Origin of the sequence: Mesonia algae, assembly GCF_003253545.1 — a bacterium.
In the GTDB taxonomy this organism is placed as follows: domain Bacteria; phylum Bacteroidota; class Bacteroidia; order Flavobacteriales; family Flavobacteriaceae; genus Mesonia; species Mesonia algae.
Genome location: NZ_QKYV01000003.1, coordinates 1 through 202,019, shown reverse-complemented (window position 1 = coordinate 202,019; position 202,019 = coordinate 1). Strand labels below are relative to the sequence as shown.

Here is a 202,019-nt window from a genome sequence, read left to right as displayed (position 1 = left end):
ACGCGGTAGCGGCCTACCATTAGGCCATTGTTGTAGTTTTCGGTCTTGACCAGCTTGTTTTCGTAAGTAGTTTTCCATAGGCCATGTTTGTAGCCCTCTTTGAAGATGCCCGCCTTTCTTAAATTTATATTTACAAAAGTACTATAAGATTGGTCGTATTTTAAAGTTTTTCGGGTAAGCCCATTTTCTTTAATTTCTATATCATATTTGGTAGAATCGGGTTCATAAACATTTATTATAAATAGGCCATTTAACAAATCATTGCCATCATTTCTATATTCATAAACTTCTTTGCCTTCTTTCATTTCAATTTTGTAATCATATGAACGAATTGGTGCAACGATAGGCTCCATCTTTTTTTTTTGTGAAAACAAACTAGAGCAAAATAATAATGATAATATAACTATAATATTTTTTTTCATGTTAATTGTAAAATTTGATAATATCATCTTGTAATGCCTTCCATTGAAACTTCCAGAATGATTTTTCTGTGTTGTAGTAATCCATAAAGTTTTCCGTTTTACCTTGTTTAAATTTATACGGGTTCCTGTAATATACATTTAAATCTTCCCTTGACATTTTATACATTTCCTTGTGCTTTTTCCAAAACTTTGCAATTTCTTTTTTGGAATAACTATTTTCTTGCATATGGTTTATTTGTTCATCAACTTGTTCAATAAACCGATTTCTTTCAAAAACCTCTCTCTCTGTTAATTTGTTATTTTCTCTGAAAGAATGTTCTAATCCTGCAACATGTGCTATTTCGTGGGCAAAACTTTCTTTATGATGTAGATTTGATTTAAAAATCACACAGTGTTTGGCATCGATATCGCCTAAATCTCCATAACCGCCTGCACCTTTGGGCCCACCACTTTTGCTATGCTTTAGCGGTGCTAAATAGACAATAATCCCTCTTTTGTTGGCGGCTTCTTTATGTTGTTTTTTAAACTCCTCATAAAATTTATCCAAGAGTTGATTGCCTTTAAAGACTTTCGTGCCGGCAATGATTAAATCGTCAACAATCCACTGTGCCTCATCTATCTCTACATCATAAACAGTGCCAATGTTAGCTTTTAAAAGTGCTTGGTTTAAGCTTTGGGTGTTTAAATAGGTTTCGAGGTTTTTAAGGTCGTCCGTTATGGGCTTAGATGGATCGCCAAAACCCTTGTCCATCTGGTTTTCTATGGCCGACTGGTCTGAAACAACCGTACCTTTCCGGACGATTCGTACAGGGGTGATATCAAACTCCAGTTCTTTGTAATTGGCATTTTTAAATACCATCAACTTGCCCACTTCCTCTTTTTGATCGTTTAGTTTGGCAAATACCTTTACTTCTTCGTGTTGGGTTAGGTTTCCTTTGCATTTAATCTTGAGAATATAAGAGGCGGTGTATATTTTTTTTTGGACTTTGCTATCCCATTTAACTTCAGTAGGAGTGTTGGAAATAATATTTTTCAGGTATAACTTAGGGGTTTTTAGTTCAATTTTAATATTTGGGTTACTTGCTTCGAATATGAGTTCTGTGGGATCTACGACCAAAGGTTCAAGCTCTTCTATTTCTAAATTTAGACTAACGCCATAGGTTTGAATTAGGTTTCCATGAGTGTTCTGCGCTTCTGGCGTATCTGGGTACATGGTAAGCCAAGCAGGATAATAGTTCTTACCATAAGGTGAAATAGGGTTCTTGACGTCTGTGGTTTTGTATTCGGTTTTTAAGGCAGGAACGTCATCACAGAGTGCTAACTTAGCATTATGAGGGTTTCCATCATGATCTTTTGCTACGGTAACTATAGGATGTATATATTCATCACGTAACCAGTCGAAGCCATACTCACCCATATAACCAGTGGATCGCCTAAAATGTACCATGAACTTCTTGAGCTGGGGAGCAATAAGTAGTTCTTCTCCAGAACTAAAACTCCGTCCAGCAGCTTCAATGGTATCAATCACTAACGTACGTGCCATAATTTATTGTTCTTTTTCGGTTTCTATCCAGTTCTCGTCTATGGTTACCAGTTTCATTGCTGCGGTGCCATCTGCCTGCACGATACCGGTATATTTTAACTTTTTTTCACCTTCTTTAAAATCCTGTTTTTTTTTGTCTTTTACATTCACGGTCACGGTTTCTCCAGCATCCATATTCTCGGTCAGCACAAATAACTTGGCCTTCTCTCCGTAATCTAAACTGTCTATCCGTTCTTTCCCAGTCTCATCCATCCAATAGCTCTCTACTACTTTTGGGGCTTTGTCGTTACCCATCATAGCGCCAGGGATCATCATGGCAATGTTTTTAAAGGTCTCTTTTACGCTGCCGGCACTGTTTATCTGGGCGTGTTGCATAATCGTAACTTTTCCCCCAGTGGCACACATGCATTCACTGTCATCAAATAAAAACTTTTTACTACCGCCTAAGGTAGATTTCTTGGCTGTTTTGGTCCACGGTTGTAATGCAGGAACACATGGTAAATAACTACTGCCCGAAGGTTTTAGTTTACACTGTCCGAAAGTTTCTGGCACCTGGGTTTCTTTATCGGTTGCCTGGAATTTGCCTTGTATTTTTACTTTTTTATTTTGCGTGACCAAAAGCTTTGCTGGTTTCATGCCTTGATTGCATTGTAGCATCGCTCCATCTAGTACATATTTTTTACCCATCGTCTTCCAGTTTAAATGTTATCGTTGTTTCTTTTCTATAAAGGTCTCCTATACTCGTGGTATAAGATAACTGCCCGTTAATTATTAAACCAACTTCGGGACGTAGCTCATAGCTTCCGTGGTATTCAAAATCTAAATTATGTTGTGAGCCAGGCTCGGTAGACAAACTGCCTAGAAAAGCGTTCATTTTTGCTAAGGGGAAGTTTTTAGCTTCGGTGTCCAATTCGCCAGAAAGTTCAATGGTTACTTCACTAAAGGTGATATCCTGTTTGGTGATTTTCTTTTCCTCTTGTATGGGTACATCAATATTTCCTAATCCGTTTGCCAATATTTTTTTATCTTTTATTGCGGAATTACCTTCAAACTCCCGGTAAAAGATGTTGGCAAATAGAAAGTTATAAAAATTATCGTTTAAAAACACGTTTTGTATCTCACTTTCCTGTAGTTGCCAATCAAAATCGGCCGCCATTTCTTTTAGATCGGGGTAGGAGTCTAACAATTCTGTTTTAACTGCCTCCCACTTATCGCGGATTTGCTGAGTATTCTTTACTTCAAGCAATTTGTAATTCTTGCTTACCACTATCCTTAGCTCATCATTAATACTCGCTACTTGCAAGGCAATAGTTTGAGCTTTGTTTAGTTTTTTTATTAGACTATTTCTTTCATTTAAAAAAAAGCGGCGTTGGGTGGTTAAGGTATATTGTAGTTCTCCTTCATTGTCTAGCCCAAAAAACTCCAGTCTGAATTCCCAAGCCATTTTTGTGGCTATGATTTTCTTCCCCTTTCTTTCTATATTACTAAGTATTGCCGTGTAGTCACGGGAAACACGTTGGCCGTTAAGCTTTAGTTTGTGGGTGGTATGTGAATAGGTTTCTGGCACGTAGTTATTTGATTGTTATTTTACATGATTTGGTTGAGTTACTTTTTTATAAAATTATCCATCTTGTATAACTCGTACTCGTTCACCATTTTCTATATTGGGGTTCATGCCAATGCCATCATAATGAGCCGAAAAGTGGAAGAATTTGTTTCTTAAGGGTTTTAACAATAGTTTGTCAGCAGGATTGTTAAAATCCATTTTTTCACCATCACCAAATACATATTCATCTAATCGTGCTTTTACAGCTTCTAAGGAAACGCCATTGGCTTCAAAAGCAATGGTATACTTTCTTTTAATTAACCCAAGATCATACAAGAGGTTTTTATTTTTTGAATACTCGACCATTATATGCAATGGTATATGGCTGTATTTGTTGGATATATTTTGCCGTTTCCCAGTTAGCGTTCCCCAAAATTCGCTTACTTCAATTTCATTGAATTTGTACCAGCCTTGATCAATCCAGTAAAGGCGTTCTTCTTCCATTTTAGATAGAGAACCCGAATAATTAATCCTAACTTCTTCGTTAGAGTTGTCATTATAACCACCACCAATATCAGAATGTACTCCAGGTAAAGTTTTTTCTACCCCACGGTTTCCAGCGCTATCTATATCGGTAAGTCTAAAGTTTTCCCGGTGTTCATCCTGTGAGGCAATTTGAAAGGTATAGTTAGACCTCCAAATTTCATTAAGGTGCAACTCTTCGGTATCGTCTTTATGTACAATACCTGAAGAAGCCACCGTATCATACAATCCCGTAAACCGAATTCGTAATATTCTAGGCATTTCTTCTTCTGAGAGGTGTTCTCCTAAAGCCCCGTGATCTACTTCATAATTTATTTGCTGAGGAACTCTTCCTCCAGTCATCTTTTTAAAATCTCCTTTGCGTTGGTTGATCTCAAAAATAAAATTTCTAGCTGCTGCTGCACCTCTACTAAAGCCGTAAACATCAATTTGTAAGATGTTAATCTTTTTATCACCACGTTTCTTTTTTATCTGGTCGGCCAATTCTTTACAACCTTTTTTTACTTTAGCGCGTATACCTGTACTTCCTAGTCCGAGCCCACCTCCAACCACACTACTATCTGATTCGTAGTTTTCAGTTCCAATACCATCCATATATATTGAGAACTGTTTTACTTTAGCATCGTTAAGTTGTTCATATGCAGGCTCCATTCGAGAGACATTAGAGAAATCATTTTCATAACTTCCCGATCTCTTAAAACCGAACCAATTGGTATAAGCATCTGCAGATTCTTCGTTGTAAATAGGTTCGCCTCGTTGTTTTTTCTCATAATCCAATCTAGCTTGAACATTTTTTCTATTATTTAACGTTCCATCAAAAAACATTCCTGCATTAATATTTATAGAGTCTTCAGGAATGAGTTCTTCATAATTAGATTCTTCAACAAATGTGGGAGCTGTTTGCAAATCGATTTCATCGAGAAAACTTTTAGAGTTTTCTGCGCCTGTAGGAGAAGATTTTAATGCCGTGTGATACATACTACTTTTGTTTAATCTGAAGTTTGATAGACGTTTATATTTGCTTTATTAAGCTTAATGGTTTCATTTTCAGATTGTAAAGAAAGGGCTACAGTACTGTTATAAGCATCAACCTCAATAATTAGGTCGATTGTTTTGTCGTCTGAATTTTTAAAAATTGATTTAAGGGCTAGAAAAATTTCTTTCTCGTCTATATCTATGTCTGCCCCAAACTTATTTTCTTCTGAATCATACCATTTATAGCCTATTTGCTTAGGTAAGGGTAGTTGACTATAATCATTAATTTCAGTATTGGTTGTTTTAAAATAAAAATGAGTTCCGTTATAAAATTTTGTACGTATTTCTGCTGGAGTACTCTTATTTTTAAATTGATATTTAAATTTCCAAGAAAATCGTTTACGGTAAGTATTCCATATCTCTTTATTTACTCCTTCTTTTTTTAATTGATGTTTTATATCTTCAGGAAGATAGTCTATAGTTGCTGCTATGTATTTTTTTCTATCCTGAATACCGCTAGGGTTAAACTCTTCCATACTAATTTCTGTTGAATGAGCTAAGTAATGACCTACTTCCACCGATTTATCTGCACCAAATAACCAAACAGAAACATTGCCTCCTGGGGCCATACCAACAACTACATTTGAATATGTTTCCTGTTTACCAAGGTGATTTACATATCCACTATCAAATAAGGTTTTGATTTTATCTGTGGGAAGTTCAAAATCGCCTTTGTAAAATGTATCTTCTGTAAATGATAGCCAGCTCAACATTAATTTTTTTGGAAGTGACTTAAGGTCTTCTCCTACAACATAGGTAGAGCCTGTTTCTCCCCATCCATTATGGACTGTACGGCCACCACTAGGTATTTCAACCATACTTCCATCTTGGCAGGTAATAATTCCTTGATGAATTTCAACGGGGTATTGTTTTGGAGCACTTTCAGTTGGTCGCCATTCGTATTTTTTCATTCCATTCTTAGTTTCAGATAGATTTTTTTCTTTTGTCTCACTATTTTGACAGGATCCCATTGTTGTTCCCAAAAATAAAATGAGAAGCAGAGCTACTGTCTTATTAAATGTTTCCCTATAATCACTCTCCATAATTTACCGTTTCTGCACTTGATATTGTGATCTTACCTCCCGCATTAGTCTTAATTTCACCACTTGCGTCGGTAGTAATTTCTTGAGCTTCTTGTTTATAAGAGCTACTTAAAATTTTAATTTCTTTGCCAATTTGTTTGTCTTCATTATTGGCAGTGATAAAGCTGTTTTCAGTAATACTTTCAGATTTGTTTTTACCTATAGAAACATCCATATTTTCTTCTACATTAATCTGCATATTTTTTGCATTGAGGGTCATATTTTCCAGAGCAGAAATCATAATATCGTTATTAGCAGTATCAATTCGAATTATATTTCCATTTTTATCAGTAATGGTAATACTTTCGCTCCCATTGGCATCATTCAATTCAAAAGTATGTCCGCTTCTTGTACGAATAGCTTTGATATCATTTTTTTCTGTTTTCCAACTTTGCGGTCTATGGTTTCCGTGATAAAGTGACCCCATTACAAACGGCCTTTCGGCATTACCGCCTTCAAAACCTATCAATACCTCTTCGCCTTTTTCTGGGATAAAATGAAAGCCTTTATCACCTCCCGAGTGCGGTGTAACGATTCGTAACCAAGGAGTCATCTCGCCCATCATTTTTTGCCAAGGGAACTGTACTTTAATACGCCCCATTCCTTCGGGGTCTGCATTTTCTGTTACTACTGCAGTTTGTGTGTCACTTTTTGGAATAGCGTTAAAATTGGTTAGTGGGTATACATTTGTTTCGGCACTTACAGCTTCAAAAATATTTTGATATCGACCATTCTCATTAGCGGTATGACTAACTTTGGTTACCCGATAACTACCATAATGTTCATCTTGCCCCTTAATTTTAATCACTTTACCTAAAGCTACTCCCGGGTTATCGCTAGATCCTTTTAAAATTACTTGTTGTTGTTCTGCAGCTTTTTTCTGTTGTTCAACCTGAGTGTCAAGACGTTTTTTTAACTGAGGGTCATTGTAGCCGTTAATAAATACGTTGGTTTCGTTAGGGTATAGCTTAGAGGCTTTTTCGCTACTAAAACCATTGTAACCATTTGTAATTGCTATTCCTTCAGTATTTTTTTGATGATGTTCATCGGTAAAATAATCGTTCGTAAAATAATTGAATTTATTTGGCTGTGGATTTAATTCCATACTAAATTCTTGCAGGTCGTGTCCATAAGTAAGCATAATGGCTTCTCCACCTTCCGGAGCACCGAAAATTAGTTTTTTTCCATTATAATAAAACCATTCACTGTACTGTGATGCCAAACGAGAGGTATATTCCCAAGAACTTTCATTATTTTGTACTGAATAATGGAGCGGGGTAGTGGTGCGAGGTTCAAATACTGTTTCTAGCTTACCTTTATCATAACTCATAAAGCTTTTTTCAAGAATGTCTTGTAGAGTTATATCATTGTGTGAGCTATAATGTGGGCCATCTTCTGCAAGTATAGTAGTGCTGTGTCCCCCGATAATAATAAGGTCTCCGTTTTTATGATTAAAAGCTTTTAAGCTGTTTACTGAGGTAACCACTCCTTTAAACTCAAGAGTTTTGTATCCAGAAAATTTACCAACGGAATTTACTTGAAAGGTAAATGTTTCTCCTAAATAATTTTTAGAATCTTCTGCCAAACCTCCCAAACTCGCTTTCTCTAAAACGTCCATACGACATACCAGTTCAAATGAATGATGGGTACCCAAATTTTGGTGGAGGCTGAATTCTTGAAAGGCAGGGATGGGATTACCCGCTATGTAGATATCTATTTTGCTTTGTAGTGCCATGTTGTTTTCTTTTGATTTAAAATTCTAACCCTTTATTCCGTTCATAATAATCTACAGGAAGCTATTTTTTTTCCCTTTTATATACCAAAGAGTAAGGTTGGTTGTGTCTGATTTGTGCCAAGTAGCTTCAAAAATATCTATACTCTTATTTTCTTCGAAGTTATTGTATAGTTTCATTTTAAAATCAGGCACCCCATTTTTAATATTAAACTTATCAGTCTCAAAAGGTTCTCCATATTGATTATTTCCCTCTTTAAGGGATAGTTTCATCATAGAGTTTATTTGAATAGCGTTTTGTTGCAAAGTGGTGTGTGTTTGTGATATTGAATTGTTCTTATTTCCTTGATTCTTATTTTGCTAGCAACCTATAAAGAACAAACCAACGATTAATGCAACTTTTTGTAAATGTAAAGTTTTCATATATTGACGATTTGTATTGAAATCTTGTCGTACTATAACCATGTTTAGTTGCCATTTGTAGATAATCAATATGTAACGTATTCAATATTTATGTTCTCCAATTTTTTTTAAAATTCTCACCATAATATTATTTTAATTTTTAAAAAACTGTACCCTTTAACCACTTTGATAAGTCAACAGGTTGCCAACTGGTTTGCTGCTTTTCATACCAAATGGTTAGATTGTATTCTTGATTAAAACTCCAAGTGGCTTCTTTAATTATGATTTCTTCGTTAGTATATTGTTTTTTAGTGTATTGATTGTATAATTCTATTCTAAATTCTGACAATGCTTTGTCAACTTTAAAATTTTCTTGTGTCTTGGGTTCTCCATATTTCAATTTGAATTTATTGAACGTAAAAGTTTTCGCCTCTTCTATATTCATATTGATTTGCTTTGAATTTTTGCTATTATCATCTTGAGAAATATTTTGATGAATTACACTAGTATTTTTTATATCTTTTTTATTTTCTTTACAGCTTACGCCTAAAGGAAATGTAGAAAGACAAATGAGATAAGTGCAGTATTTAAGGTTTAACAGCATAAGTGAAAGAGGTATTGGGTATCAATAAGTTTAATTGCGTTATTATATAATCAATATGTCGCTCTCTTAAATCGTGCCCTATGTTCATCATACTTTTTCTGTCGGATACATAATTGCTTACCGATCGGTATTCATCCCAATGATTAACGTTTTGAGGTACATTCCCACTGCTATGTCCATACTCATGAGAAACTGGATATTGCTTATAGGTTTTGCCAGCTCGTATGCGATTATTCACGTTGACATCCTCTGTGTCTAAGTTTATTTCATGTTTCCCCCAAATGACATTACTACGTTTAAATTTATTTTTTGGAATTTTTGTAACATTAACCACCCAGTGCGGATTTGTTAGTTCCCATAAAATATCAAAATTTAGAGTAAAAATGGTATTCGCGTGCTGTTTAGCAAAATCAGATTTTCCCGAGACTCTCATTTTAAAGTGGCCGCCCCATTCTTGCCAAATGATTTGATCTGCTTTTTGATGAAAAGTTTTTTTTTCTTGATAATTCCACTGTGAAGTTCCAGATAATGTAAGCCAATTATATTTCCATTTTTGACGAATAAGAATAACATTTCTTCTTTCTTCCAAAAAGAAATCCATTCTACTTGTTTTTCTATGGTATAAATTAGACATAACTAGGATTTGCTAGGCCAGTTATTGGTAAATTTTGTTCCTTTAACTTTAATTTCTTTGGCTGAAATAATGATGAAAATTTTTAAAGGCTCATTGTCTGTAGAATTGAATGATTCATTGTATTCAATGCAATGAGCTTCTGTAAACTCTATTTTTTTTAGTCCTGCCATAGTATCACGACGATAAAAAGTAATGGAACCTTTTTTGGTAAGGTTAGGACTAATCATCCATTCTAAGAAATCGGTTTTGGCGGTACCTTCAATAAGTAAACGTATTTGCCCACCTCTTGGTTTTTCACTAGGTCGACCTGTATAATCGGTACCTTGTGTAAATGTAAATGAACAGTCCAATAAATTGAGCTCTTCATCATCTAAAACGAGTGTTGAGAGAAATGACATAGGGAATTATATTAAGTTTGCCCAAAAAAGAATAAGGGTAAAAAAAGGGAGTGCGATTTACCCTCCCTTGTGTATGAATTAATTGCATTATATTTAAATGCAATATGTTCTCATTACATTGGCCAATCATTAACATGTTGTCCAGTACCCATTGAAATAGAGCGTGCAGAAATTACGATTGATTCACTCATAGGATTGTCTCCTGTGTGATCAAAATTTTCAATATATTTAACCATATAGCCTTCAGAAAATTTAAGTTCTTTAGCTGTAGCTTCATTGTCACGTTTTAAGAATTTAATAGAACCATCGCGACGCTCAAAATTGTTGAACATCCACTCTGCTAAACTCGTATCTGCAGTGGCCTCGACAGTTAATTTGATGCGCCCTCCTCGGGTTACGGAAGATGGTCTTCCTGTTGCATCAGTTTCCTGGAACAGATCATAGCTGCTACTTAATACATTGTACTCTTGCCCGTTTAGGACTAATTTTGCTTTGAATGACATAATAATTTACTTTAAGTTAAAAAATGGCATTAGTGCCTAATAAATATATAAATACATCATAAAGCTATGAAAATCAAATGAAAGAAACTGTTAATGTAAATCTAAATATTATGAGAATTTTTACATAATCTTGGTTAATTGTAGAGATTGTAACGGTTAGCGTAAGAATGTTAAAATTCACATATTGTTGATTTATTGAAAAAATTAAGTGTGAATTTTATCGTTTAAGTGCTTTTGTTAAACTCGTGAACTTTAATTTTTTTGTTTCTTAGAGAATTAAGAAAAGACCAATAAAAAAGGGAAGTAGTTATACAATCCCTTTTTAACTTTATTAAATTTTAAGTTAACTTTTATGAAATTACATTGGCCAATCATTTACGTGTTGCCCAGTTCCCATTGTGATAGAACGCGCTGAAATAATTATAGATTCATTCATTGGATTGTCTCCACTATGATCAAAATTTTCAACATATTTTACAACGTATCCTTCGTTAAATTTAAGTTCTTTAGCAGTGGCTTCGTTGTCTCTCTTTAAGAATTTCACAGAACCATCACGTCGTTCAAAGTTATTGAACATCCATTCTACCAAACTTGTATCAGCAGTAGATTCTACTGTTAATTTTACACGTCCTCCACGTGTAACCGATGAAGGTCTTCCTGTAGCATCAGTTTCTTGGTAGAGGTCATAACTACAATTTAGTACGTTATACTCTTTTCCGTTAAGGTTTAATTTTGCTTTAAATGACATAATAATTTACTTTAAGTTAATTAACGGCAATAGTGCCTCATAAATATTAAATACAGAATAAAGCTAAGCATTTTATAACCATTCGACACGTAAATTGCAGAGGGATATTTAATTAGGTCTGAAAATGAGTAATAAAAAAGGTTTTATTAGTAGCGTGACGTTGAGGTTGCAACCAAACGTTAAAATTTAATTAAAGATTTAAATTTTCTATAATTGTAAGCTTCAGTAATGAAAAAAAAGGGACTAATCTACACGTTGACAAATTATAACATTGTCTTCTTTTATATTATTACCTTCGACCGTACGCGTGTAATCTATATATTTCATTCCTAGATACCACTTAGGTTTACTATAAAATACCCAGCCTTGTGGTTCGTTTTTAGAGTTAATATAGACGATTTTATTTTCTGGATGACGATCGTTATAGTCATTAATGAAGAAATAAAAAAGTTTGCCAAAAGCCATTTTTTCAGGTGCTTTCAATCTAAAGTTACTCAATTCTGCAGTTTTCTCGTCTTTATGAAACTCAAATGAGATTACTTGTGGATTGGTTAATTCTTCATCAGTTGGATCTTTAATGTATTTACCCACGGGATATAGCCATTTTTTATAAACGGGTAGAGGGATAGAGGTAGCAAATTCATACGTTTTAATTACCAATATAGGTATTATAAACCAAATAGTGGCTCCTAAAAAAACAAATATATAATCTGGTTTAAAAATATTCACAATGAATGCGAAACCAATAGATGCAATGCAGTTAACAGCTATAGTAAATATAAATTCTGACCAAAAACTGTTTGGTTTTTCAGATAATAAGTCAAAAAATTGTCTACAAACATATACGTGAAATATACCTAAAAGTAAAAATACGATTTGAAAGGCTATAAAGGTATGTAAGGGTATATTGTTTAAGACATTTTCGTTACTCAATAAAGCTGTAAGAGCGAAAAAAGCTGTCGTTGCTAATATGTAAATTATCAGTTGTTTTTTCTTTTTAGAAAATAACTTTTTTATCCCTTTCATAAAAACCATCATAAGGATGCCTATTACGAAAAATAGAATGGCCATTTTTATTAAATCGGGATTGATTGAGGAGAGTCTAAGTGTTATCATAAGGTGGTTGTTAATCCCATTAAGGCTGGTTCGTTTTCATGTAAGACAAAACCTTTGTTATTGTGCTCAAAGTCAATCTGTGTATTTACCTCCATTTCCATAGGAATAAAATATTCATAAAAAACTTGAATAAAGCGCATTGTAGGGGAATCGTCTACGAAGTTTTTAATATTTTGTTTATTAATAGGTCCGATTGTAGCGTTTATTTGAGGGTGAAGTACTATAGATTCGTCTACTCCCAATACTAGATCTACACCCAAACTTTCACCCTTTTCTTCTTTGTTATTAGGAACCTTGTAAGGTGAATTTACTTTTTCTAGTGTAACTTTTTCATCAATAATTCTCTCTAAACATAAGGCTGTTAATTCTAAGTTGCCAGAGATTTTGTGAATACTGGGTAATAATTTAATTAATTTTAATAAATACTTTTTTGGCAAAGACTTATCTGCTTGCCAAAATTTTAATAAAAAATTATTTTTAACATCTGTAAAACGATCTATTAATGCTCTTTCTTCCTTTTCAATGTTTACATATTGATTGAAAGTTTCATTTTCAATAGGTTGAAAAAATAAACGTGCTTCTCTTTCTTCTTGTTTTTGTTTTTCTCTTTTCTTTTGGTAAGATAAACTCTTTAATGCAGGGTCTGATGGATTATGAAATACACCCTCTGGTAAGCTATCATAAATCCCGTTTCGTGATAAATTGAAATTAAGTGTGTAATTATCAATATTAGTTAGAGATTGCTTATAATCTATTATGTCTCTCCTGTACGGTCTTTTAAAAGTACTTGTATTGTTTATAGTAAGATTTGAAAAATCTACATTAGAGTTCTCTAAAATTTCAGATACCACAACTTCTGCTTTAATATCTTCAAAGACAGATTTTAACTCATTAAGTATGTTTTCAAGCTCTTTATTTACCATAAAAATTTTTTACTCAGAATCATTAGAGATATAAATTGATAAAGGTTTTCTTCCTGCACAAACAAAACGCTCTTGCCACCACTCATCAGTAAGATCACTTAATTTAACACCTCGCAAATTTTCTGGACCATTATAACCAGATGCGCTAATAAATTTATTATTTTTAAGGTAGATACCCACGTGTGTAATCTCGTCATCATTTACATTGGGACGTTTAAAAAAAAGCAGATCTCCTTCTTTTAAAAATTCTTGACCTATAAATTTATCTGTAGTTTCTGCATCGTATTGTCTGGTTGATGTGCGTTCTAATAAGTAGTCATAAACATTTACATATAGATGTTGAGCAAAAGAAGAACAATCAACACCTTGCATATTTTCTCCACCCATTAAATATGGTGCTCCCATCCATTCATCTATGAAGCTATAAAGTTTTAAATTACTTAGTTCAGTTGGCGCTACATTTAGAAGATTAGCGTATTTTACTTGAATAGGTTCGAAGACAGGTTGTTGTATTGGGGCTTCGGAGACTGTATCAATAGGAGTTTCAATTTCAGGTTGAGTAATGGTTAATTTGTTTTTTGAGCCTCCGCAGCTACTTAAAAAAGCAGTAAGGAGTAATGAAAAGAGAAAAGGGAGTAAAATTGTTTTTTTCATAATGTTTAAGGCTTTTTTTACAAATATAAATAAAGGGAGATTCTATTTCAAATTTTAGAAAAATTATAACAAAGATAACTAAACTTATTAGTAATTTGCCTTTACGACTTTTTTAACGAAACCTATTTAAATGCCTAAAGATTACTATTCTCTGCCTTTTAAACCAAGTGCTTTTATAAAAAATGATAGTCATGAAAAATGCTCTATTCAGGATTCAGTTGCTAGTTTTTTACATTTATTAGCAACAACATATTTTGGAGAGTGTACATTCGATGAAAGTTTTGGTAATGCTCTTTGGGAAGTAGATTTCGACAATTTAACTAGTAATGATAAGCTGCGAGGTATTATTACTGAATCGATTCTCGATAGTATAAAGCATTATGAAAAAAGACTGGTAGAAGCCACGGTAGAGATTAAACTAAAACAAGAAAGTGTTTCTAAAAACAACAATTTACAGATGGTAAGAAAACGAATTGACATCTTAATTTCGGGTACTGTTAAACAAACTAATGAACCTTTCTCTTTTGTTGAAAGCTTTTATATTGCTCCTATGTCTTTTTAAGAGTATTTCTGTCGATTAGATGAAGATTTATTTATATTTTTGGGTAAAAGGGTGAAATTTTTAAACGCGGAAGGAAGAAGGCTAATTAGCCTTCTTTAAATTTATTATATATGCATAATAAAAATAATGAGAAGGATATAAAAAATAGGATGATCGAAAAGGCAGCCTCACTTTGGGGTATAGCTCCTAAAGATATAGATAGTTCTTTTGATCCCTTAGTATCTTTACTTATAAGTGCTTGTGCTTCTGAAATATCAAAAATTGAAGGTGAAATTTATAATTCACAATCACGAATTACAGAAAGACTTATTCAATTAATGACTCCTGAGGCTATTCATGGTGCCAACCCTGCCCACGCGATTGCTTATGCAGATCCAGTTGATAAAAGTATTACTATAAATTCTAAGCATCAATTATATTGCAAAAGAAAAGCTTTGTTAGAGCGCAACGAGACTCTTAAAAAAAATATTTTTTTTTCCCCATCAAGGGAGATGCGCTTAATAGATGCAAAAATTAGCCATGTACTTTGTGGTGATAAATTGTATGTACACAATGAAAAAAAAGGAAAAAAATTTATTGGTACGATAGAGAATGTTGGAAATCCTTCTAAACTTTATTTAGGTATAAATAGTCATAGTGATAACGTTCCTCTAAAAGATGTTTCTCTTTATTTTGAACATGAAGATGCATCTTTAAATGACCTTTTTTACCATCACCTTAAAAATGTCAAATGTTTATTAAATTCAGATAAACTTACGACTACAGGAGGTTTTTTTGATCATAAAGAACAGCAACGCTTAAATGTGGAAGCTATTTTTAATTCGGTAACTAATAAAACTAAAAGTATAGAAGATCGAATTAATCAGTTTTATGAAAAAAACTTTATTTCGATTAAATCACTTTCATATTTATCTAAAAAAGGAAAAATGCCTGATGGTGTTTTTAGTGAGGTAGATATTAAAAGTTATCCTGAATTACAAGATTTAAATTGGATAGAGGTAGAGTTTCCTAGAATCATTAACACAAATATTTTAGAGCAAGTTTCTGTTTCTTTGAATGCTTTTCCTGTTCTTAATAGAAAGCTTAACAGCTTCTCATATCAATTAAAAGATTTTATACATATTGTTCCTATACAGACCAATGATTTATTTTTAGATATACAAACAGTTGAAAATACGGAGGGGAAAAACTATTTGTTGCGACAAAATAGTACAAATGATCAACGTAAAGGAACTTTTATTTTGAGAGAAGACCAAGCGGGAAAATTAGATTCTCGAAATGCAAAACAGTTTTTAAGTCATATGATGGAGTTAATGAAAGAAGAAAGTGCAGCATTTTCTTTTTTAGGTAGTGACTTCTTACAGGCAAATATTAATAAACTGAACCAAACTATATTATTACTTGAAAAAAGAGCGGAGGATCTCACAAGACAACCCAACGAGACTGTTTATCTTTCCGTAAAGCCATATAATGCTAAGGAAAATTTAATGGTTGAGTATTGGACTACCGATGGGAGTTTAGGTAATAAGATAAAGGGAGGTTCTTTATTATATAATTATGAGGGAACAGACATAAAACAAAAAAGTGCAAAATTGCTTACCAGTACTTTTAACGGTAAGGATAGTTTGGGAATGGAAGAACGCCTTAATAATTATAGAAGTTCTTTATTATCTAGAGATAGAATTGTTACCAAAAAAGATGTTAGCGCTCTTTGTTTTTCTGTCTACAACAATCATATTGAAGACGTAGATGTTAAAAAAACTTACTCATCAGATATATCAATAAATAAAGGTGTTGTGGCTTGTATGAAAATTACTTTGTATGCAAGTAAAGAAAACCAATTAGAGGATCAAGAATGGCAATTGCTTAATAATAACTTATTATCTATTCTAGAGGAAAAATCAATTAACGTATTTCCTTATGTTATAGAAGTTAAAACTTAGTTTTTTAATATTTTGATTAAGATATAAAAATATAAAGATTTCAACTTTGTATTTTTATAAGTAATAAAAATGAAAAATAGAATAACTGTTTTTTATATATACTATGGAAGAAAAGAAAAATACATATAATTACCACTTAGATAAAACAGTGTTATTGTTGTTTGGTATTACTATACTTGTTTTTAGTTCACTCTTTATCTATAAATTTTATTCACAAGAAGAGTGTACTTTGGTTCAGTTTAAAAGTGAATCTAAAGACTATAGAGCCGAGTCATTTATAAGGTTCACAGATTATACTGTGGGAGCTGAGTCTTGGGAGTGGCAGTTTGGTGATAGTACCGCTGTGCAAACAGAACGTAATCCCTATCATACTTTTTCAAAGCCTGGAAAATATGATGTTAGATTAACGGTTAACGGAAGTTGTGAAATCATTAAAACCATACAAATTAAAGAGAAGATTTTTGTATTAGACTCAACAAAACTACCCGTATTCACCGCTCCAAAAATAGTGACAGTAGGAGATAAAGTAACGGTAATCGATAGTACTAAAGATGCAAATACTTGGGAATGGCGCTTTGGAGAAACAGCTAGTGTTAACTCTTATGAGAGAAAAGCAGAATATACTTATAAAGAATCAGGTTTAAAAACGATTAGCTTAGTTGTGAATGGTGATTTAAAGCATATTGGAAAACAAAAAATAAAAGTTTTACCTAAACCAGAAAAAAAAGAACGTATAGAGAAAATTATCTCATCTGCTCCGTTAGACGAGGATATTAAATATAAACCAGAATTAAGCATTGTTAAAAATACAGATACTATTGTTGAAGAAAAGAAAAAGAAAGTACCTCATATCACAGAAGCTAACTTTGCTCAAAAACTTGTCGATATATCTGATGAAAAAATTACACTCGAGGCTCTTAAACCTTATATGTGTGGAAGTCTGGACATACCGATTATTGTAAATAAGAAAAAAGAAAATTTATTAGTCTTTTGTCAAAAAATTTCTGGTAAAAATATTACTGTTAAAAAGCTGAAAATTATAAGAGACGAGGAAAGTAAGTGTATAACTAATATACTCGTAAGTGTAAATTTAGGCTGGTTTTAAATATAATAAGCTATGAATAAAGAAAGAACAGCATATAATAGAATAAATTGGATTGATGGGATGAAGATTAATAAATCCCATTTTATAGGTCAAGATAATGCTACAGTGAAAATGATTCATGAAGCTTTGCAGAATAATATTTCATCGGTAAATTTTGGGCTACTTCCAGATGCTTCTACAGAAGATGCGGTAGATATGAAACTTTCTATGGATGGTCAAAATACCGTGCATGTAAAATTGTTTAAATGTAGGGCTCTTACTCAAGGAGGATACTTTATAAATATCACCAAAGCAGAAAGTGCACAATTAGAAAAAGCTAACAAGGTAATTACCGCAAAGCACACTTTTGAAGAAGATCAGGCAGTATGTTATGTTGTACTTACAATTCATCCTTATAATAGAATTCCTATAGGAGAGGCCGACGAAAATGAAGAGCCTCCAAGACATCCAAATGTAATTCCTGAATATACTCTAGATTTTATTCCAGAAGAGGATATTAATCAAAGTGAATTTGGGATGAATCACATAACTATTGGTAAAGTTAGTTATGAGGGAGGAAAAGTGTCTTTGGAGGAAAACTTTATACCGCCTTGTACATCTATTCAAAGTCACGAAGATCTTAAATATACTTATATAGAGATCGATGCTTTTTTAAATGCAATGGAAAGATATTCGTTACAAATTATTCAAAAGATACATCAAAAAAAGCAAACTAATGATTTAGCTGTGATGGTTAAGCATATTTCTGAAAATGTTTTACAACATTTAGGAGGTGAGCTCCCAGAGTTTAGACAGCAAGATCGGTTTAATCCTCCAATAGCGATGATTACTAAATTAATGGCGCTATCTCGAGTTATAAAAAATAGCATAGATGTATACGTAGGCACAGGTAAAGAAGAGTTATTAAACTATCTTTCAGATTGGTGTGACGTAAATCAAGGTGCTTTTGAAAATGTTTTAGTTGAAATGATAGAATTGGAATATCAACATACCGACATTAATAAGGCCTTATCTAAAGTATCTGCCTTTACAAAATTAATATTATCCCTATTTAAAAAATTAAATGAGCTAGATTACATTGGAAAAAAATCTGATTCAAAAATATTTGTAAAAGAAGAAATCATAGCAAAAAATGAAGTTAAGAACAGAAGAAGTTTCTTACTTGATTAAAAAACACCCCTTATCTTATGAAAGCAAAAAACAGGAAAGCTCGTAGAAACAGTTTTTTAAAATTTTTCTTATTGTTTATTTTGACTACAAGTATTGTAGTGGTCGCACTTTTCTTTGATTTTAATGTAATGCCAATTAAAGAGAATAAAGTGTTAAGACAACAAGCTGTAGAAATTGAAAAAGAGATGCAATTACAAGAAGATTTTTCTAAAGATATTCAACTGCTAAAAGGTATGGTAGATTCATTGGATATTCCTGGTCAAAACAGAGCATTTTTAAATTCAATGCTAAGTTCTCAAATTGTAAAATTACAAGAAAAAGTCCCTGTAAAAGATTCTACCTATCGTTATGATATGTATAATAACATTATTTGGTCTTTTGCTGAGATACAAAAACTTAAGGAGGAGCTAAACTCATATTCAGATGTTGAAGAACGCATAACAGAATATAGAGAAGAATTAGCCAAATGTAGAGATGAGTTAAAAGAAGAAAAGAGAACTGTAGATGCATTGAGAAGAAATAATTAAATATTAAAAATCAAAGGTTTTAAAACGGATAAATCATATTTTACAGAGAATGATTTATCCGTTTTTTATTTAACAAATAGAGTTTACTTTCCATACTCTTAATGAGAAACGTGCTTTACTCTTTAGCATTGAAACAAAAAAACATTTAAATTTTTAAGAATCAATTAGTATTCTTTTTGATTAAACTTTCTGCTTTTTCTATACCTTAAGATAAAAGAAGCATTCTTATGAATTCATATACAGAAAAAGAAAACTATCAGGATGAGGGAATTTATATTCAAATGCCTGTAAAGATTAAATTGGAAGCTTTAGAGAAGGTTTTTCAGCAAAAAATGGTGGGCTACAAAATTCAAAAAGAAGAAGATGACTCTAAACAAATAGGAGAAATTCTTTCCGTTTTTTTAAGTCCGGGTACAGATGGCTATGATTTAAATATTCAGCAAGAAATTTTAATGAAAACGCTTTTATTCAGTAATAAAAAAGTGAAGTTCAATTTTCAGCTAAAGCTAAATTACAACGCTCACGAACAAGAATTAGTTGTAAGCGACTATAAAGCAGAAGGAGAGCATAAAACTTGGTTTACCAACCAGCTTTTAAATGTTATGCTAAATTCTATTTTTAGAAAAAAAATTCTTGGAAAGTCCAAAATTCTATTACTTCCAAAAATTGATGAGCTGCTCCTAAAAATGAATGAAAAACTAAAAAATATTGTTGAAGTAAAATCTGGGGTTCTATTGTTTGGGAAAGTTGATCAACTTAGAGTTCTTAATTTATATTTTAAAGAAAACTATCTTGTAGCGATCTTAAAACTAGAAGGAGCTTTAGCTGCTGAAATATCTCAACTAGAAATAGATACTATATAACCTTAAATACTTTTAATCAATCTTAATTTTATATTTATCTAAAAGAGATAAAACTTCTGGGGTAGAAAAAAGAGCACCATTTAATTGATTTTTTTCAGGATCAAAACTGTAATTTTTAGCGGTTTTAAAATCTGTTTTTTCTAGATTAGATCGAAAGAATATGCTTTCTTTTAAATCACTACTCTTAAAAGAAGCTTGTTCTAAATTACTCTCAGTAAAATCTACACTTTCTAATGCGCAAGCTTCAAAAACAGTTTTTTTGAGCTTCACAGCATAAAAAGAGCAATGACTTAAATTACATTCCTTAAACCTTACTGAAAATCCAAAAGTTTCACAGCTTTCAAAACGAAGCCCCAGCATTTTACATTCGATAAAAGCAATATCCTGAAAAGAGACTTTTTGTAGGTTAGCAGAACTCAAATTGCAATTGATAAACTCACACTCTAAAAAGTTAAAACCCGATAATTTTACATTAGAAAAATCGCAATTTTTAAAAGTGCAATATTCATAATCTCCAATATTAAGGGATTGTCGATTAAAATTTATATCTGTAAAAATTTTATCTTCAAAAGTCATAAGGTGTAATTTTAATATCGGGATTAATTTCTAAAATTCGCTTTATAAAAAAATCTTTGGCTTTTGGTGTTATATAGATTTCATTATAAATATCATACTTTATAATTAAACCTTTTTTAGCTGTTGCAGGTTTTAAACCAGACAACATAGTTTTTCCTACCATAATCTCCTTAATCTTTGTAACTGGGATAGATCCTTTCATAGGCCCACTTGTATACTCCAAATTTGAAGCAGTAAGTTTGTAATAGGTTCCAAAATAAATCCATAATAATATGGGGATAATCAATAGAATTACAATGTCTGTTATTCCAAAAGAATATTTATCAGTTAAAAAGGTATAAGTTTCCAAAGCTATCAATGCCGAAATGCTAATAATTGTAAATAGCTTAAACGGTATATCTTTTCTACTCTTAAACTTCATATTTTTTATCTAAATCTTAAACTTAGAAAATAAACACAAATTTATTCTTTCTATCTTTCCATTTATGATAAAAGAGTCAAATTTTAAAAATTACCTTTTTCAACAGTTTGAGTTGCAAGAAGAACATTGGCAAAAATTACAAGCTTTAGTGAAATATCAAAGATTTCAAAAAGGGGAGTTTTTACTCACAGCAGGCAGTATTTGTCAGCATTCATTTTTTGTAGAAAAAGGATTGTTACGTTTTTATTCTATTTCCGTTAACGGAAAAGAACATATCTTACAGTTTGCTCCCGAAAATTGGGTGGTAAGCGATAGAAGTAGTGTCTTTTTTGGAGAACCCTCGAGCTTTCACATAGACGCGGTAGAAGATACTACAGTGGTTATGTTAGATGAACGTTTTTTAAAAACCTTAGCGGAAGTAAATGTGAAATTCGCGAGTAATAACGAACTTCTACTTCAAAATCATATTCGGCATTTACACCAACGACTACACTCGTTGTTAGGGGAAAATGCAGAAGAAAGATATCTAAATTTTTTAAAATTGTATCCAGATGTAATGCAAAGAGTCCCCCAATGGATGATTGCTTCATATTTAGGAATAACCCCTGAAAGTTTAAGTAGGGTAAGAAAAAAATTGAGTAAAAACTAAAAAACGCTTCTTACCATAGATCAATGAAAACTTCTTATAGATGACATAATTTTGATAAGATTAAAAAATATTAATTATGAAAAATCAAAAAAATATCGAAATTATAGTGCCGCCAAGGCCACCACATTTTGTAGGAAACGGATTTAGAGTTCATAATTTTATTCCTAGTGCTTATCGGTTAGACATGCAGCGAATGAATCCGTTTATACTAATGGATTATAACTCTAAATTTTATTTTCCGCCAAGTGAATCTCCACGCGGAGTAGGTGTGCATCCTCATAAAGGTTTTGAAACTGTGACCATTGCCTACCATGGTAAAATTGCGCATCACGATAGCAGTGGTGGTGGAGGCGTTATACAAGAAGGTGGTGTGCAATGGATGACGGCAGCCTCAGGAATATTACATAAAGAATATCACGAAGAAGAATTTACTAAGCAAGGAGGTGACTTTCAAATGGTACAGTTGTGGGTTAATTTGCCTGCAAAAGACAAGAAATCTTCTCCAAAATATCAAGGTTTTGCAAGAAAAGATTTATCCAAACATCTGCTAAAAGATAATGCAGGAGAGATAGAGGTAATTGCAGGAAAATATAAAGACACTCTAGGAGCCGCTAGTACTTTTACGCCTCTTCATCTTATGAACGCAAAATTAAATGCAAACGCTTCCGCGGAATTTTCCTTTCCCGCTAATTACAATACTGCACTGTTGGTGATAGAAGGAAACGTAAAAGTTAATAATGAAGAAGTAGCTACAGATCATTTCGTGCTTTTTGAAAACAGCGGAGAAGATTTTGTTATAACCGCCATAGGTGAAGCTGTTGTATTAGTATTAAGCGGAGAACCAATAAATGAACCTATCGTAGCACAAGGTCCGTTTGTGATGAATACTTCTCAAGAAATTACACAAGCCATCCAAGAGTTTAGCGATGGGAAATTTGGAACCCTAAATGAATAATAAAATAAAATTAGATGAAAACGATAAAACATACCGCAGATACCAGAGGAGAAGCTAATCACGGTTGGCTAAAGAGTCACCATAGTTTTAGTTTTGCTAATTATTTTAACCAAGACCGCATGAATTTTGGAATGCTACGCGTATTAAACGACGATGAGGTAAGCGGCGGAAAAGGTTTTGGTAAACATCCGCATAAAAATATGGAGATTATTTCTATTCCACTTTCGGGAGATTTAGAACATCAAGATAGTATGGGAAATACTACGGTGATCAAAGAAGGTGATATACAAATAATGAGTGCTGGCACTGGCGTAAGGCATAGTGAATACAATAAAAATAAAGATCAAGCGGTAAAATTTTTGCAAATTTGGGTCATTCCAAACCAAGAGAATGTAGAGCCGAGGTATGACCAAATCTCCACTTTAGATTTAAAAAAAGAAAATGAATGGTATCAAGTATTATCTCCGCATAAAGAAGATCAAGGTGTTTGGATACACCAACAAGCTTATTTTTCTATGGGAGATTTTACGCAGCCCACATCTTTAACTTACAATTTAAAAGACTCTAAGAATGGAGTGTACATTTTCGTTCTAGAAGGAAATTTAAAAGTAGAGACTGAAGAATTAACGCGTAGAGATGCCCTAGGAATCTGGGATACGGATAGTGTCGAAGTAAAAGCCAAAGCTCATACAAAAGTTCTTCTTATGGAAATTCCTATGACTTAATTTTAGGCTGCAAAATCATAAATAATTCTCGATCTTGCCTTTGCGGAATTGAATTATAAGCTGTTTTAAATGTATGGATATCAAATAAAGGTTCAAAATAAGTAAGGTATTCTTTTTTACTTCCTCCATAAGGCGGATTTCCGTTGGGAAGTTCATCATCAAAAAGTAATCCTACAAGCTTGCCTTCTTTTTTAAGTAGTTTTTGCATTTTTTCAGCGTAAGCTTTACGGAAAGATTTGGGTAATGCACAAAAAAAGGTTTGCTCTAAGATAAGATCAAATTGCATTTCGAGTTCAAAAAAATCAATATGTAATAGTTGTTTTTCAGGAAAACTAGGAAGCCTCTTTTTAATATTCTGTAAAGGAGTTGCTGCAATATCTGCTACAAATACGTTTTTAAATCCGTTAAGAAAAAGGTACTCTGCTTCGTAAGCATTACCTGCACCGGGAATTAAAATTTTAATAGATTTATCTTCTAATTGATCAATGTATGCTTTAAGCGGACTCGATATTTCTCCTATATCCCAACCCGTTTGTAGGTTTTGGTAACGGTTTTCCCAATAGTTGCTCATGATTTGTATATATGGTTAGATAAGATAGTAATCTGTTTAAGATTATAACAAGATCTTAAGATAGACTTTGCAGCAAAATAGTTAATTTTCTTTAAAAATATCTATGAGTAGAGGGTTTGTAAGAGAAGAAGATCAAGAGGAGGCACCTTTAATTCCGCCAAGAGCAGCGCTACCATTGGGTGTAACAAATTACGTAACTCAATATGGTAAAGAAAAATTATTAGAAGAAAAGAGCGAATTAGAACAAAAAAGAGCCGCTATTGATCTTAAAGATGACCAAGCAAAACGAAGAGAACAAGCAGTAATTGATGGTAAACTTGCTTTGCTAAATGAGAGAATAAATTCTGCTAGAGTTATTAATTTATCTAATCAGCCTCAAGACGAGGTGAGATTTGGTAGTTATGTGGAATTTCAATTAAACGGTAAGTTACAGAGTTTTCAAATTGTAGGCGTTGATGAGGCGAACGTAAAAGAAAAGAAAATAAGTTTTACAGCACCTATAGCCAAAGCTTTAATGGGAGCAAAGCAAGGAGATGAAATTACGTTTAAATTAGGTTCAGAAACTAAAACGATTCAGGTTTTAGACATTAATTATTCATAATCTTCATGCATATTTGCATAAAATTTTTTTAATGGTAGTTAATAATTTAGAGCAAGGGTTTTTCGCGATAGGAATACAAAATGGTAAAACACCAGAAAACTTAGGGGTTTTATGGCGTTCTGCACAAAATCTAGGAGCAAGCTTTATTTTTACTATTGGTAATAGATATTCAAAACAGGCCAGTGATACCCATAAAGCTGTAGGAGCTATGCCTTATTTTCATTATGATACTTTTGATGATTTTTATGCGCATCTTCCTAAAAGCGCTTTATTAATTGGTGTGGAATTAACAGAAGATGCAGAACCATTAGAAACATTTAAACACCCCCGAAGAGGTGTTTATTTATTGGGGGCAGAAGACCATGGTTTATCTAACCAAGCCATTAAAAAATCTCACAAACTCATCAAATTTTCTTCTGCATTAAGCTTAAATGTTTCAGTAGCTGGCAGCATTGTCATGTATGATAGAAATACAAAAGGCACTGTAGTTTATTAATCTAATTTTTTCCTTATCTTCTCAATAGCATTTTGAATAGATTTTTCGGGTTCAATAATATTGCTAGATCCCCAAAAATTACTATCCCTAAAACCAGAAACATCATCGGCCATTACAATAGATGGTTTTATATAATTAGATTTTTTTAAATTGTTTTTAGTTGTTTCTTCTCTATTAGTAACTATCATTTCATTGTTTAAGATGAACCTAGAATTGAATAATTTTTTTTTCCAGTTTACTACAAATTCTAACATAGCACTGCTGTGACCGTAATACCATTTCCCGTTTTTTTCGAAATAATCTACTTTGTATTCAATTTGTTCGGGATAAACTTTTACGCTTCCAGGCTTTCTGTGCACAAACATTTTTGCAGCAAGTTTTCGGTTTTCAATATTTAATTTATAATTCGCTTTTAATAATGTTGAGGTGGCAGCATCAATATATAATGTACCACTGTACCAAGAATTATTTTTTACGTTTTCTTCAAAATTTATTTGATGAACATAACGATTATTAATGCTTGTAGGTTCATCTAAAGAAAATGTGTAATTAGAAAGTTGTTCATCTTCAAATAAAAATTCTGGATACTCCATTACATCTAAATACAAAGAACTATAAGGGCCGCCTCTCAATTTTAAAGCAAGCGTATCTAATCTTGAATAATCGGTGTTTTTTCGAGCTTTAAAAATTGAAACTCGATCTTTTTTATTAGAAGTGTAAGGCTCTTTATGAATTTTAACTACAGCTTCAGATAAAGACACATTTCTTCTTCCTATTTGAATGGTTTCTCTGTAAAACCCAGTCATTACCATAGAGTTGTCCATATAGTTTTCACCTCTTTTTGAAAAGCAATTTTTAACTAGCGAGAGTGCATCTTTAATTTGATAAAGATTGACTTCACTAAGTTTCTCTGAAGATTCTAGAAGTTCTATACGAGTTCTTTCTTCATTAAAATTTCTTAAATGAAGCGATTTATTTTCATAACCTAAATAAGAAATGGTAATAACTGCATTGGTAAGCTTTCGCGGAATTTTAAGCGTAAATTCTCCCTCTTTATTGGTTACCGTAGAAAAGTCGTGGTTTTTTACTTCAACTTTAGCAGCAGTAATAGGTTCTTCAGTAACCTCATTGATGACAAAACCTCGATACGATTTAAAATCTTCTTGAGCAGAAACAGTCATACTTAAAATGAAAATAAAGATGACTAAAATAGGAGTGTAAGGTTTTGTTTCCATAATGGTGTTTTTTAGAGGTGGGAGGTATACAAGATACTGAAAATTAATATCTTAAAAAAGTTAAATTTTCAGTAAGTAATCATTAACATATTAAAATTAAGTTTAGAATTAACTTAACACAGTAAAGCTTTCAAACGTTTTAAATTTGAAATAAAAACATGAATAAGGAAATTTTATTAAAAAATAGACCAGACGGAAAGCCATCAATATCAGATTTTGAGATTCGTGAAATTGATGAGCCACAACTGAATGATGGGGAAATATTAATAGAAGCCCAGTATATATCTGTAGATCCATATTTAAGAGGGAGAATGAAAGATCAAAAATCTTACATAGAACCTTTTAAGCTAGACGAACCAATGAGCTCTGCGCTTGTTGTAAAAGTAACCCAATCTAAAAATGACTCCTTTAGCGAGGGAGATTTTTTAATGGGTAACTTACCTTGGAAAAAGATTCAGACTTCTAACGGGGAAAACTTAAGAAAAGTAGACGCTAATCAAGCACCACTATCTGCTTATTTGGGTATTTTGGGAATGACAGGCTTAACCGCTTATTTTGGTCTAACCGATATTGGAGAGCCAAAAGAAGGAGAAACTATTGTTGTGAGTGGAGCCGCTGGAGCAGTAGGAAGTGTAGTAGGTCAAATCGCAAAAATTAAAGGCTTGAAAACTGTAGGAATAGCAGGTAGCGATGAAAAAGTGCAAATGCTTAAAGAAAAGTTTGGTTATGATGAAGCAGTAAATTACAAAACTACTCAAGATATGGCTAAAGCAATTAATGAAGGAGCGCCAAATGGAGTAGATGTATATTTTGATAATGTAGGAGGTGAAGTTTCAGATGGTGTTTTGGCTAATATCAATCACTTTGCTCGCGTAATAAATTGTGGAGCAATTTCTTTATATAATGAAACTGAAATGCCAACAGGACCAAGGGTAGAGCCAATTTTGGTAAAGAATAGCGCTAAGATGCAAGGTTTTATTGTTAGAAATTATCAAGATCAATTTCAAGATGGTATTAAGCAATTGGCTACTTGGCTTCAGGAAGATAAATTAAAGTTTGAAGAAACTATTGTAGAGGGATTTGAGAATACTCCGCAAGCATTCATAGATCTTTTTGATGGAAAAAATAAAGGTAAAATGGTAGTGAAAACTAGCTAAGCCTTCTAGTTTAAATAAATTTTAAAGCCTGTCCTCTTAATCTTAAAGACAGGCTTTTTATTTTAACATTTGTTACACAGCTTGGTAATGAATAAATAAAGAGTTTTGTAATAAAAACAAATGAATAAGTTCTATTCCCATCAAATAAAAAGTTCTAACGGTAAAACCATCGATTTTAAATCTTTTAAAAATAAAGTGGTTTTAATTGTAAATACGGCTACAGAATGCGGTTTAGCATCTCAATTTAAGGACTTAGAAGATCTTCATCAAAAATATAAAGACAGCGGATTGGTAATTATCGGTTTTCCTTGTAATCAATTTATGGGGCAAGAACCAGTAAATGATGACGACATGCAATCGGCTTGTGAGATGAACTTTGGTGTTACTTTTCCGTTAACGGAAAAAATAGATGTAAATGGAAAAAATACTCATCCTATTTTTAAATACCTTAAAAACAACCTAGGAGGATTTTTAGGAAGTAAAATTAAATGGAATTTCACTAAATTCTTAATAGATGCCAAGGGTAATCCTTATAAAAGATATGCCCCAACTACCAAGCCTCAAAGCATAGAAAATGACATCCAAAAGCTCCTTAAAATGTAGAAGTTTTATTTTTTAAAGTAACACATTGCTCGTATATTCGGCGTAAAATTGATTTATCGTGCTAAAAGCTGTGTTATTTGATATGGACGGGGTAATTGTAGATACAGAACCGCTTCATCATAAAGCCTATTTTGGAATGTTTGAACATTATCAAATAGATGTTTCAGAAAAACATTACCAAACCTTTACTGGACAATCTACCATTAATGTTTGTAGACAGTTGTGTGAGTATTTTAAATTACCTAATGATCCACAAGAATTAGTAGATAAAAAAAGATCTATTTTTAAAGAACTTTTTAAATCAGATCCAGATCTAGATTTAATTCACGGGGTGAGAGCGTTAATAGAAAATTATTACCAAGCAGGTCTTACTCTTGTGTTGGCTTCTTCAGCTTCTATGGGAACTATTAATAGCGTATTTGATCGTTTTGAATTAAATCAATATTTTGTTGATAAACTTAGTGGAGCCGATTTAAAAGCGTCTAAACCTCATCCCGAGATTTTTCAAAAAGCTGCTCAATCTTCAGGCTTTCCTGTAGAGAATTGCATGGTGATAGAGGATTCTACAAGTGGCATAAAAGCAGCAAAAGCAGCTAACATTTTTTGTGTAGCATTTAAAAGTCCGCATTCAAAAAATCAAGACTATTCTCAAGCAGATAAAATTATTACCCACTTTACGGAAATAAATTACCCTCAAATTAATCAATATTTTAACTAACCTAATAGAAGTATGAGAAACTTAAAATCCTATTTTTTCATTGTAACTGTATTGTGTTCTTTTATGACTTGGGCGCAAGTGCCAGAAGCAAAAGAAAACAATCAGCAAAATTTTGATGAGTTAATGTACCGTCAAGGTTCTGCTTTTAGAACGGCTTCGGGTAAACCGGGAGCAGAGTATTGGCAAAATAGTGCCGACTATCAAATAGAAGTAACCCTAGATGACAAAACCCATAAAATTACTGGGAATATTGAGATAGAGTACACCAATAACAGTCCAGAAACTTTAGACTTTATGTGGCTTTACTTAGAACAAAACAGGTTTACAGATTCTTCAAGAGGTACTTTAACTACACCTATGAGAGGAAATCGATACAATGGAGATGTAGAAGGAGGTTATACAGTTTCAAATTTTTCTGCAAAATCGGCTGGACAAACTTCTAACAAATACCTTATTAACGATACTAGAATGCAAGTTTTCTTTGATAAGCCTATTAAAGCTAATGGAGGGAAAGCAACTGTGAAAATGAATTTCTCTTATAAAATTCCTGTAGAAGGAATGGATCGTATGGGAAGACTAGATGTAGAACAAGGGACTATTTACGCTTTGGCACAATGGTTCCCTAAAGTAGCTGTGTTTGATGATGTAGTAGGTTGGAATACCGAGCCATATTTAGGAGCAGGGGAGTTTTACGTAGATTACGGAAATTACGATTATAAAGTTACCGCACCGTATAATCATACCGTTGTAGGTTCTGGTGAGCTTCAAAACCCTAAAGATGTTTTAACTAAAAAACAATTAGAAAGATGGGAAAAAGCTAAAGAAAGTAATGAAACCGTTTACATTGTAAAACCTAGTGAAGTAGGTGAGAGGTCTTCTAACGTTAAAAATAACGGAATGTTGACTTGGCACTTTAAAATGGAAAATACAAGAGACGTTGCTTTTGCATCTTCTCCAGCATTTATTTGGGATGCCGCAAAAATAAACTTATCGGAAGGAAAAACAGGATTGGCGCAGTCTGCCTATCCTAAAGAAAGTGATGGCGAAGAAGCTTGGACGAGATCTACCGAGTATTCTAAAGAATCTGTAGAGTTTTACTCTAAAAACTATTTTGAATATCCTTATACCAGTGCTGTAAATGTAGCTGCTGATATTGGAGGAATGGAATATCCTGGCTTAAACTTTTGTAGCTGGAAGAGCAAAGGAGCTTCTCTTTGGGGAGTAACAGATCACGAATTTGGTCATAACTGGTTCCCAATGATCGTAGGAAGTAATGAAAGAAGATATGCGTGGATGGATGAAGGTTTCAATACGTTCATCAATCATTACAGTACCTTGGCATTTAATAATGGAGAGTATCCTGCTTCTTTAGGAAATGTGAGAATGCTAAAAAGTTATTTAACTAGCGAAAATAGAGAAGGAATAGATAATTACCCAGATGTAACCAATTTAAGAAACTTAGGCTACACGGCATACTATAAGCCAGCTGCAGGTTTATTGATGTTGCGTGAATATATTATAGGGCCAGAACGTTTTGATTATGCTTTTAAATCATACATTAAAACTTGGGCATTTAAGCATCCACAACCTTCAGATTTTTTCAATCATATGGAAAACGCCACAGGAGAAAATCTTTCTTGGTTTTGGAAAGGATGGTTTTACGGAACAGAGAATATCGATATTGCTGTAAATGGAATAGAGAAAAATGAAAAAGGTTACCTCATTAAAATAGAAAAAGTAGAAGAAATTCCTGTGCCAGTAAGATTATTGGTAAAAATGAATGATGGATCTTCAGAAAAAATAAACCTTCCGGTGGAAATATGGCAACGTGGAGACACTTGGGAACATTTTATAGAAACCACAAAAGAAATTAAATCTGTAGAATTTGACCCAGAAAAAAAGCTGGCTGATGTTAACGGACAAAATGATATGTGGTCTAAAGAATAAGATCAACAGATAAATAAAAATTAAATGCCCAAATGAAAATTTGGGCATTTTTCGTATAAGATGTTAATGTTTTAAGAAAACATAATCCCCGCTTTTCAAAAAGTTAATTAAGAGTTAAATCATTGATTCTGAAAAACCTTTAGATTTTTCAGAACGTATATACCCACAAGTTTAACCAAATAAAATTAACTATGAAAAAAATTACATTTTTAGCTTTTATTGCGATAACAGCTATGTTTTCAAACCAAGAAGTCTTGGCACAAGTATCTAACGGTAACGATAGTGGGACTGGTAGTTTACGTCAAGAAATTATGGATGCTCAGCCAGGTGATGTGATCACTTTTGGCCTTTTAGTAGGAACAATAGATCTTGACAGTGAAATAACTATCGATAAAACCTTAACTATTAATGGGGGTACTCTAATCAACGTTGAAATTGATGCCGATAATACGGGCAGAATTTTTAATGTTACTGCAGGTACGGTAGATATTAATAATATAGATTTTGTTAATGGAGAGGAAATGGATGGAGGAGCAATCTACGTTTCAGGAGCTACAACCACATTAACATTAGATGATTGTAACTTTACAGATAATCAAGCTAACGGAACTTCTGGTTCTGGAGGAGCTATTTTTCTAGACGCAGGAGCAACACTAACTGTAAATGATTCAGATTTTACAGATAATATAGCGAATAGAGCAGGAGGAGCAATTGAAGATAATTCTGGTGCAGGATTAAACCTAACGCTCAATAATGTTACTTTTAATGGTAACAATGCAGGTGTGGTCCCAAATGCAACTGCTGCTCCAGGAAATGGAGGAGCTTTACACGTTACAGGAGCGGGTGATGTAAATATTACCGATGGTTCTGTAAATAACAACATAGCTGCCAGAGAAGGTGGTGGTCTTTGGAACGGAAGCGGGACCATGACAATTGACGGAGTAACGATTGACGGAAATACTGCTAGCGGTAATAACTCTGACCACGGTGGAGGAGGTATTTATAACCTTAGCGGAACCCTTACCATTTTAAATAATACTGTAATTTCTAACAATGTAGCCGATGGGACATCTGGTTCTGGTGGAGGAATTTTAAATGATAACGATGATAATGGTAATGGAGGAAATATTTCTATTTTAAATTCAGAAATTTCAGATAATATAGCCAATAGAGCAGGAGGAGGAATCGAAGATAACTCTGGTAGTGGTTTAATTGAGCTTGATAATGTTACCCTTAACGGAAACAATGCAGGAGTTGGTCCAGATGCAACTGCAGCTCCAGGAAATGGTGGTGGTTTACATGTAAGTGGATCAGGAAGTATTGATATTGTAGGCGGAACAGTAAACAACAATATGGCAGCTAGTGAAGGTGGAGGTCTTTGGAACGGATCAGGAATGATGAGTGTTGACGGAGTAACTATCGATGGGAATACTGCAAGCGGAAATGATTCAGACCATGGAGGTGGAGGAATCTATAACCTTAGCGGAACCCTTACCATTACTAACAATACTATGATTACTAATAATGTAGCTAATGGAATATCGGGTTCTGGTGGAGGAATTTTAAATGATGCTGGAGCGATGGTAAGTATTACGAATTCAGAAATTTCAGATAACGTGGCCAACAGAGCAGGAGGAGGAATCGAAGATAATTCTGGTACAGGTGTAGGAGTTTCATTAACGAACGTTACTTTAGACGGAAACAATGCTGGAGTCGCTCCAGGTGCTGTTGAGAATCCAGGGAGCGGTGGAGCAATACACGTTTCAGGCGCTGGAGATGTAAATATCGACGGAGGTACAATAACCAATAATATGGCTGCTTTTCAAGGTGGTGGATTATGGAACGGTACGGGAACTATGAATCTTGACGGAGTAATTGTTGATGCCAATACTGCTGAAGGAGACGCTGCTACAACTGGTGGTGGTGGAGTTTACAATCAAGGAGGAATTGTAAATATCATGGATGATTCAGAAATTACCAATAATTCGGCTACAGGAACTTCTGGTTCTGGAGGAGGTGTTTTATCTCTTGCCGGTACCATCATTATAGATGAATCTATTTTAGATAGTAATTCTGCAAACAGAGCAGGTGGAGCTATAGAAGTTATTGATGGAACAGTGATAATTACAGATTCAGAATTAACGAATAACGATGTAAATGGTTTAGCAGGAACAGCAAATCCAGGAAATGGAGGAGCAGTACATATTTCAGCTGCTACACAATTCAGTATAGATATGTCTTTAGTTTCAGGTAATTCTGCTGCAAATGAAGGTGGTGGTCTTTGGAATCAAGTAGGAGCAACCATGAATATTTCTAGAACAACTATAGATGATAACTTGTCTGATGGTGACGGTGGAGGAATCTACAACAACGGAGGTATAACGAATATCGAAACTTCAACAATTTCTAATAATTCAGCTACCAACGGTGTTGGAGGAGGATTATCTAATGATATGGGAACTGCAAATATTATGACAAGTACTTTTGCTTCAAACTCTGCAAGTGCAGATGGTGGTGGAATTTCAAATAATGATGTGATGTCAATTAACGCGTCCACGATAGCGTTTAATACAGCAACCAATACTGGTGGAGGTATTTCTGCATTGACAGCAGTAGATATAAAAAATACAATAGTTTCAGATAATACTTCAGTAATGGGTAATGATGTTACAGGCACGTTTACATCTCAAGATTATAATCTAATAGGTAATGATGATGAATCTACGTTTGTAGACCAGGCTAATGATTTAATAGATGTTTCTCCAATGTTATCTACGCTACAAGATAATGGTGGTGAAACCATGACTATTGCTCTAATGAGTGGAAGTCCAGCAGTTGATGCAGGTGATTCAACAGATATGTTTAACGATCAACGTAACTATGTTATTGATGGAACAAGAGACATTGGAGCTTTTGAATTTGGAGGTGTTTTAACTGTAGATGAAACAAGACAAATAGATATTAGTTCTATTTACCCTAACCCATCTCAAGGAAATGTAAACATCGAAATTGATCCTAGTATCACAAATCATATTCAGGTAAACGTATATAATATTTCAGGAAGATTAGTATATCAAAATACGATTACAGCAGGAGCAAGTCAATTAGATTTATCGGCAATGTCTTCTGGAGTATATCTTTTAAAAGTATCAACTTCAAGCCAATCTAAGACACATAAATTGGTAATAAGATAATTAGGGATTAGTTTATCATTTAAAAAGACCGCTAAAAAAGCGGTCTTTTTTTATGTTTAAAATTGGGATCTCCTAAATTAACTTACCTTTGCAATTCAAATAAAAATTATGGCACACAAGGCAGGCTTTGTAAATATTGTAGGAAACCCCAACGTAGGGAAATCTACCCTAATGAATGCGTTTGTAGGAGAGCGCTTATCTATTATAACGAGTAAAGCTCAAACGACAAGACACCGTATTTTGGGGATTGTTAATGGAGAAGATTTTCAGGTGGTTTTAAGTGATACCCCAGGAATAATCAAGCCAGCATATGAGCTTCAGGCTTCGATGATGGATTTTGTTAAATCTGCTTTTGAAGATGCCGATGTACTTATCTATTTAGTAGAATTAGGTGAGAAAGATTTAAAAGATGAATCTTTTTTCGAAAAAATTACTTCAGCTAAGATACCAGTTTTATTGTTGCTGAATAAAGTAGATAAAGGGAATCAGCAACTCGTAGAAGAACAAGTAGACCTATGGAAAGCTCGAGTTCCCAATGCAGAGATTTTTGCTATTTCAGCTTTAGAAAATTTTGGTGTGCCAGAAGTTTTTAATCGTATTTTAGAATTACTTCCAGATTCTCCTCCATTTTATGATAAAGAGGCTTTAACAGATAAACCAGAACGATTTTTTGTTAATGAAATTATTAGAGAGAAAATTTTATTACATTATAAAAAAGAGATTCCATATAGCGTAGAGATCGATACTGAAGAGTTTTTTGAAGAAGAAAATATCATTCGCATGCGAAGTGTGATCATGGTAGAGCGAGAAACTCAAAAAGGAATTATTATTGGTCATAAAGGAAGCGCACTTAAAAGAGTAGGGGTAGAGGCTAGAAAAGATTTAGAGAAGTTTTTCGGGAAGCAAGTTCACGTAGAATTATATGTGAAGGTGAATAAAAACTGGAGAAGCGACCAAAAACAATTAAAACGTTTTGGATACAATAACAAATAATTATTTCAATATGCGTCGAGTTTTATTTCTTTTCTGCTTAGTTGTTGGTATATATTCTTGTAAAGAAGAAAAAAATCAATTAAAAGATATGCTAGACCCTACTTATGTAGACCATCAAGTAGAACATGCATTTGTAGATATGAGTAGAAAATTTAATGAAAGTGCTAATAGAGAAATAGTATTGGTAGATTCATTACATCAAGAAATAAAAAATGTTCAAAATGATTCTATAATTAAAAGAGCTAATCAGTTATTTTCAGCATTTAAAAATATAAATACTCAAGTTGAAAAGTCGTTAGAAACCATTAGCGTTCTTCAATCTCAAGAAGAAATGAAAGCTGAATTAGTTCAACTTCAAAAGCCTTTATTAGAATTTAAAAAAGTTTTGAGTAATCAAAATAGTGAAATTACGAGAGGAGAATTAGAAAATTTAACTATAGATAATTCTCAAGAAGATATAAAAGAATCGAAAATGTCTAAATTATATTACTTAAGATTTAAACTCGTTAAAATCACAAAAGATGTTCTCACTGCAGAACTTAAAAACACTTCACGTTAATAATTAAAAGTCAAAGGTATACTTTATAGGATTTAACATGTACTTTTGCAGCCTAAAAGAAAGATTATGGGAAATATAGTAGCCATTGTAGGAAGACCAAATGTAGGAAAATCTACTTTTTTTAATAGATTAATTCAAAGAAGAGAAGCTATAGTTGATGCTGTGAGTGGTGTAACTAGAGACCGTCATTATGGGAAATCTGACTGGAATGGTAGAGAGTTTTCAGTAATTGATACTGGAGGTTATGCTATTGGTAGTGATGATGCATTTGAAGCAGAAATAGATAAACAAGTAGTATTGGCTATAGACGAGGCCGATGTTATTATTTTTATGGTAGATGTAGAAAGCGGAATTAGTCCTATGGATGAAGACGTTGCTCAACTATTGAGAAAAGTAAAAAAGCCTGTATTCTTAGCAGTTAATAAGGTAGATAATGGTGCACGTACAGAGCAAGCTATGGAGTTTTATTCTCTTGGTTTGGGAGAGTATTACACCATTGCTGGAATAAATGGTAGCGGTACTGGAGATTTATTAGATGCCGTAGTTGAAGCTTTACCAGAAAAAGAAGAAGTAGAAGAAGATGAATTACCAAGATTTGCCGTTGTAGGTAGACCAAATGCAGGAAAATCTTCTTTTATCAATGCATTAATTGGGGAAGAACGTTACATTGTTACCGATATTGCAGGAACGACTAGAGACTCAATAGATACTAAATATAACCGATTCGGGTTTGAGTTTAACTTGGTAGATACTGCAGGAATTCGTCGAAAAACCAAAGTAAAAGAAGATATTGAGTTTTACTCGGTAATGCGAAGCGTTCGAGCAATAGAACATGCCGATGTTTGTTTGCTTGTCGTAGATGCTACACGTGGATTTGACGGACAGGTACAAAACATCTTTTGGTTAGCGCAACGTAACCGAAAAGGAGTTGTGATTTTAGTGAATAAATGGGATTTGTTAGAAAAAGAAACCAATACCATGAAAGAGTTTGAAGCTAAAATTAGAAGAGAAATAGAACCTTTTACAGATGTGCCTATTGTTTTCATCTCTGTACTTAACAAACAACGTATTTTTAAAGCGATAGAAACAGCTGTTGAGGTATATAAGAATAGAAGTAAGAAAATCAAGACTAGCGTGCTTAATGATACTTTACTTCCGTTAATAGAAAATTATCCGCCGCCGGCTTATAAAGGTAAATATGTAAAGATTAAATTTATTACTCAGTTGCCAACACCGCAACCTCAATTTGCATTTTTTTGTAATTTACCCCAATACGTTAGAGATCCTTACAAACGCTTTTTAGAAAATAAATTAAGAGAAAAATTTGACTTTAATGGAGTTCCAATTTCTGTTTATATGAGAAAGAAGTAAGATTTTATATTTAATTAAATTTATACAAAGGAGATAAGTAGCATTACTTATCTCCTTTTTTATTGTAGTAAAAATTAATTTTTAAGAAAATTTCAACTAGTCAATGAAACTTTTAAGCTTTTTTTAAGTCTATTAGAAGAAGACTAACGGTTAAAACACAATCTATGCTATTTAAAAATGTTCTCACTCAGTTTTTTTTGCTGGGTTTTTTATTCATTTTCGCTTCCGCGGAAGCACAAGACTACAAGATTCAAGGAAAAATTATTGATAGTGAAAACGTCGCATTAGAGTCGGCTACTATTTATGTAGAGTCTGTAAAAGACAGTACACTGGTAGATTATACTATATCTGATGTTGATGGAAATTTTATAGTTGAAGGTTCTACAGATGTAGATGAAGTGAATCTTTTTATATCTTTTACAGGATTTCAAACCTATAAAAAACGCTATCAACTTTCACAAAATAGAACCATAAATACAGGAACCATTACCTTACAGTTGGCCGACAATACATTAGGTGAAGTGGTCGTGCAAGGAACAAAAGCTCCAGTTTCTATTAAAACCGATACCTTAGAATTTAATGCAGCCTCTTTTAAAACCAAAGCAGATGCTAACTTAGAAGAAGTGCTCAAAAAATTACCCGGTGTGGCGGTAGATAAAGATGGTGCGATTACTGTTAATGGTAAGCCGGTTTCTAGAATTTTAGTAAACGGAAAAGAGTTTTTTGGTGATGATCCTAAAATTGCCACCAAAAATTTACCTAAAGAAATTATCAATAAAATTCAGGTGGTAGATACTAAAACAAAATCAGAAGAATTTACGGGAAAAGAGGGAGATTCAGAAAATAAAACGATTAACATTACCATAGACGAAGATAAAAACAAAGGTTATTTTGCTCGTCTTACTGCCGGTGGAGGAACCGATGAACGCTACGAACTTAGCGGAATAGGTAATTATTTTAAAGACGATTTAAGAGTTAGTGTATTGGCAAGTTCAAACAATATCAACTCTTCAGGTTTTACGTTCGATGAGGTCTTTGATGCTATGGGAAGAAATGCGTACGCTATCACGAGAAATAGTAACGGTAACTTTAGCATTAACGGTAATAGCTTTGGTTCTGGTGGAGGAGGAATCACCAAATCTGATAATGGCGGAGTGAGTTTTGTGAACGAATGGAGCGATGAGACAGAGCTTTCAGCTAATTACTTTTTTAATCGTGGTGATACTAAAACTAGAACCGAGGTTGAAAGAGAAAACATTCTTCCAGATAGAACTTATTTTAATAATTCTACTTCTTCTTCCGACAGGAAAAATGATAACCACAGAGCTCGTTTTGGATTCGAATTTGAGCCCGATACGCTTACGCGGATTTCTTTTCGTCCTAATATCACAGTAAATGACGGTTTTGTAAAAAGTAATTCTAATACCAGCTCTTTTGAGGAGGATGGAACTCCTATTAACACCGCAGAAACCGAACAATATACGGAGCTGTTGAGTACTAATTTCTCTAACAATTTAAATGTTTCTCGAAAGTTTGGAACTAAAGGTGGTTTTGTAAGTCTTGGTTTTGATAATACTAATAATACATCAGAAGAAGAGAATGTTTATTTTTCATCAAGAGAGATTTATGATGATGCAGGTAATTTAACCGATACCGATATTCAGGATCAATTCATCAATCAAAATACTAGAAAGGATGAATATAGTATAAGCGCGAACACAAGACTTCCGTTAAGTGAAAAATTATCTTTAGATATTTCTTATAGTTATACCAAATCTAATGATGAAAGTGAGCGTTTAATTTATGAGAAAAATGACCTTACGGGAGAATATGATGTACTCGTAGATACGTTAAGTAATGATTTTAATTCAGAAACTTTTAACCATAGACCTAATATTGGTTTAGTCTATAGAGATGATAAATTAAGAGCAAGTATATCGGGAGGTTTGGAAAATGTAAGATTAAAAAATGAAGATTTATTTACTGAAACTTCTTTTGATAATACGTATAATAATTTTTATTCGAGAGCATATTTTAGATATAAATTAAACAAAACTAAATCGATTTATTTCAATTATAGAAACTCAAGAAACGTTCCTTCTATTACTCAGTTGCAGCCTGTAACGAATACTACAAACCCATTAAATATTGTCACAGGGAATCCTAATTTAGATCCTTCTTTACAGCACAATATTTATATGAATTTTAATAACTATGACTTTAAATCTCGCTCTGGGTTTTATGCATATTTGGGAGGAGATCTAACGAATGATCAAGTAGTCTCTATCACCACGACCAACCAAGATTTGGTAAGAACAACTTCATACACAAATGTAGATGGCGCTTATAGTTTATTTGCAGGAGCAAGCTTAGATAAAACCATAACCTTAGAGAGTAAGAACACGATTAAAATTGATGCAGGGATTTATGGTAATATGAGCAAAGATTTAGGTTTTTCTAACGGAGTTAAATTCGATTCTAATCGTTACAGTGTGAGTCCTAATTTAGGAGTACAATATGATATAGTAGATATTTTAACCATCGAGCCTTCTTATGATATTAGTTTTATAAATGCTAAATACAGTTTAAATAATACGAGAGACCAAAATTATGTAAACCATAATGTGGGATTAGAACTTACTTCTTACTGGCCTAAAAACTTTGTTTTTGGAAACGATATATCTTATCAACATTTAGGAAATATAGCACCAGGTTTTAAAAATGATTTTGTATTGTGGAACATGAGTTTAGGATATAAAATTATGGGAGATGATGGGATTTTTAAAGTAAAGGTATTTGATGTCTTAGATCAAAATATTTCTACCAGTAGAACCACAGGAGATGACTTTGTACAGGATACCCAACAATTGGTATTAGAGCAGTATGTGATGTTTAGCTTTACCTATAAACTAAGTAAGTTTGGAGGTAAAGACCCAAATAAAAGAAGAGGTAGAAGACGTTAACCTATATTGATCAACATAAAAATCCCCAATTATATTTTATAATTGAGGATTTTTATGTTTAAGCGATTACTTTTCTACGTAACAAAACTGAGCCAAAATATAATAGGGTTAAACTCAATAATAAACAAGGAAATAGCCCTGTTTTAAAACCAGTTGAGAAGCCGTGGTTAGTTAATACTAATAAAAAATAACCTACATATCCCAAACCAAATTTTAATAATCTTTCTACAGCGCTCATTTCTTTTGTATAGGAAACGATAAAAAAAGGTAAAAGAAAACTGATTAAAACCCCGCCAAAAAGACTATTTGTATTTGCAGTAGAATCAAACGTTAAGTATCCTACGATTCCAATTAATACTAAATTTAGAGCTAGTAAGAAAAATACTTGTGCAATTTTAGGACCTATATTTTTCTTTTTTTCTGAATTTTCTACAGAAAGTAACTGTTCTAAATCTATTTGTAGTGTATTACAAATTAAGCTGAGGGTTTTTTCTCTTGGTTCACTTTCACTATTTTCAATTCTTTGAATAGTTCTTAGGTTAACTTGAGATTGTTCTGCGAGTTCTTCTTGGGTTAACCCCTTACTTTTTCGAGCTTCTTTAAGTTTTGTTGCGAGTGAATTCATGATGCTTATCTAATTTAAATCTGTCATAAAAATAAACATTCGACTCGAAAAAGATAACGGCAAGAATCGACTTTTTAACGACATTTAATATGTCCCTAGCTTGTCATAAACTATGTCTCAGAGTTTTACCAGCTACCACCAGCACCACCGCCTCCAAAACCGCCGCCGCCGAAGCCACCACCAAAGCCGCCGCCTCCAAAACCGCCACCGCTTCCAAAGCCACCTCCAGATGAGCCGCCTCCAAAACCACGACCTAAACTACTTAAAATAAGCACATCTAAAAGAGTATCTGCACCGCTACGCTTTCCGCCATTTTTACCGCCACCTCTTTTATTTTTTATAAATGAAATGATGATGACAAAAACTATAAAAGCTATAAAGAAAAACGGAAATGATTTTCCTCCAGTAGAGGATTTACGTTTGGGAGCTCCTTTAAAAGTACCGTTAAGGACTTGAAATACCGCTGTTGTTCCTTTATCTAAACCAGCATAGTAATCACCTCGTTTAAACTCTGGGGTAATAATTTGATCTATAATTTCTTTACTTCTAAAATCGGTTAAATACTGTTCTAGTCCGTAGCCAGTCGTCATCCAAATTTTTCGGTCTCCTTCAGAAAGTAGTATTAATAAGCCGTTGTCTTTGTCACTTTGTCCTATGCCCCAAGCGTGAGCCCATTCTGCAGCATAGGTGCCAATATATTCTCCGTTAAGGCTTTTAATGGTTGCGATAACAATTTGTGTAGAAGTAGTATCGGCGTAGCGAATTAATTTTTGCTCTAATCTGCTTTCTTGACTTTCATTAAGTACATTGGCAGCATCATAAACACTGGTTTGTTCTTTTGGTTTCTGAGGAATATTTAATTGCGCTTCCGCGGAAGCGTAACTAAGAAAAAAACCTATAAAAAGAAGCGTAAGGTAAAGTAGAGAGGATTGTTTTTTAAACTGTATCATTAACCACGTGAAATTTCGTCAGACAATTCGTTGATGTCATCTGTTTGATAAGGAAAAAACTTCTTTAGTTGTTCTCCTGCTTTTAAAATACCTTCAACCAAACCTTCTTTGTAATTTCCATTTTTAAAATTTGAAATCACGATTTCTTTGGTGCTTTCCCAAAAATCTTTTTCTACCACATCATTGATTCCTTTATCGCCAAGAATGTAAAAATGATGATCTTGGGTAGAGACGTAAAAAAGTACTCCGTTTTTAAGTTCGGTTTCGTGCATTTTTAAAAATTCAAAGACGTTTTTAGCTCGGCTAAAAACGTCTTCTTTACATTCTTTTTCTATATGCACCCTTATCTCTCCAGAGGTGTTTTTTTCGGCTTCTTGTATGGCCGAAACAATTTCTTTTTCATCTTCTGGAGTAATGAGGTTAATTGACATAGGCCTTAATTTAAAATTCTACAGTAGGTGCATTTTCAGCTCCAGCATCGGCAGAGAAAGGAGACATTTTTTCAAATCCAAACATCCCAACTACCATATTATTAGGGAATTTTCTAATGTACGTATTGTATTCTTTCACCGCTTCGTTGTAACGGTTTCTTTCTACATTGATGCGATTTTCTGTGCCTTCTAATTGAGATTGTAAATTCAAAAAGTTTTGATTGGCTTTTAATTCTGGGTAACGTTCTACACTCACTAATAAACGAGAAAGCGCAGATGTTAATCCGCCTTGAGCGTTTTGAAATTTATTAATAGCTTCTGGAGATAAGTTGTTAGCATCTACGTTTACCGATGTAGCTTTAGAACGAGCTTCTATAACAGCAGTTAAGGTTTCTCTTTCAAAATCTGCTGCTCCTTTAACCGTATTAACCAGGTTACCAATAAGATCATTTCTACGTTGATAGGCGCTTTCTACATTTGCCCATGCAGTTTTTGCATTCTCTTCATGTTCCACAGCAGTGTTGTTAACTCCGCCAAAAAAGCTAAATGCAATGAAGCCAAGAACAACGATAATAATTAATGGAATAAGCCACTTTTTCATAAGTAAGGTGTGTTAAATGTGATTTTTTATTTTGGTTAATTCTAATTTAATAGATTCTAATTTACGAATAATATCGTAGTTATGAAGGGTCTTTTTACCTTCTTCTTTTAAGTGCGTTTTTGCACCTTCTAAAGTAAAACCTCTTTCTTTTACTAAGTGATAAATAAACTCTAAATTTTTGATGTCTTGCGGAGTAAATTTTCTATTTCCTTTTGCATTTTTTTTAGGCTGGATGACATCAAATTCCTTTTCCCAAAATCTAATAAGTGAGGTGTTTACATTAAATGCTCTAGCCACTTCGCCAATGCCGTAATATAGTTTGTCTGGTAAGTTGGCTTTCATTAATCTAATGATTGATTTTCTAAATTGGATTGGTTAAGCATAATGTCATATTCTTCGGCAGTTAAATCACCATGATAAAAATTAATAGGATTAATAACTCTGCCATTTTTATGTACTTCATAATGTAAGTGAGGCGCTGTTGAAAGTCCTGTACTGCCTACTTCTCCAATTACTTCTCCTCTTTTTATTTTTTGACCTTTACGGACATCAAACTTACTCAAGTGAGCGTAATAGGTTTCATAACCAAAACCATGATCTAAAACAATAAGATTACCAAAACCGGTAGATCTAGAAGCTTTTTTTACTACAGCGTCTCCCGTTGCATAAACCTCTGTTCCTGTTTTTGCTGTAAAATCCATCCCATTATGCATTTTTCTATATTTTAGAATAGGGTGCATACGCATTCCGTAACCAGATGCCATTCGGGTTAAATTTTCATTTTTTACTGGTTGAATAGCAGGTATAGCAGTTAAAAGTTTTTCTTTCTTTTCTGCTAAAAGAGCAATTTCATCTAGGGATTTTGATTGTACTACAATTTGCTTTTGTAGGATATCCATCTTTTTGTTGGTCTCGATAATCAAATCCGAATTATCGTAACCTTCTAAATTTTTATAGCGATTAATACCTCCAAATCCGGCTTTGCGTTGTTCTTCGGGAATAGGATTGGCTTCAAAATAAACTCGATAAATATTGTTATCTCTATTTTCTACTTCAGAGAGTACTTTTTGAGCCTGAGCCATTTTCTTGTTGAGCACTTGGTATTGAAGCTCCATATGGTTGAGCTCCCTTTTCATTGCTTTTTCCTTGGGAGTTTCAATTTGTGGTAAGTTAATATATACCAATAATAATAAAAACCCGGCAAGGAAAGTTCCTGCAATAGCAAGGGCTATAAAGCCTAATCGGCGTCCTTTTTTCCTTTCTATTTTTTGATAAGAAAGCGTTTCGCTATCGTAATAATATTTAACCTTCGACATTCTTCTAAATTATACTATTTTTGCGACTTGTAACTAAGTGTTATGCTTAGAAAGACGAACAAAGATAGAAATTGTTTCACTAGTAACATAATTATAACGTTTATCCCATTAAGGTAAGTATATGAAATCACAAGAAATCCGTTCTAAATTTTTAGCTTTTTTTGAATCTAAAAAACATGAAATAGTTCCTTCTGCACCTATGGTCATTAAAGATGACCCCACGCTTATGTTTACCAATGCAGGGATGAATCAATTTAAGGAATATTTTTTAGGCAATGCCACTCCAAAAAGTACAAGAGCTACAGATACTCAAAAGTGTTTACGCGTTAGCGGTAAGCATAATGATTTGGAAGAAGTAGGTAAAGATACCTATCATCATACCATGTTTGAGATGTTAGGAAACTGGAGCTTTGGCGATTACTTTAAAAAAGAAGCCATAGAGTGGGCTTGGGAGTTATTAACCAAAGAGTTTAATATTACTCCAGAAAACTTATATGTGACCGTTTTTGAAGGTGATAAAGAAGATGGATTAGGCTTAGACCAAGAAGCTTTCGATCTGTGGAAAGCTATTGTGCCTGAAGAACGCATTTTGTTAGGAAACAAAAAAGATAATTTTTGGGAGATGGGAGATCAAGGGCCTTGCGGACCGGCTTCTGAAATTCATATCGATATTCGTTCTGAGGAAGAAAAAGCTAAAATACCAGGTAAAGATCTAGTAAACCAAGACCATCCTTTAGTAGTTGAAATTTGGAACTTAGTTTTTATTCAGTTCAATAGAATGGCTACTGGGAAATTAGTAGAGCTTCCTAATAAGCATATTGATACAGGCATGGGCTTTGAGCGTTTATGTATGGTGATGCAAGGAACGCAGTCTAATTATGATACCGATGTTTTTACACCTCTTATTAGAGAAATACAAGCCATCACCAATTCTACCTATGGTAAGTCTGAAGAAATAGATATTGCGATTCGTGTAATTGCCGACCACGTACGAGCGGTCTCTTTTGCTATAGCCGATGGACAATTGCCAAGTAATAATGGAGCGGGATATGTGATTAGACGTATTTTACGTCGTGCTATTCGTTACGGATTTACGTTTTTAAACACCAAAGAACCTTTTATTTACAAATTAGTCGCGACTTTAAGTAAGCAAATGGGAGAGGCTTTCCCAGAACTTAAAAAGCAAAAGAACTTGTGCGAAAATGTGATTAAGGAAGAAGAGAATTCTTTTTTAAGAACTTTAGATCAGGGGTTAATTTTATTAGATAGCATTATAGAAAGCACTAAAGGAGAAGAAGTATCGGGTAAAAAAGCGTTTGAACTTTATGATACCTATGGATTTCCTATAGATTTGACTGCACTAATTTTAGAGGAAAAAGGTTTAAGCTTAGATCAAGCAACCTTCGAGGCTGAATTGCAAAAACAAAAAGAGCGTTCTCGTTCGGCTGCACAAATGAAAGCAGACGATTGGCAAATTTTATTTGAGGATGAGGAAGAAGAATTTATTGGATACGATCATTTAGAAGCCAATGTTAAAATTGCAAAGTATAGAAAAGTAGAAAGTAAAAAAGAAGGAGAATTATATCAATTGGTTTTTAATCTAACACCTTTTTATCCAGAAGGAGGTGGGCAAGTAGGTGATAAGGGATATTTAGAAGCTGCTAACGGAAACGTTACTTATGTTATTGATACTAAAAAAGAAAACAACCTTATCATTCATATTACAAAAACGTTACCTGTAGATTTAACGGGTAAATTTAGAGCGGTTGTAGATGAAAAACAACGTAAACGATCTGCAGCCAACCATTCTGCGACGCATTTAATGCACCAAGCATTGAGAAATATCCTAGGAACACACGTAGAACAAAAAGGCTCTATGGTTCATAGCGGATATTTACGTTTCGATTTTTCACATTTCAGTAAAGTTTCTACGGAAGAATTAAAAGAAGTAGAAGATTTTGTAAATGCTCGTATTCGGGAGCAATTGCCCTTACAAGAACAACGTAATATAGCTTACGATCAAGCGATTGAACAAGGGGCAATTGCCTTGTTTGGAGAAAAATATGGAGATGCAGTAAGAACCATTCGTTTTGGAGAATCTATGGAGCTTTGCGGAGGGACTCACGTACCCAATACCACCGATATTTGGCATTTTAAAATTTTATCTGAAGGAGCCGTTGCTTCTGGAGTAAGACGTATAGAAGCGATAACTGGTGATGCTGCAAAAGACTTTTTAACCCAGCAAAGTGAAAGCTTTAACGAGCTAAAGAGTTTAGTGAAAAACACTAAAAATCCTTTAAAAATAGTAAGTGATTTACAAGAAGAAAACACGCAGCTTAAAAAGGAAATAGAGCAATTAAAGAAAGAAAAGGCAGGAAATGTAAAGGGAGATTTAAAAGCTGCTTTAACAGAAGTAAATGGTGTACAGTTTTTAGCTAAAGAAGTAGATTTAGATGCAGGAGCTATGAAAGATCTATCTTTTCAGCTAGGTGGTGAAGTGGAAAATCTATTTATGGTTTTAGGATCTCAGCAAAACGGGAAAGCTCTACTTTCTATTTATATCGATAAAAGCTTAGCCGAAGAAAAAGGATTAAACGCAGGTCAAATGGTCCGCGAATTAGGAAAACACATCCAAGGTGGTGGTGGTGGTCAAGCGTTTTTTGCTACTGCAGGCGGTAAAAACCCTGAGGGAATTAAAATTGCTTTAACCGAAGCTAAAAACTACATCGCTTAAAAATAAAATGATCTTTATAGAATGATAAATGTAAAAGTCTAATTTGCTACTTTTACATTTATCATTTTTTTATGCAGTTTCAAACCAAAATACCTATTCAGGAGCAAGAACCTAAAATAGATTACACCTCTAAACTGGTGTTGCTAGGATCTTGTTTTTCAGAAAATATTGGCGAGAAGTTTACTTATTTTAAATTTAGACAGCTTCAAAATCCGTTTGGAATTCTTTTTCATCCTTTTGCGATTGAGAATTTAGTGGATAAGGCGGTTAATCAATTTGTTTATACCGAAAAAAATTTAGTTTTTCATAACGAACAATGGCATTGTTTTGATGCTCACTCTCGGTTGAGTTCTCCAGATAAAATCCAACTTTTGGAAACACTTAATGAAGCGCTTCAGCAAACGTATAAAGAGCTTAAAGAAGCTTCTCATATAATAATAACATATGGGACGGCTTGGGTGTATCAATTAAAAGACCCTCAAAAATTTGTTGCCAATTGCCACAAAATTCCGCAACGAGAATTTGATAAAAAACTAATTTTAGCAGAAAAACTTCAAGAAAACATTCAGAACACTATTGAGCTTATTCAGCAAATAAATCCTTCCGCGGCATTTATTTTTACAGTTTCTCCTGTGCGTCATATTAAAGATGGTTTTGTAGAAAATCAGCAAAGTAAATCGGCTTTAATTACAGCGGTGCATCAAAGTATTACTTCCGTAAAGAAAGCGTCTTATTTTCCCTCTTATGAAATTATGATGGATGAGTTGCGAGATTATCGTTTTTACGCGCAAGATATGTTGCATCCTAGCGATTTAGCTATCGATTATATTTGGCAGCGTTTTGTAGAAACCCGCTTAACTCAATCAACGCAGCAAATGATGCAAGAGATCGATAAAATTCAAAAAGGGATGTTGCATAAAGCCTTTAACCAAGAAAGTGAAGCACATCAAAAATTTTTAATCAAATTAGAATTAAGTAAGAAAACACTAATTGAAAAGTTTCCTTTTATAAATTTTTAAAATAATGGAGTTTTGCAGGGCGTTTCCCTCGCACACTCGGGTCGGGCTATTCGCTATTACGCTTCACATTTTTTCAAAATGCTGCAGGGTAACCGCTGCTATCCCTAACGCAAAATAACGTATTTTAGAGAAAAATTAGTCTATGAAAAAGTTTGTTTTAGGAGTAGTGGTAACGATTATTGTATTTTTTGGTTATCAATATTTTGTAGATAAAAAAGACAATAAAACTGAGCTAGCACAAACTTCGGCCCTTATAGAAAAAGAAGTGAAAAACGTGAGTAAATTAGTAGTTACAGAAAGTTCTTACGCTCAAATTTTCACTTACAAGAATACAGAAAATGTTTTTTTAGGAATTACGGCCAAAAAGAAAGCTATTTTAGCAGTAAACACCAAAGCTACCGTTGCTTATGATTTGGCGCAAATGCAATATGAAGTGCTAACAGAAGATAAAGTTCTTCGTATAACAAAAATACCTAAACCCGAATTAAATATTTACCCCGAATTTGATTTTTACGATGTGACGCAAGATTACCTTAATCAGTTTAAAGCCGATGATTATAATGTGATTAAAAAAAGAGTGACAAAGCAAATAAAAGAGAAAATAGAAAAGTCGGCTGTCATGCAAAATGCAGAAAACCGACTTGTTTCTGAGCTTCAAAAACTTTTTATTTTAACCAATAGTTTGGGGTGGACTTTAGAATACCATAAACAACCTATTCAGTCTGAAAAAGAATTAGAGATTTTACTTTAAGCGTGTATCAATTCTAAACCGTCTTCAATTAAATGCGCAATTTTAGGACGTGAAATTTTAAGTTTTTCTAAATGTTGACGTATGTCGTTAGCGAAACTTTCCATTTTATTTTGTTCTGCAAGTTCATACAATTCTAAAGACAATAGCCAATCTTGTTGATGTTCAGCTTTAAGCTGAATAAAAATTTCTTCTAAACCCTCTTTATCTATAGTGTTTTGTCTTAAAATTCTTACTTGTTGGTAAAGTTGTTCTAACTTAATTTCTTTGTCGCTTTTTTCTTTCTTATCTAAAGATGTAGACAATTCATGAATTAAAGCTTCAAAAGAATAAGGGTCTGCAGCTCCAGCAAAAGCAGAAGTAATTTGCGAACCTACCGCCATATAAAAATCACCTTCTTCAGGAGAAAATAAAACTTCATTTTTATAAGTTACGGTACAGTCCGTAAACTGAATTAAAATTAATTCTCCTCTTAGGTTTCTAATTCCGGTAACGTTTAAACCTTCTACTACAATTCCGCTATCAAAAGTAAATTCAATTCGTTTGTTGTCGTAAAAATTATAAGCCTTTAAATCTCGCGGACCCATGTTTTCAATAGCGAGATTAATACCTTTTAATTTTCCTATCGGAGATCTAAATCCGTTAGCATGGGTTTGTATACCGTGACCAATGAGTTCTTTGTCTTTGTTAGCAAGTGCTGTTTCTCCTATGGTTTCAAAGTAAACCACTTCATGATCTTCATTGGTGATCATTTTGATGAAATTTCCAGAAATTTGAATCCCTGTACTTAATTCGATAGTTCCTAGAGAATTAGAATCAATCAATTTTTGTAAGCCTTTATATCCTCCTTTTCTCACGGCCATTTTATCGGCAAATTCTTCTAAAACTTCTGCTAAATAAGCAAAATCTGGTGTTACAAAAAGTTGAGGTTGAGGTTTGGTAATGTCAAAATCTTGCGTTGCAGCATCTATAGAATAAGGTATTTTCTTTACCTCTGGCAATAAGCAACTTTTGCTTTCGCCAATAGAACTTAGCAAGCCTGCACCATAAATTTTGGGATTTTCTAAACTGCCCACCAAACCATATTCTACGGTCCACCAGTGTAAATTTCTAATTAAAGCAATTTCAGAAGGTTCAACTTTTTTATTCTGTAAAGTGTCTACTCGTTGTTCTGCTTCTTGTATCGCTTCCGCGGAAGCGTGATCAGCCTCTTTTATAATAGAAAGATCTCTTACGGCATGGTAAAGATCCATATCGTGAGCCGAGGCAATAGCTTTACTACCAATAGCGCCAAAACGTCTTAAATATTCTGCATAATCGGGACTTGCAATAATGGGCGCATGTCCTGCACCTTCGTGAATAATATCTGGGGCGGGAGTATATTCTATATTTTCTAATTGGCGAATTTCTGAAGCAATAACCAATACTTTGTACGCTTGAAATTCCATAAAGGCATTAGGCGGAATAAATCCGTCTACGGCAACCGCTGCCCAGCCAATTTCTTTTAAAATGCGGTTCATCCCGTACATACTAGGAATTTCATCTATAGAAATCCCTGTTTTTTCTAATCCTTCTAAATAAGATTCATGAGCAACTTTACTAAGATAATCTACATTTTTACGCATTACATATCGCCACACCGCTTGATTGATAGGGGTGTAAAGCTCATAATTTTGTGGCTTTATGAATTGTTTTAAATGCGGAGGGAGCTTACTTATAAGCTCGTTTTCTTGTATGTGATTAGTTTCCATGAATTAAATACTTAAAACCGACCAAATTAGTAATTCCTTTCTTTAAAATATGAATGAGGTGAAGGATTTGTGAGTTTTTTAAGCTTTAAATTTTTAAATGGAAGAAAAAGCTGTTAAAGATAATTAGTATATTGCTTGGCTATGAGCCTAACTAGAAAACAAGAAATAATTATTACTGCATCCCGTCTTTTTAAAGAAAGAGGCTATAATGCTATTTCTATGAGAGATTTAGCTGCAGAAATGGGAATAAAAGCAGCAAGTTTGTACAACCATATTTCTTCTAAGCAAGAGATCTTAGGATTGATAATTCTTAAAGTTTCTGAAGAGTTTACACAGCACATCAATACCATTTATTTAGATGAATTAAGTAGTATAAAAAAGTTAGAAGCTATTATTCAAAACCACATTGAAATTACCTTAAAATATACCCACCATTTAGCGTGTATGAATAACGATTGGATTCATTTAGAAGATGAATACAAACAACGTTATTTAAACTTGCGGAATGAATATGAAAGTAAGTTTAGGCAAATACTTCAGCAAGGTAAAGATGAAGGGGAATTAAAAGACATTGATTTGGAAATCGTGGTTTTCTCTGTATTAACAACACTGCGAACTTTACATATTTGGTATGCTAAAAAAACAAGCATTCAAGTAGCGACTTTACAGCAAGATTTGCCCAAGACATTGCTTTACGGAATTGTTAAGAGCTAAGAATCAAACTTTAACAACTTTGATTTGCAATTTAAACTAACAAGTGTTAGTTTTGTTAGGTAACTAATTTATATAATGGCAAAATTTCATCAATTAACGGTTCAAGATTTACATAAAGAAACACACGATTGTACTGTTATTACTTTTAATGTACCTCAAGATTTAAGAGAAGAATTTAAATTCAGTCAAGGGCAGCATTTAACTTTGAAAAAAGAAATAAATGGAGAAGATGTAAGAAGATCTTATTCTCTGTGTTCTAGTCCTTACGATGAAGAATGGAAAGTAGCAGTAAAAGAAATACCTGAAGGTGTTTTTTCTAGCTATGTAAACCATACTTTAAAAGCGGGAGATATGCTGGAAGTAATGGCGCCAAGCGGAAAATTTGGTGTGAAGGTAAATCCAGAGTTGGCTAAAAACTATTTGTTTTTTGCGGCAGGAAGCGGGATCACTCCCGTTCTTTCTATGGTTAAGTCACATTTAGCTGCAGAGCCTAAATCTACTTGTAAGTTGTTTTATGTAAATAAAACTGCAAAATCTATTATCTTTAAAGAGGAGTTGGAGCAACTTCGTAATAAGTATTTTGGGAGGTTGGAGATCTATTATTTCCTAACTAAAGAAAGAAGAGATATAGAGCTTTTTAACGGTAGGTTTGATGATGAAAAGATGGATGTACTTACGCAAACTTTCATTGATGTTCCAGATACAAGTGAAGTGTTTTTATGCGGACCAGAAAAAATGGTCAATTACGTAGGGGATTATTTAATTAAAGCTGGTCTACCTAAAGAAATGGTTCATTTTGAATTGTTTGTAACAGGATTGTCGGAAGAAGATATTCAGCGCGCAGAAAGGCTTTCTAAACAAAATGTAGAAGGAACAGAGGTGACTATTGTAGATGGGGGGAAAGAGTTTCAATTTACGATGACTAAAGAATATGATAATATTTTAGATGCCGCTTTAGGAGCTGGAGCAGATTTGCCTTTCGCTTGTAAAGGAGGTGTTTGCAGTACCTGTAAATGTGAGGTGTTAGAAGGAGATGTAGAAATGAAAGTGAATTACGCTTTAGAAGAAAAAGAAGTACAACAAAACTTAGTGTTGAGCTGTCAGGCAGTTCCAACATCAGATAAAGTAAAAGTAGATTTTGACGTTTAGAATCTGTTTATGAGTTTCAAGTTGAAAGTGATAGAGAATCATTTCAGCTTTAAGCTTTCAACAAAAAAAAGAAATGAATTATGAGTGAGAAAGAAGTAAAAAATTTAGAAGAAATTTTCGAAGCAAAAATTGCTCGAGATGAAAAGATAGAGCCTAAAGATTGGATGCCAGAGAAATACAGGAAAACCCATATTCGCCAAATGTCGCAGCACGCACATTCTGAAATTGTGGGTATGCTTCCTGAGGGAAACTGGATATCTCGCGCACCATCCTTAAGAAGAAAAGTTGCATTATTGGCAAAAGTGCAAGATGAAGCTGGGCACGGTTTATATTTATATAGCGCTACAGAAACTTTAGGGATTTCTAGAGATGAGTTGTATGAACAATTACATTCTGGAAAAGCTAAATATTCTAGTATTTTCAATTATCCTACTATTACGTGGGCAGATATTGGAGCTATTGGATGGTTGGTAGATGGAGCAGCAATTATTAATCAAGTGCCGCTTTGTAGTACCTCTTTTGGCCCGTATGCACGAGCTATGGTGAGGGTTTGTAAGGAAGAAAGTTTCCATCAGCGTCAGGGTTACGAAATTATGCTAACGCTTTGTAATGGAACTGAAGAGCAAAAACAAATGGCTCAAGATGCACTTAATCGTTGGTGGTGGCCTTCATTAATGATGTTGGGGCCTACAGATGATGCTTCTACACACACAGAGCAATCTATGAAGTGGAAGTTGAAGCGTAAAACTAATGATGAATTACGTCAGCAATTTATTGATCAAACCGTTCCGCAGGCAGATATCTTAGGAATCACTGTTCCAGATGAAGATTTAAAATGGAATGAAGAAACAGGGCATTATGATTTTGGTGAAATCAACTGGGATGAATTTTGGCAAGTAGTAAAAGGTCACGGACCTTGTAATAAAGAGCGTTTGCAAACACGAGTAAATGCGTGGGAAAATGGAGAATGGGTGCGTGATGCAGCTTTAGCTTACGCGGAAAAACAATCAGAAAGAAAAGTAAAACAAGCAATTTAATAAGATGGAGAATAAAAAAGAATGGCCTTTGTGGGAGATTTTTGTAAGAAGTAAAAACGGATTAGAACACCGTCATTTTGGAAGTCTTCATGCGACCGATGCAGAAATGGCTTTAGAAAATGCAAGAGATGTTTATACCAGACGAAGTGAGGGGGTAAGTATTTGGGTAGTAGAATCTAGTAACATAACTGCTTCTAACCCAGATCACAACGGCGAGTTGTTTGAACCGGCACAAGACAAAGTTTATAGACATCCTACATTTTACGATTTGCCAGATGAGGTAAAACATATGTAAGTCACAAATTTGAAATGAAAAATAATAAATGTAAAATTTAGAAGTGTTTTCGCTATTCATATATTAAACTTTAGCGTTTTACATTTTAAATTTTTCTGTTTGAAAATCAATAAAAATGAATAATAATTTCATAAAATACCTTTACGGAATAGCAGATAACTCTTTGATTTTAGGTCAGCGATTGGGAGAGCTAACAGGACATGCGCCTAGTTTGGAGGTAGACATCGCTTTGACTAATATTTCTTTAGATTTATTTGGTCAAGTACGTAGTTATTTTCAATATGCTGCTCAACTTTCTGAAGATGATATTACCGAAGATGATTTGGCATTCTTACGTACAGAAAGAGAATACTTAAATGTTTTGTTGGTAGAACAACCTAATACGGATTTTGCATATACCATAGCTAGACAATTTTTGTTTGATCATTTTCATATGTTGTTAATGACAGAAATGCAAAAATCTAAAGATGAAACCTTAGTGGCAATTGCTAAAAAAAGCATTAAAGAGGTGAGCTATCACAAACGTTTTTCTTCAGACTGGATTAAACGTTTAGGTGATGGAACAGAAGAAAGTAAACAGCGTATTCAAAAAGCAGTGAATGATCTATGGCGTTTTACAGATGAGCTTTTTCACACTACAGAAGCAGATGAAGCAATGATTAAAGAGGGGATTGCCGTAGATGTAAAAATGCTTAAAGATGTGTATTACAAAAATGTGAACGAAGTTTTAGAAACCGCTACTCTGGAAGTACCTGAATTAAAATATTTTCAAAAAGGAGGTAAAGAAGGAATTCATTCAGAACATATGGGGTTCTTACTTAACGATATGCAATATATGCAACGCACCTATCCAGGGATGAAATGGTAGAAAGTAAAATTAAAAACCAAAAAATTTAAAACGTAAAAGTCTATACTCAATCGAGAGAAGACTTTTTACTTTATCCTTTTACATTTAATATTCATAATTTCAGCAATGACAGAAGAGAAAGTACATATTAACGAAGTTTTGGAACCGATACTTAGACAAGTACCCGATCCAGAAATTCCTGTGCTTTCTATTTTAGATTTAGGGGTGGTTAGAGAAGCAATTTTAGAAGGCAATAAAGCAACTATTAAAATTACTCCCACCTATAGCGGTTGTCCAGCGATGGATGTAATTGGCGACGATATTGTTTCTGCTTTAGCGAAAGAAGGCTATGAAGCGAAAGTAAATTTAATATTGGCACCAGCTTGGAGTACAAATTGGATCACTGAGCGTGGTAGAAAAGCTTTAGAAGATTATGGAATCGCAGCTCCTTTAGAAGAATCGGCAGATAAGAAAGCTTTACTAGGAGAAGAAAAAATTGTCAAATGCCCGCAATGTAAATCTACCAATACCCATCTGGTAAGTCAGTTTGGATCAACGGCTTGTAAAGCACTTTTCAAATGTGATAACTGCGAAGAGCCTTTCGACTATTTTAAATGTTTGATTTAAAAAACCGAAAAACCGAAAAATTTAAAATGTGAAAATTTAAGTTGATTATCAATTAATTGTTATGGAGAAGAAATATAAATACGATTTACAAAAACGTTTAGTTATTTTTTCTGCAGAAATAATAAAAAATGTTCAGGCGCTTCATAAAAATTACGCAGCAGAGCATTTAACCAAACAATTAATTAGGTCGGCTTCTTCTGCAGCGCTAAATTATGGTGAAGCTCAAAGTGCAGAATCAAGAAAAGATTTTATTCATAAAATGAAACTTTCTTTAAAAGAGTTAAGAGAAACACAAGTAAACTTAGAAATTTTAAATGAGGCTGATTTAATTAAAGATCATCAAAAATTTGAATTTATAATTAAGGAAATAAAGGAGCTTGTAGCGATTTTTACTACTAGTATAAAAACTTCAAAAAATAAAGAAATCTAAAATAAAATAACGGAAAATTTAAAAATGAAATAATTCAATGAGAGAATTTCAGTCTTTTATATTTAGCGTTTATAATTTATAATTTTCATGAGCAACACAATAAGTTTTGAAATAAAAAATAAGGTGGCATATATCACCTTAAATAGACCAGAAGTATTTAATAGCTTTAATCGTGAAATGGCTTTGGCTTTGCAAGATGTTTTAAAAGATGTAGCTACCAACGATGAGGTAAGAGCGATATTACTAACAGGAAACGGAAAAGCATTTTGTGCAGGGCAAGATTTAAAAGAGGTGACAGACCCCGAATTAAATCCGGGTTTTAAAGCAATTTTAGAAGAACATTACAATCCGGTAATACAGTTAATTCGTGAAACTCCAAAACCTATCGTTGCTGCTGTAAATGGTGTAGCAGCTGGAGCAGGAGCTAATATTGCTTTAGCTTGTGATGTTGTAGTAGCTTCTCAAAATGCAGCCTTTATTCAAGCCTTTAGTAAAATAGGATTAATACCAGATAGTGCAGGAACTTTCTTTTTGCCAAGATTAATCGGTTTTCAAAAAGCTTCCGCTTTAGCGATGTTAGGAGATAAAATTGAGGCACAAGAGGCAGAAAGACTAGGAATGATTTATAAATATTTTTCAGCAGAAACCTTTACGGAAGAAAGCGAAAAATTAGCTTTAAAGTTAGCCAACATGCCTACTAAAGCTTTAGGTTTAATTAAAGAAGCCTTTAATCAGTCCATGAATAATAATCTAGATGAACAGTTGTCTTTAGAAAGTAAATTTCAAATAGAAGCAGCTTCTACAGAAGATTATAAAGAAGGAGTCACGGCTTTCGTAGAAAAAAGGAAACCAGAGTTTAAAGGGAAGTAAAATAAAGAAAATGCTTGTCAGCCTAAACTAGTTTCAGGATCTTGTTTAAGAACAATAAAACAATGATATACTGACTGTATTTAGTTTGACAGAAAACAAAATTTATAATTTATGAATATCGGAATTATTGGTTGCGGAACTATGGGAAGCGGAATTGCTCAAGTAGCAGCAACTGCAGGTTGTACCGTAAATGTGTACGATACCAAACAAGAAGCCCTAGATAAAAGTAAAGCTCAATTAGATAAAGTTTTAAATAGGTTAATCGAAAAAGAAAGAATTGATGAAACCGAAAAAAATAGAATTCAAGCGAATATTAGCTATGTGAATTCTTTAAAAGATTTAGCTGATGCTGATTTAACTATAGAAGCGATTATTGAGAATCTTGAAATTAAACGTAAGGTGTTTCAAGAATTAGAAAGTTACCAGTCACAAGAAGCCATCATCGCTTCTAATACATCTTCACTTTCTATCGCATCGATCGCAGCTTCATTAGAAAAACCTGAACGTGTAATAGGTATTCATTTTTTCAATCCAGCACCATTGATGCCGTTGGTAGAGATTATTCCAGCTATTCAAACTTCAGAAGAAGTTAAAGACAAGGTAGTTCAAATTATAGCTGACTGGAAAAAGGTGGGCGTTCTTGCTAAAGATACCCCTGGTTTTATTGTAAATCGCGTTGCTCGTCCGTTTTACGGAGAAGCTTTAAGAACTTATGAAGAAGGAAAAGCAGACTTTGCGACGATAGATTGGGCTCTAAGAGAATTTGGCGGATTTAAAATGGGACCATTTCAATTGATGGATTTTATAGGTCACGATGTAAATTATACGGTTACCGAAACGGTTTTTAAAGAATTCTATTATGATCCTCGTTATAAGCCATCTTTTACACAAAAACGATTAGCAGAAGCTGGATACCTTGGAAGAAAGACAGGAAAAGGCTTTTACGATTATGGAGAGAACGCTAAGAAAACAGCTCCAACTAAAGATGAAGATTTAGGAAAACAAATTTTAGACCGAGTACTAGTAATGCTAATTAATGAAGCGGCAGATGCACTTTTCTTAAACATAGCGACTGCAAAAGATATTGATTTAGCTATGACTAAAGGAGTAAATTATCCTAAAGGACTTTTAGCTTGGGCAAATGAAAAAGGGATTAATTGGTGTGTAGAAAAGTTAGATACGCTCTACAATGAGTACCATGAAGATCGTTACCGTTGTAGTCCGTTATTAAGAAAAATGAACAAGGAAAATACTCAATTTCAGCTATGATTGTAGGGACGGACATTCCAAAAAAAATGCTAGAACTTGATGCTTTTAGCCAATGGTTAGGGATCGAGATTGTAGAAGTAAAAGAAGGTTATTGCAAAGTGCAGATGACAATAAGAGAAGATATGCTGAATAGTATGAAAAAAGCTCACGGCGGAATTACATTCTCTTTAGCAGACACAGCATTTGGATTTGCCTCGAACACGCATGGAAGAAAAGCGGTTTCTATAGAATGTAGTATCAATCATATTGAAGCTTTGGAAGCAGGAGACATCATTACGGCAGAGTCTGAAGTGAAAAGCCTAAAAAACAAACTTGGTTTTTATAATGTAGAAGTCAAAAAACAAGATGATTTAGTAGCGCTTTTTAAAGGTGTAGTATATAGAACTAGCGCTGAATGGGAATAATTTTGTAATTATTTAAAAATTAATATTAACAATTATAGATTTACTTGACTAAATCCAATTGCTATGAAATGGAAAGGAAGAAGAAAAAGTGACAATTTAGACGATCGACGTGGGATGAGTTCTAAAGGGAAACTAGTCGCTGGCGGTGGAGTAATTGGAATTATAGTTATTCTCTTACAAATTTTTGGAGGAGAAACAGGACAAGCTGTGGCACCTGTGCTTAATGAATTTAATAAAGGTCAGCAAACAGAACAAGTTAGAGAAAAAGAACTTACAGCGAAAGAAAAAGAACTAGGAGATTTTATGGCAACCGTTTTAGCCGATACAGAAGATGTATGGAATCAAGTTTTTATTGAAAACAACTTGGGAGATTACGAAGAGCCAGAAATGATATTATTTACAGAGGCGGTCCAAACAGCTTGTGGAAGCGCAACATCGGCCACAGGACCATTTTACTGTCCTGCAGATAAAAATGTGTATATGGATTTGGCCTTTTTTAATGAACTCTATACACGTTTTGGAGCTAAAAAAGGAGATTTTGCTATGGCTTACGTAACCGCTCACGAAGTAGGACACCACGTTCAAACCCTACTAGGAACTTCCCAAAAAGTAAGACAGGCGCAACAAGGAATGAATCAAACCGAAGCCAATAAACTTTCTGTAGCCCTAGAGCTACAAGCAGATTTTTATGCAGGTTTATGGGCTCATTATAACCAAGAATATTTAGAACAAGGAGATATAGAAGAAGCGTTAAGTGCAGCAAACGCGGTAGGAGACGATGCGATTCAAAAAAGAATGCAAGGGCACGTAAATCCCGATTCTTTTACGCACGGAACTTCTCAGCAACGCATCGATTGGTTTTTAAAAGGTTACCAGTCGGGAGAATTAAAACAACATGATACGTTTTCAGCTTTACTCCGTTAATTAAAAATAGATTATTTATGAATGCATATATTATCGATGGTGTAAGAACACCAATAGCAAATTATAAAGGAACGCTTTCTCCAGTAAGAGCAGACGATTTAGGAGCTTTAGTGATTAAAGAAATCGTTAAAAGAAACCCGAATATTCCTCAAGACGCTTACGCGGATGTTATTTTAGGTTGTGCCAATCAAGCAGGAGAAGACAACCGTAATGTTGCCCGCATGTGTTCACTTTTGGCAGGCTTGCCACACAGTGTTCCTGGAGAAACAGTGAATAGATTATGTAGTAGTGGTCTTTCAGCTATTATTCACGCCAACCGTGCGATAAAAGCAGGAGACGGAGATGTATTTATTAGCGGTGGAGTTGAGCATATGACACGCGGCCCGTACGCTATTGCGAAACCTTCTAGTGCTTATGGGAATGATGCTAAAATGTATGATACCAGTTTTGGTTGGCGTTTTGTAAATCCAAAAATGCACGAAATGTATGGTACTGATGGGATGGGAATGACCGCAGAGAACTTGGTAGATAAATATAATATATCGAGAGAAGATCAAGATGCTTTTGCTTATTGGAGTCAAATGAAAGCTACCAAAGCCCAAGAAAATGGACGTTTAGCTAAAGAAATCGTTACGGTAGAAATTCCGCAAAGAAAAAAAGATCCTATTCAGTTTAGTAAAGATGAGTTTGTAAAACCAACGACTACTAAAGAAATTTTAGGTAAACTTCGTCCTGCTTTCCGTAAAGACGGAAGCGTAACTGCAGGGAACTCTTCAGGATTAAATGACGGAGCAGCTGCCACTATTATCGCTTCAGAAAAAGCTGTAAAAGAATATGGTTTAACACCAATGGCGAAAATTTTAAGTTCAGCAGTAGTAGGTGTAGAGCCTAGAGTTATGGGAATTGGTCCCGTAGAAGCTTCTAATAAAGCCTTGGAAAAAGCAGGATTGACCATAGAAGATATGGATGTAATCGAATTAAATGAAGCTTTTGCAGCTCAGGCTTTAGCTTGTGTCAGAGCTTGGGGGTTAAAAGATAATGATCCTAGATTAAATCCTAACGGGGGTGCTATTGCTATTGGTCACCCGCTTGGAGTTACAGGAGCAAGATTAGCTTATTCTGCAGCTTTAGAATTAAAAATGACTGGGAAAAAATATGCATTGGTAACTATGTGTGTAGGTGTAGGTCAAGGTTATGCTGCTGTAATTGAAAATGTTTCTACCAAGTAAGAAATCTAAAAATTTAATATGATGCTGAATGTCACCTCGAATGCAGTCGAGCGGTTAACAGCAAAATAAAATAAATATGAAAACACAACACTATATACAAGGAAGCTGGATCGATGGAAAAGGAGAAGGAACTCCTATTTTAGATTCAGTCACTGGAGAGCATTTTACGAATGTCACTACCGAAGGAATAGATGTTCCAGAAGTTTTACAATACGGAAGAACAAAGGGTGGAGCATTAAGAAAAATGACGTTTCAAGAGCGTGGTTTAATGCTTAAAAAATTAGCCTTTCACCTTCAAAAACACAAGCGTTCTTTTTATGACGTAAGCTTTAAAACTGGAGCTACCAAAATAGATAGTTGGGTAGATATTGAAGGTGGTTTTGGAAACTTGTTTTCTAATGCGTCTTTACGTAAATTATTTCCTAATCAGCCTTATCACGTAGAAGGAGATCCTATAGATTTATCTCGTGGAGGAAGATTTATGGCGCATCATATTATGGTGCCAAGACAAGGAGTAGCAGTACATATTAATGCGTTTAATTTCCCAGTTTGGGGGATGTTAGAAAAATGTGCAGTGAATTGGATGGCAGGTATGCCAGCCGTTGTACTACCAGCTCCGCAAAGTGCTTATTTAACTGAAGCAGTGGTAAAAGTAATTATCGATTCAGGAATCTTACCTGAAGGTGCTTTACAGTTAATTAGTGGGACAAAAAGAGATATTTTAGATACGGTAGAATCTCAAGATGTAGTAACTTTTACAGGATCGGCTGCAACGGGGAGGAAGCTAAAAACACATCCTAGATTAATTGAAGAATCTGTGCCGTTTACGATGGAAGCAGATTCATTAAATGCTTCTATTTTAGGAGAAGATGCAACACCAGGAACTCCAGAATTTGATTTATTTATCAAAGAAGTACGTAATGAAATGACCACTAAATGTGGACAAAAATGTACCGCTATTCGTCGAATTATTGTTCCAGAAAATTTAATAGAAGACGTTCAAATTTCATTAGGGAAAGCCTTAGATAAGGTAACCTATGGAGATCCTCGTTTAAAAGAGGTAAGAATGGGAACTTTAATTGATAGAAAACAATTAGAAGCCGTTAAAAATAGCGTTAATGAAATAGCAAAATCTGCCGATATCGTTTATGGAGATTTTGAAACAGGAAAAGCTGTAGGTGCCGATTTTGAAAAAGGAGCATTTATGAAACCTATTTTATTACGTGAAAACGATCCGTTAGCAAACGAAACTGCTCACGTTACCGAGGCATTCGGACCTGTAAGCACATTGATGCCTTATAAAAACCTAGAAGATGCGATTGAATTATCTAGAATGGGGAAAGGATCGTTAGTAAGTTCTATTACCACAAACGATGATAAAATTGCTAAAGAATATACGGTAAATGCAGCTACGCATCACGGGAGAATCTTAGTGCTGAATAGAGAAAGTGCGAAGCAAAGTACAGGTCACGGTTCACCATTACCTAACTTAATTCACGGTGGTCCAGGTCGTGCTGGTGGCGGAGAAGAAATGGGAGGTATGCGTGGTATTAAGCATTATTTACAGCGTTGTGCCATTCAAGGTTCACCGACTACATTAACAGAAATTACGGGGATTTATCAACCTAATGCAGATTATAAGGAAGCAGAAAAGCACCCGTTTGCATACCATTGGGAAGATATTCAGCCAGGAATGTCGCTTAAAACACACAATAGAACCATCACTGATACCGATATCGTCAATTTTGGAAATCTTACTTGGGATCATTTCTACGCTCATACCGATATCACATCACTTGATGGAAGTATTTTTGAGCAGAGAACAGCGCACGGGTATTTTATTATTTCCGCAGCAGCGGGATTATTTGTGTATCCTAACAAAGGTCCAGTAGCGGCAAATTATGGTTTAGAAGAAATAAGATTCTTACGTCCGCTTTATCACAATGATACTATTCATGTGAGATTAACGTGTAAAGAAAAAGTAGACAGAGAGCAAAAAGGGCAAGAATTACCTAGCGGAATTGTAAAATGGTTTGTAGAGGTTTTTGACACCAATGTAACCGATGGGAAAATTCCAGAAACGGAAGCCGAAGAAAAGGAAGCTTTAGTTTGTATCGCTACTATTTTAACCATGGTGCAAAAGAAGCAAACTACCTTTACGGAAATTACCGATGAGGTTTTTGAAAATTCAATTGCAAAGTTAGAGGAAAGCCAAAAGCCGGTTTGGGGCGAAATGAGTCCGCAACATATGGTAGAGCATTTAGAAACCAGTTACCGTATTGCCTCAGGAGAAATTCAAGATTTTGAAATTGCTACGCCAGAAAAGTACTTAGACGATACTCGTGCTACGTTATGGAATTATAAAAAAATGCCGAAAAATTATAATTTTCCGTTATACAAAGAAGGAGAACTTTTTGAATTGAAACATTCAAGTTTGAATGAGGCTAAAGAAAAATTGAAGGAGTCACGTAAAGAATATATAGAGTTCTTTAAAAGAAATCCTAACTCGACTCTAAAAAATGCTGTTTTTGGAGAGTTAACTAAATATGAATGGGGATTAGTAGAGCGTAAACACCTTAATCATCATTTTTCTCAGTTTGAATTACTTTAATTAATAAAAATCGATAAAGCTGAAAAGAGATTATCTCTTTTCAGCTTTCCTATAAAATATTACGATTATGACACAACCCTATGTAAAACAAAGTATACAAGATCAAGTAGCTACCATAGAGTTTTTTCACCCAGCACATAACAGTTTGCCAGGTGATATCTTAGCTAAATTAGCCGATACGATTACTGAAACAGGAAAAAATGATGAGGTATTGGTTATTATTTTAAAATCTGGTGGAGAGCGTACTTTTTGTGCAGGAGCTAGCTTTAAAGAGCTCATCAACATAAAAGACGAAGTAGAAGGCGAAAAATTCTTTATGGGATTTGCTAATGTGATCAATGCGATGCGTAAGTGCCCTAAATTTATCATTGGTCGCGTACAAGGAAAAACTGTAGGAGGCGGAGTTGGTTTAGCGAGTGCCATGGATTATTGTATGGCGACTAAATTTGCTGCCATTAAATTAAGTGAGTTAAATATTGGTATAGGTCCGTTTGTAGTGGGTCCTGCGGTTCAGCGCAAATTAGGCGTAAGCGGAATGTCACAAATCGCAATTGATGCCAATTCATTCTACTCTCCAGAATGGGCCATGCAAAAAGGATTATTTACGAAAGTGTACGATTCTACTGAAGAATTAGATGAAGCTATAGCTGAATTTGCTCAGAATTTATGTGGCTACAATCCAGAAGCGGTAAAAGAAATGAAACAAATGTTTTGGAGAGGCACTGAAGATTGGGATGAACTTTTAAACGAACGCGCAAAAATTAGTGGTCGCTTGGTGTTGAGTGAATTTACGAAGAAGAAACTAAAGCGTTTTGCTTAATTAGAGGTGAGAAATGAGAGGTGAGAACGAAAAGCAAGCTTTTCTTTGAGAATTGTTTAAATGTATTTTATGAAAAGTCAATTCTATTTTAAATTTGAAGATTTAAAAGTTTATCAAAAAGCAATGGAATTTGGTGAGTCTGTGAATAATCAAGTAGAAAAATTTCCATCTCAAGAAATCTATAAACTTTCTTCTCAGTTTATCAGAGCTGCAGATTCTATAGCTTTAAATATTGCTGAAGGTTCTGCTAGTACGGATGCGAATTTTGTGAGATATTTAAAAATGGCCTGGGATAGTTCTCATGAGTGTGTAGCTATATCAACCAAAGCAAGACTTCGTGAATATATTACCTACGATCAAGATGAAGAAAATCGAAAACAAATTACAGAGATTTCTAAAATGATATCATCATTAATTAAGCATTTAAAAAACAAATAAACTCATCTCTCACCTCTAAAAATCTTATTACCTTATGATTTATTCTTTTAAAGGGCATATTCCTGTAGTACACGAAAGTAGTTTTGTGCATCCATTAGCGGCCGTTACGGGGAATGTAATAATTGGAAAAGACTGCTATATTGGTCCGGGTGCTGCAATTCGCGGCGATTGGGGCGAAATTATATTAGAAGACGGAGTAAATGTACAAGAGAATTGCACGGTACATATGTTTCCAGGGAAGAGCATCGTATTAAAAAAAGGTGCTCACGTAGGACACGGAGCCATCATTCACGGTGCTAATTTAGGTGAAAATTGCCTTATCGGAATGAATACGGTGATTATGGATGATGCCGAAATTGGGGATGAATCTATCGTTGGTGCGATGGCTTTTGTGAAAGCTGAAACTAAAATTCCGGCAAGGAGTTTAGTTGTAGGAAATCCTGCAAAGGTGATCAAACAAGTTTCTGATGATATGATTGCATGGAAAACTGCTGGAACAAAACTTTACCAACAACTCCCAACCGATTGTCACGAAAGCTTGAAAGAAGTAGAGCCTCTAAGGGAAATTCCTAAAAACAGGCCTGTACAAGAAGATTTTTACAAGACTTTACAAGAGATGAAGAAAGATCATTAATATAGCTGTTTTTGTAAATGTTCGTAAGCGTGTTTACCTAAACTTGTAGATTTAACTACTTGATAACCTATACGCTTATACAAGCGTTTAGCATTTGGATTCTCTAAGTCTACCAACAAACCTATTTGGGAGTGTTTTTGTTTTAATGCTAGTTTTTCAGCATGTTTAAGCAATTCACTCCCAATTTTTTGTCCGCGAAAAGAAGGGTTTATACTTATGGCATCTACATAAAACTCTCCAGCTTCCGTTTCTGGAGTTAAATTATCTTTAAAATTATAGTTTTCTTCAAGGTAATTTTTCAGTAATTGCTGAAGTATTTGATGTTTACTGGAGTCGTACGCAATAAGAACACCAACAATTTTTCCTCTTAAAATAGCTATTTGAGTATGCTTATAACTGTATAGGCTATTTTCTAGTAAAAATTGATCAGTTAAAAAACGGAGTGCTTCTGGTTTATTTTCTTCACCCAAATAGAAATATATTAATTCTTCCATGGCATCTAAAATTAATTCCGCAGAAGCTGAAGCATGTTTTTTTTGAGCAGGTATAATTTCTAAAGACATAAAATAGTACGGTTTTAACAGGTATAGAAGTAGCTAAGGTAATATCTTTGTTAAGTTTTCTTATTAATTTTAACTGCATATTATGTTTAAAAAGATTATCAATAATCTACTGTTTAAAGTATTTATAGCTATTATTCTTGGAATAGTTTTTGGCTTGTATTTGCCCGAATCTGTGAATCGCATTTTTAATACCTTCAATCATTTTTTTAGTGAGTTTTTAGGCTTTGCAATTCCGCTAATTATCCTCGGATTAATTATGCCGGCAATTGGCGATTTAGGGAAAGGAGCTAAGAAATTATTGATTGTTACCGCTGTCATTGCGTATGCATCTACTTTATTTTCTGGTTTTTCTACCTATTTTATTGCCTCGGGGATTTTTCCTTCTTTTATAGATCCGCAATCTGTAGCAAGTGTAGAAAATGCAGCTCGTGAGTTATCTCCGTATTTTTCAATTAATATACCTCCAATTTTAGATGTAATGTCTGCTTTAGTGTTGGCGTTTCTTGTAGGCTTAGGTTTGGCTCCTTTGGGAGAAAGTACCTTAAAGAAAGTGACTTTTGATTTTCAAAAGATCATTATGATGTTAATAGAAAAAGTAATTATCCCATTGTTGCCAATTTACATATTAAGCATCTTTTCTGCGATAGCCTTTAAAGGACAGGTGGCTTCTGTGTTAGGGGTTTTTGTGAAGATTATAGGAGTGATATTTATTATGCATATTTTGTTGATACTTATTCAGTATTTGATTGCTGGCGCGATAGCAAAGAAAAATCCGATAAAGGCTTTACTTAATATGATTCCTGCTTATTTTACTGCTTTGGGAACACAGTCCTCTGCGGCTACTATTCCGGTTACATTAAAACAGGTAGAGTTAAATGGAGTTTCACCTAAGGTGGCTAATTTTGTTATTCCGTTAGGAGCTACTATACATTTGGCAGGAAGTACGATGAAGATCGTAGCTTGTGCAGTAGCCTTGATGTTAATGCAAGGATTAGATTTTAATTTTGGAATGTTTGCTGGTTTTGTGATGATGTTAGGAATCGCGATGGTGGCGGCTCCTGGTGTTCCTGGGGGCGCAATTATGGCGGCTATAGGAATTCTTCAGTCTATGCTTGGCTTTGATGCCGAAGCCCAAGCTCTAATGATAGCGCTTTATATTGCGATGGACAGTTTTGGGACAGCAGCTAATATTACTGGAGATGGTGCTATTGCTATTATTGTAGATAAAATTGCTGAAAAAAGAGAATTGTAATTTTGAGATTCTTAGTATAAAAAAGACCGATGCTGTTGAGGCATCGGTCTTTTTGTTTAGAAATAATCTTGTTTACTTTCGTTTCTTAGACTTTCTTTTTCTTTTTTTCTTTTTCTTATCGGAACTATTCTGTTGTTTAGGATGAACCAATTTCATTTCATCTATTAAATGAGTTGCACCAGCATACTTATCTATGATAAATAAAATGTAACGCGCATCAACCATAATGTTTCTAGAAATACTTGGATCGTAATAAATATCACTCATTGTCCCTTCCCAAACACGGTCAAAATTAAGACCTATAAGGTTTCCTTGTGCATCGATAACAGGACTTCCAGAATTTCCTCCGGTGGTATGATTAGTTCCTATAAAATTCACAGGCATTTTACCATTTTCTGCATATTGACCATAGTCTTTATTATCGATTAGATCTAGCAGTTTTTGAGGTACATCAAACTCGTAATCTCCTGGTACATACTTTTCTCTTACTCCTTCTAGATAACTAACAGGCTTATATCTTACAGCATCTTTAGGACTGTATCCTTTTACTTGTCCGTAAGTAACTCGTAAAGTTCCGTTGGCATTAGGGAAAAGTCGCGCTTCTTTAGGACTAAGCTCTAATAAAGCTTTCATATATGTCTTTTGCAGCGCATCAATTTCTAATTTTTTGCTACGATAGTTAGGCAATACATTCTCAAAAAATTCTTTTGATAGTTCTTTTACCAATTGATACCCTTCATCCTTATTTAATTTTTCTACTACTTCTTCACTAGAACCTTCTAAAAGTTCTTCTAGTTTGCTGTAGGTTGTTAAGGCAGAATTATTATAAATTTCTTTGGTGAGTTGAGACTTATCCTTTTTAATAAATTCTTGAGATAAAAATTCTTTTGGTGTGTTTTGAGCATAGAATTCGATTACTTTCTCAAAAACTTTTTCATCTACTTGTGCACTGTAATCTTTATAAGAAGCTTTAAAATCTTCTAATATATTTGCTTTACGGTCATTAAACGATTGTTCACCTCTAGCCTCTAATACTTGTTCTAGTTGGTATAGTTGAAATCCGTTTTTTAATAATTCAACGTTACGAATAAAGGCTTCAGAAAATAGATTATATGCAAGGTTGTAATCTTCAAATTCCGCGTAAGCGTTATCAAAATCTGTTAAAAGAGAACCGTATTCTTTTTCTAAATCTTTGGCTTTAACACGTTGCGTAAATTGCTTTTCTTGATTTCTTTTAATCCCAACAGCATCAGTCTTTTTTAAACCTTGGCTTTCTCCAATCCATTTTTTGTAGTAATTGGCAATACGTGCATATTTAGACGCATATTGTATCTTGATTTGCTGGTCTTTACGCATAAAGGCATCTTGCTCTTTTAAGGCTACTTCGCGAAGTCCTATTCTTGCTGGGTTGATAGTTTCTACCAATTGCTCTACAGCTACGGCTGGTAAATACTCATCTGTTGTTCCAGGGAAACCAAAAACTAAGGTAAAATCATCTTCGGCAACACCATCTAAACTTACTGGTAAGTAGTGTTTTGGTGTATAAGGAACGTTGTTTTCGCTGTATTCAGCTGGACGATTATTTTTATCGGCATAAATTCTGAATAAAGAAAAATCTCCTGTATGTCTTGGCCACATCCAGTTATCGGTATCAGATCCAAACTTACCAATAGAAGAAGGAGGAGCACCAACTAAACGAATGTCTTTAAAAGTCTCTACTTTAAAAAGCATAAATTGATTACCGTCATAAAATGTGCTTATGCGATTCGTTTGCCATTCTTCTTTAGGTGAAGAAGCGATAACGCTTTGCTTATTTTGTGCAATCATTTGCTGCTTTTCTTCTTCTGAAGAAGCGTTTTCGGTATTTTTTAAAACCTGAGTGGTAACATCTTTAATTTCTACTATAAAGGTCACAGTCATTCCCGGATTGGCTAATTCATCAGATAGGTTTTTGGCCCAAAATCCATCAGCTAAATAATCATTTTCTACAGAAGAATGTGATTGAATCTGACCGTAACCACAATGATGATTGGTGAGTAATAAACCTTTTGGTGATATTACTTCAGAGGTACAACCTCCATTAAAATGCGGTACGGCATCTTTTAAACTACTTTGGTTAACACTATAAATGTCTTCGGCAGACATTTGCATGCCTAAGGTTTGCATTTCGCCTTCATTCATTCCTTCTAAAAGAGAAGGAATCCACATTCCTCCTTGTTGAGAAAACATGGGTAGGGCAAATAAAAAGAGTAAAATTCTAATAATTTTCATACGTATTATATTTAATTAAAACAGCTTGCAAAATACTACTTTTTATCTCTATATCTGTTTTATTCTTCCACCTTAACAGCTATTTCAATTTCTCTGAAATTATTTATGTTTATTGTTAAATTGTAGTTTTAACAGCTATTATGTTGTTTTAACGACAAATAAAGTGGTTAAATCTTGCAGATTTGATTTTATTATGTAATTTTACTAACGAATGTTAGTTTGTATTTTTAAAATAAGTAATTATGTATAACCCAACGATAGAAACCTTACCTATAAAAGAACTAAGAAAGCTGCAAAGTGAGCGTTTAGTGAATTTAGTAAATAAAGTATATGAAAAAGTTCCTTTTTATAAGAACAGTTTAGATAGGCATGGTGTGTCCCCAAAAGATATTCAGTCTATAAATGATATTCATAAACTACCTTTTACCAAGAAAACCGATTTGAGAGATCAATACCCCTTTGGCTTTTTAACGTTACCAGAAAAAGATTTAGCTAGAATTCATTGTTCTAGTGGAACCACAGGGAAACCTACCGTAGTGGCTTACACTAAAAATGATCTAGATGTCTTTTCGGAAGTAGTGGCTAGGTCTTTAGCGGCAGCAGGAGCTCAACCCGGAATGAAAATGCATAACAGTTATGGTTATGGTTTATTTACGGGAGGTATAGGATTACATTATGGTGCTGAAAAATTAGGAATGGGAGTTATTCCTGTTTCGGGAGGAATGACAGATCGCCAAATTAATCTATTAAAAGATTTTCAGTCAGAGGTTATATGTTGTACTCCTTCTTACGCTCAAACCATCGCTTACGAATTGGAGAAACGCGGTATGACAAAAGAAGATATTAACTTAAAATATGCCGTATTGGGAGCAGAGCCTTGGACTGATAGTATTCGTCAAGATATAGAAAACTCATTGGGAGTTAAAGCTACCAATATATATGGTTTAAGTGAAGTGATGGGACCAGGAGTTTCTCAAGAAGCATATGATGAGCAAGGGACAGGAAGTTATATTTGGGAAGATCATTTTTACCCAGAAATTGTAGACAAACATACTGGCGAACCTTTACCATACGGCGAGGAAGGAGTATTGGTATTTACAACGCTTACAAAAGAAGCTATGCCGTTTTTACGATATTGGACAAACGATATTTGCAGCCTTTCTTATGAAGAAAGTAAATCTAGAACCCATATTAAAATGGGACAGATTAAAGGTAGAGCAGATGATATGCTTATTATAAGAGGGGTAAATTTATTTCACACTCAAGTGGAAGATGTTTTTAAAGATTATGAAGAGCTAGCTCCTAATTATCAACTTGTGGTCACTAAAGAAGGTTTGATGGATTGTGTGGAAGTTCGTGTAGAAACTTGTGAAGCTTTTCAAAAAGAGTGCAGATTACCAAGTGATTATGAGCTCAATGAATCTTTTTCTCATGAAAAATTAACATTTTTAACCAAAAAGCTTCAAAAAAACATAAAAGATTCCGTAGGTTTAAGCATGAAACTGAGCTTGAAGCCTTACGGGAAAATACCTAAAAGTGAAGGTGGTAAAATGCAAAGGATTATAGATTTAAGAAACACATAAAATTTATGAAAAAAAGCAAAAGAGAATTGGTCTTGGAAGAAGCAGCGAAACTTTTTGTAGAAAAAGGATATAGCGCAACTTCTATGAAAGATATAGCTGTAAGAAACGGTATTGAAGCTGCGAGTCTTTACAATCATATCAAATCTAAACAAGATATCTTACAAGACCTTTTACTCTCTATTGCTTACAAGTTTGATGCAGGAATTAAAAATATTGCGAGCTCTAAATTCCGTAAAGAAGAAAGATTGAAAGAGGCTATAAAAATGCACATAAACGTTTCTGTAAATAATCAAGATACTACTTATTTAATTCTTCAGGATTGGAAACATTTGGAAGAACCTTCTAAAGCTGAGTTTTTAGAAATCAGAAAATATTATCAAGATACCTTTAGAGATTTGATAGTAGAAGCTAAAGAATTAGATGTGGTTAGAAACGCCAATACAGAGATAATGCTGAATAATATTTTGTCTTCTCTAAGATGGATTTACAATCAAGATCTATACGAAAATGTATCAAAAATAGACCTCTCACAATTTGAGAGTGAAATGCTTCAATTTATTTTTTCAGGAATAAAGAAATAGGTATGGACTTAACTGTTAAAATAAGAGAAACTATTTAGTTATTACTTTATAATTTCTATAAAAAATAGGCATAAAATGTTATTTTTGTGAAGTTAGCAATAATCATTGTTCATAAGAATATTTTATGCCAAATATAGAACTCGTATTACCCAAAATGGGTGAAAGTATTTCTGAAGCAACCATTATCAATTGGGCGGTTTCAGAAGGAGATCAAGTCCAACAAGATGAAACGGTTTTAGAAGTAGCCACAGATAAAGTAGATTCAGAAGTTCCTGCTCCCGTAAACGGAATTATTAAAGAAATATTAGTACAGCCAGATGAGGTGGTGAAAGTAGGTCAAGTGCTTGCTATTATTGAAGCTTCTAGTGATCAATCTGTAGCAACCACTTCTTCTTCCGATAAGAAAGAAGAAAAGCAAAGCCCTAAAAAAGCGAATGTTAATCCTGCAAAATCAGTACAGAAAAAGCAAAAAATCTCTTCTTCTTCCAACAAAAGCTATACGCTTAATGAGAATCAGAATACTTATTTTTCTCCGCTTATTCAGCAAATTGCAAAAGATTACCACATCAGTTTTGAAGAATTAGCTCGTATCCCTGCAACAGGGCACGAGGGCAGATTAAAAAAGAGTGATGTTTTTAAATATATAGAAGAAGGTCGTCCTGCTCAATTCGCACAGCCTGTGCCAGAACAAACAGGGTTTCAAGTGCCAGATTTAAAGCTAGATAAAGGAAAAGGGGAAATTGTAGAGATGGATAGAATGCGCCAAATGATTGCAGATCATATGGTTTATTCTAAACATACCTCACCACACGTTACCGCTTATGTAGAAGCCGATTTAACCGAAATGGTGAATTGGAGAAATGCCAATAAAAAAGCTTTTCAAGAGAAATATGGAGAACGCTTAACTTTTACTCCGCTTTTTGTTGAAGCAGTAGCGAAAGCAGTAAAAGATTTCCCAATGATAAATGTTTCCGTAGACGGAAAAAACATCATTGTAAAAGAAGACATTAATATAGGGATGGCCACCGCATTACCAAGCGGAAATTTGATTGTTCCTGTTGTAAATAATGCAGATAAAAAATCACTTCAAGAAATTGCAACCAATGTAAATGATCTTGCAGATAAGGCTAGAAATAACAAGCTAAAGCACGATGAAACCAGTGGTAGTACCTTTACGATATCTAACGTGGGGACTTTTGGGAGTTTAATGGGGACACCTATTATCAACCAGCCTGAAGTTGCCATTTTAGCTACGGGAATCATCAAGAAAAGAGCCGAGGTAATGGAATATGAAGACGGTGATAAAATTGAAATTAGAAGTATGATGTACTTATCACTTTCTTTTGATCATCGGGTAGTAGACGGTTTTCTTGGCGGAAGCTTTTTACGCCGCGTAGCCGATTATTTTGAAAATTTTGATCGCCCTAATTATTAATGTTGAATTTTTAATTTTTAATGAAAGAAAATATCGTCAAGAATAAGAGTTTCGATTTTGCATTAAAGATTATTGAATTGTATAAAATTCTTCAGTCAGAAAAAGAGTATGTTATTTCTAAACAGATTCTCAGAAGTGGGACAAGTATAGGAGCTAATGTTGCTGAATCTGTAGCGGGTGTAAGCCAAGCAGATTTTGTACATAAACTCACAATTTCAAGTAAGGAAGCTAGAGAAACAATCTATTGGCTTCAATTATTAAAACAGAGTGAATTAGTGAACTTAGACATAGATTTGTCAAGTTATATAAACGATTGTAATGAGTTGATTAGGCTGCTAACGGCAATTGTAAAAACAATTAATACAAAGTCTAATTAAAAATTCATCATTAAAAATTCAAAATTGTAATGATAAGCAAAGAATTATATAAAAAAGCATTTAAAAATCTTTGTACAGCGAAGTCGATGACCGAATTGTATGAAGAGAATTTTAAAGTAGTTTCAAAATATGTGCACGCTACTTCTAGAGGGCACGAAATTATACAAATTGCAGTCGGGATGCAGTTAAAGCCTTGCGATTATGTATTTCCTTATTATAGAGATGATTCTATTTTGTTGTCTATCGGGATGGAACCTAAAGATCTAATGCTTCAATTGTTAGCAAAAAAAGACGATCCATTTTCGGGAGGAAGAACCTATTATTCTCACCCTAGCTTAAACGATGAAGACAAACCAAAAATTCCGCATCAAAGTTCTGCAACAGGAATGCAAGCCATTCCGGCAACGGGGACCGCAATGGGAATGTGGTATAAAGAAACCGAAGGATTACCTGTTGGGGAAGATAAACCTGTGGTGGTTTGTTCTTTAGGAGATGCTTGTGTAACCGAAGGAGAAATTGCAGAAGCTTTTCAAATGGCAGTTTTAAAAAGCTTACCAATTCTTTATGTTGTACAAGATAACGGATGGGATATTTCAGCAAATGAAGCAGAAACCAGAGCTCAAAATGCTGCAGAATATGCAAGAGGGTTTAACGGATTAGAGGCGATTTCTATTGATGGAACCGACTTTGACGAGAGTTATAACACCGTTCAAAACTGCATTGATACGATTCGTAAAGAACGTCGCCCTATGTTGATTCATGCAAAAGTTCCTTTGTTAAATCACCATACCTCTGGAGTTAGGATGGAGTTTTATAGAGACGATTTAGAGGAAGCTAGAAGTAGAGATCCATTTCCTAAAATGAAAAATCATTTAGCAAAAAATGGCTTTACGGAAGATGAATTAGAAGCAATTGAAGCATTAGCGCGAGTAAAAGTAAAAGAAGATTACCAAGAGGCTTTACAAGCAGAAGATCCTCAACCAGAAGATTTATTTACGCACGATTTCGCCCCGACTACCATTACCGAAGAACAAGGGACTCGTTCTCCAGAAGGAGCAGAGAAAGTAGTCATGGTAGATTGCGCACTTTTTGCTATTGAAGAGTTAATGAAGAAGCATAAAGATTGCTTGCTTTATGGTCAAGATGTAGGAGGAAGATTAGGAGGTGTATTTAGAGAAGCAGCAACCTTAGCACAAAAATTCGGTGATAACCGCGTTTTCAATACCCCAATACAAGAAGCATTTATTGTAGGTTCAACCGTGGGAATGTCTGCCGTAGGATTAAAACCTATTGTAGAAGTTCAGTTTGCCGATTATATCTGGCCAGGACTCAATCAATTATTTACAGAAGTAAGTAGAAGCTGTTATTTATCTAATGGTAAATGGCCGGTTTCTATGGTATTACGTGTGCCAATAGGGGCGTATGGTAGTGGTGGCCCTTACCATTCTTCATCTGTAGAAAGTGTCATTACTAATATTCGCGGACTTAAAATAGCATATCCAAGTAACGGAGCCGACTTAAAAGGTTTGATGAAAGCAGCATATTATGATCCTAATCCAGTAGTGATTTTTGAACATAAAGGATTGTACTGGAGTAAAGTTCCTGGGACAAAAGGAGCCACCTCTGTAGAGCCTAGTGAAGATTATGTATTGCCATTTGGGAAAGCTTGGGTCTTACAAGAAATTTGGAAACAAGAAGAAGAAGAAACGATTTCTATCATTACCTATGGAATGGGAGTGCATTGGGCTATGAATGCTTCTGCAGAATTAGGAATGCAAGATAAAATAGAGATTGTAGATTTAAGAACGCTCGCTCCTCTAGATGAAGAAACGATTATGAAATCCGTAAAGAAAAACGGAAAATGCTTAGTCGTTACCGAAGAACCTTCAAACAATACATTTGCAAGAGCATTATCGGGTAAAATTCAAGAAGAATGCTTTAAGTATTTAGACGCTCCTGTTATGACTATAGGTTCAGAAAATATGCCAGCGATTCCACTTAATTCTACATTAGAACAAACGATGATTCCTTCAACAGAGAAAGTAAAAAATAAAATAGAAGAATTGCTAAATTATTAAATTATGGGCGTGACCCCGCAAAAAAAAAGCGGGGTCGGGCTTTACACTATATCTTTTTCGCGTTCATTTTGTACTGTAAAAACGCAAAAAAGGATGCCGCTTCAATCCCTCACGCAAAAGCATTTTTCTTAAAAAAATTAGACTAAAATGAATAAAGAATTTTGGTATGAACTTCAAGAAAAGTGTATAGACTATTTAATAGCCATTGGTCCTAAAGCCCTATTTGCTATAATAATATTAGTACTAGGTGTATTTACTATAAAAATACTCATGCGAGTATTAAAACGGATTTTAGAAAAATCACATACAGAACTCTCTTTACGAAGTTTTGTAGAAAGTTTATCTGTATTTCTTCTGTATGGATTTTTGTTCTTTATTCTTGGTTCTATTTTAGGGATCGAGACAGCTTCTTTCTTAGCTATTTTTGGAGCAGCGGGAATTGCTATTGGTTTAGCCTTACAAGGTAGCTTGTCTAATTTTGCAGGTGGAGTACTTATTTTAGTTTTTAAGCCTTTTAAAGTTGGAGATTTAATTTATGCTAATGCTAATCTAGGTTTTGTACAAAAGATAGATATCTTGTACACAAGAATTAAAACTTTTGACGGTAGAATTATTACCATGCCTAACGGAAATTTATCCAATAGTGATGTAGATAACCGCACGATGGAAAAATACCGAAGAATAGATTTAAAACTTAAATTTTCTTATGAAGTAGATATAGACTCAATAAGAGAAATCATTATATCTACACTAAAAAAACATCCCAATGTAATAGAATCTCCTGCGCCAGATGTCTGGCTCGATGAGATAGGAGATTACGATTTGAAAGTAGTGGCTCGTTGTTGGGTAGAATCTATTGATTATTGGCCTGCTTTCTGGGAACAATTAGAAGCTGTTAAAAAAGCCTTGGATGCAGAAGGGATAGAAATTCCAATTCCTAAACGTGCTATTTATCAAGAGGGAGTAACTAAAAACTCTTTATCAAAAATAGATGATTAATGATTTTTTTAATTTATTAATTTCCTTCAAGTCCAGAATTAAAGTGGTTAACCGTTTTAATTAATTCGCAATTCTAAATTGACTAACTTTTCTTGTTTCTTCAAAGAGTGTTTTTAAAATTCACGTCTCATCACTTTAGTATATCCAACATTAACCTTTATTATAAAGGTTTTTTTTAGCTCAAATCTTCTTTAATCTTCTAGAAATGACACTGCTGGAGTGATTTTTAGAGCATATCGTAAACATCAAATCCTCATCTTAAAGTGGGTTAAACTGATTTTAATTTAATTATTTCTCTAAAAAACAATCATTTTAACAAAATAATTCGTTTAAAATATTACATTTGTTAATCTAACGAACGTTTGTTAGTAGTTTTTTTAACCTAATTAATTACTTTATGAAGTTTATTAACCTAAAACCCTATGTATTTGGTGTAACCTTTTTTGTCTTTTCAATGGGTGTAGCACAAACCAAATCTAACCTAGAAAAGAAAGAAGATACTATTGCTAAACCAGCCAATCTACCCTTAGTAGATGATGATAAAATTGATATTGACTTTTATGGTTTTATAAGACACGATGCGTTTTACGATACACGTCAAGTTATTGGAGCAGGAGAAAATTTAGTTCCACTTTATCCTAGAGATGAACAATTAGACATTAATGGAGAAGATATTAATGATGCCTCACAATTTCATATGTTGTCTGTTCTATCTAGAGCTGGTATAAAATTAAAAGGTCCAGACGTGTTGAATGCAAAAACCTCTGGAATTTTAGAGGGAGAATTTTTTGGCTCTAGTGAAGCAGGCATTAATCAGTTTAGGCTTCGTCATGCTTATATTATGCTAGATTGGGAAACTACTCAATTAGGTTTAGGTCAATATTGGCATCCTATGGTAGTATTAGAATGTTTACCTAATGTGGTAAACTATAGTACAGGATCTCCCATATTCGCACTCAATAGAAACCCGCAAATAAGACTAACTCAACAATTAAATTCTAAATTTAAAGTGATGGCTGCAGCCATCTCACAAAGAGATTTCACTCCAGATAATACAGCTTATAGAAATAGTGGGATGCCTTCATTACATCTTCAGCTACAGTATAAATCTGAAAAATTTGTAGCAGGAATAGCTCAGCAATATGAAAACTTAAAACCTCAATTAAGTTCTGGAGAAGCTATTCAGAAATCTAATGAAAGAGTAGAAAGTTTTACTACGATGGCTTATGCAGCCTTAACAACCAAACCATTAAAGGTTAGTGCCGCTTATACTTTTGCGCAAAATGCATCTTCATTAGTAATGTTAGGGGGTTACGTGGGTTATAGTAGACCAGACCAAGTAGATGTATTTAAACCTATGAATACCCAAAGCGCTTGGATAGATTTTCAGCAGTTAACAAATAAAAAAATTGCTTTAGGATTGTATGCAGGACTTGTAAATAACAACGGGGTAAGTGATCCTATAGAAGGAGCAGTAGCTACAACTTATGGAGTAACCTCTGCGTGGGGAGCGGTTTCAGCTTCAGAAGGGGCAAGGTCTATTAACCAACTTTACCGTGTAGTTCCTAGAATAGACTTTAAACTTAATAAATCTATAAAATTTAGATTCGAAATAGAGCATACCGCTGCTGAGTGGGGAGATGCTCAAATCGATGGAACTGGTAGCGGGAATGAAGTTACCGTTAATAATAATCGTTTTCACTTAGCCACATTCTTTACATTTTAACCCTTATCAACTACTAAACTTATTAAACTATGACAACAACGAATGAAATTACTCCTTCCGTAAAGGAAGAAAAAAATGATATTTTAACCGTTATTATTGCTTCTTCTGCTGGAACTTTAATCGAATGGTATGATATGTTTTTAGCCATTATTATGGCAAGTACATTATCAGTTAACTTTTTTGCAGCCGATGGTTCTCATTTTCTAGAAACCTTAGCTGTAGTAGCTTCTTCATTTATGATCAGACCTATAGGGTCTTTAATATTTGGAAGTATAGGAGATAGAATTGGTAGAAAATATTCTTTTTTACTTTCCTTAATTATTATGGGAGCTTCTACTTTTTTAATAGGTTGTATTCCCTCTTTTGCTAGCATTGGTTGGGCAGCACCAATTTTACTATTAGTATTTAGACTTTTACAAGGTCTTGCTATTAGTGGAGAATATGCAGGTGCGGTTATCTATGTGGCAGAACACGCGCCTAAAAATAGAAGAGGATTTTATACAGGATTTATCCAAGCAACTGTGCCTTTAGGTTTATTAATTTGTTTGTTGGTAGTGTACTTAGTGCAAAGCTCTATGAGTGCTGAAGACTTTATTAGTTACGGGTGGCGTATTCCATTTTTATTAAGTTCTGTTTTAGTAATCCTAAGTTATTTCGCAAGAAAGAAGTTGCATGAAAGTCCAGTTTTTGAAGAGTTAAAGAAACAAGGAAAAACAAGCAAATCTCCAGTAAAAGATGCTTTTAAAGCTAAAGGAAACATTGCATTAATATTCAAAGCTATTTTTGGAGGTAATGCAGCACAAAGTACCGTGATGCAAACCAGTTTATTTGTGACACTTTTCTTTTTACAACGAGCAGTTTTATTGCCAGAAACCACCGTTTTATTAATTACTACAGTCGTTACGTTTTGTAGTGCTTATTTCTACCAATATTTTGGACATTTAAGTGATAAAATAGGAAGGAAAAAAGTTCTTCTAGGAGGATTAATTGCTAGTTTAATCCTTATACCTACGGCCTTCTATTTATTTATGGAAATAGGAAACCCTGATGGTCTTACAGAAATTCATGAAATTAGCGCAAGTGCAACCCTTCAATTAATGGGAATAAGTTTTTTATTATCGGTAGCAGGAGCTGCAACTTACGGACCTTTAGGAGCGTTTATGTTAGAGTTATTCCCTACCAATATTCGTTATACCAGTATGGGATTTGCTCAAAATATGGGTAACGGCTTGGTAGGTGGAGCTACTACTTTTGTAACCGAACTTATTAAAACTTCATTTATTGTAAGTGCAGTCATGGCACCTTATATAGGATTAATTTATCCTTTGGCAATTGTAGTTATTGCTATAATTGTAAATGCTTTCTTTGTACCAGAAACATATCAACGAGATCTTACAGATGATTCTATAAACGACGATTAATAAATTTGCCCCTTTTAAATAAAAAAAGCACTTTCATTTGAAGGTGCTTTTTTTATTAAATTAATGTATTCTAATTTGATAAGGATACATTTCATACACAGCATTGTCTTCGTTTATCGTATTTCCTAAATTCTTGTTTTCTTTGGCCTCTATAGCGATAGATTTAATTTCTTCTTCAGAATACTTATCTATATGAGACATAGCAAAAGCTTTATAAATCATAGGTTCAGTAAACTTAGGATATTTTTCTAAAGATTTATTAAACTGTATTATCGCTTTCTCCCATTTTTGTTGTTCATATAACGAGATTCCATAATAAAACAAGTCAAGATGATGATAGCCATCTTCGCCCCATTGTGTTACTTGTTCTTCTATGTCTTTAGCGAAGATTTTTTCAGCTTTTTCAAATTCATTTAATTGCAAGTAGGAAAGAGCGATGTGAAAGTTGTAGGTATGATCCATTACAAAAGAATTCCCTTCTATTGATTTAATTTTTTCAAAATCTGCTATAGCACTTTTATAGGTTTTAGCGAAAATACATTTTATAAATCCGCGATAAGCGAGCCATTTTTTTTCATCGTATTTTACAGCCTTATCTAGAAAAACCATACCCGCTTCATACTTGCGAGCTTTAAATAAAGGCATGGCTTTTTGCTGCCATAAATAAGCTATAGTCGAGTCTTCTTTTAATCCTTTATCTAGACATTCTTGCCATTTATTCATTTCAAAAGTATAGCTGTAATTTTTAGCACAATTATTTAGATATTTTTTAATAATTTTTTCTTGATTTTCCTTATCGGAAGTTTGAGCAGAAGCCTGTTTTGTATCACATGAGAATAGGCTTATTAGAATAAAGCTAGGACAAATGATAATGAATGGAAATATTCTAAGCTGTTTTTTCAAATTGCTGATATTGAGTTTCTTAAAAAACATATAATTAGATATTAAAAAAGTTAATCTACGTTAAGTTGATGATAACGCAGTGTTAATTGTCATTTTAGGATGCTTTACAAATAGTAAATTAGATAAAAATTAACCTAAAAACTTATAACTATGGAATTTAAGAAAGAAATAGCTAATAATCTTAACCAATTATTAGAAAAAAATTACGACGCAGAAAAAGGATATAAAGATGCTGCAGACAAGGTGCAAAATACACGTATGAAGCAGTTTTTAGAAGAACAAGCGCAATTGCGTTATGATTTTGGACACCAGATTAAATCTGAAATTAAAGCCTTTGACGGAGAAGTAGATAAAGGCGGAAGTGTAAAAGGTAGTATGCACAGAGCTTGGATGGACCTTAAATCGGCTGTCACTAGTGATAAAGAGGAAAATGTAATGGAAGAAGTTCAGCGAGGGGAGCAAAGCGCTATCGAAGAATACAATGAAGTAATTAATAAGTCAAATCTACCTGCAACGACTAAAGATGTTTTGACTCAGCAAAGAGATAAAATTCAACAAGCACAACAAAGTGCAAAAAACTGGGAAATTGTTTCTTAAGCTAAAATGATTATCTTAAACCCGCTTTAATGCGGGTTTTTTTATGCTTTTTATTTCAGGAAAATATATTCTAGCAAAAGGATTTAGAGGTTTAGCACTGTTTCCTTTTATATTTATAAAGAGAGATTCACTTCGTCAAGATAAAGTGTTTGTCAATCACGAACGCATACATTTACAGCAACAAAAAGAACTTTTACTATTGGCGTTCTTGTTGTGGTACGGTTTAGAATATTTTATAAAACTTTTGCATTATAGAAACAGGAGAGAAGCCTATTTAAATATTTCTTTTGAGCGTGAAGCTTATCAAAATGAGAAGAACTTAAACTATTTAAGTAACCAAAGAAAGCTTTGGGCATTTACCAAATACCTATAAAAAAAACCGACTCGAAAGTCGGTTTTTTAATTACTTAGTTTTATTTGGAGGATATTTCTCCATGATTTTCATTACAATCTCATTAATTCGTTCAATTTTAGCCTCTCGGTCTTGCGATAAAACGCCAGTTCCCATGCCTTGCCAAATCAACTCTTTCTTTTGGGCATCGATTAAATCTATATACAAAGTCCCTTCTGTAGAGGTGCTCACCGTTTCTCTTCCTGCTCCTCTCCAGTAATACGGTGTCCATCCCCAACCGTAACCGTAACCAAAATTGTTTCGGTAAATATCAACATTCGTATTGGTTTTAGTGAAAATGCTAATCAACATATCAGGATTGCTAGACTTAGCAAAACCTTGTTTGGTCAATTCGGTTTCAATAGCTCTTAAAATTCTTTTTTTATCAAGGTCAGATATTTCTGCTTTATCAATTCCTGGTTTGTAAAAAGCAAAAGATTGATATTGATTAAAATCTACGGCATCATCATAATCTGTAGCTACTTTTACACTACTGCAAGAGGTTACAAGCAACATTACTGAAGCTAAAACGGGAATTAAAAGTTGAGATCTTTTCATAATCATTTGTTTTTAGGGCGTTCGGGCGGGCTTTCGCTAGTCGCTTTTTGGTGAAAAACCAAAAGAGCTTCAACAAACCGCTCAATCCCTAACGCAAATTAATCATCTAATAATGCCGAATCTACTTTATGAGGTAAAGTAACTTTTAAATTAGGTTCAATTTCCATAGCTCTTTTAATAGCAAAAATGGCTTCGTCGTTACGAGCCCAAGAACGTCTAGAAATACCATTATTAACGTCCCAAAAAAGCATAGACTTTAAACGTCTATCGGCTTCTCTACTACCATCAAGTACCATACCAAAACCACCATTCATCACTTCGCCCCAGCCAACGCCACCACCATTGTGTATACTTACCCAAGTAGCGCCTCTAAAGCTATCACCTATTACATTTTGTATCGCCATATCTGCTGTAAACTGGCTTCCATCATAAATATTAGAGGTTTCACGGTAAGGGGAATCTGTTCCCGAAACATCGTGATGATCTCGGCCTAATATTACGTATCCTATTTCCCCCTTATCAATAGCATTATTAAAAGCTTCAGCTATTTTCATTCTTCCTTCCGCATCAGCGTAAAGAATACGAGCTTGAGAACCTACCACGAGCTTATTTTCTTGAGCGCCTTTTATCCAGGTAATATTATCCTGCATTTGCTGCTGAATTTCTTTTGGGGCTTTTTGTTTTAATTCTTCTAAAACCTGAGTAGCAATTTTATCGGTTTTTGCTAAATCTTCGGCTTTTCCTGAAGCGCAAACCCATCTAAACGGACCAAAACCATAATCGAAACACATAGGTCCCATGATGTCTTGCACGTAACTTGGGTATTTAAAATCTTTACCATTCTCTGCAAAAATATCGGCTCCAGCTCTAGAAGATTCTAATAAAAAAGCATTTCCATAATCAAAAAAGTAGGTGCCTTTAGCTGTATGTTTATTGATAGCTTCTACTTGACGTATTAAACTTTTTTGAACTGCAGCCTTAAATTTTTCAGGTTGGTTAGCCATCAATTCGTTAGACTCTTCATAAGATAAACCAACAGGATAATAACCACCAGCCCAAGGGTTGTGTAAAGAAGTTTGATCACTTCCTAAGTCGATATGAATGTTTTCTTCATCAAATTTTTCCCATACTTCTACAATATTCCCATCGTAACCTATAGAAACAGTTTCTTTATTTTTTTTAGCTTCTCTAACACGCTGAGCAAGTTGATCTAAATCGCTAATAACCTCTTTTACCCAACCTTGTGAATGACGAGTTTGAGTAGCTTTAGGATTAATTTCGGCGCAGACCGTAACACAACCAGCAATATCTCCTGCTTTAGGTTGAGCTCCACTCATCCCACCAAGTCCGGAGGTAACAAAAAGTCCGCCTTTAGGCTCCTTTTTTATTTTTCTAAATCCGTTAAGGACAGTGATGGTAGTGCCGTGAACAATTCCTTGGGGACCGATATACATATAACTTCCTGCAGTCATTTGTCCGTATTGAGTCACACCTAAAGCATTAAATTTCTCCCAATCATCTGGCTGGGAATAGTTAGGAATCATCATACCATTCGTAACTACCACTCTTGGAGCATCTTTGTGAGAAGGAAATAAACCCATAGGATGACCGCTATAAACTACTAAAGTTTGTTCATCGGTCATTTCAGCTAAATACTTCATCACCAATGTGTATTGTGCCCAGTTTTGAAAAACAGCTCCGTTTCCTCCATAGGTGATCAATTCATGAGGATGTTGAGCCACGGCGTGATCCAAATTATTTTGAATCATAAGCATGATCGCTTTGGCTTGTTCACTTTTTCCAGGATACTCTTCAATAGGACGAGCATATATTTTATAATCTGGGAGAAAGCGATACATATAAATTCTTCCGTAAGTATTGAGTTCTTCTTTAAACTCTGGGAGTAAAGTGGCGTGATGTTGAGGCTCAAAATAACGTAATGCGTTTTGGAGAGCTAATTTTTTTTCTTCAGCAGAAAGAATGTCTTTGCGCTTTGGAGCGTGATTAATTGAGGTATCGTATTCTTTTTTTTGTGGCAATTCGTTAGGAATACCTTGTAATATAGTTTGTTTAAAATCTAACATCTTGATTATCGATTTGATGAGTTGAATGATTAATTTTCGGTAAAATTAATTCACTAAGGATAACGAATGTCAACGCGATGTCGACGGGTAGAAATAGCAATTTTAAATTGGAGTACTAAATGTTTCATTCGCTAGTTTTTGAAACTATCTGTTTTTTTATCATAACCGTAAGGACAATGTCTGCAACCACTTTTACAGCAATAACCACGTTTTAAATGGTACTGCTCGGTAAAACATTTATATCCTTCTGGAGTAAGGTAATAATCACCTTCTTCTAGGGGTATTCTTTTTTTGATAGACATAGTGCTGTAAAATTACAAATTAAGCGTGTAAACCTTAGTTTAAAAAAGAAAAACCTAAACTAAAAATCTTTGTAAGCTTTCAAAATTAAGTGGAAATATAGATAATGATTGTATTTTTGAAAAAAAAAGTAAGTTTGTCTAAGTCCGTTTCGTCTTCCAATCAATATGTAACTCAATTAAATGGGATTGATCTCTATTTAAAACGAGAAGATCTATTACATCCTTTAGTGTCAGGGAATAAATTTAGAAAGCTAAAATATAACCTTCAGCAAGCAAAAGAACAAAACAAAAAAACAATACTTACTTTTGGAGGAGCTTTTTCTAACCATATTTTGGCTACTTCCGCAGCAGCGAAATTAAATAATTTAAATTCTATTGGAATTATTAGAGGAGAGGAATTGGGAGGAGAGAACTTAGAAAAAACACTTTCTCAAAATGAAACTTTAAGAAATGCAAAAGCAATGGGAATGCAACTGCATTTTATCGATAGAGAGTCTTATCGAGATAAAGAAAATACTTTATTTATTGAGCGCTTAAAAAATAAGTTTGGGGACTTCTATTTAGTTCCTGAAGGTGGAACAAACAACTTCGCAATTAAGGGTTGCGAAGAAATTTTAACTAAAGAAGATGATAATTTTGATGTCATTTGTTGCCCGGTAGGAACGGGAGGAACCATAGCTGGAATTATTAACTCTTCTTCTAATCATCAAAAAATTTTAGGTTTTTCTACACTCAAAGGGGATTTCTTAAAAGAGGAAGTAGCTAGTCACGTAAAAAAAAATAACTGGGAGATTATAATAGATTATCATTTTGGCGGTTATGCTAAGGTAGATAAGGGGTTAATTGATTTTATGAATAAGTTTAAGTCTGAATATAATGTACTTTTAGATCCTATTTACACAGGGAAAATGATGTATGGTATTTTGGATATGATTGAAAAAGGTGAATTTTCTAAAAATACACGTATTTTAGCGATTCATACAGGAGGTTTGCAAGGAATTTCTGGAATAAATAAAAAATTGGTACGTAAAAACTTACCACAAATTATTAGTTAAGCATGAAAGGAAAAATTCTTATTTTATTGTTATCAGCGGGTCTTATCGTAAGTTCGTGTGGAAGTAAAAAGAATGTCGTTAAATCTAATAAGGATAAGAGAGAGAAAGTTATCATTGCGAATGAAAATTCGAATTATAATCACAATGAGAATGATAAAGTTATAACTCCCAACTCCAATACTACTCCAATAGATTCTTCAGAAAAAACTAGAGAAAATACAGCACCCGTTTTTGAAGATAATAATGAGCGTTACATTTATAATTATGCTCAAATAGCAAAAGATGAAATGTCTCTTTACGGAATTCCGGCAAGTATAACCATTGCGCAAGGAATACTAGAGTCTAGCGCAGGAAGAGGAGAGCTTACTTTAAAGTCTAACAACCATTTTGGTATAAAATGTAATGGTTGGGAAGGGGAAAAGGTATACCATGATGATGATACCTACCAAGAGTGTTTTAGAAAATATAAAGACCCTAAATATAGCTTTAGAGATCACTCCTTATTTTTAAAAGATAGAAGAAGATACTCTTCACTTTTTAATCTTAAAAAAGATGATTATAAAGGATGGGCGTACGGCCTTAAAAAGGCTGGATATGCCACAGATCCTCGTTATCCTGCAAAACTTATTAGTATTATAGAAAGATATCAATTACATCGTTTTGATGACGAGGTTTTAGGAAATGGTAGTAGAGAAGGCAACCCTTCTAAAGAGACCAAAGTAGATTACACAAGTATTCGTTATACAGTAAAAAAAGGAGATACTTTATATAGCATTTCTCAACGTTATAATCTTACTGTAGAAGAATTAAAATCTATCAATAAATTAAAAAGTGATGGCTTATCAATAGGCCAAAAACTTTATGTAAAAACACTTTAAAAGAAATACACTTTATGTTGTATCAAAGAAGCAGTCAACTTTTTCAAGAAGCAAAAAAATATATTCCGGGTGGAGTAAATTCACCTGTAAGAGCCTTTAGTGCAGTAGGAGGAGATCCTATTTTTATTAAAGAAGCAAAGGGAGCTTACATCTATGATGAAGACGGACGAGAATACATAGACTACATCAATTCTTGGGGACCTATGATTTTGGGTCACGCTCACCAACCTGTAATTGATGCTATTATTGAAAAAACTAAAAAAGGTACTTCTTTTGGAACTCCCACCGAAATAGAAACTCAAATCGCCAAATTAGCCACTACAATGGTTCCCAATATAGACCAAATTAGAATGGTGAATAGTGGGACAGAAGCTTGTATGAGTGCAGTTAGGTTGGCAAGAGGTTTTACAGGGAAAGATAAAATTATCAAATTCGCAGGTTGCTACCACGGTCACAGCGATTCTTTTCTTATTCAGGCTGGGAGCGGAGCGGTTACTTTTGGTACACCTAATAGTCCTGGAGTTACTAAAGGGACTGCAAAAGATACTTTACTAGCTCAATTCAATAACTTATTGAGTGTAGAAGAGTTAATTGCAGCCAATAAAAACGAGATTGCCTGTATCATTTTAGAGCCAGTTGCTGGTAATATGGGGTGTATTCCTCCACAAGAAGACTTTTTAGAGGGACTTCGTGAATTGTGTAACGAGCATGACATCTTGCTTATTTTTGATGAAGTAATGACTGGTTTCCGTCAAGCGGAAGGAGGAGCACAACAGCGACTAAATGTAAATGCAGATATTGTAGCATTTGGTAAAGTTATAGGAGGCGGACTTCCAGTAGGAGCTTTTGCCGCCCGAAAAGAAATTATGGATTATCTAGCGCCTATCGGTCCGGTGTATCAGGCAGGAACCCTTAGCGGAAATCCTTTAGCGATGGCAGCAGGTTTGGCAATGCTTACCGAACTTCACGACCATCCTGAAATCTTTAAAAGTATCGATGAGAAAACCATTTATCTTAAGGAAGGCTTAGATAAAGTACTAACGAAAAACGGAGTTGCGTTTACGATTAATCAAATAGGATCGATGATCTCTGTTCATTTTTCAGAAACCCCTGTGGTAGATTTTGAAAGTGCCGCTTTAGGAAATAATGAATACTTCAAGAAATTCTTCCACGGGATGTTAGAAGAAGGTATTTACATTGCTCCAAGTGCTTTTGAAACCTGGTTTATATCTGAAGCTTTATCTTACACAGATCTTGATAAAACTATCGCTGCGGCAGATAAAATTACCGCTGCGTGGTAGGTTTATAATTCCGTAAAGACTTTTAAAAACCTCCTAACTATTTTTATTATAAAAAGTTAGGAGGTTTTTTATTTATGGAAAAGGTTACTCTTTAAATTTTGAAATTTCGGTATTATAATCCAAACCATGTCTTTTTAGATAAGTTGAAAGGCTTTCTTTAAATTCCATAGCTTCTCTACGTTTGTCAACATTTTTTGGGTCAAACAATAGATATAAAGAACCGTCTGATTGTAATTGAGTACCATAAGTTTGAGGTTGATTATGAGACATTAAAAACCGGTCTTCTAAGTAAGCTAGCAAATCTCTATCAAAAGTGCCCGAATGAGTCGCATGTTCAAAATCCTTATAGTAATACGCAATCCATTCTGGAGAGGAATGTTGAAGCGTAAGGAAAACAGCATATTTACTTCTATAGTCTGTTAGTTCATCTTGGGTAGGAAAACCACATTTTTCAACTAAGGAAACAAATTTTTGTAAATTTTCTGCATCTACTTCTTTTCTATCTCTGGTTCCAGTATGTCTTACATCTTGATCTTCTATGAATATTTCGATCAATAAATTATTGATATTGTCACAATTTAGATCAATCAACTTAAAATTTTCAAGTGGGTTTGGAGACTTATCGATCAAGTTTTTAATTAATGCATCTTGGTTTTTAGATTCTTGCTTGCAAGCCATAAATACTGCAAGTGAAGTAAACATAAAAATTATTTTAATGAACCTATGTTTCATTATTGTATAAATTATTTTTTAAAGCTTACAAAATCAATATAAATTTACAGGGTAGGAGCTTAACCTGAAACTTGAATAATTTCATTTTTCTCTAAAATTTCATGAATATCATTATTTTTTCGCCCTTCTACGTGCCTTAGCCATAATCCAGCCTGAGTTTTATTTATACTTCCTTTTTTAAACTCACTTTTAATTAATTGTTTTAATTCTTTCCAGTATTTTTCAGGAGAATGAAGAAATATAAGATCTGGACTTTTATCACAGTTTGTATTTTCATTTGTTGGATAACCATTTTTCTTTGTATAAGTAATAAGTGCTTTTGTGTTTTTATGATCGATTTCTGTTTGCAATTTCATTAAGGAATCTGCTAAAAGAGAATCTATAGGGTGTTTATTAGCAATAGCTCTAGCTCTTTTTCCGTAAGCTAAGCGGTCTTCTCTACTGTATTCATTCACATATTTATCTCTACTGATTCCTTCAGCTTTTTTCATAGAATCTATAATTGCAAAGAAAGGATCTATTATGCGTTCATCTCCACGATATTTTTGATCATCTTCAATAAGTTGATTTATAAAATTGCAGGGATTTGATTGTTGAGAAGGTAATTCTAAATTATTCTTAGTCTTTTTGCAACTATAACAAAAAGCTAAAATAAAAACCAACAGAATTGACGGACTTATTTTTAATAGACTTTGAACATTACTTTTCATTATTTATAAATGCTTATTAATCTCTAACAACTCCTCTAGATAATCCCTCTTATTTGAAAGCCTAGGGATTTTATGCTGTCCGCCAAGTTTATTGTTTTGCTTAGACCACGTATAGAATAATTGTTCTTTAGCGATATGTACTTTAAGCATATTAAGAGTGACGTTATTTTTTCTTTTAGCTTCGTAGTCGCTATTAAGGGTTTGCAAAGTTTCATCTAAGCAACGTTCAAAATGGTGAAGATTTTCAGGCGGAATTTTAAACTCGATAATCCATTCGTGGGCGCCTTTATTTTTGCCTTCCATAAAAATAGGTCCAGCCGTATAATCTACAATTTCGCAGGCGGTTAATTTAGTTGCTTTTTTTAGCGCTTGTTCTGCATTTTCGATAATGAGTTCCTCTCCAAAAACATTAATATGATGTTTGGTTCTCCCCGTAACTTTTACTCGGTAAGGATAAGTAGAGGTAAATCTAACTGTGTCTCCAATTTTATAACGCCATAGACCCGCATTGGTAGTAATGATAATCGCGTAATTAACACCAATTTCTACTTCGCTTAACGGAATTACTTTTTCTTCTAAAGAACCATAGCTATTCATCGGGATAAACTCATAGAAAATACCGTAGTCTAACATGAGTAAAAGCTCCTTGCTATCATTCCTATCTTGGACGGCAAAAAAACCTTCTGAAGCATTGTAGGTCTCGTAATATTTAAAATTAGGCTTAGAAATTAAATTATGATATTGTTCTTGATAAGGTTCAAAACTTACACCGCCATGAAAATAGACTTCTAAATCTGGCCACACCTCTTGTAAACTTGCTTTTTGGGTGTATTGCATCACATTGTTAAGAAGCACCAACATCCAAGAAGGAACTCCAGCTAAGCTGGTGACATTCTCTTGAATAGTACTTTTTACAACGGCCTGCATTTTGGCTTCAAAATCACTCATCAATGATATTTCGTTGTTGGGAGTAGAACTGTAGGTAGCCCAAAACGGCATATTGTCAATAAGAATAGCCGATAAATCTCCGAATACCGTCCCGTTTTCTCTGTACAATTCTTTACTTCCGCCTAAGCGTAAACTCTTTCCTGTAAACAGTTGAGAGTTCTCATTGTTATTTAAATAAAGGCATAGCAAATCTTTACTTGCAGCATAGTGACAGTCTTCTAAAGACTCCGGACTTACAGGTATAAATTTGCTTTTCGCATTGGTGGTTCCGCTAGATTTTGCAAACCATTTTATAGGAGTGGGCCAAAATATGTTATTTTCACCTCGACGACTTCTTTCTATTAAAGGCTCTATATCTTCATACGATTGAATAGGTACTCTTTCCTTAAATGTAGCGTAATTGCGTATACTAGCGAAATCGTATTTTTGTCCAATAAGTGTGTGTTTTGATTTTTCGATTAACTGATGCAAAATCTCACTTTGAACTTCATGTGGATATTTTATGAATAGCTCCATTTGATGGATTCTTTTCTTTAAGAACCAGGAAGCAATTGAATTTACAATAGGAATTGGCATTAATCGTGTATATTTAAACCTTTATTGAAAGTTATAAAAATAAAACTTAAAAGTTGATAGAATCACTTTCTTAGTAAAAATAAAAAAAATATGCTATTTGAAGGAGTACTAAAAAAAATGCCTACCGAATTAAAAGAAAAAGTTCAATACTACTTAGTATTTGAGAACGATTTTCTTCATCTAAATCAAATTTTAGATCAAAAAATAAGTTTATCATTCTTAAAATTTCAATGTCTTAATTGTGGTAAAGACAAGAAAATTTTTAGACAAGGATTTTGTTATGACTGTTTTTATGAAATCCCACAGGCAGGAGATTGGATTATGAAACCAGAACTCAGCACCGCTCATTTAGATAAAGAAGATAGAGATCTAGAATATGAAAAAAGAGTTCAGCTTCAGCCACATATTGTTTATTTAGCAAATTCTAGTAATGTAAAAGTAGGGGTAACCAGAAAGACTCAAGTTCCTACACGTTGGATAGATCAAGGAGCTCACGAAGCTTTAGGGATTTTAGAAGTTCCTAATCGATACCTTGCCGGAATTGCCGAAGTAGCTCTTAAAGATCATGTAGCCGATAAAACCAATTGGCGCACCATGCTTAAAAATGAAATTGAGGATGTAAACTTAGAAGAAACTAGAAATAAATTAGTAGAGTTTTTACCTGAAGAAGTTGAGCCTTATATCTTAAAAAATAATAAAGAAACAGAAATTAATTTCCCTGTTTTGTCTTATCCAACGAAGCTTAAAAGTTTAAACCTTCAAAAGAAGTTAGATTATAGCGGAGTGCTTAAAGGGGTTAAAGGGCAATATTTAATCTTTGAAGATAATACTGTATTTAATATACGTAGTAATGAAGGACTTTATGTGAGATTAGAGATAAACTAATTTGCTAATGAGTACAAATAGAAAAAGGTTCGATAAAATTTATCGAACCTTTTTTATATTATAAATAAGCGAAAGCCTATTATATATCTTCTTGATCTCTTAAATGCTGAATATAAGAAGCTTTTTGAATTTGTCTTCTTTTTTCTACAGATGGTTTTGTGAAATGTTTGTTATCTCTTAATTTCTGAAGCGTTTTAGTATCACGATACTTTCTTTTTAAACGTTTTAAAGCACGCTCTATCTTTTCACCGTCTTTTACTTTTACAATTAGCATATAGTGTTTTTTTAATATTAAATTTTATAATGATACTTCAAGTATCGCGTCCAATAATTGAAAACAAATAGTTTTGCAAAAAAATTGAGGTGCAAAGATATAAATAAATATCTATAAATGAAGTAAAAATGAATTATTTGCGAAATTATCCTAAATAATTTCTCAAGATTTTATTTTTCGATGAATCTTTTAGTTTTCGTATCCCTTTCTCTCGTATCTGTCTAACGCGTTCTCTAGTAAGGCCAAAGGTTTCTCCAATTTCTTCCAAACTCATAGCTTGGTGATTCCCTAAGCCATAAAATAATTTAATTACATCTGCCTCACGTGTAGATAAAGTATCTAAAGCTCTAGTGATTTCTATAGTTAAAGAATCATGCATTAAAGATTGATCTGGGTTGGGAGAATCTCCGCTATTTACAACATCATATAAACTAGATGTTTCTCCTTCTCTTAAAGGAGCATCCATAGATAAATGTCTTCCAGAGTTTTTTAAAGATTGTCTTACGACACTAATACTCAAATCTAATTCCTTAGCAATCTCTTCGGCTGTTGGTGGTCTTTGGTTGGTTTGCTCTAAATGAGAGAAAGCCTTATTGATCTTGTTAATAGAACCAATTTTATTCAGCGGTAAGCGAACAATTCTACTTTGCTCAGCTAAAGCTTGTAATATAGATTGACGTATCCACCAAACGGCATAAGATATAAATTTAAAACCTCTAGTTTCGTCAAACCTTTTAGCAGCTTTAACCAAACCTACATTACCTTCATTAATTAAATCGGGTAAGGTAAGCCCTTGATTTTGATATTGTTTGGCAACAGAAACCACAAAACGAAGATTTGCTGTAGTTAGTTTGTCTAAAGCTATTTGATCTCCTTCTCTAATTTTTTGAGCCAGTTCTACCTCTTCTTCAGCAGTAATCAAATCTACTTTACCAATATCTTGCAAGTACTTGTCTAAAGAAACCGATTCTCTATTGGTTACTTGCTTGGTAATTTTTAGTTGTCTCATATAGTAAAACTGTTTTTTATGTAAGTTAGCAAAAAAGCGCTAACCAAGGGTTTTATTTTTTATCTTTTCCTTTTCCAAAAAGATCTTTAAGGACATTACCTGCGGCTTCTTTAATTTTGTCCTCTTTATCTTTTGGCTTTGTAGGTATTGTATCTTTAGTAGTCGTATTTGTTGTCTCTTCTTTACCACCGCCTAATAAATCTTTTATTTTATCTTTAGTTTTGTCTATTGCTTTATCTTTTTGAGTAGCAATAATTTGCTGTGTTAACTCTTGTACAGCTTGTTTAGTATTTACATTTACGTTAGGACTAGTAAAAGTTCCGCTTAAGCCAATAGGTAGAGCTACGGTCATCGTCTCTAGGTCTGATGCACTTAATTTTGCGATTTCCCCACCAACACTAGAACCAAGATATTTAGCAGGAATATCTAATGATAAGGTGTAATCCATTACATTTTCAAAACTGTGTGAACCTCCAGCAGTAATATTTATTCCTTTAATATTAAAATCAAAAGGTTTTACGTTGACTTTACCGTCGCTAAAGGATAAATTGGTTTGTAGGTTCTTTAAATCTAAATTATCTAAATTGATAAAATCTAACCTTCCGTCGAGTTTAGCTAATAAAGGTGTTTTTTCAGAATTTACTTTTGCATCTAAAATTTGAGCAAAAGCATCTCCTGCCAGACTAGCGATGATGGGTGTAAAGTCATTATTTAAATTCCCTTTAAGATTAATCGTTGTATTTAAATCTCCTTGAAGCGCTTTAGCTAGAGGAGCCATAGTTTGTATGATTTCTAATCCGTTAAAAGACTGCACAATGTCTATACTCTTTAATCCAAGATTCATATCAAAAGTTGGAGTAGTATTTTTAGTAGATACATTCCCACTAATTCCTATATTTCCTCCAAAAATATTAGAAGTTACATTTTCTAATTTTGCGGTTTCATCTTTAATAATAACCGCTCCTTTTACGTTAGTTAAGGTAAGATCGTCATATAAAACCTTGTTAGCGGTGAAGTCTAATCGGGCATCTAAGAAAGAAGGGATTTTTATAGCCTCTTCTTTGCTGGTAGCACTAACTTTATTTTCTTGAGTCGTTTCGGTTTTTGCTTCCGCGGAAGCGACCATGAAATCGTTTAATGAAAAAGTATTAGACTGTACATTAAATCTACCTTTTAAATCTTGATCTGAAAATAAGTAACCCATTAGATTCTCTAAAGACCCCGAAATATTAGCATCGGTTTGTCCAGATTTTATCTGCATCTCTTCTAAAGCAACTTTTGTGGTGTTAAAATTAAGGCTGGCTTTAGCAATATTTACATCATTAGGAATTTCGGGAGAAACGTATTTAAAATTGGTGATACTGGCTTTACCGTTACTTTTTACATTTTGATATTGTTCTCTTTCAATAGAGTTCATATCAAAATTAGTTGTGAAATTAGCTTTAAGAATACCGTTTAAATCCATCTCTAAATCGATAGGGTAAGCTTTTTTAAGATTGGCAAGGTTTAAAGTCCCATTCACGGCAAGATTGACTAACATATTTTCGGTAAGGTTTTTAAAATTTCCTTTAGCAGAAAATACATCTTGATCTATTTGAAAATTAAGCTGGTCTAAATTTAGGTAGGTGTCTTCAACAAGGCCTGTTTCATTTTTAAGAACAGCATCTAAACGTATATTCTCAACACGTTTGGGCAATTCTGCGTATTTAAAAGAAGCGTTATCACTTTTTACCGAAATATCTAATTGAGGAATATGAGTTTCATCTACAATACCTTTAATACTTCCGTTAAGCATAAAATCTCCTGTAGTTTCAACACCGTCTAAATTTTTAGCATAGGTTTCTGGGATTACCGCTAAGAAATTTTTAAAGTCTGATGATGGAGTTTTAAACGTTAAATCTATCTCGTTGTTATTCTCGTTAACTTTCACAAATCCGTTAAAGGTTAATGGCAACTGATTGATGTAAGCTTCGTTTTCTAAAAAAGTATATTTTTGGTTTTCTAAATCGAGTTCAAAGTCGGCATCTAATTTTAACTTGTGATCTTTAAGGTAATTAATGCTATCTAACTCAAATGAGATAATTCCTTCTGAAGTAGTTTCTAGTTTTGTCGTTGCCGCAGAGAAATCTCCTGTTCCTTCGTGATTAAACTCAGAAATTTTTAAAAACGTTTTGGTTTTTTGGTCTAAATAGTTAATTCTGGTGTTGTTAATCTCATAGTGCTGCACGTCTAATGAAAGTCCGCCACTGCTGACAGTATCTTGAGTAGAAGTTGGGGGAGTTTTTTTAGCAATATCGTAATTAGCATTCCCTAAAGAATCTACCTTTATATTTACATAAGCCGTATTTAAAATAAGCTCATTAATACTTAAAGGTTCATCACCGCTTTTAAACAGTTGAGGAATATCCATGCTTAATTTAATTTCTTCTCCAGAAGCCAATGTATCTCCTGCAAAAGGTTCTTTATTAATAACGCTAAGGTTTTTTAAAGTTACTAGAGCATCAGGAAAGCTTTTATATAGGCTTAAATCTAGCTCTTCCCAGCTTACAGTAGCATTTACATTATTATTGATCGATTTTTTTATTGCTTTTTCAATTGGCCCTTTAAAAAGGATAGGAGCCAAGAAAATAAGGATGATTAAAACCCCGAGTACAATTCCGATTATTTTTAATGCTTTTTTCATAATTACTCTATGCTTAATTCTTGAGTTGATTTTAAGTTAAATTTCTTTCTAAAAATATATACTGCTAGGTACAAAAAAGGAGTGTCTAGCAATGCTATTAATACTTTAAATAAAAAGCCGCTTAATAGTAAAACACCAAACAAATCCCATTCAATTTCATTAAAACTACATAGTAATAGTAGTACCACAAATGTATCTACAAATTGAGACAAAAACGTAGAAAAATTGTTACGTAACCATAAATGTTTTCCTTGGGTTAATTTCTTCCAAAAATGGTACAATTGTATGTCTACCAATTGAGCTAATAAATAAGCCATCATCGATGCCATTACGGCAATAGCGGTAGAACCAAACACTGTATTAAATAAGCTGTCACCTATAGGTGACCAGGCTGTAGCAGGTACTTGGGTAGCCATGTAAACAATAAATAATGAAAATACAGAAGCGAAAATTCCTGCAATGACAACTTGGTTAGCTTTTTTCTTACCGTAAATTTCACTTATGAGATCGGTGATAAGAAACGTAATAGGGTAAGGCAAAATGCCTACAGAAATTTCAAAACGATGAATACCGAAAAAATCCCAATAGAAAAATTTTTTAAATATTAAGTTAGAAACCACTAAAGCCGATATAAATAGTGCGCCCAAAATAAAGTACACTTTATAGGCTAATAACTTTTTGCTCCCTTTCAATTAAACTAAATTTGTTAATATCTCTAAACGGCAAATTTAGGAGTATGTAAATTTGTTTTGCTTAATTTGCTGTGAAATTGTAGAACCCATTCTGTTAAATTTTTGAAAAAATCCACACTAACATACATTGCTTTAGGAAGTAATCAAGGAGATAGGCATCAATACCTACAATTAGCAGTAGATGCAATTCAAAAAAGAATTGGAGATGTCGTGCAAATTTCTTCCATTTATGAAACTGCGGCATTTGGTTTTGAAGGTCAAGATTTTTTTAATGCTTGCCTAGCTGTAAAAACTAGATTTTCGGCTAAAAAGGTTCTTCAGCTTTTACTAGATATCGAAAACTTGTACGGGAGGCAGCGTTCCATTAATGGTTATCAAAATAGGACATTAGATTTAGACATTCTTCTTTACGGAAATGAGTTGATAAGCGTAAAAGATTTAGAAATTCCTCACGCTCATTTGCATCAACGAGATTTTGTTCTTTTTCCCTTAACGGAAATAGCCGCAGAAACGATTCATCCTCAATCTCAAAAGAGCATTCAACAATTAAAAGGTGAATTGTCCACAAGTCAAATTAAAATTTCTTCTGAAAAACTGAAAGTAAAAACTCTAAGTCTTAACCATTATAAATATATAGCTATAGAAGGCAATATAGGAGCTGGTAAGACGAGTTTAGCCACTATGATCGCTGAAGATTACAAAGCAAAACTTATTTGCGAGCGGTTTAAAGACAATCCCTTTTTACCTAAATTTTATAAAGATCAACACCGTTATGCCTTTCCTTTAGAAATGTCTTTTTTGGCAGATCGTTATCAGCAATTGCTCGATGATATTTCACAGTACGATTTGTTTAGTGATTTTATGGTGGGTGATTACGATATTTATAAATCCCTCATTTTTGCTAAAGTAACCTTGCAACAAGAAGAGTTTAATCTTTATAAAAAGCTTTTTGATATTATGTATAAAGATTTGGCAAAGCCAGATTTATACGTGTATCTCTACCAAAATACAGAGCGTTTATTAGAGAATATAAAAAAGCGAGGTAGAAGTTACGAACAAAAAATTCCTGCAGATTATTTAGAAAATATTAATAAAGGCTATCTAAACTTTATAAAAAACCAGCAACATCTTAATGTAAAAATCATTGATATTTCTAACTTAGATTTTGTAGAATACCGAGAGGATTATTTAAAAATTTTGGAAGAGATAAAAAGCTAAGACTTCATCTTTGCAAATAAATCCCACATAACTACACCGGCACTTACCGAAATGTTTAAAGAGTGTTTACTCCCATATTGCGGGATTTCAATAACATAATCACTCGCCGAAACGACACTTTGCTGTACTCCTTTCACTTCATTACCAAAAACAATAGCATAGGTTTCATCGCTTTTAGGAGAAAAATCATTTAGCATTACTGCATCTTCAGCTTGTTCGATGCTCAAAATTTTCACTCCTTTTTCACGGAGTTCTTTGATCACGTCTTCGGTGTTTTCCCGATGCTCCCACATCACAGTATCGGTGGCGCCTAAAGCAGTTTTTTGAATGTCTTTATGAGGTGGGGTAGCGGTAATTCCGCAAAGAAAAATTTTTTCAATCAAAAAAGCATCGGCAGTTCTAAAAACAGATCCAATATTATTAAGACTTCTAATATTGTCTAAGATAACGATTAACGGAGTTTTTTTAGCTTCTTTAAAATCTTCAATAGATTTTCTGTCAAGCTCGCTGTTTTTTAATTTTCTATTTTTCATAAGTGCGAAAATAATGAAAACTTATAAACAGGAAAGCATTTTACGTCTTCTGTCAAACATAGAATTCTTATTTTTACTCCTTGATTAAAAAAGAAAAATTTTGACTGCAAAAAAAGCTCCCAAAGTAACGCCATTAATGAAACAATATAATGCTATTAAGGCAAAATATCCCGATGCGATGTTGTTGTTTCGGGTGGGCGATTTTTATGAAACCTTTGGGGAAGATGCTATTAAAGCAGCGAGAATTTTAAATATTGTACTTACCAATAGAAATAACGGTGGCGAAAAACTCGAGTTGGCTGGCTTTCCCCATCATTCTTTAAATAATTATTTACCTAAACTGGTAAAAGCCGGGCAGCGGGTAGCAATTTGCGATCAACTAGAAGATCCTAAACAAACCAAGAAAATTGTAAAACGAGGGGTAACCGAATTGGTAACTCCTGGCGTTTCGTTGAACGATGAGGTGTTACAGAGTAAAAGCAATAATTTTTTGGCTGCAGTACAATTTGGAAAAAAACTTTACGGAATTTCATTCTTAGACGTTTCTACAGGAGAGTTTTTAACTGCTCAAGGTGATGCAGAACATATTGATAAGCTTTTACAGAATTTTCAACCTAGTGAAGTTTTGATTCCGAAAAAGAATAGAAAAAACTTTACGGAATTATGGGGAGAGAATTTTCATACCTTTTATCTTGAAGATTGGATTTTTCAACCCGATTATGCAGATGAGACGTTAACCAACCATTTTCAAACGAAAAACTTAAAAGGTTTTGGTGTAGATCGTTTGCCGGAAGGGATTATAGCCTCTGGTGCGGTTTTGCATTATTTAGGTGAAACTCAGCATAAACAATTGCAACACATTTCTTCCTTATCGAGAATTGCCGAAGAAGAGTATGTGTGGATGGATAGGTTTACCATTCGCAATCTAGAACTTTATCAAGGTAACGCTTTACAGGCCGTGACGCTTTTAGATGTGATAGATAAAACACTTTCTGCTATGGGAGGAAGGTTGTTAAAACGTTGGTTGGCACTTCCGTTAAAGAATAAAGAAAAGATTGAAGCAAGGCATGCAGTGGTGAAATATTTTATTAAAAATCCGCAGCAGCGAAAAGAAATACAGGAGCAAATAAATAAAATTGGAGATTTAGAGCGTTTAATTTCTAAGGTCGCCACTCAAAAAATAAGTCCGCGAGAAGTTGTTCAGTTAAAAAAATCATTAGATGCAATTCTTCCTATTAAGGAACTTTCCGCGTCAAGCGAAGCAGAAGCTTTACAGGTTATTTCAGAAAATTTACACAGTTGTGATTTGCTTCGCAAAAAGATAGAAGAGTCTTTACACGAAGAAGCTCCAGTAAATATTAATAAAGGTAATGCGATTGCTACAGGATTTTCTCAAGAGCTGGACGAGCTGCGACAATTGGCATTTTCTGGGAAAGATTATTTAGATAAGATGCTTGCGCGTGAGGTGGAAGCGACAGGAATTACGAGTTTAAAGATAGCTAGTAATAATGTTTTTGGATATTATATAGAAGTACGAAATTCTCATAAAGACAAGGTGCCTGAAAGTTGGGTGAGAAAACAAACTTTAGTGAATGCCGAACGTTACATCACCGAGGAGTTAAAAGAATACGAAGCCAAAATTTTAGGAGCTGAAGAGAAAATTTATGCTTTAGAGCAAGAGATATTTCATAAAATGGTGCTTTGGATGGCTGATTATATAGAGGTGATTCAAAAAAATGCTTCTCTTGTAGCGCGTTTGGACTGTTTGCAAAGTTTTGCACAATTGGCATTAGAAGAAAACTACTGTGAACCTACGATAAATATGGGGCACGATTTACAAATTGAAGAAGGCAGACACCCTGTAATTGAAAAACAATTGCCGGCGGGTGAGTTGTATGTTTCTAATAATGTAAGTTTAGATAGAGCCGAGCAGCAAATTATTATGATTACTGGTCCTAATATGAGTGGTAAATCGGCTATTTTAAGACAAACAGCATTAATTGTATTGTTAGCTCAAATGGGTAGTTTTGTGCCAGCAAAAGCGGCCGAAATAGGTTTAGTAGATAAAATTTTTACCAGAGTGGGAGCAAGTGACAATATTTCACTGGGAGAATCTACTTTTATGGTAGAAATGAACGAAACCGCCAATATTCTTAATAACTTATCGGAAAGAAGTTTAATACTGCTCGATGAGATAGGGAGAGGAACAAGTACTTATGACGGTATTTCGATTGCTTGGGCGATAAGCGAATATTTACACGAACATCCTTCTAAAGCAAAAACTCTATTTGCTACCCACTATCACGAATTAAATGAAATGACACAAACGTTTACACGGATTAAAAATTATAACGTTTCTGTAAAAGAACTAAAAGATAATGTATTGTTTTTAAGAAAACTCACTCCGGGTGGCAGCGAACATAGTTTTGGAATTCATGTGGCTAAGATGGCAGGTATGCCACAACAAGTTTTACATAGGGCAAATAAAATATTGAAAAAGCTAGAAAAGTCTCATGGAGAAGAAGGTTTAAGCAATCAAGTAAAAAAAGCTACAGAAAAAGAGCCTCAACTAAGTTTTTTTAAATTAGATGATCCTTTATTAGAAGAAATAAAAGAAGATATATTACATATTGATATTGATACACTTACGCCAGTGGAGGCGTTGATGAAATTAAATGAAATTAAGAGAATGCTAGGGGTGCAGCAGTCTAAAAAAGAAAAAAAATAAATTTTCTTTCGATTTTTCTTTGAAAAGCTAAAAAAAGGATTAAATTTGCATCCGCAATCACGATTGCACGTTCATTTACAGATTACGCGAAAATAGCTCAGTTGGTAGAGCGCCACCTTGCCAAGGTGGAGGTCGCGGGTTCGAATCCCGTTTTTCGCTCAGAGTCTACTAGTTATTTATATACTTTATAAAAACATATTGGCTCGGGTGGTGGAATTGGTAGACACGTTGGACTTAAAATCCAATGAACATTAGTTCGTACGGGTTCAAGTCCCGTCCCGAGTACTCAAAGCCTTGTTAATCTTTTGATTTTCAAGGCTTTTTTGGTTTATAAAATTAATTTAATCAAAAATATATTGTAAAGTTAGAGAGGTTAAATAACCACCTTCAAAATCACCAGTACCATATAAATAAGAAGCTCGTATTCCAAATGCTTGAGAGGCGATTTTAAACTGGTATCCTAAATTTACAATAGGACCATTGATGGTTTCTTTAATTAAAGTGTCTTCTTCTATATTGTTTTCGTCAAGACTTAAGCCGGCTTGTTCAAAGCTATATCCTATACCAAAAAAACCACCAGATTTATTTTTTGTAAATGAGTCTTTTGTGCTGGCAAGACAAAATTAAAGTCGATGCTTATGGGTATATGAAGTGTAATTGGATTTTCTTCGGCAAAATTATTTTTCAAATTATATCCAATTCCCAAGTTAGTACCAACAGATATAGTGGAATATTCTCCAGTTTTAAAGATATTAAGCCTTGGAGAATAAGTTATTCCCACAGCATGTAAGTTCGCATTTCTTGTGCCTAAAAAACCAGTAGCGCCTATAGCATGAGAAAATGTTTGTTGAGCATTTATAAGATTTGAGGAAAAAATTATAAATATTAAAAGTAGTAGTTTTTTCATAGTGGAGTTAATAAGGTAAGTTTAGGTTAAAAGAGATAAGCTTATTATTTACTGCTATTATATTACTATAAAAATCACAGGAAACAGATTAATAATTAAGAGAAATTTCTAAATATCATGTGTTGATAAGCGGTTTGTAGATTTTTAAATTGTCTCTGAATAGATGTGTCATTCTCTATAGCTACCATTCCCAACAAAGGAATCAATTGAAAAGATTCCTCGTAGCAGTAGGCAGCGAGTTCTTTTGAAATTGATGATAGGTCGCTTTCTAAATTTGACTGTTGTTCTTTTAAATGGTCTTGCCAACTCTTTTTTAACTTGTGGTAAAATAAGGACGAAGTGTTTTCTAAGTGGGTTTTAATCTCTAGGATTTTGGTACTGATAAACTCATAACGTTCTGGTTGATGATTTTTCCAGATTTCCTTTTTGCTGGATACAAATTCAGAAATATCTTCAAAAAGATTCTTAGTAATTCCAATCATAACCGGAGTGAAACAAGCTAAAGCAAACTCCATAAAAGGATAAGTAGAAATTGGGTATTCGTTATATCTAGGCCTTGTAGATAAATCAAATAAATGATTTTTAGGAATAAAGGCTTTTTGAGTTTCTATATAATGACTACAGGTTAAAGGCAATCCTATGGCATTCCAGTCTTTTTTAATTATAACTGATTTGCTGGGAATAATAATAGCAATGGGTTTCTCTTCTTTTATTGTAACTGCAGTAAATAATGAAGCTTGCTCAGAGCCACTACAGTATTTCCAACTACCACTTAATGCATAACCATTGGGTAGAGAGGTTAGTTTGCCAGAAGGTTTCCCGCTTCCAGCGACTAAAGCATTTTTAAGAGAAAAATAGGTTTGTGCGGTTTTTTTATCACAATAATCGGCGAAATAGGCTCCACCGACACCAATACCCAATAACCATCCCCAGTTTCCGTCAAGAAAGGAAGCGTTTTCTATCCACTTGGCACCTTCGTCTAAGCTTAAAGCAAGGCCGTTATAGTTTTTGCCTAAAAACATTTTAAAGAGTTTAGCTGAATAATGTTTTTCTAAAGCTAAAGCAGAAAGTTTTCCTTGCGGATGACAGTTTTCTCTTTGAAAATAGTGCTGGAAATCTATTCGATTTTCTTTTATCCAGACAGTATTGTTGTCTTTTATAGCTTTAATAGCATCGTCCCACATAAACGGAATATTTTATTCAAATAATTACAAATAAAAATCCCCTCCTGTAAGGGAAGGGATTTTTTATTTCACTAAAGAAAAAGATTACATGTCGTCGTTACCTTCAACTTCGTCTTCTACTTCTTGAGCAGCATTGTCTACAGCTTCACCAGTTTCATTGGCAGCATTTTCAATTGCGTCTCCAGTGTCTTCAGCAGCATCTTCAATGGCATTTCCTGCATCGTTTGCAGCATCTTCCATATCGTTACCAGCTTCGTCCATTTCGTTTTCAGCTTCGTCCATGTTCATTTCAACTTCTTCTTTTTTGTTTTCTTCTCTACAAGAAGTGAATGCTGTTGAAAATGCAAATAACATAGCTAGCATTATTACTGATTTCTTCATAATTTTTGGTTTTGTGTATTAGTATTAAATTTAATTATCGTCTCCGATTTTTTCAATTTCTTGATTTACTTCTTTGTTTACCTCGTCGTCTACTTTTTCTGCAGTACGTTCTAAGATTCCTTTGTCTTCTTTAGCTTCTACCTCAACTTCTTTTACTACTTCAACTTCTTTTACTTGTTCTTCAGATTTCTTTTCTTCTCTACAAGAACTAAATACAAGTGTGAAAGTTAAAAAGCTTAATGCTAAAAATGATTTTTTCATTAGTTGCTAATTGTTATGGTTAATGTTGGGGCTAAATTATATATTTTAACAATACTAAAATAGAAAACTCTAATAAAATTTTATTAAATTTTTAATTAAAATGATTCTTTATGAGGTAGATACTGTGTGTTTTAAAAGATTTTTTCTTTAATTTCCATCATAACTCTACTTTTTGCTCCTCTATTTTTCTCGATGAATCGGAAAGAATTCTTACCTGTGTCAATTCTAAATTCAGTATCCATAACTAATTTTTTAACTATAGTCTGAAGAGCCTGAGGATCAGTCACACTGAATAACGCTTTTTCTTTTATGAGTAAATCTGCCTCTGGGAATTTCTTATGATTTTCTCCTATTATGATAGGTACACCAAATGTGGCGGGTTCTAAAATATTGTGTAAACCCGTGTTCCCTGCAGCGCCACCCACATAGGCAATATCCGCGTAAGCGTAAAGTTTAGAAAGCAAACCAATGTTGTCTATAATAAGTACTTGCTTGTCCCTTAAACTCGATTTTTGAAGTTGAGAATGTAAAATGTACGAGGTCTTTAGCTTTTCCGTTAAAGAATGAATTCGCTTTTTTTCTACTTCATGGGGTGCGATTATAAACTTCAACTCGGGGTTTTTATGTATTAGCTCTAGTAAAAGAGTTTCATCTTCTGGCCAAGTGCTTCCGCAAACCATACATAGTTTCTGTTGCTTAAATTCTTCTGCGAAAGCGAGCTTGTTTTGCATTTGTAATTGTTGATAAACACGATCAAAACGAGTATCACCACTGACGCTAACATGATGAATTCCTTTGTCTTTTAAAAGGTGTAAAGAATCTTGATGCTGAACAAAAATATGGGTAAAGCTTTTTAAAGCTTCAAACATGAACCCTCCCAATGGATTAAATAAAAATTGATTTTTTCTAAAGTTGGCCGAAATTAAATAAGTGGGAATCTTTCTTTTTTTTAATTGTTCAAGATAATTAGGCCAAATTTCATATTTAATAAATAGAGCGATATCGGGCTGGATGGCTTCTATAAATTTTTTAGCATTGGTTTTGGTATCTAAGGGAAGATAGGTAGTGAGTTTCGCATAGGGATTATTTTTTTTTATTTCATAACCCGAAGGAGAAAAGAAACTAACAATAATTTCACTAGTTGGGTGTAGTGCTAAAACTCCTTCTATAATAGGAACAGCTTGTTCATATTCTCCTAATGATGCTGTATGAATCCAGATTCTTTTATGCTCTTTTCTAACCGATAGCTTAAGCTGAATTTGCTGAAAAACGTTTTTTCTACCTTCTACGAACAATTTCATTTTTGGGCTAACCACCTTTAACAACGGTAAAGAAAATTGGATAATTGAAATAAAAAAACGATATAAAAACTTCAAAGTCTATTTTTTTGCTAAAATACGTTATTCTTAAGAAAAACAAATTGGGGGTAGTGGCTATATTTTGTACTTTTGCGAAAAGATATTGTAGTTCATGAAAAAAATTCAAATGGTTGACCTTAAAGGTCAATACGAAGAAATAAAAGAGCAGGTAGACGCGTCTATGCAGGAGATTATACAGAACACCTCTTTTATTAATGGTCCCGAAGTACATCAATTTCAAAAAGAATTAGAAGAGTATTTAGAAGTAAAGCACGTTATACCTTGTGCTAACGGTACAGATGCTTTACAAATTGCTATGATGGGATTGGGTTTAAAACCAGGAGACGAAGTAATTACAGTAGATTTTACTTTTGCTGCCACAGTAGAGGTTATCGCACTTTTAAACTTAACGCCAGTATTGGTAGATGTAGAGCCTCATACTTACAATATAGATCCTAAAGCTATAGAGAAAGCAATTACATCTAAGACTAAAGCAATTGTCCCTGTACATTTATTCGGGCAAAGTGCTAATATGGATGAAGTAATGAGAATTGCTAAAGCTCATAATCTTTTTGTGATTGAAGATAATGCACAAGCGATAGGAGCTAATTATAGATCTAGTGACAAAAGCATTAAAAGAACTGGAACGATTGGTGATGTAGGAACAACATCATTTTTTCCTAGCAAAAATTTAGGGTGTTATGGAGATGGAGGAGCTCTTTTTACCAACGATGATAAATTAGCTCATACCATTAGAGGAATTGTTAACCACGGGATGTACGAAAGATACCATCACGATGTGATAGGAGTAAACTCTAGGTTAGATAGTTTGCAGGCAGCAGTGTTGAGAGCAAAATTACCTAGATTAGATATTTATAATGAAGCTAGAAAAGAAGCAGCTTTCAAATACAGTACTGCTTTTGATAGTAATAAGAACATCATCACTCCAGAGGTGGTTAGTGATTGTGACACCCATGTATTTCATCAATACACTTTGCGTATTATGAATGGAAAGCGAGATGCTTTGGTAAAACACTTACAGGAAAATAATATTCCTTGTGGTATTTATTATCCAATCCCATTGCATGCTCAAAAAGCTTACGCTGATGCGGAACGTTATAATGAAGAAGACTTCAAGGTAACCAATCAATTAGTGAAAGAAGTAATCGCTTTACCTATGCACACTGAATTAGATGAAGATCAAATACGATATATCGCTAAAATGGTGAATGATTTTGTAGGGAAAGACTAGAGATTGGAATAGACAAATAAATAAAAAAAAGAGGCTTTTTAAAAGCCTCTTTTTTTATTTAATATGATTGAGTTGGTTTATTGTTTAATGATTTTCTTTACGGAAGTAGAACCGTCTATCATTCTAACTTTTAAAAAGTAGGTTCCGTTTGGTAAGGAAGACAAATTAAGTTGTAATTTATCTTCATTTATGCTTTTCACTTCTAAAATTACTTTCCCCTGAATATCATAGAGCTGTATTTGAGCATCACTTTGTTCTAACTTTAAGTTTAAGGTTTCTTTTACAGGATTTGGGAAAAAAGTAAAAATTTCATTTTTAATGTTTTGGGTGTCAAGTCCTCCCACAGTTAAATGAATCATTCTGCGCTGGATTTCAAAATCTGGATAAGCCGGGTTTACAATTTTACAATAATAATCTCCGCTATCTGTAGTTTGAGCATTGGTAATGGTGTATAAATTATTTGTTGCTCCAGGAATAACAACATCATCTTTATACCATTGGAAGGTGCTTGTGGCTGTTAACTTGCCAGAAGGGTCTTGGTAATTTACCGTTAAAGTAACATCATCACCAGGTTGTATATTGATGTCATCTTCAGTATCTATCGTATATTGAGGGTTAAAACTAAACTGAGGTATATTATTTACATAATAATCATATTCATTTGCAATATCTGCAAATTCAAATTGATTATGGCTAATAGTAAAAGCTCCTAAATATGGCATATTTGTAAAGTCAGGTAAATCTCCTGACAAATTATTACTATAGCTTATGCCATTTATATTCCAATTATGACCAGATAGACTCAACCAACTTAAGTTGACTAAGTTCTCGAAACTAGAAGGGACATTTCCACTTAGACCACAGGAGTCTAATAATAAATGATTCAAAGAGGTTAAATTTCCAATTTGAGAAGGAATACTCCCCGAGAACAGATTGTAATCTAACCATAACATAGTTAAATTGATTAAATTCCCAATACTTGTAGGGATATTACCCGTTAATTGATTTTGTTGTAATGCTAATATTTCTAAGTTAGTTAAATTGCCAATAGTCGAGGGAATATTTCCTGTAAGTTGATTTATATCCAGACGAAATAATTTTGCTTCACTTAATAAATCTATATTGGAAGGTATAGAGCCATCTAAGTTATTATCAATTAATATTAATGAATTTAACCTTCCATTTTTCATATCAATTCCTTTCCAATCATGTAAAGGTTTGGTGTTGTCTAACCAATTTGTGTTATCATTCCAACTGCTTCCATTCGTATTACTGTAAAGTTGTGCTAAAAAAGGATATTCAGGTTTGTTATTTGGGTAATCATCTAGCATTATGATTTCACTTTCTAACTCTAAACCTGTTACTACCGTATTGGTTACTTTACTAACATAGTCTCCGTAATCATTCGTATTGTTAATGGTAACTTGCAAAGTAGAGTTGGTTGCTCCTGGAATTAACGTTCTGTTATGGTACCATTCATAAACATTATTATTTCCAGAAATGGGAGAGGTAATGGTATAACTGGAATTTACAGGAACAATCTCTGTGACTTTGTTACCAATTAAACGTTGGTTTTGGTATTCAAAATTTAGTGTGTTGTAGATAATAAATTCGTCTTCAAAATCTCCAAATTCAAAATGATTCCCATTAATCCAAAGAGTATTTAAGTTAGGTAAACCTGTTAAGTCAGGAATATCTCCGCTTAACTTGTTGTGATTTAATGCTAATCCCGTAAGTTGAGTACAATTTACAATAGAGGCTGGTATAGAACCAGAAAGTTGATTATTACCCCAACCATTGGGGTTGCCGACAGCAAAAGTTTCAAGTTTAGTTAAGTCGCCTATATTGGCTGGTATAGGTCCGCTAAGATTCGCACCTTCAGCAATAAATAATTTAAGCTCTGTTAAGTCTGTAAATTCTGTAGGGAAATTCCCGCTTAGGTCACTATTGTTAGTGAAATTTAAAGAAACTACATGTTCTTGGTTATTAACCATTGCGGTACTCACATATTCCCAAGTATTTACAGGATGAGTAGTATTCCAATTGGTGCTGTTTCCCCAATTAGGTCCATCTAGGGCGTTGTAAATAGCAATAAGCGCATTTCTTTCGCTGGTTGGGACTTGACTATATGTACTAAATACAGATAAAAAACAAATAGTTAATAGTAATAGTTTTTTCATAGATTAATTTGTATGATTTCTGAAATTAAGTCTCCTGACTCATCTAATCCTTCAATATGTAATAGTAAGTTAGGAGTAAGTGTATTGACGATTTTAAAATTTTTAGCATTTTTCATGATAAGGTTAGGTTCCCAATGAATAGTGCCGTAATATAAAAAATAATCAGATTGCAAGTTGTTATATTCTGGATTATAAAATTCTTTCGAAGAGCTAAAGCCGTTTTGAGCTTGAAGTGTTTTTATTGTTTTTTTTATTTTATCATGTTTAAATCTAGAATCTTTTCTGGTTAAGATCCTAATTACACCACCACCTCCAAATAAACCTTCTCCTGCTCCTAACTTATTAAATTTAATAGATTCTATTTCAACAGTTTCTAAATTTCTAAGGGTGAGGCCTTGGGGTTGCACAAGGACTCCGTCAATATACACTTGGGTAGTCATTTGACCAAACTTATTTCCTGCACCTGGGGTTATAGTATAATATCGATTAGAAAATACCTTCAAACTATCTGGGGTTTTTTCTACTGTAAAACCTTTAGATTTAATTAAATCAGTTACATATTTAAAGCTTCCTGGCAAATTTTCATTTATGTTTACCTTTTCTGTAAAATTATCTATTCTTTCATAAGCATCCTTACGTCCCTTGCTAGTAAGCATAACAGCTTCTAATTCGTTGGTGTTTAAAAAATTCTTTGGGTCTTTGGTAAAAATATTCTTTTTATGGTTTACAATATTATAATTTACCTCTCTTTTGTAACTAGAGTTAAATTTGAAATAAGTCTCTATAGTTTGCGGTGAAAAAGAAGGGTAAGTTGATAGCGAAACGTTAGAAAACGAAATTTTTTTATTTTTTTTATTAATTATACCAATAGAGATGTCTTCGTTTTTTAAAAGATAAAGGCTGTCTATTTTAAATTGATCGGTATCATCTATAGCTAAAGTTTCGAATAAATTGGAATGATTAGAAGTAATAAACACTTCATTATCTCTTTTTTTATTTCTATCTAGAACCGTTCCTACAATTTCAAAGCCTGTATGTCGTGGGAAAGGTTCTTTTTTTATTTCAGAGAAGATTTCATACCAATTATATTTACTCCAGCCTTGGGTTAATAATAATAAATCTAGATTCTCCATTCTTTTTTTTAAGGGTTCTTCCTGGGTGAAGTATTGATTTTCTTTTTCAATAAATCCTTTTATATAAGGCTTAAGCTTAAAAGTAGAAGTAATATTTTTTGTAGGTAGATAAGCATTTGTTTTAGAGGGTAGTACAGATATACTTAACTTTTTAAGTTCATTACTATAAGATTCTAAGCCTATCTCTAAAGAATCAATATGATTTTTTATAAGTGTAGCTTGTAATTTCGGTTTCTTTAATTTGTAAGGATTGTAAATTAAGCGTTCTAAAATGGGGTGAAAGTTTTCATTAAACACGGTAATAATATTAATTCCATCAAAAAACTCATCAGTATCAACTTTAAGTTTTGTGCCCAAAAAACCTCTTACAAATTTAAAGTCCAAAGTTTTCATTAGACCATCTTTATGAATCGATAAATAATATTTTTTTTGAAGTAAACTAGGTAATGTTTTCTCATTTCCCTTAACTTCAATTACTGCTGTTTGTTTGTTAAAGGAACGTAAATTGAGATTAACTCCTACTTTTTCTGAAGGTTCCATCTGGTGTTTAATCGTATCACCTTTTGGGGTTATAAAATCTATAAAATAGTTTTTATTAGTTTCGGGAGTAAATGTAAATTTAGAAAAGCCCCATTTATTAGATGAAAACTCTTCTAAAGTATCTTGTGATGAATTATAAAAAATAGCTTTAAATGGGATACCTTGTGCATTAGAATTACTCATTTTAACACCTAAAGTATTTTGTATATTCGCAATTAAATGTCCGCCTTCAGGTAAAACGTGGAGGTCATAATTTTCTAGGGATTTTTTTTGGGGTTGTGCTTTCTCTTGTCCCAAAACCGTAAACATTTGTATGAAACTAGACTTTTCCTCAAAGTTTTTCATATACTCTGTATAAGCCGTAATGTAATACTTTCCTGGTTTAAAATCTTTTTCATTTAAATTGAAATCACCCCAACTTTTTCCACCATTCATATAAAGAGTTTTATGAGTAATGAAATTTTGATTTTCATCATAAATACTCACTTCAAGATTGGTGATTTGCTTATTAGGTTCTTGCAGTTGAATATTATAAGCGTAGGCAGCAAACCACAAAGTTTCATTTACAAAAAATGAAGTTTTATTGAGATGCAAATAGAGGTAATCTGGTTGAACTTTAAAGAAATTTTTATATTTATCTCCTAATTCTCGTATATTTTTTGGATTTGCTTGAGAAAATAAAAAGCTAGATATTAGGAAAAGGCTAAAGAATAAAATTTTTTTTAACATAAAAAATTGATTTCTTCAATATAAAAACTTTTTTTCAATTAAGGTTTTATATTAATTTTTTCTGAAATAATTTTTCCCTCTGTGGTAAGACCTTCTATGTAAAAAGTAATCTCTTCGGTAAGTGTATTTAAAAATTTAAAGCTTTTGCTGTTTTGGTTATCAAAATTTAAAGAGGGAACCCAATGAATAACGCCATATTTTTGAAAATCTTCACTGCTAAAAGAACTGTATTTGGGAGCATAAAAAGATTTATTAGAAGAAAACCCATCTTGCAATTCATATTTTAAAGCCAATTCTTTCACTTTTGTATTTTTATAACCATAGCTTTTTTTCGTTATAATTTCAATAGTACCTCCAGCACCAAATAAACCTTGACCTACGCCAGACTTGTTAAGTATTACCTCTTCGATATCTTTGGTTTTCAAGATTAATAGCATATTTGAGAATTCATAGTCTATTGGCATACCATCTATAAAAACTTTAGTAGGGATAACCCCATTAATTGTAGACACTTGCCTTCTAGATCTTATGGAAACATTGTTAATTCCTCTAATAACATCATAACCCTTAGTTATTATATAGTCTAAAAAAAATTGGTAGAAGTTTGAAATATCTTCGTCAAAAACTATAACATCTTCAAAAGCAGATGATCTAGAACGTACTCGGTTAATATTTTCCCCCTGTAAGATCACGGTATCTAATACTTCATCAGAGATAAAACTTTTTGTATTAAAGTTGGTTGGAGCATACACATCTTTTTTATTAGAAGTTGGGAGTCTTAGCCTCTCTATACTCTCTACTTTATTTTTTGGTAAAGCAGTAATGAACAATTGTGGCTTTTTAGTTTTATCATTTCTTTTCTTTATTGAGCCTATGTATAATGAGTCAGTCTTAATAACGAATAAACTGTCTAGTGTAAAATTTCCCGTATTATCAAGTTCTATAACTTCAAATAAACCAGAATGATTAGATTTTACATAAACTTGATCAATTTTTTTAGGGTTGTAATTGTTTACTTTTCCGTTAAGGGAAAATCCAACCTCAGACTCGTAGAAATTTTTTGGAGGATGGTTAAAAACATCATTCCATCTATATTTACTCCAACCTTGCGTAAGTAAAAGTAAATCTAAATCTAAATCATAAAATCGCTGTCGCGGATTTTCCTTATCAAAATAATATGATGCATTTTCTACCTGTCCTTTTAAATAAGGCTCTAGAAAGAAAGCAGAAGCTATACTTTGGGTGGAGGTATAAGATTTAGTAGCCGAAGGTAAAACGGAAATACTTAAACTTCCTTTCTTTATATTATCTGTAAGTTGCACTTCATATTCTAGAGAATCTATATGATTTTTCTTTAAAGAAACAGATGCATCTATTCTCTTAGCTGTTATTTCTTTGTAAACTAATCGCTCTAAAATAGGCTGTTTCTTTTCATTAAATATAGTAATGGTATTAACCCCAGGATTTAATGAAGATTTTTTAATAGGTAATATTACTTGAGTATTATTGTTAGGAAAAAGAAATTCCATCGCATTCATATTTCCGTTTTGATGTACCAAAACTGTATAAGGCTTTTGCTGAATTTCTTTTAAGGTTTCTCTATTGGTTTGGATCGATAAAATAACTTGTGTGGGATGAAGGTTGTTGACCGATAATGCTATTCCCTTTGTATTTATAGGAGGTAAAGAAGAAGTTATGTTATTTTCATTAGCTAGATATACAACTACTTTATATTTTTCTCCAACCGTAGGTGTAAAATTGAATTTAGCCAAACCAAATGAGTTCGATTTGAAGTTAGTAATTGTTTCGTTTTTACTGTTTTTAAGTTCTGCATTTAAGAATTCAACTCCTTTTCCATTTTGATCAATAAGTTTAACGCCTACGCTATTGTTAACATTGGTCAAGAAATGTCCGCCTTCAGGTAACATCTGCAAATCGTAAGCTTTTTTTACAGAAGGAGAATTTTCCGCGGAAGTGTAATTACCTAGAATTTCTATGGTTTCATGAAAAGCTAAATCTTCTCTAAAGTTTTTCATATAATTTGTTGAAGCTTTAATTTGATATATACCAGGAGTCAAACCCAGTTCGGTAATATCAAAGAAACCTTCTCCAACGCCTTCGTATATAAAAATAACTTTAGAAGCTACCTCTTTACCACTTTTGTCAAAAAGCTTGACTTGTAAATTGGTAGTTGATGTATGGGGTAATAGATTTTTACTGCTATAAGAATAGGCTGTAAACCAAACTCCCTCTTGAGGTACAAATTTGGTTTTATTAAAATGGAGAAAAATATTCTCTCTATCGAGTTGAAAAAAATTACTTTGAGCTTCTTTAATCCTTTCAAATGAATGAATAGGAGTTTGCGAGAAGGTAATACAAGTAAATAAGAAAACGAATAGAGAGAATAGTTTTTGCATAGAATTGTTTTAATTATAATTGAGGACTGGTCGTAACCATAGTCCTATCTACTTTTTTTACTAAACCTTGTAAAACTTTACCGGGACCAACCTCGGTAAAAGAAGTGGCGCCATCTGCAATCATATTTTTTACACTATGAGTCCATTTTACAGGTGCTGTCAATTGAAATATTAGATTTTTTTTGATTTCTTCGGGAGAGCTAACGGCAAAAGTGCTTACATTTTGATAGATAGGGCATATAGGTTCACTAAAGTCAGTGTTTTCTATAGCTTTTGCTAGTTCTTCTCTAGCAGGTTCCATGAGCGGCGAATGAAAAGCTCCTCCAACAGGAAGTTTTAAAGCTCTTTTTGCTCCGCGTTTCTTTAATTCTTCACAAGCTCTATCTATAGCAGCTACTTCTCCCGAAATCACTAATTGCCCAGGACAGTTGTAATTTGCAGCCACGACAATACCTTCAGTTTCTGCACAAACAGCTTCTACCAATTCATCTTCAAGACCTAAAACTGCAGCCATGGTAGATTCTTGTAGTTCACATGCTTTTTGCATCGCTAAAGCTCTTTGGGAAACCAACCTAAGAGCATCTTCAAATTTTAATGTCTTATTGGCTACCAGAGCAGAAAATTCTCCTAAAGAATGACCTGCAACCATATCTGGCTTTGCAAGATCTCCTAATATCGTATGTAATATTACAGAATGAAGAAAGATAGCAGGCTGAGTAACTTTAGTTTCTTTTAATTGCTCTGCGGTTCCTTCAAACATAACATCAGTGATTGAAAAATCTAATATTTTGTTCGCTTCATTAAACATCTCTTGAGCTTGTGGGTATTTTTCATAAAGGTCTAATCCCATTCCAGAAAATTGCGCTCCTTGCCCAGGATATATAAATGCTTTCATAATTGTTTTTTTTAGGTGAAAAACAAATGTAATAAAAAAGGTTTAAGTACAAGAACTGTACCTAAACCTCATTTGGAGCAAAACCTCAACCTAAACTTTATAGATTCAGTTTACCTTTTTCTCCAACATCTTGCTGATTTCCAGTAAGGCTTGCCAACCCCATTTTTAAGAAACTAATATATTTATTAGATTTAGTATCCCAATAATAAGCTTCTTTAGGTGCAAATTTAATAGCGGTTAAGTTGGGGTCATTAACTCCATTAAACCAGTTATCTGAAATGCTTGAATATAATTCTTCTAAAATTTCTTGCTTTAATACGATCTCTGCATCACCATAAATACTTATAAATTGCTTATCGGAAGGATCACTATATAATAATTGAGTTTTACTATCTTTACTAATGTTTTTATTGTGTTCGCTATCACCCGGACTTAAGAACCAGATATTTCCTTGCTCATCAATTTTCTTTTGCGTCATAGGAACAGCATCTAAAGGATGATCGCCTAAATTGGTGATCATCATACTGGTCTCTATATTGCTAGTCATTTCTTTTAGCTTGTTTAAAGCTTCTTCACTGTTTTTGTTTTCAGTACTCATGTCAATAGTTTTTTCTTAAAGGTAAGGCTGTAGATCAAATGTTTCCGTCAAGGAAATACTAAAAAATATAGTAAGAATGTTAAGCTTTGTGAATGAGGTTAAGAAAACCGACTAATGATTTCTTGGCAACGAGGAAAGTAAGAACTTCCAAAAATATTTAAGTGAACCAATAAAAAATAGAGTTGAAATATAGGTTGGCGCTCTCTCCAATTTTTTTCTAATAGAAAATGTTCCTCATAACTTTTAAAAACTACATCGGGAAAACCGCCAAATAATTGCATCATGGCTAAATCAATTTCTCTAATGCCAAAATGCGTAGCAGGATCTATAAGCGCAATTTGGTTTTGGGTTGTGGCGATAAAATTTCCATTCCACAAGTCTCCGTGAATTAATGCTGGAGCTTCTTTAGGAATTAAGTTTTCTAAATTTTTTAAAAATCTATCTGCATTTTTAAACGTGAAGCCACTTTGTTGAGCTAATTGTAATTGCGGTATCAATCTCAATTCTCTGTAAAAATCGATCGCATTTTTATAAATAGGCGTATTGATTTGGGGTAAAGAACCTATATAATTATCATTAGAGAAGCCAAAATATTCTTGTGTTTGTTGATGCAAAAGAGCCAAGTTTTCAGAAAAGAATTCCCAATGATCTTGGGTGACTGCCTCTGAAGAAATATAATTCATGATAAGGTAAGTAACATTTTCTATTTCTCCCCAACCTTCTATTTGAGGAATAATAAATGTATGCGTAGAGCTAAGAGCTTCTAAACCTTCTTTCTCTCTTTTAAATAAATGAGGTAGATAAGTATTTGAGTTAAGTTTGATAACCTTTTCACCGTTAGAAGTGCTTACGTGAAAAACTTCATTGATATCTCCACCATACAGCTGCTGAATATTAGAAACTATAAATTTTTCCTTTTCAGTAATAGTATGTAAAAGAGAATTGGTGATCAATCTTATTTTCTAATGTAGGTTAAATAGGTGAACGCATAATCGTGCTTTTCATCTTTTTCGTGAAAAACTTCTTCTGTTAATTTCCATTTATTTTTATCAAAATCGGGAAAATAGGTATCCACCTCAAAATTACCGTGTACCCGCGTCAATTCAATTTTTTGAACAAAAGGCAATGCCAATTCATATATTTCTCCTCCACCAATAATAAACGGTTGCTCATCGTAACTGGCAAAAGCCAATGCGTCGTCTATGTGGTGAACTACTGTACAACCTTGAGGCTGATATTCTTTATCTCGAGTAAGAACAATATGTGTTCGGTTAGGAAGAGGTTTGGGAAAAGATTCAAATGTTTTTCTTCCCATAATAATGCAATGTCCAGTCGTCAATTTTTTAAATCGCTTAAAATCATCGGGTAGATGCCAAACCAAGTCATTATCCTTTCCTAATTCATTATTTTCTCCTGCTGCAGCAATTATCGTAAGCATATTAAGAATTGATTAAAGGGTTATCGGGTTTCTTAAAATCAGAGTCATCTTGAAAACGACCTTGAGGTAAAGGATGTTCTTTATCTACTTTTTGCTGTAGTTGTTCAATTTTTAACTGCTGTTTCTCTACGAGTTTTTCCAATTGCTTTTCTTCCCATTCCTTTCCCATAAACGTATTGATAAGAAAAACGTTTATAAAATGAATCAGTAAAAAGAAAAACCAAGCTAAAATTGCCCATACAAACCAATCGGTATTAAAAGGTCTAAAGTTTTCTCCAAACTTTAATACTAAATTAAGAATGATAAAAAGGATAGAACCGGCTAAGAAAACAACAAAATGAGCCGTAAGTCTTTTCTTTTGCTTAATTCTTCTTTGAGCGTTTTCAATAAGTGATCGCTGCTGCGGATCTATTTTAGAAGATTTCGTATGTGTAGAACTCATAATAACTGTAAATTAGTAGTATTCAAATTTAACATTTTTGAGGCACTTATTTAAAGCTTATGAATAATTTAATAAAACACTTCCCGCTTATAGAACATAATACTTACTTAAATACTGCGGCAACAGGATTACTATCAAGAGAGGTTTTTGACTATCAGCAAGATAAAAATATAGACTTATTAACGCAAGGAAGTTTAAATAGAGATAAAGAAGCAAAAACTTTAGCAGAAACAAGAGAAAAGCTCGCTCAGTTTTTTACCGCCGAAGCAGCTAGGATAGCGTTGGTTCCTAATTTTACTTTTGGATTCAATACCATTTTAGAAGGCTTACCTAAAGATACTACGTTTTTGCTTTTAGAAAACGATTACCCTTCTGTTAATTTAGCGGTAGAAGCTAGAAATTTTAAAATTCATTATACTAAGATTAGCGAACATCTAGAACAGAATATCTTACAAAAAATTGAAGCTGAAAACCCTCAAGTTTTAGCACTGAGTCTGGTACAATACCTTAACGGAATTAAAATTGACCTTTCTTTTCTGCAAGAACTTAAAAAGAGATTTCCTCAATTGCTTATCATCGCCGATGGAACACAATATTTAGGGACCGAGGAATTTAATTTTTCAATATCTGGAATAGATGTGTTGGGAGCGAGTGCTTACAAATGGCTCAACGCTGGTTTTGGAAATGGTTTTTTTATGTTTAGCAAAGAAGCCGAACAAAGAATCTCCCCAAAAACGGAAGGTTTTGGCTCTCACATAGGAAAATATAAAGAAGAAGGAAATACGCTAATCGGAAGGTTAGAACCAGGCCACCTTAATTATACCAATATAGGAAGCATAAAAGTTGCTTTAGAGCTGCAAGAAAAAATAGGAAAACAAGCGATAGAGAAACAACTCCAAACGCTTTCCGCGGAAGCAAAAAAACAATTTACCCAATTAGGTTTGTTAGAAGATTGTGTAGTAAAACGAGAAAAAAACGCTACTATTTTTAATTTAAAAGGCGACGAAAAAATATTTCATCGACTCACACAAAACGGAATTATTTGCTCGCAACGCGGTAACGGGATTAGAGTTGGTTTTCATTATTACAATACGTTGGAGGATTTAGAAGTGTTGATGAAAATTTTAAGAAGGTAAAATAGTATGAAATTATTTATTTTAATAGTATCATTTTTGGTAAGTAACTTAACATTTTCTCAACAATCAGAGATTTTGATTTCTAATAAGAAAAATTTTCAAAAATCTATTTTATCTAAAGTTAATCTTAAAAAAGAAGTTGTTGATACAATTATAAAAGTTAAAATAATTGGAGAAGGTAAATATCTATTTAATTCTAAAAAGGAAAAAGAACTTTTAGATTATGATATGAGTTTTACTACAGCAATTTCATTTTCTATTAAAGGGGATACTAATATATATTATTATCCTATTGGTAAGAAAGTTTTAAAAAAATATTAAATAAAAAACTTACAAATAAAGAAATTGATCTGAAGTTTTCTCTTTGTAAAAACGAACCATTCCCTATAATCTATATTTCAGGAGTACATTTATAAATAGTATTATAACTTTATTTTTAAAGAGCCAGAATAAATATAATCTGGCTCTTTTTATTTTACTTCTTCTTAAAAATATAGTTTTTATAAAAACCTTTGTCGTCGGTAAAGAATTCGATGACTTTAAGACCGGCCTCATCGGCGAGCCATTCTACGACTTCATCGTCATATTTTTGAGAGATTTCGGTATGTATGGTTTCCCAAGCTTTAAAATTAATATTAAGGTTGAGTTCATTAATCGATACTTCTTGTTCTTTTAGGCTTACCAAAAAGCTCTTTGCGGTCCCCGTTTCAGGATCGTAAGTTTCCCAATGTTTAAAATTTTCAGTATCAAAATTAGCATCTAGCTCCTTGTTGATGCGAACCAAAAGATTTTTATTAAAGCGTTCTGTAATTCCCGTAGGGTCATTGTAAGCATTGAGAATGGTCTCTGGGTTTTTCTTTTGGTCAAAGCCCATAAACAACATATCTTCGTCACTCATAGCCACTTGAATGTTTTTAAGAAATTCAATCGCTTTATCGTGCATCAAGTTGCCAATATTAGAACCTAAAACCATAATCGCTTTTTTGCGCGTATTATAATCGGCTAAATTTTCTAAAACCTTAAAATAAGAACCTTGTAATGTTTCTACTGAAACTTCAGGGATTTTCTTTTGCAGTGAGTGTTCTAAATCATCTAAAATATGCTGACTTATATCTACGGGAGAATATTTAAAATCGTAATTTTTATCTACGAGGTGTTGTAATAAGATCTTAGTTTTCTTGCCATCGCCAGCTCCTAGTTCAATCAAATCAAAGCCTTTTTCTCCATTAAAATAATCCGCGATAAGCGAAGTATGTTTTTTAAGGATATTAAACTCGCAATTGGTCAAGTAGTATTCAGGCATGTTCATAATGTCCTGAAATAACTTATCTCCTTTTTCATCATAAATAAATTTTGAAGATAAATATTTGGGGTATTGAGTAAGGCCTTCGTGCACATCTTGGGCAAAGTCTGAAGTGTATGTAGTCGTATTTTCTTTTTTCATAGTGATAGGTAGGAAATTATTTGGCCAGTCTTAATCCGTTAAACTGCCATCTTAAATGCGGATGAAAGAAATTTCTATAGGTAATTCTAGTGTGATTTTTTGCCGTTGCAATAGAGCCTCCTCTTAATACTTTTTGGTTCACCATAAATTTACCATTGTATTCTCCTAGAGCTCCATCTGGCTTTTTGTAATTGGGGTAAGGGGAATAAGCACTTTCGGTCCATTCCCAACGTTTTCCCCAATGAAATTTATGTTGAGCGGCTTCCCATTCAAACTCTGTTGGAAGGCGCATTTCTTTCCATTGAGCAAAGGCAAAAGCTTCATAATAAGAAATATGGGTAAGCGGAGCTTTTTCCGTTAACGGAATTAATCCGCCAAGGGTGTATTGATACCACTTGTCTTTTATGCGATGCCAATAGGCAGGAGCTTTAATGTTTTCTTGTTGAAGCCAGTCCCATGCTTCTGCATGCCATAGTAGCACATTTTCATATCCGCCAGCTTCGATAAATTCCACATATTCTTCATTAGTAACAAGTTTGTTAGAAATAAAGAAATCATGGATGTAAACTTGATGCACGCCTCGCTCATTGTCATAACAAAATTCATGTGTATTGCTATGACCAATCGTGTATAAACCTTTAGGAATGTTTAACCATTCTTGATTGTGCTTATCAATTTCATTTTCTTCAAAGTTATTGCTGTAAGCAGGTAGTAAAGGGTTATTGCCTAAAATATATTTAATGTCGGTTATTAAGAGTTCTTGATGCTGCTTTTCATGATGCACTCCAATTTCAATGACATCTTCTAATTCTTTAGTAATCTCATTTTTTTCTAAAAAATCGATTAAAGCTTGAGTTACATACGCACGGTACGCATAGATTTTTTCTACCCCAGGACGAGATAAGTTCCCTCTATTGGTTCTAACGACTTTTTCGCCTACACTTTCATAATAGCTATTAAATACAAAAGCAAAATCTTTATGAAACAATTCATAATCGGGAGCGTTTTCTTTTAAAACAAACTCTTCAAAAAACCAAGTAGTGTGCCCTAAATGCCATTTTGGTGGAGAAACGAACTCTACAGGTTGCACTACGTAATCTTCAATTTGTAATGGTTTACAAATAGTCTCGGTAGCATTTCGAGTAGCTATTAATTCTTCCAAAAGATCTTGGTGTATTTTCATAATGAGTGTTTTTTTGCAACTCATCTCAAAGTTACACAATTTTAAATACGAAAATCTTTAAGGTATGTTAACGCCAAAAAAAACCTTCTCAATGGGAAGGTCGTAGGTTTAAAAAGTAAAAGGCACTTTATATTTTATAGCTCGAGCTTTTCCGTTAAGATGACCCGGTTTCATTTTTGGAATAGCAAGAATATTTCTTTCGGCTTCTTTTTGTAAAAGTTCTCTTCCGCCAGTAGTTTCAAGAATTTTGGTTTTCCCTGTCTTATCTACTACAAAACTTACAATTACTCGTGTGCCTTTATCTTCGGAGCTATAACCTTTTGGAAATTTAAAATTTTGCTGAATATGCTTGGCTAGCATTTGATTAAAGCAATTTGATTTTTGACTACTTTCCTCGCACCCTGGCCAAACGGGAGCTACTTCTTTAGAAGATACTTTGTTGCCTGATGCAGTTTGAGAAAACCCAAACGATGAGGTAAGGATTAAGGTTAAAATAAAGATATATTTTTTCATAATTATTGGTTTTAAACCGCAACTTTAGCTTTAATATGCGGATGTGGTTGGTAGTTTTCTAAGGTAAAATCTTCAAAAACAAAGCCAAAGATATCTTTCACTTCTGGATTAATAACCATTTTAGGAAGTTCTCTGGGCTCTCGAGAAAGCTGTAATTCTACTTGCTCTTGGTGGTTATTATAAATGTGAGCATCACCAAAGGTATGAATGAAATCTCCTGCTTCGTAGCCGCACACTTGCGCCATCATCATGGTAAACAATGCATAAGAAGCAATATTGAAAGGAACGCCAAGAAAAATATCGGCGCTTCGTTGATAAAGTTGACAAGACAATTTACCGTTGGCTACATAAAACTGAAAAAAGGCATGACAAGGTGGTAAAGCCGCTTTTCCGTTAGCCACATTTTCATCAAATGAGACCGATGTATCTGGCATTACGCTAGGATTCCACGCAGAAACTAACATTCTTCTGCTGTTAGGATTTTTCTTTAGGGTCTCTACAATATCTTTAATTTGATCAATCTCTTCGCTGTTCCAATTGCGCCATTGATGACCGTAAACCGGACCTAAATCCCCGTTTTCATCTGCCCATTCATTCCAAATTCGTACTCCGTTATCTTGTAAGTATTTTATGTTGGTGTCTCCTTTTAGAAACCATAAAAGTTCATGAACAATTGATTTTAAATGCAACTTCTTGGTGGTCACCATGGGGAAGCCTTCACTCAAATCAAAACGCATTTGGTAGCCAAAAACACTTTTAGTACCTGTCCCTGTGCGGTCTCCTTTTTCATTACCGTGTTCTAAAACGTGTTGAAGTAAATCGTGATATTGTTTCATGAATAGTATTTTGGGCGTTCGGGCGGGCTTTCGCAAGTCGCTTTTTGTTTTGTTTCTCGACTCTGTTCGAAATGACAAAACAAAAGAGCTTCAACAAATCGCTTAATCCCTAACGCAAGTCTTTTGGTAAAAATATAAAAAGAAGCTAAAAATGAATGATAAAAGATTAATTTTTAACTTCTATATAATTCCGCGAAAGCGAAAACTTTTTAAATGTATATTCAATATAGATCTTTTTCAAAGTGAATTGTTGCAATATATTTTTATTGAATTGCGTTAATGTTTTAACTATAAATCAATATTTTATGAAAAATTATATTTTTACTTGTTTCATTTTGTTTTTTGTTAGTTTTACTCTACATGCTCAAACAGAGGAACGGAAAGAAACGTCAAATTTTAGTTTGGGGTTAAATTTTAGTTTAGGAAACTCAATACTTAACTCGGAAGAGTTTAAAGACCTTAATGGCTCAGTTTCTGGAGCTCGATTAAATCTTATTTATGACTTTAAAAATGAAAGTTTTGTAAGTTGGAGAATTGGTTTGGGGGTTGAAACGGCTACTTATAATGCTAACTTATTTTCCAGTATAGGACAGACGAGTTTGCAGTCAGACTATTTAAGGATACCTTTAAAATTTAGTGCAGTTTATAGATTAGGTAAAAATGAAAACAGTGTGTTGAGCAATACAAAATTCGTCGCTGGTGTAGGTGGTTTTTTAAATTATGTTTATAATTATGAAGTGAGTAATATTGAAAACTCGACAGATTTAGAGGATGTGGATTTAGATTTTGGTTATTTATTTAGTTTAGGATTAGAACAAGAGATTTCACAAAATTTTACAGCAGTTTTATGTTTTGATTCTAGTTTGATGGGATATGAAAATGATAAAGATAAACTGAAGTTTAATAATAACGTTTTTAACCTTGGATTAAGGTACAGCTTGTAAAAAGATTTTTCAATTAAAAGAAAAGCTTGCATTTAATATTTTTAATTGCAAGCTTTTTTAATGAGATATCTATCCAATAATCATCCCAGCGATAGTGGCTGAAAGTAATGAAGCTAACGTTCCTCCAATCACAGCTTTTAAACCAAATTTAGATAGTGTTTTACGTTGTCCTGGTGCTAAAGAGCCAATACCTCCTAATTGAATCCCAATAGAAGCAAAATTGGCAAATCCGCATAACATATAGGTAGCCATTATTATTGATTTCTCATAAGTAAGGCTTAATGCTGTTGCAGGATCTTTTAATTCGGCTAATTGAATGTAACCTACAAATTCGCTTGCGGCAAGTTTAATTCCTAAGAGTTGTCCCATAAGCATCATATCTTCGGTGGCCACACCTACTAACCACATAAGAGGAGCGAAAACGGTTCCTAAAATAGCTTCAATAGAAAAACTTTGGTAGGGGGTGTTTTCGGCTAAAAATCCGTTAAGGTAAGTCCAATCTCCAATTTTAGCAAAACCATAATTAATCATAGCGATGAGGGCTACAAAAACCAGTAGCATAGCCCCAACGTTTGCAGCTAGTTTAAGACCTTCGGTAGTTCCATTAGCGATAGCATCTAAGATATTAGTTCCTATTTTCTCTTCTGAAACTTCTACACTTGTATTGATTTTTTCCTGCTGAGGATATAATATTTTAGATATAATAATAGCGCCAGGTGCAGCCATGACAGATGCTGCTAATAAATGTTTCGCAAACTCTAATCGAACAACAGGATCATCGCCACCTAAGAAACCAATGTAGGCTGCTAAAACTCCACCAGCTACGGTAGCCATACCACCAACCATCACCAAAAGAATTTCAGATTTGGTCATTCGCTCTAAATAAGCTTTAATCATTAATGGAGCTTCAGTTTGTCCTAAAAAAATGTTTCCAGCAACACTTAAGCTTTCTGCCCCAGAGATGCCCATCAACTTGGTAAGCACCCAAGCCAGCCCCTTAACAACCACTTGAATGACTCCTAAATAAAATAGTATAGAAGTTAATGCGGAAAAGAAAATAACAGTAGGTAATACTTGAAATAAGAATATAAAGCCAAAGCTTTCTACATCCATCATTCCGCCAAGTAAAAACTCACTCCCCGCAGCGGTAAAATCTAATATTTTGACAAATATTTTTCCTACAAATTCAAAAGCTACTTGTACCCAATAAACTCTTAAGACTCCATAAGCTAAGAGAAGTTGAGCCCCAAGTCCAACACCAACCGTTTTCCAATTAATGGCTTTGCGGTTGCTGCTTAGTAAGAATGCGATCACTAATAAAGAGAACATCCCTAAGGCTCCGCGCCAAAAACTTTGAAAGGTAAAGCCTTTACTTTTTATAATATTCTTCGTAGGAAGTAATAAGGTTTCTTTGGCTACAGAATTTACTTGAGAAAGCTGTATTTCTTTCTCATTTTCGATTAAAGTAAGTGTAGAATCTGTGAGCGTAGAAATCTTAAATTTACGAATACTGTCTTGTGGCTGATCGTAAAAAAAAAGTAATAATTTATTTTGTAGAAGGTAATTTCCCTTAGCGGAAATACTGTCTTTAAAGCTGTATTGAAAAACTCCGCTCTGGAGGTTAAGTTCATCAAAATCTAATGATGTAGTTTGAGAACTCTCAATTTTCCAGTCTTTTTCTATAGTTTGAGCATTTACGAAGCCTAAACTAATCATAGAAAAGAAGAAAATAATTTGTAACTGTCTTTTCATAAAATTATTTTCTTTTTGAGATTTCATCTCTTAACCTTGCTGCTTCTTCATAATCTTCTTTATTCACAGCTTTTTCTAATTCCTTTTCTAAGTCTTGAATTGATTTTTTAGGAGTTTCACTTTTAGAAGAACTATCCTCACCCAAATCTTCTTCATCAAATTCTTTATTGATCATCAATTGAGTTTCTTGTAAAGGATCATCTTCATCTTCTTTCTCATCGGTTTTAAGATAGATCCCAGCTTTTTCAAGAATGTTTTGATAGGTAAAAATAGGCGCGTTAAAACGTAGTGCTAATGCAATAGCATCGCTGGTTCTAGCGTCGATAATTTCCTCTATTTTATCACGTTCGCAAATAAGGCTAGAATAGAAAACCCCATCTACCAACTTATGAATAATCACTTGTTTCACTTGAATTGAAAAGCGATCTGAAAAGCTTTTAAAAAGATCGTGAGTTAAGGGTCGTGGAGGTCTTATGTCTTTTTCTAAAGCAATCGCAATAGATTGTGCTTCAAAAGCACCGATGACTATGGGAAGTTGTCTTTGGCCTTCCATTTCACTTAGCAATAAGGCGTAAGCTCCATTTTGGGTTTGGCTGTAAGAAATTCCTTTAATCGTTAAACGCACTAAACTCATACATCAAAAAATCAAAAATAATAAATAAAAAAGCGGTCTAAATAAGGACATTACATATTTAGACCGCCCTATAAATTAGGGGCACAATTTATAAAAATTATGCGTTATTCGCCTTAAATTCTTTTAATTTTTCTGTAAGCTTTGGTAAGACTTCAAAAGCATCACCTACAATTCCATAATCTGCTGCTTTAAAAAAAGGAGCTTCTGGATCGTTATTGATGACAACTTTAGTTTTTGAAGCATTAATACCAGCTAAATGTTGGATGGCTCCAGAGATACCCACAGCAATATATAAGTTAGAAGCAACTGGTTTTCCTGTTTGCCCTACGTGTTCGCTATGTGGTCTCCACCCCATATCACTTACAGGTTTAGAGCATGCAGTTGCAGCACCAAGAGTTTCAGCAAGGTCTTCTATCATTCCCCAGTTTTCAGGACCTTTTAATCCTCTACCACCAGAAACTACTATCTCTGCATCTGCAATAGTAACTTTATCTTTTGCTTTATCAACAGACTCTACGTTTACCGTAAAATCTCCATCGGCTAAAGTAGGAGCGAAGTCTTCTATAGAAGCTTCTGTATTGTTTTCTACCAAGCCGTAAGCATTTTTAGAAACCCCAATAACTTTTACATCTGTAGAAATGTTAGTTACATTAAAAGCTTTGTTAGTAAAAGCAGTTCTTTTTACTTGAAAAGGCGCTGTGCTGCTTGGTAATTCTACCACATTAGAAGCGTAACCTGCTTCTAGATCTACTGCCAAAATTGGAGCGATATATTTGTCGTTAGCCGTTTGACCGATAACCACTACTTTTGCATCTTCATTTTTTGCAGCTTGAGCGATAGCATCTGCATAGGCTTCGGCATTAAATTTAGCTAATTTATCATTAGCCACATTTAATACTTTAGAAACTCCATAGTTTCCTAAAGATGCGTTATCATTTGCATTAATACTTATTGCGGTAACTGTTGTGCCTAATTGATCTGCAACTCCTTTTGCGTATGAAGCAGCTTCGTAAGAGGCTTTTTTAAATTTTCCGTTTTCGGATTCTATATATACTAAAACTGACATGTTTTTATTTTTAGAGTTTATAAAATTAACTGATTTAACAATTTCAAAAGCTTAAATTACTTTTGCTTCGTTATGTAATAAGTTAATTAATTCGTCAAGATTATCTTCGCTAACTAATTTTACATCTCCTTTAGGAGCTGGTTTTTCAAATTTTTCAGAAGAAGTAAAAGCTTCAGCATTTGAAGGTTCAACTACATTTAAAGGCTTTTTTCTTGCCATCATAATCCCTCTCATATTTGGGATTTTAAGATCGCTTTCTTCTACTAATCCTTTTTGTCCTCCAATTACTAATGGTAGACTTGCTGTAAGTGTTTCTTTACCTCCGTCTATTTCTCTAATAGCGGTAGCTTTATCTCCGTCAACTTCTAAGCTTACACAAGTGTTTACAAAATTAGCACCTAAGATCTTTGCCATCATTCCTGGTACCATTCCTCCGTTATAATCAATAGATTCTCTACCTGCAATGACTAAATCGTAATTACCATCTTTGGCTACTTTAGCTAATTCTTTAGCTACTTGAAAACCATCTTTAGCTTCAGTATTTACTCTAATGGCATTGTCTGCTCCAATAGCAAGTGCCTTTCTTAAAGTAGGTTCAGTTTCAGCGCCTCCAACATTTACGACATCTACACTGGCTCCTTGTTTTTCTTTGAACCACATTGCACGAGTTAGTCCAAACTCGTCATTAGGGTTAATTACAAACTGAACGCCATTGGTGTCAAACTTGGTATCCCCATCTGTAAAATTTATTTTTGATGTGGTATCTGGTACGTGACTTATACAGACTAATATTTTCATGTGTTCTATAGTTTTTTTGTGCTATTTAAAAAATGTACTGCGAATATAATAAAATATACTTAAAAATACTATGCTTGCATAATAATTTTTTCCTGAAAAGTTATAGTATTTAGACATGTGAATGTTTACTTTTGCGTTGGTTAAAAATTATAGATAACAGTTATCATGAGGACAATTCAATTTAGAGAGGCGGTTTGCGAAGCGATGAGCGAAGAAATGCGTCAAGACGAAGCCGTTTATTTAATGGGTGAAGAAGTTGCTGAATATAATGGAGCTTACAAAGCATCTAAAGGCATGTTAGATGAGTTTGGGCCAGAAAGGGTGATAGATACCCCTATATCTGAAGCTGGATTTAGTGGTATTGGAGTGGGTTCTACCTTAGTGGGAACTCGTCCTATCGTAGAGTTTATGACATTTAATTTCTCTTTAGTAGGAATAGATCAAATCATAAATAACGCTGCTAAAATTAGACAAATGTCTGGAGGGCAATTTAATTGTCCTATTGTTTTTAGAGGACCAACTGCTTCGGCGGGACAATTAGGAGCTACGCACTCACAGGCTTTTGAGAGTTGGTATGCAAACTGTCCTGGTTTAAAAGTTATCGTTCCTTCAAATCCTTATGATGCAAAAGGATTATTAAAGTCAGCTATACGAGATGAAGATCCAGTGATTTTTATGGAGAGTGAGCAAATGTATGGGGATAAAGGTGAAGTGCCAGAAGAAGAGTATACCATTCCAATAGGAAAAGCAGATATAAAAAGAGAAGGAGAAGATGTGACAATCGTATCTTTTGGAAAAATTATTAAAGAAGCTTACGCTGCTGCGGAAAAATTAGAAGAAGAAGGAATCTCTTGTGAAATTATTGATCTAAGAACAGTAAGACCATTAGATTATGAAACTGTAATTGCTTCCGTAAAGAAAACTAATAGATTAGTGATATTAGAGGAGGCTTGGCCTTTTGGAAATGTTTCTACAGAGCTTTCTTACCAAGTACAAGAACAAGCATTTGACTTTTTAGATGCTCCTATATTAAAAATTAATACGGCAGATACACCTGCGCCATATTCACCTGTTCTTTTAAAAGAATGGTTGCCAAATAGTGAAGATGTTGTTAAAGCTGTAAAAAAGGTAATGTATAAATAAAATTATACTCCTATATTTGAAGCCTTATCATTTTAGATAAGGCTTTTTTTATTTATGAAATTTAACTTTTTACTTCTTACACTATTATTTCTAGGCTCTATTGGTTACGCGCAAACCAAAATTGGAGGTTACGTAAAAGACACTAATGGTGATCCCATTCCTTTTGTTAACGTCGTATTTTCTAATTCATCTGAAGGTACGATTACGAACGATGATGGTAGTTACTATATACAGTCAGATAAATCCTACAAAAGCGTAGTGTTTTCATTCATTGGTTTTAAATCTAAAAAGATTGATTTAGAAAGTTCAACGACTTATAAAATGGAAATCATTTTAGAAGAGGAAGAGAATGCCTTATCTGAAGTCGTTATTTATCAAGGAAAAACTTCTAAAAAAAATAACCCTGCGATAGATATTTTAAAAAAAATCTGGGAAAATAGACGCGAAAACGGGGTTAAAAAATTTGATCAATACCAATTTAAAAAATACGAGAAACAAGAATTTGATTTAAATACCATTGATAGTTCACTAGTAAATAGTAGAATTTTTAATGGGATGGAATTTATTTTTGATCAGACCGATACCAATACCGTTACCGGAAAAACATATCTACCTATTTTTATAAATGAAGCTGTTTATAAGGTATATGGAGATAATAATCTTAATGAAGAGAAAGAAGTTCTTTTAGGGAATAAAAACTCAGGATTTAGTGACAATCAAACCCTTATTGCTTTTATTAAAGACTTGTATGCCGACTATAATGTATATGATAATTACTTGAAATTTTTCGATAAAAGCTTTGTAAGCCCGTTAAGTACAACAGGAGTAGATAATTATAATTATGTGCTGGCAGATAGTACTTTTATCGATAACAAATGGTGTTACAAAATTGTCTATTACCCAAGGCGTAAAAATGAACTTACGTTTAAAGGGGACTTTTGGGTAAACGATACTACGTGGGCGATTAAGAATATTAAACTTCAGGTTACTAAAAGCGCTAATATTAACTGGGTAAAAGAAATCTATATAGAGCAAGATTTTAAAGTTTTAAATGACTCTGTGTTCTTAATTACAAGAGATCATTTTATGTCTGATTTTGCTTTTAATAAAAAGCAAGAATCTCGCGGAGTGTACGGTAAGAGAACCACTCTTTACGACGATTATAAATTTGATATAGAAAAAGGCTCGGCATTCTATAAGGAAAGGGCAGACCCTTATCAGGAGTATGTATATGATCGAGACAGTACCTTTTGGGATAACAATAGATTAGAAGGTTTAAATAAAGATGAGAAGCAGGTGTATACCATGCTCGACACTTTAAAAACAGTAAAAGCTTTTAAACGATTGTATAATATAGGAAGTGTACTAGCATCAGGTTATATAGAGTTTGATAATTTTGATTTCGGACCCATATTCTCAACCTTCGGTTATAATGATGTAGAAGGTATTAGGGTAAGAATGGGAGGAAGAACCTATTTTAGCAGAAATGATCCTTGGCGTATTGAAGGTTATACCGCATATGGTTTTAAAGACGATAAATTTAAATATGGTATCGCAGGAAAATGGCTTTTAGATAGAAGGTCGCGACTCATTGTTTCAGGAGGAAACCGCAGGGATATAGAGCAATTAGGAGCAAGTTTAACCAATACCAACGATGTGTTGGGAAGAAGTCTTGCATCATCTTCTTTAATAACGGTGGGTTCTAATACCAGTCTAACCGATATTAATTTATCTACCGTTTCTTTTGAATTAGAGCCTCTTAAAAATTTTAACATAAGAATAGGTGGGTCTTACCGAACGCTTAAATCGGCTTCAGATCAGTTTAGCTTAGCTTATTTTACAGATGAAGCAAGAACACAAACCACTAACGAGATTACTCAAACCGAGATCTCTACCATCTTAAGTTATTCTCCTGGAAGAAAAACCTCAGGCTACGGAGTAGATAGAACAATTATAAACGACGGTGATTTTGCTCGTCTTTTCTTTAATTATTCCCTAGGTGTTAAAGATCTTATCGATAGTGACTTTGATTATAAACGAGTACAATTTTTCTACAGACAACCTTGGCAAGTAGGTGGTTTTGGTAAACTAACTTCAACCTTTGAAGCTGGGAAAACCTTTGGAGAAGTACCTTTAGGTTTACTAAATGTAGTGCCAGGAAACCAAACCTTATTTTCCATTTTCGGAACCTTTCCTTTATTAGATTTCTATGAATTTGTAACCGATTCTTACACCAGTTTGCATATAGAACATAACTTCAACGGAAGGTTTTTTAGTAGAATCCCCATCGTAAGAGACTGGAATTTAAGAGAAATTGTTTCTATTCGCGGAGTAATTGGTGATATTTCTGAAGAAAATCAGTTATTAAATGCCTCTACTTCCAATCCCGTTTTATTCGCTCCAAGTGAACAAGTTTACTGGTCTTATAGTGTGGGAGTAGGCAATATCTTTAAAGTATTTCGTATAGATGCTCACTTTCGTGGAAACTATTTTGACAATCCAGGAGCAAGAAGTTTTGGAGTAACTGGCTCATTCGGATTTTATTTCTAAAATAAAGTGCTCATTCAAGGATATTTATTAAATTTGCAATCTTGTTTTTTGAGAAATAATTAATACAATAAGTATAATGACATTTGATGTTTTAGTAGAAATTCCTAAAGGAAGTAGAAATAAATACGAATACGATTTTGAGTTCAAAAAGATTCGTTACGATAGAATGATTTTTTCTTCAATGATGTATCCTGCAGACTACGGTTTTGTTCCAGAAACTTTAGCTTTAGACGGAGATCCTTTAGATGTATTGGTATTGGTAACAGAACCTACTTTTCCTGGTTGTGTGATAGAGGTAAAACCAATTGGTGTTTTTCATATGGCCGATGAAAAAGGTCCAGATGAAAAAATTATCTGTGTACCTGTTAGCGATCCAATATGGAATAGATATAACGATTTAAATGAGTTAAACCCACACCGTATTAAAGAAATTGAGCATTTCTTTCAAGTATATAAAGACTTAGAAGAAAAGAAAGTTGATGTTGGTGGATGGGGAGATGCTAAAGAAGCAAAAGACATCGTTAACCAATGTATCAAACGATATGAAGATAGCGATATCCCAAGAGAAGAAGTAAGTATCAAATAATTTATTTGATCCACAGTTATATATAAAGCAACACTTTTAAAGTGTTGCTTTTTTTTTGCTTTTAAATTAAATTGTTTAGATCGGGTTATTAATTTGATAGCAGAAGTTTGTTTTTGATGTGAATTGATTACTTATAAGTAAAAATCATTATTAATTACATTGAAATTTCACATATAAAGTTTAGATTTAACAAATTTTAAACAATCTTTATATGGAGTCAAATATTATTTTCTTACCCATAGCTTTAGCTATTTTGGGTATCATCTTTATGATTGTAAAAGCAAATTGGGTTAAAAAACAATCTGCTGGAAGTGAACGAATGCAATCCATTTCAAAAAGTATTAAAGAAGGAGCACTCGCTTTTCTAAATGCAGAGTACCGCTTATTACTCATTTTTGTCGTTCTTGCTTCCATTGCACTTTACGGAGTTTCTTATGCGGTCGAATCTACGAGTTGGATGATTATCCCTGCATTTATCATCGGAGCTGTATTTTCTGCCTTAGCGGGAAATATAGGTATGCGAATCGCTACCGAAGCAAATGCCCGAACAGCCGAAGCTGCAAAAACAAGTTTGCCTAAAGCATTAAAAGTATCTTTTAGTGGAGGAACGGTGATGGGGCTAGGTGTTGCCGGCTTAGCGGTACTAGGTTTAAGCCTATTATTTCTTTTATTCCTCAGTCAGTTTATTACCGATACAGGTACATTTTATACAGATATGACGATTGTGTTAGAAACCTTAGCGGGATTTTCGCTTGGCGCGGAATCAATTGCGTTATTTGCTCGTGTAGGAGGAGGGATTTATACCAAAGCTGCCGATGTAGGAGCCGATTTAGTGGGGAAAGTAGAGGCTGGTATTCCTGAAGATGATCCTAGAAACCCTGCAACTATTGCAGATAACGTAGGAGATAATGTAGGTGATGTTGCGGGAATGGGAGCCGATTTATTTGGAAGTTACGTAGCGACAGTTTTAGCGGCGATGGTATTGGGAAATTATTTGATAAGAGATATGTCTGGAGATACCCCGTTTACAGATGCATTTAATAATATGGGGCCTATTTTGCTTCCGTTGGTAATAGCGGGAGTAGGAATTTTGGCGTCAATTATAGGAACCTTCTTAGTAAGTATAAAGTCTAACGATGCCAAAGAAAGTAAAGTACAAGCTGCATTAGATAGGGGAAATTGGGTAGCTATATTTCTAACCTTAATCGCAAGTTGGTTTTTAATTGAATGGATGCTTCCACAAACAATGCAAATGCAATTTTTTGGGGAAGGGATTAAAGAAATACCTTCTATAAATGTGTTTTGGGCTGCAGTTATAGGCTTGGCGGTAGGAGCATTAATTTCGGTGGTGACTGCGCATTACACGAGTCTAGGGAAAAAACCAGTATTAAATATTGTAAAAAATAGCTCTACAGGAGCAGCTACCAATATTATTGCAGGTTTGGCTGTAGGAATGAAATCTACATTTTTATCGGTGTTATTATTTGCGGCAGCGATTTATGGTTCTTACGAATTTGCAGGATTTTACGGAGTGGCATTAGCGGCTTCGGCGATGATGGCTACTACAGCTATGCAATTGGCGATCGATGCCTTCGGACCTATTGCAGATAATGCAGGTGGGGTGGCAGAAATGAGCGAACTACCCAATGAGGTTCGTGAACGTACCGATATTCTAGATTCTGTAGGAAATACCACAGCTGCGGTAGGAAAAGGTTTTGCCATTGCTTCAGCGGCATTAACAGCTTTAGCTTTGTTTGCTGCATATGTAACTTTTACAGGAATTGATGGTATCAATATTTTTAAAGCCGATGTACTTGCCGCCCTTTTTGTAGGAGGGATGATTCCTGTAATTTTTTCCGCTTTAGCGATGGAATCTGTAGGAAAAGCAGCCATGGAAATGGTGCAGGAAGTAAGACGTCAGTTTAAAGAAATTCCGGGAATTATGGAAGGAACCGCTACGCCAGAATATGCAAAATGCGTAGATATTTCTACCAAAGCTGCTTTGCGCGAAATGATTTTGCCAGGGTTAATTACCATCATTTCACCGATCATTGTCGGACTTATATTTGGGGCTGAGCCACTTGGTGGATATATGGCTGGAGTTTGTGTAAGTGGTGTAATGTGGGCTATTTTTCAAAACAATGCTGGGGGAGCTTGGGATAACGCCAAAAAATCTTTTGAGGCTGGAGTAGAAATCAACGGTCAAATGACTTACAAAGGAAGCGATGCGCACAAAGCTGCGGTTACAGGAGATACGGTAGGAGATCCTTTTAAAGATACCTCTGGACCTTCAATGAATATTCTAATTAAACTTACGTGTTTAGTCGGTTTGGTCATTGCGCCTATTTTAGGGAATCATTCTAGCGACATTGAAGTTGGAGTAATTTTAGATAAAAATGAATCTACAATTGTTCAAAAAGAAATGGTGAACAAGGAAGATGTTTCAGAGAATGAAAACTCAACAACCTCAATTTACGAAATCAAGAAAAATGAAGAAGTTGTTTTTCAGAATAAAAAGGAACAAAATAGATAATGTATAAAAAACTTGAGGCAACTTCCTCAAGTTAAAAATGTTATAAACTCCGACTTTTATGTCGGAGTTTTTGCTATTATAGTGTGGCCAAACGATAAAAATCTATATGAACTACGATGACGTTATAACTCTAGGGATCTCATTTGGATTGGGAATGTTGGTAGGAATGCAACGCGAAACCACCAACAATAAAATGGCTGGGGTAAGAACATTTACCCTAATTACCATTTTGGGTACGCTTACGGGTTTTTTAAGTATAGAATTTAAGAATCCTTATTTATTACCTGTACTAGCTTTAGCCATAACATCTTTATTGGTAATGGCCAATGTAGTAAAGTTAAAACAAACACCTGGTGAAAACATGGGACAAACTACCGAAGTTGCTGCTCTCATCATGTTTGCTGTGGGAGCTTATCTTGTGGTAGGGAACCAGATTATAGGGGTGATGATAGGCGGGCTTTTAGCTATTCTACTCTATGTAAAAGAACACCTGCATGGATTTATTGAGAAATTGAAAGATAAAGACTTATCGGCTATTATGACGTTTGTGGGAATTACCCTTGTAATTTTGCCTATTCTTCCAGACGAAACTTACGGACCACTAGATGTCCTTAACCCTAAAAATATATGGTTAATGGTTTCTCTTATTGTAGGAATAAGTGTTTTTGGGTATTTTGTGTATAAATGGTTGGGCAAAAAAGCCGGACTTATTTCTAATGGTATCCTTGGCGGACTTATAAGTAGTACGGCAACCACGGTAAGCTTTGCTAGAAAAACCAAAGGAAAAAATGCAGGAGTAAAGTTAGCAGCCTTCGTTATATTAGTAGCCGTAACGGTTTCCTTAATTAGGGTTTTAATAGAAATAGCGGTAATTGTTCCTCATAAAATCGGAGAAATTATACTTCCTTTTATGGCACTTTTTGTTTTTATGAGTTTGTTGTGTGTAGCGATGTTCTACTTTATTAATAAAGAAACAAAAAATGAAGAACTTCCAGAGCCAAAAAATCCAGCGCAATTTAAAAGTGCCTTAATCTTTGGTGTCATTTATTCGGTAATATTATTAGTGGTAGCCTTTACGGAAAAAGAATTCGGAAATCAAGGTTTGTATATCGCTTCCATTATTGGGGGACTGGCCAACAAAGATGCCATCACCTTGTCGCTTTCTCGAATGATTGGAGGTGGAGTTGATGCTGCTTTAGGCTGGCGACTTATTATGACAGCAGTAATTTCAAATCTGGCTTTTAAGGTGATCATTGCTATAGCTTCAGGGAGCAAAAAACTTACCAGATGGATATTGATAGTGATGTCACTTTCTATAGCGTTTGGATTACTTTTAATTTGGCTTTGGCCAGCATCTTGGTATTTTTAAATTTTAAATTTTATGTTTTTTAACCTTTTTAAAAAAGATCCTCTACAAATCATCACATTTCAATCCTATGGTACAGATAAACATTTGTATGCAAGAGGAAGAGCCTTAGAAGATGAGTCTATAGATCTAAATAAAAATAACTGGTTCCAACTATTGGTTAATTCTTGGAAACGTTTTGAAACCGATGAAATAAAACATACCACTCTAAATTTAAAACTATCCAGTCTTAACGTATATAAGGTAAAAACCGATACTAGAGGTTACTTTAATATTGATGAGCCCGCAAAAGGTTTAAGATCATTTTGCAATGACGAAGGCTGGCTATCTTATGAAGTTTCTTACGACGATGTAGATATTTTAAAGAAAATTACTTCGCAAAATAGATTTCCTGGAGAAATTTTAATTCCCAGTGAAAAAGCGGAATATGGAGTAATTTCAGATATTGATGATACCATATTACACACTGGAGTAGCCTCTTTCTTAAAATTTAGAGTTTTATTTAATACCTTTTTTAAACCAGCAAGCAGTAGAATTCCCCTAAAAGGGGCAGCAGATTTTTATCATAAATTACACCGAGGAAAGACAGGTAAAGCGGTAAATCCTGTTTTTTATGTGAGTCACAGTCCGTGGAATTTATACCGATATTTAGAATTGTTTCTAAAACATAACAATTTTCCAAAAGGACCTATTTTACTTCGAGACTTTTCCAAATCATTTTTTGGCAAAAAAACACCTCAAAGCAAAAAGCCACAAAAACAGCACGAGATAGTGAATGTTTTTAAAATGTATCCTAAGCTAAGTTTTATTTTAATAGGTGATAGCGGAGAGAAAGATGGTGAAATTTACAAAGAAATCGCTAGTCAATTCCCCGGCAGGGTGCTTGCTATTTATTTGCGTAGTATAAATAATGCAAAAAAATTAGAGTTGGTAGAAAAGATGATGCACGGTTATAATCAAACCCCTTATTTGTTGGTGAAAGATTCTCATGAAGCCATCGTACATGCTAGAGAAAACGGATTTATAAAATAAAAAAAGCGAGATCAACGATTTCGCTTTTGTATGTTGTATGTAGAATTGTTTAGGTCGTTTCTGGATCAATAAACACATTGGTTTTTTGACGTTTATTTTTAGCGTCTTTTCTAGGCATAGTCCTAAAGATCACATCCCAAAACGGAGAAGAAACTCCAAATGCCCTGTCAGATTCTCTGTAATGATGAATACTGTGGTGATGCCATAGTATTTTTAAAAAATTATTAGGCACTTTAAAAGCGTGAACCGAATAATGTACTGCTAGATAAGCTGCGTAACCTACTAAAAAACCAGCTAAAAAACCAAATGCATAATCTCCTAAAATCGCTCGATAAATAATAAAAAATACAGTAGCGATAATTAAACTTAATAAAGGAGGCATAGCCAATCTAGACTTGTCTTTAGGATAATCGTGATGTACCCCGTGCATGGTGTATGAAATTTTCTTTTTACGTTCAGAAGTTGCAGGAATATGATATAAATAGCGGTGCATGATATATTCAATCAAGGTGAAAAATAACAAGCCGGCAAAAAATAATAAGATCATAGAAGGAGCCGTGAAACCTTTTTCAATAATACCATAATAAATAAGCGCAGCTGCAATGACCGAAAATATAATTAAGGGTAACGATATATGCGTATGCGTTAATTTTTCTAAAATAGGATTGTCAAATAATTTTGGTGACCCTTTATGTTTAGGTCTTTTTAATTTCGTCGATTCCATCTTTTACATTTTTAAAATAATCCGTTAATTTCTGCATCAATCTTGTTGATTATTTCTCCCAAATCTTCAGGGTTATCTACAAAATTAATGTCATCTACATCTATGATCAACAAATTCCCTTTGTTGTAAGTAGCGATCCAAGCTTCATAACGTTCATTTAATCGGCTCAAATAATCAATAGAAATTGTATTTTCATAATCTCTACCTCGCTTATGTATTTGTGCGACCAAATTAGGAATACTGCTTCTTAAATATATTAATAAATCTGGACCACTGGTAACACTTTCCATCAAATCAAAAAGAGAAGAATAGTTTTTAAAATCTCTATTCGTCATTAGCCCCATGGCGTGTAAGTTGGGCGCAAAAATAAATGCGTCTTCGTATATCGTACGATCTTGTATAATGTTTTTGCCGCTTTCGCGGATTTCTAATACTTGTCGAAACCTAGAGTTTAAAAAATATACCTGAAGGTTAAAAGCCCAACGCTCCATGGTGTTGTAGAAGTCTTCCAAATAAGGGTTTTCAAGAACATCTTCAAACTGGGGTTCCCAGTTGTAATGTTTAGCCAAAAGTTTGGTCAGCGTTGTTTTTCCGGCTCCTATATTTCCGGCAATAGCTACATGCATAAGATTTATTTTGCTAAGTTAATTAGGTAGTGATATACGTTTTTATTATCGTAAAGATAAAGGTTTTCATTATTCAAGTAAAAATCTTTAACGTGTTTTTCAGAAATAGGGAGATTTAAAAATTCTCCTTGTATAGCTTTTAAAAGTTGAAAACCTTCGTCATTTTGGATGATCATTTTTTGATCACTTACTTGAAAATGAGTTGTTTTCGGTAACTTAAATTCTTGTATAAAACTACCGTAAATATTAAACATTTCTACGCTATTTTCTAATTGAATCCAAGCAAAATTAAAGTTGCTCTGCAAATCAGTAATTTCTTCACTAAATGGCGGAGAGTGACTTATCACCTTTTGGTTTTGATAATCAAACAACTCTAATTGTTGCAAATCGGTATTAAAAATCCACAGGCTATTATTTTTAGCCGTACGCGCAAAAAGAACAGTTCTAAAATTAGCGAGTGTATTAAAGTTAATTCTAGTTATTTCATTTAAGCGATTGTCTACAACTACTACTGTATTCATATCACGATAAAAAAGGGTAATCCGTAAAGGGTTTATAATATCTACAGCAGTAAGTTTACCTAGTTGAAAATCTGTAAATTGATATTTCTTGTCCTTTTCTAACTTATAAAATATGTTTTTGGTTTGAATGTAGGTATTTCCGTACTCGTCAACACCAATAAATTTTTCTGCGCTTATAGGTCGCTGGGAAATAAGTTTAGTGCTAAGCTCTTGGGCTTTACTTTCAGATAAGAAACAAATCACTAAAAAAGGAATGAAAATTTTTAAAATCATACTTTAAAGTTACAATAAAACCTTTAAATCCCAAGCATTAGTCCATAAACAGTCTATGGCATCTGTAACTAAGTGAAATAGTAATCCGAAAAAGAAAATTTTAGCAGTTTTATTTTTTATAAGCAACAACAAAGCGAGGTAAACTCCTACGGCGATATAGGTATGAAAAGTGTGAAAATTAATACTACAACGATTAGGGTCAAAAATGGGGGTAGCCCAAAGATGATCTACATCTATAATCATAGTTGTTAAAAGGACGAAATAATATTTCTTCCAGTTTTTTTTATCAAATAGGTAGGCGAATAAAGCAATGAATCCAAAATGCAAGAAATAATGAACAAAATTTTGAAACATGGAATTACTTGTTTTCTATATCATTTTCGTCGGGTAGAAGTAAATCTTTTAGCTTCTTTTCTAGAATAATATACCTCCATATACCAATAATAATGAATAACACACATATAAAAAGAGCGATATAGCCAATGATGTGCAGATTTTCATTGTCTTTTAATTGCAACAATGCAGTACCACCTACGAGTAGGTATAAAGAGGCTCTTATGTAAGCTAATAAAGTTCTTTCGTTGGCGAGTTTGGTTCGTTCTAAAGCTAAGTGTTCTCTTAGCTTTTTCTCGTCCATAATTCGGGGTTTGAATGGATTATGTAGTTTTACTTTTTTCATACTTAAAATGGGAAAAATAAAGGAATAATAAATGAAGCGGCAATCCAAATGATAAAATTAAGCGGAGTGCCTATTTTTAAATAATCGTTGAACTTATAGTTTCCTGGAGCGTAAACCATCGTATTGGTAGGATAGCTAACAGGGGTCATAAACGTAAGAGAACAAGCAAACATCACGGCGATTAAAAAGGGTTTTTCACTGAGTTGCATGGCTCCTGCTAAACTAATTACTATCGGAGTCATAAGTGCTGCTGCAGCTTTGCTAGACAACACGTTTGTTGATAAAAATGTGATGAGAAAAATAACGCTAATCGTAATCCTAGGGTCTAAATCTCCTAGATTTTGATATACATACGCCGAAATAATATCTGAACCTCCAGTTTTTTCTAAAGCTTTTCCCATAGAAAGCACACCTGCCATCATAAAAATAACTTTCCATTCTATGGCCTCATAAGCTTCCTTAGGAGTCATAAGAGTAGTAGTAACAATAAGCAAGCTTCCTACTAAAGCACTCATCAAAATAGAGGTAAAATTTAGAGCTGCGGCTAAAATAACTCCAATTAAAATCAATAGGGTAGGAATAGCTCTTTTTAAACTGAATTTAGCGCCTTGATATTCCGATAAGGTAATCATAAGTTTTTCTGCGGTAAGTGCATTTAAACTTTTAGTAGAGGCAAGCAATAAAAGCAAATCACCTTCCCTTAATTTGATGTGAGAAACATCGTTGGTGGTAATTTCTTTACGTTGCCTTACAGCTAATACCGATGCATAATATTGATTTCTAAAGTTGAGTTCCTTTAAATTTTTTCCGGCAAGAACAGATCCATAAGGAATCATCACTTCATAGATCTTCTTTTCGGTATGATCGTCAATAATGCTTTGATTTCCTATAAGATGATAGCTTTCAATCTCCCTAAGCTTAGCTAAATTGGCAGGATCTATTAAAATCTTTATTTTATCATCTGCACGAAGTGTGGTTTCTCCATTAATTTCATATACCAACGTATGCTTACGTTTAATGCTTAAAATTTGAGCGTTAAATTTTCTTACCAATCGTGATTTTGCAATGCTAATATCTACATCATCATTAATTTCTTGAAGCTCAATTTCGGCAATGTATTTTTCGGCTTCAGTTTTTAAAAGCAATTCTTTAGACTCTCTTTTCGGAAGTAAAATGGGAGCAACAAAAAACATATATACTAAGCCAATAACCGATAAACATAATGCAGCCAAGGAAAATTCGAACATTCCAAAAGGTTCTAAGCCACTTTCCTTTGCATAACTACTTACCAAAATATTGGTAGAAGTACCAATAAGCGTACACGTACCGCCAAATAATGCCGAAAACGATATAGGAATTAATAACCTTGACGGAGCTATTCCCGTTTCTCTACATACCAATAATGCCATGGGAATAAGTATCGCTACCACCGCAGTATCGTTAATAAAAGCCGAAAATACCGCAGCCGTTACGCAAAATACCATTAACGCAGCTACATAATTGAGCTTAGCAATTTGAATGATCTTACTGCTCAACCCATCAATTAATCCCGATTTAAAGATGGCGGCGCTAATGACAAACATACAGCCTAAGGTAATCGTGGCAGGATGATTAAAGCCAGCAAAGCCTTCTTCTGGACTTAAAACCCCAGCAATGATAAAAAGGGACATAATTAAAATAGAGGTAGTATCTATCGTAAAATAATCTTTTACAAATAGAAAAATTCCAATCACAATTATCCCAATGGTAATGTAGAGCATCGTGTAGCTTTAGCTGTTTTTACGTATTAAAAATACACAAAAGAATTAATACCCTTTCTTTCTAGAGACAGTATGTTTTAATTCTTTTCCTTGTTTTAAATTCTTATAGTTTTCAAGAATTTGATGTGCTACAGATGATGGTTGAGTGACGCTCGCGGTATGTGGAGTAATAGTTATTTTTTCGTTTTCCCAAAAAGGATGGTCTTTGGGTAAGGGTTCATCTTGAAAAACATCTAAAGCAGCTCCGCTTAATGTACCCTCTTCAATTGCTTCTAACAAGTCGCTTTCTACGAGGTGAGACCCACGGCCTACATTAATAAGGTAAGCGCCTTCTGGAAGTTGATTAAATACCTCTTTATTTAAAATATCTTCGGTATCATCGGTTAACGGAAGTAAACAAACCATCACGTCCAATTCCTTTAAAAAATTAGGAAGTTGATCTCTTCCGGCAAAGGTGTCGATGTTTTCTATTTCCTTTTCGGAATTAGACCAGCCGCTCACTTTAAAGTTGTTTTTCTCTAAAAGTTGAGCAACAGGAAGACCAATGTTTCCTAACCCTAAAACTCCAACATGGGTTTCTTTAGGTCGGTGATACGAAATGCGATTCCAATTTTTTTGCTGCTGCTGAATGACGTAATAAGGAATGTTTCTACAGTAATTTAAAACGCTAGTCAGTACAAAATACTGTAAATCTTCAATGAGTTGGTCATCTTCAATTTTAGTAACGGTAACTTCCGCGTGAAGCGATTTATTTTTTGTAAGATGTCTTATTCCTGCACCCATAGAAGCCACTACTTTTAAATTGGGATAGTGTTTAAAAACACCTTCAGGAGGATTCCAAGCTAAGATAAAATCTGTTTTTTCTCTCTCGGTATCGTCTGGGTAAATTTCTATTTCTAGATCTTGATTTTCATCCCACATGGCGTCTTCCCATGCTCGGGTATCATGATCTGGACTTATAATAACAATTTTCATAGGTTTATTTTTTTAGTTGACAAATGCGCTGTAACCTGTAATGGCTCTACCCACAATAAGCGAGTTGATCTCCTTGGTGCCTTCATAGCTGTAAATAGCTTCGGCATCGGCCACAAAGCGGGCTACATCGTGTTCTAGTAAAATACCATTACCACCCAACACTTCTCTTGCTCTACTTACCACGTCTCGGGTTCTCATACTACAATATACTTTGGCTAACGAGGCGTGTTCATCGGTTAAAATATCTTGATCTTGCATTTCTGAAAGACGAAAAACCATAGTTTGCATAGCGGTAAGATTAGAAAGCATTTCTACCAAATGATTTTGAATTAATTGATAAGAAGCAATAGGTCTGCCAAATTGCTCTCTTTTTTTGGTATATTTTAAGGCGCTTTCATAAGCTCCTCGGGCACAACCCACCGCTTGCCAAGCTACCCCAGCACGCGTCATCTTCAATACTTTTGCAGTATCTTTAAATGAATTGGCATTTTGCAAGCGGTCACTTTCTGGAACTTTACAATCGGTTAAAGTAATGAGGGCGTTTTGAACAATTCTAAGAGCCATTTTATCTTCTATTTTTTCGGCTTTAAATCCTGTATTTTCTTTACGGACTAAAAAGCCTTTCACGCGTTTAGAGTCAATATCTTTTGCCCAAATAATAATTACATCGGCAAAAGTGGCATTGCCAATCCATTTTTTTTGTCCGTTTAAAACCCAATTCTCCCCATCATATTTACAAGTGGTTTCCATCCCTTGAGAAACGGCAGAGCCAACATTAGGTTCGGTTAAACCGAAAGCGCCAATTTTTTCTAATTTTTGCATTTTCGGAAGCCATTCTTGTTTTTGTTCTTCACTTCCGCAAAGGTAAATGGAACCCATAGCAAGTCCGCTATGCACGCCAAAAAAGGTAGAGATAGAAACATCTACTCGAGCAATTTCTTGGGCGATAATTCCTTCCATAAGAAATGGCATATTGGGACAGTCATAACCTTCATAAGGAACTCCTGTAATATTAAGTTTGGCAAATTTTGGAATGATTTCCATAGGGAATTTTGCACGGTTCCAATGGTCGTTTACCAAGGGTCTTATCTCATCTTCCATAAAATTACGCACCTTCATTTGTAAATCGCGCTGTGCAGAAGAAAGTTTTAAATCTAAATTATAAAAATCTCCATCTATAGGAGGCAGTTGATGCTGTCCCTTTTTTGCCTTGCTGGTAAGCATTTTCATTAGGCCTTTAAGCTGCCTGTCATCTAAATCTCCCAAAGCATCCATAGCTTGTTTTAGATCTATTTTTTCGTTGATGGTAGCAAGTTTGTTTAAGTCTACTTCTTTAAGTAGTCCCATAGTGCTTTTAATTTTCCCTAATAAAGACATGATGTGTGGTTTTTTTATACTTTTAAAAATATAGATAATATCTATAGCAATCTGTTAAAGAATTAAGAAGAAATTAATCGATGTAACAAAAACATTTTTCAACAGTCTTATAGGTAATAACAAAATATGAAAGTCATGAAAAAATGGATGATAAGATTAGCATGTTTCAGTATAATGATATTTGCCAATCTTCGAGCTCAAGAAGTTTCGGGAATAGCTACTTATAAGTCTAAAACCACAATAGATTTAGACGCTTTTGGAGGTCAGAAAATGTCTGAACAAATGAAGCAACAAATAAAAGAGCGTATGAAGTCGATGTTAGAAAAAACATACACGCTTACGTTTAACAATGGAGAATCTTTATATGAAGAAGAAGAAAGCTTAGCACCAGAAGGAGGTTTTGGTGCGATGATGGGAGGTATGTTCTCTCAAGGAGCCACTTATATGGACGTTAAAGAGAATATCTACGCTCAAGAAAATGAATTAATGGGGAAGAAATTTCTTATTAAAGACACACTAGAAGTTCTTGAATGGAAATTAGAAAAGGAAAGCAAAATGATTGGACAATATGCTGCTTTTAAAGCTACCGCAGTAAAAAAGAACGATGATATGTGGAAGAAAGCAAGAAAGCGAGCAAAAGAATGGAGAGAGAAAAATGACGAAGAGGTGGACAGTACGATGCTAAAGAAACAAGAGGAGTTACTTAAAGATCTTGAGAACTTGACCGTTTGGTATACGCCTCAAATCCCAGTAAAGCAAGGGCCAAATGGTTACCAAGGATTGCCAGGTCTTATTTTAGAAGTAAACTTAGGAAACACCACGATTTTATGTAGTAAAGTAGTTTTAAACCCTAAAGAAGAAATTAATATAGAAGTACCAGATAGTGGAGAAGAAGTGACTCGAGAAGAATTTTCTAAAATTACTGAGGAGAAGACGCAAGAAATGATGGATCGTTATGGGAATGGTAATCGAAGAGGTAGAGGACGAGGAGGTTTCTAACAAATAAATTATTAGGTGTTGTCCATTACTTTAATTAACCACATTTCTACTCATTAAAACACTTTATGAAAAAATTAATACTTGTACTTCTTTTGCTTTTCAGCGGAAGCTTATTTGCACAATCTGTAAAAATTTCGGGTACGGTTAAAGATAGTTTGGGAAATCCTTTGGAGCTCGCAAATATTATTGCCAACAATACTGCAGATGGAAGTTTAGAAAACTATGCGATTACCAATCCTAAAGGAGAATTTAATTTTAATGTTTCTGCGGGAGCGGAATATAAATTAGTGGCGAGTTTCTTGGGTTTAAAACCTTCAGAAAAAACCATTCAAATTCCTGAAGATAGTGAGGATATTCAGCTCGATTTCTCCTTGTTTTCTAATGAAAATGAACTAGAAGGTGTAGAGTTGGTTTACGAAATGCCCGTGACAATTAAAGGAGATACCATCGTATATAATGCCGATTCTTTTACCAATGGGACTGAACGTAAATTAGGTGATGTGTTAAAAAAACTTCCTGGGGTAGAAGTAAATGACGATGGTGAGATTGAGATTGAAGGGAAGAAAGTGAGTAAAGTCATGGTTGAAGGAAAAGATTTCTTTGATGGTGATTCTAAAATTGCGACAAAAAATATTCCAGCAGACGCTGTTTCAAAAGTTGAGGTTTTAAAAAATCACAATGATGTAGGACAGCTTAGAGGTTTGGGAAATGATCAAGATAATATTGCGGTTAATATTAAACTTAAAGAAGGGAAAAAGAATTTTTGGTTTGGAGAAATAGAAGGCGGCTTAGGAGACGGAGATAAAACTCGTTACCTAGCTTCTACAAAATTGTTTTATTACAGCCCTGAAACGAGTATAAACCTTATAGGGAATGCAAATAATACAGGCGATGTTCCTTTCACTTTTAGGGACTATTTTAATTTTACGGGAGGGTTTAGAAACTTTAATCAGCGTGGAGGTACTAATTTTAGTATTAACGACAGTGGGTTAGGCTTCTTAATAATGCAGAATAACCGAGCTAACGAAATTAGAACAAAGTTTGGTGCAGCCAATTTTAGTCAGGAAATCAATGACGGACTAGACGTAAGTGGTTTCGCTATATTTAGTGATAATGAAACCGATTTTGTACAAAAATCGATTCGTACGTATGTGAGAGATGGAGTAGAAGAAACCACAACCAATAATAGCGAACAAGCTAATCGCTTGGGGATGCTAAAATTAAGTACAGTTTATAAGCCTAACGCAAATTTTCAATTGGACTATGATGTTTTAGGGAAAAAATCTAAGCAAGAAGAATATTCAGATGTACTTTCTATATTTTCTGATGGTGCTGTGGTAAATCCAATAGAAGAGAATAAAGAAAACGACCCTTTCTCTATCAATCAAAACTTAAATGTGTATTACACCCTCAACGAGAAAAATATTTTTGCAGGGTACGTGCAGCATTTGTATCAAAAAGAAGATCCGTTTTATAATGCTTTAGTTCAAATTCAGCCTTTTGCAGGCATTTTACCTTTACAAGAAGACCCTTTAGGTTTTGATGTTAATCAACAAAAAACCATCGAAAGCAATAAAGTAGATGCTAAAATTGATTACTACTATGTAATTAATAATAAGAGCAACCTTAATCTAACTTTAGGATCTACCTTAAGCAGTCAAAATTTCGACTCTTCCATCTTTCAACGTTTATCGGGAAGAGAAACCAATGCTTTTTCTCAGCAAGATCTAGTAAATGATGTTACTTATAACTTTACGGATTTATTTCTAGGAGCACATTATAAGTTTAAGACCGGTAAGTTTACGTTTACACCAGGCCTTACTTTACATCATTATATGTTGAAAAATCAACAAAATGGTATTGAAGATACAGAAAGTAATACGATGGTATTACCAGATCTATTTACCATAATTGAGCTGAAAAAAAGTGAAAATATTCGTTTAGATTATCAAATGACAGCGGAATATACCGATGTGAATAATTTTGCTGAAGGCTATGTGTTTAATAATTATAACCGTCTTTTTAGAGGGAATAGAGATATAGAAAATGCCATTTATCACAATGTTAATTTGGGGTATTTTAATATCAATATGTACAACTTCACCAATATTTTTGGCGGAATTAATTATAGCCGAAAAGTAGATGCCATTAAAACCTTCACGGCATTCGAGCAAATTAATCAAGTTTCTTCGCCCATCAACAGTAATTTTGTAGATGAAACCGTAAGCGGTAATGGTCGTTTTCAAAAAACATTTAGAAAAATTAAAACCAACTTAAGCGCTTCAGTATCTTATAGTAAACTCAATAGTTTAGTAGCGAACGGATCGGATTTTATCAATACTGAATCAGAGAATTTTACACAAAACTACCAAGCGAGTGTAGAGTCTAATTTTAAAATTCCTCTAAATTTTGAAGTAGGTTACAACCGATTAATTAACAACTATAATAATGGAGGTCGAGATAATACTTTTTATACCGATAGACCTTTTGTAAATGCTCAAGTAGACTTCTTAAAAGATTTCACTTTTGAAGCCGATTGGAGTTATTATAACTATACCAACAAAGAAGATACGGTAAGTAATGAGTACTCTTTTGTTGGAGCAAGCTTGTTTTACCGACAAAAAGATAGTCCGTGGGAATTCCGCCTTGACGGAACCAATTTGTTAGATGTAGAATCTTTAAACAACGATAGCTTTACGGAAAATTACAATACCACAAGTCAATATTTTGTACAGCCTAGAATACTCATGGCAAGTATAAAATATAATTTATAAACGAGCCTATATAGTTGCAAAAAAACGTCAAGATTTCTTGGCGTTTTTTTTCAATTTTATCAACGCAGTTAATGCCATCAATTGCTGCAGAGTTAATCTCGCCAGTATATCCCCCTCTTTCGGTGAATTATTTTCCCATCATTTTATCTAACTTAATAATTAAATATATTTTTATTTCAATTTCTATGAGATGTTTATTTTTTCTGCAATTTTATCAACGCAGTTAATGCCATCAATTGCTGCAGAAATAATTCCACCAGCATATCCTGCTCCTTCTCCGCAAGGATATAAACCCTTAATCTCTATATGTTCTAAAGTTTGTGCATCTCTAGGAATAAGAATAGGAGAGGAGGTTCTACTTTCGGGAGCATGGAGTACTGCATCGTTGGTATAGTAGCCTTTCATTTTTTTGCCAAAAGCAACAAAAGCAACACGTAATCGCTTAGCGATCATTTCGGGCAATACTTTGTTTAAGTTTACCGAAACGATCCCAGGTTGGTAAGAAGTTTTTGGGAAATCTTCTGAGGTTCTATTTTCAACAAAATCAATCATACGTTGCGCAGGGACTTGCTGCGTTTTTCCAGCAGCTTCCCAGCAAGCTTTTTCAACAGATTTTTGAAAGTTTAAGCAAGCAAAAGGGTTGGTAGGGTCATGTTGAGGTAAATCTTCAGGAGAGACGCTCACAACAATCCCAGAATTGGAATAAGGATTGTTTCGTTTGCTAGGACTCCAGCCATTAGTCACTACTTCTTCTTGTTCTGTGGCGCACGGAGCTATAATCCCTCCAGGACACATACAAAAAGAATATACTCCCAATCCATCTACTTGTTCAACTAAGCTGTAAGAAGCAGGCGGTAAATACGGGTTTTGATCGTCCCCGTGATACTGAATTTTATCAATTAAATTTTGTTGGTGCTCTATGCGTACGCCAAGAGCAAAAGGTTTGGCTTCAATTTTAATATTTTTATCGTGTAAAAGATAAAATATATCTCTTGCGGAATGTCCCGTAGCTAAAACTACATCAGTAAAATCTAGCCATGGCTCATCGTTAATTTTAAGGCCTGTGATTTGCTGCTTTTCAATACGTAAATCGGTTAGCTTGCTATTAAAATGCACTTCTCCTCCAAACTCAATAATAGCTTCACGCATAGCGGTAATAATCTTGGGAAGTTTATTGGTACCAATATGCGGATGTGCATCTACTAAAATATCCGCGTCAGCGCCAAAATGAACAAACCATTCCATCGCTTTAAGTACATTTCCTCGCTTTTTAGAACGTGTATATAATTTACCATCGCTATAAGTACCAGCTCCGCCTTCACCAAAGCAATAATTAGATTCTGGATTTACAATTTGCTCTTTATTGATTTTGGCCAAATCCCTTCTGCGAGAACGCACATCTTTTCCACGTTCAAATACAATAGGTTGGAGACCGGCTTCAATAGCGCGTAGTGCAGCATATAAACCTGCAGGGCCAGCACCAATAATGGCAATCTTTTTAGCTTGATCGACTTGCTGCGGAATAAAAGGAGGAATATCCTCTTTTTTTTCTCCTTGTAGCCAAAATTCTAACTGAAGATTAAGCTTAATTTGTTTTTGCCGAGCATCTATAGAGCGTTTTCTAATACGCCAATCTACCACCTCAGGCATTTTTAATTTCGCCTTCTCCAATCCACATTTTAAAATAAATGTACGATCTTCTTGTTGTTCGGGTAAAATAGAAATTTGTATCAGCTGGCTCATAGTGGGCAAAGATAATTTATTTTTTTTGTCATAGCTCAAACAATTATTCTTCTAAAATTAGATATAATATTTTTATAGAAATAAAATACCCCTGAAGAGGTTGACTCTTTAGGGGTATTAAAAAACTTAAATCAGTTACCTTATTCTTTTATCAACTGTTTCACGATCACTCCGTTATTTATGGATTTGATAATAATAAAATACTGAGCCGCTTGTAACTTAGAAACGTTAATGACGTTGTTATCAACATAGGATTCTAAATTTAGGGTCATTACTTTTTTCCCATTAAGATTATATACCGTCATTTCTTCAAGTTGAATATGTTGTGGATTTTCAATTCTCACAAAATTATCAGCTGGGTTGGGGTATAAGCTTATAGATTTTAAACTGGAATCAATATTGGAAACTTTCAAATCTATTTCAATATTAAGAGTAGTTATGCATACTGAAGTATTTCCGTATTGATCTTCTGTTATAAAAGTAATATTGTGTTCCCCTTCTTGTAACAAGGTACCTGCAGGTGGAGATTGAGAAATATTCAAGATAGCTCCGTCACAATTATCAATGGCAGAGACATCTCCATCAGCTATAAAATCAGGAACCACATAGTAATTATTGCCAATATTGCCAACCACATCTATTTCATCCATACAGGTGATTACCGGGGCGATTACATCATTTACGGTTACCGTAGTGGTACAAGAGGCGATATTTCCACTTGCATCTTGAGCAAATACAGTTATTTCAACATCCATTCCAACATCTTCACAACCAAATGTGTCAATATCTAAACTAATGCTATCAATACCACAATTGTCATTGCTGTCAATAAGTATATCTTCAGGGACGATTACAGCATTTCCGTTTTCATCTAAATTAATAGTAATAGCTTGGCAAGACAAGGTAGGAAGTTCGGTATCTTCTACAGTAACTATTGAAGAACAAGTAGAAGTATTCCCATTAGAGTCTGTAACGGTTAGGGTTACTGTATTTAAACCTAACATTGTACAATCGAAAGTATCAATATCAATTGAATAAGAAGTAATAGCACAGTTATCGGTAGAACCGTTATCCACATCTTCAGCAATAATACTAGCATTACCTGTGTCATCTAAAGTGATAGTAATATCTTGACAAATGGCAATGGGTGCTTCATCATCATTAATGATTAGAGTTACTGATTCTGCAGCTGTACAACCGTTGGCATCTGTTACGGTTACATTATAATTTCCTTCACTTAAATTAGAGATATCTTCAGTAGTCATTGTGTTACTCCATGAGAAAGAATAAGGAGCAGTACCACCACTAACGGTTAAGTCTATGGCTCCATCACTAGCTCCATTACAAGTAAGGCTGGTTACTAGTGCTGAAATAGAAATAGTTGTAGGTTCTGTTACAGTAACAGAGGTGGTTGCTGTACAACCATAATCATCGGTTACGATTACCTCATACGTTCCTGAAGTTAAACCAGACAAATCTTCAGTGATAGCCGAATTGTCCCACAAATAAGTATATGGAGCAGTTCCTCCCATTACTGTAAGGTCAATTGTAGCATCAGTACCACCATTACAACTCACAGTGGTAGCTGTTATTGAAGTAGAAATAGCAGTGGGTTCAGTAATTGTTACACTAGCTGTATCTGTACAGCCGTTTGCATCTGTTACTGTTACCGAATAGGTTCCTGCAGCAATATCTGCTATGTTTGCCGTTGTAGCTGCGTTACTCCATAAGTATGTATATGGTGCAGTTCCACCTGTTGCACTCGCCGTAGCATTTCCTTCTGATTCTCCATTACAAGATACATTTGAGTCAACTACACTTGCAGCTACTAATACTGTAGGCTCGGTTATAGTTACACTTGAAATATCGGTACATCCATTGGCATCTGTAATAGTTACACTATAAGTTCCTGCTGCAACATTTACTATACTTGCAGTTGTTGCTGCGTTACTCCATAAGTAAGTATAGGGTGCTGTTCCTCCTGTTGCACTTGCAGTAGCTGATCCGTCTGTACCTGCATTACACGTAATATTTGTGTCGACTACACTAGTAGCTACGAGAGTTGTTGGCTCAGTAATAGTAACAGAGGATGTTGCAGTACATCCATTGGCATCAGTGATGGTTACATCATACGTTCCTGCAGCAACACCTGATAAACTTGCAGTTGTAACTGAGTTACTCCATAAATAAGTGAATGGAGCTGCTCCATCACTACTTATATTTACTGTAGCTGCACCGTCTGTTCCGCCATTACACGTTACATTAGCATCAACTACACTTGCAGCTACAAGAGCTGTCGGTTCTGTAATGGTTACACTTGAATTATCGGTACATCCATTGGCATCTGTAATCGTTACATTATAAGTTCCTGCTGCAACACCTGATAAACTTGCAGTCGTTGCTGTGTTACTCCATAAGTACGTATATGGTGCTATTCCTCCCGTAGCGCTTGCTGTAGCAGCTCCTTCTGATCCACCATTACAACTTACATTTGCATCAATTACACTTGTAGCTACAAGAGCTGTAGGTTCTGTAATGGTTACACTTGAAGTATCTGTACATCCATTCGCATCAGTGATAGTTACATTATATGTACCTGCTGTAACATTTACTAAGCTTGCAGTTGTTGCGGCATTACTCCATAAGTAAGTATAGGGTGCAGTTCCTCCTATTGCACTTGCAGTAGCTGATCCGTCTGCTCCTGAGTTACAAGATATATTCGTATCAACTACACTTGCAGCTATAAAAGCTGTAGGTTCTGTAATGGTTACACTTGAAGTATCTATACATCCGTTCGCATCAGTGATGGTTACATTATATGTACCTGCTGCAACACCTACTATAGATGCAGTTGTAGCTGCGTTACTCCATAAGTAAGTATAGGGTGCTGTTCCTCCTGTTGCACTTGCAGTAGCTGATCCGTCTGTACCTGCATTACACGTAATATTTGTGTCGACTACACTAGTAGCTACGAGAGTTGTTGGCTCAGTAATAGTAACAGAGGATGTTGCAGTACATCCATTGGCATCAGTGATGGTTACATCATACGTTCCTGCAGCAACACCTGATAAACTTGCAGTTGTAGCTGAGTTACTCCATAAATAAGTGAATGGAGCTGCTCCACCACTACTTATATTTACTGTAGCTGCACCGTCTGTTCCGCCATTACACGTTACATTAGCATCAACTACACTTGCAGCCATTATTGAAGATATTTGCTCAATAGTTACACTTCCAGCATCAGTACATCCATTAGCATCGGTAATTGTTACGTTATATGTTCCGGCTGCTAATCCAGTTATCGATGCTGTTGTTTCTGCATTACTCCATAAATAAGTATATGGTGCTGTCCCGCCTGTAGCACTTGCAGTAGCTATACCATTGTTTCCAATCTCACAAGTTTCATTAGCATTTACTACTGTTGAAGCTTCTAATACTTCTGGCTCTGTAATAGTAGCTGAGCCTGTATTTGTACATCCGTTAGCATCTGTTACTGTTACGCTATAAGTGCCAATTGCAAGTCCAGATATCGTATTTGTACCTTGACCTATAAGGTTTCCTGGGGACCATACATAGGTATAAGGCGCCATCCCTCCCTCTATATCAAGAGCAATCGATCCGTCATTATTACCATTACAACTTACATTAGATACTGTTACATTTTGACCAATAAGCTCTACTCTCATAGTTTGAGTAACAGCACCGCAAGCCCCATTAGTACCAAAAGAACCCCAGTTTGCATTACCAATACAAGGTCGTATTGTTGGGTTTTGTCCACAACTACATCCTCCTCCGTTATTAACGTTTAGTTCTACAGCATCACCAGGAAGAGTACAACTAGTATTACACCCAATTCCTACTGTCCAAGTAGCGCCATTTACAGTTACACTTGTTGCAGTTCCTGTAGCAAGGGCTTGTGCTATTTGGTTTGCTGCCACTGGATCATCAAGAGTTAAACCATTTGATAGTTGAGTTCCAGATATCTTTACACTTGAATAACCAATATTTGTATCTATACCTGCTCTAAATGTATTCCAGTTATCATAATTGTCACTCCCTGGGCAATAGTTTTGTCCTTGAACAAATACCTCCTCATATACAAGTGTTGTGGAGTTAATTGGCGATAATGGAGCTGGTTCTGTTATTGTTGCATTTGCATTTGCTGTACATCCATTATCATCAGTTACAATAACCTCATAAGTCCCTGCTGCTAAACCTGTAGCTGTAGCTGTAGTTTGAGCAGTTCCATCATCCCATAAATAGGTATATGGTGCTGTACCACTCGAAGGCGTAACAGTTAATGATCCTGTAGCTGATCCGTTACAAGCAATATTAGTTTGTGAGCTTATAGAAGCTGTCATTGAACAAACAGGAGCAGCTGTCACATTTATAGTAATTGTCCAGTTTTCTCCTACTGAAAAGTTAGTAGATACTAAGACTGAATATGTCCCTGGACTTGATGGTACAGGTGAAATATTTCCCCCTGGAAAAGTTTTGGTGCTTGCCCCAATGGTAAAAAAACCGACTGGAGAACTATTTTGTGTAATTGTCGAATTTATACTCGTGATATTCTGCCCGCTTAATAATTGAATTTGAAAACGATCTTGACCATCAGTCGGTGTTGTAACTCTACCACTAAATTGATTTACCCCTGCAGATAATGTATATGTAGGGCCATTTCCCGTATTTGGAAAATCAGAACCTTCATTTTGCCCGAAGAGACTAGTGTTTATTAATATAAAAAGGCATAAACATGCCCAATAGTGTAGTTGTTGCTTCATGGTATTAATTAGATTTTAGAAATAATGGTATATAATTTTTAGTGAGTTAGCTGATTTTTATTGCAGTTTGTCTGCTATTATTTGTCAAAAATGACTAAAAAAGTTATAATAATGTTAAAATAAGACCTTACAAAAACCTTACAAAAGAGTTAAGACTCTAGTAATCATATTTTTAGATATAGAAACTGGAGAGTGGTAAGTATACGTGAATTTCGCTTTTTGAGAAGCAAAGCAGGATTAAAAAGTCAATATTAGCTTAATATTCCGTAGAGTCGTTTAAAATTAATAAGGGTAGAAGACACCCCTTTATTTCATTTCTTTTACTAATTTTTGTAGTTCTTGCTGACTTTTTAAATTTAGTTTTTTACGGATTCGATGTTTGGTAACCATCACAGAATTTGATGAAACACCTAAAACCAAAGCCATTTCTTTGTTAGATAGTTTTAACTTTTCTAAACATAAACAGCGTAACTCAGAGGGTGTTAAATTTTCAAAAGTATTTTTTAAGGAAGTAATAAAATTAGGGTAAGCCTCTGTAAATAAAATCTGGTATTTGTCCCAATCCTCATTCGTAATGATAATTTTAGATTTCAGTTCATTAATGATGTTATGGTTGTCATTAGTTTTAATTTCTTTTTGTAAACTTTCGATGGTTTTTTGCCCGTTTTGAATCTTCAATTTTAAATTTTGTAATTGATTTTCAGATAGTTTTAATTCTCTTTCAGTCTTTTCTATTTTCAATAGTTTAATTTCTTGTTTTCTTAATAAAGACTGGTTCCTAAACCAATAAGCGAGAAGACTTCCCAGCAACAGCAAGCTAATAGAAAGAATTATATAATTACGTTGCGAAATTTTTAAACGATTTTCTGTATGTAGTTTTTCAATTTCTAATTCTCGGTCTATAGCATCAACTCTTTGATTGGCTCTTAATAATTTAATCGTATTGTATTTTTGATGATAAGCATTAATAGCCATTATTGTAGAATCTAAATAAATAGAGCTGCTGTCAATTTTAAAATTGGCAGCATGCCATTTACTCATTAATGGGTATAACTTTCTTAACCTATCTTTTTGTTGAGATTGTCGAATATAGCTCCTGGCTTCGTCAATTTTTTGCTTAGCACTATCTAACCTTTCATTTTTTAAGTAAATGTCTGCCAAAGGAATGGCAGAACCCGCGGCAAGTCCAAGTTCATCAATCTGTAGGGCGTTTTGAATGTCTTTCTCAAATAAGGGAATAGCTTTACTATAACTTTCTTCCAAATAATAGTTATAACCTAAGTTACCTGATGCAATACTTTGCCATATAAGATCTTTGTATGTTGAGGTATCATTTATAACTTTGGTAAAATGCTTTTTGGCTAAACTTAGTTGACCTAATTTTTGATAGCATAAGCCTAAGGTATTTTGGGCTTCTAATACTGCTTTGGCATTAAAATTAGTTTTGATTATTTCACTAGATTTTTTATAATATACCATCGCGTTTTCATAATCCTTAAAATAATAATAACACCGACCAATAAAATTGAGGTGTTCTGCCATATTAGGGAAATTTTCTGAAGTAGTTGTTTCTAAAATTTTTGAGGAATACAATAACCATTCGAAAGATTTTTCGTAATTTTTAACTTGCCAGTAGTGATTGGCTAATACGTTGGCTGCGCGTATTTTTATATGCCTAACTTTTTCTTTTTCACCCTTTTCCACCATTAGCAACAAATCATCAAGAAAATCTGGTTTTTCTTGTCCATATAAAAACCAGCGAGAATAAGCATATAATAAATCTGCTTCTAAAGAAAGTTCTTGATCATCATTAATTAAAGCATAATCTTTTATTTGCTGAGTATAATTACAGATATACAATGAGTCTTCTCGCCCCTTGTTAATAGTGTTTTTATACAATTGATGAATATCTTCTACTTTTTCTCTGTAGGGTTTGTGAAGCAATTGCTGGTATTGGCCATACGATAAGGTAAAACCAAATAAAAAAAAGAAGCTGAGTAGTTTTAACTTAAATCTCATTAAAGAATAGATGGTGAAATCTTAAAATATCGTTAAAAATAGAAAAGTTTTTTAAAGTAAGACAATATACAAGCCAAGACTCTAAATAATTTTCGCTTCCGCGGAAGTGGAAACCGCCAGAATTTCTATTTTAGCTATATGCAAAAAAATACGTTTATTCAGTCTCAAACTGGCTTGCCAAATAAGTCTATTGTTCAAACTCTTCAGCTTTTAGAAGAAGATGCTACCATCCCATTTATTGCTCGTTACCGTAAAGAACGCACGGGGAATCTAGATGAGGTGCAAATAGGTGAAATTGTAAAATATAAAGAACTTTTTGAAACCTTAGAGAAGAGAAAAGAGACCATCTTAAAAGCAATAAAAGAACAAAATGAGTTAACCGTAGAGTTGAGTGAGAAAATTAAATCGGCTATAGATCTCACTCATTTAGAAGACTTGTATTTACCTTTTAAAAAGAAGCGAAAAACCAAAGCTGAAAGTGCGCGATTACATGGACTGGAGCCTTTAGCAAAAATTATAATGGCTCAAAAGACACCAGATGTGGAGTTGGTTGCAAAAAAATATGTTACTAAAGAAGTAGCTTCTGTTGAAGATGCTTTAGAAGGTGCTCAACACATTATGGCCGAGTGGATTTCTGAACGTACCGATATTAGAAATTTTATAAGAAAACAAATAGAGCGATACGGAGTTCTTTCCACGAAAGTGATTAAAACTAAAGCGAAAGATGAAAAGGCTCAAAAGTTCAAAGATTATTTTGACTGGGAAGAGAATTTAAATAAAATGCCATCTCATCGCTTTTTGGCCATTCAACGGGCGGAGTCTGAAGGGTTTATTCGTATTAAAATTGACATAGATCAAAAACAGTGTGTGAAGAGAATTGAAGAGCGTGTGATAAAACCTTCTAGCACGACAGCAGATTACATAGTTTCTGCCATTAAAGATGCTTATAAGCGTTTGATCTTACCATCCTTGTCTAACGAGGCTTTTCAGAATGCTAAAGCAAAAGCAGATGAGTCGGCCATTGAAGTTTTTGCTAAAAACCTAAAACAACTTTTATTAGGTTCTCCATTAGGAGAAAAAAAAGTTTTAGCGATTGACCCTGGATTTAGAACAGGATGTAAAATTGTTTGTTTAGATGAACACGGAAGTTTAAAACATAATGAAACTATATATCCGCATCCTCCAAAAAATGATACCAAAGGAGCGATAAAAAAAATAAGCACCTTGGCGGAAGCTTATAAAATAGAAGCTATTGCCATTGGTAACGGGACCGCTTCTAGAGAAACAGAACAACTCATAAAGCGAATTCATTTTAAACACGAACTTCAGGTTTTTGTGGTGAGTGAGGCAGGTGCATCCATTTACTCGGCTTCATCTATAGCTAGAGAAGAATTTCCTAATTATGATGCTACGGTGAGAGGCTCTGTTTCTATTGGTAGGCGTTTACAAGATCCTTTAGCAGAATTAGTGAAAATCGACCCTAAGTCTATTGGAGTTGGTCAGTACCAACACGATGTAGATCAATCAAAACTTAAGAAATCTCTAGATGTTGTGGTTGAAAGTGGTGTAAATGCAGTTGGTGTAAATCTTAATACAGCGAGCAAATCTTTACTGAGTTATGTATCGGGAATAGGAGAGAAGCTGGCAGAAAATATAGTAGACTATCGTTCGCAATATGGAAGTTTTAAAAAACGAAACGAGCTAAAAAAAGTCCCTCGTTTAGGAGAGAAAGCTTTTGTGCAAAGTGCAGGATTCTTGCGAATTAAAAATGCAAAACATCCGTTAGATGATTCTGCGGTTCACCCAGAGCGTTATGCGTTAGTAGAGAGAATGGCAAAAGATCAGCATAAAACGTTAACGGAGTTAATTGGTAATAAAGCAATTTTAGAAAAAATAGATTTACAAAAGTATTGTAGCGATGAGGTGGGTTTACCTACTTTAAAAGATATTGTATCAGAACTAGAAAAACCAGGATTAGATATTCGAGAAAAAGCAAAAGTATTTACGTTTAATCAAAATATTAAAAGTATTGAAGATTTACATACGGGACAGGTACTGCCAGGGATTGTCAACAATATTACCAATTTTGGTTGCTTTGTGGATATAGGAATTAAAGAAAGCGGACTTATTCATGTTTCTAACCTCGCTGATGAATTTGTAAGCGATGTCAACAACTATGTTCATTTACACGAACAAATCATCGTGGAAGTTTTAGAAATCGATATTCCGCGAAAGCGTATTCAGTTAAAGCTTTATAAGAAAAAGTAAAATTAGATTTCTCTTAGAATATCAATGATAATCGGTTTCATTCCGCTAAAGAAAAATTCTACTGCGATTACCATCACGATAAGCCCCATGAGTCTCATCAATACATTTCTACCAGTATTCCCTAAAACTTTGAGGATTTTGGAAGAGCTTAAAAGAATGAGATAAGTGAGAAGTAATACGCCAAAAATGGAAGCAATCAATACCAGTTTATGCTGAATGGTATTGGCATCTTCCATCATTACAATGGCATTGGTGATGGCACCGGGTCCAGAAATCATAGGTATTGCCAAGGGCGTGATAGAAATGTCATCTACAATCTCTTTTTTTTCGGCATTATCTTTTCCTTTCACTTTGATGCTCGATAAACGTGCTTGCAGCATATCCATTCCCATTAGAAAGAAAATAACGCCACCTACCACACGAAAACTGTTTACTGAAATTCCGAAAAAATTAAATAATAATTGTCCAGAAAATGCAAAAGCGATGATGGTGACAAAAGCAGCAATAGAAGCTTTTCTAGCTGTATAATTGCGATGAGGTGTATCTAGATCGGAAGTCATGGTCATAAAAATGGGCATGGTTCCAATAGGATTTATTAACGTAAAAAAGGACGTAAACGAGAGTAGGGCGAAGCCAATTAGATCGGTCATATCAAATTAAATTTCAAAAATGCAAATCAACACAAAATTTCATGATATTTGAAACTAATTTATAAAAATAAAAGGGGATTTTTTCATTAGAAAAAATCCCCTTTTATTTATTGAATATGAGCGCTTTAATTTAATTTAAAAGCTTCTTTAATTTGATCTACATAATCTAGTTTTTCCCAAGTAAATAGCTCTACTTCTCTTTTAACTTTACCCGAATACGGACTCTCAAAAATTTTGGTTACCGTGCGAGGTTCTTTTCCCATATGCCCATATGCCGCAGTTTCTCGATAGATAGGGTTTCTTAGTTTTAAGCGTTTTTCAATAGCAGCAGGACGCATATCAAAGATTTTAGAAACTTTCTCAGCAATTTCTCCGTTAGTTAAATCTACATTTGAAGAATTGTAAGTGTCTACGGAAATAGAGGTAGGTTCTGCTACACCAATGGCGTAAGAAACCTGTACTAAAACTTCATTTGCTACTCCAGCAGCGACTAAGTTTTTAGCAATATGTCTTGAAGCGTAAGCGGCAGATCGATCTACTTTACTAGGGTCTTTACCTGAAAAAGCGCCACCACCGTGAGCTCCTTTTCCACCATAGGTGTCTACAATAATCTTTCTTCCCGTAAGACCAGCATCACCGTGTGGCCCTCCAATTACAAATTTTCCTGTAGGATTAATATGATAAGTAATGTCTTCTTTAAATAACTGCTGAACTTTCTCTGGAAATTGAGCGATAACACGAGGCATTAAAATCTCTAAAATGTCTTTCTTAATTTTACTCAACATCTTTTCATCATCTGTATCAAAATCATCGTGCTGGGTAGAAAGTACAATCGCTTTAATATGTAACGGAGTATTATCGTCGCTATATTCTATCGTAACTTGACTTTTAGCATCTGGACGTAGGTAAGTAATTTCTTTCCCTTCTCTACGAAGTTTTGCTAATTCAATTAGCATTTTGTGTGAAATATCTAATGCCAATGGCATATAGTTTTCTGTTTCGGTGGTTGCGTAACCAAACATCATTCCTTGATCACCAGCCCCTTGTTCTTCCTTGCTGTCGCGATCTACTCCTTGATTAATATCTTGAGACTGCTCGTGAATAAGGGAGATTACTCCACAAGAGTCTCCGCTAAATTTGTATACACCTTTTGTGTAACCAATATCATTAATAACATTTCTAGCAATATCTTGAACATCTATATAGGTGTTAGATCGTACTTCTCCTGCCAATACTACCTGTCCTGTAGTAACAAGGGTTTCACAAGCTACTTTAGACTCTTCGTCAAAAGCTAAAAAATTATCTAATAAAGTATCACTAATTTGATCTGCTATCTTATCTGGGTGTCCTTCAGATACACTCTCTGAAGTAAATAAATATGCCATGAATTTCTAATTTTAGAGTGGGAAATAATAAAGAATGGCAACCTAAAGGAGTTTTCACTGCTTTAGCATTTTAAAGGGTTGCAATCAGTCAAATTTTTCCCTGAATAAATTTCTAGGCAAAGTTATGAAAAAGGAATAAAGTGATTTGGTTTTTAACGATTTTTTAATGTTAGGTCTTTTGCTCTTGTGTCAAATCTAAAAATAGTTCTTCCAAATTCTTATGCTTTTGGTGAAGTTGTAAGATTTTTAAGCCGTTTTCTTGAGCAAAATCAAAAACTTGAGAACGCATATCTTCATCGGTATTAAAATACAACCAGTACACAAATCCAGCTTTGTTTTCTGCTTTTTCTAAATGAGACAAGTTTTTAAAAGCAACTTCTTCAATTCTATAATCAAATTCAACTTCAATAATTTGTTCTTTAGAGCTCTTTAAATCTTCCAGTTTTTTATCGGCAATAATCTCTCCTTTTTTTATGATAATTACACGATCACAAATAGCTTCAACCTCTTGCATAATGTGTGTAGAAAGAAAAATAGTTTTTTCCTTTCCTATACTTTTAATAAGTTCTCTAATTTCAATTAATTGATTAGGATCTAAACCAGTAGTAGGTTCATCTAAAATTAGAACATTGGGATGGTGTAATAAAGCATTCGCAAGACCTACACGTTGTCTAAATCCTTTAGATAAAGAGCCAATCTTTTTGTTTGCTTCGGGGGTGAGGCCTGTAATAGCAATTACATTTTCAACTTCCTTTTTATCTATAGAATGTACGGTGGCGCTATAATTTAAATATTCACGAACAAACATTTCTAAATAAAGAGGGTTATGTTCGGGTAGGTAACCTATTTTTTTTTGAATTTCTATCTTATTGTTTATCACATCTAAACCTTCTACCTTGGCGGAACCTTCACTTGGGGTAATGTAGCCTGTTAGGATTTTCATTAAAGTAGATTTACCGGCTCCGTTAGGTCCTAAAAACCCAACAATTTCTCCATTTCCGATTTTAAAAGAAACATTTTTTAAAGCTTGCTGGTCGTTATATGATTTCGAAATGTTGTGGACTTCAATCCCCATATGCTTAGTTTTGATTCAAAAATAATTAAAATAGCTATACTTTAGCTATAAAGAGGCATATTTGAATTTTTCGTTTACCTATCTTCAAAATCTGACGTATCTTCGTTAAAAAAAAGAAAGTAGCTGATTTTTATTCTAACAATTCAGCGAAAGCGAAAGAAAGAAAAATGGAAAATTCAACAAAACTTAGAGGATGGTTAGATAATTTTGACTTAAACCACCCATTGGTTATTGCTGGTCCGTGTAGTGCAGAGACAGAGGAGCAGGTTTTAAAAATAGCCCATCAATTAAAAAATACAGATACCAGCGTTTTAAGAGCAGGAATTTGGAAACCTAGAACTAGACCTGGTAATTTTGAAGGAGTAGGTTCATTAGGGTTAAAGTGGTTGCAAAAAGCAAAAGAAGAAACAGGTTTGATGACCACTACAGAAGTGGCAAACCCAATTCACGTAGATTTGGCTTTAAAGCACGACGTAGATATTTTATGGATAGGGGCGAGAACGACCGTTTCTCCTTTTATGATTCAGGAAATTGCAGAAGCTTTAAAAGGAACCGATAAAACGGTGCTCGTTAAGAATCCTGTTAATCCAGATTTGGCTCTTTGGTTAGGTGCTGTAGAGCGATTTTACAAACAAGGAATAGAGAATTTGGGGGTAATTCATAGAGGTTTTTCTACTTACGACTCCTCTGAATATAGAAATATTCCTGAATGGCAAATCCCTATAGATCTTCAAAATGAATTTCCAGATTTACCGCTTATTTTAGATCCATCGCACATTGCAGGAAGAAGAGATTTAATATTTGAACTTTGTCAAACCGCTTTAGATTTAAATTATGATGGTTTAATGGTAGAGACACATTATGATCCCGATAATGCGTGGAGTGATGCTAAGCAGCAAATAACTCCAGAAACTTTAGATAAATATACAATTGACCTGAAGGTAAAGAACAAGGTTTCTTCTAACGAAGATTTTAATTATCAGTTAAAAAAGCTGAGAACTAAGATTGATAAGATTGATGAAAACTTGGTTGATTTATTGGTAAAGCGAATGCAAGTGGCCGATGATATTGGGAAAGTGAAGAAAGAGCATAATGTTTCTATTTTACAGCCTGAAAGATGGAAACAAATTTTGGAGCGTATGATTTCTTTATCTGAAGGAAGTGGCTTGCAAAAAGATTTTATACTAAATGTTTACAAAGCTATTCATCAAGAATCTATTGCACATCAAAAAAATATTAAATAAAACTCAGTCAATTTAGAGCAAAGTAAATTTGACCAAAATATATTATAATTTAGGAATTTTATAATCTATGAAAGGAACCGTATATAAATCTACAGGAAGCTGGTATTTAGTTAAAACTGAAGCAGGAGAATCTTATAATTGTAGGATTAAGGGGAAATTCCGTATTCAGGGTATAAAAAGTACTAATCCGGTTTCTGTAGGGGATGTGGTTCATTTTGATGTAGAAGAAAATGGAGATGAAGTTACAGGAGTTATCAAAGAGATTGAGGAGCGACAAAATTATATTATTCGTAAGTCGGTTAACTTATCTAAGCAAACCCATATTATTGCGGCGAATATAGATGTTGCATTTTTAATAGTAACCTTAAATAATCCGCCCACTTTTACCACATTTATAGATCGGTTTTTAGTGACTGCAGAAGCCTACGGGATTAAAGCGGTTTTGCTTTTTAATAAAATTGACACCTATTCTGAAGAAGAAAAAGATGAAATTCGGTACCTCGCAGCGATGTACAGAGAGATAGGATATACTTGTTTGGGTATTTCTGCTAAGACGGGAAAAAATATCGATCAGCTTCAAGAATTAATGTTAGGCAAAACCTGTCTTTTTTCTGGACATAGCGGAGTAGGGAAGTCTACTTTAATCAATAAAATTGAACCTTCTTTAGATTTAAAAACTTCACAAATCTCATCTCAGCATATGCAAGGTCAACATACCACGACGTTTGCTGAGATGTTTGATTTGAATATGGATGCTAAAATTATTGATACTCCAGGTATTAAAGGATTTGGAGTTGTAGAGATCGAGAAATTTGAACTCGGAGATTATTTTCCAGAATTTTTTAAGTTAAAACATCTTTGTAAGTTTAATAATTGTTTACATATTGAAGAACCAAAGTGTGCTATTAAAGACGCTTTAGATGAAGGTGATATTTCTTGGTCTAGATATAAATCCTACCTTCAAATTTTAGAAGGTGATGAAGAGCATTATAGAACCGATATTTACCCTAAGAAATGAGAGTGATTTTACAGCGTGTAAGTCACGCGAGTGTGAGTGTAGACAAAAATATAATAAGCACTATTGAAAAAGGCTTATTGGTTCTCTTGGGAATTGAAGAAGAAGACACTCAAGAAGATATTCATTGGCTTTGTAGGAAAATAGCAAATATGAGAATTTTTTCTGATGAGAATAAGGCGATGAATCTTTCCGTAAAAGATATTGAAGGAGAAATTTTAGTCGTAAGTCAGTTTACTTTATATGCCAGTACTAAAAAAGGCAATCGTCCGAGTTTTATAAAATCAGCAAAGCCAAATACTGCTATTCCTTTATACAATGATTTTATAAAAGAGTTAGATGCTCATCTAGATACTCCTGTTAGAACGGGAGAATTTGGAGCAGATATGCAAGTAAGTCTCTTAAACGATGGTCCGGTAACGATAATAATAGATTCTAAAAATAGAGAATAAATGAACATTCAAGATGCGCAAAAAGCAGTAGATAGTTGGATCCAGGAACACGGGGTTCGTTATTTCAACGAACTTACTAATATGGCACAACTTACCGAAGAAGTAGGAGAAGTAGCCAGAATTATAGCGAGACGTTACGGGGAGCAAAGCGAAAAAGAGAGCGATAAAAATAAAGACTTAGGTGAAGAATTAGCCGATGTAGTTTTTGTCGTTTTATGTTTAGCTAACCAGACAGGAATTAATTTACAAGAAGCATTCGATAAAAAGTTAGACCTAAAAACGAAGAGAGATCACGATCGTCATCATCAAAATAAAAAATTAAAGTAATGAGCTTAAAAAAAATCACTAAGATGCCCACGTTTTGGAAATCAGTTGCGATGCTTTCCATCATGTTTATCATCATTTATAACATCATTAATCTAGGTTTTTCATTTGGTTTCGATACTAGCGCTTTCGCGGAATCAAATTTACAACAGCCTTATCTTTTTAGATTTTTGGCCGCTAATCTCGTTGGAGGTTTTTTATATGGTTTTATTATGACCTATTTTAAATTTAAAAGCAGACTTAAGGAAGAAGAAAAAAGAAACGCTTCTTAAATGAATCTTCAATTACATAGTGAAACCCATGACCTTAGCGGAAAAGTAAAAATTACTGGTTCGAAAAGTGAATCGAATAGGTTATTGATCCTGCAAGCGCTTCAGCCGCTTTTAACTATTGATAACATTTCAAATAGCGATGATACGGTAGTTTTAAAAGATGCCTTAAAATCTCAAGAAAGTATAATAGATATTCATCACGCTGGGACGGCAATGCGTTTTCTAACCGCATACTATGCAGTTCAGCCTGGTAAAACTGTTCATTTAACAGGGAGTGGTAGAATGAGACAGAGACCCATTTCTCCACTGGTTGATGCTTTAAGAACTTTAGGAGCAAAAATTGAGTATGAAGAAAATGAAGGGTTCCCTCCATTAAAAATTGAAGGACAAAAAATCAGTAAACAAGAAGTACAAATTGATGCTCATATCAGCAGTCAATATATATCTGCTTTAATGTTAGTAGGTAGCTCTTTTCCAAACGGATTAAAAATTCACCTTAACGGAAAAGTTACTTCTCTTCCTTACCTGAAAATGACCGCTCAAATTTTAAAAAAGGTAGGCGTAGAAACTATTTTTGAAGACACCTATATTCAGGTTCAATCATCAAGAATAGAAGCGAAAAATATAGCTGTTGAATCAGATTGGAGTTCGGCTTCTTATTTTTATAGTTTGGCAGCTTTATCTGCTTCCGCAGAAATAGAACTTTCCACCTATCATAAAAGTAGTTTGCAAGGAGACTCTTCACTCGTAAGTATTTATAAGCAATTGGGGGTGAATACAACTTTTAAAGACAATTCTATTCTTCTAATAAAAAAAGAAACTACAACTCTAAATGAACTTAGGTTAGATTTAAACTCCTCTCCAGATTTAGCTCAAACAATCGTCGTGACTTGTTTTGGTTTGGGAATAGCTTGTCATATTACCGGTTTACATACTTTAAAAATTAAAGAAACAGACCGTTTGTTGGCTTTAGAAAATGAATTAACAAAATTGGGAGCAACCATTTCGGTTACAAACGACAGCTTAAGTTTAGCACCATCTTCCCAAATTCATAAAAATATAGCCATAAAAACTTATGAAGATCATCGTATGGCCATGGCATTTGCTCCATTAGCATTAAAAGTGCCAATTGTTATAAAGAATGCCGAGGTGGTTAGTAAGTCTTTTCCTGATTTTTGGAGAAACTTAGAAGATTTTAAAATTTACCATAAAATACTTCCGTAAAGAGATTTTATTTATCCTTCTTATGAGTGCACATCTACCATAGAAGCTATTTAAAATAAAAATCTCAAAATAAAAGCCTATTTACTTGACAACCCCTATTTTGAGGTTGTATATTTGCCGTTCTTAAAAAATATAGTATGGGAATGAAACTTTCACAGTTCAGTTTTGAACTGCCAAATGAACTTTTAGCTGAATATCCATCAGAGCATCGTGACGAAGCTCGTTTAATGGTGGTTAATCGAAAAGAAAATACCATTGAACACAAAATGTTCAAAGATCTTATCGAGTATTTTGAGCCAGAAGACGTGATGGTCTTAAACAATACAAAAGTATTTCCTGCTAGACTTTTTGGAAATAAAGAAAAAACGGGTGCTAGGATAGAAGTTTTCTTATTAAGAGAACTTAATCCAGAAACACGTCTTTGGGATGTATTGGTAGATCCAGCTCGTAAAATTAGAATAGGAAATAAATTATACTTTGGGGATGATGAAAGTCTAGTAGCCGAGGTAATAGATAATACAACTTCAAGAGGAAGAACGCTTCGCTTTTTATATGATGGTTCTTACGAAGAGTTTAGAAAAAAACTAAATAAATTAGGAGAAACACCACTTCCTAAATACATTAAGCGAGATGTAGAGCCAGAAGATGCAGATCGTTACCAAACTATCTACGCAAAGACAGAAGGAGCTGTAGCGGCACCTACTGCAGGTTTACACTTTTCTAAACATTTATTAAAGCGTTTAGAGATTAAAGGAGTAAACTTTGCAGAAGTTACTCTTCACGTTGGGTTAGGAACATTTAACCCAGTAGAGGTAGAAGATCTTTCTAAGCATAAAATGGATAGTGAAGAAGCAGAGATTGCATTACCAGCAGTTGATACTATTAACGAAGCTATTAAAAACAAAAGAAGAATTTGTGCTGTAGGAACTACGGTAATGAGATCTTTAGAAAGCTCAGTTTCTTCAAACGGTACTTTAAATGAATTTAAGGGATGGACCAATAAATTTATATTCCCTCCGTACGATTTTAGTATCGCAAACTGTATGATCACTAATTTTCATACGCCTAAATCAACACTATTAATGATGATATCGGCATTTGCAGGACACGATCTTATGGAGCGTGCGTACGATGAAGCTATCAAAGAAAAATATAAATTTTATAGCTATGGTGATGCTATGTTAATTATATAAGATATTTTTAAATAAAAAGAAAGCTGCACTTATAGGTGTGGCTTTTTTTATGGCATTACCTAAAGGTCGGGCTTTACACTGTATCTTTTTTTGCCATATATAAAAGCAAAAAAAGGATGCCGTTTCAATCCCTAATGCGGTCTCATAGAAAACAATTACCTTTGCCAAGTGAAAGAGAAGAAAAAAGATATACGTGCATTAACCAAAGAACAACTGAGAGAATTCTTTGTTTCTATAGGAGATAAATCCTTTCGAGGAACACAGGTTTACGAATGGCTTTGGAGTAAAGGAGCTCATCATTTTGATGATATGACCAATCTCTCTAAAGAAACAAGAGAAATGCTATCCCAAAACTTTGTTATTAATCATATCGAAGTAGATGAGATGCAAAGAAGTAGCGATGGGACGATTAAGAATGCAGTAAAGCTTCATGATGGTTTTACGGTAGAATCGGTTTTAATTCCTACATTTTCTAGAACCACAGCCTGCGTTTCTTCACAAGTAGGGTGTAGCTTAGACTGTAAATTTTGTGCTACGGCAAAATTAAAAAGAATGCGTAATCTTAATCCAGATGAGATTTATGATCAGGTGGTGGCCATAGATAAAGAAAGTAGAATATATAACAATATGCCACTTTCTAATATTGTCTATATGGGGATGGGAGAACCATTAATGAATTATAAGAATGTTCTAGAGTCTATAGAAAAAATAACCTCTCCAGAAGGTCTAGGAATGTCTCCAAAAAGAATTACGGTCTCTACATCGGGTGTGCCAAAAATGATCAAAAAAATGGCCGATGATGAAGTAAAGTTTAACCTTGCGGTTTCTTTACACTCTGCCATTGATGAGGTGCGGACACAAATTATGCCTTTTAATGCGACATTTCCCTTAAGTGATTTAAAAGAGTCTTTAATTTATTGGTATGAAAAAACAGGTAAAAAAGTAACATATGAATATCTTATTTGGAAAGATATTAATGACAAACAAAAAGATATCGCTGCTTTAGTAGAGTTTTGTAAGGCAATTCCTTGTAAAGTTAATATTATAGAATATAACCCTATAGATGATGGTATTTTTCAGCAAGCTGAAAGTAGAATAACCGATAACTATAAAGATGCTTTAGAAAGAAATGGAATCACCGTTACTGTAAGAAGATCTAGAGGAAAAGATATTGATGCTGCCTGCGGACAGTTAGCTAATAAGTCTTCAAAGTAAATTAAAGAAAAATCAAAATAAAAAGCCCGCTCAATTTGAGCGGGCTTTTTTTATTCTAAAAGTATAAAGCTTTTAGATTATTTCTTTACAATCTTAAAAGATTTAGATTGTCCTTCAATTTCAACTTGTACTAAATAAACACCACTGTTTAAAGCGTTAAGATTGATATCTGCAGACTGAGTACCTAATTTTTTAGAGATAACCTGCTGTCCTAAGATGTTATATAATCTAGCATTGTTAATTGCAGTATTAGCTTTTAACGTTAATACGTTGTTTGCAACATAGTGATTAAAGCTTTCGAAACTTGTATTATCTACCGCTAAACTTCCAGCAACAACTTCAACGTTATCAATCTCCATAGTAAATTGATCTGAAACATCATGGTGTCTAAAAGCAACATAAACAACTTGTCCTGCTAATGAAGTAATATCTAATGTTTTTGTATAAAAATTTTCAAGTCCTCCAGCTCCATTATCTGAAACTAACTCGTTAAAAGATACGGTAGCAGACATAGCATCTGCAACTGTGTTTCCTGTAGCAACGTATACAGTGTAGTTTTCATCAGTATAACCAGCGTCAGCAGCAGCAACATCCCATGATAATGTGATATCATTTGTACCATCTTCACTACTTAAATCAATAGGCATTGAAAAAGCATAGTTGTCTGGGGTAAGTGGGCCTAAAACTGAGTTCCAAGAAGCAGATCTCAATACAGGAGTTCCTACAGGTTGATCCTCTTCGTCTACGATTTGAACTGCACTCCAATTAATACCGTCTCCATCTTCATCAATAAGCGTCCAGTCAGAAACATCTTCATCATTAAAATCATCAGAAAAATAAGTAGTCTGCGCATTCATTGTGATCGCTGCAGCAATAGCTGCAAGCGTTAAAGTAATTTTTTTCATCGTGTTTAAGTTTTAAAATTTTACACTAAAATAGTAAAAAAGTCTAAATAATAAAGACTTTTAACAGCTTATTAATAATTGCGTGTATTATATTTGTTGTTATCTTGAAACCTATAGCTCAAATAAAAGAACCTATAACCCATGAGATGGAGCTTTTTGAAAAAAAGTTTCAGCTTTTTATGTCTTCTCGGGTAGCGCTGCTTAATCGTATTACGCATTATGTAGTGAATAGAAAGGGAAAGCAAATGCGACCTATGTTTGTCTTTTTAGTCGCCAAAATGGTTTCTAAAGGCGAGGTAAATGATCGCACCTATCGAGGTGCTTCTGTAATAGAGTTAATTCATACCGCCACCTTAGTACATGATGATGTGGTTGATGATAGTAACCGTCGCCGCGGATTTTTCTCTATTAACGCGCTTTGGAAAAATAAAATTGCAGTATTAGTTGGGGACTTCTTACTTTCTAAAGGCTTATTACTTTCTATAGATAATAACGATTTTGATTTATTAAAAATCATTTCGGTGGCCGTTCGCGAAATGAGCGAAGGCGAGTTGCTTCAAATAGAAAAAGCTAGAAAACTTGATATTACCGAAGAAATTTATTACGAGATCATTCGTCAAAAAACAGCAACTCTTATTGCTGCATGTTGTAGTTTGGGCGCAGCTTCCGTAAAGCCAGATTCAGAACACGTAGAACGTATGCGGGAGTTTGGTGAGTTAATTGGGATGGCTTTTCAAATAAAAGATGACCTTTTTGATTATGGAGATGAAAAAATAGGAAAACCTACGGGGATTGATATTAAGGAGCAAAAAATGACACTTCCGCTTATTTATACTTTAAATAACTGTTCTGAAAAGAAAAGAAGGTGGCTTATTAATTCTATTAAAAATCATAATAAAGATAAGAAACGCGTAAAAGAGGTGATACAGTTTGTTAAAGATTCAGGCGGATTGGATTATGCGGTAAAGCAAATGAAAATGTACCAAGAAAAAGCTTTCTCAATGTTAGAAAATTATCCGGCTTCTCCTTATAAATCTTCTTTAGAAATTATGATGAACTACGTAATTGATAGAAAAAAATAATTTTTTTTTCTTCTTTAGGCAACCATTTCTAAAAACCTCTCGTCTATATTTATAGAACATCTAACCAACAGAGGTGAAAATTATACCACTACATAAAAACGAAAAGAAACTTATACAAAAGGCGGTGAAAAAGAACCGTATGGCGCAGCAAACGCTTTACGAAATTCATGCTCCAAAAATGTTAAGTGTCTGTAGAATGTATATTAAAGACTTACATTTTGCCGAAGATGTCATGCTTAGAGGTTTCTTTAAAGTTTTTAACAACCTTGACGGATTTCAGCATAAAGGAAGTTTTGAAGGTTGGGTGAGAAGAATCATGGTACGAGAGTCGATCGACTTTTTAAGAAGTAAGAAAGAGATTCATTTTTCAGACCGTATCGAGAATTATGATAGAGAGGAAGATGCGCAAGATTATGCTTCCGCGGAAGCGATGCAGCATTTACAAGAAGTTATAGATAAATTGCCTGAAGGCTATAAAATGGTATTTGTAATGTATGCCGTAGAAGGCTACAAGCACCAGGAAATAGCAGACTTGCTTAATATATCTGAAGGAACATCAAAATCGCAATTATTTAAAGCAAGAAAATTATTGCAAGAAAAACTAGCAGTACATAAAGAGGAGAGTCATGGGTGAGTTAGACAAACAAATAAAAGAAAACTTGGAGGCTAGAAAAATTAGTCCGAGTGCAGGGAGTTGGGATAAGCTTTCGTCTCAGTTAGAAAATCAAGATAAGAAGAGAGTAAATTATAAATGGTTTATAGGCATTGCTGCAAGCTTTTTGGCAGGGATTTTAATAGCTTCTTTATTTGGGAATGGTGGAGAAACTGAAATAAAAGTAGTAAACACTCCACAAAGTGATGCTTCAAATTTTAAACCCGTAAAAAAAGAAAATATTTTTTCTGAAGAAATAGAGGGAGAATTGGTGTACGACTCTAAACAGTTAAAAGAGATAGTAGGAGAACTTCCGGAAAGTAAACCAAAGGTTAGTGAAGTTTTTTCCACAGAAAAAAGTAACATAAAAGTAAGAAATAATCCAAGTAAATCAAGTATTGCAGAGCATAAAAAAACGCTTTCTTCTCAAAACAAGAATGTTGAAAATAGAGCTTTGTTAGCTGCGAGAGATTCAGGAAAAGTAGAAATTGCTACAGAGGTTCTCGATGCTTCGCCAAAAGAACTTGCCCAAGTAAATGAACAAGAGATAGATGCACTTTTAGAAAAAGCTCGGAGAAACGTACGATTAAGGCAGTTTGATAATCCTTATGCTAGGGTATCTTCTAAAGAATTATTAGAAAGTATAGAAGTAGAAAATAGAGATTCCTTTAAAGAAAAAATATTCTTTGCCTTAGAAAGTGGATTTCAGCATGTAAAATCTTCAGTCATTAAATAACCAATAATAACTATTAAAAACCTGTATGATTCTGGCTATTCCGTTAGCGCGGCTAGAAAAGTACAATCTAAAAACAACGTATTATGAAAACAATCATTATTAGTTTAAGCATTTTATTAAGCACTTTGGTAGCTCAAAATATGCAAGCACAAATTAATATTCAGGTAAATTCTGATATTGATCTTAAAATTGAAAATCTTGAAAAGCAAAAAAATCAAGTTCAACAAAGCGAAAAAGAAAAGCTTAAAAAAGAAGTCGAGGCGATTAATCAGCGTTTAAATGAAAATGAGATTGGAGAACAAGAAGCTGAAGCCTTAAAAAAAGCTGCCGCGGAAAAAAGAGCGTTGAATATAGAAAATCAATTAGATATTATTGATGCTAATATCGCCTTGCTTAAACGAAATTCTACCACCGAAGATGGAGAAGAAGTGGTAGATGCTTATTATAGACGCTTAGATTATTTAAAATATGATGAAAAGGAGGAAGAGCAAGAAGATTATGATTCTATTCCTAAAAGAACAACCTCTGGTTTTACCATGGCATTCGGTCTAAACAATGCTTTGATAGACGGTCAATCTTTAGACGATTCTCCATATAAAATAGGAGGAAGCCGTTTTTTTGAATTAGGATATGAATTTGAAACTGTATTGGTGAAATCTGGTTTTGCAAGATTAAGATATGGGCTGTCTTTTCAGTTTAACGGTCTTAAAGCAGATGATAATATGTACTTCGTAGAAGATGGTGATCAAACTTATTTAGAGGAGTTTCAGTTTGATGTAGATAAAGCAAAATTAAGAATGGATAATTTGGTATTTCCGCTGCATTTTGAATTCGGACCAAGAAGCTTAAGTTATGGAGAAAAAGCAACGTATTATAATACCAGTAATTTTAAAATAGGTTTAGGAGGATATGCAGGAGTTAACTTGAATACGATCCAAAAATTAAAGTATGAAGAAGATGGGAGTAATCGTAAAACAAAACTTTCTCAAAGCTATAACACGAGTAACTTTATTTATGGGCTAAGCGCTTATATAGGTTACGATTGGTGGGCTTTATATGCTAAATATGATCTTAATACTGTTTTTAAAGACAATCCTTTAGAACAGAACAATATTTCTGTAGGAATACGATTTAGTAATTAAGTGTTAATTTAAATTTTATTCTATAAAAAGGATGCTCAATTTACAGCATCCTTTTTTTGTATTTAGTATTTTTGCAAGCCTAAAATAATTTCAAGATTTCATTTTTATGATCCAAAAATCGACCATAGACCAAGTTTTTGATGCTGCTCGTGTAGAGGAGGTAATTGGTGATTTTGTTCAGTTAAAAAAATCGGGAAGTAATTATAAAGGTTTGAGTCCGTTTAGCGACGAAAGGACGCCAAGTTTTATGGTTTCTCCCGTTAAACAAATCTGGAAAGATTTTAGTAGCGGAAAAGGAGGGAACGTCGTGGCTTTCTTAATGGAACACGAACATTTTAGTTATCCTGAAGCAATAAAATACCTCGCTCGAAAATACGGTATCGAAATCGAAGAAACCGAACAAACCGATGAGCAAAAACAGCAGGCAGATGAACGCGAAAGCATGTATTTGGTTAGTGAATTTGCGAAGGATTACTTTAAGCGTCAATTATTAAAAACGGAAACTGGCAAAGCCATTGGTTTAAGTTATTTTAAGGAACGCGGGTTTACAAAAGAGACTATTGAGAAGTTTGAGTTAGGGTACTCTCCAGATGTTTGGGATGCTTTTACGAGCGAAGCGATTAAGCAAGGATATAAATTAGAGTTTTTAGAAAAAACGGGATTAAGTATTGTAAAAGAAGAAAAGCAATTCGATCGTTTTAAAGGCAGAGTGATGTTTCCTATACATTCGATGTCTGGAAGAACTTTAGGTTTTGGAGGTAGAATCTTAACCAACGATAAAAAAGCAGCCAAATACCTTAACTCACCAGAAAGTGATATTTACCATAAAAGTAAAGTCCTTTACGGAATTTATTATGCAAAACAGAGTATCGCCAAAGATGATAATTGTTACTTAGTTGAGGGCTACACCGATGTGATCCAAATGCATCAAGCGGGGATTGAAAATGTAGTTTCTTCTTCGGGTACTGCACTTACCAGCGAGCAAATTAGATTAATTAATAGACTAACTCAAAATATTACGGTTTTGTTTGATGGCGATGCGGCCGGAATAAGAGCTTCCATTCGTGGGATAGATCTTATTTTGGAGCAAGGCATGAATGTAAAAGTTTGCGGTTTCCCAGAAGGTGAAGACCCCGACTCTTTTGCAAAAAACAATACAGAGAATGATATTAAAGAATATTTAGAGCATAACTCCAAAGATTTTATAAGCTATAAAGCTTCTTTGCTAGTGAATGAAGCTAAGGGAGACCCTATAAAAAAGGCGGGAGTTATTCGGGATATGGTAAATAGTATTGCCAAAATTCCAGATCGCATTCAGCAGGAAATCTACCTGAAAGAATGTGCTCGCATTATGGAAATTTCAGAAAATGTGTTATACAGTACACTTGCTCAAATTTCCGCGAAAGCGAATAACGATGCTTCAAAAAAACCAGCCTCGGCACCCAAAGAAATGTCGGTGGTAAAAGAAACTCCTGTAGAGCGTGTGAAAGTAAATCAGCAACATCAATTAGAGCGCAATATTATAAGTTTGTTGTTGAGGTATGGAAGTGTAGAGGACGATTTTGAAGATTTTGTTTTGCGAGAAGATGAGGAGGGAAATGTGCATTTAGAAGGAGAGACGCAGCAATTAAAAGTTTATGAGAAAGTTTTTTTAGATCTTCAGGAAGATGAAATTGAATTTACACACCAAGGTTTTAAAGAAATGTATGAGGTTATTATTCAGGAGTTTAATTTAAGGGGGGAGATAAAAACTGAAACCTTTGTTAATAATTTGGTGCCTGAGCAAGCTTCAGAAATTACTACTATTTTGATGCAGCAAGAAAAAGATGTTTTACACCGTTGGGACGATCAAGAAATTTTTGTAAAAGATAAGAGCGAATTAGAACCTCGGGAGATAAATGAAACCATTTTAAATCTTCGCCGTTTTTTGATTAAAGAAAAAGTAAATGAATTAAGCGAAAGTATCAAAACTAATCTGGGAATACAGTATAGAGATGTGCTCTTAGAAACGATGGAGTATAAAAGCTTAGAGGTACTTATTGCGCAAAAACTTAACCGCGTAATTTAGTCCTTCTTTAAATGTAAAGGGATTTCGCAAACCGGTATGGGATTCATTTTATGTTGATTGGCATTGTTTAATCTTTTGTAAATAGAAAAAACCTCACGCTTTCTACCTTCAAAATTATCAACCCTTTTACCTAAATCATCCTCGTGCATCGCCCATTCTAGTTCATCGTAAGATGCTCCAATTTGATCTTCATCACTGCGACTGTCACCAAAAAGACCATCGGTGGGAGCAGCTTCAACAATTTCTTGGTTGATCCCTAAATATTCGGCAATCTCGTAAACCTCACTTTTTAGTAAATCTGCAATAGGACTTAAGTCTACACCGCCATCTCCGTATTTAGTATAAAAACCGACTCCAAAGTCTTCAATTTTATTACCAGTTCCTGCGACTAAATATCCGTGTAAACCAGCAAAATAATATAAGCTAGTCATTCTTAAACGAGCTCTAGTATTGGCTAGAGTTAGACTAAGTTGATCGTTTTCTTCCGCTAAGGGAAAAGCAGATTTCATAGTTTCAAAAGTAGGAGTAAGGTCAACTTCTATATTAGTTACATTTCTAAATTGCTTTTTTAAGCTTTCAATATGTTGTTGGCCACGGGTAACTTGGCTTGCAGCTTGGTGTATAGGCATTTCTACACACAGTGTACGTAAACCGGTTTTGGCGCAAAGCGCTGAGGTTACGGCAGAATCGATACCACCACTTATCCCTACCACAAAACCATTTGTTTTGCTGTTTGTAGCATATTCTTTTAACCAGTTTGTTATATGATTTACTACTTTTTCTGTTTGCATAGCCTTCCTTTTTTTAGTTATTTTCAACTACCTTTGTCACGAAAATAATACGAAATTAGATGTAAAAAAAGTCTATTGCGTTAAAGACTACCTAAACTATTTTTTATGATGAAATATCTTGTGGGCCTTATCTTACTTTTAGGATTGTTTTCTTGCGAAGAAGAAAATAAATTGGAAGAGGAAATAGCACAAATTCCTATTGATTTTCAAGTAGATCGTTTTGATGTGGAGTTTGCTAAAGCTTCCGCGGAAGAATTACCGAGATTAAAAAAAGAGTATCCTTTTTTATTTCCACCAAGGTATGCTGATAGTTTATGGATTCAGCAAATGAATGACACCATTCAAATAGAATTAGAGAGGGAAACTCAAAAAGCATTTCCCGATTTTAAGAAAGAGAAGGAAGAGATCACTTCTTTATTTCAACATTTTAAATATTACTTTCCGCAATTTAAAGCACCCCGTGTAGTCACTATGATTTCTGAAGTTGATTATCGTAATAAAGTCGTGGCTACAGATAGTTTACTGCTTATTTCGTTAGACACTTATTTAGGGGAAGACCATCAGTTTTATGATGGGATGCAGGTTTACTTAAGAAAGAATTTTAGAAGAGGACAGCTTGTAAATGATATCGCTTTTGAATATGCAAATCAATTAATAGAAAGCCCTAAAGGAAGGTCGTTCTTAGATCAAATGATCTATTATGGTAAGATTTTATATTTAAAAGATAAAGTTTTACCCAAGATGAGTGATGCTGATAAAATGGGATATACCGATAAAGAATTAAAATGGGCTCAGGCGAATGAAGATCAAATTTGGCGATACTTTATAGATAGAGAACTCATTTATGAAACCGATAGTGAGCTTAGAGCTAGATTTATCAATTTGGCGCCTTTTAGTAAATTTAGACTAGAACTAGACAATGAAAGTCCGCCACAAATCGGGCAATATATAGGTTGGCAAATTGTGAGGCAGTTTGCTCAAAAAAATGAATCAATTACATTAAAACAGTTACTTACTTTAGATGCCGAGCGTATTTTTAAAGAAGCTAACTTTAAACCCAGAAAACCAGAATGAGTACAAAAAAATCTGAAATAAAAATTCAAGTAGAGGTAGATGAAAATAACATTCCACAAAATTTAAATTGGAGTGCGCAAGATGGCGGAGTGGATCAAGAGGAAGCGAAAGCGATGCTTTTATCACTTTGGGATAATAAAAATCAAGAAACGCTACGTATAGATTTATGGACTAAAGATATGCCAGTAGATGAGATGAAAGTGTTCTTTCATCAAACTTTAGTGGCGATGAGTGATACTTTCTATCGTGCTACAGAAGATGAAAAGATGATGGAAACCATGAAAGATTTTTGCGATTATTTTGCTGATAAGTTAGAATTGAAAAAAGAATAATGCTTTCTAAAAAGCAAGAGTTAACACAGCTCATATTTGTGTATAATGCAAATTCAGGTAAGGTAAATACTTACCTGGATGCATTCCATAAGGTTTTTAAACCAGCTAGTTATTCTTGTAATCTGTGTGCAATTACTTATGGCGTTTTCACGGAAAATAAAACGTGGAAAAATTTTAGAAAACGTATAGAGGTTCCTATGGAGTTCTTGCATATAGATGAGTTTAAAAAACAATATGCATCTAAATTTTCTCAGAAGTTTGACTTTCCAATTATATTAGGAGTAACAGCTAAGGATTGGGAAGTAGTGGTTGATGCATCCACTTTAAATGAATTAAATTCCGCGGAAGCTTTAATTGAATTATTAGATAAAGAAATTTAATTATAGGGATTTGTTAATTTCATCTATATAGTTTAAAACCTCTTCCCCACCTAAATTTTTAGAAGAAGATGTAATAAAGTAAGGAGGTAAGCTTTCCCAAGTTTCTAACAATACCGCATTGTAGTCATTCACCTGCTTTTCTAATGCTTTGGGTTTGACCTTATCTGCTTTGGTAAAGATGATAGAAAATGGTATTTGATTTTCCCCTAACCATTGCATAAATTCTAAATCGATTTTTTGAGGTTCATGGCGAGAATCAACCAATACAAAAGCACAAACTAAAGGCTCTCGTTGCTGAAAATAATCGGTAATAAACTTCTGAAAAGTCTTCTTTGCTTTTTTGCTTACTCGAGCATAACCATAGCCTGGTAAATCTACTAAATGCCACTCATGATTAATTAGAAAGTGGTTGATAAGCTGCGTTTTTCCTGGTCTACCTGAAGTTTTTGCTAAGCTTTTTCTTCCGGTAAGCATATTGATAAGAGAAGACTTACCAACATTACTTCTTCCAATAAAAGCATATTCTGGTAATTTGCTGGTAGGGCATTTCTCTACTTGGCTATTACTCATTACAAAAGAAGCCGACTTAATTTCCATACTTAAAACTTTCTTTCAGTCAACCATTTATCAAGTAACCTATTGAATTCATTTGGGTGCTCCATCATGGCAGCGTGCCCGCATTCATCAATCCAATATAAAGTTGAATCGGGTAATAGTTTGTCAAAATCTACAGCAACTTCTGGCGGAGTAACATTATCTTGTTTTCCCCAAATGATACACGTAGGAGTATTCATTTTTGGTAAGTCTTTAGCCATATTGTGACGAATAGCCGATTTGGCAATAGAAAGTGTTCTAATCAACTTGTTTCTATCGTTTACAGTGGCATATACATCGTCAACAATTTCTTTTGTGGCTACTTCAGGATTGTAAAAAACGTTTTCAGCTTTTTTCTTTATGAATTCATAATCACCACGTTTTGGGTAACTTTCTCCCATGGCACTTTCGTAAAGCCCAGAACTTCCAGTGATCACCAAAGCTTTAATTTTTTCAGGATACCTTTTGGTAGCTAGTAAGGCTATATGGCCTCCTAGAGAATTTCCTAATAAAATTACTTCTTCATAATTTTTATGATCTATAAATTCTTTAATGTATTTGGCAAAATTACCAACATTAGTTTTTAATAAAGACATGGTATATAAAGGAAGTTGTGGGATCACCACTTTGTATCCTTTTTTAGGGAAATAATCGGCAACGCCATCAAAATTACTTAACCCTCCCATAAGACCGTGTAGAATAATAATTGGAGTACCTTCTCCAATTTCTACATAGCTGAATTTTCCTTCAGATATAATTTCTTGTTTCATTCAGTTTTCTTCCGGTTAGCTAAAGCAAATATACTATAATTCTACAAGTATAAGTATTTTTAAGTAAACCTAAAGTGAAATAAGCTCGCTGTTTTATTCTTCATTCTCTTTCAGGAGGATAGCAATCCTCTTTATAAATCTCTCCCACATTTTAAACTTCTTTCAGCCTAGATTATTCCTTTAGTTCTCATAATTAATAGATTACTGAAGCTAAAACTTATTAACAATGTGGGGTAAAGTGGTAAAAAGTGGTAAAAAAATCAATATATTTGACATAGAATTAGGAAAGGTGATCAATCTAATAGGTACATACGAATGTAAAATTGATGCTAAAGGTAGGCTAATGCTGCCTTCGGCACTCAAAAAGCAACTGCTTCCAGTATTGGAGGGAGGGTTTGTATTGAAGAGAGCTGTTTTTCAGCCTTGTTTAGAATTGTATCCTATGAAACAATGGAATGAGTTAATGGTTAAAGTGAATTCCTTAAATCGTTTCAATAAAAAAAATAATGATTTTATAAGAAGATTTACTGCAGGAGTAAAGATTATAGAAGTAGATGCCAATGGGAGATTATTAGTGCCTAAGGATTTATTGAATTTTGCAGGGCTTCAAAAAGAGTTAGTCCTTTCTAGTGCTATAGATATTATAGAAATCTGGGATAAAAATAAATATGAAAATGCTATCGATGATGCTGCAGATGATTTTGGAGCTTTAGCGGAAGAAGTAATGGGAGGAAACAATGGAGAATTTGGAATATCATAATCCGGTATTATTACATGAAACGGTAGAAGGTTTAAATATTAAACCAGATGGTGTTTATGTAGATGTCACTTTTGGAGGAGGAGGTCATTCTCGAGAAATTTTAAAACGACTTGGAGAAAACGGAAGGCTTTTAGCTTTCGATCAAGATCAAGATGCTCAAGAAAATGCAATTGATGATGAGCGTTTTACTTTAATTCCTGAGAATTTCAGGTTTATTAAAAAGTTTTTGCGTTTTGAAGGCTATAAGAAGGTAGATGGGATTTTGGGAGATTTTGGCGTATCGTCACATCAATTTGATGTAGCTGAAAGAGGTTTTTCTACTCGGTATGATGCCAAACTAGATATGAGAATGGATCAAGAAGGTTTGCTGAGTGCTTATGAGGTGATTAATGAGTATGAAGAAGAGGCGTTAAAAAAAGTTTTTTATGAGTATGGAGAACTAAAAAATGCTCCAAAATTAGCAAAGGTTATTGTAGAAGCTAGAGAAGAAGCTCCCATTAAAACAGGAGAGGAGTTGAAAGAGTTGTTACTTCCTTTATTATTTAAAGGGAAAGAATTTAAAATACTTGCTCAAATCTATCAAGCGATAAGAATCGAGGTGAACCAAGAAATTGAAGTGCTTAAAGAGTTTCTAAGACAGACGGAGCAATTATTAGAAAAAGGAGGTAGGATTAGCTTAATTTCTTATCACTCTTTAGAAGACCGATTGGTAAAAAGGTATATAAGAAACGGATTGTTTCAAGGGGAAGCAGAAAAAGATTTCTACGGAAATATTTCGGTTCCTTTTAAAAAAGTAGGCGGACTTGTAAAGCCATCTCCTGAAGAAATTAAACAAAATAATAGAGCAAGAAGTGCTCGTTTAAGAGTTGGGGAAAAGTTATAAAATGAAAGAAGGTTTTTACAATGTATTAAAAGGTAAGTTTTTGATTAGCGATGATGCTATGAAAAACTGGCGTTTTATTCTTTTTTGTACGTTACTCGCTATCATTATGATTGCGTGTTCTCATAGTGCAGAAAGAAAAGTGCATTTAATTGCTAAAATGAATAACGAAGTTAGAGAATTAAGAAGTGAATCTATAGAAGCACAGAAAAACTTAATGCAGCTTAAAATGAAATCTGCCATTGAGAAAAGAATGCAAGGAACAGGTATAGGTCCGTCCAGCACGCCACCACAAAAAATAAGAATTAAACTCTAGATGACAACAGAAAAAGGCATACTAAGAAGAATCTACCTGGTGGCAGTCGGGATGCTCCTTTTTGCTTTAGCAATAGGGTTTAAGTTGGTGAATATTCAAGTGGTTGATGGTGATAAATATAGAGAGCTTTCAGAGCAGCGTGTTTACAAAAGTTTTGTCATTCCTGCGAATAGAGGAAATCTTTATGATTCAAATGGAAGTTTGTTGGCTACCTCGGTACCCGAATATGATATTAGGTTTGATGCGGTCACGGTTTCTCAAGAAAACTTTGAAAAAAACCTAAAACCTCTATCGGAATCTTTATCAAAAATGTTTGGTAAATCAGCTTCTCACTACGCTCAAGATATAAGAAGAGCTAGAGCTCATAAAAACAGATATTATTTAATAGCTCGCGGAGTAAGTTATACGCAATATGTGCAAATGAGGGAATTTCCTATGTTCAACTTAGGCGCATTTAAAGGAGGTTTTATTGCAGAACAACGAACGGTAAGAGAATTGCCTTTGGGTAAAATTGGTGAGCGTACCGTAGGTCGAGGTCAAGCGGGTCTTGAAGGTGCTTATGATGATTATTTAAAAGGTCAAAACGGGAGAAGGTTAAAACAAAAAATAGCCAAAGGTCAATGGAAACCTATTGGAGATGCAAATGAATTAGAACCAGAAGATGGCTTAGATGTGGTTTCTACTATAGATATTACCATTCAGGATATTGCGCATCATGCTCTTTTAAAACAATTAGAAAAATATAAAGCAGATCATGGGACAGTTGTAGTGATGGAAACTGAAACTGGTGAGATTAAAGCGATGGCTAATCTAGGAAGAACCTCTGAAGGGACTTATTACGAAAAGAGAAATTATGCGATTTACGAATCTCAAGAACCTGGTTCTACCTTTAAATTAATGACCATGGTAGCTGCCTTAGAAGATAAGGTTTTAGATACCAGTGATGTGTTTGATTCAGAAAAAGGAAGAATTAAATATTACGATCGCGTAGTAAAAGATTCACGCTACGGCGGATACGGAGAGATATCAGCAGCAAAAGCTTTTGAAGTTTCTTCTAACACGGTGTTTTCAAAATTTATTAATGAAGGTTATAAAAGTAAACCAGAAGCTTTGGTCAACCGTCTTAATTATATGGGATTAAATCAAAAGATTGGTTTAGAAATAAAAGGAGAAGGTCAGCCGCATATTCCACATCCAGATGATGCCAATTGGTATGGTACTACACTGCCGTGGATGTCTTTTGGTTACGGGGTTTCAATTACACCGCTTCAAACTCTGGCATTTTACAATGCTATTGCTAATGATGGCGTAATGATTAAGCCAAGATTAATTAAAGAAATTAGAAATAGAGATAAGGTTGTAGAGCATTACGAAAAAGGAGAAATCAATAATTCTATTTGTTCTAAAGAAACCGCCTCTAAGGTGAGGGAGATGATGAAGAATACTGTGCTTAGAGGAACAGCAAGAAATATTTATACAGAACAGTTTTCTATGGCAGGCAAAACGGGTACTTGTTTAACAGGTTACGGTCGTGGTGATGGTTCTTCAGAATATATAGCATCCTTTGCTGGGTATTTTCCTGCAGATGATCCTAAATATTCTTGTATTGTGGTGGTAACTAAACCAGATCGAAGCTTAGGCTATTATGGAAATATTGTAGCGGCTCCAGTATTTAAAGAAATTGCTCAAGAAATTTATACCGATACGCCTACCACCAATGAATTTGAAGATGTAAATGTAGATTATAGAAATGTGCAGAAAGATTATGAACAGTTTTACGTAACCGCTCAAAAATATAAATCTATTATGCCTAACGTTGAGGGCTTACCTGCAATGGATGCAGTCTCACTTTTAGAAAATCTAGGTTTAAAAGTAGTATTAAAAGGAGCAGGTAAAGTAAGAAATCAATCCATTACAAGTGGAGTAAAAATAAAGTCTAATCAAACCATTTATTTAACGACAAGTTGATTTTATTAAAAGACATATTATATAAAGTAGCTATAGAATCGGTGGTTGGGAATACCAACATATCGATTCAACATATAGATTTCGATTCTAGAAATATTTCATTGAATGATGTATTTGTAGCCATTCGTGGCGCGGCAAGTGACGGTCATGAATATATCGCTAAAGCGGAAAATAATGGAGCAATAGCTATCGTTTGTGAAGAACTTCCGCAAAAGCAAATTAGTGGGATTACCTATGTCTTAGTTGAAAATACAAAAGAGGCTTTGGCGATAATGGCGAACAACTATTATGAAAAACCATCTAGCCGATTAAAATTAGTAGGGGTTACAGGAACCAATGGGAAAACAACTATATCTTCTTTGCTGCACCAACTTTTTACCTTAGCAGGCTATAAAGTCGGACTTATTTCTACTATTAAAATTGTCGTAGGAGATGAAGAATTTCCTACAAGATTAACCACTCCAGATTCATTAACGATCAATAAGTATTTAAGAAAAATGAACGAAGCTGGGGTTGAGTTTTGCTTTATGGAAGTAAGCTCTCACGGTATCGCTCAGCATAGAACCACAGGATTAGATTTTGCAGGCGGAATTTTCACCAACCTTTCTCACGATCATTTAGATTATCACAAAAGTTTTAGTGAATATCGCGATGTAAAGAAAAAATTCTTTGATGAGTTACCAAAATCTGCTTTTGCAATTACCAATATAGACGATAAAAATGGAGCTTTTATGTTGCAAAACACAAAAGCTGCTAAAAAAACATATGCCTTAAAAACCAATGCCGATTATAAAGCTCAAATTCTAGAAAATGAATTGAGTGGTTTGTTGTTAAAAATAAACAATAATGAAGTTTGGTCAACGCTAATAGGAAATTTCAATGCTTATAATCTTGCAGCAATTTACGCTGCCGCGGATTTATTAGGCTTGGAAGAATTAGAGAATTTAAAATATCTAAGTCAGTTAAAATCGGTAAGCGGAAGGTTTCAATATATCATTTCCGATAAGGAAAAAATTACTGCAATTGTAGATTACGCTCATACGCCTGATGCGCTTAAAAATGTATTAGAAACCATTAATACAATTAGAACTAAAAATGAAGAACTAATTACGATAGTGGGCTGCGGTGGAGATCGTGATGCCACTAAACGCCCTGTTATGGGGAAGGTAGCCAGTGATTTAAGTACTAAAGTAATACTTACCAGTGATAATCCTAGAACCGAAGATCCAGATAAAATTATTGAAGATGTAGAGGCTGGTGTAGAGGCGCACAATTGGAGTAAAGTGATTTCGGTAACCAATAGAAAACAAGCAATTAAATCGGCTTGTGCTATGGCAAAAGCTAAGGACATTATACTTATTGCAGGAAAAGGACATGAAACTTACCAAGAAGTAAATGGGGTGAGATCTGATTTTGATGATATGAAAATTGTTCAAGAAATGTTAGAGCAATTTAATAAATAAAGAAAACAACAAAGAATAAGATGCTATACTACTTATTTGAATTTTTAGAAGAACAATACCAACTGCCAGGAGCGCAACTTTTTCAGTTTATCTCTTTTAGGGCGAGTATGGCGATTATTCTGTCTTTGTCTATTTCTACCATTTTTGGAAAAAAAATAATTAACTATTTACTTAAAAAACAAGTAGGAGAAAGCGTAAGAGAATTAGGGTTAGAAGGTCAGGCTGAAAAAGCAGGAACACCGACTATGGGAGGATTGATAATTATTTTCTCTACTCTTATTCCCGTATTGCTTTTTTCTAAATTGGAGAATATCTATGTTATTTTGCTCATTATCACGACCCTTTGGATGGGAGCAATTGGTTTTTTAGATGATTACATTAAGACGTTTAAAAAGAATAAAGAAGGTTTACAGGGTAAGTTTAAAGTAATAGGTCAAGTAGGTTTGGGAATTATCGTGGGAGCTACCATGTATTTTCATCCTGGAGTTACTATTAAAGAACACGTAGAGGCAGATCCTCAAGCTCAAGAGCAATTAATAGAAAAAGATATCAGCGAAAGCGTAGCAGAAAAATCTACTAAAACCACCATCCCTTTTGTAAAAGGAAATGAGTTTGATTATGCGACTTTAATCTCTTGGATTAACCCTTCTTACGCAAAGTATGCTTGGATTATTTTTATTCCAATTGTTATTTTTATTGTAACGGCAGTTTCTAACGGAGCTAATTTAACCGATGGAATTGATGGTTTGGCAGCAGGATCATCGGCTATTATTGTGCTCACTTTAGGACTTTTTGCTTGGGTATCGGGGAACGTAATTTTCTCTGATTATCTCAACGTGATGAATATTCCCAATTCGGGAGAGATGACGGTTTTTATTACGGCATTTGCAGGAGCATTAGTCGGTTTCTTATGGTATAACACTTTTCCTGCTCAAGTTTTTATGGGAGATACAGGAAGCTTAACTATTGGTGGTATTATCGCGGTATTAGCTATTGCGACTAGAAAAGAATTATTAATTCCTATCCTTTGCGGAATTTTCTTGATGGAAAATCTATCGGTAGTGATGCAGGTAGGTTGGTTTAAGTACACTAAGAAAAAAACAGGAATAGGGAAGAGAATCTTTTTGATGTCTCCATTACATCATCATTACCAAAAGAAAGGTCATCATGAGAGTAAAATTGTAGTCCGTTTTTGGATTATAGGAATCTTGTTAGCGATCATCACTATCATCACTTTAAAACTAAGATAATGAGTAAGCGATTGGTCATATTAGGTGCTGGAGAAAGTGGTGTAGGCGCAGCTATTCTTGGAAAAAAAGAAGGCTATGAAGTTTTTGTATCCGATCGTGGATTGATTGAATTAAAATATAAGCAAGTTTTAATTCAGGAAGAAATAGAATGGGAGGCAGAAAAACATACGGAAGATAAAATTTTAAATGCCGATTTGGTGATGAAAAGTCCGGGTATTCCTGAAGATGCTCCTTTGGTATTAAAATTAAAGGAAAACGGAATTAAAGTTATTTCTGAAATCGAATTTGCTAGTAAATACACCCATGCTAGTTTAATAGGAATTACAGGAAGTAATGGCAAAACCACGGTAACCTCTTGGATTTATCATGTTCTTAAAAATGGAGATTTAGATGCTATAATGGCTGGGAATATTGGAGATAGTTTTGCAAAAAATGTTGCTCTTAAGAATCCAGATTATTATGTGTTGGAGTTGAGTAGTTTTCAATTAGATGGTATTGAAACTTTTAATCCGCATATAGCGGTATTAACCAACATTACGCCGGATCATTTAGATCGTTATCATCATAATTTTGAGGAGTATATCGCTTCGAAATTTAGAATTGTAAAAAACCAAACGAACAAAGATTATTTTATATATGACGCCGATAATAAAACCATTTGTAATTGGCTCAAAAAGAATAAGATAAGTTCTATTCAACTTCCTATGAGTTTAAAAGAACATGAAGGAGAAGGAGCTTATTTAAAAGACGATAAAATTTACATAAAAGTTAATAATACAGAATTTATAATGCATAAAGATAAAATAGCGCTTAAAGGAGAACATAATACTAAAAATGCTATGGCTGCTACTACTGTAGCGCAATTATTAAAAATTAGAAAACAAACGATACGTGAGAGTTTAGAAAGCTTTCAAGGAGTAGAGCATCGTTTAGAGCGCGTATTAAAAATCAATAACGTGCAATACATCAATGATTCTAAGGCTACAAATATTAACGCAACCTATTATGCTTTAGATAGTGTGCAGCCAGAAACTGTGTGGATTGTTGGAGGAGTAGATAAAGGGAATGTGTATGAAGAGTTACTACCGTTAGTAAACGAAAAAGTAAAAGCTATTATTTGTTTAGGGGTAGATAACGAAAAAATCATCAACTCATTTAGCAATTGTGTAGAGACAATTGTAGAAACTAAATCGATGGAAGAGGCTGTGAAAATGGCTTATCATCTAGCAGAAAAAGGAAATACGGTTTTACTTTCTCCTGCTTGTGCAAGTTTCGATTTGTTTAAGAATTATGAAGATAGAGGAAGACAGTTTAAAGAATACGTAAGACAATTATAAACATTGGCAGTAAAAACAGACATATCATCTAAGAATATTTTCTTTTACTTAAAGGGAGATAAGGTTATTTGGGCTATAGCAGCACTTTTAGCTATATTTTCTTTTATACCCGTTTATAGTTCGAGTAGTAATTTGGCCTATTTATATGGAGATGGAAGTACGTTTAGTTACCTGTTAAATCATTTTGCTTACTTGGTCTTAGGGTTTATTTTAATCTATGCTATACATAAAATTCCTTACCATTATTTTAAAGGACTGTCCTTAATACTATTGCCTATTATTGTTGTGCTTTTACTATATACTCTAGCGCAAGGAACGACCATAGATGGCGCTAATGCAAGTAGATGGATAAAAATTCCTATCATCAATAAAACCTTTCAAACCTCTACCGCAGCAGCAGTGGTTTTAATGATTTATGTAGCGAGGTATTTATCAAAAATAAAGGATAGGACGGTTACTTTTAAAGAAACTATTTTACCACTTTGGGTTCCCGTTGGTATTATTTTAGGTTTAATTCTACCGGCAAACTTCTCTACCACAGCGATCATTTTTGCCATGGTTTTTGTTTTGGTTTTTTTAGGAGGCTATCCGCTAAAATATTTAGGTGTTATTTTACTTTCTGCCATTATAATCTTATCCATTTTTGTGCTTTCGGCGAAAGCATTTCCAGGGGTTTTTCCTAACAGGGTAGATACATGGATTAGCAGAATAGATAACTTTTCTAATGGAGAAGATACCAAGGAAGATTATCAAATAGAAAGAGCAAAAATTGCTATCGCTCGAGGCGGAATTGTAGGAACGGGAATAGGAAAAAGTGTACAAAGAAACTTTTTACCGCAATCCTCATCAGATTTTATTTATGCCATTATTGTTGAAGAAATGGGATTACTCGGAGCTTTTGGAGTGATGTTAGCCTATTTACTCATCTTATTTAGATTGGTGATTATTGCCACTAAAGCCAATACCGTATTCGGTCAGTTGCTAGTCATTGGCGTTGGTTTACCGATTATTTTTCAGGCGTTGATCAATATGGCGGTTGCTGTAGAATTATTTCCGGTAACGGGACAAACTTTACCACTGGTGAGTAGTGGAGGTTCTTCCATCTGGATGACTTGCGTGGCGTTGGGAATTGTACAAAGTGTAAGTGCAAAACGAGAAGAGATGAAGTTGAAAGAAGAGGAAGATCAAGAACGAGAAAACAGCGAAGATTTAGATAATCCTTTAGAAGTGTTAAGCGAAGCGATATGAGCAAATTAAAAGTCATATTATCTGGTGGAGGAACAGGCGGACATATTTATCCGGCTATTGCTATTGCCGATGAAATTAAACGCAGAAACCCTGAAGCTGAAATACTTTTTGTAGGAGCTAAAAACCGTATGGAAATGCAAAAAGTTCCTGCTGCGGGTTATTCTATAAAGGGACTTTGGATTAGCGGAATTCAGCGTAAGCTTACTTTAGATAATTTAAGTTTTCCGTTAAAATTAATTTCAAGCCTATTTAAATCACATCAAATATTAAAACAATTTAAACCAGATGTGGTGATTGGTACAGGAGGTTTTGCAAGCGGACCTTTATTAAAAGCAGCAAATCAAAAAAATATACCCACCTTAATTCAGGAGCAAAACTCCTATGCGGGGATCACGAATAAGTGGTTGGCAAAAGGTGTTCAAAAAATATGTGTGGCTTATGAAGGTATGGAAAAATATTTTCCGTCAAGTAAGATTCAATTTACTGGAAATCCGGTAAGGCAGGATTTGCTTAAAATTGATGAAAATAATGAAAAAGCAATAGCTCACTTTGAGCTTAGGCCAGAAAAGAAGACCATACTTGTCTTAGGAGGAAGTTTAGGCGCCAAAAAAATTAATGAACTCATAGAAGAAAATATTGTTTTCTTTAAAGAGCAAAATGTACAGTTGATCTGGCAAACAGGAAAATTGTACTATGAAAAATTTAAGGCATACGCTGCTAATGAGCATATTAAAGTGCATCAGTTTTTAAACGAAATGGATTTGGCTTATGCTGCTGCAGATCTAATTATATCACGTGCAGGAGCAGGATCTGTAAGCGAATTATGTGTAGTAGGCAAGCCAGTAATTTTTATTCCATCGCCCAATGTAGCTGAGGATCACCAAACTAAAAATGCTAGATCTATTTCGCAAAATAATGCTGCAATTTACCTTAAAGAAAGTGCGCTAAAAGAAGAATTTAAGAATACATTTGCAGGCTTGTTGAAAAATGAAAAAAAGCAACAAGAGCTAAGTGAAAATATAAAGAAAATGGCCAAACCCAATGCTACCAAAGACATTGTAGATGCGGTCGAAAAATTGATAAAAGCATAACTTGAAGAGTTTAGAAAACATATCGACTATTTATTTTCTCGGCATTGGCGGAATAGGAATGAGCGCCATTGCCCGATATTTTCATGCAAATGGTAAACATGTGATGGGTTACGATAAAACTCCAACACAACTTACTAAAGAACTGCAAGAAGAAGGAATAGACATCACTTTTAAAAAAGAGGTGACCAAAATTTCTAAGCAGTTAAAAGATAAAGAGCATACTTTAATCATATATACTCCCGCTGTTTCTAAGGAAAACCTACTGTATCAATACATTGTAGAACATAATTTTTCTATTCTTAAGAGAGCAGAAATATTAGGATTGATCACAAAGGATATTCCAACTCTAGCGGTTGCTGGTACCCACGGGAAAACCACGACAACTGCCATCTTAGCACATATTTTGAAACAGTGCGGAGTAAAACTAACTGCTTTTCTTGGTGGGATTAGTGAAAACTACCAAACCAATTTTATCAACGATGGTAATGAAGCCGTTGTCGTAGAAGCCGATGAATTTGATCGTTCATTTTTACAACTTTCTCCCAATATTGCCAGCATTACTTCTATGGATGCAGATCATTTAGATATTTATGGTAGCAAGAATGAATTAGAAAATTCTTTCAGAGAGTTTGTAGCGAAAGTGCCCAACCAAGAAGATTTATTTTTTGCAGAAGGATTAAACTTACAAGGAAACTCTATTGGTTTCTCCTCAGATTCAGATTATGTGATAAGTGATATTTCAATACATAATGGGAGCTATTTTTTTGATTTTAAAACTCCGCATGAGGTCTTAAAAGAAATCGAATTTAGTTTACCAGGGAAGCATAATCTTATGAATGCAGCTATGGCTTTGGCGATGGCGATAAAATTTGGAGTTGATTCCGCGAAAGCGAAACATAGCTTAGCGAGTTTTAAAGGAGTAAGAAGAAGATTTACCTATCACTTAAGGACAGAAGACAAGGTTCTTATAGAAGATTACGCACATCACCCAAGTGAAATTAATGCAGTTTATCAAGCAGTGAGAGAAATGTACCCTAACAAAAAAGTGTTGGCGATATTTCAGCCACATTTGTTTAGTAGAACTCAAGATTTTGCTAATGAGTTTGCCACAAGTCTTTCTCCGTTTGATGCGGTAATGTTATTAGAAATATATCCGGCAAGAGAAAAACCTATTGCAGGGATCAATTCAAAAATGTTACTCGATAAGATTGATAATGAACAAAAAAGTTTGATAGATAGAGAGTTGTTGGTAGATAAAATAAAAGAAGCTTCCGCGGAAGTGATTTTACTATTGGGAGCTGGAGATATAGGAGATGAGGTTCAAAAAATTAAAATTGCGTTAAACCATGAAAGTTAATTGGAATTATATAAAAGCTTTCTCATTATTGGTGCTAGTGATTTTTCTTTACAGTTTTTCATCTGCACGAAATAATCAAAGGAAATTAGATAAAATTGAAGTGCAATTTACTAACGATGAAAATCTGTATGTGACTGAAACAGCAGTTAATAAGTTGTTGATACAAAATCAAGACTCGGTTAAAAACCTGGCGAAAGAAGTTCTAGATTTGAATATACTCGAAAAAAGATTAGATACACATGCGATGATTGAAGATGCAGATGTGTATTTGACAGTAAATGGGGAGCTTGGAGCAAAAATAACTCAGAGAAAGCCCATTGCAAGAGTATATGGAAATGAATCTTATTATATAGATAAAAATGGTAAGAAGATGCCATTATCTAAAAACTATTCGGCGAGAGTACCATTTATAAAAAATATTAAGAAAGAAGATATTGCAGAAGTATATCCGCTTTTAGCGAAAATTGATAAGGATGAATTTTTAAAAAAACATATTACTCTAATTAAAAGAAACTCAAAAGGAGAATATGTACTCGAAATGAGATTGTACGATTTCGAAATCTTATTCGGAGAAATAAATTCAATAGAAAGCAAGACTAATAATCTAAAAGCATTTTATAAAAAAGCAATGTTAGACCACCAATTAGATTCGTTTAAGTGGGTGAGTTTAAAGTATAACAATCAAGTTGTTTGCACAAAAAAGTGATATGAGTTTTACTATGGAAGAAAAAGATATTGCAGTAGGATTAGATATAGGAACCACCAAGATAGTTGCTATGATTGGCCGTCAAAATGAATACGGGAAAGTGGAAATTTTGGGAATAGGCAAATCTAAAAGTTTAGGCGTGCATAGAGGTGTGGTGAATAATATTACCCAAACCATACAATCTATTCAGCAAGCAGTACAAGAAGCAGAAGCAGACTCAGGCGTGAAGATTGAAGATGTGGTGGTAGGTATTGCAGGTCAACATATAAGAAGTTTGCAGCATAGCGATTACATAACTAGAAACAATTCAGATGAAGTAATTAGTGATAAAGACATAGATATTTTGTGTAATCAAGTACACAAACTGGTTATGCTTCCTGGGGAAGAAATTATTCACGTTTTACCACAAGAATATAAAGTTGACGGTCAAGCCGAAATTACCGAACCTATAGGAATGTATGGAGGTAGATTGGAAGCTAATTTTCATGTAGTAGTAGGGCAAATATCTTCTATTAGAAATATAGGAAGATGTGTAAAAAGTTCTGGCTTAGAATTAGCAGGAGTAACTTTAGAGCCATTAGCTTCGGCAAATGCAGTATTAAGTCAAGAAGAAAAAGAAGCAGGAGTTGCCCTTATCGATATAGGAGGAGGAACTACAGACCTGGCCATTTTTAAAGATGGTATAATTAGACATACAGCCGTTATACCTTTTGGAGGGAACGTAATTACCGAAGACATTAAAGAAGGTTGCTCGATCATTGAAAAGCAAGCAGAATTATTAAAAGTAAAATTTGGTTCGGCTTGGCCAGGAGAAAATAAAGATAACGAGATTGTTTCTATTCCAGGTTTAAGAGGTAGAGAGCCTAAAGAAATAACGCTTAAAAACCTTTCTAAAGTAATTCACTTTAGAGTGGTAGAAATTATAGAGCAAGTTTATTTAGAAATTAAAAATTACGGTCACGAAGAGCAAAAGAAAAAATTGATTGCTGGGATTGTAATCACTGGAGGAGGAGCTCAATTAAAGCACTTAAAGCAATTAGTAGAGTACATTACAGGAATGGATACACGTATAGGATATCCTAATGAACACTTGGCAGGAAATTCAGATGAAGAAACTACAAGTCCTATGTATGCTACAGCAGTTGGTTTAGTACTTAATAGTATTGAAAAGAGCAAAAAGAGAGAAGAAGAGAAGAAAGAAAGAGAAGCTTTAGAAGCAGAGCAGCCACAAGCTCCACTTGTAGAGGAAGAAGAAGTATCTACAGAAGTAGAGCAAGAACATGATCTTGTAGAAGATCCTCATGCTCCAGAACAAGAAGAGAAAAAAGAATCTAACGTTGGTAGAAAAAATATTTTTGAAAAGTGGTTTGACAATTTCAAAGATTTTTTAGACAACGCAGAATAAAGAATAGCTAAAAAAAGAAAAAGAATATTAATACCGAAAATAATAGAATTATGAGCAGCACAGAATTCGACATTTCATTCGATTTACCCAAAAATCAGTCTAACGTAATTAAAGTCATAGGAGTAGGAGGCGGAGGCTCCAATGCCATTAATCACATGTTCCAACAAGGAATAAAAGGAGTAGACTTTGTAGTTTGTAATACAGATGCACAAGCATTAGAAAATACAGGAGTTCCTATTAAAATTCAGTTAGGAGTTAATTTAACTGAAGGATTAGGAGCAGGTGCTAATCCAGAAATTGGAGAACAAGCAGCTCTAGAAAGTTTTGATGATTTAAAAAATATGCTCGATACCAATACCAAAATGATTTTTATCACCGCTGGTATGGGTGGAGGAACAGGTACTGGTGCTGCCCCAATCATTGCTAAGCAAGCAAAAGATATGGGTATTTTAACGGTTGGGATTGTTACTATACCATTTCAGTTTGAGGGTAAAACAAGAAATGATCAAGCTCAATTAGGTGTCGAAAGATTAAGAAAAAATGTTGACTCGTTAATTGTTATCAACAATAACAAGCTGCGCGAAGTTTATGGTAATTTAGGTTTTAAAGCTGGTTTCTCTAAAGCAGATGAAGTTTTAGCAACTGCATCTAGAGGTATTGCCGAAGTAATTACACATCACTACACGCAAAACATTGACTTGCGCGATGCTAAAACTGTATTAAGTAATAGCGGAACCGCTATTATGGGATCGGCCGTATCTTCAGGGAGTAATAGAGCTCAAGAGGCAATCGCTAAAGCTTTAGATTCTCCATTGCTTAACGACAATAAAATTAGTGGTGCTCAAAATGTATTGTTGCTTATCGTTTCTGGTTCAGAAGAAATAACTATTGATGAGATTGGAGAAATTAACGATCACATTCAAGCAGAAGCTGGTCATAGCGCCAATATTATTATGGGTGTTGGAGATGATGAAAGTTTAGAAGAATCTATTTCGGTTACCATTATCGCTACGGGATTTAATGTAGAGCAGCAAAATGTAATTGTAAATACAGAGACAAAAAAGATCATTCATACGTTAGAAGACGAACAAAAAGCAGTTCAAGATCTAACGGCTAAGAAGAGCAATATAGCTCCAAGTTTTAGTGCTCCAGTAGAAAAAGCACCAGAGCCAGCTCCAAAAAAGGTGGTTCACGTTTTAGAAGAGGAACCTAAACGAAGCGAGCCTAAAAAAGATGAGCCTTCTGCCAAATTAAATCAAATGAATTTAATTCCGACTTCGGAATTAATCAAAAACATCGATGTTTCTTACGAAGAAGTAACTTATGACGAAGATGATTTTGTTATTATAGATGCTTCAGATAACCTTAATGATATTGAAGTTAATGAAGCACAAGAAGTTTCTTCAAAAGAAGACGATTCTCAAGCTATGTTTACGTTTGATTTTCCGTTAAACGAAGAAAAAGAAGTTAAAGAGGAGCCAAAAGCAGAGGTGAAATCAGAAAAAATAGTTCATAATCTTTCTGAAGACGATACCAACAATATAGAAGTAAATGATGAAATAGAGGTTATCTCTAGCAGCACTTCTAGCAACGGAGAAAAACGTTATAGTTTAGAAGATTATATGGAGTTAGAGAACACCATTAATGAAGCTAAACCATCTGCTCCTCAACCACAACCACAGGTTAAAAAACCTGAAGTAAGGAGAGAAGAAGAGATTGTATATAAAAGTACACAGCCTGTAGAGAAAAAGCCAACTCCGCCAGCAGTAGAGGAAGATCCATTTGATAATCCTATTTCTGAAGATTTAATCGCTAGAGCGGAAGAAAGACGTGCTAGAATGAAAAGCTTTAATTACAAGTTTAGAAATAATAACAGCATAGATGAGATTGAAAAACAACCCGCTTATAAAAGAGCAGGATTAGATTTAGACAATCCTTCTCATGATAGAGAAAAACTCTCAAGAACAAGTATTAGTGAAGATAGTAATGATGAGGTTAGTTTTCGAAAAAACAACTCATTTCTTCACGATAATGTAGACTAATTATATAGAAATATAAAGCAGATATAACCCGAAGTTATTTTAAAAATAGCTTCGGGTTTTTTAAGCAATAATAACTATCTTCGTGCTATAAATAATAGAAATTATGAGTCTAGAGAAAGAAGTGATGACGCAGATGAAAGTTGCTATGAAAGCAAAAGACGCTGCAGCATTAGAAGCTTTAAGAGCAGTTAAAAGTGCTATACTTATGGCCAAAACAGAAAGTAATGCAGGAGAACTTTCTGAAGATCAAGAGATGAAACTAGTTCAAAAACTAGTAAAACAACGTAAGGATAGTGCAAGCATCTATAGAGAGCAAAATAGACCAGATTTAGCAGAGCCAGAAGAAAAGCAAGCAGAAGTGATTGCAGCATTTTTACCTGAACAATTAAGTGAAGCAGAGATTGAAGCAAAAGTTGAAGAAATCATTTCTAAAACTGGAGCGGAAAGTATGAAGGATATGGGGAAAGTCATGGGAATGGCAAGTGAAGAATTAGCTGGAAAAGCAGATGGTAAGACCATTTCTGCTATTGTGAGAAAAAAATTAGCTTAGAATACTTTAATATCATAGAACAAGAAATACTCAAATTCTTGGTTCTCTAAAATATTAGGCCTCGTGACGCAACTGAATACCCGCCCGAACGTGCCTTATCGGTACGGGCGGGGCGCATTAAAATTGAGATAAATGCATTTTGTTTATGTTCTATTTAGCTTTAAATTTAATCGTTCTTATGTAGGAATGACTAAAAACATTAAACAACGCCTTTCTGAACATAATAGTAAAAAGAATACATCAACAAAAGCATTTGTACCTTGGGAAGTTGTTTATACAGAGGAATACAATACGCAAGCAGAAGCGAGAATAAGAGAGAAGTATCTTAAGACTGCAGCAGGAAGAAGGTGGAGAAGGAATAACATTAGGCCCCGTGGCGCAACTGAATAGCGCATCAGATTTCGGCTCTGAGGGTTGGGGGTTTGAATCCCTCCGGGGTCACTAAAAAAGTCTTGTTTTAAACAAGACTTTTTTTATTTTGAAAGATGTCTTCTCAAAATAATACGGAAAAAAATTTATCAGATAAATATATGTTATGCGACACCTTATTTACTTTAGCTTCTTTCTTATTGCAATAACATTTTGATCATTGGGGAGCTTATATGAACCAAGTTATCAGAGAGAATTAATTAACTTTCTTTTAAGTCTCTAGTCAGTGGTTTTAATTCTATATCCTTTAAACGTGTTTTATTGAATTGGTATATAAAAGTCTACGATAGCTTTCTTTTCTGGATGTTCATTAAAATTATTGTAATAAATTTCAAAAGGTTCTCTATCTGCTTTTTTATATCCATTTTCATTCATCCAGACAAATAATCCAGTCCACGACTTTTCAAATTCATCTGTTCCAATTATAAAATTTCCAACGATAAATTTTCCAGCTTCAATAGCTGTGAGTCCAACTTCTCCATCTATTTCTTCTGGTTTATTAAGTAGAATTGATGCGCTCATTCGTATTTTGTTAGCGTCAGTAAATTTAAAACTGTCATGATATATCGTCATCATTTTTGTTTGGTCATTCATTAACCCTTTTGGTGTAGCCCATTGAATTAGTTTTCCGAAAGCGTTTTCAAGATTTTGAGCACCAATACATGAGATATAAGCTACATTCATTTTTGCTACTTCTTTAATTTCAACTTTTACGTTCATTTCTATCCAATTTTTAAGATTATCAATTATACAAATGTATTTTTCATAGTTAGGATAATCTTGTCCATTCTTGCTTTTAAGTTGACGGATCTTGCTAAACTTATTCGGATTTTGTTTTTTAAACTCAGTCGGACTTACTTTAAAATATTTTTTAAACGCTCTAGAGAAAGAAGAATTGTCACTAAAACCATAATTATGTGCTATTTTAGTTGAGGTTATATTTTTGTGTAGCAAATCCGAAGCTGACTTCTCTATTCTTTTTCGTGTTATATATTCATTTAAGGTTTCTCCTGTAATAAATTTGAAAATTCGATGAAAATGAAATGGTGAAAAAAAAGCGACTTCTGAAACTGACTTTAATGATAAATTCGATTCTAAGTTTTGATCAATATATTCAAATACGCGATTAATTCGGGTTTTGTAATTGGCTTCTATATTTTTATCAGTAACTGGCATTAATCAATATATAGTAAAACGATTTCTATTTTGAGAAGTTATGGGTTTGGCGATTAACTTTTAGAGGAAATAAAAAATGTAATTATTTAACTCCAAATTTCATTAGATTCAGTTAATATAACTGGATGGTTGTCGGTTACAAGTATGGTATGCTCGTGTTGAGTTACGTATCCACCTTTATTTCCGACTAAAGTCCAACCGTCATTTAGCTCTACAGCAACTGTGGATTTGGTTGAAATAAAAGTTTCTACGGCTACCGTTGTATTTTTCTTGAATCGTTCTTTGTTGCTTTTAACTCTGTAATTTAAAATATTCTCTGGCTCTTCATGCAAACTTTTACCCACACCGTGACCAGCTAAATTTTTAATGACTTTAAAACCAGACTTTTTAGCTTCTGTTTCTATTAAATATCCAATTTCTGAAATTTTCACTCCGCCTTTAATATTATTTATAGCTTTACGTAAAATGTTTTTAGAAGCATCTACAAGAGGTTGATGATTATGAATGTCTTTACCAAGTATAAATGAACCTCCATTATCAGACCAAAAACCATCTAGCTCTGCTGAAACATCAATATTAATTAAATCTCCTTCTTGCAGTACTATTTTATTAGATGGTATTCCGTGTGCCGCTTCTTTATTCACACTTATACAAGTATAACCAGGAAATCCATAAGTTTCATATGGAGCAGATTTAGCGCCATAAGCCCTTAAAAGTTCTCCTCCATATTCATCAAGCTCTTTAGTGGACATTCCAACTTTTGCGTATTCTCTCATTGCTCTTAATGTAGTTCCAACCACTTCACTAATTTTTTGCATTCCTGTTAATTCTGATTCTGTTGTTATTGACATTTTATCTTTTTTGTTGTAATGAATTATTAACGATTAGCTTTAAAGCTTTTTCTGAATCTTCTAAAATCAAAATTTTATAGTTCTTCCACTCTATAATTAATTCTTTATCTACAAGCTTATCAAGTGATATAAACGACACGGTTTTATGCTCACCATTTTCAGCTAATAAAACATTATATGAGTTAAAGGCATCTGTTTGATTTCCATTTATATCTTCAGACGATTCTCTAATACAATCTTTAAACAGAATTTCAAGGTTACCAATTACTGCTGTTTGGCCTACATCAATAAACATTGTTTTTTCGAAGTCTAATTTTTCTACAACTAAGTTAACTTTCTTTTTATTCATTTCTAAAGAAAAAGAATAGTTTTGATATGCTTTTGGATAGTTTACTTTTTTATTACCACTAGATTCTTCATAGTACCATAAAAAAGTATTGTATTTAGTACTGTTTTCAACTACATTTAATTCTAGTTGAACATGTGGAGAGTTGTTTTTTATTGGTTTGGATTGTATAAATAGATTGGTAGGTTCTATAATTAATTTCTCATATAGAGTACTAGGTTTTTTTCCTTTTTTTAAAGGAATTCTAATAGAACTGTTTGTCATAGAATTTTCTGATTGTGCGAATCCTGTGCAATGTATGAATACAAGTAGGATGATCAATACAGTATTTTTAGAAACCTCCATTCTTAGAGGTGATTTGTCATTAAAAAAGTTTGTCATATTTAAATGCGAACATGTAATAAAAAATTGCTGTTGTAGCCAACAAATGAATCCCAAATCCAATGAAATTTATGACTTTCACATAAGCTTTATTATGAAAACCAATTATAGAGTATAAAGCAAAAATTAAAATACAAGTCTCCAAGCATATTACTAATAATTCTCTAAATTCAAAGTTATGTTGTTTAATATTAGGAATAGTAATGGCCCAAAAAGCAGATACTCCTATCACCGTAACCGTATTTAAATAAGAAATTATTAAAGATGTTTTTTGCATTTTATAGCCAATGATTAAGGCTACTAAATGACAAATCAAGATTAAAGTTATAATTATGCTTACGAGTAAATCATTCATAACTTAGTATTGATATTATTTTGTTACGGTAGTAGGTAATGGTCTTAGCATCTAATTTAGCAATAAAATAATAGAAAATTTTTGAAGATTTTGTACGTAAGCTCGAACTAGTCATTCATTATAGCATCGATGAAAAATTAGCAAAGTCAGTACTTTTAGACTTCACTAAAACAATAAGATATGAAAACTATATCTGCTGCTCAACCAAAGTTATACATCGGAATTGATATTCACAAATTAAGTTGGAAAGTTCATTGCGTTACCGATATTTTTTGTGGTATTTTGAAAGATCTACGCAGGTTAAAAAGCTTATAACAATTAGCAAGCTATTTGGGTCTTGCTCCAAATATTTACAAAAATGAGGATAATTCGCAAGGCAATGTTATTAGCAAAAGAGGTAATAAAATTATGTGTAGCTATTTTGGTGATGCTTCTTAACAGGTTATACGTGTCGATCCAGTAATAAAAGCCTACTTAGATTATAGAAAACATTTACATCAGGATTCAAAAAACAGTCATTATAAAAAAAAACGAAATCTAGCGAGTCGGACCTTGGTGGTGATCAACCCTGTGATAGCTTATGAGCCAAATGAATTTAGTAGAAAATAAAGAAATTATTAACTATAGTAAAGCTCATAAATAATCAATCTCTTGGATCGCAAAACGACATATAGGAACATTTAACAATAGAATCACTTTTATAAACTGTGACTGGGTTATTATAACTTACAATCATATAGATGTTGATGGTCTCGCTTGATGATGGACCACATATATGATGCGGAACAAGTTATTTAAAGGCATTGAAATACTGATAACCCTAAAAGAATTATCAATATTTCAACACCACATATTTATTATTATGAGATATTTAAAAAACTGGATTAATGTTTTTCATAGGATACATTGCTATGGGTAGTTTTTGTTTTGCAAGTTCCACTATTACAGTAAGTTTCTCCTACTGTTTTAGCAACTGCCATTCCAAATACTATATGTCCCATCAAACTTCCTATAGCCATTAAAACCATAGAGCCTTCCATTTTTGGCATTGGCATCATCATTCCCATTACGCGCATCATAACTTGTGCAAATACAAATGCAATTATACCAAATACTGCTCCTTTTAACCAAACATTGCTGATTTTGTGCTTAAATAGGTGCAAATAGGTGTAGGCGAATGCAAAAACAATTCCAATCATAAAGTGCATAATCCAACCAACAAAAATTGGCATTCCTAGCATTTCTGCAAGCATCTTGGGAGGTGACATCTTTGGCATTCCCATCATTGGTGCAATCATCATAACTATGGTCATAATTAATGTGCCAATAAGACCCGCTAAAACTGTTTTTTGAATTTTTTTGTTCATAGTTTGTAAGCTTATTTCATTCTATTTAATTCCATTGGAATGTGAATTTTCACTTCATCGTCAACAACCATTGTTGCTGCCCAATCGCCTGTGCCAACTTCATAGTCTGTTCTATCTATTGTAGTATCGATAACTACTCCTAAAATGATGGTTCCTTTCATCATTGGGTGTTCCATTTCTCCTGTAATTTTCATTGGAAGAGCCACATTTTTAGTAACGTCTTTAATGGTTAATTTACCGTGTATTAAATATTTTTTGTCAGATTTTTTTTCAAATTTTGTGGATTGAAAAACCATTTTAGGATACGTTTTTGCATCGAAAAAATCCTCTGACTGTAAATGCTTATCTCTCTTTGTATCATCAGTATTTACACTGTTTATAGACACAGAAAAATCAGCTTTGCTTCCTTTTAAATTGTTTGGGTCAAAATGAATCATTCCGTCAAAATCGGTAAATTTTCCAGGAACAGAAGAAAAGAAATGATTGATTGAAAAATTGACTGAAGTATGTGACTTGTCAATTTTCCACATAGTTGCATCTTGTGCATTTACAGAAAGAGTGCTTAGTGCAGTAATAGCTACTGCGAAAACCATTGTTTTGATTGTTGAAACCATTGTTTTTATATTTTAAAAGTTATGATAGTCAAAATGAACTATCTATACCTTTATACCAATAGTTTCAAAAAATCACCCAAGTCGAATAAATATTTTTATATTTTTTGTTTTTACTCGTCATTTTCCTTTAGTTTTTTGATTTGTTCAACACACTTATGTTTTTGATTTTGAGCATTGTGTCGAGTAGAGTAGCCATAATCTTTCTGAATTTGATCTATAGCTTTTTCTTTAAAAAAAATGTCGTGAATAAGTCGGTTACAATGGTCTGTTATTTTTAATAAGTAACCTTTTAGTTTTTCTAAATACGTTTTTTCGTCTTCTACGGAATCATTAATTGAGGTTAAGAAATCACAAGATTTTAATTCGTCAACAGAAAGTTCGTAATTTTTATCTCGAAGCTTTTTGAACCATAAATTTTTACAAATGGCATAAACATAAGTGTCTATTGAAGCAGTCAATTGAAAATCATTTTGACGAAGTTTTTCAACAAGTACCATCATTGCTTCTTGAAAAAGATCTTCTGCATCAGTTTGATTTCCACTGTTGTTTTGTACGAAATTTAAAATTTTACCAAAATTATCTTGGTATAATTTTCCAAACGCAAAATTGTTTTCAGTTTTTAAGTCGACAATTATATTATTCATATTACATTGGTCGTAATTTCCGCAAATTGCCTACATTGATTTGTAGAAGGTGGCGATTTTGAAACACTTCACGGTCTAGCTAAGCACAAATTTTTATAGAATTACAAAACTTTATTTAACCAATGAACTGCCACTTTTGGATAGGCGCTGTTATAAGCTATTTTTAATTGTTTTAATGTATTCACTTACAATTTGCTTTATCTCGTTATAATTCTTAGACTTTTGATTAGTTGGCTCATTTAAATAAAGTTCTCTATTAATTTCTAACATTATGGTTGAAACATTTTTGTTTTTATGGTAATGTTCGATTGGCACAATAGAACCTTTGTATGGCCAGTCAACGCCTAAGGTGTAACCCGCTTTTTCAAAAAATAAGACCGATATGTCTATTAACTCCTTAGTCGTATGAAATGAATCAGTTCCAATATTAAAATCAGGTCGCTTTGTGTTTTTGTCAAGGTCTCTTTTTAATGGTTTGCTAGGATATGAATGACAATCAATAATTGTAGCTTTACCATACAAGTCTAACTGTTTATTTACAGCGGCATTGAATTTGTTATGATGTTTCCAATAATATGATTTTAATACTTTTTCTTTTAGCTCAGGAGTTACGATTCTAATTTCTTCACCATTATCACTTTTTTCATATAATACGCCCATTCCATATTGTGCCATTACTTCCTGTGTATCATCTGTAAACCTCTCAGGATCGCAAAATATTCTAGAAAATTCAGCAACTATCATTTCGTCCTTATTTGAATAAAAAAGATCATCAGTATACCAATCAGTCAATTTTAAAATTTCTTCTTCAAGAGTAATTGAGTCTACAAAATAACCATCTAATAAGGGTATGTTTGTCGAAGAATGAGGAATATGAAGTATTATTTTTTGTTTCATTCTATGTACTGATTTTTTTTTATGAATAGTTTATAGCGTATTTGGCTATGATTTCGTTGCGTGATTTAAGCACTAAAGTTAGCAATTAAATATGCACGTTGTTGTGCACTGGCTGTTTAGATTGTGATTAATATCCAATAAACCATAGCACTGCAAATTGCTGCAATTGGTAAAGTTAATAACCAAGATAATAGAATATTTCTAATTACTTTTATATCAGCTTTTTTAGTCACAGTGCCTATTCCGAAAATTGAGCCTACAGATACGTGTGTAGTAGATACAGGCATTCCGTGTACACTAGCAGTTGTGACTAAAAGTCCGGTAACCAAATTTGCTGTAAAACCTTGACCACTATTCATAGGTGTAATCTTTTTACTCATCATTACTCCAACTTTTTTGGCATTTATTAGTCCACCAACAGCCATTGCAATAGCTACAGCAATCATTCCCCATTTAATATCCATTGCGTTAATAACAATTAGAAGTCCTACAATTTTTGGTGTGTCATTTAGACCTCTTGCAAAACTTACTATTCCAGCACTTGTATAATGTGCGAAGTCCAATAATTTTTGTGAATTAATACCTAAAAAGTTTCCTTTATAAGATTCGATACATTGTGATTCATTTGATATTTTTATACTCGTCTGTTTTTTATTTTCGACAGTTAAAAATTCATTTGTAATATTGTTTTTAATGACTGGTATTCTTTCTTCTCCAACACATAAGCAGGTTTCTTTAGTAACTCCAACAAGCTTTCTTATTTTTCTAAAAATCAGATATGCTAGAAAACTAACTATTGCAGCCATAAGTGGACTTACAATTAAAGGCATTAAAAAAGTGCTGCCTAATTTTGCAAAGTTAAAAGAAGCACCAACTGCAACAATTCCACTTCCAAATAATGCACCTACTAAACTATGAGTTGTTGATATTGGCATTCCAATTTTAGTGGCTATAAAAACGGTTATTGCTGCTCCAATAGCAATAGATATTGCAAATTCTGGTGTTTGAATTAAAGTATCTGGGACTAAACCTTTTCCTGAAAAATTTTTAACTAGTGTTTCTGCTAAAAAAATCGCTGCAACAGATCCTGCAAAAGTTGTTATAGTAGCCCAAGTAATTGCTTTCTTATAGTTAAGAGTTCCACTACCAAATAATGTTGCAACTCCTTTAAAATTATCATTTGCACCATTAGTATATGCAAGAAAGCAAGCCGCAATGAAAAGTATTATTAAAATCATAAAATATAACTAATTAAAATAGTATAATAGTCGAATGACTTTAAAGATAATTACGGAATATTTTTATTTAAGGTTTTTGTGAAGCTTGTGTACAACGTGTTTCTTTAGTTTGTATTAAATAACTTTATATAGAAAGAGAGGAGAACTATAACGTGTTTTAGATTAGTGATCCCTTACACGTACGAGTCCTCTCATTCTATAAAGTTGCAAAGAACCATTTGGAATACCAGGCGTATAAGATCCCGATAAAGGAAGTAGTTTTTGCAACCTATTTAATCACTCTAATTGTAAAAATATGAAAAATTACAAAGAAGTAGTCGGAATTGATGTATCAAAAAAAACAATAGATGCGTATTGCTACCATGGTCAAGTACACAAAGAGTTTGTGAATGATATTGTTGGTTATAAAAGCCTTATA

Annotated in this window: 189 protein-coding genes and 3 tRNA genes; 103 read left to right on the top strand and 89 right to left on the bottom strand. The window is 33.9% G+C overall.

The genetic code is table 11. From position 1 onward, the window contains the following. From LX95_RS14585 to LX95_RS06160, 16 genes are all read right to left on the bottom strand, one after another. The coding region (locus tag LX95_RS14585; protein WP_211307647.1) for a hypothetical protein at positions 1-353 on the bottom strand (353 nt) is incomplete at its 3' end. Between the two features lie 70 nt (positions 354-423). Continuing rightward, complete coding sequence (locus LX95_RS06230) at positions 424-1,965, bottom strand: hypothetical protein (protein WP_111540581.1); 1,542 nt, start codon at positions 1,963-1,965, stop codon at positions 424-426. Positions 1,966-1,968: 3 nt separating this feature from the next. Further along, complete coding sequence (locus LX95_RS06225; protein ID WP_111540580.1) at positions 1,969-2,652, bottom strand: DUF4280 domain-containing protein; 684 nt, start codon at positions 2,650-2,652, stop codon at positions 1,969-1,971. Then, the gene (locus LX95_RS06220; RefSeq protein WP_146240748.1) at positions 2,645-3,532 is read right to left on the bottom strand and encodes a hypothetical protein; all 888 of its coding nucleotides are present in this window, start codon (positions 3,530-3,532) and stop codon (positions 2,645-2,647) included. The genes LX95_RS06225 and LX95_RS06220 overlap by 8 nt, the downstream gene beginning before the upstream one ends. Before the next feature lie 54 nt (positions 3,533-3,586). Further along, positions 3,587-5,032 (bottom strand): T6SS phospholipase effector Tle1-like catalytic domain-containing protein, encoded by a 1,446-nt coding sequence (locus LX95_RS06215; RefSeq protein WP_111540578.1) that lies wholly within the window; start codon positions 5,030-5,032, stop codon positions 3,587-3,589. Positions 5,033-5,043: 11 nt separating this feature from the next. Further along, positions 5,044-6,000 carry a DUF2931 family protein gene (locus LX95_RS06210; protein WP_245924732.1) on the bottom strand — a complete coding sequence of 319 codons (957 nt, stop codon included), beginning with the start codon at positions 5,998-6,000 and terminating at the stop codon, positions 5,044-5,046. A gap of 121 nt (positions 6,001-6,121) precedes the next feature. Then, positions 6,122-7,906, bottom strand: coding sequence for a type VI secretion system Vgr family protein (locus LX95_RS06205; RefSeq protein WP_111540576.1), 1,785 nt, complete (start codon positions 7,904-7,906; stop codon positions 6,122-6,124). 51 nt (positions 7,907-7,957) lie between these two features. Next, positions 7,958-8,179 carry a hypothetical protein gene (locus LX95_RS06200; protein WP_111540575.1) on the bottom strand — a complete coding sequence of 74 codons (222 nt, stop codon included), beginning with the start codon at positions 8,177-8,179 and terminating at the stop codon, positions 7,958-7,960. A 286-nt stretch (positions 8,180-8,465) separates the two neighbouring features. After that, on the bottom strand, positions 8,466-8,909 hold the full coding sequence (locus tag LX95_RS06195) for a hypothetical protein (RefSeq protein ID WP_111540574.1): 444 nt from the start codon (positions 8,907-8,909) through the stop codon (positions 8,466-8,468). After that, entirely contained in the window at positions 8,893-9,543 is a 651-nt protein-coding gene (locus tag LX95_RS06190) for a hypothetical protein (protein WP_170116585.1), read from the bottom strand. Before LX95_RS06190 ends, LX95_RS06195 begins: the two co-directional genes overlap by 17 nt. Before the next feature lie 2 nt (positions 9,544-9,545). Then, entirely contained in the window at positions 9,546-9,941 is a 396-nt protein-coding gene (gene tssD, locus LX95_RS06185) for a type VI secretion system tube protein TssD (RefSeq protein WP_111540572.1), read from the bottom strand. 113 nt (positions 9,942-10,054) lie between these two features. Then, positions 10,055-10,444 (bottom strand): type VI secretion system tube protein TssD, encoded by a 390-nt coding sequence (gene tssD, locus LX95_RS06180; RefSeq protein ID WP_111540571.1) that lies wholly within the window; start codon positions 10,442-10,444, stop codon positions 10,055-10,057. 358 nt (positions 10,445-10,802) lie between these two features. Next, complete coding sequence (gene tssD, locus LX95_RS06175) at positions 10,803-11,192, bottom strand: type VI secretion system tube protein TssD (protein ID WP_111540570.1); 390 nt, start codon at positions 11,190-11,192, stop codon at positions 10,803-10,805. A gap of 243 nt (positions 11,193-11,435) precedes the next feature. Next, positions 11,436-12,308 (bottom strand): TssN family type VI secretion system protein, encoded by an 873-nt coding sequence (locus tag LX95_RS06170; RefSeq protein WP_111540569.1) that lies wholly within the window; start codon positions 12,306-12,308, stop codon positions 11,436-11,438. Beyond that, positions 12,305-13,231, bottom strand: a complete 927-nt coding sequence (locus LX95_RS06165) for a hypothetical protein (protein WP_111540568.1) — start codon at positions 13,229-13,231, stop codon at positions 12,305-12,307. The genes LX95_RS06170 and LX95_RS06165 overlap by 4 nt, the downstream gene beginning before the upstream one ends. 9 nt (positions 13,232-13,240) lie before the next feature. Continuing rightward, a complete protein-coding gene (locus tag LX95_RS06160) occupies positions 13,241-13,885 on the bottom strand; it encodes a C40 family peptidase (RefSeq protein WP_111540567.1) in 645 nt (214 codons plus the stop codon). A 130-nt stretch (positions 13,886-14,015) separates the two neighbouring features. Here LX95_RS06160 and LX95_RS06155 point away from each other — a divergent pair, with 130 nt between their 5' ends. From LX95_RS06155 to LX95_RS06130, 6 genes are all read left to right on the top strand, one after another. Beyond that, entirely contained in the window at positions 14,016-14,447 is a 432-nt protein-coding gene (locus tag LX95_RS06155; protein WP_111540566.1) for a GPW/gp25 family protein, read from the top strand. Positions 14,448-14,557: 110 nt separating this feature from the next. Then, entirely contained in the window at positions 14,558-16,390 is a 1,833-nt protein-coding gene (locus tag LX95_RS06150; protein ID WP_146240747.1) for a type VI secretion system baseplate subunit TssF, read from the top strand. Between the two features lie 103 nt (positions 16,391-16,493). Beyond that, positions 16,494-17,495 carry a PKD domain-containing protein gene (locus LX95_RS06145; RefSeq protein ID WP_111540564.1) on the top strand — a complete coding sequence of 334 codons (1,002 nt, stop codon included), beginning with the start codon at positions 16,494-16,496 and terminating at the stop codon, positions 17,493-17,495. 12 nt (positions 17,496-17,507) lie between these two features. Continuing rightward, entirely contained in the window at positions 17,508-18,665 is a 1,158-nt protein-coding gene (locus tag LX95_RS06140) for a hypothetical protein (RefSeq protein ID WP_111540563.1), read from the top strand. 17 nt (positions 18,666-18,682) lie between these two features. Further along, positions 18,683-19,192, top strand: a complete 510-nt coding sequence (gene tssO / locus LX95_RS06135; protein ID WP_111540562.1) for a type VI secretion system TssO — start codon at positions 18,683-18,685, stop codon at positions 19,190-19,192. A 227-nt stretch (positions 19,193-19,419) separates the two neighbouring features. After that, positions 19,420-20,055 (top strand): DUF4403 family protein, encoded by a 636-nt coding sequence (locus tag LX95_RS06130; protein WP_111540561.1) that lies wholly within the window; start codon positions 19,420-19,422, stop codon positions 20,053-20,055. A 12-nt stretch (positions 20,056-20,067) separates the two neighbouring features. Here LX95_RS06130 and LX95_RS06125 read toward each other — a convergent pair whose 3' ends face one another. Then, positions 20,068-20,631, bottom strand: coding sequence for a pentapeptide repeat-containing protein (locus LX95_RS06125; RefSeq protein ID WP_111540560.1), 564 nt, complete (start codon positions 20,629-20,631; stop codon positions 20,068-20,070). Beyond that, on the bottom strand, positions 20,621-21,052 hold the full coding sequence (locus tag LX95_RS06120; RefSeq protein WP_111540559.1) for a PH domain-containing protein: 432 nt from the start codon (positions 21,050-21,052) through the stop codon (positions 20,621-20,623). Before LX95_RS06120 ends, LX95_RS06125 begins: the two co-directional genes overlap by 11 nt. A 64-nt stretch (positions 21,053-21,116) precedes the next feature. On the opposite strand from LX95_RS06120, the gene LX95_RS06115 reads away from it, so the two are divergent. The 3 genes from LX95_RS06115 to LX95_RS06105 all read left to right on the top strand — a co-directional run bounded on the left by LX95_RS06115 (position 21,117) and on the right by LX95_RS06105 (position 23,381). Then, the gene (locus LX95_RS06115) at positions 21,117-21,701 is read left to right on the top strand and encodes a Crp/Fnr family transcriptional regulator (RefSeq protein ID WP_111540558.1); all 585 of its coding nucleotides are present in this window, start codon (positions 21,117-21,119) and stop codon (positions 21,699-21,701) included. Positions 21,702-21,777: 76 nt separating this feature from the next. Next, on the top strand, positions 21,778-22,656 hold the full coding sequence (locus tag LX95_RS06110; RefSeq protein WP_111540557.1) for a pirin family protein: 879 nt from the start codon (positions 21,778-21,780) through the stop codon (positions 22,654-22,656). A 14-nt stretch (positions 22,657-22,670) separates the two neighbouring features. Then, the gene (locus LX95_RS06105; protein WP_111540556.1) at positions 22,671-23,381 is read left to right on the top strand and encodes a pirin family protein; all 711 of its coding nucleotides are present in this window, start codon (positions 22,671-22,673) and stop codon (positions 23,379-23,381) included. On the opposite strand, the gene LX95_RS06100 is transcribed toward LX95_RS06105, so the two are convergent. Further along, positions 23,371-23,952 carry a methyltransferase domain-containing protein gene (locus LX95_RS06100; RefSeq protein ID WP_111540555.1) on the bottom strand — a complete coding sequence of 194 codons (582 nt, stop codon included), beginning with the start codon at positions 23,950-23,952 and terminating at the stop codon, positions 23,371-23,373. The genes LX95_RS06105 and LX95_RS06100 overlap by 11 nt on opposite strands. 103 nt (positions 23,953-24,055) lie before the next feature. Here LX95_RS06100 and LX95_RS06095 point away from each other — a divergent pair, with 103 nt between their 5' ends. Next, complete coding sequence (locus tag LX95_RS06095) at positions 24,056-24,553, top strand: GreA/GreB family elongation factor (RefSeq protein ID WP_111540554.1); 498 nt, start codon at positions 24,056-24,058, stop codon at positions 24,551-24,553. Positions 24,554-24,584: 31 nt separating this feature from the next. Further along, a complete protein-coding gene (locus LX95_RS06090; RefSeq protein WP_111540553.1) occupies positions 24,585-25,049 on the top strand; it encodes an RNA methyltransferase in 465 nt (154 codons plus the stop codon). On the opposite strand, the gene LX95_RS06085 is transcribed toward LX95_RS06090, so the two are convergent. Beyond that, the gene (locus LX95_RS06085; protein ID WP_245924731.1) at positions 25,046-26,284 is read right to left on the bottom strand and encodes a carboxypeptidase-like regulatory domain-containing protein; all 1,239 of its coding nucleotides are present in this window, start codon (positions 26,282-26,284) and stop codon (positions 25,046-25,048) included. The two genes, LX95_RS06090 and LX95_RS06085, sit on opposite strands and share 4 nt — an antisense overlap. A gap of 158 nt (positions 26,285-26,442) precedes the next feature. On the opposite strand from LX95_RS06085, the gene LX95_RS06080 reads away from it, so the two are divergent. The 9 genes from LX95_RS06080 to LX95_RS06040 all read left to right on the top strand — a co-directional run bounded on the left by LX95_RS06080 (position 26,443) and on the right by LX95_RS06040 (position 39,789). Continuing rightward, the gene (locus LX95_RS06080; protein WP_111540552.1) at positions 26,443-27,441 is read left to right on the top strand and encodes an NADP-dependent oxidoreductase; all 999 of its coding nucleotides are present in this window, start codon (positions 26,443-26,445) and stop codon (positions 27,439-27,441) included. A 120-nt stretch (positions 27,442-27,561) separates the two neighbouring features. Next, positions 27,562-28,044, top strand: a complete 483-nt coding sequence (locus tag LX95_RS06075; RefSeq protein WP_111540551.1) for a glutathione peroxidase — start codon at positions 27,562-27,564, stop codon at positions 28,042-28,044. A 58-nt stretch (positions 28,045-28,102) separates the two neighbouring features. Next, the gene (locus tag LX95_RS06070; protein ID WP_211307645.1) at positions 28,103-28,762 is read left to right on the top strand and encodes an HAD family hydrolase; all 660 of its coding nucleotides are present in this window, start codon (positions 28,103-28,105) and stop codon (positions 28,760-28,762) included. Between the two features lie 12 nt (positions 28,763-28,774). Next, complete coding sequence (locus tag LX95_RS06065) at positions 28,775-30,709, top strand: M1 family metallopeptidase (RefSeq protein WP_111540549.1); 1,935 nt, start codon at positions 28,775-28,777, stop codon at positions 30,707-30,709. 191 nt (positions 30,710-30,900) lie between these two features. Continuing rightward, positions 30,901-33,903, top strand: coding sequence for a beta strand repeat-containing protein (locus LX95_RS06060; RefSeq protein WP_111540548.1), 3,003 nt, complete (start codon positions 30,901-30,903; stop codon positions 33,901-33,903). A gap of 108 nt (positions 33,904-34,011) precedes the next feature. Next, entirely contained in the window at positions 34,012-34,896 is an 885-nt protein-coding gene (era, locus tag LX95_RS06055; RefSeq protein ID WP_111540547.1) for a GTPase Era, read from the top strand. After that, on the top strand, positions 34,877-35,455 hold the full coding sequence (locus LX95_RS06050) for a hypothetical protein (RefSeq protein WP_111540546.1): 579 nt from the start codon (positions 34,877-34,879) through the stop codon (positions 35,453-35,455). The genes era and LX95_RS06050 overlap by 20 nt, the downstream gene beginning before the upstream one ends. 66 nt (positions 35,456-35,521) lie before the next feature. Beyond that, complete coding sequence (der, locus tag LX95_RS06045; protein ID WP_111540545.1) at positions 35,522-36,826, top strand: ribosome biogenesis GTPase Der; 1,305 nt, start codon at positions 35,522-35,524, stop codon at positions 36,824-36,826. A gap of 164 nt (positions 36,827-36,990) precedes the next feature. After that, positions 36,991-39,789, top strand: a complete 2,799-nt coding sequence (locus LX95_RS06040; RefSeq protein ID WP_111540544.1) for an outer membrane beta-barrel protein — start codon at positions 36,991-36,993, stop codon at positions 39,787-39,789. Between the two features lie 58 nt (positions 39,790-39,847). Here LX95_RS06040 and LX95_RS06035 read toward each other — a convergent pair whose 3' ends face one another. The 6 genes from LX95_RS06035 to LX95_RS06010 all read right to left on the bottom strand — a co-directional run bounded on the left by LX95_RS06035 (position 39,848) and on the right by LX95_RS06010 (position 43,712). Continuing rightward, on the bottom strand, positions 39,848-40,414 hold the full coding sequence (locus tag LX95_RS06035; protein ID WP_111540543.1) for a helix-turn-helix domain-containing protein: 567 nt from the start codon (positions 40,412-40,414) through the stop codon (positions 39,848-39,850). A 125-nt stretch (positions 40,415-40,539) separates the two neighbouring features. Then, positions 40,540-41,364 carry a TPM domain-containing protein gene (locus LX95_RS06030; protein WP_111540542.1) on the bottom strand — a complete coding sequence of 275 codons (825 nt, stop codon included), beginning with the start codon at positions 41,362-41,364 and terminating at the stop codon, positions 40,540-40,542. Next, positions 41,364-41,795 carry a TPM domain-containing protein gene (locus LX95_RS06025; RefSeq protein WP_111540541.1) on the bottom strand — a complete coding sequence of 144 codons (432 nt, stop codon included), beginning with the start codon at positions 41,793-41,795 and terminating at the stop codon, positions 41,364-41,366. Before LX95_RS06025 ends, LX95_RS06030 begins: the two co-directional genes overlap by 1 nt. A gap of 10 nt (positions 41,796-41,805) precedes the next feature. After that, on the bottom strand, positions 41,806-42,396 hold the full coding sequence (locus tag LX95_RS06020) for a LemA family protein (RefSeq protein WP_111540540.1): 591 nt from the start codon (positions 42,394-42,396) through the stop codon (positions 41,806-41,808). 12 nt (positions 42,397-42,408) lie between these two features. Continuing rightward, a complete protein-coding gene (locus LX95_RS06015; RefSeq protein ID WP_111540539.1) occupies positions 42,409-42,738 on the bottom strand; it encodes a MerR family transcriptional regulator in 330 nt (109 codons plus the stop codon). Beyond that, positions 42,738-43,712 carry a M23 family metallopeptidase gene (locus tag LX95_RS06010; protein WP_111540538.1) on the bottom strand — a complete coding sequence of 325 codons (975 nt, stop codon included), beginning with the start codon at positions 43,710-43,712 and terminating at the stop codon, positions 42,738-42,740. Before LX95_RS06010 ends, LX95_RS06015 begins: the two co-directional genes overlap by 1 nt. Positions 43,713-43,833: 121 nt before the next feature. Here LX95_RS06010 and alaS point away from each other — a divergent pair, with 121 nt between their 5' ends. The 3 genes from alaS to LX95_RS05995 all read left to right on the top strand — a co-directional run bounded on the left by alaS (position 43,834) and on the right by LX95_RS05995 (position 48,216). After that, positions 43,834-46,446, top strand: coding sequence for an alanine--tRNA ligase (alaS, locus tag LX95_RS06005; RefSeq protein ID WP_111540537.1), 2,613 nt, complete (start codon positions 43,834-43,836; stop codon positions 46,444-46,446). Positions 46,447-46,517: 71 nt separating this feature from the next. Then, a complete protein-coding gene (locus LX95_RS06000) occupies positions 46,518-47,465 on the top strand; it encodes a GSCFA domain-containing protein (RefSeq protein WP_111540536.1) in 948 nt (315 codons plus the stop codon). A 142-nt stretch (positions 47,466-47,607) separates the two neighbouring features. Then, positions 47,608-48,216: a DUF4230 domain-containing protein gene (locus LX95_RS05995; RefSeq protein WP_111540535.1), complete on the top strand. Its 609-nt coding sequence runs from the start codon at positions 47,608-47,610 to the stop codon at positions 48,214-48,216. Here the strand turns inward: LX95_RS05995 and LX95_RS05990 are convergent. Next, the gene (locus LX95_RS05990; RefSeq protein WP_111540534.1) at positions 48,213-49,964 is read right to left on the bottom strand and encodes an aromatic amino acid hydroxylase; all 1,752 of its coding nucleotides are present in this window, start codon (positions 49,962-49,964) and stop codon (positions 48,213-48,215) included. The two genes, LX95_RS05995 and LX95_RS05990, sit on opposite strands and share 4 nt — an antisense overlap. A 141-nt stretch (positions 49,965-50,105) precedes the next feature. Here LX95_RS05990 and LX95_RS05985 point away from each other — a divergent pair, with 141 nt between their 5' ends. The 16 genes from LX95_RS05985 (at position 50,106) to LX95_RS05910 (ending at position 64,262) form a co-directional block, all read left to right on the top strand. Next, positions 50,106-50,678, top strand: coding sequence for a TetR/AcrR family transcriptional regulator (locus LX95_RS05985; protein WP_111540533.1), 573 nt, complete (start codon positions 50,106-50,108; stop codon positions 50,676-50,678). A 75-nt stretch (positions 50,679-50,753) separates the two neighbouring features. After that, positions 50,754-51,827: a 2Fe-2S iron-sulfur cluster-binding protein gene (locus LX95_RS05980; protein ID WP_111540532.1), complete on the top strand. Its 1,074-nt coding sequence runs from the start codon at positions 50,754-50,756 to the stop codon at positions 51,825-51,827. 80 nt (positions 51,828-51,907) lie between these two features. After that, positions 51,908-52,864, top strand: coding sequence for a 1,2-phenylacetyl-CoA epoxidase subunit PaaA (paaA, locus tag LX95_RS05975; RefSeq protein WP_111540531.1), 957 nt, complete (start codon positions 51,908-51,910; stop codon positions 52,862-52,864). 4 nt (positions 52,865-52,868) lie between these two features. Continuing rightward, positions 52,869-53,159, top strand: coding sequence for a 1,2-phenylacetyl-CoA epoxidase subunit PaaB (gene paaB, locus LX95_RS05970; protein ID WP_111540530.1), 291 nt, complete (start codon positions 52,869-52,871; stop codon positions 53,157-53,159). Positions 53,160-53,274: 115 nt separating this feature from the next. Next, the gene (gene paaC / locus LX95_RS05965) at positions 53,275-54,027 is read left to right on the top strand and encodes a 1,2-phenylacetyl-CoA epoxidase subunit PaaC (RefSeq protein ID WP_111540529.1); all 753 of its coding nucleotides are present in this window, start codon (positions 53,275-53,277) and stop codon (positions 54,025-54,027) included. Positions 54,028-54,132: 105 nt separating this feature from the next. Beyond that, positions 54,133-54,633, top strand: coding sequence for a 1,2-phenylacetyl-CoA epoxidase subunit PaaD (gene paaD / locus LX95_RS05960; RefSeq protein WP_111540528.1), 501 nt, complete (start codon positions 54,133-54,135; stop codon positions 54,631-54,633). Between the two features lie 61 nt (positions 54,634-54,694). Further along, positions 54,695-55,063, top strand: coding sequence for a four helix bundle protein (locus tag LX95_RS05955; RefSeq protein ID WP_111540527.1), 369 nt, complete (start codon positions 54,695-54,697; stop codon positions 55,061-55,063). 87 nt (positions 55,064-55,150) lie between these two features. Then, a complete protein-coding gene (locus tag LX95_RS05950; protein WP_111540526.1) occupies positions 55,151-55,933 on the top strand; it encodes an enoyl-CoA hydratase-related protein in 783 nt (260 codons plus the stop codon). 111 nt (positions 55,934-56,044) lie between these two features. Further along, positions 56,045-57,202, top strand: a complete 1,158-nt coding sequence (locus tag LX95_RS05945) for a 3-hydroxyacyl-CoA dehydrogenase NAD-binding domain-containing protein (protein ID WP_111540525.1) — start codon at positions 56,045-56,047, stop codon at positions 57,200-57,202. Continuing rightward, a complete protein-coding gene (locus LX95_RS05940) occupies positions 57,199-57,606 on the top strand; it encodes a PaaI family thioesterase (RefSeq protein WP_211307644.1) in 408 nt (135 codons plus the stop codon). Before LX95_RS05945 ends, LX95_RS05940 begins: the two co-directional genes overlap by 4 nt. Positions 57,607-57,669: 63 nt before the next feature. After that, positions 57,670-58,530, top strand: a complete 861-nt coding sequence (gene ypfJ / locus LX95_RS05935) for a KPN_02809 family neutral zinc metallopeptidase (RefSeq protein ID WP_111540524.1) — start codon at positions 57,670-57,672, stop codon at positions 58,528-58,530. A 17-nt stretch (positions 58,531-58,547) separates the two neighbouring features. Further along, positions 58,548-59,759 carry a 3-oxoadipyl-CoA thiolase gene (locus tag LX95_RS05930; protein WP_111540523.1) on the top strand — a complete coding sequence of 404 codons (1,212 nt, stop codon included), beginning with the start codon at positions 58,548-58,550 and terminating at the stop codon, positions 59,757-59,759. 76 nt (positions 59,760-59,835) lie between these two features. Then, positions 59,836-62,370, top strand: a complete 2,535-nt coding sequence (gene paaZ, locus LX95_RS05925) for a phenylacetic acid degradation bifunctional protein PaaZ (protein WP_111540522.1) — start codon at positions 59,836-59,838, stop codon at positions 62,368-62,370. 67 nt (positions 62,371-62,437) lie between these two features. After that, the gene (locus LX95_RS05920) at positions 62,438-63,190 is read left to right on the top strand and encodes an enoyl-CoA hydratase/isomerase family protein (protein ID WP_111540521.1); all 753 of its coding nucleotides are present in this window, start codon (positions 62,438-62,440) and stop codon (positions 63,188-63,190) included. A gap of 69 nt (positions 63,191-63,259) precedes the next feature. After that, positions 63,260-63,628, top strand: coding sequence for a four helix bundle protein (locus tag LX95_RS05915; protein ID WP_111540520.1), 369 nt, complete (start codon positions 63,260-63,262; stop codon positions 63,626-63,628). A gap of 34 nt (positions 63,629-63,662) precedes the next feature. Continuing rightward, entirely contained in the window at positions 63,663-64,262 is a 600-nt protein-coding gene (locus LX95_RS05910; protein ID WP_111540519.1) for an acyltransferase, read from the top strand. Here the strand turns inward: LX95_RS05910 and LX95_RS05905 are convergent. After that, on the bottom strand, positions 64,259-64,825 hold the full coding sequence (locus LX95_RS05905) for a GNAT family N-acetyltransferase (protein ID WP_111540518.1): 567 nt from the start codon (positions 64,823-64,825) through the stop codon (positions 64,259-64,261). The two genes, LX95_RS05910 and LX95_RS05905, sit on opposite strands and share 4 nt — an antisense overlap. A gap of 82 nt (positions 64,826-64,907) precedes the next feature. On the opposite strand from LX95_RS05905, the gene LX95_RS05900 reads away from it, so the two are divergent. Beyond that, positions 64,908-66,077, top strand: a complete 1,170-nt coding sequence (locus LX95_RS05900) for a dicarboxylate/amino acid:cation symporter (protein WP_111540517.1) — start codon at positions 64,908-64,910, stop codon at positions 66,075-66,077. A gap of 72 nt (positions 66,078-66,149) precedes the next feature. Here the strand turns inward: LX95_RS05900 and LX95_RS05895 are convergent, their stop codons facing one another. Continuing rightward, positions 66,150-68,348, bottom strand: coding sequence for a S46 family peptidase (locus LX95_RS05895; RefSeq protein ID WP_111540516.1), 2,199 nt, complete (start codon positions 68,346-68,348; stop codon positions 66,150-66,152). A gap of 242 nt (positions 68,349-68,590) precedes the next feature. Between LX95_RS05895 and LX95_RS05890 the strand changes: the two genes are divergently transcribed. The 8 genes from LX95_RS05890 (at position 68,591) to LX95_RS05855 (ending at position 78,548) form a co-directional block, all read left to right on the top strand. After that, complete coding sequence (locus LX95_RS05890) at positions 68,591-69,931, top strand: phenylacetate--CoA ligase family protein (RefSeq protein ID WP_111540515.1); 1,341 nt, start codon at positions 68,591-68,593, stop codon at positions 69,929-69,931. A gap of 5 nt (positions 69,932-69,936) precedes the next feature. Next, on the top strand, positions 69,937-70,512 hold the full coding sequence (locus tag LX95_RS05885) for a TetR/AcrR family transcriptional regulator (RefSeq protein WP_111540514.1): 576 nt from the start codon (positions 69,937-69,939) through the stop codon (positions 70,510-70,512). A gap of 124 nt (positions 70,513-70,636) precedes the next feature. Further along, positions 70,637-71,947, top strand: coding sequence for a dihydrolipoamide acetyltransferase family protein (locus tag LX95_RS05880; RefSeq protein ID WP_111540513.1), 1,311 nt, complete (start codon positions 70,637-70,639; stop codon positions 71,945-71,947). A gap of 20 nt (positions 71,948-71,967) precedes the next feature. Next, entirely contained in the window at positions 71,968-72,324 is a 357-nt protein-coding gene (locus tag LX95_RS05875; protein WP_111540512.1) for a four helix bundle protein, read from the top strand. 29 nt (positions 72,325-72,353) lie between these two features. Continuing rightward, the gene (locus LX95_RS05870; RefSeq protein ID WP_111540511.1) at positions 72,354-74,402 is read left to right on the top strand and encodes an alpha-ketoacid dehydrogenase subunit alpha/beta; all 2,049 of its coding nucleotides are present in this window, start codon (positions 72,354-72,356) and stop codon (positions 74,400-74,402) included. Positions 74,403-74,549: 147 nt separating this feature from the next. Next, on the top strand, positions 74,550-75,401 hold the full coding sequence (locus LX95_RS05865) for a mechanosensitive ion channel family protein (protein ID WP_111540510.1): 852 nt from the start codon (positions 74,550-74,552) through the stop codon (positions 75,399-75,401). Between the two features lie 397 nt (positions 75,402-75,798). After that, complete coding sequence (locus LX95_RS05860; RefSeq protein WP_111540509.1) at positions 75,799-77,127, top strand: DcaP family trimeric outer membrane transporter; 1,329 nt, start codon at positions 75,799-75,801, stop codon at positions 77,125-77,127. 29 nt (positions 77,128-77,156) lie between these two features. After that, positions 77,157-78,548 carry an MFS transporter gene (locus LX95_RS05855; RefSeq protein WP_111540508.1) on the top strand — a complete coding sequence of 464 codons (1,392 nt, stop codon included), beginning with the start codon at positions 77,157-77,159 and terminating at the stop codon, positions 78,546-78,548. A gap of 60 nt (positions 78,549-78,608) precedes the next feature. Here LX95_RS05855 and LX95_RS05850 read toward each other — a convergent pair whose 3' ends face one another. Further along, positions 78,609-79,451 carry a tetratricopeptide repeat protein gene (locus LX95_RS05850; RefSeq protein WP_245924730.1) on the bottom strand — a complete coding sequence of 281 codons (843 nt, stop codon included), beginning with the start codon at positions 79,449-79,451 and terminating at the stop codon, positions 78,609-78,611. Positions 79,452-79,601: 150 nt separating this feature from the next. Between LX95_RS05850 and LX95_RS05845 the strand changes: the two genes are divergently transcribed. Both LX95_RS05845 and LX95_RS05840 read left to right on the top strand, forming a co-directional pair. After that, positions 79,602-80,048, top strand: coding sequence for a ferritin-like domain-containing protein (locus LX95_RS05845; protein ID WP_111540506.1), 447 nt, complete (start codon positions 79,602-79,604; stop codon positions 80,046-80,048). A 43-nt stretch (positions 80,049-80,091) separates the two neighbouring features. Next, a complete protein-coding gene (locus LX95_RS05840) occupies positions 80,092-80,421 on the top strand; it encodes a hypothetical protein (RefSeq protein WP_111540505.1) in 330 nt (109 codons plus the stop codon). 30 nt (positions 80,422-80,451) lie between these two features. Here LX95_RS05840 and LX95_RS05835 read toward each other — a convergent pair whose 3' ends face one another. The 3 genes from LX95_RS05835 to LX95_RS14580 all read right to left on the bottom strand — a co-directional run bounded on the left by LX95_RS05835 (position 80,452) and on the right by LX95_RS14580 (position 83,383). Further along, positions 80,452-80,997 (bottom strand): DUF4136 domain-containing protein, encoded by a 546-nt coding sequence (locus LX95_RS05835; RefSeq protein ID WP_111540504.1) that lies wholly within the window; start codon positions 80,995-80,997, stop codon positions 80,452-80,454. A 98-nt stretch (positions 80,998-81,095) separates the two neighbouring features. Further along, positions 81,096-83,081, bottom strand: a complete 1,986-nt coding sequence (locus LX95_RS05830) for a urocanate hydratase (protein ID WP_111540503.1) — start codon at positions 83,079-83,081, stop codon at positions 81,096-81,098. A 131-nt stretch (positions 83,082-83,212) separates the two neighbouring features. Continuing rightward, positions 83,213-83,383, bottom strand: a complete 171-nt coding sequence (locus tag LX95_RS14580; RefSeq protein ID WP_170116584.1) for a DUF5522 domain-containing protein — start codon at positions 83,381-83,383, stop codon at positions 83,213-83,215. 104 nt (positions 83,384-83,487) lie between these two features. On the opposite strand from LX95_RS14580, the gene LX95_RS05825 reads away from it, so the two are divergent. From LX95_RS05825 to hemL, 3 genes are read left to right on the top strand one after another with little or no spacing between them, the layout of a single operon-like run. Next, complete coding sequence (locus LX95_RS05825; protein WP_111540502.1) at positions 83,488-84,438, top strand: 1-aminocyclopropane-1-carboxylate deaminase/D-cysteine desulfhydrase; 951 nt, start codon at positions 83,488-83,490, stop codon at positions 84,436-84,438. Positions 84,439-84,440: 2 nt separating this feature from the next. Further along, positions 84,441-85,316, top strand: coding sequence for a glucosaminidase domain-containing protein (locus LX95_RS05820; RefSeq protein WP_111540501.1), 876 nt, complete (start codon positions 84,441-84,443; stop codon positions 85,314-85,316). A gap of 14 nt (positions 85,317-85,330) precedes the next feature. Further along, complete coding sequence (gene hemL, locus LX95_RS05815; RefSeq protein WP_111540500.1) at positions 85,331-86,617, top strand: glutamate-1-semialdehyde 2,1-aminomutase; 1,287 nt, start codon at positions 85,331-85,333, stop codon at positions 86,615-86,617. A gap of 84 nt (positions 86,618-86,701) precedes the next feature. Here hemL and LX95_RS05810 read toward each other — a convergent pair whose 3' ends face one another. The 3 genes from LX95_RS05810 to LX95_RS05800 form a co-directional block, all read right to left on the bottom strand. Further along, positions 86,702-87,319, bottom strand: a complete 618-nt coding sequence (locus LX95_RS05810; RefSeq protein ID WP_111540499.1) for a hypothetical protein — start codon at positions 87,317-87,319, stop codon at positions 86,702-86,704. An 89-nt stretch (positions 87,320-87,408) separates the two neighbouring features. Beyond that, positions 87,409-88,059, bottom strand: coding sequence for a hypothetical protein (locus LX95_RS05805; RefSeq protein ID WP_146240746.1), 651 nt, complete (start codon positions 88,057-88,059; stop codon positions 87,409-87,411). 3 nt (positions 88,060-88,062) lie between these two features. After that, positions 88,063-89,583, bottom strand: coding sequence for a GH3 auxin-responsive promoter family protein (locus LX95_RS05800; protein ID WP_111540497.1), 1,521 nt, complete (start codon positions 89,581-89,583; stop codon positions 88,063-88,065). Between the two features lie 90 nt (positions 89,584-89,673). On the opposite strand from LX95_RS05800, the gene LX95_RS05795 reads away from it, so the two are divergent. After that, complete coding sequence (locus LX95_RS05795) at positions 89,674-90,468, top strand: DUF2797 domain-containing protein (protein WP_111540496.1); 795 nt, start codon at positions 89,674-89,676, stop codon at positions 90,466-90,468. A gap of 79 nt (positions 90,469-90,547) precedes the next feature. Here LX95_RS05795 and rpsU read toward each other — a convergent pair whose 3' ends face one another. The 4 genes from rpsU to LX95_RS05775 form a co-directional block, all read right to left on the bottom strand. Further along, on the bottom strand, positions 90,548-90,742 hold the full coding sequence (rpsU, locus tag LX95_RS05790) for a 30S ribosomal protein S21 (protein WP_111540495.1): 195 nt from the start codon (positions 90,740-90,742) through the stop codon (positions 90,548-90,550). Between the two features lie 145 nt (positions 90,743-90,887). After that, a complete protein-coding gene (locus LX95_RS05785; RefSeq protein WP_111540494.1) occupies positions 90,888-91,751 on the bottom strand; it encodes a sigma-70 family RNA polymerase sigma factor in 864 nt (287 codons plus the stop codon). Positions 91,752-91,803: 52 nt separating this feature from the next. After that, positions 91,804-94,434: an AsmA-like C-terminal region-containing protein gene (locus LX95_RS05780; protein WP_111540493.1), complete on the bottom strand. Its 2,631-nt coding sequence runs from the start codon at positions 94,432-94,434 to the stop codon at positions 91,804-91,806. 2 nt (positions 94,435-94,436) lie between these two features. Beyond that, positions 94,437-95,126: a queuosine precursor transporter gene (locus LX95_RS05775; protein WP_111540492.1), complete on the bottom strand. Its 690-nt coding sequence runs from the start codon at positions 95,124-95,126 to the stop codon at positions 94,437-94,439. A gap of 102 nt (positions 95,127-95,228) precedes the next feature. On the opposite strand from LX95_RS05775, the gene folK reads away from it, so the two are divergent. Continuing rightward, the gene (gene folK / locus LX95_RS05770; protein ID WP_111540491.1) at positions 95,229-96,344 is read left to right on the top strand and encodes a 2-amino-4-hydroxy-6-hydroxymethyldihydropteridine diphosphokinase; all 1,116 of its coding nucleotides are present in this window, start codon (positions 95,229-95,231) and stop codon (positions 96,342-96,344) included. On the opposite strand, the gene LX95_RS05765 is transcribed toward folK, so the two are convergent. Then, positions 96,341-96,877 (bottom strand): RNA methyltransferase, encoded by a 537-nt coding sequence (locus LX95_RS05765; RefSeq protein WP_111540490.1) that lies wholly within the window; start codon positions 96,875-96,877, stop codon positions 96,341-96,343. The genes folK and LX95_RS05765 overlap by 4 nt on opposite strands. A gap of 136 nt (positions 96,878-97,013) precedes the next feature. Between LX95_RS05765 and mutS the strand changes: the two genes are divergently transcribed. From mutS to LX95_RS05750, 3 genes are all read left to right on the top strand, one after another. Next, positions 97,014-99,605 (top strand): DNA mismatch repair protein MutS, encoded by a 2,592-nt coding sequence (mutS, locus tag LX95_RS05760; protein WP_111540810.1) that lies wholly within the window; start codon positions 97,014-97,016, stop codon positions 99,603-99,605. An 86-nt stretch (positions 99,606-99,691) separates the two neighbouring features. Then, positions 99,692-99,764: transfer RNA gene (locus LX95_RS05755), tRNA-Gly, on the top strand. 42 nt (positions 99,765-99,806) lie between these two features. After that, positions 99,807-99,890 (top strand) — tRNA-Leu (locus tag LX95_RS05750). 274 nt (positions 99,891-100,164) lie between these two features. Here LX95_RS05750 and LX95_RS05745 read toward each other — a convergent pair. The 5 genes from LX95_RS05745 to LX95_RS05725 all read right to left on the bottom strand — a co-directional run bounded on the left by LX95_RS05745 (position 100,165) and on the right by LX95_RS05725 (position 103,639). After that, entirely contained in the window at positions 100,165-100,512 is a 348-nt protein-coding gene (locus LX95_RS05745; RefSeq protein ID WP_111540489.1) for a hypothetical protein, read from the bottom strand. Positions 100,513-100,607: 95 nt separating this feature from the next. After that, the gene (locus LX95_RS05740; protein ID WP_111540488.1) at positions 100,608-101,696 is read right to left on the bottom strand and encodes an acyl-CoA dehydrogenase family protein; all 1,089 of its coding nucleotides are present in this window, start codon (positions 101,694-101,696) and stop codon (positions 100,608-100,610) included. An 84-nt stretch (positions 101,697-101,780) separates the two neighbouring features. Next, a complete protein-coding gene (locus LX95_RS05735; protein WP_111540487.1) occupies positions 101,781-102,077 on the bottom strand; it encodes a hypothetical protein in 297 nt (98 codons plus the stop codon). A 30-nt stretch (positions 102,078-102,107) separates the two neighbouring features. Then, positions 102,108-102,338: a hypothetical protein gene (locus tag LX95_RS05730; RefSeq protein ID WP_111540486.1), complete on the bottom strand. Its 231-nt coding sequence runs from the start codon at positions 102,336-102,338 to the stop codon at positions 102,108-102,110. Between the two features lie 131 nt (positions 102,339-102,469). Then, complete coding sequence (locus LX95_RS05725; protein WP_146240745.1) at positions 102,470-103,639, bottom strand: 3-deoxy-D-manno-octulosonic acid transferase; 1,170 nt, start codon at positions 103,637-103,639, stop codon at positions 102,470-102,472. Between the two features lie 169 nt (positions 103,640-103,808). On the opposite strand from LX95_RS05725, the gene LX95_RS05720 reads away from it, so the two are divergent. After that, positions 103,809-104,948: a DegT/DnrJ/EryC1/StrS family aminotransferase gene (locus LX95_RS05720; RefSeq protein WP_111540484.1), complete on the top strand. Its 1,140-nt coding sequence runs from the start codon at positions 103,809-103,811 to the stop codon at positions 104,946-104,948. Positions 104,949-105,025: 77 nt separating this feature from the next. On the opposite strand, the gene LX95_RS05715 is transcribed toward LX95_RS05720, so the two are convergent. The 8 genes from LX95_RS05715 to LX95_RS05680 all read right to left on the bottom strand — a co-directional run bounded on the left by LX95_RS05715 (position 105,026) and on the right by LX95_RS05680 (position 115,320). Further along, a complete protein-coding gene (locus LX95_RS05715) occupies positions 105,026-107,128 on the bottom strand; it encodes a leucine-rich repeat domain-containing protein (protein ID WP_111540483.1) in 2,103 nt (700 codons plus the stop codon). Then, positions 107,125-109,530, bottom strand: a complete 2,406-nt coding sequence (locus LX95_RS05710) for an RNA polymerase beta'' subunit family protein (RefSeq protein WP_111540482.1) — start codon at positions 109,528-109,530, stop codon at positions 107,125-107,127. The genes LX95_RS05715 and LX95_RS05710 overlap by 4 nt, the downstream gene beginning before the upstream one ends. A 38-nt stretch (positions 109,531-109,568) precedes the next feature. Further along, positions 109,569-111,947 carry a hypothetical protein gene (locus LX95_RS05705; RefSeq protein WP_111540481.1) on the bottom strand — a complete coding sequence of 793 codons (2,379 nt, stop codon included), beginning with the start codon at positions 111,945-111,947 and terminating at the stop codon, positions 109,569-109,571. Between the two features lie 13 nt (positions 111,948-111,960). Continuing rightward, a complete protein-coding gene (gene fabD, locus LX95_RS05700) occupies positions 111,961-112,842 on the bottom strand; it encodes an ACP S-malonyltransferase (protein WP_111540480.1) in 882 nt (293 codons plus the stop codon). A gap of 97 nt (positions 112,843-112,939) precedes the next feature. After that, entirely contained in the window at positions 112,940-113,440 is a 501-nt protein-coding gene (locus LX95_RS05695) for a pyridoxamine 5'-phosphate oxidase family protein (RefSeq protein WP_111540479.1), read from the bottom strand. Between the two features lie 98 nt (positions 113,441-113,538). Next, on the bottom strand, positions 113,539-114,393 hold the full coding sequence (locus LX95_RS05690; RefSeq protein WP_170116583.1) for a fructosamine kinase family protein: 855 nt from the start codon (positions 114,391-114,393) through the stop codon (positions 113,539-113,541). 2 nt (positions 114,394-114,395) lie between these two features. Beyond that, positions 114,396-114,878, bottom strand: a complete 483-nt coding sequence (locus LX95_RS05685) for a dihydrofolate reductase (RefSeq protein WP_111540477.1) — start codon at positions 114,876-114,878, stop codon at positions 114,396-114,398. Position 114,879: 1 nt separating this feature from the next. After that, positions 114,880-115,320 carry a 2TM domain-containing protein gene (locus LX95_RS05680; RefSeq protein WP_111540476.1) on the bottom strand — a complete coding sequence of 147 codons (441 nt, stop codon included), beginning with the start codon at positions 115,318-115,320 and terminating at the stop codon, positions 114,880-114,882. Positions 115,321-115,379: 59 nt separating this feature from the next. Between LX95_RS05680 and LX95_RS05675 the strand changes: the two genes are divergently transcribed. Next, positions 115,380-116,456 (top strand): aminotransferase class V-fold PLP-dependent enzyme, encoded by a 1,077-nt coding sequence (locus tag LX95_RS05675; protein WP_111540475.1) that lies wholly within the window; start codon positions 115,380-115,382, stop codon positions 116,454-116,456. 6 nt (positions 116,457-116,462) lie between these two features. Beyond that, entirely contained in the window at positions 116,463-116,777 is a 315-nt protein-coding gene (locus tag LX95_RS05670) for a hypothetical protein (protein ID WP_111540474.1), read from the top strand. 154 nt (positions 116,778-116,931) lie between these two features. Here LX95_RS05670 and LX95_RS05665 read toward each other — a convergent pair whose 3' ends face one another. The 4 genes from LX95_RS05665 to LX95_RS05650 form a co-directional block, all read right to left on the bottom strand. Further along, on the bottom strand, positions 116,932-117,900 hold the full coding sequence (locus LX95_RS05665) for an L-histidine N(alpha)-methyltransferase (protein WP_111540473.1): 969 nt from the start codon (positions 117,898-117,900) through the stop codon (positions 116,932-116,934). Between the two features lie 16 nt (positions 117,901-117,916). Next, the gene (gene egtB / locus LX95_RS05660; RefSeq protein ID WP_111540472.1) at positions 117,917-119,083 is read right to left on the bottom strand and encodes an ergothioneine biosynthesis protein EgtB; all 1,167 of its coding nucleotides are present in this window, start codon (positions 119,081-119,083) and stop codon (positions 117,917-117,919) included. Between the two features lie 108 nt (positions 119,084-119,191). Next, the gene (locus LX95_RS05655) at positions 119,192-119,596 is read right to left on the bottom strand and encodes an energy transducer TonB (RefSeq protein WP_111540471.1); all 405 of its coding nucleotides are present in this window, start codon (positions 119,594-119,596) and stop codon (positions 119,192-119,194) included. A gap of 11 nt (positions 119,597-119,607) precedes the next feature. Continuing rightward, the gene (locus LX95_RS05650; RefSeq protein ID WP_111540470.1) at positions 119,608-120,432 is read right to left on the bottom strand and encodes a thymidylate synthase; all 825 of its coding nucleotides are present in this window, start codon (positions 120,430-120,432) and stop codon (positions 119,608-119,610) included. A 305-nt stretch (positions 120,433-120,737) separates the two neighbouring features. Between LX95_RS05650 and LX95_RS05645 the strand changes: the two genes are divergently transcribed. Beyond that, a complete protein-coding gene (locus LX95_RS05645) occupies positions 120,738-121,376 on the top strand; it encodes an outer membrane beta-barrel protein (protein ID WP_111540469.1) in 639 nt (212 codons plus the stop codon). Positions 121,377-121,445: 69 nt separating this feature from the next. Here the strand turns inward: LX95_RS05645 and LX95_RS05640 are convergent, their stop codons facing one another. From LX95_RS05640 to LX95_RS05625, 4 genes are all read right to left on the bottom strand, one after another. Beyond that, on the bottom strand, positions 121,446-123,128 hold the full coding sequence (locus tag LX95_RS05640; protein WP_111540809.1) for a NupC/NupG family nucleoside CNT transporter: 1,683 nt from the start codon (positions 123,126-123,128) through the stop codon (positions 121,446-121,448). A 4-nt stretch (positions 123,129-123,132) separates the two neighbouring features. Beyond that, positions 123,133-123,762 (bottom strand): bifunctional nuclease family protein, encoded by a 630-nt coding sequence (locus tag LX95_RS05635; RefSeq protein ID WP_111540468.1) that lies wholly within the window; start codon positions 123,760-123,762, stop codon positions 123,133-123,135. A gap of 97 nt (positions 123,763-123,859) precedes the next feature. After that, on the bottom strand, positions 123,860-124,828 hold the full coding sequence (locus LX95_RS05630) for an electron transfer flavoprotein subunit alpha/FixB family protein (RefSeq protein ID WP_111540467.1): 969 nt from the start codon (positions 124,826-124,828) through the stop codon (positions 123,860-123,862). 51 nt (positions 124,829-124,879) lie between these two features. Then, complete coding sequence (locus LX95_RS05625; RefSeq protein WP_111540466.1) at positions 124,880-125,626, bottom strand: electron transfer flavoprotein subunit beta/FixA family protein; 747 nt, start codon at positions 125,624-125,626, stop codon at positions 124,880-124,882. Positions 125,627-125,791: 165 nt separating this feature from the next. Between LX95_RS05625 and LX95_RS05620 the strand changes: the two genes are divergently transcribed. From LX95_RS05620 to LX95_RS05595, 6 genes are all read left to right on the top strand, one after another. Further along, the gene (locus LX95_RS05620; RefSeq protein WP_111540465.1) at positions 125,792-126,769 is read left to right on the top strand and encodes a pyruvate dehydrogenase complex E1 component subunit beta; all 978 of its coding nucleotides are present in this window, start codon (positions 125,792-125,794) and stop codon (positions 126,767-126,769) included. 54 nt (positions 126,770-126,823) lie between these two features. After that, positions 126,824-129,319 (top strand): DUF5686 and carboxypeptidase-like regulatory domain-containing protein, encoded by a 2,496-nt coding sequence (locus LX95_RS05615; RefSeq protein WP_111540464.1) that lies wholly within the window; start codon positions 126,824-126,826, stop codon positions 129,317-129,319. Between the two features lie 76 nt (positions 129,320-129,395). Continuing rightward, positions 129,396-129,905: an inorganic diphosphatase gene (locus tag LX95_RS05610; RefSeq protein WP_111540463.1), complete on the top strand. Its 510-nt coding sequence runs from the start codon at positions 129,396-129,398 to the stop codon at positions 129,903-129,905. Between the two features lie 211 nt (positions 129,906-130,116). Beyond that, entirely contained in the window at positions 130,117-132,438 is a 2,322-nt protein-coding gene (locus LX95_RS05605; RefSeq protein ID WP_111540462.1) for a sodium-translocating pyrophosphatase, read from the top strand. Positions 132,439-132,544: 106 nt separating this feature from the next. Next, positions 132,545-133,807: an MgtC/SapB family protein gene (locus tag LX95_RS05600; protein ID WP_111540461.1), complete on the top strand. Its 1,263-nt coding sequence runs from the start codon at positions 132,545-132,547 to the stop codon at positions 133,805-133,807. 12 nt (positions 133,808-133,819) lie between these two features. Beyond that, positions 133,820-134,836, top strand: coding sequence for an App1 family protein (locus LX95_RS05595; RefSeq protein ID WP_111540460.1), 1,017 nt, complete (start codon positions 133,820-133,822; stop codon positions 134,834-134,836). A gap of 49 nt (positions 134,837-134,885) precedes the next feature. Here LX95_RS05595 and LX95_RS05590 read toward each other — a convergent pair whose 3' ends face one another. Genes LX95_RS05590 through LX95_RS05555 form a run of 8 tightly spaced genes read right to left on the bottom strand, consistent with a single transcriptional unit; the run spans position 134,886 to position 141,771 of the window. Next, a complete protein-coding gene (locus tag LX95_RS05590) occupies positions 134,886-135,560 on the bottom strand; it encodes a sterol desaturase family protein (protein WP_111540459.1) in 675 nt (224 codons plus the stop codon). An 11-nt stretch (positions 135,561-135,571) separates the two neighbouring features. Further along, positions 135,572-136,186, bottom strand: coding sequence for a deoxynucleoside kinase (locus LX95_RS05585; protein ID WP_111540458.1), 615 nt, complete (start codon positions 136,184-136,186; stop codon positions 135,572-135,574). Between the two features lie 5 nt (positions 136,187-136,191). After that, positions 136,192-136,980, bottom strand: coding sequence for a hypothetical protein (locus tag LX95_RS05580; protein WP_111540457.1), 789 nt, complete (start codon positions 136,978-136,980; stop codon positions 136,192-136,194). 9 nt (positions 136,981-136,989) lie between these two features. Then, positions 136,990-137,334, bottom strand: a complete 345-nt coding sequence (locus tag LX95_RS05575; protein WP_111540456.1) for a DUF6122 family protein — start codon at positions 137,332-137,334, stop codon at positions 136,990-136,992. 4 nt (positions 137,335-137,338) lie between these two features. After that, positions 137,339-137,617 carry a DUF202 domain-containing protein gene (locus LX95_RS05570; protein WP_317047017.1) on the bottom strand — a complete coding sequence of 93 codons (279 nt, stop codon included), beginning with the start codon at positions 137,615-137,617 and terminating at the stop codon, positions 137,339-137,341. Positions 137,618-137,661: 44 nt separating this feature from the next. Beyond that, positions 137,662-139,419, bottom strand: coding sequence for an SLC13 family permease (locus LX95_RS05565; protein ID WP_111540454.1), 1,758 nt, complete (start codon positions 139,417-139,419; stop codon positions 137,662-137,664). Positions 139,420-139,464: 45 nt separating this feature from the next. Next, positions 139,465-140,394: a 2-hydroxyacid dehydrogenase gene (locus LX95_RS05560; RefSeq protein WP_111540453.1), complete on the bottom strand. Its 930-nt coding sequence runs from the start codon at positions 140,392-140,394 to the stop codon at positions 139,465-139,467. A gap of 12 nt (positions 140,395-140,406) precedes the next feature. Then, positions 140,407-141,771: an acyl-CoA dehydrogenase family protein gene (locus LX95_RS05555; protein ID WP_111540452.1), complete on the bottom strand. Its 1,365-nt coding sequence runs from the start codon at positions 141,769-141,771 to the stop codon at positions 140,407-140,409. 135 nt (positions 141,772-141,906) lie between these two features. Between LX95_RS05555 and LX95_RS05550 the strand changes: the two genes are divergently transcribed. Beyond that, positions 141,907-142,770, top strand: coding sequence for a GLPGLI family protein (locus tag LX95_RS05550; protein ID WP_111540451.1), 864 nt, complete (start codon positions 141,907-141,909; stop codon positions 142,768-142,770). Between the two features lie 65 nt (positions 142,771-142,835). Continuing rightward, entirely contained in the window at positions 142,836-145,544 is a 2,709-nt protein-coding gene (locus tag LX95_RS05545) for a carboxypeptidase-like regulatory domain-containing protein (RefSeq protein ID WP_111540450.1), read from the top strand. A 183-nt stretch (positions 145,545-145,727) separates the two neighbouring features. On the opposite strand, the gene LX95_RS05540 is transcribed toward LX95_RS05545, so the two are convergent. The 3 genes from LX95_RS05540 to LX95_RS05530 form a co-directional block, all read right to left on the bottom strand. Beyond that, a complete protein-coding gene (locus LX95_RS05540) occupies positions 145,728-147,287 on the bottom strand; it encodes an NAD(P)/FAD-dependent oxidoreductase (protein WP_111540449.1) in 1,560 nt (519 codons plus the stop codon). A gap of 140 nt (positions 147,288-147,427) precedes the next feature. Beyond that, positions 147,428-152,068 (bottom strand): T9SS type A sorting domain-containing protein, encoded by a 4,641-nt coding sequence (locus LX95_RS05535; protein ID WP_111540448.1) that lies wholly within the window; start codon positions 152,066-152,068, stop codon positions 147,428-147,430. 306 nt (positions 152,069-152,374) lie between these two features. Further along, a complete protein-coding gene (locus tag LX95_RS05530; RefSeq protein ID WP_111540447.1) occupies positions 152,375-154,087 on the bottom strand; it encodes a LuxR C-terminal-related transcriptional regulator in 1,713 nt (570 codons plus the stop codon). A 138-nt stretch (positions 154,088-154,225) separates the two neighbouring features. On the opposite strand from LX95_RS05530, the gene LX95_RS05525 reads away from it, so the two are divergent. Continuing rightward, positions 154,226-156,355 (top strand): Tex family protein, encoded by a 2,130-nt coding sequence (locus LX95_RS05525; protein ID WP_111540446.1) that lies wholly within the window; start codon positions 154,226-154,228, stop codon positions 156,353-156,355. Between the two features lie 2 nt (positions 156,356-156,357). On the opposite strand, the gene LX95_RS05520 is transcribed toward LX95_RS05525, so the two are convergent. The 3 genes from LX95_RS05520 to gldA all read right to left on the bottom strand — a co-directional run bounded on the left by LX95_RS05520 (position 156,358) and on the right by gldA (position 159,465). Beyond that, positions 156,358-157,005 (bottom strand): MarC family protein, encoded by a 648-nt coding sequence (locus LX95_RS05520; protein ID WP_111540445.1) that lies wholly within the window; start codon positions 157,003-157,005, stop codon positions 156,358-156,360. Positions 157,006-157,130: 125 nt separating this feature from the next. Next, positions 157,131-158,390, bottom strand: a complete 1,260-nt coding sequence (gene metK / locus LX95_RS05515; protein WP_111540444.1) for a methionine adenosyltransferase — start codon at positions 158,388-158,390, stop codon at positions 157,131-157,133. A gap of 169 nt (positions 158,391-158,559) precedes the next feature. Continuing rightward, positions 158,560-159,465 carry a gliding motility-associated ABC transporter ATP-binding subunit GldA gene (gene gldA / locus LX95_RS05510; protein WP_111540443.1) on the bottom strand — a complete coding sequence of 302 codons (906 nt, stop codon included), beginning with the start codon at positions 159,463-159,465 and terminating at the stop codon, positions 158,560-158,562. Between the two features lie 167 nt (positions 159,466-159,632). Here gldA and LX95_RS05505 point away from each other — a divergent pair, with 167 nt between their 5' ends. The 8 genes from LX95_RS05505 to rlmN all read left to right on the top strand — a co-directional run bounded on the left by LX95_RS05505 (position 159,633) and on the right by rlmN (position 166,404). Then, positions 159,633-160,709 carry a bifunctional 3-deoxy-7-phosphoheptulonate synthase/chorismate mutase type II gene (locus LX95_RS05505; RefSeq protein ID WP_111540442.1) on the top strand — a complete coding sequence of 359 codons (1,077 nt, stop codon included), beginning with the start codon at positions 159,633-159,635 and terminating at the stop codon, positions 160,707-160,709. A 67-nt stretch (positions 160,710-160,776) separates the two neighbouring features. Then, positions 160,777-161,727, top strand: a complete 951-nt coding sequence (gene rsgA / locus LX95_RS05500; RefSeq protein WP_111540441.1) for a ribosome small subunit-dependent GTPase A — start codon at positions 160,777-160,779, stop codon at positions 161,725-161,727. Next, entirely contained in the window at positions 161,724-162,176 is a 453-nt protein-coding gene (gene dtd / locus LX95_RS05495) for a D-aminoacyl-tRNA deacylase (protein WP_111540440.1), read from the top strand. Before rsgA ends, dtd begins: the two co-directional genes overlap by 4 nt. Then, positions 162,177-162,503, top strand: a complete 327-nt coding sequence (locus LX95_RS05490) for a nucleotide pyrophosphohydrolase (RefSeq protein WP_111540439.1) — start codon at positions 162,177-162,179, stop codon at positions 162,501-162,503. Then, on the top strand, positions 162,503-162,772 hold the full coding sequence (locus tag LX95_RS05485) for a hypothetical protein (protein ID WP_111540438.1): 270 nt from the start codon (positions 162,503-162,505) through the stop codon (positions 162,770-162,772). Before LX95_RS05490 ends, LX95_RS05485 begins: the two co-directional genes overlap by 1 nt. Beyond that, complete coding sequence (gene aroA, locus LX95_RS05480) at positions 162,773-163,996, top strand: 3-phosphoshikimate 1-carboxyvinyltransferase (RefSeq protein ID WP_111540437.1); 1,224 nt, start codon at positions 162,773-162,775, stop codon at positions 163,994-163,996. It begins immediately after the preceding gene. Positions 163,997-164,139: 143 nt separating this feature from the next. Further along, complete coding sequence (queA, locus tag LX95_RS05475) at positions 164,140-165,189, top strand: tRNA preQ1(34) S-adenosylmethionine ribosyltransferase-isomerase QueA (RefSeq protein WP_111540808.1); 1,050 nt, start codon at positions 164,140-164,142, stop codon at positions 165,187-165,189. A 168-nt stretch (positions 165,190-165,357) separates the two neighbouring features. Then, a complete protein-coding gene (gene rlmN, locus LX95_RS05465) occupies positions 165,358-166,404 on the top strand; it encodes a 23S rRNA (adenine(2503)-C(2))-methyltransferase RlmN (RefSeq protein ID WP_111540435.1) in 1,047 nt (348 codons plus the stop codon). 77 nt (positions 166,405-166,481) lie between these two features. Here the strand turns inward: rlmN and LX95_RS05460 are convergent, their stop codons facing one another. After that, a complete protein-coding gene (locus tag LX95_RS05460; RefSeq protein ID WP_111540434.1) occupies positions 166,482-167,309 on the bottom strand; it encodes a T9SS-dependent choice-of-anchor J family protein in 828 nt (275 codons plus the stop codon). A gap of 104 nt (positions 167,310-167,413) precedes the next feature. Between LX95_RS05460 and LX95_RS05455 the strand changes: the two genes are divergently transcribed. The 5 genes from LX95_RS05455 to dnaG all read left to right on the top strand — a co-directional run bounded on the left by LX95_RS05455 (position 167,414) and on the right by dnaG (position 172,989). Continuing rightward, complete coding sequence (locus tag LX95_RS05455) at positions 167,414-168,391, top strand: polyprenyl synthetase family protein (protein ID WP_111540433.1); 978 nt, start codon at positions 167,414-167,416, stop codon at positions 168,389-168,391. Positions 168,392-168,464: 73 nt separating this feature from the next. Further along, positions 168,465-169,025: an RNA polymerase sigma factor gene (locus tag LX95_RS05450; protein WP_111540432.1), complete on the top strand. Its 561-nt coding sequence runs from the start codon at positions 168,465-168,467 to the stop codon at positions 169,023-169,025. Further along, positions 169,018-169,779, top strand: coding sequence for a hypothetical protein (locus tag LX95_RS05445; protein WP_111540431.1), 762 nt, complete (start codon positions 169,018-169,020; stop codon positions 169,777-169,779). Before LX95_RS05450 ends, LX95_RS05445 begins: the two co-directional genes overlap by 8 nt. 83 nt (positions 169,780-169,862) lie before the next feature. Next, positions 169,863-170,921: a hypothetical protein gene (locus LX95_RS05440; RefSeq protein ID WP_111540430.1), complete on the top strand. Its 1,059-nt coding sequence runs from the start codon at positions 169,863-169,865 to the stop codon at positions 170,919-170,921. A 106-nt stretch (positions 170,922-171,027) separates the two neighbouring features. Continuing rightward, positions 171,028-172,989: a DNA primase gene (gene dnaG / locus LX95_RS05435; protein WP_111540429.1), complete on the top strand. Its 1,962-nt coding sequence runs from the start codon at positions 171,028-171,030 to the stop codon at positions 172,987-172,989. Here the strand turns inward: dnaG and nadE are convergent. After that, on the bottom strand, positions 172,986-173,780 hold the full coding sequence (gene nadE, locus LX95_RS05430) for an NAD(+) synthase (RefSeq protein WP_111540428.1): 795 nt from the start codon (positions 173,778-173,780) through the stop codon (positions 172,986-172,988). The two genes, dnaG and nadE, sit on opposite strands and share 4 nt — an antisense overlap. A 105-nt stretch (positions 173,781-173,885) precedes the next feature. Between nadE and gldB the strand changes: the two genes are divergently transcribed. From gldB to LX95_RS05415, 3 genes are read left to right on the top strand one after another with little or no spacing between them, the layout of a single operon-like run. Further along, positions 173,886-174,854, top strand: coding sequence for a gliding motility lipoprotein GldB (gldB, locus tag LX95_RS05425; protein WP_111540427.1), 969 nt, complete (start codon positions 173,886-173,888; stop codon positions 174,852-174,854). Continuing rightward, the gene (gene gldC / locus LX95_RS05420; RefSeq protein ID WP_111540426.1) at positions 174,851-175,186 is read left to right on the top strand and encodes a gliding motility protein GldC; all 336 of its coding nucleotides are present in this window, start codon (positions 174,851-174,853) and stop codon (positions 175,184-175,186) included. Before gldB ends, gldC begins: the two co-directional genes overlap by 4 nt. Next, positions 175,186-175,566 (top strand): GTPase, encoded by a 381-nt coding sequence (locus LX95_RS05415; protein WP_111540425.1) that lies wholly within the window; start codon positions 175,186-175,188, stop codon positions 175,564-175,566. The genes gldC and LX95_RS05415 overlap by 1 nt, the downstream gene beginning before the upstream one ends. On the opposite strand, the gene yihA is transcribed toward LX95_RS05415, so the two are convergent. Then, positions 175,567-176,163, bottom strand: a complete 597-nt coding sequence (gene yihA / locus LX95_RS05410; protein WP_111540424.1) for a ribosome biogenesis GTP-binding protein YihA/YsxC — start codon at positions 176,161-176,163, stop codon at positions 175,567-175,569. It abuts the gene before it with no gap. Positions 176,164-176,165: 2 nt separating this feature from the next. Continuing rightward, positions 176,166-176,930, bottom strand: coding sequence for an alpha/beta fold hydrolase (locus tag LX95_RS05405; RefSeq protein WP_111540423.1), 765 nt, complete (start codon positions 176,928-176,930; stop codon positions 176,166-176,168). Between the two features lie 289 nt (positions 176,931-177,219). On the opposite strand from LX95_RS05405, the gene mraZ reads away from it, so the two are divergent. From mraZ to LX95_RS05325, 16 genes are all read left to right on the top strand, one after another. Beyond that, on the top strand, positions 177,220-177,690 hold the full coding sequence (gene mraZ / locus LX95_RS05400) for a division/cell wall cluster transcriptional repressor MraZ (protein WP_111540807.1): 471 nt from the start codon (positions 177,220-177,222) through the stop codon (positions 177,688-177,690). Further along, a complete protein-coding gene (gene rsmH / locus LX95_RS05395; RefSeq protein WP_111540806.1) occupies positions 177,677-178,573 on the top strand; it encodes a 16S rRNA (cytosine(1402)-N(4))-methyltransferase RsmH in 897 nt (298 codons plus the stop codon). The genes mraZ and rsmH overlap by 14 nt, the downstream gene beginning before the upstream one ends. A 1-nt stretch (position 178,574) precedes the next feature. After that, a complete protein-coding gene (locus LX95_RS05390) occupies positions 178,575-178,886 on the top strand; it encodes an FtsL-like putative cell division protein (RefSeq protein WP_111540422.1) in 312 nt (103 codons plus the stop codon). Then, positions 178,887-180,854: a penicillin-binding protein gene (locus LX95_RS05385; protein ID WP_111540421.1), complete on the top strand. Its 1,968-nt coding sequence runs from the start codon at positions 178,887-178,889 to the stop codon at positions 180,852-180,854. Beyond that, the gene (locus tag LX95_RS05380; RefSeq protein WP_111540420.1) at positions 180,851-182,317 is read left to right on the top strand and encodes a UDP-N-acetylmuramoyl-L-alanyl-D-glutamate--2,6-diaminopimelate ligase; all 1,467 of its coding nucleotides are present in this window, start codon (positions 180,851-180,853) and stop codon (positions 182,315-182,317) included. Before LX95_RS05385 ends, LX95_RS05380 begins: the two co-directional genes overlap by 4 nt. 20 nt (positions 182,318-182,337) lie before the next feature. Beyond that, positions 182,338-183,567: a phospho-N-acetylmuramoyl-pentapeptide-transferase gene (gene mraY / locus LX95_RS05375; protein ID WP_111540419.1), complete on the top strand. Its 1,230-nt coding sequence runs from the start codon at positions 182,338-182,340 to the stop codon at positions 183,565-183,567. After that, the gene (gene murD / locus LX95_RS05370; protein ID WP_111540418.1) at positions 183,567-184,904 is read left to right on the top strand and encodes a UDP-N-acetylmuramoyl-L-alanine--D-glutamate ligase; all 1,338 of its coding nucleotides are present in this window, start codon (positions 183,567-183,569) and stop codon (positions 184,902-184,904) included. The genes mraY and murD overlap by 1 nt, the downstream gene beginning before the upstream one ends. A 3-nt stretch (positions 184,905-184,907) precedes the next feature. Beyond that, on the top strand, positions 184,908-186,152 hold the full coding sequence (locus tag LX95_RS05365; RefSeq protein WP_245924728.1) for an FtsW/RodA/SpoVE family cell cycle protein: 1,245 nt from the start codon (positions 184,908-184,910) through the stop codon (positions 186,150-186,152). Continuing rightward, on the top strand, positions 186,149-187,243 hold the full coding sequence (gene murG / locus LX95_RS05360) for an undecaprenyldiphospho-muramoylpentapeptide beta-N-acetylglucosaminyltransferase (RefSeq protein ID WP_111540417.1): 1,095 nt from the start codon (positions 186,149-186,151) through the stop codon (positions 187,241-187,243). Before LX95_RS05365 ends, murG begins: the two co-directional genes overlap by 4 nt. A gap of 1 nt (position 187,244) precedes the next feature. Beyond that, a complete protein-coding gene (murC, locus tag LX95_RS05355; protein WP_111540416.1) occupies positions 187,245-188,600 on the top strand; it encodes a UDP-N-acetylmuramate--L-alanine ligase in 1,356 nt (451 codons plus the stop codon). Then, positions 188,590-189,306: a cell division protein FtsQ/DivIB gene (locus LX95_RS05350; RefSeq protein WP_111540415.1), complete on the top strand. Its 717-nt coding sequence runs from the start codon at positions 188,590-188,592 to the stop codon at positions 189,304-189,306. The genes murC and LX95_RS05350 overlap by 11 nt, the downstream gene beginning before the upstream one ends. 13 nt (positions 189,307-189,319) lie before the next feature. Next, complete coding sequence (gene ftsA, locus LX95_RS05345; protein WP_111540804.1) at positions 189,320-190,711, top strand: cell division protein FtsA; 1,392 nt, start codon at positions 189,320-189,322, stop codon at positions 190,709-190,711. Positions 190,712-190,761: 50 nt separating this feature from the next. Beyond that, the gene (ftsZ, locus tag LX95_RS05340) at positions 190,762-192,753 is read left to right on the top strand and encodes a cell division protein FtsZ (RefSeq protein WP_111540414.1); all 1,992 of its coding nucleotides are present in this window, start codon (positions 190,762-190,764) and stop codon (positions 192,751-192,753) included. Positions 192,754-192,856: 103 nt separating this feature from the next. Continuing rightward, positions 192,857-193,303, top strand: a complete 447-nt coding sequence (locus LX95_RS05335; RefSeq protein ID WP_111540413.1) for a GatB/YqeY domain-containing protein — start codon at positions 192,857-192,859, stop codon at positions 193,301-193,303. A 132-nt stretch (positions 193,304-193,435) separates the two neighbouring features. Then, positions 193,436-193,693, top strand: coding sequence for a GIY-YIG nuclease family protein (locus LX95_RS05330; RefSeq protein WP_111540412.1), 258 nt, complete (start codon positions 193,436-193,438; stop codon positions 193,691-193,693). After that, a tRNA-Arg gene (locus tag LX95_RS05325) sits at positions 193,671-193,744 on the top strand. The genes LX95_RS05330 and LX95_RS05325 overlap by 23 nt, the downstream gene beginning before the upstream one ends. Before the next feature lie 246 nt (positions 193,745-193,990). Here LX95_RS05325 and LX95_RS05320 read toward each other — a convergent pair. From LX95_RS05320 to LX95_RS05280, 9 genes are all read right to left on the bottom strand, one after another. Next, positions 193,991-194,908 (bottom strand): AraC family transcriptional regulator, encoded by a 918-nt coding sequence (locus tag LX95_RS05320; protein WP_111540411.1) that lies wholly within the window; start codon positions 194,906-194,908, stop codon positions 193,991-193,993. An 86-nt stretch (positions 194,909-194,994) separates the two neighbouring features. After that, complete coding sequence (map, locus tag LX95_RS05315; protein ID WP_111540410.1) at positions 194,995-195,759, bottom strand: type I methionyl aminopeptidase; 765 nt, start codon at positions 195,757-195,759, stop codon at positions 194,995-194,997. A gap of 1 nt (position 195,760) precedes the next feature. After that, entirely contained in the window at positions 195,761-196,486 is a 726-nt protein-coding gene (locus LX95_RS05310) for a hypothetical protein (RefSeq protein WP_111540409.1), read from the bottom strand. Beyond that, on the bottom strand, positions 196,470-196,841 hold the full coding sequence (locus LX95_RS05305) for a hypothetical protein (protein WP_111540408.1): 372 nt from the start codon (positions 196,839-196,841) through the stop codon (positions 196,470-196,472). Before LX95_RS05305 ends, LX95_RS05310 begins: the two co-directional genes overlap by 17 nt. 884 nt (positions 196,842-197,725) lie before the next feature. After that, positions 197,726-198,208, bottom strand: a complete 483-nt coding sequence (locus LX95_RS05300; protein WP_111540407.1) for a DUF6789 family protein — start codon at positions 198,206-198,208, stop codon at positions 197,726-197,728. Positions 198,209-198,219: 11 nt separating this feature from the next. Beyond that, positions 198,220-198,822: a YceI family protein gene (locus tag LX95_RS05295; RefSeq protein WP_211307643.1), complete on the bottom strand. Its 603-nt coding sequence runs from the start codon at positions 198,820-198,822 to the stop codon at positions 198,220-198,222. Positions 198,823-198,932: 110 nt separating this feature from the next. Then, a complete protein-coding gene (locus LX95_RS05290; RefSeq protein ID WP_111540406.1) occupies positions 198,933-199,466 on the bottom strand; it encodes an RNA polymerase sigma factor in 534 nt (177 codons plus the stop codon). Between the two features lie 150 nt (positions 199,467-199,616). Then, complete coding sequence (locus tag LX95_RS05285) at positions 199,617-200,363, bottom strand: N-formylglutamate amidohydrolase (RefSeq protein WP_111540405.1); 747 nt, start codon at positions 200,361-200,363, stop codon at positions 199,617-199,619. A gap of 116 nt (positions 200,364-200,479) precedes the next feature. Next, positions 200,480-201,601 (bottom strand): inorganic phosphate transporter, encoded by a 1,122-nt coding sequence (locus LX95_RS05280; protein WP_111540404.1) that lies wholly within the window; start codon positions 201,599-201,601, stop codon positions 200,480-200,482. Positions 201,602-202,019 lie beyond the last annotated feature (418 nt).

What these genes read in the sequence shown, in the direction of transcription:
- LX95_RS05605 (WP_111540462.1), top strand. Translation starts at nt 130,117, where the DNA reads ATGGAGTCAAATATTATTTTCTTACCCATAGCTTTAGCTATTTTGGGT.
- LX95_RS06195 (WP_111540574.1), bottom strand. Translation starts at nt 8,909, where the DNA reads ATGCTGTTAAACCTTAAATACTGCACTTATCTCATTTGTCTTTCTACA.
- map (WP_111540410.1), bottom strand. Translation starts at nt 195,759, where the DNA reads ATGTCAATAACAACAGAATCAGAATTAACAGGAATGCAAAAAATTAGT.
- LX95_RS05990 (WP_111540534.1), bottom strand. Translation starts at nt 49,964, where the DNA reads ATGGAAACTAATCACATACAAGAAAACGAGCTTATAAGTAAGCTCCCT.
- LX95_RS05870 (WP_111540511.1), top strand. Translation starts at nt 72,354, where the DNA reads ATGATAAGCAAAGAATTATATAAAAAAGCATTTAAAAATCTTTGTACA.
- LX95_RS05780 (WP_111540493.1), bottom strand. Translation starts at nt 94,434, where the DNA reads ATGAAAAAAGCATTAAAAATAATCGGAATTGTACTCGGGGTTTTAATC.
- hemL (WP_111540500.1), top strand. Translation starts at nt 85,331, where the DNA reads ATGTTGTATCAAAGAAGCAGTCAACTTTTTCAAGAAGCAAAAAAATAT.
- LX95_RS05335 (WP_111540413.1), top strand. Translation starts at nt 192,857, where the DNA reads ATGAGTCTAGAGAAAGAAGTGATGACGCAGATGAAAGTTGCTATGAAA.
- LX95_RS06120 (WP_111540559.1), bottom strand. Translation starts at nt 21,052, where the DNA reads ATGAAGTTTAAGAGTAGAAAAGATATACCGTTTAAGCTATTTACAATT.
- LX95_RS05950 (WP_111540526.1), top strand. Translation starts at nt 55,151, where the DNA reads ATGAGCAACACAATAAGTTTTGAAATAAAAAATAAGGTGGCATATATC.
- LX95_RS06100 (WP_111540555.1), bottom strand. Translation starts at nt 23,952, where the DNA reads ATGAGCAACTATTGGGAAAACCGTTACCAAAACCTACAAACGGGTTGG.
- LX95_RS05620 (WP_111540465.1), top strand. Translation starts at nt 125,792, where the DNA reads ATGAGGACAATTCAATTTAGAGAGGCGGTTTGCGAAGCGATGAGCGAA.
- metK (WP_111540444.1), bottom strand. Translation starts at nt 158,390, where the DNA reads ATGGCATATTTATTTACTTCAGAGAGTGTATCTGAAGGACACCCAGAT.
- LX95_RS05390 (WP_111540422.1), top strand. Translation starts at nt 178,575, where the DNA reads ATGAAAGAAGGTTTTTACAATGTATTAAAAGGTAAGTTTTTGATTAGC.
- rsgA (WP_111540441.1), top strand. Translation starts at nt 160,777, where the DNA reads ATGAAAGGAACCGTATATAAATCTACAGGAAGCTGGTATTTAGTTAAA.
- LX95_RS05285 (WP_111540405.1), bottom strand. Translation starts at nt 200,363, where the DNA reads ATGAAACAAAAAATAATACTTCATATTCCTCATTCTTCGACAAACATA.
- LX95_RS05330 (WP_111540412.1), top strand. Translation starts at nt 193,436, where the DNA reads ATGCATTTTGTTTATGTTCTATTTAGCTTTAAATTTAATCGTTCTTAT.
- LX95_RS05880 (WP_111540513.1), top strand. Translation starts at nt 70,637, where the DNA reads ATGCCAAATATAGAACTCGTATTACCCAAAATGGGTGAAAGTATTTCT.
- LX95_RS05725 (WP_146240745.1), bottom strand. Translation starts at nt 103,639, where the DNA reads ATGAAATTGTTCGTAGAAGGTAGAAAAAACGTTTTTCAGCAAATTCAG.
- LX95_RS06080 (WP_111540552.1), top strand. Translation starts at nt 26,443, where the DNA reads ATGAATAAGGAAATTTTATTAAAAAATAGACCAGACGGAAAGCCATCA.
- gldB (WP_111540427.1), top strand. Translation starts at nt 173,886, where the DNA reads ATGATGAAATATCTTGTGGGCCTTATCTTACTTTTAGGATTGTTTTCT.
- LX95_RS06025 (WP_111540541.1), bottom strand. Translation starts at nt 41,795, where the DNA reads ATGTCAATTAACCTCATTACTCCAGAAGATGAAAAAGAAATTGTTTCG.
- LX95_RS05320 (WP_111540411.1), bottom strand. Translation starts at nt 194,908, where the DNA reads ATGCCAGTTACTGATAAAAATATAGAAGCCAATTACAAAACCCGAATT.
- LX95_RS14580 (WP_170116584.1), bottom strand. Translation starts at nt 83,383, where the DNA reads ATGTCTATCAAAAAAAGAATACCCCTAGAAGAAGGTGATTATTACCTT.
- LX95_RS06035 (WP_111540543.1), bottom strand. Translation starts at nt 40,414, where the DNA reads ATGAATTCACTCGCAACAAAACTTAAAGAAGCTCGAAAAAGTAAGGGG.
- LX95_RS05670 (WP_111540474.1), top strand. Translation starts at nt 116,463, where the DNA reads ATGAAATTATTTATTTTAATAGTATCATTTTTGGTAAGTAACTTAACA.
- LX95_RS05635 (WP_111540468.1), bottom strand. Translation starts at nt 123,762, where the DNA reads ATGAGTTTAGTGCGTTTAACGATTAAAGGAATTTCTTACAGCCAAACC.
- LX95_RS05290 (WP_111540406.1), bottom strand. Translation starts at nt 199,466, where the DNA reads ATGAATAATATAATTGTCGACTTAAAAACTGAAAACAATTTTGCGTTT.
- LX95_RS05520 (WP_111540445.1), bottom strand. Translation starts at nt 157,005, where the DNA reads ATGACCGATCTAATTGGCTTCGCCCTACTCTCGTTTACGTCCTTTTTT.
- LX95_RS05980 (WP_111540532.1), top strand. Translation starts at nt 50,754, where the DNA reads ATGGCAAAATTTCATCAATTAACGGTTCAAGATTTACATAAAGAAACA.
- LX95_RS05280 (WP_111540404.1), bottom strand. Translation starts at nt 201,601, where the DNA reads ATGATTTTAATAATACTTTTCATTGCGGCTTGCTTTCTTGCATATACT.
- LX95_RS05985 (WP_111540533.1), top strand. Translation starts at nt 50,106, where the DNA reads ATGAGCCTAACTAGAAAACAAGAAATAATTATTACTGCATCCCGTCTT.
- LX95_RS06085 (WP_245924731.1), bottom strand. Translation starts at nt 26,284, where the DNA reads ATGGAAACAAAACCTTACACTCCTATTTTAGTCATCTTTATTTTCATT.
- LX95_RS05875 (WP_111540512.1), top strand. Translation starts at nt 71,968, where the DNA reads ATGAAAGAAAATATCGTCAAGAATAAGAGTTTCGATTTTGCATTAAAG.
- murD (WP_111540418.1), top strand. Translation starts at nt 183,567, where the DNA reads ATGAGTAAGCGATTGGTCATATTAGGTGCTGGAGAAAGTGGTGTAGGC.
- LX95_RS05675 (WP_111540475.1), top strand. Translation starts at nt 115,380, where the DNA reads ATGAATAATTTAATAAAACACTTCCCGCTTATAGAACATAATACTTAC.
- LX95_RS05915 (WP_111540520.1), top strand. Translation starts at nt 63,260, where the DNA reads ATGAAAAGTCAATTCTATTTTAAATTTGAAGATTTAAAAGTTTATCAA.
- LX95_RS05575 (WP_111540456.1), bottom strand. Translation starts at nt 137,334, where the DNA reads ATGTTTCAAAATTTTGTTCATTATTTCTTGCATTTTGGATTCATTGCT.
- LX95_RS06015 (WP_111540539.1), bottom strand. Translation starts at nt 42,738, where the DNA reads ATGAAAGCCAACTTACCAGACAAACTATATTACGGCATTGGCGAAGTG.
- paaC (WP_111540529.1), top strand. Translation starts at nt 53,275, where the DNA reads ATGAATAATAATTTCATAAAATACCTTTACGGAATAGCAGATAACTCT.
- LX95_RS05845 (WP_111540506.1), top strand. Translation starts at nt 79,602, where the DNA reads ATGGAATTTAAGAAAGAAATAGCTAATAATCTTAACCAATTATTAGAA.
- LX95_RS05645 (WP_111540469.1), top strand. Translation starts at nt 120,738, where the DNA reads ATGAAAAATTATATTTTTACTTGTTTCATTTTGTTTTTTGTTAGTTTT.
- LX95_RS06145 (WP_111540564.1), top strand. Translation starts at nt 16,494, where the DNA reads ATGGAAGAAAAGAAAAATACATATAATTACCACTTAGATAAAACAGTG.
- LX95_RS05805 (WP_146240746.1), bottom strand. Translation starts at nt 88,059, where the DNA reads ATGAAAAGTAATGTTCAAAGTCTATTAAAAATAAGTCCGTCAATTCTG.
- LX95_RS05415 (WP_111540425.1), top strand. Translation starts at nt 175,186, where the DNA reads ATGCTTTCTAAAAAGCAAGAGTTAACACAGCTCATATTTGTGTATAAT.
- LX95_RS05505 (WP_111540442.1), top strand. Translation starts at nt 159,633, where the DNA reads ATGGAAAATTCAACAAAACTTAGAGGATGGTTAGATAATTTTGACTTA.
- ftsZ (WP_111540414.1), top strand. Translation starts at nt 190,762, where the DNA reads ATGAGCAGCACAGAATTCGACATTTCATTCGATTTACCCAAAAATCAG.
- nadE (WP_111540428.1), bottom strand. Translation starts at nt 173,780, where the DNA reads ATGCAAACAGAAAAAGTAGTAAATCATATAACAAACTGGTTAAAAGAA.
- LX95_RS05555 (WP_111540452.1), bottom strand. Translation starts at nt 141,771, where the DNA reads ATGTCTTTATTAGGGAAAATTAAAAGCACTATGGGACTACTTAAAGAA.
- LX95_RS05885 (WP_111540514.1), top strand. Translation starts at nt 69,937, where the DNA reads ATGAAAAAAAGCAAAAGAGAATTGGTCTTGGAAGAAGCAGCGAAACTT.
- LX95_RS05920 (WP_111540521.1), top strand. Translation starts at nt 62,438, where the DNA reads ATGACACAACCCTATGTAAAACAAAGTATACAAGATCAAGTAGCTACC.
- LX95_RS05800 (WP_111540497.1), bottom strand. Translation starts at nt 89,583, where the DNA reads ATGCCAATTCCTATTGTAAATTCAATTGCTTCCTGGTTCTTAAAGAAA.
- LX95_RS05650 (WP_111540470.1), bottom strand. Translation starts at nt 120,432, where the DNA reads ATGAAACAATATCACGATTTACTTCAACACGTTTTAGAACACGGTAAT.
- LX95_RS05820 (WP_111540501.1), top strand. Translation starts at nt 84,441, where the DNA reads ATGAAAGGAAAAATTCTTATTTTATTGTTATCAGCGGGTCTTATCGTA.
- LX95_RS05565 (WP_111540454.1), bottom strand. Translation starts at nt 139,419, where the DNA reads ATGCTCTACATTACCATTGGGATAATTGTGATTGGAATTTTTCTATTT.
- dnaG (WP_111540429.1), top strand. Translation starts at nt 171,028, where the DNA reads ATGATCCAAAAATCGACCATAGACCAAGTTTTTGATGCTGCTCGTGTA.
- LX95_RS06205 (WP_111540576.1), bottom strand. Translation starts at nt 7,906, where the DNA reads ATGGCACTACAAAGCAAAATAGATATCTACATAGCGGGTAATCCCATC.
- LX95_RS05680 (WP_111540476.1), bottom strand. Translation starts at nt 115,320, where the DNA reads ATGAGTTCTACACATACGAAATCTTCTAAAATAGATCCGCAGCAGCGA.
- LX95_RS06200 (WP_111540575.1), bottom strand. Translation starts at nt 8,179, where the DNA reads ATGATGAAACTATCCCTTAAAGAGGGAAATAATCAATATGGAGAACCT.
- LX95_RS05840 (WP_111540505.1), top strand. Translation starts at nt 80,092, where the DNA reads ATGCTTTTTATTTCAGGAAAATATATTCTAGCAAAAGGATTTAGAGGT.
- LX95_RS05525 (WP_111540446.1), top strand. Translation starts at nt 154,226, where the DNA reads ATGCAAAAAAATACGTTTATTCAGTCTCAAACTGGCTTGCCAAATAAG.
- gldC (WP_111540426.1), top strand. Translation starts at nt 174,851, where the DNA reads ATGAGTACAAAAAAATCTGAAATAAAAATTCAAGTAGAGGTAGATGAA.
- LX95_RS06125 (WP_111540560.1), bottom strand. Translation starts at nt 20,631, where the DNA reads ATGACTTTTGAAGATAAAATTTTTACAGATATAAATTTTAATCGACAA.
- LX95_RS06060 (WP_111540548.1), top strand. Translation starts at nt 30,901, where the DNA reads ATGAAAAAAATTACATTTTTAGCTTTTATTGCGATAACAGCTATGTTT.
- tssO (WP_111540562.1), top strand. Translation starts at nt 18,683, where the DNA reads ATGAAAGCAAAAAACAGGAAAGCTCGTAGAAACAGTTTTTTAAAATTT.
- egtB (WP_111540472.1), bottom strand. Translation starts at nt 119,083, where the DNA reads ATGAAAATACACCAAGATCTTTTGGAAGAATTAATAGCTACTCGAAAT.
- LX95_RS05585 (WP_111540458.1), bottom strand. Translation starts at nt 136,186, where the DNA reads ATGCATGTAGCTATTGCCGGAAATATAGGAGCCGGAAAAACAACGCTG.
- LX95_RS05440 (WP_111540430.1), top strand. Translation starts at nt 169,863, where the DNA reads ATGAAAACAATCATTATTAGTTTAAGCATTTTATTAAGCACTTTGGTA.
- LX95_RS05485 (WP_111540438.1), top strand. Translation starts at nt 162,503, where the DNA reads ATGAGCTTAAAAAAAATCACTAAGATGCCCACGTTTTGGAAATCAGTT.
- LX95_RS05305 (WP_111540408.1), bottom strand. Translation starts at nt 196,841, where the DNA reads ATGAATGATTTACTCGTAAGCATAATTATAACTTTAATCTTGATTTGT.
- LX95_RS06040 (WP_111540544.1), top strand. Translation starts at nt 36,991, where the DNA reads ATGCTATTTAAAAATGTTCTCACTCAGTTTTTTTTGCTGGGTTTTTTA.
- LX95_RS06190 (WP_170116585.1), bottom strand. Translation starts at nt 9,543, where the DNA reads ATGTCTAATTTATACCATAGAAAAACAAGTAGAATGGATTTCTTTTTG.
- tssD (WP_111540572.1), bottom strand. Translation starts at nt 9,941, where the DNA reads ATGTCATTTCTCTCAACACTCGTTTTAGATGATGAAGAGCTCAATTTA.
- LX95_RS05830 (WP_111540503.1), bottom strand. Translation starts at nt 83,081, where the DNA reads ATGTTAGATTTTAAACAAACTATATTACAAGGTATTCCTAACGAATTG.
- LX95_RS05600 (WP_111540461.1), top strand. Translation starts at nt 132,545, where the DNA reads ATGAACTACGATGACGTTATAACTCTAGGGATCTCATTTGGATTGGGA.
- LX95_RS05610 (WP_111540463.1), top strand. Translation starts at nt 129,396, where the DNA reads ATGACATTTGATGTTTTAGTAGAAATTCCTAAAGGAAGTAGAAATAAA.
- LX95_RS05910 (WP_111540519.1), top strand. Translation starts at nt 63,663, where the DNA reads ATGATTTATTCTTTTAAAGGGCATATTCCTGTAGTACACGAAAGTAGT.
- LX95_RS05560 (WP_111540453.1), bottom strand. Translation starts at nt 140,394, where the DNA reads ATGAAAATTGTTATTATAAGTCCAGATCATGATACCCGAGCATGGGAA.
- LX95_RS05855 (WP_111540508.1), top strand. Translation starts at nt 77,157, where the DNA reads ATGACAACAACGAATGAAATTACTCCTTCCGTAAAGGAAGAAAAAAAT.
- LX95_RS05715 (WP_111540483.1), bottom strand. Translation starts at nt 107,128, where the DNA reads ATGAAAAAACTATTACTATTAACTATTTGTTTTTTATCTGTATTTAGT.
- LX95_RS06170 (WP_111540569.1), bottom strand. Translation starts at nt 12,308, where the DNA reads ATGATAACACTTAGACTCTCCTCAATCAATCCCGATTTAATAAAAATG.
- LX95_RS06000 (WP_111540536.1), top strand. Translation starts at nt 46,518, where the DNA reads ATGCAGTTTCAAACCAAAATACCTATTCAGGAGCAAGAACCTAAAATA.
- LX95_RS05570 (WP_317047017.1), bottom strand. Translation starts at nt 137,617, where the DNA reads ATGGACGAGAAAAAGCTAAGAGAACACTTAGCTTTAGAACGAACCAAA.
- LX95_RS06160 (WP_111540567.1), bottom strand. Translation starts at nt 13,885, where the DNA reads ATGAAAAAAACAATTTTACTCCCTTTTCTCTTTTCATTACTCCTTACT.
- LX95_RS05640 (WP_111540809.1), bottom strand. Translation starts at nt 123,128, where the DNA reads ATGAAAAGACAGTTACAAATTATTTTCTTCTTTTCTATGATTAGTTTA.
- LX95_RS05905 (WP_111540518.1), bottom strand. Translation starts at nt 64,825, where the DNA reads ATGTCTTTAGAAATTATACCTGCTCAAAAAAAACATGCTTCAGCTTCT.
- ftsA (WP_111540804.1), top strand. Translation starts at nt 189,320, where the DNA reads ATGGAAGAAAAAGATATTGCAGTAGGATTAGATATAGGAACCACCAAG.
- alaS (WP_111540537.1), top strand. Translation starts at nt 43,834, where the DNA reads ATGAAATCACAAGAAATCCGTTCTAAATTTTTAGCTTTTTTTGAATCT.
- LX95_RS05385 (WP_111540421.1), top strand. Translation starts at nt 178,887, where the DNA reads ATGACAACAGAAAAAGGCATACTAAGAAGAATCTACCTGGTGGCAGTC.
- LX95_RS06065 (WP_111540549.1), top strand. Translation starts at nt 28,775, where the DNA reads ATGAGAAACTTAAAATCCTATTTTTTCATTGTAACTGTATTGTGTTCT.
- LX95_RS05445 (WP_111540431.1), top strand. Translation starts at nt 169,018, where the DNA reads ATGGGTGAGTTAGACAAACAAATAAAAGAAAACTTGGAGGCTAGAAAA.
- LX95_RS06165 (WP_111540568.1), bottom strand. Translation starts at nt 13,231, where the DNA reads ATGGTAAATAAAGAGCTTGAAAACATACTTAATGAGTTAAAATCTGTC.
- LX95_RS05615 (WP_111540464.1), top strand. Translation starts at nt 126,824, where the DNA reads ATGAAATTTAACTTTTTACTTCTTACACTATTATTTCTAGGCTCTATT.
- LX95_RS05685 (WP_111540477.1), bottom strand. Translation starts at nt 114,878, where the DNA reads ATGCTTACGATAATTGCTGCAGCAGGAGAAAATAATGAATTAGGAAAG.
- LX95_RS05835 (WP_111540504.1), bottom strand. Translation starts at nt 80,997, where the DNA reads ATGAAAAGATCTCAACTTTTAATTCCCGTTTTAGCTTCAGTAATGTTG.
- LX95_RS05955 (WP_111540527.1), top strand. Translation starts at nt 54,695, where the DNA reads ATGGAGAAGAAATATAAATACGATTTACAAAAACGTTTAGTTATTTTT.
- LX95_RS05580 (WP_111540457.1), bottom strand. Translation starts at nt 136,980, where the DNA reads ATGATTTTAAAAATTTTCATTCCTTTTTTAGTGATTTGTTTCTTATCT.
- LX95_RS05895 (WP_111540516.1), bottom strand. Translation starts at nt 68,348, where the DNA reads ATGAAAATTATTAGAATTTTACTCTTTTTATTTGCCCTACCCATGTTT.
- LX95_RS06115 (WP_111540558.1), top strand. Translation starts at nt 21,117, where the DNA reads ATGATAAAAGAGTCAAATTTTAAAAATTACCTTTTTCAACAGTTTGAG.
- LX95_RS05630 (WP_111540467.1), bottom strand. Translation starts at nt 124,828, where the DNA reads ATGTCAGTTTTAGTATATATAGAATCCGAAAACGGAAAATTTAAAAAA.
- LX95_RS05860 (WP_111540509.1), top strand. Translation starts at nt 75,799, where the DNA reads ATGAAGTTTATTAACCTAAAACCCTATGTATTTGGTGTAACCTTTTTT.
- LX95_RS06230 (WP_111540581.1), bottom strand. Translation starts at nt 1,965, where the DNA reads ATGGCACGTACGTTAGTGATTGATACCATTGAAGCTGCTGGACGGAGT.
- LX95_RS05940 (WP_211307644.1), top strand. Translation starts at nt 57,199, where the DNA reads ATGATTGTAGGGACGGACATTCCAAAAAAAATGCTAGAACTTGATGCT.
- LX95_RS05785 (WP_111540494.1), bottom strand. Translation starts at nt 91,751, where the DNA reads ATGAGACAACTAAAAATTACCAAGCAAGTAACCAATAGAGAATCGGTT.
- LX95_RS05540 (WP_111540449.1), bottom strand. Translation starts at nt 147,287, where the DNA reads ATGAGCCAGCTGATACAAATTTCTATTTTACCCGAACAACAAGAAGAT.
- LX95_RS05530 (WP_111540447.1), bottom strand. Translation starts at nt 154,087, where the DNA reads ATGAGATTTAAGTTAAAACTACTCAGCTTCTTTTTTTTATTTGGTTTT.
- mraY (WP_111540419.1), top strand. Translation starts at nt 182,338, where the DNA reads ATGCTATACTACTTATTTGAATTTTTAGAAGAACAATACCAACTGCCA.
- LX95_RS06140 (WP_111540563.1), top strand. Translation starts at nt 17,508, where the DNA reads ATGAATAAAGAAAGAACAGCATATAATAGAATAAATTGGATTGATGGG.
- rpsU (WP_111540495.1), bottom strand. Translation starts at nt 90,742, where the DNA reads ATGCTAATTGTAAAAGTAAAAGACGGTGAAAAGATAGAGCGTGCTTTA.
- LX95_RS05765 (WP_111540490.1), bottom strand. Translation starts at nt 96,877, where the DNA reads ATGAAAAATAGAAAATTAAAAAACAGCGAGCTTGACAGAAAATCTATT.
- LX95_RS05945 (WP_111540525.1), top strand. Translation starts at nt 56,045, where the DNA reads ATGAATATCGGAATTATTGGTTGCGGAACTATGGGAAGCGGAATTGCT.
- LX95_RS06090 (WP_111540553.1), top strand. Translation starts at nt 24,585, where the DNA reads ATGGTAGTTAATAATTTAGAGCAAGGGTTTTTCGCGATAGGAATACAA.
- LX95_RS05865 (WP_111540510.1), top strand. Translation starts at nt 74,550, where the DNA reads ATGAATAAAGAATTTTGGTATGAACTTCAAGAAAAGTGTATAGACTAT.
- aroA (WP_111540437.1), top strand. Translation starts at nt 162,773, where the DNA reads ATGAATCTTCAATTACATAGTGAAACCCATGACCTTAGCGGAAAAGTA.
- LX95_RS05590 (WP_111540459.1), bottom strand. Translation starts at nt 135,560, where the DNA reads ATGGAATCGACGAAATTAAAAAGACCTAAACATAAAGGGTCACCAAAA.
- LX95_RS06105 (WP_111540556.1), top strand. Translation starts at nt 22,671, where the DNA reads ATGAAAACGATAAAACATACCGCAGATACCAGAGGAGAAGCTAATCAC.
- LX95_RS06150 (WP_146240747.1), top strand. Translation starts at nt 14,558, where the DNA reads ATGCATAATAAAAATAATGAGAAGGATATAAAAAATAGGATGATCGAA.
- era (WP_111540547.1), top strand. Translation starts at nt 34,012, where the DNA reads ATGGCACACAAGGCAGGCTTTGTAAATATTGTAGGAAACCCCAACGTA.
- paaZ (WP_111540522.1), top strand. Translation starts at nt 59,836, where the DNA reads ATGAAAACACAACACTATATACAAGGAAGCTGGATCGATGGAAAAGGA.
- LX95_RS05625 (WP_111540466.1), bottom strand. Translation starts at nt 125,626, where the DNA reads ATGAAAATATTAGTCTGTATAAGTCACGTACCAGATACCACATCAAAA.
- queA (WP_111540808.1), top strand. Translation starts at nt 164,140, where the DNA reads ATGAAACTTTCACAGTTCAGTTTTGAACTGCCAAATGAACTTTTAGCT.
- paaA (WP_111540531.1), top strand. Translation starts at nt 51,908, where the DNA reads ATGAGTGAGAAAGAAGTAAAAAATTTAGAAGAAATTTTCGAAGCAAAA.
- tssD (WP_111540571.1), bottom strand. Translation starts at nt 10,444, where the DNA reads ATGTCATTCAAAGCAAAATTAGTCCTAAACGGGCAAGAGTACAATGTA.
- LX95_RS05490 (WP_111540439.1), top strand. Translation starts at nt 162,177, where the DNA reads ATGAACATTCAAGATGCGCAAAAAGCAGTAGATAGTTGGATCCAGGAA.
- LX95_RS05295 (WP_211307643.1), bottom strand. Translation starts at nt 198,822, where the DNA reads ATGGTTTCAACAATCAAAACAATGGTTTTCGCAGTAGCTATTACTGCA.
- dtd (WP_111540440.1), top strand. Translation starts at nt 161,724, where the DNA reads ATGAGAGTGATTTTACAGCGTGTAAGTCACGCGAGTGTGAGTGTAGAC.
- LX95_RS05930 (WP_111540523.1), top strand. Translation starts at nt 58,548, where the DNA reads ATGAATGCATATATTATCGATGGTGTAAGAACACCAATAGCAAATTAT.
- LX95_RS05595 (WP_111540460.1), top strand. Translation starts at nt 133,820, where the DNA reads ATGTTTTTTAACCTTTTTAAAAAAGATCCTCTACAAATCATCACATTT.
- paaB (WP_111540530.1), top strand. Translation starts at nt 52,869, where the DNA reads ATGGAGAATAAAAAAGAATGGCCTTTGTGGGAGATTTTTGTAAGAAGT.
- LX95_RS06110 (WP_111540557.1), top strand. Translation starts at nt 21,778, where the DNA reads ATGAAAAATCAAAAAAATATCGAAATTATAGTGCCGCCAAGGCCACCA.
- LX95_RS06215 (WP_111540578.1), bottom strand. Translation starts at nt 5,032, where the DNA reads ATGTATCACACGGCATTAAAATCTTCTCCTACAGGCGCAGAAAACTCT.
- paaD (WP_111540528.1), top strand. Translation starts at nt 54,133, where the DNA reads ATGACAGAAGAGAAAGTACATATTAACGAAGTTTTGGAACCGATACTT.
- LX95_RS05665 (WP_111540473.1), bottom strand. Translation starts at nt 117,900, where the DNA reads ATGAAAAAAGAAAATACGACTACATACACTTCAGACTTTGCCCAAGAT.
- LX95_RS06095 (WP_111540554.1), top strand. Translation starts at nt 24,056, where the DNA reads ATGAGTAGAGGGTTTGTAAGAGAAGAAGATCAAGAGGAGGCACCTTTA.
- LX95_RS06130 (WP_111540561.1), top strand. Translation starts at nt 19,420, where the DNA reads ATGAATTCATATACAGAAAAAGAAAACTATCAGGATGAGGGAATTTAT.
- LX95_RS06210 (WP_245924732.1), bottom strand. Translation starts at nt 6,000, where the DNA reads ATGAAAAAATACGAATGGCGACCAACTGAAAGTGCTCCAAAACAATAC.
- LX95_RS05730 (WP_111540486.1), bottom strand. Translation starts at nt 102,338, where the DNA reads ATGAAAAAATCATTTTTAGCATTAAGCTTTTTAACTTTCACACTTGTA.
- LX95_RS05825 (WP_111540502.1), top strand. Translation starts at nt 83,488, where the DNA reads ATGATTGTATTTTTGAAAAAAAAAGTAAGTTTGTCTAAGTCCGTTTCG.
- LX95_RS06020 (WP_111540540.1), bottom strand. Translation starts at nt 42,396, where the DNA reads ATGAAAAAGTGGCTTATTCCATTAATTATTATCGTTGTTCTTGGCTTC.
- LX95_RS05705 (WP_111540481.1), bottom strand. Translation starts at nt 111,947, where the DNA reads ATGCAAAAACTATTCTCTCTATTCGTTTTCTTATTTACTTGTATTACC.
- LX95_RS05350 (WP_111540415.1), top strand. Translation starts at nt 188,590, where the DNA reads ATGAAAGTTAATTGGAATTATATAAAAGCTTTCTCATTATTGGTGCTA.
- LX95_RS05890 (WP_111540515.1), top strand. Translation starts at nt 68,591, where the DNA reads ATGTATAACCCAACGATAGAAACCTTACCTATAAAAGAACTAAGAAAG.
- mutS (WP_111540810.1), top strand. Translation starts at nt 97,014, where the DNA reads ATGAAACAATATAATGCTATTAAGGCAAAATATCCCGATGCGATGTTG.
- LX95_RS05720 (WP_111540484.1), top strand. Translation starts at nt 103,809, where the DNA reads ATGAAAAAAATTCAAATGGTTGACCTTAAAGGTCAATACGAAGAAATA.
- LX95_RS05795 (WP_111540496.1), top strand. Translation starts at nt 89,674, where the DNA reads ATGCTATTTGAAGGAGTACTAAAAAAAATGCCTACCGAATTAAAAGAA.
- ypfJ (WP_111540524.1), top strand. Translation starts at nt 57,670, where the DNA reads ATGAAATGGAAAGGAAGAAGAAAAAGTGACAATTTAGACGATCGACGT.
- LX95_RS06010 (WP_111540538.1), bottom strand. Translation starts at nt 43,712, where the DNA reads ATGTCGAAGGTTAAATATTATTACGATAGCGAAACGCTTTCTTATCAA.
- LX95_RS05405 (WP_111540423.1), bottom strand. Translation starts at nt 176,930, where the DNA reads ATGAAACAAGAAATTATATCTGAAGGAAAATTCAGCTATGTAGAAATT.
- LX95_RS05460 (WP_111540434.1), bottom strand. Translation starts at nt 167,309, where the DNA reads ATGAAAAAAATTACTTTAACGCTTGCAGCTATTGCTGCAGCGATCACA.
- LX95_RS06075 (WP_111540551.1), top strand. Translation starts at nt 27,562, where the DNA reads ATGAATAAGTTCTATTCCCATCAAATAAAAAGTTCTAACGGTAAAACC.
- LX95_RS05550 (WP_111540451.1), top strand. Translation starts at nt 141,907, where the DNA reads ATGAAAAAATGGATGATAAGATTAGCATGTTTCAGTATAATGATATTT.
- LX95_RS05545 (WP_111540450.1), top strand. Translation starts at nt 142,836, where the DNA reads ATGAAAAAATTAATACTTGTACTTCTTTTGCTTTTCAGCGGAAGCTTA.
- LX95_RS05655 (WP_111540471.1), bottom strand. Translation starts at nt 119,596, where the DNA reads ATGAAAAAATATATCTTTATTTTAACCTTAATCCTTACCTCATCGTTT.
- LX95_RS05735 (WP_111540487.1), bottom strand. Translation starts at nt 102,077, where the DNA reads ATGAAGAAATCAGTAATAATGCTAGCTATGTTATTTGCATTTTCAACA.
- LX95_RS05300 (WP_111540407.1), bottom strand. Translation starts at nt 198,208, where the DNA reads ATGAACAAAAAAATTCAAAAAACAGTTTTAGCGGGTCTTATTGGCACA.
- LX95_RS05310 (WP_111540409.1), bottom strand. Translation starts at nt 196,486, where the DNA reads ATGACAAACTTTTTTAATGACAAATCACCTCTAAGAATGGAGGTTTCT.
- murG (WP_111540417.1), top strand. Translation starts at nt 186,149, where the DNA reads ATGAGCAAATTAAAAGTCATATTATCTGGTGGAGGAACAGGCGGACAT.
- LX95_RS06030 (WP_111540542.1), bottom strand. Translation starts at nt 41,364, where the DNA reads ATGATACAGTTTAAAAAACAATCCTCTCTACTTTACCTTACGCTTCTT.
- LX95_RS05745 (WP_111540489.1), bottom strand. Translation starts at nt 100,512, where the DNA reads ATGAAAAAACTACTACTTTTAATATTTATAATTTTTTCCTCAAATCTT.
- LX95_RS05810 (WP_111540499.1), bottom strand. Translation starts at nt 87,319, where the DNA reads ATGTTTACTTCACTTGCAGTATTTATGGCTTGCAAGCAAGAATCTAAA.
- LX95_RS06155 (WP_111540566.1), top strand. Translation starts at nt 14,016, where the DNA reads ATGCCTAAAGATTACTATTCTCTGCCTTTTAAACCAAGTGCTTTTATA.
- LX95_RS05695 (WP_111540479.1), bottom strand. Translation starts at nt 113,440, where the DNA reads ATGAGTACTGAAAACAAAAACAGTGAAGAAGCTTTAAACAAGCTAAAA.
- yihA (WP_111540424.1), bottom strand. Translation starts at nt 176,163, where the DNA reads ATGGAAATTAAGTCGGCTTCTTTTGTAATGAGTAATAGCCAAGTAGAG.
- gldA (WP_111540443.1), bottom strand. Translation starts at nt 159,465, where the DNA reads ATGGGGATTGAAGTCCACAACATTTCGAAATCATATAACGACCAGCAA.
- fabD (WP_111540480.1), bottom strand. Translation starts at nt 112,842, where the DNA reads ATGAAAGCATTTATATATCCTGGGCAAGGAGCGCAATTTTCTGGAATG.
- tssD (WP_111540570.1), bottom strand. Translation starts at nt 11,192, where the DNA reads ATGTCATTTAAAGCAAAATTAAACCTTAACGGAAAAGAGTATAACGTA.
- LX95_RS05740 (WP_111540488.1), bottom strand. Translation starts at nt 101,696, where the DNA reads ATGTGGGACGATGCTATTAAAGCTATAAAAGACAACAATACTGTCTGG.
- der (WP_111540545.1), top strand. Translation starts at nt 35,522, where the DNA reads ATGGGAAATATAGTAGCCATTGTAGGAAGACCAAATGTAGGAAAATCT.
- LX95_RS05710 (WP_111540482.1), bottom strand. Translation starts at nt 109,530, where the DNA reads ATGTTAAAAAAAATTTTATTCTTTAGCCTTTTCCTAATATCTAGCTTT.
- LX95_RS05535 (WP_111540448.1), bottom strand. Translation starts at nt 152,068, where the DNA reads ATGAAGCAACAACTACACTATTGGGCATGTTTATGCCTTTTTATATTA.
- LX95_RS06225 (WP_111540580.1), bottom strand. Translation starts at nt 2,652, where the DNA reads ATGGGTAAAAAATATGTACTAGATGGAGCGATGCTACAATGCAATCAA.
- LX95_RS05995 (WP_111540535.1), top strand. Translation starts at nt 47,608, where the DNA reads ATGAAAAAGTTTGTTTTAGGAGTAGTGGTAACGATTATTGTATTTTTT.
- LX95_RS05900 (WP_111540517.1), top strand. Translation starts at nt 64,908, where the DNA reads ATGTTTAAAAAGATTATCAATAATCTACTGTTTAAAGTATTTATAGCT.